The sequence below is a fragment of the Pseudomonas sp. P9_35 genome (assembly GCF_034008205.1).
GTDB lineage: Bacteria > Pseudomonadota > Gammaproteobacteria > Pseudomonadales > Pseudomonadaceae > Aquipseudomonas > Aquipseudomonas kilonensis.
On sequence record NZ_CP125373.1, the window covers coordinates 286,912 to 517,597 of the forward strand.

The following is a 230,686-nucleotide window of genomic DNA, read 5'->3' on the forward strand; positions in this document are numbered from 1 at the left end:
GGACCACGCCGATGTACTGTGGATCGAAGGCCAGCTGACAGCTCCAGTCCGGGTGCGGGCCGACTGGGCGTTGATGGACGCGGCCCATTTTCAGCGGAAACAGTTGCGCCGCTTCCTCACACAAGGCCCGCGCCTGGTCGAGGGTGCTGGCGTCGAAATACACGTGGACGTGGTAGCCCTTGATCCGCTGCATCTGTCACTCCTTGAAAAGAGGCCGAACCCTCGCCGTTTGCCGCGGGTCAGAGCCTTTACACGCGGGATAAAGAGGAAAGCAGCCATGAAAAACGCCGAAACCCCGGTCATCAAAGTGGTGCTCTATGGTGCCATGAGCAGCCTCGGCAGTGCGTTGATGGCTGAAATGCTGCGGCGCCAGCACGAAGTCATCGCCATTCTCGACGATCTTACTGCCCTGGCTCCACGCCCGGGCCTGCGGACCAAGACCGGTGATCTTTTCGATCCCGAGCGGGTCAAGCAAAGTGTTGCCGGTGCCAGCGCCGTGGTGTGTCTGCTCAACGCGCCGGGGTTGCCGATGAACAGCGAACAAGTGGAGCGCACACTGATTCCCGGCCCGGTGGAGCAAGTATTGGCCGTGGATGCACTGATCGCCGGCATGCAGGCGGTGAATATTCCCCGGCTGTTTCTGGTGGGCGACTTTGCGATGCTCGACGAGGAGCCGACGGACGACGATTTGCAGCGCCATGCCGCCGAAGAAGTGCTCGATGCCCTGAAGAACAGCACCTTGCAGTGGACCTTGATCAACGCACCCTATGCCGCGCCTGGCCTGGGCATCGAACATTTCAGCCAGGTCAGCACCAGCCTCGAACCCGGCATGGCCGAATCCTTGGAGCGACTCAACCGGGTGGCGGTCGGCATCGCCGATGAGCTGCGCCTGAACCTGCACGTGGGTGAGCACGTCAGCTTCGTCGCCGCCAACTAGCTGTGGACACACATTCCCGTGGCGAGGGAGCTTGCTCCCGCTGGGCCGGTCCGACGCTTCGGGCGAAGCAGCCCCAAAAAAACGGCCACATACTCAAACAGCAATCGACGGCAACGGCAGCCCCGTGAGCGATTCGGCACTGTTGGCCTGTTCTTCCATCAGCCAATCGACGAATTGCCTGATCAACACACCGCGGCGTTTACGCTGGGGCAAGACCACGTAATACCCCAGCCGCGACAGCACCGTTTCAGCGATCGGGCGACACAGCAGCCCTTGCGCCAATAAGTTATCCACAAGGTGCCGCCAGCCGATGGCGACGCCCTGGCCGCCAATCGCCGCCTGGATGAGCAGTGTGTAGTTGTCGAAGCGCAGTTGCCCGGGTGCCGGCGGCGAGGTGATGCCCAGCTCGCGGAATACGCCGCTCCAGTCGAACCAGCTGTTGCTGTTGCCCGCGCGCAGGTGCAGCAATGGAAACTCAGCCAAGGCCTGGGCGGACAAGGGCAGGGGACGTTCCTTGAGCAGCAGCGGACTGCACACCGGAAAGACTTCTTCGCTGAACAACCAACGACTTTCACCTTGTTTGAAGCGACCGTCGCCGAACAGCACGGCAACGTCGATATCAGTGCGCAGCATGTTGTGGTTGCGTTCGCTGGTCACCAGGCTGACGTCCACCTGCGGATTGGCGGCGTGGAAGCGATGCAAGCGCGGCATCAGCCAATAGGCGGCGAAGGCGAAGTCCGTGGCGACTTGCAGCACCTCATGCTGATGCTGGGCAGTGATCGCACTCAGCCCGGCATCGATGCTTTGCAAGCCGGCCTGGACCTGCTCGAACAGGATCGTCCCGGCCTCGGTCAGTTCGATGCCGCGGTAGATGCGGTCGAACAACCGCGTACCCAGTTGCTCTTCCAGGCGCTTGATCTGCTGGCTGATGGCCGGTTGCGTGGTGCCCAGCTCAATCGCCGCCGCCGTAAAGCTTTGTTGGCGTGCTGCGGCTTCAAAGGCACGGAACAGTTCCAGGGACAGGTCACCCAGGGCGTCATACATAAGCTGTGCTTATCCTAGTCATTATCCTGCATGGGCTTTACCCCAAAACTCGGGGGCTACATGCTCAATCGCAGCAATATCGCATAACTGCCTACTATGGAATGCCGCGAATACATGAAGCGCAAGAACATTCTTTTCATCATGGCCGATCAAATGGCCGCGCCAATGTTGCCGATCTACGGTCCTTCGCCGATCAAGCTGCCGAACCTGTCGCGCCTCGCCTCTGAGGGCGTGGTGTTCGATGCCGCCTATTGCAACAGCCCGCTGTGCGCACCGTCGCGTTTCACCCTGGTGAGCGGCCAGTTGCCGAGCAAGATCGGTGCGTACGACAACGCGGCGGATTTCCCGGCGGACGTGCCGACCTACGCCCATTACCTGCGTCGCCTCGGCTACCGCACGGCGCTGTCCGGCAAGATGCACTTTTGCGGGCCCGACCAGCTGCACGGCTACGAGGAGCGCCTGACCAGCGACATCTACCCGGCCGATTACGGCTGGGCGGTGAACTGGGACGAGCCGAACGTGCGGCCGAGTTGGTACCACAACATGTCGTCGGTGTTGCAGGCCGGGCCGTGCGTGCGCACCAACCAGCTGGATTTCGATGAAGAAGTGGTATTCAAGGCCCAGCAGTACTTGTTCGATCACATTCGCGAGGACGGTGACCAGCCGTTTTGCCTCACCGTATCGATGACCCACCCACACGACCCGTACACGATTCCCAAGGCGTTCTGGGATTTGTATGACGACAGCGACATCCCTTTGCCGCAGACCCCGGCGCAAACGACGCTCGACCCCCATTCCCAGCGGCTGCTGAAGGTCTATGACCTGTGGGACAAGCCAATGCCTGTGGATAAGATTCGGGATGCCCGCCGCGCCTATTTCGGCGCGTGCAGCTACATTGACAGCAACGTCGGCAAGCTCCTGCAAACCCTGGAAGACACCGGTTTGCTGGACGATACGATCATCGTGTTCTCCGGCGATCACGGGGACATGCTCGGCGAAAAGGGCCTCTGGTACAAAATGCACTGGTTCGAAATGGCCGCCCGCGTACCGCTATTGATCAGTGCCCCGGGGCAGTTCGCCAGCGGCCGGGTGAGCGCGGCCGTGTCCACCGCCGATTTGCTGCCGACCCTGGTCGAGCTGGCCGGCGGCACGCTGGAACCGGGCTTGCCGCTGGATGGCCGTTCGCTGGTGCCGCATCTGCAAGGGCAGGGCGGGCATGACGAAGTCTTCGGTGAATACATGGCCGAAGGCACCATCAGTCCCTTGATGATGATCCGTCGCGGCCAGTGGAAATTCATCTACAGCGAAGATGACCCGTGCCTGCTGTTCGACCTGCGCAACGATCCCAAGGAACTGGAAAATCTCAGCCAATCCCCTGAGCATCAATCCTTGTTCGCCGAATTTCTCGCCGAGGCGCGTGCCAAGTGGGACATCCCGACCATTCATCAACAGGTGCTCGCCAGCCAGCGGCGCCGCCGTTTCGTCGCCCAGGCGCTGACCCTGGGCAAACTCAAGAGCTGGGATCACCAGCCGCTGGTGGACGCCAGCCAGCAGTACATGCGTAACCACATCGACCTCGACGATCTGGAGCGCAAGGCCCGTTATCCACAACCCTGCTAAAACCAATAACGTAAGGGGCAAGCCATGCAAAAGTTATCCACAGTACTGACCGCTGGGCTGTTGGCGTTGAGCAGTGTTTCGGCCTGGGCCGAGCAAAGCTGCGAAACCGTGAAGATGGCCGACCCGGGTTGGAGCGATATCGCCGCCACCAATGCCATCACCGGTTTCCTGCTGGATGGGATGGGCTACAAGGCCAAGGTCGACACCCTCGCGGTGCCGATCACCTTCGGTGGCCTCAAGGATGGCCAGGTGGATGTGTTTTTGGGTAATTGGATGCCGGCGCAGCAGGGTTTCTATGACAAGTTCGTCGCCAATGGCGACGTCACGCAACTGGCCAAGAACCTGGACGGTACCGAGTTCACCCTGGCGGTCCCGGACTACGTCTGGGATGCCGGTGTGCATAACTTTGCCGACCTGAACAAATTCGCCGACAAGTTCGACAAGAAGATCTACGGCATCGGCTCCGGTGCCCCGGCCAACCTTTCCCTGAAAGAAATGATCAAGACCAATGACTTCGGCATGGGCGAGTGGAAACTGGTGGAATCCAGCGAGCAGGCGATGCTGGCGGAAGTCTCCCGGGCGGTGAAGAAACAGAAGTTCGTGACCTTCCTCGGCTGGACCCCGCACCCGATGAACGTGCAATTGAAAATGCACTACCTCAAGGGCGGCGAGAAATACTTCGGCGACACCGGCAGCGTCTACACCCTGACCCGCAAAGGTTATGCACAGGCCTGCCCGAATGTGGGCAAGCTGCTGACCAACCTGAGCTTCACCCAGGACATGGAAAACAGCATCATGTCTGAGGTGGTGAACAACAAGGTCAGCAACGCCAATGCGGCCAAGGCCTGGATCAAGGCCAACCCGGCGGTCCTGGATAAATGGCTGGACGGCGTGAAGACCCTCGATGGCAAGGATGCGCTGGCGGCGGTGAAGGCCAAGCTCTAGGCATAATGGTGTGGCGAGCCGCTCTTGTGGCGAGGGAGCTTGCTCCCGCTGGGCTCTGTAGGAGCTGGCGAAGCCTGCGATCTTTTGATCTTTCGCTTGAAACTCAAGTGTCTGGGGAAAGATCGCAGCCTCGTTGCACTCGACAGCTCCTACAGGCTCAGCGGGAGCAAGCTCCCTCGCCACATGGGTTCACCTGATACTCTTGCGCCAAACCCCATCCTTGAGGCCCCATGGCAATCCCCACGCGCCGTTCACTCTTGCCTTTCCTGAGCTGGCTGCCTCGGCAGACCCGCGCCAGTGTCGGCCGTGACCTGATCGTCGGCCTGAGCGGCGCGATTCTCGCGTTGCCGCAGTCCATTGCCTACGCCCTGATTGCCGGTCTGCCACCGGAATACGGCTTGTATGCGGCGATCGTGCCGGTGCTGATCGCCTGCCTGTGGGGTTCGTCGTGGCACCTGATCTGCGGGCCCACGGCGGCGATTTCCATCGTCTTGTACGCCACCGTCAGTCCGCTGGCCGTCCCCGCCAGCCAGGACTACATCACCTTGATCCTGCTGCTGACGGTGTTGGCAGGCATTTTCCAATGGTTGCTGGGGTTGCTGCGTTTCGGGGCGCTGGTGAATTTCGTCTCGCATTCGGTGGTGCTGGGTTTCACCCTGGGCGCGGCGGTGGTCATCGCCCTGGGGCAGTTGCCGAACCTGCTGGGCCTCGACCTGCCGAACGAAGCCACGGCGTTGAGGGGGCTGCTGATGCTGGTCGACCACATCGGGGCTGTGGATAAGCCGTCGCTGCTGTTGGGGTTGGGGACCCTGGTCCTGGGCGTGGTGCTCAAGCGCTTGCTGCCGCGCTGGCCGAGCCTGTTGATAACTTTAGTCATCAGCAGCCTGGTGGTCTGGTTGTGGCCGGCGATGTTCGCGCATGTGGCGCTGGTCAGTGCCTTTGCCGGGCGCCTGCCGCCGCTCACGCTGTTGCCGTTGGACCTGGAGCTGATCCTGCGCCTGCTGCCCGGGGCGGTTGCGGTGGGCATGCTCGGGCTGGTCACCAGCCTGTCCATCGCCCGCTCGCTGTCGGTACGTTCCGGGCAATTGCTCGATGCGAACCAGGAGGTGAGGGCGCAGGGGCTTTCCAACATCGTTGGCGGATTTTTCTCCGGATCATTGTCGGCCGGTTCCTTTACCCGTTCCGGCCTCAGCTATGAAGCCGGGGCCTGCTCGCCCCTGGCCGGGGTGTTCTCGGCCTTGTGGGTGGCGTTGTTTGCGGTCGCCGGGGCGAACCTGATCGCGCACATCCCGATTCCGGCCATGGCCGGCAGCATTCTGCTGATCGCCTGGGGGCTGGTGGACCATCGCGGTATCCGGGCGTTGTACCGCGTGAGCCGCGCCGAATTCGTGGTGATGGGCCTGACCTGCCTGGCCACGTTGCTGCTGGAGCTGCAAACCGCCATCTACGCCGGCGTACTGGCTTCGCTGTTCTTTTACCTCAAGCGCACTTCACAGCCGCGGGTGCAGCATTTTCGCGAAGGGGAGGCGGAAATCCTGCGGGTCGGCGGCTCGATCTTTTTCGGCGCCAGCCATTACCTGCAAGCACGTCTGCAACGGTTGCAGGCGCAGCGGGTGGTCATCGATGCCCAGCAGATCAATTTCATCGATTATTCCGGGGTGGAAATGCTCCACCAGGAAGCCCGGCGCCTGCGCAGCCAGGGCCGTAGCCTGACCTTGCGCATGGCCCGGCCGCAGGTGGTGGAGGAGTTGTTGAAGCTGGAGGGGGCGCAGAAGTGCCCGATTCACTTCGAAGACTGAATTGAATCAACCCCTGTAGGAGCTGCCGAAGGCTGCGATCTTTTGATTTTGATCTTTCGCTTGAGATTCAAGTGTCTGGGGAAAGATCGCAGCCTCGTTGCACTCGACAGCTCCTACACAGCTCCTACATAGGTCCTACAGCGCCAACTGGCGGCGCAGCTCGGCGAGCACTGGCGCGGTGTCCGGGCGTACCCCGCGCCACAGGTAGAACGCTTCGCCCGCCTGTTCGGCGAGCATGCCCAGGCCATCCATCGCCACCGCCGCGCCGTGTTCCTTGGCCCAACGGCAGAACGAGGTCGGTTCCTTGCCATACATCATGTCGTAGCAAACCGTCTTGCCGGGCTCGATCAGGCTGGCGGCAATCGGCGGTACATCCCCCGACAGGCTCGCGGAGGTGGCGTTGATGATCAGGTCCACCGGCTCTTGCAGCCAGTCGAACCCACTGGCTGAGACCGGGCCCAGGTCGGCGAACAACTCGGCCAGCAATTCGGCCTTTTCCACCGTGCGATTGGCGATGATCACCGAGGCCGGCGCTTCGGCCAGCAGCGGTTCCAGGGCACCGCGCACCGCGCCGCCAGCCCCCAGCAGCAGGATGCGCTTGCCCTTGAGGCTGAAGCCGGCATTGACGGTCAGGTCCCGGACCAGCCCGGCGCCGTCGGTGTTGTCACCCAGCAGACGACCGTCGGCCAGTTTGCTCAACGTATTGACCGCCCCGGCCCGCTGGGCCCGCTCGGTCAGGCTGTCGGCCAGGCGGAAGGCGTCTTCCTTGAACGGCACCGTGACGTTCGCCCCACGTCCCTGGCGGAAAAATTCTCGGGCGCAACCGGCAAAATCCTCCAAGGGCGCCAGCAGCGTGCTGTAGTCCAGGGTTTGCCCGGTCTGTTCGGCAAACAGGCGATGGATCAACGGCGACTTGCTGTGGCCGATCGGGTTACCCATTACAACGTAGTGGTCCATGGACAATCCTCGTTCAGGCCGTCGCCAGCCAATCGCGATCCTGCAGGAAGTACTCGGTCAGCCGCGCTTCTTCGCTGCCCGGCTCGGCTTTCCAGTCGTAGCCCCAGCGCACTTGCGGTGGCAGGGACATCAGGATCGACTCGGTACGTCCACCCGATTGCAGCCCGAACAGGGTGCCGCGGTCGTAGACCAGGTTGAATTCCACGTAGCGCCCGCGGCGAAACTCCTGGAATTCCCGCTGTTTGGCGGTGAACGCGTCGTGCTTGCGGCGGCGCACGATCGGCAGGTAGGCATCGATGTAGGCGTCGCCGATGGCGCGGATGAAGGCGAAGCAGGTGTCGAAATCCCACGCGTTCAGGTCGTCGAAAAACAGGCCGCCGATGCCCCGGGGCTCGTTGCGATGCTTGAGGTGGAAATAGCTGTCGCACCAGGCTTTGTAGCGCGGGTACACCTCGGGGCCGAACGGCGCGCAGGCCTGCTCGGCGACACGGTGCCAATGGACGCAGTCTTCCTCGACGCCGTAGTAAGGCGTCAGGTCGAAGCCGCCGCCAAACCACCAGACCGGCTCTTCGCCTTCCTTTTCGGCGATGAAAAAGCGCACGTTGGCGTGGGAGGTCGGCACGTGCGGGTTGTGCGGGTGGATCACCAGCGACACGCCCAAGGCTTCGAAGCCGCGTCCGGCCAGTTCTGGCCGATGGGCACTGGCCGAGGGTGGCAGGCCGCTGCCGAAGACGTGGGAAAAGTTGACGCCGCCCTTTTCGATCACCGTGCCGTTTTCGATCACCCGCGTGCGACCGCCGCCACCGGCCGGCCGGGTCCAGGCATCTTCGACGAAGCGCGTGCCGCCGTCTTCGGTTTCCAGGGCGGCGCAAATACGGTCTTGCAGGTCGAGCAGGTAGGCTTTCACGGCCTCGGTGCGAGTGGACATGACATCACCTTGATCAGGGCTACGCTACGCGGCGTATGGCGGGCCGGTGGCAAATGGGCGCACAGGATACCACCGCACTTGCCCACACCACAGTTGACGACGGTCAAGCTTAGGAGTCCGATAGCAGGCTTGGTAAAAGTCATGCGACAAGGAGAAAGTGAAGATGGCCAAACGTATCCAGTTCAGTTCCCACGGCGGTCCCGAAGTGCTCGAGTACGTCGATTACTCGCCTGCCGAGCCCGGCCCGCAGCAGGTGCGCGTCAGCAATAAGGCGATCGGTCTGAATTTCATCGACACCTACTACCGCAGCGGCCTTTATCCGCCACCGGCGTTGCCATCGGGCCTGGGCGCCGAGGGCGCGGGCGTGGTCGAGGCGATCGGCTCGCACGTCACGCGGTTCAAGGTCGGCGACCGGGTGGCGTATGGCAGCGGCCCGCTGGGGGCCTACAGCGATGTGCATGTCTTGCCTGAGGCCAACCTGGTGCATCTGCCCGAATCCATCAGTTTCGAGCAGGCGGCCGGCGTGATGCTCAAGGGCCTGACCGTGCAGTACCTGCTGCGCCAGACCTATGAACTCAAGGGCGGCGAAACCATCCTGTTCCACGCCGCCGCTGGTGGTGTGGGCTCCTTGGCCTGCCAATGGGCCAAGGCCTTGGGCGTGAAGCTGATCGGTACCGTCAGCTCGCCGGAAAAAGCCGCCATCGCCAAATCCCACGGTGCTTGGGAAACCATCGACTACAGCAAGGAAAACGTCGCACAGCGGGTGCTGGAACTGACTGACGGCAAAAAGGTGCCCGTGGTGTACGACGGGGTTGGCAAGGACACTTGGTTGACGTCGCTGGACAGCGTCGCCCCCCGTGGCCTGGTGGTGAGCTTCGGCAACGCCTCGGGTGCGGTGGACGGTGTGAACCTGGGGATTCTCTCGGCCAAGGGCTCGCTCTACGTCACCCGCCCGACCTTGGCGACTTACGCCAACAACGCCGAAAACCTGCAGCGCATGGCCGATGAACTGTTCGCAATGATCACCAGCGGCAAACTCACGGTGGACATCAACCAGCGTTACCCATTGGCGGAAGCGGCCAAGGCCCATACCGAGTTATCGGCGCGGCGCACGACGGGGTCGACCGTTCTCCTGCCCTGATTTAAAGGTCGCTGAAGAACCTGTGGGAGCGAGCTTGCTCGCGATAGCGGTGTATCAGTCAGCATCAAAGCCAACTGACCCGACGCCATCGCGAGCAAGCTCGCTCCCACATTCGGTCCATGGTGTTCAAAAATACTGTGGGCAACACAAAACCCTGTGGGAGCGAGCTTGCTCGCGATAGCGGTGTATCAGTCAGCATCAAAGCCAACTGACCTGACGCCATCGCGAGCAGGCTCGCTCCCACATTCGGTCCATGGTGTTCAAAAATACTGTGGGCAACACAAAAGCCTGTGGGAGCGGGCTTGCCCGCGATAGCGGTGGATCAGCCAACATCAATGCCAACTGACCTGACGCCATCGCGAGCAAGCTCGCTCCCACATTCGGTCCATGGTGTTCAAAAATACTGTGTGCAACACAAAACCCTGTGGGAGTGAGCCTGCTCGCGATAGCGGTGGATCAGCCAACATCAAAGCCAACTGACCCGACGCCATCGCGAGCAAGCTCGCTTGTATGTTTAGACTTGAAGGGGTGGGCGGGACTAAAAGCTCGATTCCGACTCTAGCCAGTACGGACCGTGGGAGACTTCTCGTCCCGCCCTTTCTACCCAAAGCGCCAATAAGGAATTCATCGGTAAAACCGACGATAGAGACAAGCCAGCGCAAAGGTAGACCCCAACAAGCACCTAAACCCTAGCTCCGAGGATTCGTCATGACAATCCTTACCTCGCAGACGGTTGTTGGTATCGATATAGCCAAGGCCGAAATTGTTGTTTATCGCTCTGATCTGCAAACCATCGACACTATCAAGAATGATCGAACAGCCCTCAAACGCTGGCTAAAAACGTTGCCCGCCCAAAGCGCTCTTGCCGTTGAAGCCACCAATATCTATCACCTGGATACCGTCGAGCTGGCTCACGCGATGGGTCATCAGGTCTATGTCGTGGATGCTTACCGGGTGAGCAACTATCGTCGCGGCATCGGCCAAAGAGCTAAGAACGATCCTTGTGATGCCCGTCTGCTGGCGCGGTATTTGACCAATGAACAGCACGAGCTGCGGCTCTGGAACCCGCCACCGAAGGCCTACACGACATTAAAAAGCCTGCTTCATCGGCGCGCGACGCTGGTCAAGAATCACGCGGGTCTTATGTTGAGCTGGGCCGACGAACCCTTGTTAAAAAAAGCGCTGATTGCTCAGCAAAAAGCGTTTAAAGAGGCGATTCAGGCCATCCAGAAGTTGCTACAAAAAGTCAGCAAAGAGTCGGGAATTGAGGCGAATATCGACCGCTGCAAAGCCATCGAAGGCGTTGGTGAACTGGTCGCAACTGGGTTGGCGACGAGTTTTATGCGAGGTGATTTTGCGGACAGCGATGCATTTATCGCGTTTTTAGGGATGGACCTGCGGGTCGATGATTCTGGAAAAAAGAACGGTCCCCGGTACCTGAGCAAAAAGGGGGATCCAGAAATACGCCGCTTAGCTCATATCGCTGCAATGACGGCATGTCGCTCGCCTAGATGGAAACCGTTTTATGAGTCGTACCTGGTCAGAGGTTTCTCAAAAACCCAGGCATTGGTGGTGCTTGCTCGCAAGCTCTGCCGGGTGGCATTTGCCTTGATGAAAAATCAGAGCGAATACCAGCCGAAGCCTATGTTGCAGGGTTGCCCTGCAACATAGAATCTCCCACATTCAGTCCATGGTGTTCAAAAATACTGTGGGCAACACAAAACCCTGTGGGAGCGAGCTTGCTCGCGATAGCGGTGGATCAGCCAACATCAATGCCAACTGACCTGACGCCATCGCGAGCAAGCTCGCTCCCACATTCGGTCCATGGTGTTCAAAAATACTGTGGGCAACACAAAACCCTGTGGGGCGAGCTTGCTCGCGATAGCGGTGTATCAGTCAGCATCAAAGCCAACTGACCCGGCGCCATCGCGAGCAGGCTCGCTCCCACATTCGGTCCATGGTGTTCAAAAATACTGTGGGCAACACAAAACCCTGTGGGAGCGAGCTTGCTCGCGATAGCGGCGTATCAGCCAACATCACTGCCAACTGACCCGACGCCTTCGCGAGCAAGCTCGCTCCCACATTCGGTCCATGGTGTTCAAAAATACTGTGGGCAACACAAAACCCTGTGGGAGCGAGCCTGCTCGCGATAGCGGTGGATCAGTCAGCATCACTGCCAACTGACCCGACGCCTTCGCGAGCAAGCTCGCTCCCACATTCGGTCCATGGTGTTCAAAAATACTGTGGGCAACACAAAACCCTGTGGGAGCGAGCTTGCTCGCGATAGCGGTGTATCAGTCAACATCAATGCTGGCTGACCTGACGCCATCGCGAGCGAGCTCGCTCCCACAGTGGGTTGTGCACTGGCAAAAAGTCAGTCCGGGCGCACGACCTTGCCAGTCGCCAGGTCGCGAATCACGCTGGGGTTCCTGCGTCCGCCCAGGTTGCCGCCCAGCACCAGGTCGATCTGCCCGCGGAAATACTGCTCGACGCGAATCCGCGTGCGCGCCGCCGGGCGTCCTTGGGGGTTGGCCGAGGTGGACACCAGCGGCCCGACCAACGAGCACAAGTCGCGCACGGTGGGATGATCGCTGACCCGCAGGGCGACGGTGTCGTGCACCCCGGTGATCCATTCCGGCAGCAGGTTCTGGTGCGGCACCAGCCAGGTATTGGGCCCCGGCCAGGTGCTGGCCATGCGGTCCATCCAGGTTTCGGGGAAGTCTTCGAACAGGAAGTCGAACTGGTGGATGTTGTCAGCCACCAGGATCAGGCCTTTGTCGGGCAGCCGCGACTTGATCGCCAGCAGGCGTTCCACCGCCTCCTCGTTCCACGGGTCACAACCCAGGCCCCAGACCGCTTCGGTTGGATAGGCAATCACCGCCCCGGCGCGAATTTCTCGCGCGGCTTGTTGCACACGCCAACTGTTGACCATGAAAGATTCTCCCGCAACGCAAATAAGGCTGTGGGCAGTTTACCGATCTTCCCCATAAAACCTAGCGCGCAAACCAGCGTCCGTTGTCACAGGTGGCGCGGCCTTCCATCTCCAGTTCGGTCAGCGCCGCCAGCACTTTGGGCAAGCCCCAGCCACTGGCGTCGGCCAGCGCCTCACTGCTCAGCGGCGCGGCATGCAGCAGGCGCAGCAACGGATGGGTCACGGGCACGGGCTCCGAGGCCGGCGACAACCGCTGCCAACCGCGCAGCGCTTCGAGGATGTGCTCGACGGTTTCTACCAGCGCCGCACCGTCGCGGATCAACTGATGACAGCCCCGGGCCCCAGGGTGATGGATCGATCCGGGAATGGCGTACACCTCGCGGCCCTGCTCCGCCGCCAGTCGCGCGGTGATCAGCGAACCGCTGGCGACACTGGCTTCGACCACCAGCACACCGAGGGACAAGCCGCTGATGATCCGGTTGCGCCGCGGAAAGTTGCTGGCGTGGGGCGCTGCGTCCAACGGGAACTCCGACAACACCGCGCTGCCCTGGGCAATCATCGCGTCCGCCAGCCGACGATTGCGCTGTGGATAAAAATTTTCCAGGCCGGTGCCCAACACGCCGACGGTGCGCCCGCCAACATCCAATGCCGCCTGATGGGCTGCCGCATCGATGCCCAGGGCCAGGCCGCTGGTGATGACAAAACCGGCCCCGGCCAAGCTTCGGGAAAACGCCGCCGCAGTGTCCATGCCCGGCCGCGATGCCCGCCGACTGCCGACCATCGCCAGCTGGGGTTTTTCCAGGATCGAAGTGTCGCCAGCGACGAACAGCAGCGGCGGCGCGTCGCTGATCTGCGCCAACAGCGCCGGGTAGTCGGGTTGGTCCCACATCAGTAAATGCTGGCCCGCAGGCTCCAGCCAGGCCAGTGCGTGGGCAGCACCGTCACGCACATCCGGGTTGCGCCGCGCCTCGGCACAGGCCAGCGGCAAGCCCAGCGCGCGCCAGGCGCTGGCCGGTGCACTGATGGCCTTGGAGGCCGAGCCGAAGGCCTCCATCAGCGTCATGAAACGTTTGGGTCCCAGCTCCGGCAAGCGGTGAAGGCGTAGCCGGGCCTCCAGTTCCGCAGGGGAAACCGGCGCAGATTCAGGCAGTGGCATGTGATCAATCCTTGATCGTTATAAGCCCCGTACAAACGGGAACAAGCTGTGGATAACTCTGTTGGTAACTTGTGAGACCCGTTACGGATTACGGACCTTGTCGAGCACTGCCAACGAGCGCGATGCGTACAGCACCAGGCCATAGCTGAGCTTGTCGTAGGTGCGGAAAACCATCAGCAGGCCGGCCTGCTCGTCGGGGATCTTCACCCGCTCGCCCGTGATGCGGTCGCGTACGGTTTCACCGGTCTTCATCACCGCCAGCACATTGCCTTCGACCAGCCCGTCGCGCCGGCCCTTGTTCAGGGTGACCACGTCCAGCGCGCCGATCTGTGTCACGCCCCGCGGCACGTCCAGGATCAACCCGTGGATGTCCGATTTCGGCGCGCTGGGCATGAAGGTCGAATTGATCGAGCGCTCTTCGCCGCTGAACAGGCGATCACCCAGGCGCACTTCCTGGGTGGTGCGTTGCAGGACCAGGGTGGTGACGTCGCCTTCGGTGGCGACCACCTCGCCGCCGCCGATGTCGTCGGCGTTGATGCCCAGGAATTCCTTGGTCTCGGGGTCGGTGTAGACCTTGCCCTGGCGGAAGATGCCGTACGCCGTCTGGTTCGCATCGAACGAGCCACGGGCGAAGACCCGATCCCCCATGCCACTGAGCACTCGTTCGGCATTGCCGGCGACGACGTAGGGGGCCTTGTTGAAATCCTCAGGCGTGTCGACGATGCGGTTGCTCAGCAGGAAGCTGTTGATGGCTTGCAGCGGAATGCTCGGAATGGCGTCGGCCACTGGCGAACTGCGAATGCGCGGCGACAGCTTGATGGTGCCGCGCGAGGCGCCGCGATTGAGAGTCAGGCGCGGCTGGCCGTTGACGTAGACCAGCGACAGGGTGTCGCCCGGATAGATCAGGTTGGGGTTTTCGATCTGCGGGTTGGCCTGCCACAGCTCGGGCCATTTCCACGGCTCGCGCAGGTACTTGCCGGAAATGTCCCACAGTGTGTCCCCCGTCACCACCGTGTATTGCTGGGGAAAACCTTCCCGAAGTTGCACTTGCCCATGCGCGATACCGGCCGAGGCCAGGAGCAGCAGGGCGAGTAGTGATTTCCTCATGCGGTGAATCCCTTTATTATGTGCGTTCGCGTAAAACGCCAGAGCCCCCGTGGCTCGCTGCTTAAGGAGCTATTCTCCACAAGCGCATCGTTTTACAACGGTAGCCTGCATCCCAAGACACGCCAGGCGAGCCACCCGACTTTACCTCACACGTGCATTTATCAAGCTTATGGCCATTTTGAACATTCTCGAATTTCCGGACCCGCGCCTGCGCACTATCGCCAAACCAGTGGCCGTAGTGGACGACGAAGTGCGTCAGTTGGTCGATGACATGTTTGAAACAATGTATGAAGCGCCAGGCATCGGCCTCGCCGCGACCCAGGTCAACGTGCACAAGCGTATCGTCGTCATGGACCTCTCCGAAGACCGCAGCGAACCGCGGGTGTTCATCAACCCCGAGTTCGAAACCCTGACCGACGAGATGGACCAATACCAGGAAGGCTGCCTCTCGGTACCGGGCTTCTACGAAAACGTCGACCGCCCACAGAAGGTCAAGATCAAGGCCCTGGACCGTGACGGCCAGCCTTACGAACTGATCGCCGAAGGTTTGCTGGCGGTGTGCATCCAGCACGAGTGTGACCACCTCAACGGCAAGTTGTTCGTGGATTACTTGTCTACCCTCAAGCGCGACCGCATCAAGAAAAAACTGGAAAAACTTCATCGCCAGAATGCTTGATGCCCCCCTTCAAAGGCTTGCCGCGGCAAGCCTTTTTCTTTTTGCGACTGCTTTGTAATTGAGAGCTACCCATGACTGAGCCACTGCGCATCGTCTTTGCCGGCACTCCCGAATTTGCCGCCGAACACCTCAAGGCCCTGCTGGCCAGCCCCCACGACATCGTCGCGGTCTACACCCAGCCGGACCGACCGGCCGGTCGCGGGCAAAAACTGATGCCCAGCCCGGTCAAGCAACTGGCCCTGGAGCACGGCATCGAGGTGTTGCAGCCGCCGACCCTGCGCGATGCGCAAGCCCAGGCCGAACTGGCGGCGCTGAAGCCGGACTTGATGGTGGTGGTCGCCTACGGCCTGATCCTGCCGCAAGTGGTGCTGGACATCCCGCGCCTGGGTTGCATCAACAGCCACGCTTCGCTGCTGCCGCGCTGGCGCGGTGCCGCGCCGATCCAGCGCGCCGTGGAAGCGGGCGATGCCGAGAGTGGCGTGACCGTGATGCGCATGGAAGCCGGCCTGGACACCGGGCCGATGCTGCTCAAGGTCGGCACGTCCATCAGCGCCGACGACACCGGTGGCAGCCTGCACGACCGCCTCGCGCTGATCGGCCCGCCAGCGGTGGTCCAGGCGATTGCCGGCCTGGCCGCTGGTACGTTGGAGGGCGAAGTGCAGGATGACAGCCTCGCCACCTACGCGCACAAACTGAACAAGGACGAAGCCCGCATCGACTGGAGCCGCCCAGCCATCGAACTGGAGCGCCTGGTGCGGGCCTTCAACCCTTGGCCGATCTGCCACAGCACCTTGAACGGCGAAGCCCTGAAAGTGCTGGCGGCCAGCTGCGCCGAAGGGAAGGGCGCACCGGGTGAAATCCTCAGCGCCAGCAAGGACGGCCTGATCGTGGCCTGCGGCGAGCAGGCGCTGTGCCTGACGCGCCTGCAACTGCCCGGTGGCAAGGCACTGAATTTCAGCGACCTGTTCAACAGCCGCCGTGAGAAATTTGCCCTCGGCACCGTCCTCGGCCAAGCGGCGGACGCCTCATGAACCCACGTCTGGCCGCCGCCAAGGCACTTGCCGCCGTCCTCAGCGGCAAAGCCTCCCTCAACAGTTCTCTGCCGACCCAATTGGACAAGGTCGAAGACCGTGATCGCGGTTTCACCCAAGACCTGGCGTTCGGCACCGCCCGTTGGCAGCCGCGGCTGTCGGCCCTCGCGGCGAAGCTGTTGCAGAAGCCGTTCAAGGCCGCCGATGCCGACGTCGAGGCGCTGCTGCTGGTGGGGCTCTATCAACTGCTCTACACCCGCGTCCCGGCCCACGCCGCCATCGGCGAAACCGTGGGCTGCGCCGACAAGCTGAAGAAGCCCTGGGCCAAGGCCCTGATCAATGCCGTGTTGCGCCGCGCCCAGCGGGAAAGCGAAGCCCTGCTGGCCGAGCTGGAGCACGACCCGGTAGTCCGCACCGCGCACCCGCGCTGGCTGCAGAAATCCCTCAAGGCCTTCTGGCCTGAGCAATGGGAAGCCATCTGCGCCGCCAACAATGCCCATCCGCCGATGATCCTGCGGGTCAACCGTCGCCACCATACCCGCGACGCCTACCTGGCGTTGCTGGGCGAGGCGGGCATCCCGGCCATCCCGTGCCAGTACAGCCGCGACGGCATCGTCCTGGAAACCCCCGGCGATGTGCGCGCCTTGCCGGGCTTTGCCGAGGGCTGGATCAGCGTCCAGGACGAAGCCGCCCAACTGGCCGCCGACCTGCTGGAACTGGCGCCCGGCCAACGGGTGCTGGACGCCTGCTGCGCGCCGGGTGGCAAGACCTGTCACATCCTCGAGGTCGAGCCGAAGCTGGCCGGCGTGGTGGCGGTGGACCTGGAAGCCAAGCGCCTGGTGCGCGTGAAGGAAAACCTCGAGCGTCTGGGCCTGGAGGCCGAGCTGATCGCCGCCGATGGCCGCGACACCGCGACCTGGTGGGACGGCAAGCCGTTCCAGCGCATCCTCCTCGACGCGCCATGCTCGGCCACCGGCGTGATTCGCCGCCATCCGGACATCAAGCTCACCCGCCAGCCGGACGACATTGCCGCGCTGGCCGTGTTGCAGGGCGAACTGCTCGATGCCCTGTGGCCGACCCTGGAAGTGGGCGGCATGCTGCTCTACGCCACCTGCTCGACCTTGCCGACCGAGAACACCGAAGTGATCGAAGCCTTCCTCGCCCGCACCCCAGGCGCCCGGGAACTGGACATTGCCAGCCAGGCCGGCCTCAAGCAGCCTCACGGCCGGCAGTTGCTGGCCCAGGAAGGTGGTCACGACGGGTTCTACTACGCCAAGCTGATCAAGATCGCCGCCGCACGCGGTTAAGACCGATTCGATAGGAGTGACTGGATGAAAATCATCATCCTCGGCGCAGGACAAGTCGGCGGTTCGCTGGCGGAACATCTGGCCAGCGAGGCCAACGACATCACTGTGGTCGACACCGACAGTGAACGCCTGCGCGACCTCGGCGACCGTCTCGACATCCGCACCGTGCAAGGTCGCGGCTCGTTGCCGACGGTGCTGCGCCAGGCCGGTGCCGACGATGCCGACATGCTCGTCGCCGTGACCAACAGCGATGAAACCAACATGGTCGCCTGCCAGGTTGCCCACACGTTGTTCCACACCCCGACCAAGATCGCCCGGGTGCGCGAAGCGGCCTACCTGACCCGCGCCGACCTGTTCGACAACGAAGCGATCCCGGTGGATGTGCTGATCAGCCCCGAGCAAGTGGTGACCAACTACATCAAGCGCCTGATCGAACACCCCGGTGCCTTGCAGGTGATCGACTTTGCCGAAGGCAAGGCGCAACTGGTGGCGGTCAAGGCCTACTACGGCGGGCCGCTGGTGGGCCAGCAACTGCGCCAGTTGCGTGAGCACATGCCGAATGTGGAAACCCGCGTTGCGGCGATCTTCCGCCGTGACCGGCCGATCCTGCCCCAGGGCGACACAGTGATCGAAGCCGACGACGAAGTCTTCTTCATCGCCGCCAAGGCGAACATTCGCGCGGTCATGAGCGAAATGCGCCGCCTGGACGAGAACTACAAGCGCATCGTCATCGCTGGCGGCGGGCAGATCGGCGAGCGCCTGGCCGAAGCCATCGAAAGCCGCTACCAGGTCAAGATCATCGAGATGAACCCGGCGCGCTGCCGCTACCTCTCCGACACCCTCGACAGCACCGTGGTGCTGCAAGGCAGTGCTTCGGACCGCGACCTGCTGCTGGAAGAAAACATCGCCGACGCCGACATCTTCCTGGCCCTGACCAACGACGACGAAGCCAACATCATGTCGTCGCTATTGGCCAAGCGCCTGGGGGCGAAGAAGGTCATGACCATCATCAACAACCCGGCCTACGTCGACCTGATCCAGGGCGGCGACATCGACATCGCCATCAGCCCGCAACTGGCAACCATCGGCACCTTGCTGGCCCACGTGCGCCGCGGCGACATCGTCAGCGTCCACTCCCTGCGCCGCGGCGCGGCCGAAGCCATCGAGGCCATCGCCCACGGCGATGCCAAATCCAGCAAAGTGATCGGCAAAGCCATCCGCGACATCGGCCTGCCGCCGGGCACCACCATCGGCGCGATCATCCGCGACGAACAAGTGCTGATCGCCCACGACGACACCATGATCCAGACCGGCGACCACGTGATCCTGTTCCTGGTGGACAAGAAGCACATTCGCGACGTCGAGAAGCTGTTCCATGTGGGGTTGAGTTTCTTCTGACCACCACGGATCGTTCCCACGCTCTGCGTGGGAATGCCTCTACGGACGCTCTGCGTTCGGCTCTTGAGGGGACGCAGAGCGTCCCGGGCTGCATTCCCACGCAGAGCGTGGGAACGATCTTAGTCATGAGGAGTTTTTAAAATGCTCGACTCCCTGGAAAAAATGCTAGCCAAGGGCATGGACAACGCCCTCCTGCGCTTCGGCCTCGGCAAAGGCTACCTAGACCTAGGCGAATTCCCCCGCGCCGCCGAACACCTCCAACGCTGCGTCGAATTCGACCCCAAATACTCAGCCGCCTGGAAACTACTAGGCAAGGCCCACCAAGGCCAAGGCGACGCCGCTGCAGCCCGCCAAGCCTGGGAACAAGGCCTGGAAGCCGCCCGAGCCCACGGCGACAAACAAGCCGAAAAAGAAATGACCGTGTTCCTCAAAAAACTGGACCGCCACCCCTGAATTCACACAAAACCGCTTTTGTGGCGAGGGAGCTTGCTCCCGCTTGAGTGCGAAGCACTCACCCCCCCCCAATCCGCTAAAAGCTCAGCCGGCGCAAAATCTGTGGGAGCAAAGCTTGCTCGCGATAGCGATAGACCAGCCAAAACAGTTATCGACTGACCTACCCCAATCGCGAGCAAGCTTTGCTCCCACAGGGTTTGCGGCTGAACTGACCGACATTCCCCGCTCCCCGGTCCAGTAAAATGAAACAATCTGAACCCAATCCGCTCGCTGTAGTGACGCGCTAGTCAGCATCGAGGCGCAGGTAAACGGCGGCATCGGCCCCCAACGCACTCTCTCGATACTGATCACCAAGACCTGACTGGAACCGTACATGTCCGAAATTACTCAATTGGTTATTGCCTTGGTGTTGTCCTTTCTGCTCGATCGATTCCTCAAACCCTATCTGCTACGCAAGTGGCTAGGGGTGGCGCTGGTGGTGGCGGGTGCGGTCGGCTGCGTTTTGGCCGCTCAGACCCGCTTGTTGGGGTTTGATCTGGGGTTGCTGTCGGTTTTTGCCGTGCCGATAGGGATGGGGTTGTTCATGAAGCGGCGGCGGTTTGAGGAGGTTGGTGTAGGGAAGAAAGGGGCTGATTGAACCTGAAAATAAATCCGCCCCCCGACGCCTAGTAAAAGTCGTAATAAAGCGCCCACTCCCCAGTTTTGTTGTGCTTCCAGAACATCAGGCTCCCACTGTCGACCACGTTCAGATTGATCTTCGAGTCCGATGAGATCTGGAACACAAACTCGAAGCCTTCACCCGGATCAACACCCGACTGGCAGAACGAAGGGTAACCACCGATCTTGTGTTCGTAGGTGTGGGTGACCAAGTCGTAATAGCTCTGGATCTTGCCCGCGCGTTCCAGCGTGAGGATTGCTTGCTCAAGGTCTTCCGGGACACCACCGCCATCCCACAATGGAAAGTCCTCTGGCACCGCTTGCGCCGTCAGTGGGAAGGGTTTGAGGAATGTACCTGCCACCGACAGAGACTTGCGCACCAACACATCATCCGGCCCGTACTCGCGGATAACCCAATTATCCCCCATCGGCTCAAAGTGCTCGGGGAACGGGTTTGAAATGAACACCGTCAGCACACGAACCCCTGCTAGCAGAGGGCTGTTGATGGGCAGGGCGGGCAGGTAAAACTGCGCATAGGGGAGCAACTGTTGCCCCGCCTGATTAGTGGGCACCTCTTCATCCGGTCGGAACAGGAAGACATTGCCCAGCCAGCTTTCTTCATCGGTGCCCGCAGGACGAAAGCCGCCGGCAATGAGCTTCACGGCGGGGCGGGCCAGGCGTTGCTTGATTTCCTGGATTTCCATGGCGATGTAAACCTCCTTTTACTTCAAATATTAAGACCGCAGATTGCCAGTGTACGAGAGTAGATAGCAGCGCTTCTTTGCCCGAGCTAGACCACATTAGCGTCCTTCACGGATAAGAGAGTGGACCTCCTCCCACTTCCCAGGCCAATGACTTTCCCAGAGTGTCATCGATACCGGCTCGGCCAGTGGGAGGAAACGATAGAGCCCGAGGGCAAGGCTGCAAAGCCGGCGGATTCTGATGCAGTTGTAGGCAAAGGCGCGAGGATACGTGGCTTGGAGGTGCGGTGGTCAGGTCCTGGCTTGGCCCACGGAAGGTGGAGAGGCAGGAGCAAGCATCCATGCGAATGCTATGGAAGGGGTAAATCTATTGCTGGAAATAAATCTGGGTGTCCCCTTTTTCCGTTTGGATCGCTAGCGCTGACTTCGCACAGAACCGCTTTGGTGGCGAGGGAGCTTGCTCCCGCTTGAGTGCGAAGCACTCATAAAAAAGCCCGCCGCATCCCGTATTGCCAGTCAGTACAAGCAGCCAAACACAAATCTCTGTGGCGAGGGGATTTATCCCCGCTGGGCTGCGTAGCAGTCCCAAACAGTCAACGCGGTATGTCTGATATACCGGAACCTAATAAAGGAAAACCGGGGACAGACCACGATTTGGGCTCACCTGTAATCGGACTCTCTCATAATCGTGGTCTGTCCCCGTTTCCCTTTCTTGCTAATATGCTGAAAGCTAGGTTGTTGTTTGGTCAGATACCATTCCTTTTCTTTTTAGCCATGGCACATGGCATTCACTGAGCAGCATATGACTATCCCACTCCGTACGTTTTTCCCAAGCCTAAATTACAAAGAACACAAGATCCACTTTGCCTGCTGGAATCAGCATAGTCAGCCTTTAGATGTCTTCATTCGATCTCATAAAGAATGGCAAGACTGGAACGCCTGGAGGGGAAAGCGGGATGACTTCAATCGGCGATATATTTTCTCGCTAATTGATTTTTATCCAGAGCCGAAGGCAAATACATGGCTATTTGGAGGAATTTGGGAGGTTCTCAGTTCTACCAATATTCCAGATTCAACCGCCTATAATCTGAGCTTACTTGAAGAGCATGAACATCTGATTGGTAAGCTCAAAATCGAAGCACCGGCCATAGGCCGCGCTCGGCGATGTCTGATGGAAGCATATGCCGATGACATGTCTATCGTAGAGCTGTTTAAGGAAGTCTACACCGGCGAACGTTTTCCAGGCTTTGACAATTTATCGCTAAGCTTTTCTTCAATGGAGACAATCTTTTTGACCCAACGCCTCGACTGGAAAACAGCCTTGGAAAACACCAAAGGTGTCTACCTGATTACCGATAAGAAAAATGGAAAAAAATACGTTGGAGCTGCCTATGGCAAAGATGGCCTTTGGTCTCGCTGGCAGGCCTATCTTCTGACGGGGCACGGTGGGCATAGCGATGAGCTAACCAAACTGATTTCGACCGAAGGAATTGAGTACGCTCGTGAATATTTCAGTCTGACCCTGCTCGAGTATCGCTCAATGCGCACTGATGATGAGGTCGTCATCCGACGAGAAAATTTTTGGAAGGAAGCTCTCCACACGCGGGGTACTTTTGGATACAACAGAAATTAATACGGACGACTGGAACGCTTGGCTGAGTAAGCTGGTAAATAGGAAAATCGGGAAGCTGGGGATAGACCACGATTTGGGTTCACCTGTAATCGGTCCGTCTCATAATCGTGGTCTGTCCCCGTTTGCCGTGTGTCCCCGTTTGCCCTCTGTTAGATGACGCATTGGGATAGCACATCGGTTTTCAATGTTTCGATTAGGCTGTTCATTGATGCCTGATGGACTTCTTCGTGATTGATATCTTTAATATGGGCTAGTGCTGACTTTTTTACCCAGTCTGGCATGGCTGTGGAGTTGGAAATAAATTTCTCAATTAGGTCAATGACAGCCTCTTGTGGGAGGCTCCTAGCCATTAAGCCAAATTCATCGAAGTGCTCAAGGAAGACATCCCTCATAACGTATTCGCATTTCTCAATTATTTCGATTAAATAGTAACCAAATGCATTATGGGACGCCGCACCGCTACGGTTAGTTACAGGAGACGGGGATATAATAAGCGGGAAGCCATCGTTGACATGCGCTTCTGAACTAATATCGAGACCTCTATGTATTATGCTGTTTCGTAGCTCTCGGAGATAAGAATAGTTTTTTTCACCATCCGGAAAATTTTCAAAACTTAGTTTTTTATAAAGTAAATTCTTGAAGCTGGTGTTGTTGGGGTACTCTTTCTCCAAAAACAGCTCAGTTGCAGATAGCAGGCCTGAAAAATATTGAGAATAATATTGCCGCAGATCTTTCTGGCTATTGACAGAAAGGGGGCATCGCAAAGCTAGGGCGTTGCGTAGTGAGAGGTTTTTTAGTTCAAAATACCACTTCACTGCTGAAAGCATTTCAGAAGTGCGGATAATATTTTCCACGGGAATTTCCTTTTAAGGGGCCGCGGAGCGATCCCGAACGGACGAAGCTAGTGGCTTTAACCACTTGTTAAGCCTTTCTATCGTAGCTTTCATAAATCAAAAAATCTAATGCTGCGGACGGAGCAGAAGCGACGAAATCTACTCCGAGACTACGTAATCGTTGGGTAGTGTGTCTATGGTCGGGTATAGAATAAGCGCTCCCATCTGTGAGTGTCCGCTCTTGGTCGTTTTCGGCCACTCTCGGAAGGCGGAGGCAAAAAGAAACCCGACGCAAAAACGCCGGGTTTTTTCGTTGAGGAATAAATCCTACTGCCGCGGCTCCACGTTATCCAACACCCGATTCGCCAACAACGAACTCAGCTCAATCAACTGCTGAATCCCCTGCGCCACATGACGCCTCGATCCCTCCAGATCAAACGCTAGATCACTCACCATCGCATCAGCCGAAGCCAGCGTCTCAGTGAGATTGGCGAGCAGGCATTCGTTATCGAGGCCTTTCACGACGGTGTACAACTGCCCCGGTTTGGGGGCGTCTTGGGATTTATCCGGTTTTGGTAGCAAGTAATGATCGAGCACGCGTTTGGTGGTTTCGTCTTGCTGCTTGGCTTTGGATTTTGCGGATGTAGAGGTGGAATCTGCTTCTGGCGGATTCGGGGTAATTTTGAACATAGGTATGTCTTCTCAGTTAGGCCGGAACCATTTCGCTACTAAACGATAGGGTGGCGGCTGTGCGCAGGTTAGTAGACCGGTGACATACCTAAAACCGGCGCGCCCGAGGGCGCCATGCGCACAGCCACCATCGAGTGCAGGCAAATGCCTAACTGATGAGACTCATGCAGCCGATATGTCATCTGGGCTACTAAACCCGACCACTGATGGGCAGTGGCAGGAAGACAATAGAACCCCGGGACAAGGCGCACAAGCGGGCGGATTCTGGCGTAGTTGTAGGCAAAGGCGCAAGGATGCGTAGCTTGATAGCGGGTGTAGGGGAGGGCTGTAGGAGGGAGGTTTTTTGGTGATGCGGGTGGGGTGTTCTGCGCTGGAACTGGGGCGATTTCATCGCGAGCAGGCTCGCTCCCACAGGGGGTTGGGGGTGTTGCGGATGTTGTGTTTTACACCGCCCGGGTGTGGGAGCGAGCTTGCTCGCGATAGCTATCTGGCGGTCTCTCGCTTGAGTGCGAAGCACTCATAAAAAAGCCCACCGCGTTTTCAATACCAGTCCGCCAAGCAGCCAGCACACACAAAACTCTGGGGCGAGAGGGCTCATCCCGAGGTGCCTGAGTCAGAAAAATAGGCAACCCTTACCGCTATTGATCTGAATCGCCGAGCTGGCGTCGCTTTTTGTGAAGCGCCTTTAGTACCGCATCAATGTGCCAGGTTTCCGGTCCGATAGTAATGGCACCTTGCGGGTCTGCTTGTAGCTTGATGTCTGTCGCGATGCCTTCGATGTTGAGCAGTCGCTGCACATCCTCAAGGTGCCTGCGTTTGCCTGTAAACCACCGTCGGCCGGCCACCGAAAGAAGCGAAAAGCTGTCCGGGTAGGAACACTCCAGTTTCTGCCGAAGGTTGATCAGTGCCGCTTTGCTCTCTCTAGAAAATGCCGGCATCAGTACATAACTTTCACCTGCTGCTGCACGAAGGTCGTCTTTGTCTCGCAGATACTCCTCAATGCTGAAGCAACTAGCTACCGTCTCAAGCGCACCGGATCTGACCTCTACCAAGTGGGCATTGACGCCTACATAGCAATACTCGGTCTTACCATGCACCACACAGTCCTCGGTGTTGCAGCGAATTATCCAGTAGTCGCCATTCGGAGAAAGCTCGCAAGACTGGATAACAAATCGTTCCGGACCGCCGTCTCTGACCGACTCTTTATGGAGGTCGAGGACGATTGCACTGGCCTGTTGTGCGGATAACATCTGTCGGTTCTCAAATCAAAATTTCATGAATCAAGTACAAGGTCTGAGCGAAAGGCATTGATCAGAATAATCCGCTCCCTTATTCCCGTTAATGAGGGCTATAAAAGAACGGGAAATCTGCCTCGTAGATACCTCGTGCCGCTCGCACCGCGAACGGCTGTGTGATGGGCCGCACATCGCTTAACTCCCATGCGAGCCAGCCCTCCGAAAAACGGCTTGCGCATGCGGCTTGCACATCTGCGACTTCGAATGGGCGAACTGTTTTTACACGCACGATTGCAACAGCAATACCTTCGTCTTCATCACCATCGGTGTGAAGAAATCGCCCATTTTCAACAACCAAAAGATCTTCGTAAGGATTCAGTTGGGGATGCCAGCGGCGGACTTCTAGCGTTTTCTCTCCGGAAGCGATCTTGCTTCCATTAGGCCGAACAATTGATAAGGCTTTCATGGTCTTTTGCTGGTGTTCCGGCTGCCTGCGGTGCAAATAAGGCCCCATATCCCGGCGAGCCTGGCCTCCGAGCAAGCCCACGGTGACCTCTATCCCCGCTTGTCGAAGAATGGCGATACCTGCTCCGGCATTGCGTGGGTCTGGATCCAGCATCGAGACATGCACGCGTGTAACCCCCACGCTGATCAACGCCAGGGCGCATGAAGGCGTCCGACCGGCAAATGAGCAAGGTTCCAGGGTGACGTAGGCCGTCATGTCGTCGAGGCCTTGCTCCAGTTGCGAAAGCGCCATCGCTTCCGCGTGATGTTGTCCCGGCGATTGCGTGTAGCCGTTGGCGATAATGGAGCCGTGACGCACGATGACACACCCTACAGGTGGATTCGGCAGGCAATCAGGTATTGCGCGTCTGCCTTGATCAATAGCTTGGCTCATGAAAAAGCGATCTGTATCGGAAAAAGCATTGTTCTTGCCGGGAAGCGACATACCTGGATCCTTGGTAGCGACAAAACCCAGTCAGGATACAGCGCTGAGCCCTATGATGCAGGGACCTGAGGCACCATAGGTTTCTAGGAATCCAGCAGCTCTTCTCATCGCTGCACCAGTCAATCACTGACTCAACTGATAAGGACGCCGCTATGCTCGACTCCCTGGAAAAAATGCTCGCCAAGGGTGCCTGCTTAACTGACCGGCATTCACCGCTCCCCGATCCAGCAAGATGAAATGATTTGAATCCGATCCGCCCGTTGCAGAGAATTGCCACCTTTACCCCAAAAGGATACGGGCGATGAAGTTCGAAGGGACTTTCAATACATGGGCAATCACGGGATCGTCTTCAACGTCTCGCAGATCACCCTCACCGACAGCGAACGTGGGCGCTTGCGTGAGCTGCATTTTGGCGAGGCAAAAAGCGCCCACTATGAAGTCAACAGCAAGGTCGTCGAGGTATACGACAAGATGCAGGCCAAGGGCCTGCCTTGCGTGATGATGATCGGGATCTCCAAGCCGCTCACCCGGCAACAGGGCGACGCCCTCAACGCCCAGCGCACCACGATCGCCAACCTTGCAACCACGGCCTCGACTGCCGCCGCCAAGGCCGTGGCCCCCTATTACGTGGCGGCGTCTGTAGGGGCCGGTGTGCGCATGTATGCCAATGAAATCCTGCCCACCTACCATGCGGGCGACGTACTGGTTAGCATCGAGGCGCAGGTCAACGGCGGTATCGGCCCGCAACGCACCCTCTCGACATTGATCATCAAGACCTGACCGGAGACGTACATGTCCGAAATTACTCAACTGGTCATTGCCTTGGTGGTGTCCTTTCTGCTTGATCGATTCCTCAAGCCGTATCTGCTACGCAAGTGGCTAGGTGTGGCGTTGGTGGTGGCGGGTGCGGTTGGCTGCTTTGTGGCAGGTCAGAACCGCTTGTTGGGGTTTGATCTGGGGTTGCTGTCGGCTTTTGCCGTTGCGATAGGGATGGGGTTGTTCATGAAGCGGCGGCGGTTTGAGGAGGTTGATGAAAGGAAGAAAAGGGCAGATTGAATCTGAAAATTAATCCGGCCCCTTATTCATTACTTCTTCAACAGAATCGACCCAAAGCAGCCGTTCGACCTGCGTAACAGCGTACTGATAGAGTTGAATCTACCCACTGATGGTAATTGGTTGACCGGATTGTTTTTGGAGCTTGATGATGGGGTTCTCCACAACGCTGTGGGAGTGGTACGGCCAAGATGAATACAAACGAGTTATCGCGGTGTGCGAGGCAATCCCGGCTCTTGAGTTCCTGGCACTGACCTCGGACATGCAGCAGAGAACCATCCCGGATTGCCCAGCATGTGAAGCCTGGTCAGGGATGATCCTTCCGTTGAGCGAGGTTCTTTCAATCTGTGGCAGCGCGCTACCGGAGGAAATCAAGACACGGCTGCAAGACATTTGGGAGCGATGCAATAGCCTTACTGAGGCTGCATTTCACTGTCATGATCGGCTGATATTTGATCATGACGAGTGGCGACCGATCAGGGCGGCCGCCGCAGAGCTGCTGGATCTAATGGACTCGCAGGAAATCAATCCATTTCTGGATGACTTGCTATTGGATTGCATAAACGTTACTCGCGGAATAAAGCGTTGAGCATTTCTGCAATTCTATGATGGTGTATTGAACATACTCAGCCGCGTGCCCTAGAGACTTACCGCTTTTGGCCGTTTGTGGCCTATCGCTAGGAAGGACGATGACGGGGATATTCGTGAAAAGATCTCGAGGACACTTAGGGATTATTCGCCCGTTTCTCAGGCGTCAGACCCTTGGAGGAAGCTCCTTCGCTACCAGGAGGTCCAACACGTGACCGATTCCAACGTCATAATTTTCGATATGGACGGTACTGTCCTCGACTCGGCTCCCGGAATCCTTGAGAGTTTGACGTATGCCATCCGTCAACTGGGCCATGATTTTATTCCTGGCGCTGAGACGCAGAAGCTATTTGGCCCCCCGATGAACCAAATCGTCGCAAAACTCCTGGCGCCTTTTGCAGACGATCGAGTCGACGAGTGCGTCCACTTGTACCGCTCCCACTACAGGGAGCAAGGGCTCTACAAAAGCCTTCCGTACACAGGCATAAGCAATGCGCTCCGTTATTTTTCGGACCGTAATTACTCGCTCTTTATTGCGACTTCGAAACGACAAGAGTTTGCTGAAAAAATGCTTACCTACAACGGATTGTTCGATGCTTTCCATTCGATCTGCGGTACTTCGCCTGACGGTAAACTGGATGACAAGGCTGATCTGGTAAAGACGCTGCTGGCATCCCTTGCGAAGCCGCCATCCAGCGTGTTCATGATTGGCGATAAACGTGATGACATGCAGGCAGCGCAGCGAAATGCAGTAATCCCGGTGGGCGCACTGTGGGGCTATGGTGCCGTCGACGAGTTGAAAAACAGTGGGGCCCTGGCCTTGGCCGATACACCCTGGGCGTTACCCTCCATAGTTGACGGTCTGCTGCCGGCAGCTGGATATTCGGCTCGACACTAACCTCTGTGGCAAGGGAGCTTGCTCCCGCTGGCCTGCGTAGCAGGCCCCTGCATTTTTCCAGGCAAACTGCATTGTCTGGTTTTGCGGCTGCTGCGCAGCCGAGCGGGAGCAAGCTCCCTCGCCACGGGGGGGCTGGGCTGGCGTCATCGCGAGCGAGCTCGCTCCCACAGGGGGCGGGGGTGTTGCAGATGTTGTGTTCATCACCGTCCGCTGTGGGAGCGAGCTTGCTCGCGATAGCTATCTAGCGGAAATGACGGTGTTCCTGAAAAAACTGGGTTGGTAGGAACTGGTAGGAGCTGTCGAGTGAAACGAGGCTGCGATCTTTTGATTTTGATCTTTCACTCATGACTCAATTGTCTGGGGCAAGATCGCAGCCTCGTTTCACTCGACAGCTCCTACACAGCTCTTCACAGCTCCTACAGGTGGAGCGAGTCCCCGCTACAAAGGTTGCGCCGTTATTTACGCTTGAGCATCTCCGGCAACTGCGCCACCAACTTCTGATTATTCAACGGCGCCCGAATAAACCCACGCTGGGTACCGTCCGGGCCAATCACCGCGAGGTTGCCGCTGTGATCAACCGTGTAGTTGGGTTTGCTGGTGTCCGCTGGGATGAACGGGATGCTCACCGCATTCGCCAGTTTCTGCAGGTCTTCCACCGAGGCGGCGGTCAGGCCTATGAACTGCGGATCGAAGTAACCCAGGTACTGCTTGAGCTGCTTGGGCGTGTCGCGGTTGGGGTCGACGCTGACCAGTACGATCTGCAACTTGGCCACAGCCTCGGGCGGCAGTTCGCTTTTGATCTGGCGCAGTTGGGCGAGGGTGGTCGGGCAGATGTCCGGGCAGAAGGTGTAGCCGAAGAACAGCAGGCTCCATTTGTCTTTCAACCCGTCCATCGCCACGGGCTGGCCGTCCTGGTCGGTCATCTTCACGTCCGGCAGGTTGCGGCTCTGGGGCAACAGGATGATGCCGGCATCGATCAGCGCCGTCGGGTCGCCCTGGCCTTTGCCGGACAGCACCTTGTTGATGGTCAGGCCGAGGATCAGCGCGATCACGGCCACGAGGATGAAGACGGTTTTCTGGGTTCGAGTCATAGGCTCAACAGTAAGTAATGATCTACAAGCAGGGCGATGAACAGCAGGAACAAGTAATAAATAGAGTACTTGAAGGTGTTGATCGCCGCGTGCGGCCGACTGCCACGGTACAACACCACGGCCCATTGCAGAAACCTGGCGCCCAGCACCAGCGCGCAAACCAGGTACAGCATCCCGCTCATATGGATCACGAACGGCATCAGGCTCACCGCCAGCAGCACCAGGGTGTACAGCAGGATATGGATCTTGGTGTAGTGCTCGCCGTGGGTCACCGGCAGCATCGGGATGTCGGCCTTGGCGTATTCCTCCTTGCGGTGAATCGCCAGGGCCCAGAAATGCGGCGGGGTCCAGGCGAAGATGATCAGCACCAGCAGCAGCGGTTCGGCGCTGACATGACCGGTGGCCGCGACCCAGCCCAGCAGCGGTGGTGCCGCGCCAGCCAGGCCGCCGATGACGATGTTCTGCGGCGTCGCCCGTTTCAGGAAACCGGTATAGACCACCGCATAACCGAGCAACGAGGCCAGGGTCAGCCAGGCTGTCAGCGGGTTGGTGAACGCCAGCAGCAAGGCCTGGCCAATCACGGCCAGTGCCAGGGCGAAGGTCAGGGCGGCGGCCGGGGAGACTCGGCCCTCGGCCAATGGCCGTTTGTGGGTGCGGGCCATCACCGCGTCGATGCGCCGGTCCACCACATGGTTGACCGCCGCCGCGCCGCCGGCACACAGGGCGATGCCCAGGTTGCCGAACACCAGGACCGTCCACGGCACGCCGGCACGGGTGGCGAGGAACATGCCGACCAGCGAGGTGATCAGCATCAGCACCACCACTTTGGGTTTGGTCAGCTCCAGGTAATCGCGCCATATCGCTTGGCTGTGGCGTTCACCGGTCAAGGTTGCCATGGCATCTCTCCTTTTATTGTTATGGGGCTGGCGCCGTGTTTAGGCGGGTTGAACCGCCAGCGCAGCGGGACTTGATGCTTGACCCGGACCAGGCTGGTACGGGCGTGATAGTTGACCAGCACCAGGGTCAGCAACAGTGCCGCGCCCCCGGCGTTGTGGGCGACGGCCACCGGCAACGGCAGATGGAACAGCACGTTGCTGATGCCCAGGGTGATCTGCGCCGCCAGTGCGGCCAGCACCAGCCCGGCCAGCCGGGTCATGCCGACGCTCTTCAATTGCCAGGCCAGCCCCAGCAACACCACGGTCACCAGCAACGCGCCGATGCGGTGGGTCAGGTGGATGGCGGTGCGGGCGTCGCTGTCCAGTTGCCCGCCCAGGTAGTTCGGGCCGATGTGCTGGGTCAGGTGGAAGCCGTTGGCAAAATCGGCCGGTGGCAACCATTGGCCGTGGCAGGTGGGGAAATCGATGCAGGCCACGGCGGCGTAGTTGGAACTGACCCAACCGCCCAGGGCGATCTGGCCGATCACCAGCAGCAGCCCGGCCGTGGCCCAGTGTTGCAGGCGCTTGGGCACGGTCAGCGCCGGCAATACGCCGGACAAGCGCAAGGTGAGCAGAAACAACAGGCTCAACGTCGCGAAGCCGCCGAGCAAATGCCCGGTCACCACCTGCGGCCAGAGCTTGAGGGTCACGGTCCACATGCCGAACGCCGCCTGGGCGAACACCACGGCCAGCAGGAACAGCGGCAGTTTCAACGGCAGGCCAGGGTGACGGCGGTTCATCCAGGCCCGGGCGGCCAACAGGGTAATCAACAGCCCCAGGGTCCCGGCAAAGTAGCGATGGACCATCTCGTTCCAGCCTTTATGGGCCTCCACCGGGGTGTCGGGAAAATGCAGCTCGGCATGGGCCAGTTGGGCTTCGCTCTTGGGCACGCTGATGAAACCGTAGCAACCGGGCCAGTCCGGGCAGCCGAGGCCGGCGTGGGTGAGCCGGGTGTAGGCGCCCAGCAGGACGACGATCAACGCCAGCAGCGTGGCAAACAGCGCGAGGCGAAATCCAGGTTTGGCCATGTCGATGCCCTCATCCGATGTTCGACAGTTTCAGCAGGTGACGCAGGTCGTTGAGCAGGTCCTTGCCCTTGACCCGGGCGTCGTAGCGCAGCACCAGGTTGCTGTGGGGATCGATGATCCACAGTTGCGCGCCGCCGGAGCCTTGGGCGCCTTTCTGATAGGCCGGCAGGTCCAGTGGGTAGCGTTGCAATTGCGGGTATTCGCGCTGCAATTGTCCGTCATATTCAGCGTCCAGCGGTTGCGCGATAGCCAAGGCGTGGCTGGCGCGGGAGGCGTCGCGGCCAAGGCCGATCTGCACCTGCCGGGCGAGGTACACCAGTTGCCGGCAATCCACCGAGCATTCCTGCGGTGCGGTGACGAGGATCTGCCAGCGCTGTTCATCGGCCTGTACGCCAATCTCGGCGCGGGTCTGGCCGTTGCCGATCAGTTCGCCGTGGTAGCTGCGGCTGTCGGGCACCCAGAACTGGAATTTGTACATGCCGGTGGCCAGGATCATCGGGCCGACCACCCCGAGCACGATCAGCAGCAGTTGCAGGCGTCCCTTGCGACGGTTGGGCGCTACGGGCGCCTCAGACGTGTTGGTTGGATTCATGGTGTTTCCCATGGTGTCTCCCTGCGTTGTGCCATCCGAGATAAAGGAACAGGCCGAACAGTGCCGCCGCCATGGCGAACCACTGCACGGCATAGCCGAGGTGTTTTTCCGGACCCATGGCGACCACCGGCCAATCGGTCCGGTAGGCGTCGGGGCCGCTTTGTTGGCGTAATTCATAGGTGAAGCCGCTGCGGCCCAGTTCGGCCCAGAGCTTGTCCGGTTCGATGGTGGTGACCAGTCGCGGCCACGGGGCGCCGGCCGGGTCGGCGTGAAGCTGGAAGGTCGCGCCCGGGGCGACGTAGACCCAGGCCTGGAGGCTCACCGGTTGTTCCGGCGTGTTGAAGACCGGCGGGGTGCGCCGGTCAGGCCAGGGCAACCAGCCGCGATTGACCAGCAGCCACAGACCGGTGCGGTGGTCGAGGAACGGTTGCAGCAACTCGATGCCGACCTTGCCGTCGTGCTGGCGGTTATCCAGCAGGATGCTGTGCTCGGCGTCGAACTGGCCTTGCAGCGTGACCGGTCGAAAGGCCGGATCGGCGGTGTGCGCAAGCTCAGTGCTGTCCATCGGCGGCGCCACGCGGCGCTCGGCGTAATTTTCCATGAGCACGCGCTTCTGTTCGCCGCGGCTCAATTGCCAGAACCCCAGGCACACCATCACGGGCACCAGCACGGCCACCACCAGTGACGGCACGAGGCCTGGCCGGAAGCCTTTCATGGCGCCGTCCGAAAGCCGTCGAACGGGATAGCTATACTCACGTGCATCGCGTCCCCCCGGAGTGTCCCTAATGCTAAAAGCAGCCATCGTCCTGATGCTGATTGCCACGGTTGTCAGCCTGTTCAGCGGTCTGTTTTTTCTGGTCAAGGACGACAGCAATTCCAATCGCCTGGTCATCGCCCTGGCGATCCGGGTCAGCCTGGCCGCCGTCACCGTCGGCTTGATCGCCTGGGGTTTTTTCAGCGGCCAGTTGGTGTCCCACGCGCCCTGGTAGCGTTTGCCTCAGAGCACGTAGACGAAGACGAACAAGCCGATCCACACCACATCGACGAAGTGCCAGTACCAGCTCGCCGCCTCGAAGCCGAACTGATGCTCGTTGTCGAAGTGCCCGCGCATGATCCGCATCAGCATGACGAACAGGATGATCGTGCCGATGGTGACGTGGGCGCCGTGGAAACCGGTGAGCATGAAGAAGGTCGCGCCATAGACGCCGGAGCCCAGGGTCAGGCCCAGTTCCTTGTAGGCGTGCATGTATTCTTCGGCCTGGAAGCCCAGGAAGGCGCAACCCAGCAGCACGGTGATCGCCAGCCAGAGTTTCAGCGCGCCGCGATGGCCTTTTTTCAGGGCATGGTGGGCGATGGTGACGGTGACGCTGGAACTGACCAGCAGCACGGTATTGAGCAACGGTAAGCCCCAGGGGCTGATGACTTCCTTGGGCGCCGGGAAGAGTTTCGGGTCGGGGTTGTTCAGCAACGGCCAGGCGAACTCGAAGCTCGGCCAGAGCATGTGTGACAGGCCCTTGGTACCTTCACCCGCCAGGCCTGGCGCCGAGATGTTGCGCACATAGAACAGCGCACCGAAGAAGGCGATGAAGAACATCACTTCGGAAAAGATGAACCAGCTCATGCCCCAGCGGAACGAGCGGTCGAGTTGTGCGCTGTACAGCCCGGCGCGGCTTTCCTTGACCACCGCACCGAACCAGCCGAACAGCATGTAGGCCACCAGCAGGCCGCCAACGAAAAAGATCAGCGGGCCATGGGATTCCGGGCGCGCCGCCTTCAGGTCGTTGAACCAGGTCGCCAGGCCATACACCGTGACGAACATCCCGACCGTGGCGATGATCGGCCATTTGCTCTGGGCCGGAACGTAATAGTGTTCGTGAGTTGCCATTTATTGTTCTCCTTATCGGGCACGCTATCGGTCAGTGTTTAGAGCCACCGGTGGATGACGAGCGGTGATATCGAACAGCGTGTAGGACAGCGTCAGGTGCTTCACTTCCTTGGGCATGTCCCGGTCGACGATGAAGCGCATGGGCATTTCGATGCGTTCGCCGGGTTGCAGCACTTGCTGGGTAAAACAAAAACATTCGGTCTTGTGGAAATACGCCGCGGCAGTGCTGGGCGAGATACTCGGAACCGCCTGGGCGCTCATTGGCCGGTTGGTGGGGTTGTGGGCGACGAACACCATCTCGTTCACCGCCCCCGGCTTGACCACCAGTTGGTCGCCCTTGGGGTAGAAATCCCAGACCATGTCCACCGCGTTGGTCGACAGGAACTGCACCCGCACCTGGCGGGACTCATCGACGGTCTGCTCGCCCTCGTACTGCCCGCCGGTCTTGCCGTTGATGCCGAACGCCTTGCACATCACGTCGTAGATCGGCACCAGGGCAAACCCGAAGATGAACATGGCCACCACCACCAGCAGCAGGCGGGTGACCAGTTTCTTCATCGAAATCGAATCAGCCATGATTTCCAGTCCCTACCCAGAACCCTGTGGGAGCGAGCTTGCTCGCGATAGCGACGACTCGGTGTGTCAGAGACACCGCTATCGCGAGCAAGCTCGCTCCCACACAGGCGCCATGTGTCATCTATTTCACTTCCGGCGGCGTAGTGAAGGTGTGATACGGCGCCGGCGAAGGCACGCTCCACTCCAACCCTTCGGCACCATCCCACGGCTTGGCCGGTGCGGGCGGGCCGCCACGGATGGTCTTGATCACGATGAACAGGAAGAAGATCTGCGTGGTGCCGAACATGAACGCGCCGATGGACGAGACCATGTTGAAGTCGGCGAACTGCAGGTTGTAGTCGGGAATCCGCCGGGGCATGCCCGCCAGGCCGACGAAGTGCATCGGGAAGAACGCCATGTTCATCCCGACGAACGACAGCCAGAAGTGCAGCTTGCCGAGGGTTTCGTCATACATGTGGCCGGTCCATTTCGGCAGCCAGTAGTAGGCCGAGGCGAAGATCCCGAAGATCGCGCCGGGCACCAGCACGTAGTGGAAGTGCGCGACCACGAAGTAGGTGTCCTGGTACTGGAAGTCCGCCGGGGCGATGGCCAGCATCAGCCCGGAGAAACCACCGATGGAAAACAGGATCACGAAGGCCACGGCAAACAGCATCGGCGTCTCGAAGGTCAGCGAGCCTTGCCACATGGTGCTGGCCCAGTTGAACACCTTCACCCCGGTGGGCACGGCGATCAGCAGGGTCGCGTACATGAAGAACAACTCGCCCACCAGCGGAATGCCGACCACGAACATGTGGTGCGCCCAGACGATGAACGACAGGAACGCAATGGCCGCCGTGGCGTAGACCATCGAGGTGTAGCCGAACAACGGCTTGCGCGAGAACGCCGGGATGATCGAGCTGACGGCACCGAAGGCCGGCAGGATCATGATGTACACCTCGGGGTGGCCGAAGAACCAGAACACGTGCTGGAACAGCACCGGGTCACCGCCGCCGGCGGCACTGAAGAAGCTGGTGCCGAAGTGGATGTCCATCAGCATCATCGTCACGCAGCCGGCCAGCACCGGCATCACCGCGATCAGCAGGAACGCGGTGATCAGCCAGGTCCAGACGAACAGCGGCATTTTCATCAGGGTCATGCCGGGGGCACGCAGGTTGAGGATGGTGGCGATCACGTTGATCGCGCCCATGATCGAGCTGATGCCCATCAGGTGGATGGCGAAGATGAAGAACGTCACGCTTTCCGGCGCATAGGTGGTGGACAGCGGGGCGTAGAAGGTCCAACCGAAGTTGGGCCCGCCACCGGCTGTGAACAACGTCGACACCAGCAGCAGGAACGCGGCCGGCAACAGCCAGAAGCTGAAGTTGTTCATGCGCGGCAGGGCCATGTCCGGCGCGCCGATCATCAACGGGATCATCCAGTTGGCCAGGCCGACGAACGCCGGCATCACCGCGCCGAAGACCATCACCAGGCCATGCATGGTGGTCATCTGGTTGAAGAACGCCGGCTCCACGATCTGCAGGCCGGGCTGGAACAGCTCGGCGCGGATCACCATGGCGAACGAGCCGCCCAACAGGAACATGGAGAACGCGAACCACAGGTACAGCGTGCCGATATCCTTGTGGTTGGTGGTCAGTACCCAGCGCATCAGGCCCTTGGCGGGGCCATGGGCGTGGTCGGCGCCGGCATGACCGTGGTCATCGATCACAGCACTCATGTCCTGTCTCCTTCGAACGAGTGGGCTGGACGGCCCGGGGCGGTGAGCCCCGACCGGTTGCGGGAACGAACGTCAGGCCGGCTCATTTGCTTTCTGCCTGTTTGAGTTCCAGCACTTCTTTAGGCGTAACCATGTCGCCCTTGTTGTTGCCCCAGGCGTTGCGTTCATAGGTCACGACTGCGGCGATATCGACTTCCGACAACTGTTTGCCGAACGCGGCCATGGCGGTGCCGGGTTTGCCGTGGTAGACGAGGCTCAGGTGATCAGCCTTGGGCCCGGTGGCGATTTTCGAGCCCTTGAGGGCCGGGAACATCGGCGGCAAGCCCTGGCCTTCGGCCTGGTGACAGGCCACGCAGGTGGTGTGGTAGATCTTGTCGCCACGTTCCTTGAGCTCGTCCAGGGTCCATTCCTTGCTGGTCAGCTCTTTAAGCTGCGCGGCTTCGGCCTTGCGTTCGCCCAGCCACTTTTCGTAGTCGGGCTTGCTCTTGACCTCCACCACGATCGGCATGAAACCGTGGTCCTTGCCGCACAGCTCGGCGCACTGGCCACGGTACAGGCCGGGCTTGTCGACGCGGGTCCAGGCTTCGTTGACGAACCCTGGGATCGCATCGCGCTTGACCGCGAAGGCCGGCACCCACCAGGAGTGGATCACGTCGGCGGAGGTCACCAGAAAGCGCACCTTGGCATCGACCGGCAGCACCAGCGGCTTGTCGACCTCCAGCAGGTAGTGCTCGCCCTTGGCGCTCTGGTTATGAATTTGTTCGGCGGGGGTCGCCAGGTTGCTGAAGAACTCGACGTCCTGGCCCAGGTACTTGTAGTGCCACTTCCATTGATAGCCAGTGACCTGGATATCGATGTCCGACTCGCTGGAGTCGTACATCTTGATCAGGGTGGCGGTGGCAGGAATCGCCATCAGCACCAGGATCACGAAGGGCACGATGGTCCAGAGGATTTCGACGCGGGTGTTTTCGTGGAAATGCGCGGCATTTTGGCCGGTTGAGCGGCGGTGCATCATCATCGACCAGAACATGGCGCCGAAGACAATGATGCCGATGACCACACAGATCCAGAAAATGGTCATGTGCAGGTCGAACACTGCATTGCTGATCTGTGTCGCTCCAGGCGCCATATTCACAGTCCAGGCCGCTTGTGCCTGACTGAAAATCGACCACAACAGGAGGCCCATCCATACGTGTGGATGTCGCGTCATTGCGGGTTCCCCTTATCGTTCTTGTTATCCCGTAGGCGTAAAGCCTGCGGCAAGGGATCGGCTATTCAGACTGCTTAATTGACTCGCCGCGCCTTGCTGCACATGCAATCGGGTGTCATCAGCTAACTCCATTCCAACCCGAGTATAGACAGCACCTGCAACCTCGCAACGCGATGGCGTAAATCGTTTGAAACAGCCGGGGCTTGCGCTAGAGCCCACGAATGGAGAAGGATGCGAACCTGAGTGATGGCAAACCGATATAACTGTGCTGTAGCAAGGAAGGGGCGGTTATGAAAATTAGGTCTTAGGAGTGTTTTTGCGCCAGCTAAGTTATGTCTTCCCTATTTCATTGCCTTTGTTTCCTGGAGTTTTCATGAACACCGCCGCATTGCGCGAGCAGATCCAAAAAGCCCAACAACACGAGGCCGAGACCGGCCAATTGACCCGCCAGCTGGAGGCCCAGTTACCGCATCTGCACGCCGCGATCCAATTGCCAGACATCGACGCGAAGGGCGTCATGACCCGTTTTGTCACCGCTTACATCGAACAAGTGCCAGACCTGCTGGACGCCGCCAACGAAGTGGCCCGCGAAGCCGGGATCGAATCGCAGATCAAGCCGGTACTGAAAATCGCCGAACAGTTTTTCCTCCAGCCACCCAAGCTGATGGAAGGCCACGTCGGTCTGGACAGCCTGTTGGATGAAGCCTACCTGGCCCATCGGCTGGTGGAGGAGGTCAACGACCTGTACATCAAGCATTTCAGCCAACCGCTGATCCCGCTGGACATGACGGTCGCCAACCTGATCGCTCACCATTTGATCGGCGAACCGTTCGCCAACCAGCTGGATGAAGCCGTGCATCACGCCGTGGACGAAATGCTCAACGAAGACAGCTTTGCGCTGGAGTCGGTGGAGTCTTACCGGGAGAAACTCGGCAGCCCGGACACGGGCGCTGCCTGGAAGCGCTGGCCGTGCCTGTCGCGCCAGCTGGGCGTTGGGTTGGAGCTGGATCAGCCAGCGGCTTGATCAACCCCCACCCCTGTGGGAGCGAGCTTGCTCGCGATTGCATTGGATCAGCCACATCGCAGGTGGCTGATACACCGCTATCGCGAGCAAGCTCGCTCCCACATTTGGACTTGAGGTGTCAGGCTGAGGCGGCACCAACCCCTACCGTGGTACGCAAGCGCCCTTCCAGCCGGCGCTTGAGCCCGCGGGATTCGATCAGCAGCTTCGAACCCTTGCTGGCATTCGCCCGGCCCCATTCTTCCAGTAGCTCCAGGCACGAGTGATCGATGTAGCTCAGGTTATTGAGCGGCACATGCACGGTCGCGCCTGTCGGTATGCTGCCCAGCACCTGGGTCAGCGCCGGCACCTTGAGGAAGGTCGCGGCCCCGACCAGTCGCAGTTCCATCTCGCCTTCCTGGGGCAGGTCGATCAGGCTGATTTTCAGCCGTGAGGCTTTCCAGGCCAGTTTCGCCAGGGTCAGGCCGAAGCCGATCAGCACACCGGTCAGCAGGTCGGTGAAGATGATCGCCAACGCCGTTGCGGCGTAGGTGAACATCGGCATCCGGCCATAGCGGCCCAGGCTGCGAAACGCCTTGAGGTCCACCAGTTTGAAACCGGTGTACACCAACACCCCCGCCAGGCTCGCCACCGGAATGCTTTGCAGCACGCTGGACAGCAATAGCACGAAGAGCAACAACCACAGGCCGTGGAAAATCGTCGACATCCGGGTGGTGGCCCCGGCCTGGACGTTGGCCGAACTGCGCACGATCACCCCAGTCATCGGCAGGGCGCCGAGCAGGCCGCAGAGCATGTTGCCGATACCTTGCGCCGACAGTTCCCGGTCGAAGTCCGCACGATCACCGCTGTGCATGCGGTCCACGGCGGCCGCCGACAACAGGGTTTCGGCGCTGGCAATGAAGGCGACCGCGAACGCGGCGACCAGCAGCGTCGGGTCGGCCAGGTTCAGCAGGTCCGCCGGACGCAGCCAATCAATCGCTTCGGCGAGGTTCTCCGGGACTTCCACGCGCTTGACCTGCAAGGCCAGCAGCAGGCTGGCGACGGTCGTCAGGCCCACGCCCAGCAAGGCGCCGGGAACGAAGCGCAGGCTGTGGGGACGAAACTTCTCCCACAACCACATCACCGCAATCGTCGACAAACCGAGCAAGCCGGCCTGCCAGCCGAAGGACGGCAAGGCCTGGGCCACCGCCGCGGGGAACGCCGCGAGGTTATCCAGCCCTGACGGCTTGGGCGCCGCGTCGAGCATCACATGGACCTGGGACAACACGATCAGCACGCCAATACCCGCGAGCATCCCGTACACCACCGCCGGCGCGGTGACCCGGAACCAGCAGCCGAGGCGAAAGCGCCCGGCCAACAATTGCAGCAGACCGGCCAGCAACAGGATCGGCCCGAGCATGGCCACGCCATGCTCGCGCACCAATTCGAAGACCAGCACCGCCAACCCGGCGGCCGGGCCACTGACTTGCAGCTTGGAACCGGCCAGGAAACCCACCACCAGGCCACCGATGATGCCGGTGATCAGGCCTTTGGCCGGTGGCAGGCCGGACGCGATGGCAATGCCCATGCACAAGGGCAGCGCCACCAGAAACACCACCACCGAAGCCAATAGCTCCCGTGGCAGAACAGCTTTTAATTGAGCACGCATGGCGACTCTCCCGAAGTTTTCTTCAGGCATGGCAAGGCCCTACCGCGCAAATGCCGGCAAGGCTTGAACCACACAAGTTTAGGAGTGGTTAGAAGCGCGCTTTGGGCGTCGCCACCGGTATCGGATGGCTGCCATCGAGCGGCAGGAAGCGTCCCTGGTCCGCGTCATAGGCTTTGATCTCGCTGGTCTCGATGTTGTACACCCAGCCATGGATGAACAACTGACCATTGGCCATGCGCGATGCGACCGAGGGATGCGTTCGCAAATGCTGCAACTGCGCGATTACGTTCTCTTCGGTGAGGATCGACATGGTCTGTTTTTCGTCGCCACACGGACAGTTGTCGTGGACCATGGTCTTGGCCACTTCGGCGTGGCGCAGCCAGGCCTTGACCGTGGGCATTTTTTCCAGGGTGTCCGGGTTGAGCACGGCACGCATGGCGCCGCAATCGGAATGGCCGCAGACGATGATGTGCTGCACGCCGAGGGCCAGTACGGCGTATTCGATGGCGGTGGAGACGCCGCCGTTCATTTGCCCATAAGGTGGAACGACGTTGCCGACGTTACGGGTCACGAACAGGTCGCCGGGGGAACTATGGGTGATCAACTCGGGCACGATGCGCGAATCGGCGCAGGTGATGAACATCGCCCGGGGCGTCTGGGCGGTGGCGAGTTTCTTGAAGAGTTCTTCCTGTTGCGGAAAGATCTCGTGATGGAAATGCAAAAAGCCGTCAACAATATGCTGCAGCGCTGCATCGGCGGTTTCCGCCTGGGGTTGGGCTGAAGCCGACGCAGCCAACGGCTGTTTATCCTTGTCACTCATGATTCATCCTCTTTTTGACGGTATGACGCCAGTGGCTGGTTAAAAACATCCAGGTCGACATGTCCGACCCATCAGTCACTCGCTGAACAAGGTAGCGGCCGAAACTTAACTCAAACTGAAATCGAAGGCTCTAGAACAATGATTACAGGGGTGGCAAAACACTGGCGCAGCTCATGCCCAGCGCTGTTCCAAGGTCAACTTTAATCAAATCAAGGACATCTGTCGGCCCGGCGGACAGAAGGCATCGCAATCAAGATTGTATCCGTCGCGACGCTCAAGCCCCAAGCGCTTGAGGGCCTTGGCGAAACGCTGGGCCAGCAGGTCGGCGAACGGGCCTTCACCGCGCATCCGCGCACCGAAGCGGCTGTCATACAGTTCGCCGCCGCGGCTCTGGCGCACCAGGCTCAGCACGTGGGCGGCGCGCTGCGGGTAGTGCGCCTGCAACCACTCCTCGAACAGCGGCGCGACTTCCAGCGGCAGGCGCAGCATGACGTAGGCGGCATTCTGCGCGCCGGCGGCGTGGGCTTCGGTCAGCAGGCTCTCGATCTCGCTGTCATTGATCATCGGGATCATCGGTGCACACAGCACCCCCACGGCAATGCCCGCCTCGCGCATGACCTTGATCGCCCGCAACCGCGCCTTGGGCGCCGCCGCGCGGGGTTCGAGAATACGCTTGAGCTCATCGTCCAGGGTGGTGAGGCTGATCATCACGTGCACCAGGCGTTGTTGCGCCAGCTCGGTCAGCAGGTCCAGGTCGCGCAGGATCAGCGATCCCTTGGTGACGATGGTCACCGGATGCCGATAGCGCAGCAGCACCTCGAGAATCCTGCGGGTGATCCGCTGTTCGCGTTCGATAGGTTGATAGGGATCGGTGTTGGACCCCAGTGCGATTGGCGCGCATTGATAGCCGCGCCGGGACAATTGCTCTTCCAGCACATCGGCGGCATTGGTCTTGGCGATCAGCTTCGTTTCGAAATCCAGCCCCGGCGACATGTCCCAATAGGCATGGCTGGGCCGCGCATAGCAGTAGATGCAGCCGTGTTCGCAGCCTCGGTACGGGTTGATCGAGCGATCGAAGGGGATATCGGACGAGGTGTTGCGGGTAATGATGGTCTTGGCCATTTCGATGCGAACTTCGGTGCCCTGGGTCGGCGGGACTTCCTGATACCAGCCGTCATCTTCGGCCACCGAGCGACTCGGGGCGAAGCGGTTGTGCGGGTTGGTCGCGGTGCCGCGGCCGCGAGGCGGAAGAGAAGCTGACATGGGAGTACTCCGAAAGCTGTATGTGCATACAGTATTCGTTGCCTTCGATTAAGGCCAGTGCCATTCAGCAGCCCGAATCCTCGATCATCGTTCACAACGCTTTGACATTCTCCTCACAGGCTTTTAACCGCAGCGAGCCGACACTGAGCCTCTTGTATCTCTCCATTTTCGGTCGTCCGTGCATGCTCAAGCTCTGTTCCCGTTCACTGCTGTGCCTGGCCTTGCTCATCGGGCTGGCCGAGATCCCCGCCCAAGCGGCCGATGCCCCTGACGCGAGGCCCGCGGAATGGGCGCAGCCGGTGGAAAAGGACTACAACCTCTACCAGATGTCACCGACGCTCTATCGCAGCTCCCTGCCGGATGGCGGAGCGTTGCCCTTGTTGAGCAAACTCAGGATCGGCACGGTCATCACCTTCCTGCCGGAGTCGGACAAGCGTTGGCTGTCCACCCCCGGCATCGAGCAAGTGCAGTTGCCCTATCGCACCAATCATGTCGATGACAGCGATATCCTCAGGGCTTTGCGCGCCGTCCAGGCGGCCGAAGCCAAGGGGCCGGTGCTGATGCACTGCAAGCACGGCTCGGACCGCACCGGCCTGGTCGCCGCCATGTACCGGGTGGTGGTGCAGGGGTGGAGCAAAGAAGATGCCTTGAACGAAATGACCGAAGGGGGCTTCGGTGACAGTCATCACTTCAAGGACGGGGTGCGTTACATGATGCAGGCCGATGTCGACAAACTCCGCGTGGCGCTGGCGAATGGCGATTGCAGCACCAGCGTCTTTGCCCTTTGCTCCCTGGAAAGCTGGGTCAATTCAACGACCCCGGCGCGTCACCTTGACCCTCAAGCGCTGGTTCCAGCACGGTGATCGGTTGCGTGTAAAAAAGCCTCGATGGATTCGGACAGCGGTCGTGAATCGCCCCGCTCGAATATCGTTTCACGCAACGCCCTGCCGGTTTCCCTATCGAATAAGCCGTTGCGCTTGAATCGTTCGAATACGGCCCTGGCCAGGCTCGTGGACCAAAGGTAGGTATAAATCCCGGCGGCGTAGCCTGTGACCATGTAATCCAGGCCATTGGGCCAGCGTTCGTGCATGAACATCGGTAAGTGGCCTACTTTTGCACGCACTTGCTCGAATACTTGCTGGGCGGTACGACCGTCACCGTGGCTGTGGTGCAGTTCCATGTCGAATAACGCATCGCGTATCTGCCCCGCAATGCCCCAACTGGTTTGGGTCTGTAGATAGACCCTCAACTGATCGCCGACTTTGTCCGGCAACGGTGCTCCGGTTTGGTGGTGCTTCGATATCCGGATGAGGAATTCTTTGGCGGTGCACCACTGTTCGAACAACACGCCAGCGAATTCGGCCGCGTCCCGGCTGAGCGCGGTGATGCCCGAGACGTCGCGGTATTCAACCCGGCTTAACACATGGTGCAGACAGTGCCCTAATTCGTGGAAGAGCACTCGCAGTTGCCGATAATCCAGCAACAGGGGGGTGGTGCTGGAACCGCGCGGCAACCAGCCATGCAGCACCGCGATGGGATAACGCGGCCGGCCCTCGGCGGTGATGCGGCGGTTTCGCAGGGTAGTGGTATTGGGAAAGCCATTCTGATCCGCATATTCGAAGGGATCGAAATAAAAGTAGCCGAGGGTTTCGCCCCCCTCCCGGACTTCGAAAAGACGCACCTGCGGATGCCAGCTCGTCACGTCCTGGCGTTCGATGAAGTCCACGCCAAACAGATCCGTGGCGATCAGCAGCAGCTGGGCAAAAGTCGGTTCCAGTGCGAACCAGGCGCTGACGTCCTGCTCCGAGATACCGGCCGTTTGCCGACGAAGTTTTTCGGCCAGGTACTGCACATTCCAGGGCGTTAATTCGTTGACATGTTGCGTCTTGGCAAACGCCTCCAGTTGCTTCGCATCTTCGGCAAACACGGTTTCCTGTTGGTCTAGCTGCCCTTGCAAGAACGTCATGACGTCTTCTGGCGACTGCGCTTGCTCTGGCTCGACTGCCATCTGCGCATAGCTTGAATAGCCCAGCAGTTTGGCGAGTGCATACCGATCCCTGAGCAATTGGCGCAGCACTTCGCCGTTGTCGTAAACCCCGGCCTGCGGCCCTTGATCCGATGCACGGGTGCTATAGGCAGCGTACATTTGCTTGCGCAAGACAGGATCGTCGGCGTAACGGGTGACGATGCGAAACGACTCGTCGTTGAGGGTCAGCAGCCAGCCTGTGCCGCCCTTTTCACGGGCTTGCTCGGCCATGAGCTGCTTGAAGGATGACGGCAGGCCACTCAGTTGGGCTTCATCATGGAGTATTTTGCTCCACGCTTTGTTCGCTGCGTGCAAGTGCTCAAGGAACAAGGTCTGGGCGCCTTGGATACGTAGCTTCAGGTCATTGAGCTTCTCCGGTGACGGCGATCCCATTCCATTCTGGCGCAACCGCCGCAGGATTTTTGCCAGCGTTCGTTTTCGCACGGGGGAGAAATGCAGGGCGATCTGGCTGTTCGCCAAGCGTTGGTAAAGCTGAAACAGTTCGGGATGTTGCATCAGCGATCGCTGGAAATCTTGCAGCCGTTGTTGGCAATCGTCCGAAACCTGTCCCCAGGCATCATCAATCCTGGTCGACGCCATGAGTTCCAATACAAAGCCGAAGCTTTTCAGGCGTGCGTGGATTTCATCCATCGCCAACACCAGGTCATCCCACGTAGGGTACGGTGTCTGGGTCTTGATGATCTCGGCGACTTTGGCACGGCTTTCGGCAATGATCTGGTCTAGCGCGGGAGAGAAGTGTTCGACGCGGATGTTTGAAAAAGGTGGCAGGACATAGGCCTGCAAGAGGGGAGCATAAGGGCGGTACATGGAGGCTTCCTGTCAGTCTGGACGTGTCAGGCCAGTCTGATGAGGAATGCATGAGGCGCTGCGGTACATATGTAACGCTTCCGGGCCGGGCGGCCCGGAAGGTGATGCCAAAGATGTCAGTCGGTTTTTTTCTTCAGCTTCGGGTTGGGGAAAAACTGCACCGCCTGGACCTTGGCGTCCGGCGCCTTGAGCGCCGAGGTATTGACCCGGGTACCCAATTCCTTGGGCACCGACAGGCCTTGCTCGTTGAGTGTGTCGGAATAACCGCAGGCCACGCATTCACGGTGGGGCACGCCGTCTTCGTTCCACATCATCAATTTGTCCGGCTCGCTGCAGGCCGGGCAGACCGCCCCGGCGATAAAGCGTCGCTTGGTAATCACAGGTCCCTCACTCATGCTGCCGCGTCCTCGGTCAGGCCGCTGTGGCGCAAGAGTGCGTCAATCGACGGCTCACGGCCACGGAAGTCGACGAACAGCACCATCGGCTCCTGCGAGCCGCCACGGGCCAGGATGGCTTCACGGAAGGCACGCCCGGTGTCGGCGTTGAGCACGCCGTCTTCTTCGAACTTGGAGAACGCGTCGGCCGACAACACTTCCGCCCATTTGTAGCTGTAGTAGCCCGCCGCATAACCGCCGGCGAAGATGTGGGCGAAGCTGTTGGGGAAGCGGTTGTAGGCCGGTGGACGCATGACCGAGACTTCGTCGCGCACGCCTTCGAGCACTTGCAGCACACTGCGGCCATCGCCGTGGGTGGCGTGCAGCTCGAAGTCGAACAGCGAGAACTCCAACTGGCGGACCATCATCAGGCCGGACTGGAAGTTTTTCGCCGCGAGCATTTTCTCCAGCAGGTCCTGGGGCAGGGGCTCGCCGGTTTCGTAGTGGCCGGAAATCAGCGCCAGGCCTTCGGGCTCCCAGCACCAGTTTTCCATGAACTGGCTCGGCAGCTCCACGGCATCCCAGGCCACGCCGTTGATGCCGGACACGCCAGCATGTTCGACACGGGTCAGCAGGTGGTGCAGGCCATGGCCGAATTCGTGGAACAGGGTGGTGACTTCATCGTGGGTCAGCAGCGCCGGCTTGCCGCTGTCGGCCGGGGTGAAGTTGCACACCAGGTTGGCGACCGGGCTTTGCAGGACGCCTTCGAAGGTGCGACGACGGTCGCGGGCGCCATCCATCCAGGCCCCGCCGCGCTTGTTGGCGCGGGCGTAGAGGTCGAAGAAGAAGCGGCCGACGTGTTGGCCGTTTTCCTTGATTTCGAACAGGCGCACGTCCGGGTGCCAGGTGTCGAAGCCTTTCAGTTCGGCGATCTCGATGCCGTAGAGGCGTTGCACGATGGCGAACAGGCCGCCCAGTACCTTGTCGATCGGGAAGTACGCACGCAGGGCTTCCTGGGCCACGCTGTAACGCTGCTGGCGCAGTTTTTCACCGTAGAAACCGCTGTCCCAGCTTTGCAGGTCGGGGCAGCCCTGTTCGGCGGCGAAGGCTTTGAGCTGTTCCAGGTCCAGGGCGGCGAACGGTTTGCTGCGCTTGGCCAGGTCCCGCAGGAAACTGAGGACCTGATCGCTGGATTCGGCCATCTTGGTCGCCAGGCTCAACTCGGCGAAGTTGGCGAAACCGAGCAATTGGGCCAGTTCCTGACGCAGGTCGAGGATCTGTTCCATCACCGGGCCGTTGTCGTTCTGGCCGGCATTCGGGCCCTGGTCCGACGCGCGGGTGCAGTAGGCGGCGTAGACTTCTTCACGCAGGGCGCGGTCTTCGGCGTAGGTCATCACCGCGTAATAGCTGGGGAATTCCAGGTTGATCAGCCAGCCGTCCAGCTCCTTGGCCTGGGCGGCCGCGGCCATTTGCGCCTTGGCCGAGTCGGTCAGGCCGGCGAGGGTGGCCTCAAGGGTGACGTGCTTGGTCCAGGCCTGGGTCGCGTCCAGCAATTGATTGGAGAAGCGGCTGCCCAGCTCGGACAGTTTGCTCTGCACTTCGGCGTAGCGCTTCTGCTGCTCCGGCGGCAGGTCGATACCCGACAGGCGGAAGTCACGCAGGGAATGTTCCAGGATGGTTTTCTGCGCCACGTCGAAACCCGCGGCTTCAGGGCTGCTCGCCAGGGCTTCGAAGGCCTGGAACAGCTCGCGGTTCTGGCCCAGCTCGGTGGAGTAGGCACTCAATGCCGGCAGGCAGGCCTCGTAGGCTTCGCGCAGTTCAGGGCTGTTGCGCACGGCGTTCAAATGGCTGACCGGGCTCCAGGCGGCGCCCAGGCGATCATTGAGCTCGTCCATCGCCAATACCAGGCCGGCCCAGGTAGGCTGCTGGACTTGGGTCTTGAGGAGCTCGGCGATGGCGGCACGGTTGTCGGCCAGGATCTGCTCGATGGCCGGTTGCACGTGCTCGGCACGGATCGCCGAGAATGGCGGCAGGTCATAGGGCTGCAAAAGAGGGTTGTTCACGCTCACGGTCGACACCTTGGCTGGAAGAAACATGGGCCCATCTTAATTACAATCGACGTTCACCGCAGCTAGCAGCGCCTATCACCGGATAAGAGAGAGCCTATCGTGACCCTTCGCACGTACCAGAACCACAGCCCGCGGCTAGCCCGGGGCGCTTTTGTCGACAGCACCGCGGTGGTGATCGGCGACGTCGAAATCGGCGAAGACAGCTCCGTCTGGCCGCTGACGGTCATTCGCGGCGACATGCACCGCATCCGCATCGGTGCGCGTACCAGTGTCCAGGATGGTTGCGTGCTGCACATCACCCACGCCGGGCCGTTCAATCCCGAGGGTTTCCCGTTGCTGATCGGCGATGACGTGACCATCGCCCACAAGGTCATGCTCCATGGCTGCTCCGTGGGCAGCCGGATCCTGATCGGCATGGGCAGCATCGTCATGGACGGCGCGGTGGTCGAAGATGATGTGATCATCGGTGCCGGCAGCCTGGTACCGCCGGGCAAGCGCCTGGAAAGCGGCTTTTTATATGTGGGCAGCCCGGTGAAGCAGGCCAGGCCGCTGACGGACAAGGAGCGCGCCTTCTTCACCTACAGCGCGGCGAACTACGTGAAGCTCAAGGACCTGCACCTGGCTGAAGGCTACGACCAGCCCTGATGAGGTTCATCGTGGCGAGGGAGCTTGCTCCCGCTTGAGTGCGAAGCACTCACAATTCAGTGATATTGCCCAGGAACAGCCATGCACTACCAGACTGTACTCTTCGACCTCGACGGCACCCTCACCGACCCCCGCGAGGGCATCACCCGTTCGATCCAGTTCGCCTTGAGCAAACTGGGCATCGACGAGCCCGACCTGACCCGCCTCGAGCATTTCATCGGTCCGCCGCTGTTGCAGGCCTTCATGCAGTTTTACGACTTCGATGAAGCGAAGGCCTGGGAGGCGGTGAATTTCTATCGCGAACGCTTCAAGGTCACCGGCCTATACGAAAATCGCGTCTTCGACGGCGTGATGCCACTGCTGGAAACCTTGGGCGGCCAGGGGCGCCAGTTGTACATCGCCACCTCCAAACCTTGGGTGTTCGCCCGGGAAATCGCCCGCCACTTCGACTTCGCCCGGCACTTCAAAGTGATCTACGGCAGCGAACTGGACGGCACCCGCACCAACAAAATCGAGCTGATCGCCCACCTGCTGGCCGAAGAAGGCCTCGACCCGGCCACCACCCTGATGATCGGCGACCGCAAACACGACCTGATCGGCGCCCGCAGCAACGGCCTGGATGCGGCGGCGGTGGGGTATGGGTTTGGCAGCCATGAAGAACTCAGCGCCGAGGGCCCGGCGTATCACTTCGAGACGGTGGATGCGTTGCATCAGGCGTTTTTGCGGCGCTGACTGGATTGCCATCGCGAGCAAGCTCGCTCCCACAGGGGATGGGCGGTGGATACCCATACTGTGAGCACCGCGGAACAATGTGGGAGCGAGCTTGCTCGCGATAGCGGCCGCGCAGACGCCCCCTGCCTCAAGGCACACACTTGTGGCGAGGGAGCTTGCTCCCGCTGGGTGGCGAAGCCGCCCCAAGCAGGTTGACGCACTTCTCCAGACAAACTGCGTCAGCCGGTTTACGACGGCTGCGCCGCCGAGCGGGAGCAAGCTCCCTCGCCACAGGTGTAACCATGTTCCGGTCCCGGCAGGGGTGGGTGTTGTATATGAAAGCGGCGATTCAGGCCCTGAACTGGCTTGGCGCCACGCCGCTCCAGCGCACGAAGGCGTGGCGGAAGCTGGCGGTTTCGCTGAAGCCCAGTCGTTCGGCGATTCGATAGATCGGCAATTGGTCCTCGCAAAGCATCTGCTTGGCCCGTTCGAAGCGCAGTTCGTCCAGCAGTTCCTGGTAGCTGCAGCCCAGGTCCTTGAGGTGGCGGCGCAAGGTGCGCGCCGAGCAGTTCATCTGCTCGGCCAGGCCTTCCAGCCCGGGGGCGGCGTTCAGTTGGGCGTCGAGCAACTGGCGGATCCGTCCCAGCCAGGCCTGGCGCCCGGTGAATTCGGTGTTCTGCCGGCGGCAACGTTCGGCCATGGCGTGATGGGTGATGGGGTCGGCCAGGGGCAGGGGTTGGTCGAGCCAGTGGCGCTCGAAGGCGAACGCGTTATCGACGCTGTCGAAGCGTACCGGGCAATCGAAGAGCGCGGCGTAGCGCGCCTGGTAATCGGGCGCCGGATGTTCGAAGCGTGCCGCACGCAAGGGCAGTGCATGACCAAGGAGGTCGTTACAGATGACCCTCAGCGAAACCATGCAGAACTCGGCATTGAACACCGCCAGGGCCGGGTTCTCCCGATAATCGCTGGCGCTGAACCAGATGTACTGGCCGTCATCGTCCAGGTTCAGTTCGAAGAGTGTTCCCAATAGCGCCGGATAGCGCAGCGCCAGGCGCAAGGCGTCACCTAAGGTGGCACTGGTGAGCAGGGCATAGCCGAGCATGCCGTAGGACGAAACGTGCATGCGCAGGCCCAGCTCCAGGCCGATGTCGCGCTTGAGCGCCACGGCGTTGGCGCAGACCTGCATCTCCTGGTTGGTGGTGATGCGCGTATCGGCCCGGCTCAGGTCCGCCGCGCTGATGCCGCTGCCGGCCAGCAATGCCTCACTGGACAGCCCTTGGTTCTTGAAGGTGCTCAGCACCAGGGAGACGGCGTTGAGGGTGGTGAGGTGGGAATGAAGCATGTCCGTTTCCAGCCTGGGGAAGGTTGGAAACGGAGCAAGTTATATGCCGGGTGAAAATCGAAGGTTCAACACAACCTCTAATGTGGGAGTAGACCTGTGGGAGCAAAGCTTGCTCGCGAAGAACGATGACGCGACCTTACAGTTGATCTGTGTCGCCTGCATCGCGAGCAAGCTTTGCTCCACAGGTTTTGCAGCGTCTAAGCTCAGCTCAGCTCGCCACACAGGTCCAGCTCTACCAGCCGCCGAACCTCTTCCACCGGCAGCCCTGCGCCAATCAAGGCGTGCAACTTGCCGAACGCGGCTTCGCGGGTCATGCCGCCGCCGGACAGCACGCCAACGCCACGCAAGCGACTGCCAGCTTCGTAAACGTCCAGCTCGACGCCACCTTCATGGCATTGGGTCACTGCCACGACTACCACGCCGCTGTCCCGCGCCCGCTCGAGGCTGGCGAGGAAGGCCGGGTTGTCGCTCGGCCCGGTGCCGCTGCCGTAGCATTCCAGCACCAGGCCCTGGATGCCGCTGCCCAGCAGGCCGTCCAGGATCTCGGCGCTGATGCCGGGAAACAGCGGCAGCGCCGCGATGTTCGCCAGTTGCTTGGGCTGGTTGTAATTCAACTGCGCCGGCAGCGAGGAGGCTTTGACGCCGCCGCCCTGGCGTTCGAGGCGCTTGAACGGGTGACGACCGAAGCTGCGCACCTTCGCGCAACGGGTTGGCGCCAGCAGCTCACCGTGGAAGTACAGGTGCACGCCCGGCGCCAGACCCTGGCCTAGAGCGACCAGCGCGCCGCTGAGGTTTTCCCAGGCGTCGCTGTCGGTCACGCCGGCGGGCAGCATGGAACCGGTGAAGCAGACCCGCGCATGCAGGCCCAGCAGTTGGAAGCTCATCGCCGCGGCGCTGTAGGCCAGGGTGTCGGTGCCGTGCAGGATCAGCACGCTGTCGCAGCCCTGCACATCCACGGCATCGACCACCGCTTCGCGCAGTTGTTGCCAATAGGCTGGGGTCATGTTGGCGCTGTCGATCAGCGGCGACATTTCCCGGAAGCGCCATTGCGGGACGACGAGTTCAGGCTGGCTGTGCAGGTAATCGCGCATCCGCGCTTCGAAACCGGATGCCGGGGCCAGGCCGTGGGCGCTGGCCTGCATGCCGATGGTGCCGCCGGTATAGAGCACCATGACGTGCTGGGCGGCAGGGTAGGTCGAGCCATTCATGGGGTTGTTCTCCGAGGACGAAAACGGCAGCTTGGGTTAGCTGCCACAACATAAGGTCGAGCATGACGCCGACCTTAGGCTGTGTCACGCCGGGCGCAGGGGATGCGCCCGGTTTTTTCCAAACAGCTTCTACCGATCAGCGTTGCGCTGCGGTCACGCCAGCAACAGCGGCGTCAGGCTTGGTGACCGGCGCCGATGGGTTGGCCGGCCAAGCATTGCGGTCCAGATCCAGGTCCGGGAACTTGCTGGAATCGAAGACAGGGGTCTTGATGCCGGCCGCACGTTGGTCATCGTAGTCACGCAGGATGCGCATGCCGACCTTGAACAGCAGGAACAGCGCGATCAGGTTCACGAACGCCAGCAGGGTCATGGTGATGTCGGCGAAGGCGAACACGGTGCTGAGGTTTTCGATGGCGCCCCAGAAAATCAGGACCAGGACCAGTGCGCGGTAGGCGATCAGGGCCTTGCGGTTCTCACCCAGCATGAAGCGCAGGTTGTTCTCGCCCAGATAGTAGTTGTAGAGGATCGAGGTGAAGACAAACAGCGCCAGGGCCACGGAGATGAACATCCGGCCCCAGTCACCCACGACGGCCGCCAGGGAGTTCTGGGTCAGGGCAATGCCGTCGCCTTCGAAGCCTGGGGTGTAGAAGCCCGACAGCAGGATCAGCAGCGCGGTGCAGGTGCAGATCACGAAGGTGTCCAGGAACACGCTGAACGCCTGTACCACACCCTGTGCTACCGGGTGCTCGACCGACGCGACGGCGGCTACGTTAGGCGCACTGCCCAGGCCGGCTTCGTTGGCGAACACGCCACGCTTGACGCCCATGACGATGGCACTGCCGATCAGGCCGCCAAAGGCCTGGTCCAGGCCGAAGGCGCTTCTGACGATGGTCGCCAGCATGGCCGGTACGTGGTCGAATTGCAGCACGATCACGTAGATGGTCACACCGATGTACACCAGGGTCTTGACCGGTACCAGCAGGTCGGCAACCTTGGCGATACGCTTGATCCCACCGATGAACACCAGACCCAGCAGCACCGCCAGGCCCAGGCCGGTGTAGGTGGTGTCGAGGCCGAAGGCGTTGTTCAGGGAGTGCGTGACCGCGTGGGCTTGCAGGCCGTTGAAGGCGAAGCCGAAGGTGATCAGCAGCAGGAACGCCATGATCATGCCCAACCAGCGTTTCTGCAGGCCGTGCTGGATGTAGTAGGACGGGCCGCCACGGAACTGGCCTTCGGAGTCGCAGCGCTTGTAGAGCTGGCCGAGGGAGCATTCGAAGAAGCTGCTGGACATACCGACCAGGGCAGTCACCCACATCCAGAACACCGCACCAGGACCACCCAGGGTCACGGCGATGCCGACACCGGCGATGTTGCCCGCGCCGACACGGCCAGCCAGGCTGAGCATCAGGGCCTGGAAGGAACTGAGCTGGTCAGTGCTGCTTTTCAGACTGTCACGGAACACCGTGAACATGTGAAAGAAATGACGGAACTGGACGAAACGCGAGCGGATCGTGAAGTAGCCACCGAGCCCGACAATGAGCAGGATCAGCACTTTCCCTGAAAGGAAGTCGTTGATGACTTCGAGCATGAGTATTCCTCGCTGTTTTTTGTTTAAGCAAATGCTGGCCATTTGAAATATCGCGTTACATCGGTCGGCGCGCAGCGCGACAGGTGAGGCAATGTTTCGTCCCGGTCCATTTTTGCGGGTTGTTATTAGTTCGGTTTTCGCATGTTTAAGGATCTCGCTGCAGACGATCACTCATGCGAAGAGGGGCGGCACTATACCTATCAGCGCGGTGCCCGTCTGCACAGTTGTGGTGCGTCCGACGAAACGAATCCTTTGAAACACCTGGCCTTTCGGTCAGGTTTTTATGGGCGAGAGCCTGCTCGCGTTGGCTGGCGACGCGGTTTACTACGGGCAGCACGTCGTCGTTTATCGCGAGCAGGTTCCTTCCCACAGGTTCAGTCATCCTTTGCTGCTATCAATTAAAAAAAGGGCTTGGGGAAGATCCCCAAGCCCTCAAAAGGTGAGAGGTGTCTAGTCCCTCGACCTGGTGAGCGGTGTCGTGTCGATCACGCCTTGAGCGGGACCAGACGCGGAGCAATCATGTTTTCCGGGCGCAGGATGTCGTCGAGCATGGCGTCGTCGAGCAAGCCTTCTTCGCGCACCAGTTCCAGCACGCCGCGGCCACTTTCCAGGGCAATACGGGCGATGCGGGTGGCGTTTTCATAGCCGATGTACGGGTTCAGGGCGGTGACCAGGCCGATCGAGTGCTCGACCAGTTCACGGCAGCGCGCTTCGTTGGCGGTGATGCCGACGATGCAGTGCTCGCGCAGCATGTCCATGGCCCGTTGCAGCAGGCGGATCGAGTCGAAGATCTTGAAGGCGATCAGCGGTTCCATCACGTTCAGTTGCAGTTGGCCGCCTTCGGCCGCGATGGTCAGGGCCAGGTCGTTGCCGATGATCTGGAATGCCACCTGGTTGACCGCTTCCGGGATCACCGGGTTGACCTTGCCGGGCATGATCGAGCTGCCTGGCTGGCGAGCCGGCAGGTTGATTTCGTTGATGCCGGTGCGCGGGCCGCTGGACAGCAGGCGCAGGTCGTTGCAGATCTTCGACAGCTTGACCGCAGTGCGCTTGAGCATGCCGGAGAACAGCACGAAGGCGCCCATGTCGGAGGTGGCTTCGATCAGGTCGGCGGCCGGAACCAGCGGCTGGCCGCTGATGGTTGCCAGGCGCTGTACGGCCAGGGCCTGGTAGCGCGGGTCGGCGTTGATGCCGGTGCCGATGGCGGTGCCGCCAAGGTTCACTTCAGTGAGCAGTTCAGGCGCCAGGGTTTTCAGGCGCGCCAGGTCTTCGCTCAGGGTGGTGGCGAAGGCGCGGAATTCCTGGCCGAGGGTCATCGGCACGGCGTCTTGCAGCTGGGTGCGGCCCATTTTCAGGACGTGGCTGAATTCTTCACCTTTGGCCGCGAACGCCTGGATCAGGCTGTCGAGGCTGGCCAGCAACGCGTCGTGGCCCAGCAGCAGACCCAGGCGGATCGCGGTTGGGTAGGCGTCGTTGGTGGACTGCGCCATGTTCACGTCGTTGTTGGGGTGCAGGTACTGGTACTCGCCTTTCTGGTGGCCCATGGCCTCCAGTGCGATGTTGGCGATGACTTCGTTGGCATTCATGTTGGTCGACGTGCCGGCGCCGCCCTGAATCATGTCCACCACGAATTCTTCGTGGAAATCGCCGCGGATCAATCGTGCACAGGCTTCACTGATGGCTGCGTGCTTGGCTTCGCTGAGCTGGCCCAGTTCGCGGTTGGCGTCAGCGGCGGCCTGCTTGACCATTGCCAGACCGACCACCAGCTTGGGGTAATGCGAGATCGGGACGCCGGAGAGACGGAAGTTGTTTACCGCTCGCAGGGTCTGGATGCCGTAATACGCTTGTGCTGGTACTTCGAGTACGCCAAGCAGGTCTTTTTCTGTGCGGAATGATGCAGCGGAGGACATGATGGAAATCATCTCGATAAGGACCCGGTCTGAGCCGGAACGCTGCGAATCCTAGGCTCTGGAAAAAAATAGGGCCAATGCTGTTAAGCACTGGCCTATGCATATTCGGCATAATGTCGGTGTGACGTCGGCGGTGCGACGAACGTGTGACCTGTTTTGGTGCGTTTAAGGGAGGCGTGATGAATCTTGAAAGCAAATGGCTTGAGGACTTCAGTGCCCTGGCCGCTACCCGCAGTTTCTCCCAGGCGGCCGAGCGGCGTTTCGTGACGCAACCGGCCTTCAGCCGGCGAATCCGCAGCCTCGAGGCGGCGCTGGGGCTGACCCTGGTCAACCGTTCGCGCACGCCCGTCGAGCTGACGGCGGCGGGGCAGTTGTTCCTGGTGACGGCGCGCACGGTGGTCGAGCAACTGGGTGAAGTGTTGCGCCATTTGCATCACCTGGAGGGCGGACAGGGCGAAGTCATACAAGTGGCCGCCGCCCACTCCCTGGCGCTGGGTTTCTTCCCGCGCTGGATCGCCCAGTTGCGCAACGAAGGGATGAACATCGCCACGCGGCTGGTGGCGACCAACGTCGGCGATGCTGTCCACGCCTTGCGTGAAGGGGGCTGCGACCTGATGCTGGCCTTCTACGATCCGGATTCGGCCATGCAGATGGACCCGGAGATTTTCCCGTCGCTGCACCTGGGCCAGACCGAGATGCTCCCGGTGTGCGCCGCCGATGCCGATGGCAAGCCGCTGTTCGACCCTGAAGGCGAGGCCAGCGTGCCGCTGCTGGCCTACAGCGCCGGGGCCTTCCTCGGGCGTTCGGTCAACCAGTTGTTGCGCCAGCGGGCGCTGCGATTCACCACGATCTACGAGACGGCCATGGCCGACAGCCTCAAGAGCATGGCCCTGGAAGGCCTGGGTATCGCCTGGGTGCCGCACCTGAGCGTACGCGCCGAACTGGCCCGGGGCGAACTGGTGATCTGCGGCGGCCCGCAATGGCACGTGCCGTTGGAGATCCGCTTGTACCGCTGCGCCCTGGTGCGCAAGGCCAATGTGCGGTTGTTGTGGCGCAAGCTCGAAGGCGGCGTGGCGCAGGGTGCTATTGGATCTTGAATCCAACGCAGTCCCCTTTGTGGGATGTCACTGATATCAGGGGCACCACCGAGCCCTTGTGGGAGCGAGCTTGCTCGCGATGACGGACTGACATTCACAGTTGCATTGACTGACCTATCGCTATCGCGAGCAAGCTCGCTCCCACAGGGGATTTGTGGTGTTCCGACGCTGACCTGAGAGTCAATAAAACCGCCACTTCATCGCAAATGACAGATGGTCGGCGAAAGTGCGTTTAACGCACCATTTTCGGTATACTGCCCGGCCTTCGGTCGGCTTGCCCGGCCATAATTCGTACAACAAGCCACGCCGGTTTCCTGCGTGGCTTGTTGTTTTTTGACGCGCCTGCGGGCGCCCAGAGAGAAGAGGCACGACGATGAGTGCACTGGTTGGCGTGATCATGGGCTCCAAGTCCGATTGGTCCACCCTTAGCCACACCGCCGATATGCTGGAAAAGCTCGGCATCCCTTACGAGGTGAAAGTGGTCTCCGCCCACCGTACCCCGGACCTGCTGTTCCAGTACGCCGAAGAGGCCGAGGCGCGTGGCATCGAGGTGATCATCGCCGGTGCCGGTGGCGCCGCCCATTTGCCAGGCATGTGTGCGGCCAAGACCCACCTGCCGGTGCTGGGCGTGCCGGTCCAGTCTGCGATGCTTTCGGGCGTCGATTCGTTGCTGTCGATCGTGCAGATGCCAGCCGGCATCCCGGTCGCGACCCTGGCCATCGGCAAGGCTGGCGCGATCAACGCGGCCCTGTTGTCGGCGAGCATCCTGGGCGCCAAGCATCCACAATTTCATACCGTGCTGAAAAAATTCCGCGCTGAGCAGACAGACAGCGTCCTGGACAATCCAGACCCACGCATTGCCTGAGGTTGTTGACGAATGAAGATCGGTGTAATCGGTGGCGGCCAGTTGGGTCGCATGTTGGCCCTGGCAGGTACGCCGCTGGGGATGAACTTCGCTTTCCTGGACCCGGCGCCGGACGCCTGTGCTAGCGCGTTGGGTGAGCACCTGCGGGCCGACTACGGCGACCAGGATCACCTGCGTCAATTGGCTGATGAAGTTGACCTGGTGACCTTCGAGTTCGAAAGCGTCCCGGCCGAGACCGTGGCTTTCCTGTCCCAGTTCGTCCCGGTCTACCCGAGCGCCGAAGCCTTGCGGATCGCCCGCGACCGCTGGTTCGAAAAGAACATGTTCAAGGACCTGGGCATTCCCACGCCGGCTTTTGCCGACATTCAGTCCCAGGCCGACCTGGACGCCGCCGTCGCTGCCATCGGCCTGCCTGCCGTGCTCAAGACCCGTACCCTGGGTTACGACGGCAAGGGCCAGAAAGTCCTGCGCAAGCCTGAAGACGTGGTCGGTACGTTCGCCGAACTCGGCAGCGTGGCCTGCCTGCTGGAAGGCTTCGTGCCGTTCACCGGGGAAGTCTCGCTGATCGCCGTGCGTGCCCGTGACGGTGAAATCCGTTTCTATCCGCTGGTGCACAACACCCACAAGGACGGCATCCTCAAGCTGTCCGTCGCCAGCACCGATCATCCGTTGCAGGCCCTGGCCGAAGACTATTCCAGCCGGGTGCTCAAGCAGCTCGATTATGTCGGCGTGATGGCGTTCGAGTTCTTTGAAGTGGACGGCGGCCTCAAGGCCAACGAAATCGCCCCTCGGGTACACAACTCCGGGCACTGGACCACCGAAGGCGCCGAGTGCAGCCAGTTCGAAAACCACCTGCGGGCGGTGGCCGGGCTGCCGCTGGGGTCGACCGCCAAGGTCGGTGAGAGCGCGATGCTCAACTTCATCGGCAAGGTGCCGGACAGCGAGAAAGTCCTGTCGATCGCTGACTGCCATTTGCATCACTATGGCAAGGCGTTCAAGGCCGGGCGCAAGGTCGGTCACGCCAACCTGCGTTGCGCGGACCGGGCGACGTTGGCGCAGCAGATCATCAAGGTCGAGACGCTGATCGCCGAGCAATAATCTGCAACATCGGTGGAACCATTCGTCGGCTAATCTCTCTCATGGCTAAGTGCCAAAGTCTGTCTAGGCTTTGGCATAGCTATCCAACCAGAGGGCAATGCCATGGGAATCATCGGAACCATTTTTATCGGCTTGATCGTTGGCCTGCTGGCACGCTTCCTGAAACCGGGCGATGACAGCATGGGCTGGATCATGACCATCCTGCTCGGTATCGGCGGTTCGTTGGCGGCCACGTACGGCGGCCAGGCCCTGGGTATCTACCAGGCCGGCCAAGGTGCTGGTTTCATCGGGGCCCTGGTGGGCGCGGTGGTATTGCTGGTGATCTACGGCCTGATCAAAAGAAACTGATTCAAATGCGACAAAGCCCTCTCTGCCTGGCGCGCAGAGGGGGCTAGAATGCTCGGCGTTTCACTTTCCTCTCATTGCCGAGCCCTTTCATGCGCCGTCTAGTGTTGACCCTTCTTCTGCTGGGCAGTGGCCTGGCCCATGCTGCCGAGCTGCCGGAAACCGACTGGCTCGAACTGATGCCCAAGTCGGACCAGAAAGCCCTCGAGGCCATGCCCGAGATCGACCACGACTCCCCCGAAGCCAATGGCACCTTCACCGAAAAAGGTGGCCTGAAGCAAAGCAAAGGCTTGCCGGCGGTGATGTATTCGACCAAGACCGTGGCGTCGATGAACGACAAGCATATCCGCATCGGTGGTTACCCGGTGCCGCTGGAAACCGACGCCAAGGGCCGCAGCACGCTGTTTTTCCTGGTGCCTTACCCTGGCGCCTGCATCCACGTCCCACCGCCACCGCCAAATCAGTTGGTGCTGGTGCGCTATCCCAAGGGCCTGAAGCTGGATGACATCTATACACCGCTGTGGGTGACCGGCACGCTGAAGATCGAAAAAGTCGACAACGATCTGGCGAGTGCGGCGTATGCGCTGGAGGCGGAGAAGGTGCGGGTGGTGCAGGAGGCGGATTTGTAATAGGCCTGTTGGCCTGACACAAATCCCAATGTGGGAGCGAGCTTGCTCGCGATGGCGGTGTGTCAGTCGACGCTGATGTTGACTGTCATGGCGCTATCGCGAGCAAGCTCGCTCCCACAGGTTTTTTTTGGTGTGGTTTAGAGCGGCTTGCTGCCGATGCTCACGCCCAGGGTATGGCTGGCCTGCGGCAACAACGTCACCACATCGTCCATCACGTTCGCCGTCTCGATGCACAGCATGCGCTGCCAGCCGTCGTCGGCCATGTCGCTGAAGGCCTTGGCGCGTTCGGTCCAGGGGTTCCAGATCACCGCCGAGCGTGAGCCGCTGCTCGTCAGCTCGATCCGGCGTTCCCACTGTGGGTCGATGATGCTCAGCTTTGGCGGGGTATCGAGGTAGATGCGGTCGGTCTCGCCAGCAAAGTGCAGGTTGCCGGCCTGGGTGACGGTTTTCCAGTCGTCCAGGGTCTCGATGTAGCTCAAGCCATCGACCCCTTCGACCTGCACGTTGCGCACGTCGCTCACGGCAAAGTAGCTGTGCAGCGCCTGGCTGAGGCTGACGGTTTCGCTGCCACGGTTATGGCTGGTGAGGCGGATATGCAGTTGCTCGTCCATCACGATGGCCAGCGTCAGGTCGACCTGGTGAGGCCAGCCCGCAAGGCCGTTCTCGGGGTAGGGCAGCACGAATTCCACCTTGAGGCTTGCGCCTTCGGCTTCGATGCCCTTCAACTCCCAATCCATCGTTCGCACCAGGCCGTGGGCGGTGGCCGGATCGTTGCTCACGCGCATGGCCTGTACGCTGTCGGGGTTGCGCGTCAGGTTGCCGAACCACGGCCAGCACACCGGCACGCCCGCGCGGATGCTCTTGCCGGCCTTGAACGTGGCCTGGTCGTTAAGCCAGATCAGCGGCGGCTGGCCGTCCACTTGATAACTGAGGATATGCGCGCCTTGTTGGGCCACCAGCAACTCGGCCTGGCCGTGGCGGATGCGCCAGGCGTTCAGTTCATCCAGTTTGACGGCTTCGACGTTGGGCGTAGGCATGTTGCAAATCTCGCTCGGGAACAGGGACTGCAATGGACCGCAAAACGGCCGCCGTGTTTAACGGGCGCGCGGCGGAACCGAGCGGGTGCGACCGCTGCCGTCGATGGCGACGAAGACAAATACCGCCTCGGTCACCTTGCGCCATTCACTGGACAGCGGGTCGTCGCTCCAGACTTCGACCATCATCTGGATCGAACTGCGGCCGATTTCCAGCGCCTGGGTATAAAAGGAAAGCTGCGCCCCCACTGCCACCGGCACGAGGAACGCCATGCGATCGATCGCCACGGTGGCCACGCGTCCGCCGGCCACTTTGCTGGCCATGGCGGTGCCGGCCAGGTCCATCTGGGACACCAGCCAGCCGCCGAAAATATCGCCGAAGCCGTTGGTCTCGCGAGGGAGCGCGGTGATTTGCAGGGCCAGGTCGCCTTGCGGGATTGGATCTTCTTGTTCGAGCTCTATCATGCCGGGGGGGCCTCTGACCCGTAACGCTGTCTTGTACTTCAGGTGAATAGCCGTCTTTGTAAAAAACGATTCAGCCCGAACATACTGCGTTCGTCACGTTTTTCGTAAAGGCGTGCCAAAGGGAAACTCTGCGAAACCGGCTGGTTTTGGTACTACACCACCAACGACGTTTTCGCACAGCAACCCCTTACAGAGTACTGCAAGGTTGCGAGTATATCGGGCGATAGACGTCGAGACGACCACTCGGTTCTGATTTTGACTATCAAATACGCACCTCTATGTGCTTTTTCGAACAATTTGCTATCGTGCCGGACCTGCCCAGGCCCCCAACCCGTGTCAACAGGGTTGCAGAACCAACTATAAGAGAAGTCCTTGCCATGACCACTGCGCCTTCGAGCACGGCGACGCCCGCACAACCGGCACGTCCATTGACCCGCAACGATTACAAGACCCTGTCGCTTTCTGCCTTGGGCGGTGCGCTGGAGTTCTACGATTTCATCATTTTCGTGTTCTTTGCCACCGTGGTCGGCAAATTGTTCTTCCCTGCCGAAATGCCCGAGTGGCTGCGCTTGATGCAGACGTTCGGCATTTTTGCCGCCGGTTACCTGGCCCGGCCGCTGGGCGGGATCGTCATGGCTCACTTCGGTGACCTGCTGGGGCGCAAGAAGATGTTCACCCTGAGCATTTTCATGATGGCGGTGCCGACCCTGATCATGGGCCTGCTGCCCACTTATGCACAGATCGGCATGTGGGCGCCCATCCTGCTGTTGCTGATGCGGGTGATCCAGGGCGCGGCCATCGGCGGGGAAGTGCCGGGTGCCTGGGTATTCGTTTCCGAACACGTTCCGGCGCGCCACATCGGCTATGCCTGCGGCACGCTGACCTGCGGCCTGACGGCGGGGATTTTGTTGGGTTCGCTGGTCGCCACGGCGATCAACAGCATTTATACACCGGTGGAAGTGGCCGATTACGCCTGGCGGATCCCGTTCCTGCTGGGTGGCGTGTTCGGGTTGTTTTCGGTGTACCTGCGCCGCTGGTTGCACGAAACCCCGGTGTTCGCCGAGCTGCAACTGCGCAAGGCCCTGGCCGAGGAAGTGCCGCTGCGGGCCGTGTTGCGTGATCACCGCGGCGCCATCGCCATTTCCATGCTGTTGACCTGGCTGCTGTCGGCCGGCGTCATTGTGGTCATCCTGATGACACCGACCGTGCTGCAGACGGTGTACCACTTCAGTCCGACCACTGCGTTGCAGGCCAACAGCCTGGCGATCGTGTTCCTGAGTCTCGGTTGCATCGGTGCGGGTGTGCTGGCCGATCGTTTTGGTGCTGGCCGGGTGTTTGTCTTCGGCAGCGGTTTGCTGTTGATCACGTTCTGGACCTTCTACCACTGCCTGTTCGATCACCCCGAATGGCTGTTTCCGCTGTATGCCTTGAGTGGCTTGCTGGTAGGTACCATCGGCGCGGTGCCTTATGTCATGGTCAATGCTTTCCCGGCCGTGGTGCGTTTCAGCGGCTTGTCGTTCTCCTACAACCTGGCCTATGCAATCTTCGGCGGATTGACGCCGATGATCGTGACCCTGCTGTTGAAAGAGAGCTCGATGGGGCCGGCGTATTACGTGGCGGCCATCTGTGGGATCGGGGTTGTGGTGGGCGGTTATCTCTGGAAGAAGGGGCGCTAGGTCTGGCCTGATCGCGAGCAAGCTCGCTCCCACAAGGGTTCTGCGTTCACCGCAAAGCCCCTGTGGGAGCGAGCTTGCTCGCGATGGGGAACGCCACAGAATCATCCTGCAAAACTCGATACTGGCCTTTCATCCAATTGTCATATTTCAGCCATAGAGTGTTCACACGGCTTACCGATACTTGGCCGACTTAACACACCCTATCTGCTAGGAGTAAGGCATGAAACTGAAGCGTTTGATGGCGGCAATGACTTTTGTCGCTGCTGGCGTTGCGACTGCCAACGCGGTTGCCGCTGTTGACCCTGCGATCCCGAGCTACACCAAGACCACTGGTGTATCGGGCAACCTGTCCAGCGTCGGCTCCGATACCCTGGCCAACCTGATGACCTTGTGGGCCGAGAACTACAAGAAAGAATACCCGAACGTAAACATCCAGATTCAGGCCGCCGGTTCCTCCACCGCGCCACCTGCGCTCACCGAAGGCACCTCCAACCTGGGCCCGATGAGCCGCAAGATGAAGGACAACGAGCTGCAAGCCTTCGAACAGAAGTACGGCTACAAGCCAACCGCTATCCCGGTTGCCGTGGACGCCCTGGCAGTATTCGTACACAAGGACAACCCGATCCAGCACCTGACCATGGAACAGGTCGATGCGATCTTCTCGTCGACTCGCCTGTGCGGCGCGAAAGCCGACGTGAAAACCTGGGGCGACCTGGGTGTGACCGGCGACCTGGCCAACAAGCCAGTGCAACTGTTCGGTCGTAACTCGGTATCCGGCACCTACGGCTATTTCAAGGAAGAAGCCCTGTGCAAAGGCGACTACAAGCCAAACGTCAACGAACAACCAGGCTCGGCTTCGGTCGTGCAGTCGATCAGCTCTTCGCTGAACGGCGTTGGTTACTCGGGCATCGGCTACAAGACCGCCAGCGTGAAGACCGTGGCCCTGGCCAAGAAAGGCAGCACTGAGTTCATCGAAGACACCGAAGAAAACGCCCTGAACGGCAAGTACCCGCTGTCGCGCTTCCTCTACGTTTACGTCAACAAGGCACCGAACAAGCCTCTGGCCCCGCTGGAAGCCGAGTTCGTGAAGCTGGTCCTGTCCAAGCAAGGCCAGGAAGTTGTAGTCAAGGACGGTTACATCCCGTTGCCAGCCAAAGTAGCCGCCAAGGCACTGGCTGACCTGGGTCTGTCGGAAGGCGGCAGCGTCGCCAAGAAGTAATACCTGAGCCCGGGCCGAAGTCCGGACTCCTGTGGGAGCGGGCTTGCTCGCGAAGAGGTCAGTGCATTCAACAGGGATGTTGACTGACTTTGCGAGCAAGCTGTCCCACAACCCCAAATTCCTGTCCGCTGCCGGTTCCCTCGGCGGCGGATTTGTTGCGTCACTGCATTGTCATCTTTCTGTCATACAGGATCGCTAGGGTGTGCGCATGAATGATCTGGCCAATTCCACAATGACTACGACTTCCCCTCCCAAGCGCATTGACTTCAATACGCCTGAGCTGCAACGCAAGCGCCGTATTCGCGCGCTCAAGGATCGCCTGACCCGCTGGTACGTGCTGGTCGGCGGCCTCGCTGTCCTGGCTGCCATTACGTTGATCTTCTTCTTCCTGGCCTACGTGGTGCTGCCCCTGTTCCAGGGCGCGGACCTGACCGCCAAGGACTCGATCACCCCGGCCTGGATGCAAGACGCCGGCAAACCCTTGATGATCTCCATCGAAGAACAGAACCAGGTCGCCATGCGGATTTCCGACAAGGGCCAGGCGCTGTTCTTCGACCTCAGCAGTGGCGCCGAACTGCGCCGCGTCGACCTGCCGATTCCGGCCGGCGCCAGCGTGACCGCCATTGGCGAAGACCAGCCCGGCAGCCCGCTGGTGGCAATCGGTCTGTCCAACGGCCAGGCCCTGGTATTCCGCCACACCTATAAGGTCAGCTACCCGGATGGCAAGAAAACCATCTCGCCTGCCGTCGAATACCCTTACGGCGAGACGCCCATCGCATTGAACGAACAGGGCGCGGCCCTGGAACATGTCAGCCTCAACGCCACCGATTCGACCCTGCTGCTGGCCGGCTCCAGCGGTGCCCAGCTGCAAGTGCTGTCGCTCACCAGCGAAGAAAACATGATGACCGGTGAGGTCACCAGCGAGCAGACCCGCATCGACCTGCCGCAGATGACCGAGCCGGTGAAGAACATCTTCGTCGACCCGCGTCAGCAATGGCTGTATGTGGTCAACGGGCGTGCCCAGGCCGACGTGTTCAGCCTGCGGGACAAGAGCCTCAACGGCCGCTACAAACTGCTCGAGAACGCCGACGCCCAAGTCACCGCCGCCACCCAGCTGGTGGGCGGGATCTCGCTGATCATCGGCGACTCCAAGGGTGGCCTGGCCCAGTGGTTCATGGCCCGCGATCCGGACGGCGAGTTGCGCTTCAAACAGATTCGTACGTTCCAGATGGGCAGCACGCCGATTGTTGAAATCAGCGCCGAAGAGCGTCGCAAGGGCTTCGTTGCGCTCGACGCGGCCGGCAAGCTTGGTGTGTTCCACAGCACCGCCCACCGCACCTTGTTGGTGGACCAGGTGGTCGATGGCCAAGGCCTGTTCGGCATGTCGCCACGGGCCAACCGCCTGATCGTTGAACAGGGCGGCAAGCTGCAACCGCTGACGCTGGACAACCCGCACCCGGAAGTTTCGTGGAGCGCGCTGTGGAGCAAGGTCTGGTATGAAAACTACGACGAACCCAAGTACGTCTGGCAATCGACCGCCGCCAATACCGACTTCGAACCCAAGCTGAGCCTCTCGCCGCTGACCTTCGGTACCCTGAAAGCGGCGTTCTACGCGATGCTGCTGGCCGCGCCGCTGGCGGTCGCCGCGGCGATCTACACCGCCTATTTCATGGCCCCGGGCATGCGCCGCAAGGTCAAGCCGGTGATCGAACTGATGGAAGCCATGCCGACGGTGATCCTCGGCTTCTTCGCCGGCCTGTTCCTGGCGCCGTACGTCGAAGGGCATCTGCCAGGTATTTTCAGCCTGCTGATGTTGCTGCCAATCGGCATCCTGGTCGCCGGTTTCGTCTTCAGCCGCCTGCCGGAATCCATTCGCCTGAGAGTGCCGGATGGCTGGGAAAGCGCCCTGTTGATCCCGGTGATCCTGTTCGTGGGCTGGCTCTCGCTGTACATGAGCCCGTACATGGAAGCCTGGTTCTTCGGCGGCGACATGCGCATGTGGATCTCCCATGACCTGGGCATCACCTACGACCAGCGCAACGCTCTGGTGGTCGGTCTGGCGATGGGCTTCGCGGTGATCCCGAACATCTACTCCATCGCCGAAGACGCCGTGTTCAGCGTGCCGCGCGGCCTGACCCTGGGCTCCCTGGCCCTCGGTGCCACGCCGTGGCAGACCATGACCCGCGTGGTCATCCTCACCGCCAGCCCCGGTATCTTCTCGGCGCTGATGATCGGCATGGGCCGTGCGGTGGGCGAGACCATGATCGTGTTGATGGCCACCGGTAACACGCCGGTCATGGAAATGAACCTGTTCGAAGGCTTGCGCACCCTGGCGGCCAACGTGGCGGTGGAGATGCCCGAGTCGGAAGTCGGCGGCAGCCATTACCGCGTGCTGTTCCTGTCGGCCCTGGTGCTGTTGTTGTTCACCTTCGTCATGAACACCCTCGCCGAGCTGATCCGTCAGCGTCTGCGCAAGAAATATTCGTCGCTTTAAGAAAGGTAGAAGTCTGTGAAACAGAACTCCCTGAAAGGATGGTTCAAGAGCGGCGCCCCCGGCGTCTGGATCAGCGGTGGCGCGGTGTCCATCGCGGTCATCATGACCATTGGCCTGCTGGCGGTGATCGCCGTGCGCGGCCTGGGCCACTTCTGGCCGGCGGACCTGGTCCATGCCAACTACAACGTGCCGGGCATGCCTGCGCACCTGGTGGTCGGCGAAGTCGTACAGAAAGAAGAAGTGCCGCGCGAGCGCCTGAAAAGTGCCGGCCTGCCGGTGCCGGACGAAGGCCCGGAGTTCATGACCCGCGAACTGATCAAGGTGGGTAACCGGGACCTGAACGGTACTGACTTCACCTGGATTGTCGGCGAGTGGCTGACCAACCAGACCACGCCGCCGGAACTGATGGCGATCGAGCGCCGTGAGTGGGGCAACTTCTACGGCTACCTGGTCAACGTCAAGGAAGACGGCAAGGTCATCGCCGAAGGCGAGGCCGCCTGGCCGCAACTGCAGGCTCGCGTACAGCGGGTCAACCAGTTGGCCGCCGAGCTCAAGACCCTGGAAAAAGTCGACATCGGTGCAATCAACGCTGGCCTGGAGCGCATCCGCCTGCACGGTCGCAAACTGGAGCTGGACGGCAAGCTCGACGCCGCCGCCCAAGCCGACCTGGAAAGCGAGCGCGCCGAACTCAATGCCCGTTACAAGGATATCGAAGCGCGCCTGTCCGACCTGCATGCACAATTCAACCGCGACAGCCTGACTGCCCGCGATGCCAACGGCAAGGAAGTGGAAATCGGTATCGGCAAGGTAGTACACGCTTATCAACCGAACGGCATGGGCACCTTTACCAAGCTCGGTTTCTATTTCAGCAAGGTCTGGGAATTCCTTAGCGACGACCCTCGTGAAGCCAACACCGAAGGCGGCATCTTCCCGGCGATTTTCGGCACCGTGATGATGACGCTGATCATGGCGATGATTGTGACGCCGTTCGGTGTGCTGGCGGCGGTCTATCTGCGTGAATATGCCCGTCAGGGCCCGATGACCCGCCTGATCCGCATCGCGGTGAACAACCTCGCGGGCGTTCCGGCCATCGTCTACGGTGTGTTTGGCCTGGGCTTCTTCGTCTACGTGCTGGGTGGTTCGGTCGACCGCTTGTTCTTCCCCGAGGCCTTGCCGGCGCCGACCTTCGGCACCCCGGGTCTGCTCTGGGCGTCCCTGACCCTGGCGCTGCTGGCGGTGCCGGTGGTGATCGTGGCCACCGAGGAAGGCCTGGCGCGGATTCCGCGTACCGTGCGCGAAGGCTCCCTGGCCCTCGGCGCGACCAAGGCCGAGACCCTGTGGAAAATCGTCCTGCCCATGGCGAGCCCGGCGATGATGACCGGCATGATCCTCGCCGTGGCCCGTGCCGCCGGTGAAGTGGCGCCATTGATGCTGGTAGGCGTGGTGAAACTGGCCCCGTCGCTGCCGCTGGACGGCAACTACCCGTACCTGCACCTGGACCAGAAGATCATGCACCTGGGCTTCCATATCTATGACGTGGGCTTCCAGAGCCCGAACGTCGAAGCGGCGCGACCGCTGGTGTACGCCACGGCGCTGCTGCTGGTGCTGGTGATCGCCACGCTCAACCTGTCGGCGGTGTGGATCCGTAACCACCTGCGCGAGAAGTACAAAGCACTGGATAGCTGATGGTCTGTGGGAGCGAGCTTGCTCGCGAAGCTTCTGGCGGCCTCGAGGGCCCCTTCGCGAGCAAGCTCGCTCCCACACTGATCGGCGTTCACCGAAATTTTATGGGGCCGCCACAAAGGCGTTCCGAACCGAATTTGTTAGCACAGGGAGCCTCCCATGCAACACGAAGCACATACACACGGCATCAACATGTCGGCCCTGGGCCGCGACAAGCAGAGCCTGGACCTGGCCCAGGAAACCGTCGCCATCGAAGTGCCCGGCCTGAACCTGTTCTACGGCGAGAAGCAGGCGCTGTATGACGTCAGCCTGAACATCCCGAAACAGCGCGTCACCGCGTTCATCGGCCCGTCGGGCTGCGGCAAGTCGACCTTGCTGCGCACCTTCAACCGCATGAACGACCTGGTGGACGGCTGCCGCGTCGAAGGGGAAATCAACCTCTACGGCAACAACATCTACCGCAAGGGCGAAGACGTGGCCGAGCTGCGTCGTCGCGTGGGCATGGTGTTCCAGAAGCCCAACCCGTTCCCGAAAACCATCTACGAGAACGTGGTCTACGGCTTGCGCATCCAGGGCATCAACAAGAAGCGCATCCTCGACGAAGCCGTGGAATGGGCGCTCAAGGGCGCGGCGCTGTGGGATGAGGTCAAGGACCGCCTGCATGAGTCGGCCCTGGGCCTGTCCGGCGGTCAACAGCAGCGTCTGGTGATCGCCCGCACCATCGCCGTGGAGCCGGAAGTGCTGCTGCTCGACGAACCCTGCTCGGCCCTGGACCCGATCTCGACGCTGAAAGTCGAAGAACTGATCTACGAGCTCAAGTCCAAGTTCACCATCGTCATCGTGACCCACAACATGCAACAGGCGGCGCGGGTTTCCGACTACACCGCGTTCATGTACATGGGCAAACTGGTGGAATTCGGCGATACCGATACGCTGTTCACCAATCCGGCCAAGAAGCAGACCGAGGACTACATCACCGGTCGCTACGGCTAGTCGAGGCAGCTGCATAGCCGCACTGCGCTATCAGGATCAACATTTAACTGCTTGAAGCTTGCAGCTTGAAGCTTGCAACTTTCGCGGAGCGAACAAGATGATTTCGAAGGAAGGCCTTACTCACCACATTTCCGCACAGTTCAACGCTGAGCTTGAGGAAGTGCGCAGTCACTTGCTGGCCATGGGCGGGCTGGTGGAAAAGCAGGTCAACGATGCGGTGACCGCGCTGATCGAGGCCGACTCCGGCCTGGCTCAGCAGGTGCGTGAAATCGATGACCAGATCAACCAGATGGAGCGCAACATTGACGAGGAGTGCCTGCGTATCCTGGCCCGTCGTCAGCCGGCGGCTTCCGACCTGCGCCTGATCATCAGTATCTCCAAGTCGGTGATCGATCTTGAGCGGATCGGCGACGAAGCCACCAAGATCGCCCGTCGTGCCATTCAGTTGTGCGAAGAAGGCGAGGCGCCGCGCGGTTACGTCGAGGTTCGCCACATTGGCGACCAGGTGCGCAACATGGTGCGCGATGCACTGGACGCCTTTGCCCGCTTCGACGCCGACCTGGCGTTGTCGGTGGCCCAGTACGACAAGATCATCGACCGCGAATACAAGACCGCCCTGCGCGAGCTGGCGACTTACATGATGGAAGACCCGCGCTCCATCTCCCGGGTGTTGAGCATCATCTGGGTGCTGCGTTCTCTGGAGCGTATCGGCGATCATGCGCGCAACATCTCGGAACTTGTCATCTACCTGGTGCGCGGCACCGATGTCCGGCATCTGGGACTCAAGCGCATGAAGGAAGAAGTTGAGGGCACCTCGTCCGAAACTGCTAATGTTCCGAGCGAAACTGACGATAAGTAAGATTGCCAGGAAAAGTGCCCGGCCTTCTGGTCGGGCTTTTTTTTGGGTTTTTTTTAATCGAAAGCAGCACCCCGCGAACGAAAAGTCCCGGCGTGACTGAAGGTTTTTGGCAATGTGCCATCAGTAAAAGCGGTATGCTTGCCGGGATTTTTTAGAGGTGTATCTGGATGAGTAAGGTCAGTGTGTTGGTCGTGGACGATGCTTCGTTCATTCGTGACCTGGTGAAGAAGTGCCTGCGCAACTACTTCCCGGGCGTGCGCATCGAAGACGCGGTGAACGGCAAGAAAGCCCAAGCCCTGCTGGCTCGCGAAGCGTTCGACCTGGTGTTGTGCGATTGGGAAATGCCGGAAATGTCCGGCCTGGAACTGCTGACCTGGTGTCGCCAGCAGGACAACCTCAAGGGCATGCCGTTCGTGATGGTCACCAGCCGCGGCGACAAGGAAAACGTGGTCCAGGCGATCCAGGCCGGCGTTTCCGGCTACGTCAGCAAGCCGTTCACCAACGAGCAGCTACTGACCAAGGTCAAGCAGGCCCTGCATAAGGTCGGCAAGCTCGACACGCTGATGAACAGCGCCCCGACCAAGATGAACTCGGCGTTCGGCAATGACTCCCTGAGCGCCCTGACGGGCGGCAAGGCTCCGGTTGCCGCTGTGGCTTCGGCCCCTGTCGTGAATCCTTTTGCCAAGCCGGTCGCTGCTCCCGCCGCCGCCGCTGCTGCCCCGGCCCGTGGCTTGCTCAACAGCCCACCGGTCAAGGCGCCGGTAGCCGCCACCGCTTCGTCGGCCAACCGCGGCCAGGGCCAGTTGCGCCTGTCCAGCGGCACCCAGCAATGCGTGATCAAGGCCCTGAGCCTCAAGGAAGCGCTGCTGGTGGTCAAGCGCACCGACACCCTGCCACAAGTGCTCGAAAGCGCCGTGCTGGACATGGAGCAGGGCGACAACGCCGAGACCGCTCGTCTCAACGGCTACCTGCACGCCATCGTCGCCCATGAACAGACGCCCGACAGCGAATGGCTGCAACTGACGTTCCGCTTCGTCGACAAAGACCCGCAGAAACTCGACTACATCTCCCGCCTGATCGCCCGCGGCACCGCGCAGAAGCACTTCGTACCTGGCGCTTGATTCGGCGGCGCCCTTGAGTCCGCTATCGCGAGCAAGCTCGCTCCCACACTCGGTTCAGTGAACACTGAAGATCCCTGTGGGAGCGAGCTTGCTCGCGATGGGGCCATAAGATCCAACACCGAGCGTTGATCCAATTTTGAAACATCCGTCGACTACGCTGGTCCATCCCAGCTGCTAGGCTGCTGTGCAGGCCTTCATTTTTCGACAGAACCTTTGCCCATGCTCGCTCCCCTGCTGTTTGCCTGTGGTCTTGTCCTGGCCTCCACCTCGGCCATGGCCATGACGATCTACAAATCCACCGACGCCAATGGCGTGGTGTCCTATAGCGACCGCCCCAGCAAGGGCGCCCAGGTGTTCGTGTTCCGCGACCGCATGGTCGAGCGCCTGGAGCGACAGGTATTCCTCGATATCAAGAAACAGAACGGCGCGGACGCGGTGTTCGTGCGCAACGACCTGTATGCGCCGGTGGAGATCGAGTTGAGTTTCGCCGGGCTTCGCAACGTCAGCGGGGCACCGAGCCGGCCGATTCGCCGGGTGCTGCCGGCGCGCAGCAACCTGCGCCTGGCGCTGCTCACGGCCACTGCGCCCGGGAGGCCGCTGGTCTACACCCCAAGGTTCGAATATTCCCTGGGCGACCCCGCAGGCGCGGCACAGGCCTATCAGTACCCGTTGCCGTGGCGTGGCGGGCCGTTCCGGCTGAGCCAGGGTGCCAACGGCCAGTATAGCCATTACGGCCCGAAGAACCGCTACGCCATGGACATTGCCATGCCCGTGGGCACGCCGATCATCGCGGCGCGGGGCGGCGTGGTCATCAAGACCGAAAACGAGCAGACCGGCCGCGGGGACGACCCTTCGGGCAACTTCGTGCGGGTGCTGCACGATGACGGGACCATGGGCGTCTACCTGCACTTGCAGAAAGGTTCGGTGAGCGTACGGGAAGGGCAGCGGGTCGGGGTGGGCGCGCCGTTGGCGTTGTCGGGCAATACCGGCAACAGCTCAGGCCCGCACCTGCATTTCGTGGTGCAGCGCAATACCGGCCTGGGGCTGGTGTCGATTCCCTACCAGTTCAATCAACCGGTGGGCGACCTGCCCAACTTTGCGTTGGGCAAGCAATAGCACTGGAGATTCGAGGGGCTTTTGTGGTGGAGGGATTTATCTGTGGGAGCAAGGCTTGCCCGCGATGAAAGCGACTCGGTCTTTCTGCTCTGTAGGAGCTGGCGAAGCCTGCGATCTTTTGATCTTTCGCTTGAGATTCAAGTGTCAGGGGAAAGATCGCAGCCTCGCTTCGCTCGTCAGCTCCTACAGACTCAATCGAGCATCAACACCTTCGCCAGAATGATCTTCGGCCCTTTCATCTTCTTGATGATGATCCGCAGGCCTTCGACTTCCAGCACTTCTTCCTCTTCCGGCACGCGCTTGAGGGTTTCATAGACCAACCCAGCCAGGGTTTCGGCTTCGATGTGGTCCAGGTCGATCCCCAGCAGACGCTCGACCTTGAACAGCGGCGTATCACCGCGTACCAGCAGTTTGCCCGGCTGGTAGGCCAGGATGCCGCGTTCGGCCTTGCGGTGTTCGTCCTGGATGTCACCCACCAGCACTTCCAGCACGTCTTCCATGGTCAGGTAGCCGATGATGTTGCCGTCGGCTTCCTCGACCAAGGCGAAGTGCGAGCCGCCCTTGCGGAACTGCTCCAGCAATTGCGACAGCGGCATGTGCCGCGACACGCGCTCCAGTGGCCGGGTCAGTTCGGCCAGGTTGAACGACTCGGGAATGTGATCCAGGGCCGCCAGTTCCAGCAGCAGGTCCTTGATGTGCAGCAGGCCGACGAACTCCTGGCGCTCGCTGTCATACACCGGGTAACGGCTGAACTTGTGGCGACGGAACATCGCCAGGATTTCCTTGAGCGGCGCGTTGAACTCCAGCGTCACCAGGTCTTCCCGGGAGTTGGCCCAGTCCACCACTTCCAGCTCGCCCATTTCCACGGCCGAGGCCAGCACGCGCATGCCCTGGTCGCTCGGGTCCTGGCCACGGCTGGAGTGCAGGATCAGTTTCAGTTCTTCGCGGCTGTAATGGTGTTCGTGATGCGGGCCGGGCTCGCCTTGGCCGGCGATGCGCAGGATGGCGTTGGCGCTGGCGTTGAGCAGGTAGATCGCCGGGTACATGGCCCAGTAGAACAGGTACAGCGGCACGGCGGTCCACAGCGACAGCAGCTCGGGTTTGCGAATGGCCCAGGATTTGGGCGCCAGTTCACCGACCACGATGTGCAGGTACGAAATGATGAAGAACGCGGTGAAGAACGACACGCCCTTGATCACTTCCGGCGACTGTACGCCGACCGCGCCCAGCAACGGCTCGAGGATATGGGCGAACGCCGGCTCACCGACCCAGCCCAGGCCCAGCGAGGCCAGGGTGATACCCAACTGGCACGCCGACAGGTAAGCGTCGAGCTGGCTGTGAACGGTGCGCAGGATGTGCCCGCGCCAGCCGTTCTGCTCGGCAATGGCTTCGACCCGGGTCGAGCGCAACTTGACCATGGCGAATTCGGCCGCAACGAAAAAACCGTTGAGCAAAACCAGGATCAGAGCAAAAAGAATCATGCCGAATTCGGCGAAGAGTGTGAGGAGGGACAAGCCAGGGGAAGGGTCCATGATGGAGTTTTGCGGGTTCCGTATAGTCGTAGGAATTGAAAGTGAGCGCCTGAAAAGGCAGGCGCAAGTCAGTCAATGTAGCGACTGACTCGGCGATTGCCTAGGGGGCGGGCTTAATCAGCGGGGCGAGCGAGGCGTGCACGAACCACCTGGGTCGGAGCGAAATGGCAGGTAAAGGTGCTGCCATGGCCGGGTACGCTGCTGATTTCCATGCGGGCGCGATGGCGCAGCAGGACGTGTTTGACGATGGCCAGGCCCAGCCCGGTGCCGCCGGTATTGGAGTTGCGGCTGGAGTCGACACGGTAGAAGCGTTCGGTCAGGCGCGGCAGGTGTTTGCTGTCGATGCCAATGCCCGAATCGCGCACGCTCAGGTGCGCGCCTTGCTCATCGCCCCACCAGCGCACATGGATCCGGCCTTGCTCACGCGTGTATTTGACCGCGTTGAACACCAGGTTGGAAAACGCACTGCGCAGTTCCGCCTCGCTGCCTTTGAGCTGCACGGCCGCGTCGGCTTCCAGGGTGATGGTCTGCTGCTTGGAGCCGGACAGTTCCTGCGCATCTTCGACAATGGTTTGCAGCAGGTCGTCGATGGGCACTGGCTGGTTGTCCGACGGGTAATCGGTGGCTTCCAGCTTCGCCAGCAGCAACAAGTCGTTGAGCAGGGTCTGCATGCGCCCGCTTTGCTGGTGCATCTGCTGCAAGGCCCGGCTCCAGCGCGGGTTCACTTCCTCGACGTTGTCGAGCAGGGTTTCCAGGTAACCACAGATCACCGTCAACGGCGTGCGCAGTTCGTGGGAAACGTTGGCGATGAAGTCCTTGCGCATCTGTTCCAACTGATGGATGCGCGTGACGTCGCGCACCAGCATCAAATGCTCATTGTTGCCATAGCGGGTGATGTACAGCTGGATGCGTAGCCGATCATTGGTGGGCGAAGGAATCTCCAGCGGCTCGGCGTAACTGGCCTGCTCGAAATATTCCTTGAAGCGCGGATGACGCACCAGGTTGGTCACCGGCTGGCCGCTGTCCTGTGGCGTCTTGAGGCCCAGCAGGGTCTCGGCGGCGCGGTTCCACCACTCCAGGTTGCCGTCGCTGTCGAGCATGATCACCGCGTCTTTCAGCGCGGCGGTGGACTCCTGGACCCGGTCGATCACCGCTTGCAGGCGCCCGCGAACGCGCTGGTCGCGCCGTTGCAGGTGGTAGATGCTGTCGAACACCTCACCCCACAGGCCATAGCCGTCGGGCGGGGCTTCGTCGGGTTGGTGCAGGCGCAGCCATTCATGCAGGCGCAGCAATTGCTTGAGTGTCCAGGCCAGGTAAAGCCCCAGGCCCGCGGCCAGGCTCCAACCGTAATAACCACTGATCAGGCCGATCAGCAAACAGCCGGTCACCAGCAACAACATGTGGCGAATCAGGGTGCCATGCCAGTTTTGGTTCACGTGACGCGCGTCCTTGTCAGCTTTGTCGGGCGGTAAGGGCTCGGATCAGGCCTTGGTCGAAAAACGATAACCGGTGCCGCGCACGGTTTGTACCAGATTTTCATAGGCATCGCCGAGGGCCTTGCGCAGGCGCCGGATGTGCACGTCCACGGTGCGCTCCTCGACATAGACGTTGCCGCCCCAGACCTGGTCCAGCAGTTGGCCGCGGGTGTAGGCACGTTCCTGGTGAGTCATGAAAAACTGCAGCAGGCGGTATTCGGTCGGGCCCATCTCGGCGGGTTTGCCATCAATGGTCACGCGGTGGCTGATCGGGTCGAGCAGCAGGCCACCGACTTCGATGGGGGCTTCGCCATCGGTCGGCCCGGCGCGTCGCAGCACGGCCTTCAGGCGCGCCACCAACTCCCGTGGGGAAAATGGCTTGGTGATGTAGTCGTCGGCGCCGACTTCCAGGCCCTGGATCTTGTTGTCCTCTTCGCCCTTGGCGGTGAGCATGATGATCGGAATATCACCGGTCAGCTCGTCGCGCTTGAGGCGTCGCGCCAGTTCGATGCCTGACGTGCCGGGCAACATCCAGTCCAGCAGGATCAGGTCGGGTTTGCGGTCGACGATGATGGCGTGGGCCTGTTGAGAGTTTTCTGCTTCCATGCAGTCATAGCCGGCCATCTCCAACGCAACGGCGATCATCTCGCGGATGGGCGCCTCGTCGTCGACGATCAGAATGCTCCTGCCAACCATGGGGTAATCCTCTTGTCATTTAACTGTCTTGCGCCGCATTAGATAACGGAATTATTGCAGTCGTGTGACAGTTATTTCGGGGGGCGGCGGTGAAAGGGATCCTGGACTAAGCTTTTCAGTCCGAATCCTGACAACCACACAAGAAGGTTTCCATGAATTACTTCACCCAATCCATCAAGGTACTGGCGGTAACGGCTGCCCTGGCGCTGCCAACATTGGCGTTCGCGGCTGAACCGGCGATGGAAAAAGACGGCATGTTCACTGATCACAAAGGCATGACGTTGTACACGTTTGCCAAAGACTCAGGTGGCAAGTCGATGTGCAACGACAAATGCGCTGCCAATTGGCCACCGCTCAAGGCTGAAGGCGGCGACAAGTCCATGGGCGAATGGACGGTGATCAACCGTGATGACGGTACGAAGCAGTGGGCCTACGATGGGAAGCCGCTGTACACCTTTGTGAAGGACACTAAAGCTGGAGACATGACGGGTGATGGCTTGATGGACGGCGCCTGGAAGGTCGCCAAGCCCGATTGACGAGCCCAGCCAAGATGCTTTTTGTGGCGAGGGAGCTTGCTCCCGCTGGGCTGCGAAGCAGCCCCAAGATTTAGCGGTCGCTGCGCAACCGAGCGGGAGCAAGCTCCCTCGCCACAAAGGCCTTCATGACCCAAGGTTCACCGCTGGATCAGCAGCCTCAGCGCAACGCGTAATCCAGCACAATCCCCACGAAAATCGCCAACCCGGCCCAATGGTTGTGCAGGAACGCCTTGAAGCAGCGCATCCGGTCCCGGCCGCGGGTGTACCAGAACTCCCAGGCGAAGCATGCGGCAGCGGCCACCAGCCCCAGGTGGAACCAGCCGCCCAGTTGGAATTTTGACCCGGCCAGCAGCAGGCAGCCCAAGGCCAGGCCTTGCAACGTCAGGATGATCACCCGGTCGGCATCGCCAAACAGGATCGCCGTGGACTTCACGCCAATGCGCAGGTCATCGTCCCGGTCGGTCATCGCGTAATAGGTGTCGTAGCCCACCGTCCACAGCAGGTTGGCGATGTACAGCAACCAGGCGGCGGCCGGCAGATGACCGGTTTCGGCGGTGAACGCCATCGGCATGCCCCAGGAGAACGCCGCGCCCAGGACCACTTGCGGGTAGTAGGTATAGCGTTTCATGAACGGGTAGCTGAACGCCAGCGCCAAGCCACCGAGGGAGAGCAGGATGGTCGGGGCGTTGGTGCACAGCACCAGCAGGAAACTCACGCTCATCAGCACGGCGAAGAACACCAGCGCCTCTTTCGAACTGATCTTGCCGCTCACCAGCGGGCGCTGCTCGGTGCGCTTGACGTGACCGTCCACCTTGCGGTCGGCCCAGTCATTGATCACACAGCCGCCGGCGCGGGTCAGCACCACGCCGAGGACGAAGATCACCACGTTGGCGATGGACGGCGAGCCTTCACCGGCAATCCACAGCGCCCACAACGTCGGCCACAGCAGCAGGTAGATGCCGATGGGCTTGTCCATGCGGGTCAGTTGCACGAAGTCCCAGGCCCGCGGGTTCAGGCGGTTCAAGGATTTGAGCAGTTGCACGTACATCAGAAGTTCTCCGAATAGGCGCGGGCGACGGTCCACAGGCGCGGCAGGAAAATTTCCGCCACCAGCACGCTCAACGCGCCGCGGTCGAAACGTGAGCGGCGACCCCACAGCCCGCTGGCGCGCACTTCTTCCGGCAACCCGGCATCGGGGTAATGGCACACTTCGATGGCTCGGCGCTGGAACGCCTGGTCGCAAAACAGCAATTCCCCCAGGGAACGGCTACCCAGTTCGTCCATCTGCAAGCCGTCACCCTGCAAGGCGCTGCGCGCCGCCACACTGCGGGCGAACACCCACGGCTGGTCATGGCCGCGCAGATACACCTCGCGTACCCAGCCCTCGCTGCCCTCGGCCAGGTCCAGGGCGGCGCATTCGTCGGCGCGCAATGGCTGCCAGCCTTCGAACAGTGGTGTCACGCTGAAATGGCCGTCCGACAGGCGTGTGAGGCGCCGGGTCAGGGAGCCTTCGTCGAACAGCCAGTCGAGGACACCCGCATCGGGGCGAGGCGACAGCAGGGGCTGGGGCAGCCATTGGAGTGTTGGAAATATCGAATTTGTATGCGGCACAGAGGTCTTGAATGGCAGCAAATGAGGGCGCGAGCTTACCATGTCGGTCGGTGATTTTGACTGGCCCGGCCGGCTGCCCGGCTGATCGTGCTTGCATCTGTCGCAACCGATCAGTACAAAACGGCCCTGAGCCGGAAAATACCGGCCAAGGCCTGACATCTTGAGGAAGTATTGGAATGAAGAAGTGGCAATGTATCGTCTGCGGCCTGATCTACAACGAAGCTGACGGCTGGCCTGACGATGGCATCGCGCCCGGCACTCGCTGGGAGGACGTACCGGCAGACTGGCTGTGCCCGGACTGCGGTGTCGGCAAAATGGATTTCGAAATGATCGAAATCAACTGATCGTTCCTCACCTGCATGGAGAGCATCAAATGGAGAGCAACATGAGTGCACCTGTCGTCATCGTCGGTACAGGCCTGGCCGGTTACAACCTGGCCCGGGAGTTTCGCAAGCTCGACGGCGAAACCCCGCTGCTGCTGATCACCGCGGACGACGGTCGCTCGTATTCCAAGCCGATGCTCTCCACAGGCTTTGGTAAAAACAAGGATGCCGACGGCCTGAGCATGGCCGAACCGGGCGCGATGGCCGAGCAACTCAAGGCCGAAGTACGTACCCACACCCGTATCAGTGGCATCGATCCGGGCCACAAACGGCTGTGGATCGGCGAAGAAGCGGTGAACTACCGTGACCTGATCCTGGCGTGGGGCGCCGAAACCGTGCGCGTACCGGTGCAGGGCGATGCGGCGGAGCTGATCTTCCCGATCAACGACCTGGAAGACTACGCACGCTTCAGGGCCGCGGCCGCCGGCAAGCGCCGGGTGTTGTTGCTCGGCGCTGGCCTGATCGGCTGCGAGTTCGCCAACGACCTGAGCCTGGGAGGCTACGAAGTGCAGCTGGTGGCACCGTGCGAGCAAGTGATGCCGACGCTGTTGCACCCGGCCGCTGCCGCAGCGGTCCAGGCTGGGCTGGAAAGCCTTGGCGCGCGTTTCCACCTGGGCCCGGTGCTCAACCGCTTGCAGAAGGTCGCAGATGGGCTGGAGGCGCACCTGTCCGACGGCCAGGTGATTGCCTGCGACCTGGTGGTCTCGGCCATCGGCCTGCGCCCACGCATCGATCTGGCAGCCGCGGCAGGCCTGGTGGTCAACCGCGGTGTCGTGGTCGACCGCCACCTGAAGACCTCTCACGCCAACATCTACGCCCTGGGTGACTGCGCCGAGGTCGATGGCTTGAACCTGCTGTATGTCATGCCGCTGATGAGCTGCGCCCGGGCCCTGGCCCAGACCCTGGCCGGCAACCCGACGGCCGTCAGCTACGGCGCCATGCCGATTACTGTAAAAACCCCGGTGTGCCCACTGGTGGTGTCGCCACCACCGCGAGGTAGCGAGGGCGTGTGGAGCGTCGAAGGGCAGGGCGCGGACATCAAGGCGCTATGCCGCGACGCTCAAGGCAATCTGCTGGGCTACGCCCTGACAGGCACGGCGGTGATGGAGAAACTGGCACTGAACAAGGCGCTTCCACCCCTGCTGGCGTAAATACTGGTCGTTCTGTCGCAAAAACCCTACTTTTGGTCCCACAAAGGTCGCCCGGCCACTGGCGCGGTTTTCGGCACCGTGCCATCCTCACTTCCGTCTGCCGCAGAGTAGAGCCTGCGGCGCCTTAGGGGCCGTTCCAAAGAGAACGGCACGGACATAACAACAAAAAAACCGTCAAAGGGGCTTCATTCATGCGTAAACCAGAACTCGCCGCCGCCATCGCGGAAAAAGCAGACCTCACCAAAGAACAAGCCAACCGCGTCCTCAACGCCGTCCTCGAAGAAATTACCGGCGCCCTGCACCGCAAGGACAGCGTCACCCTGGTGGGCTTCGGCACTTTCCTGCAACGCCACCGCGGCGCCCGCACTGGCAAAAACCCACAGACCGGTGAGCCGGTGAAGATCAAGGCCAGCAACACCGTTGCCTTCAAACCAGGCAAATTCTTGAAAGACAGCGTCAACCCGTAATTGCTGCAAGTACCTCAGCCAGGGGGAAGAAAGCGGCAATCAAAAGGGCATACCGATGAATCGGTATGCCCTTTTTTGTGCTGGGTTGGCCGTGGCGAGGGAGCAAGCTCCCTCGCCCCAGGATTTGGAGATGTCCCTGTGGGAGCGAGCTTGCTCGCGATGACGTCCGCCTAGTCAGCAGACGTTTTCGGCGCTGCCAACGCTTTCAAAGCCGCCTTGCGTTCGTCGATCGGCAATTTTCCGAGCTTTTCCACCGCTGCGTAAAACCTGATCCAGTCCCCGCCCTCCCGCCTGAACAGCGCCGCAAACGCCGGCACCCACTGGTCATACAGCCCGAACGGCAGCAACCGTGCATTGTTCAGTGGGGCATAGACCCAGGCATCGTAGCGTTTGTCGCCGGCCCATTGAGTGTCGCGCAACTGCTCATAGTCGGTGCGCAGGCGTTCGAATGCCTGTGCCTTGCGTTGGCGCATCTGTTCGGTCGGTAGGGGTTGGGTGTAGAGCTCTTCCAGGCGCTGGCGGGTGTCGAGGATCAATTGGATGAATTGGTCGCGCTGGCGCACCTGCTTGCCGTTATCCGGCGCCAGCCCGCGACTGGCGCGCCATTGCCGGCTGCCTTCCTGCTCGACGAAGGTGGCGAAGGACTCATTGAATTCGGTGTCGTCCTTTACATAAAACCGCTGGTGCGCCAGTTCATGGAAGATCAGCGTCGCCAGGCGTTCGTCGCCCCAATGCATCATCGAACTCAGGATCGGATCGTTGAACCAGCCTAGTGTCGAGTAGGCCTCTACACCACCGATCGACACGTCCATGCCCTGCAAACGCTGCAATGCGGCCTCGCCACGGGCGGCTCCCTGGCTGTAGTAACCGCGATAAGCCACGCAACCGGCAATGGGGAAGCAATGATTTAGCGGCGCCAGGGAAAACTCCGGCGTGGCGAAGACATTCCAGACGACGAATGGCCGGCCAATGTCCGCATACAGGCGATAGCTTTTATTGTCCGGCAAATGCAGATGATCACTGGCGAACGTCCGTGCCTCACGCGCCTGGGTCAGGTGCGCCTTCAGTTGAGCATCGCGAGCAGGGTCGGCAATGACCTGGTCGATAGGCTCCCGGGCCTGCAACAACCGCAGTTGCCCACCGACGAGCTGGCTGTAATAACCGGCGCTTGTGCAACCGTTCAGTAACAAAAGCAGGAGGCCTGGAAACAAAATCCGGAAAACACGGTCGAGTAACCGATGGCTTGAACGCGGCCTGATCAATTGGATTCACCCTGGGAAGTCTGCCCACAAGACTATCTCGCTTGCCTGGAGCTTCGCTATGCGCGTGTTGATGCTGACGAGCGGCCTGTTGCTGCTGACCGGTTGCGCCGGTTTGCCTGATCCTGATCCATCCCAAGCCTGGATCGACCTGGGAAACCAGCAGGACACCGCGCTGCAAGCGCTAAAAGTCGATGACAAGACGTCCACCGACCGGCGCTATTTCGAAGTGCAACCCGGCAGCCATGAGCTGACGGTGCGTTATCAATTTGCCGTCGAGCCCGGCAACATCGGCCCGGATGCCGAGCCGCTGTGGCGTGATTGCCGGTTGAACGTGAAATTCAAGGACTTCAACGCGGGCCAACGTTACCAGTTGCAGGCCGGAAGCATCGGTTTCCGGCCATGGGCCAAGCTTTACGATCAGCAACGTAAAGTGGTGGTGCAAGGTACGCCGGCGGGCTGCCAGCAAAGTTGATCGGCGCTATGCTCAAGACCTGATTTTTCAGGAAGCTCACCATGCGTCTTCACATGCTGTTACCGGCCTTCGTTGCCATGAGCGGTTGCACAGCGACCCCGTTGCCATCGGTCGATCCGAACATGGCCTGGGTCGATTTCGCGACGCCTACGCCGGGTGGCAAGGTGCTGATGGCTGAAAAACTGGACGGCCAGCGACTGCGAGACGGGCGCTTCTTCCAGGTTTCGCCGGGCAGCCATGAATTGGAAGTGCGCTTCGACTTCGAGGTGTTTGGTGGCGCAGGGCTGGGTTTGATGACCGAGCCGCAAGAACGGCTGTGCTACCTGACCGTGCGATACGATCATTTCGAGGCCGGCCAGCGCTATCGCCTGGAGGCGCGTAACCTGGCGCACACCCCAAGCGCCCGGCTCTATGACGCCAAGCGAGAAATCGTTGCCGAAGATCGACAAGCCCGTTGCATGCCATAGGGCGTCCTAGCGGTCGTTCTTCTGGTAAATGATTTTCTTCGTGCCGTTTTCGCAAGTGCCCACCACCATGTTCTGGTCGTGGACTTCGTCGTTGGTGACGATTTCCAACGTGTAGGACGACACGTTATTGGCCTGGATCTTCGCTTCGATTTCCGCTTTCAGCTCTTCGCAGGATTTGGGGGCTGCAAGGGCTGATGCAGCGAATGCGCAACCGATGACCACCAGGGCTAATCGTTTCATGTTCGAATTCCTCATGGCAGCGCGCACTGCCTGTGCGCTGAAACTGCAGGCTTCATTCGATCATAATTGCGCCAGGGTAAACAGCTCGGCTGTATTCAAGAAGTCGCAGCCCTCGGCAGCGCCTGCGAAGGCTGCGACCCCTCCATGCGTCAGTTCACCAGCGTCGCATCCAGGGTGATCTGGGCGTTCAGTACCTTGGAAACCGGGCACCCTTCCTTGGCCTTCTTGCTCAGTTCGTCGAATTGCGCCTGGCTGGCACCGGGGATTTTCGCCTTGAGCACCAACTTGACTGCCGTGATCGCGAAACCGCCATCGACCTGGTCCAGGGTCACTTCGGCGTTGGTGTCGATGCTGTCGGCCTTGAGCCCGGCATCGCCGAGGATCATCGAAAAGGCCATGGAAAAGCAGCCGGCATGGGCCGCGCCGATCAATTCCTCTGGGTTGGTGCCCTTGCCGCCTTCGAAGCGTGCCTTGAAGCCATAGGGCGCTTCGCGCAGCACACCGGTTTCCGTGGAGATGGAGCCGATACCGGTTTTCAGGTCACCTTCCCAATGAGCCGATGCTTTCTTGATGATAGCCATGTCTGCCTCCTGAAGATCCGGCGCGAGAGACGCGCCTGGGTATTTTTTTAACTGTCTGGGTTGTGAGGATAGACCGCCCGGAAAAGTTCACCTTGTCGATTAGCCGACGAATTTAGTAGGAAAATTCTTCGCGGCTATTGAAACTCGGGTATATGCCCACATTGCATGGAACACACCTTTAGAAACGGCAGGCCTTTGCCCTCGGGGAAAGCCCGGAACGCCGTTGGAGATCCCGGCCCATGAAACAGCTGTCCGAAGTGAAATTCTCAACCCTCGACCTGGTGCCTGTGCGCGCCGATGGCAATGCCGCCCAGTCCTTGCGCAACTCGCTGGACTTGGCGCAGCACGTGGAAAAATACGGTTATACCCGCTTCTGGGTGGCCGAACACCACAACATGGACGGTATCGCCAGCTCCGCGACGGCGGTGCTGCTGGGTTATCTGGCGGGGGGCACTTCGACCATTCGTGTCGGCTCCGGCGGCGTCATGTTGCCCAATCACGCGCCGTTGATCATCGCCGAACAGTTCGGCACGCTGGAAAGCCTCTACCCGGGTCGAATCGACCTGGGGTTGGGGCGTGCGCCCGGTTCCGACCAGATGACCGCCCGGGCGCTGCGTCGTGAGCGCTCCGGCAGCGCGGACGATTTCCCCGAAGACGTGGCCGAGCTGATGCGTTATCTGGGCCCACGCACCCCGGACCAACGCATCATCGCCATGCCTGGCACCGGGACCAACGTGCCGGTATGGCTGCTGGGGTCGAGCCTGTTCAGTGCGCAATTGGCCGGTGAGCGCGGTTTGCCCTACGCGTTCGCCTCCCATTTCGCACCGCGCTACATGCACGAGGCGATTCGTATCTACCGCAACCATTTCAAGCCGTCGGCAGTGCTCGACAAGCCTTATGTGATGCTCGGTGTGCCGCTGGTGGCGGCGGACACGGATGAACAGGCCGATTACCTGGCGACGTCAGTGTACCAGCGGATCCTGGCGCTGATGCGCGGCCAGAGCCTGGTGCAGCGTCCGCCGGTCGAAACCATGAACGGCCTCTGGTTGCCCCATGAAAAAGAAGCGGTTGGTGATTTCCTGGGACTGGCCATGGTCGGCGGTCCGCAGAAGATTCGCGCCAAGCTCGACGTGCTGATCGAGCAAACCCAGGCAGATGAACTGATTTTCACCAGCGACCTGTATGAACACGCCGATCGCCTGCACTCATACGAGTTGCTGGCGCAGGTCATGAAAGGCTGAATGACGCGCATAAAAAAGCCGACGCACTGCGTCGGCTTTGACGGTCGAAAAGAATCACTTTTTATAGACGATTTCTTTCGTACCGCCCTCACAGGTGCCTACGACTTTTCCGTCGGTCGCTGCGCCTTTATCGACGATTTCCAGCGAATAACCTGACACGGCCTTGGCATCCAGCTTCGCCGCGATTTCGCTTTTCAGCTCTTCGCAGGGCTTGCCGGCCGCAAACGCACCACCGGCAAGGCTCAGCAAACCCAGGGCTACCATCAACTTGTTCATCGCTCGCACTCCTTGGTCGGATCAATAGGGCAGGTATTGGAAAAACAGAATGCGCATACCATAGCGCATCGCCATTCCCTATGGCACTCCGCCAGCGTGCAAGTTCATCGTTCCTCAGCTATTCACAATCCGGAACCCGACTTTGAGGGTGACCTGAAAGTGCGCGGCCCGGCCGTTTTCGATGTGTCCGCGGGTTTCCGTGACTTCGAACCACTCCAAGTGCTTGAGGCTTTTGCTGGCCTCGGCCAGGGCGTTATTGATGGCGTCTTCAATGCTGGTGGGAGACGAGCCGACCAGCTCGACTTTTTTGTAAGTGTGATGATCACTCATGAGGTTCTCCTTGGTTGTTTTTAACAGCCTAGCAGCGATTTTTCGTCATACGTGTGTCGCCGTTTGCGCGCTGAAGTTCAGATTTACTGCACTTTCAGAAACGACCGCAGTCCCAATTCACACACGCCACTCAACCACTGCAGGAGAGAGCCACCATGGCCAGCAATTCGTTACGCAAAGCCTCGTTGCAAAGCATGGAAGCGGAGATCGAGAGTCTGCTCAAGTCGTTGGAAAGCCTGAAGGACGATGCTTCGGACGAGTCGCGTAAGACCCTCAAGTCGCTCAAGGCCAATGCCGAGAACGCCCTGAAACATTCTCGCCATTTGCTCAGCGACGCGTATGAAGAGGTCAAGGTGAAAACCCGTGAAACCGGGATCGCCACACGCGACTACGCGCAGGAACATCCATGGACCACGGCCGGCGTCGCGGTCGGTGCGCTTGGTTTACTGGCTGCTTACTTGCTGTGCAAACGCGGTGACTGAGTCGGTTGGCTCAGCTCATGCCTGAGCCACTGGGCCAATTGCCGAGCGCGTCCATCTGCGGCGCGCTTGGGTAGCCACAACGCCAGTCGCGCCGCCGTTTCATCGAAACCCCACGGCGCGACCAGGCGACCGGCGCGCACATCCTCAGCCACCAGCGGCTCGGGCGCGATCGCCACGCCGAGCCCCGCTACGGCGGCCTCCAGCAAATAATACAGATGCTCGAATCCTTGCCCGAACTTCAATGCCCGGGGATCAAGGTCGTTTTGCTGTGCCCAGGTCGGCCAGGCCTGTGGGCGGGAGGTAGTGTGCAGCAATGATTCGTCCAGCAGCGCGCTGGCCGGTGCGGTCTGCAGGCGGGCGAATCCGGCGTAGTGCGGGCTCATTACGGGGCCGATCCGCTCGCTCACCAGTTCATACACCTGCATGTCGGCCGGCCAGGGTGGTTCGGCGAATACCAGCAAGGCGTCCAGTCCCGGTCGCCTGGGGTCCAGGTCGCCCTCGCCAGCGGACAGGTGCAGGCGCAAATCCGGCAGGTCGGCATTGAGCCTGCCCAGGCGGGGAATAAACCAGCGTGCCAGCAAGCTTCCCGAGCAGCCCAGGACGAACGGGGCATCGGCTGTACTTTGCGTCAGCTCCGCACAAACACCACGCAGTCGCTCGAAAGCATCGGCGCTGACATCCCGCAGGCGCATGCCGGCATCTGTGAGTTTCAAGCCGCGTCCATCCTTGATGAACAGGCTGACGCCTAAATGCTCTTCCAGCACCTTCAGCTGTCGACTTACAGCGCCATGGGTGACGTGCAGCTGTTCGGCGGCCTGGCTTACGCTGTTCAGGCGGGCGGTGGCCTCGAAGGCGCGCAAGGCATTGAGGGGGGGAAGGTCGTGGCGCATGTTATCTGTGAGTTTTTCTGACAGGTTATGGCGATCTTATCGGTTTTCAGTGGGGGATGTCAGGGGTAGAGTGAACCTCATTGTCTTTCAACGCATTTGCTTGGAGCGCCCGATGACCCAGTCCACGACCCCTTTCAACCTGCGCAGCGGTCCCGATGCCAACGGCCTGTTTGGTGCGTTCGGTGGCCGCTATGTGGCCGAAACCCTGATGCCGCTGATCCTTGATCTGGCCCGCGAATATGAAGTGGCGAAGGAAGATCCTGCCTTCATTGAGGAATTGGCCTACTTCCAGCGCGACTACGTCGGTCGTCCAAGCCCGCTCTATTTCGCCGAGCGCCTGACCGAATACTGTGGCGGTGCCAAGATCTATCTCAAGCGTGAAGAGCTGAACCACACCGGCGCGCACAAGATCAACAACTGCATCGGCCAGATCCTGCTGGCGCGGCGCATGGGCAAGAAACGCATCATCGCCGAAACCGGCGCCGGCATGCACGGCGTGGCGACCGCCACCGTGGCCGCGCGTTTTGGCCTCGATTGCGTGATCTACATGGGCACCACCGACATCGAGCGCCAGCAGGCCAACGTGTTCCGCATGAAGCTGCTGGGCGCTGAAGTGATCCCGGTGGTCGCTGGCACCGGTACCCTGAAAGATGCAATGAACGAGGCACTGCGCGACTGGGTCACCAACGTCGACAGCACGTTCTACCTGATCGGCACCGTGGCTGGCCCGCATCCGTATCCAGCGATGGTGCGTGACTTCCAGGCCGTGATCGGCAAGGAAACCCGCGATCAACTGCAAGCCCAGGAAGGCCGCCTGCCGGACAGCCTGGTGGCGTGCATCGGCGGCGGCTCCAACGCCATGGGCCTGTTCCACCCGTTCTTGGACGACAAGAGTGTCGAGATCATCGGCGTCGAAGCCGCCGGTTATGGCATCGAGACCGGTAAGCATGCAGCGAGCCTGAACGGCGGCGTCCCCGGTGTACTGCACGGTAACCGCACCTTCCTGTTGCAGGATGACGACGGTCAGATCATCGACGCCCATTCGATTTCCGCAGGTCTCGACTACCCCGGTATCGGTCCGGAACACGCCTGGTTGCACGACATTGGCCGCGTCCAGTACACCTCGGTGACCGACGCCGAAGCCCTGGAAGCCTTTCACAAATGCTGCCGACTGGAAGGGATCATTCCTGCATTGGAAAGCGCCCATGCCCTGGCGGAAGTGTTCAAACGCGCACCCAACCTGCCGAAAGATCACCTGATGGTGGTCAACCTGTCCGGCCGTGGCGACAAAGACATGCAAACCGTGATGCACCACATGGAACAGTCCCAGCAGGAGAAACACTGATGAGCCGCCTGCAAACCCGTTTTGCCGAACTCAAGGAACAGAACCGCGCCGCCCTGGTGACTTTTGTCACGGCTGGCGACCCGGACTACGACACCTCGCTGGCAATCCTCAAGGGCCTGCCAGCGGCCGGTGCCGATGTCATCGAGCTGGGCATGCCGTTCACCGACCCGATGGCCGACGGCCCGGCGATCCAACTGGCGAATATTCGTGCGTTGGGCGCCCAGCAGAACCTGGCGAAAACCCTGCAGATGGTTCGTGAGTTCCGCAAAGACAACAGCGAGACTCCGCTGGTGCTGATGGGGTACTTCAACCCGATCCACCGTTATGGCGTGCAGCGTTTCATTGGCGAGGCACTGGAATCTGGCGTGGATGGCCTGATCGTTGTGGACATGCCGCCCGAGCACAACAGCGAACTGTGCGAACCGGCCCAGGCGGCTGGCCTGGACTTCATCCGCCTGACCACGCCAACCACCGACGATGTACGTTTGCCGACGGTGCTCAACGGCAGTTCGGGCTTTGTATATTACGTGTCGGTGGCGGGTGTGACCGGTGCCGGTGCCGCGACGCTGGAGCATGTGGAAGAAGCTGTGGCGCGCCTGCGTCGCCACACCGATTTGCCGATCAGCATTGGTTTCGGCATTCGTACGCCGGAGCAGGCTGCGGCCATCGCACGATTGGCTGATGGGGTGGTGGTTGGCTCGGCGCTGATCGACCATATCGCCAATGCCGATACGTCGGAACAGGCGATTGATGGCGTGTTGAGCTTGTGTGCCGCCCTGGCTGATGGTGTGCGCAAGGCGCGTCTAGGCTGATTCCTGGTTCGGCTCAGTAGGAGCTGGCGAAGCCTGCGATCTTTTGATCTTCCGCTCCAGACTCAATGGGCAGTGAAAAGATCGCAGCCTCGCTTCGCTCGTCAGCTCCTACAGACCCAGCGGGAGCAAGCACCCTCGTCACAATGGGATCAGGGCAACTCCAACCCGCCCCCGGCCTTGTGCAGTTTGCGCAAATGCTCGCCGACCGCTTTCACATTGGCCTCGCTGGCAGCAATTTCAGCGGCGCGACTCGGCTCAAGCAATGCCCGGACTTCCTTGTCCAGGTCGCCTGTCAGCGTTTGAAGCTGTTTCTGACGCAAGCTGCTTTCCGATTCCAAGCGTTGCCACTCGCTGGGTTGCGGCAAGCCGTAGCCGCTGCTGCCCAGCAGTTCTGCCGGACGGCTCAGGAAGCCGCTGTTGGCGAGGATCTGCTGCAGCGTCGCGTTAGCCCTTTCCATGCCGCCATTCTGCAATTCACGGGCTCCGAGATAACGCTGTTTGACTTCATCCTGCGCCAACAGCAGTTGCCGACGATAACTGGCCTGTTCCAGCAGCAACAGCGCCGCGCTGGTGCGCAGGTCGGCCTGTTCGAACCAGGCGCGGCGTTCGGCGGCGTCCAGGGCCAGCCAGTCTTCCACCGTTTGCTGCTTGATCGGCAGATACTTCCTCAGCACATCGAACATCGCCTGGTACCGCTCGCGGAATGAGTCGAATCGGTAGCCCAGGCGCAAGGCTTCCTTGGGATCATCCAGCACGCTGGTATCCGCCAGGCCCCGGCCCTTGAGGACTTCCAGCAAGCCGTTGGGCATGATGCTGTCCAGGCCGTTGAGCTGCGCGTTATTGCTGCCGCTGCGCAGCAGCTTCAAGCTTTCCACGGCGCAGTTATTGGACAGGAAGTAGTAGTTGCCGTCGTAGCTCCAATGCATTTCGGCGGCGTGCTCGACTGTCTCCTCGATCTCGGTGCGCGACAGGTTCAGCGGCACCGATGCCAGGCTGCGCAGCTCGGTCTTGGTGTATTCATCGATCACCTGGGCCAACGGCAATACGAACAGGCGCGACGGGTATTTGCCGACCAGCCCGTCCCAACTCGACAGCTGCACATCGCCGACGAAGGCGCGGTACGACAGCACCAGGTGTTGGTCCAGATCCAGTCGGCAGTCCGGGCCACGTGGGCGACCCGGTGCGCAGATCACCAGCCGGAGCATGCTGTGGCCCCAGCGGCTCACCCAGTTCTGGTTGGCTTCGGCCAGCAGGTAATCAATGGCATAGACCCGCTCGGGATCGACCTTGCCCAGTGGCGTCTTGGCGAAGTCGTTGCCGGCGTTGAGGAACGCGAACGATTTGGCGCAGGAGTCCTTGGCGGCGGGTGCCCAGCCGAAGTGTTCCTGGTAATAGCGATACAGGGCGGGGCGTCGGCAGGCGTAGCTCGGGTCGAGGAGAAAGTACTCCATGTTGACCGCGACGAACTCTTTGGGGCTGCTCGTTTCATAGAGATCCGGGCTGCGGGCGACTTGGCGGTTGTGCTGTTCCCGCTCACCGCGCCGGCCGACGTATTGTGGCCAGCCGGCGAGGTCCAGCAACCGAGGATCATCGCTGAGGGTGAAGCGGCGGTCGTTCTGGCCCCGGCATTCATCGGGAAGGCCGATCAAGCCGGCGCTGCTGTTGCGTCGAGTGCAACGCTGGATCAGCGCACGCTCGGCATCTGGCCATAGACGCGAGCGGTCATAAATGTGGGTCAGTTCGTGCAGGACGGTGGCGAGCATTTCCCGTCGCACGGTGCCGTGGGGGCGATGGGTCTTTTGCGTCGCGGCGCTACCGTCGACAAGGCTGTCGAGCAGGTTGCTGTTGAGGTCCAGTTGCGACACCAGCGAGGCCTGGCCGTAGGCGTTGGCCGGCATCTGGTCGGTCCAGCCGACGTTGATGCGTCGGTCCAGCTGCTCGATGAAGCGCGGCGGCAGCGCCTGCATGGCTTCATCGAGCAGCGCCTGGCTGGCCTGCTGTTGCGCCGGGCTCAGCCCTTCGGTGTTGAGGTGCAGTTGCAGGCCGGCCTGGGCCATGCTGCCCGTGAGCAGCAAGACCCCGGCCGCCAGCCAGGCGGCGAACCGCCTCACAATGCGAGGATGGCTTCGGCGAGAACCTGGTCACTGGCGTCGCGGGCTTCCGGCACGCGGGTGCGCAAGGTGTCGAAGGCGGCCTCGAGATGAGCGCCACGAATTTCACCATTGCTGGCGACAAAACTGGCCGCATCGTCGTGGGCTTCGCGGACGATTTTCGAATCACGGATGGAGGTGGTGGTGTCGGAAGTGAAATCAATCGTGCGCTGGGAAGCGCGAACGATGATGTTACTGGTGGCTACCAGGGTATGTGCCTGGGCCACATCGGCCAACACCAGCAGGCCTAGGGCGGCAGCAATCAGCGGGCTACGCATGGAACGACTCCGGAGAAATAAGGATAACTATTGGACGAGAATTGCTTGTGCCAGTTCAAGGTCGCTGACGTGAAGTTTTGGCTGGGTCCGGCGCAGGTAATCCAGGGCCGATTCCAGTTGTGCACCTCGCAACTGCCCGTCGCTGGCAATGAAGGCCGCAGCGTCATCGTGAGCGGCGACGATCAGTTTATGGTCGAAGGGCGCAGAGGTCACCATGCTCGTGGCATAGCCGCTGAGCACCACTTGCTGGGTGGACACATCGAAAGCATGGGCCGGAACAGACCAGCAAAAAACTACGAAGAAAGACGCGATGAACAGATCTGAGTAAAAACGCATGGGACTCGACGGTTGATGGCGAGCCCGAAGGCTAGCGCAAACCTGCGGACCAGAGCCAGCGTTGAAACATCGGAACACCATTTGGTGCCCGATGTTTCATGTTGCATCAGATCACCAGGATGGCCTGGGCCAGTTGTGCATCGGTGGCGTTGAGCTGTGGTGCCTGCTGGCGGATGTAATCCAGGGCACTTTCCAGTTTCACACCACGGATGGCGCCTTCGCTGGCCACGAAGCTGGCAGCGTCATCACGGGCGGCTTGAACGATCTTGTTGTCCCGCAATGACGAGGTTGCATCGGAGGTCGCGTCGGACGAGGCCTTGAGTGCGCCGACAATGGAGTCAGTGGTGACGATAAAGCTGCTGGCGTTGGAGTGGGCGGCTACGGCCAGCAGGGCAACTGCGCTGAGCAGGCGAAGACGGATCATGAGGAAACTCCTTGAAGGATGAGGTGATGCCGGTGCGTGTAGCTGGAAGAAGAGACGCATGCTCGACTCGCTTCGCCACGTTCGCATCGATATTAGGACAGAACGCGTTGGCTGACAGCCTTTGCGATGGTCATCGGCAGCATGATGCCCGCATTGGGTGCGGCGGCTCAAGATGAACTGTACTGGTATGTTTTTGAATTATACGAAACTGTTATCTCTCTCCGGTCTTCCAAAAAAACGGGCCCGGAAACGACAAGACCCGTCGCGGTTTCCCGCGACGGGTCTTGTTTGTTCAATTCGGTGCTGGCGGTGGACCCGGTGGGTCAGGGCCAGCGACGCTGAGTTAGCGCCAGAACGGCTTGCTCAGCTCTTCGTAACGTTGTGCTTCGCTGATACCGGCGTCAGCCAGCAGGCGCGAATCCAGACGAGCCAGTTGGTGGCGGCTGGCGATGCGGCGCTGCCACAACATCAGGTTAGCGATAACACGAAGAGGCAGGGAAGCCTGGTTTTTTTCAGCTTTGTCTTCGAAAAACAGCTCGGAACTGAGTGTACGTTCCATGGTTGACATCCTTCCGCTTGTGGCGGGATTAGGTAGTGGTTTAACTGGTGCCCATGATCCTCTCGTTTGGCCAGTCTCTCTAGATACAGTTCACCTGTATTGTGAGAGACCAGTTAACTGTTAAAGAGCGGTGTACTGGTCAATATTGAAGCAACTGTACTTGTCTGCACGATATTGGTGCGTTTTAGGTGAGTGTCCGATGTTTTGTGGGAAAAGACTGTAAGAAAACACCGGTACAGCAGTACAGTTTTTGTCGCATCAGGCTCGAGTGACGGCCTTCAATCAAAACTGTATTTGCGATAGCGGTGATCCAGCTGTATCAGACGGCCAACATGCGCCCGGTTTCTTCGAGGTTGACGTGCCAACTCAGTGCATCGCGCAGGATATGCGGGGTATGCCCACCCAGGGCGCACGCGGCTTCGAAATAATCATTCAACGCTTGGCGGTAGGACGGGTGCACGCAGTTGTCGATGACCACCCGTGCCCGCTCCCTTGGCGCCAGGCCACGCAGGTCGGCCAGGCCGATCTCGGTCACCAGGATGTCGACATCGTGTTCGGTATGGTCCACATGGCTGACCATTGGCACGACACTGGAAATGGCGCCGCCCTTGGCAATCGACTTGGTGACGAAAATCGCCAAGTGGGCGTTGCGGGCGAAATCCCCCGAACCGCCAATGCCATTCATCATCCGAGTGCCGCAGATGTGGGTGGAGTTGACGTTGCCGTAGAGGTCGAACTCCAGCGCGGTGTTGATACCAATGATGCCGAGGCGGCGTACGACTTCGGGATGGTTGGAGATTTCCTGCGGGCGCAGGACCAGTTTGTCCTTATATCTTTCCAGGTTTCCGAATACATCGGCGTTGCGTCGACTCGACAGCGTGATAGAGCTGCCGGAGGCGAAGCTCAGCTTGCCAGCGTCGATCAAGTCAAATGTCGAGTCCTGCAGGACCTCGGAATACATGGTCAGGTCTTCGAACGGGGAATCGATCAGCCCGCACATCACGGCGTTGGCGATGTTGCCAATCCCGGCCTGCAACGGTCCAAGCTTGTTGGTCATGCGCCCGGCTGCAACTTCCTGTTTGAAGAAGTCGATCAGGTGATCGGCGATGGTCTGGGTGTCGCTGTCTGGAGGCGCGACGGTCGAAGGCGAGTCCCCTTGGTTGGTGATGACAATGGCGGCAATTTTTTCCGGCGGGATCGGGATGGCGGGGCTGCCAATACGGTCGTCGACTTTCACCAGGGGGATGGGGGTGCGGGTCGGGCGATAAGTCGGGATATAGATGTCGTGCAGCCCTTCCAGGTTCGGGTTGTGGGCCATGTTGATCTCGATGATCACTTGCCGAGCGAAGATGGCGAAACTGGCCGAGTTACCTACCGATGTGGTCGGTACGATATGCCCTTGCTCGGTGATGGCCACCGCTTCGATCACGGCAATGTCGGGCAGCTTGAGTTGGCCGTTGCGCAGTTGTTCAACGGTTTCCGAGAGATGCTGGTCGATGAACATCACCTCGCCTGCGTTGATCGCTTTGCGCAACGTGCTGTCGACCTGGAATGGCATGCGTCGAGCCAGCACGCCGGCCTCGGTGAGTTCCTTGTCGAGGTCGTTACCCAGGCTCGCACCCGTCATCAGGCTGATTTTCAGCGGAGTGACTTTGGCGCGCTCAGCCAGGGCGTGGGGCACTGCTTTCGCTTCTCCGGCGCGGGTAAAGCCGCTCATGCCGACGGTCATGCCGTCCTGAATCAACAAGGCTGCTTCGGCAGCACCCATCACTTTATTCAATAACGAAGGCAAGCGGATGCGATCACGGTACATAGGTTGTTATCTCGGGCTGGAAAGCAAGATGCGCAGTCTAGTGAATTCGCGCGGTGCCCGACCCGCTACAAAGGTCGCATTTAGGGCCTCTATTACGGGCGTTTCAGGCAAAACATTATTACCGGATCGGTAACGTTAGGCCTTGATACAAATCAAAACGCCCCGACGAGTCGGGGCGTTGATGGCGAAGCCGTGAGCGTTATTCCACTGCTTTGACCATGTCCTCGATGACCTTCTTGGCGTCACCGAACACCATCATGGTCTTGTCGAGATAGAACAGCTCGTTGTCCAGGCCCGCATAGCCGCTGGCCATCGAGCGCTTGTTGACGATGATGGTCTTGGCCTTGAAGGCCTCGAGGATCGGCATGCCGGCAATCGGCGACTTCGGATCGTTCTTCGCCGCCGGGTTGACCACGTCGTTGGCGCCCAACACCAGCACCACATCGGCCTGGCCGAACTCGGAGTTGATGTCCTCCATCTCGAAGACCTGGTCGTAAGGCACTTCGGCCTCGGCCAGCAGCACGTTCATGTGCCCAGGCATGCGACCGGCCACCGGGTGGATCGCGTATTTGACGGTTACGCCGTGGTGGGTCAGCTTCTCGGTCAGTTCTTTCAGCGCGTGCTGCGCCCGTGCCACCGCCAGGCCGTAGCCCGGGACGATGATCACCGTGTCGGCGTTGGTCAGCAGGAAGGTCGCGTCGTCAGCCGAGCCAGATTTCACTGGGCGGGCTTCTTTGGAGCCAGCCGGGCCAGCAGCATCTGCTGTGTTGCCGAAACCGCCGAGCAACACGTTGAAGAACGAACGGTTCATCGCCTTGCACATGATGTACGACAGGATCGCACCGCTCGAACCTACCAGCGAACCGGCGATGATCAGCATCGAGTTGTTCAGCGAGAAGCCAATGCCCGCTGCGGCCCAGCCGGAATAGCTGTTGAGCATCGAGACCACCACCGGCATGTCCGCGCCGCCGATCGGGATGATGATCAGCACGCCCAGTACAAACGCCAGGGCCAGCATCAAGGCGAACGCGCCGAGGTTGCCAGTGAACATGAAGGTCAGGCCCAGGCCCAGCGTTGCCAGGCCCAGGATCAGGTTGAGCTTGTGCTGGCCACCAAACTGTACCGGTGCGCCCTGGAACAGACGGAACTTGTACTTGCCCGAGAGCTTGCCAAAGGCGATCACCGAACCGGAGAAGGTAATTGCACCAATGGCTGCGCCGAGGAACAGTTCCAGGCGGTTACCGGCCGGAATCGAATCACCCAGTTGCTTGACGATGCCCAGGGATTGCGGCTCGACGACTGCTGCGACAGCAATGAACACCGCCGCCAGGCCGATCATGCTGTGCATGAATGCCACCAGCTCCGGCATCTTGGTCATCTCGACGCGCTTGGCCATGACTGAGCCGGCGGTGCCGCCGATCAGCAGGCCGACGACGACGTAGCCGATGCCGGCAGTTGCCAGCTCGGCACCGAGCTTATAGATGAGGCCCACAGTGGTGAGCACCGCCAGCGCCATGCCGAGCATGCCGAACAGGTTGCCACGGCGTGAGGTGGTGGGGTGCGACAGGCCTTTGAGGGCCTGGATGAAGCAGATCGACGCGATCAGGTAGAGCGTCGTTACCAGGTTCATGCTCATTACTTGGGCGCCTCTTCTTTTACGGCTTTCGGGGCTTTTTTCTTGAACATCTCAAGCATGCGGCGCGTCACCAGGAAGCCACCGAATACGTTGACCGCGGCCAGGGCCACGGCGAGGGTTCCCATGGTCTTGCCCAGAGGCGTTACGGTCAGCGCGGCAGCGAGCATGGCGCCGACGATCACGATCGCCGAAATGGCGTTGGTTACCGCCATCAACGGCGTGTGCAGCGCGGGTGTTACGTTCCAGACCACGTGATAACCGACATAAATTGCCAGCACAAAGATGATCAGGTTGTAGATACCGGGGGAGATAAGCTCTTCCATTGTCTGAATCCCTGCTTAGGCGTTTTTGCGGATGACTTGGCCGTCGCGGCACATCAGGCACGCGGCAACGATGTCGTCTTCCAGGTTCACGTCGAACTGACCTTCCTTGGTGAAGACCAGCTTCAGGAAGTCCAGCAGGTTGCGGGCGTACAGCGCCGAGGCGTCTGCCGCGACTTCACCGGCCAGGTTGGTCGGACCGCAAATGGTCACGCCATTCTCGATCACGACCTGGTCGGCCACGGTCAGCGGGCAGTTACCGCCCTGGGCTGCCGCGAGGTCGATGACCACCGAGCCGGGTTTCATCTGCGCGACAGTTTCGGCACTCAGCAGCGTCGGTGCCTTGCGGCCCGGAATCAGTGCGGTGGTGATGACGATGTCCGCCTGCTTGGCGCGCTCGTGCACGGCCTGGGCCTGGCGCTGCATCCAGCTGGCCGGCATCGGCCGGGCGTAACCGCCGACGCCGACGGCGCATTCACGCTCTTCGTCGGTTTCGTAAGGCACGTCGACGAACTTGGCACCGAGGGATTCGATTTGTTCCTTGACCGCCGGACGCACATCCGAGGCTTCAATCACCGCACCCAGGCGCTTGGCCGTGGCTATCGCCTGCAACCCGGCCACGCCTGCCCCGAGAATCAGCACGCGCGCCGCTTTCACGGTGCCTGCGGCGGTCATCAGCATCGGCATGAAGCGCGGGTAGTGGTGGGCGGCCAGCAGCACGGCTTTATAGCCGGCAATGTTCGCTTGAGACGACAGCACATCCAGGCTTTGGGCACGGGAGGTACGTGGCGCGGCCTCAAGGGCGAAAGCGGTAATACCGCGTTCGGCCAGCTTGGCGATGGTTTCGTTGTTGAACGGATTGAGCATGCCCACCAGAACGGTGCCGCTCTTGATCAGCGCCAGTTCGCTGTCGCTGGGGGCAACCACCTTGAGGATCAGCTCGGCCCCGAGTGCATCACTGGCACTGCCAATGCTTGCGCCCGCTGCCTCATAGGCACTGTCGATAACGCTGGCCTTGATGCCGGCGCCGCTTTGAACAGTGACTTTATGGCCTTGGCCGATCAACTTCTTGATGGTTTCCGGGGTAGCAGCAACCCGTGTTTCACCCGTTTGGGTTTCGAGGGGAACACCAATGTGCACGTCAAATCTCCTGCGTGATCTTATTGAGTAAACCCAGGCACTTCGGATGGTGCGGCTGGGGCGGCCGATCAGCACGATCCCGCCAAACCAGGCGGGGCGCGGCATTTTGCAGGCGAAAATTCAGCCCTTCAAGGGATTATGACGGGTGACGGAAAATTAACTACAAGTCACCCTGTGACCGAATGTCGCAATTATCGATCGGCATCCCTTGTGGGCCGTGCTTTCCAAGGATTCAGGTTCAAATTGACAACTTTTCCCATCGGCCAGATGAATAGGCCCTGATGTGTTGCGCAATATGGCTCAAAGCCATGTATTTAAACGCTTTGGAGACTACTGCACGGGCTTCATAACAGATTGACTGAATGCGACATAAACTTATATCTGTAGCGACCTTTGTTAGTTGACTACCTAAGTAAGCTTTGGGTTTTTCCTTTTTAATCAAGTAGATAGCCAGTGGCCTGCTTCACGAGCCAGTCACGAAAAGCTCGGAGAGAGGCGGATTCGACCTTTCGTTCTGGAATCATCAGGTAGTAGGCCTTGATGCTCGATAGCGCGCTGCGGTTGGCTACGACCAGTCGTTTCTCTGCAAGCTCGCGCTGGATCAAGAAGGGCGGAATCAGCGCAATGCCCATGTCGTGCATGGCCGCCTGGGCAAGCATGGAGAATAGTTCATAACGCGGGCCTGTCAGGTCTCGTGCAATGTTCAGGTTCTGGGCGTTGAACCACTGGCGCCACGCATACGGGCGAGTGGTCTGCTGGAGCAAGGGCAATTCGGCGATGGCCTCAGGTGTCAGGCTCGTCCGGCCGCCCAGTAAGGTAGGGCTGCATACTGGCATCGGATTTTCTCCCATCAGCTTGTGGGATTCGGTACCGGACCAGTCCGCATCACCAAAATAGATGGCGGCATCAAACTCTGTGTCCGCGAAGAGAAAGGGCCGTGTGCGGTTGGTCAGGTTGACGGTGACTTCCGGATGCTGCTGCTGGAAATCCTTGAGGCGTGGTAGCAGCCATTGAGTGCCGAAGGTTGGAACCACGGCCAGTTCGATCACGTTCGCACCGGTATGCCCCATCACTGAAAGAGCGTCGCGCTCGACGGCGTCCAGTTGGGTGGCAACTCGACGGCTGTAGGAAAGGCCGGCTTCGGTCAGTTTGACGCCTCGACGTGAGCGGCGGAAAAGCTCCACGCTGAGGAAGTCTTCCAGGCTGGCGATCTGTCGGCAGATAGCGCCTTGCGTAAGAGAAAGCTCGTGCGCCGCCTTGGTGAAGCTCTCATGGCGTGCAGCTGCTTCGAAACTGATCAGGGCGGTGGTGCTGGGGATTTTACGGCGCATGTACGCAAGCCTCACTCAATATCGACATAAACGGGGTTTATGGCGTTTACGGAGTGAGAAACTAGCACAAGATAGTGCGCAATCCTCGTTTGCCCTTGTAGGAAACCGCGCCTAGGATCAATCCACGATTTTCATTTAATTGGCGAGGACTCTTTCATGGCCGGTAAAGCGAGCTTCAACTGGATCGATCCATTGTTGCTGGATCAGCAGCTCACCGAAGAAGAACGCATGATCCGCGACACTGCTGAGCAGTTCGCCCAGCAGAAGCTCGCGCCGCGGGTGCTGGAAGCGTTCCGCCATGAAAAGACCGACCCGGCGATTTTCCGCGAGATGGGTGAAGTCGGCCTGCTGGGGGCAACCATTCCTGAACAGTACGGCGGCAGCGGGCTGAATTACGTCAGCTATGGCCTGATCGCTCGTGAAGTCGAGCGCGTCGACTCCGGTTATCGCTCGATGATGAGTGTGCAGTCCTCGCTGGTCATGGTGCCGATCAATGAATTCGGTACCGAGGCGCAAAAACAGAAGTATCTGCCGAAGCTGGCGTCTGGTGAATGGATCGGTTGCTTTGGTCTGACCGAGCCGAACCATGGTTCCGACCCGGGCGCGATGATTACTCGTGCGCGCAAAGTGGAAGGTGGCTACAGCCTGACGGGTAGCAAAATGTGGATTACCAACAGTCCGATCGCCGACGTCTTTGTCGTCTGGGGTAAGGACGACGCTGGCGACATCCGCGGCTTCGTCCTTGAGAAGGGCTGGAAGGGGCTGAGTGCGCCAGCTATTCATGGCAAGGTCGGCCTGCGCGCCTCCATTACTGGCGAAATCGTGATGGACAACGTATTCGTTCCGGAAGAGAACATCTTCCCGGATGTCCGTGGCCTGAAGGGCCCGTTTACCTGCCTGAACTCGGCGCGTTATGGCATCTCCTGGGGGGCCTTGGGAGCCGCTGAGTTCTGCTGGCATACCGCTCGCCAGTACACGCTGGACCGCCAGCAGTTTGGGCGTCCGCTGGCTGCCAATCAGTTGATTCAGAAGAAGCTGGCCGACATGCAGACCGAAATCACGCTGGCCCTGCAGGGATGCTTGCGCCTGGGGCGTATGAAAGATGAGGGTACCGCGGCGGTCGAGATCACTTCGATCATGAAGCGCAACTCGTGCGGCAAATCCCTGGATATCGCTCGCATGGCGAGGGACATGCTGGGCGGCAACGGTATTTCCGATGAGTTCGGCATCGCTCGTCATCTCGTGAACCTGGAAGTCGTAAACACCTACGAAGGTACGCACGACGTTCATGCTCTGATCCTGGGGCGTGCGCAAACCGGTATCCAGGCGTTCTATTAATAGGGGAACGCTCATGGGCGCGCTTTCGCATCTGCGGGTATTGGATTTATCGAGGGTCCTGGCCGGGCCGTGGGCCGGACAGATCCTGGCGGACCTGGGGGCTGATGTCATCAAGGTCGAGCGTCCCGGCAATGGTGACGACACGCGCGCCTGGGGGCCGCCTTTCCTGAAGGATGCCCGAGGCGAGAACACGACCGAGGCTGCTTATTATCTGTCGGCCAATCGCAACAAGCAGTCGGTGACCATCGATTTCACGCGTCCAGAGGGGCAGCGGCTGGTGCGAGAGCTGGCGGCCAAGTCCGACATCCTGATCGAGAACTTCAAGGTTGGCGGGCTCGCGGCTTATGGTCTGGACTATGAGTCGCTAAAGGCGATCAATCCGCAATTGATCTATTGCTCGATCACTGGGTTTGGCCAGACGGGCCCTTATGCCAAGCGTGCCGGGTATGACTTCATGATTCAGGGGCTGGGGGGGCTGATGAGCCTGACTGGCCGCCCTGAGGGCGATGACGGGGCGGGACCGGTGAAGGTGGGGGTCGCGCTGACGGATATCCTCACGGGGCTGTATTCGATTGCTGCTATTTTGGCGGCGCTGGCTCATCGGGATCATGCCGGCGGCGGCCAGCACATCGATATGGCCTTGCTGGATGTTCAAGTGGCTTGCCTGGCCAATCAGGCGATGAATTACCTGACCACAGGTAATGCGCCTAAGCGGTTGGGCAATGCTCATCCGAACATCGTGCCCTATCAGGATTTTCCTACCGCCGATGGCGATTTCATCCTTACGGTGGGTAATGACGGCCAGTTCCGAAAGTTCGCTGAGGTTGCCGGTCAACCGCAGTGGGCTGACGACCCGCGTTTTGCCACAAACAAACTGCGGGTGGCGAATCGGGCGGTGTTGATTCCGTTGATTCGCCAGGCGACGGTGTTCAAGACCACTGCCGAGTGGGTGACTCAATTGGAGCAGGCGGGCGTGCCGTGTGGGCCAATCAACGACCTTGCCCAGGTGTTTGCCGATCCTCAGGTGCAGGCGCGTGGATTGGCGATGGAATTACCTCACGTACTGGCAGGTAGCGTGCCGCAGGTGGCCAGTCCGATTCGACTCTCCGAGACGCCGGTGGAATATCGCAATGCGCCCCCTTTATTGGGGGAGCATACGTTGGAGGTGTTGCAGCGAGTGTTGGGGCTGGACGAAGCCGCGGTGATGGCGTTCAGGGAGGCGGGGGTTCTTTGAGTCTTCTCTTCTATATAGAGGGCGGTTCTTAAGGGCGAAAGCAGCGGGTTTACCAGTGTTGCGCAACTTATTGATAGAAAAGCTAAAAAAGGTGTTGACGGCAGATTCTGGAAGTCTATAATTCGCCCCACTTCCGGCGCAGTCGAAACGGAAAACTCCTTGAGATTCAATGAGTTAAGTAAGTTTCGAAGGTGTTGGGCTTCAGTTCATCGAGGCCCGGAAGGAGCAGGTAGAGCGGTGTTGTTTGGCTCTATCGGCGGTTCGATCTTCTCGGTCGAAAGCGGTGAAAAAGAGGTGTTGACAGCAGCGAGTAACGCTGTAGAATTCGCCTCCCGCTAACGAGAGATCGGAAGCGCAAGTGGTTGAAGTTGCAAAGGAAACTTTGAAAACTTCTGAAAATAACCGCTTGACAGATACACGGGGCGCTGTAGAATGCGCGCCTCGGTTGAGACGAAAGACTCAGCCAACCGCTCTTTAACAACTGAATCAAGCAATTCGTGTGGGTGCTTGTGGAGTCAGACTGCTAGTCAACAGATTATCAGCATCACAAGTTACTCCGCGAGAAATCAAAGATGTAACCAACGATTGCTGAGCCAAGTTTAGGGTTTTCTCAAAACCCAAAGATGTTTGAACTGAAGAGTTTGATCATGGCTCAGATTGAACGCTGGCGGCAGGCCTAACACATGCAAGTCGAGCGGTAGAGAGGTGCTTGCACCTCTTGAGAGCGGCGGACGGGTGAGTAATGCCTAGGAATCTGCCTGGTAGTGGGGGATAACGCTCGGAAACGGACGCTAATACCGCATACGTCCTACGGGAGAAAGCAGGGGACCTTCGGGCCTTGCGCTATCAGATGAGCCTAGGTCGGATTAGCTAGTTGGTGGGGTAATGGCTCACCAAGGCGACGATCCGTAACTGGTCTGAGAGGATGATCAGTCACACTGGAACTGAGACACGGTCCAGACTCCTACGGGAGGCAGCAGTGGGGAATATTGGACAATGGGCGAAAGCCTGATCCAGCCATGCCGCGTGTGTGAAGAAGGTCTTCGGATTGTAAAGCACTTTAAGTTGGGAGGAAGGGCATTAACCTAATACGTTAGTGTTTTGACGTTACCGACAGAATAAGCACCGGCTAACTCTGTGCCAGCAGCCGCGGTAATACAGAGGGTGCAAGCGTTAATCGGAATTACTGGGCGTAAAGCGCGCGTAGGTGGTTCGTTAAGTTGGATGTGAAATCCCCGGGCTCAACCTGGGAACTGCATTCAAAACTGTCGAGCTAGAGTATGGTAGAGGGTGGTGGAATTTCCTGTGTAGCGGTGAAATGCGTAGATATAGGAAGGAACACCAGTGGCGAAGGCGACCACCTGGACTGATACTGACACTGAGGTGCGAAAGCGTGGGGAGCAAACAGGATTAGATACCCTGGTAGTCCACGCCGTAAACGATGTCAACTAGCCGTTGGGAGCCTTGAGCTCTTAGTGGCGCAGCTAACGCATTAAGTTGACCGCCTGGGGAGTACGGCCGCAAGGTTAAAACTCAAATGAATTGACGGGGGCCCGCACAAGCGGTGGAGCATGTGGTTTAATTCGAAGCAACGCGAAGAACCTTACCAGGCCTTGACATCCAATGAACTTTCCAGAGATGGATTGGTGCCTTCGGGAACATTGAGACAGGTGCTGCATGGCTGTCGTCAGCTCGTGTCGTGAGATGTTGGGTTAAGTCCCGTAACGAGCGCAACCCTTGTCCTTAGTTACCAGCACGTAATGGTGGGCACTCTAAGGAGACTGCCGGTGACAAACCGGAGGAAGGTGGGGATGACGTCAAGTCATCATGGCCCTTACGGCCTGGGCTACACACGTGCTACAATGGTCGGTACAGAGGGTTGCCAAGCCGCGAGGTGGAGCTAATCCCACAAAACCGATCGTAGTCCGGATCGCAGTCTGCAACTCGACTGCGTGAAGTCGGAATCGCTAGTAATCGCGAATCAGAATGTCGCGGTGAATACGTTCCCGGGCCTTGTACACACCGCCCGTCACACCATGGGAGTGGGTTGCACCAGAAGTAGCTAGTCTAACCTTCGGGGGGACGGTTACCACGGTGTGATTCATGACTGGGGTGAAGTCGTAACAAGGTAGCCGTAGGGGAACCTGCGGCTGGATCACCTCCTTAATCGACGACCGCAGCTGCTTCATGAGCTCCCACACGAATTGCTTGATTCATTGAAGAAGACGAAAGAAGCAGCCCGAAATTGGGTCTGTAGCTCAGTTGGTTAGAGCGCACCCCTGATAAGGGTGAGGTCGGCAGTTCGAATCTGCCCAGACCCACCAATTTTGTGTGGGAAACGCCTGTAGAAATACGGGGCCATAGCTCAGCTGGGAGAGCGCCTGCCTTGCACGCAGGAGGTCAGCGGTTCGATCCCGCTTGGCTCCACCACTACTGCTTCGATTGTATAAAGCTTAGAAATGAGCATTCCATCAGTACGATGGTGAATGTTGATTTCTAGTCTTTGACTAGTTCGTTCTTTAAAAATTTGGGTATGTGATAGAAAGATAGACTGAACGTTACTTTCACTGGTAACGGATCAGGCTAAGGTAAAATTTGTGAGTTGCTCTCATGAGCAAGATCGAATTTTCGGCGAATGTCGTCTTCACAGTATAACCAGATTGCTTGGGGTTATATGGTCAAGTGAAGAAGCGCATACGGTGGATGCCTTGGCAGTCAGAGGCGATGAAAGACGTGGTAGCCTGCGAAAAGCTTCGGGGAGTCGGCAAACAGACTTTGATCCGGAGATGTCTGAATGGGGGAACCCAGCCATCATAAGATGGTTATCTTGTACTGAATACATAGGTGCAAGAGGCGAACCAGGGGAACTGAAACATCTAAGTACCCTGAGGAAAAGAAATCAACCGAGATTCCCTTAGTAGTGGCGAGCGAACGGGGACTAGCCCTTAAGCTTCTTTGATTTTAGCGGAACGCTCTGGAAAGTGCGGCCATAGTGGGTGATAGCCCTGTACGCGAAAGGATCTTAGAAGTGAAATCGAGTAGGACGGAGCACGAGAAACTTTGTCTGAATATGGGGGGACCATCCTCCAAGGCTAAATACTACTGACTGACCGATAGTGAACTAGTACCGTGAGGGAAAGGCGAAAAGAACCCCGGAGAGGGGAGTGAAATAGATCCTGAAACCGTATGCGTACAAGCAGTGGGAGCCCACTTTGTTGGGTGACTGCGTACCTTTTGTATAATGGGTCAGCGACTTATTTTCAGTGGCGAGCTTAACCGAATAGGGGAGGCGTAGCGAAAGCGAGTCTTAATAGGGCGTCTAGTCGCTGGGAATAGACCCGAAACCGGGCGATCTATCCATGGGCAGGTTGAAGGTTGGGTAACACTAACTGGAGGACCGAACCGACTACCGTTGAAAAGTTAGCGGATGACCTGTGGATCGGAGTGAAAGGCTAATCAAGCTCGGAGATAGCTGGTTCTCCTCGAAAGCTATTTAGGTAGCGCCTCATGTATCACTGTAGGGGGTAGAGCACTGTTTCGGCTAGGGGGTCATCCCGACTTACCAAACCGATGCAAACTCCGAATACCTACAAGTGCCGAGCATGGGAGACACACGGCGGGTGCTAACGTCCGTCGTGAAAAGGGAAACAACCCAGACCGTCAGCTAAGGTCCCAAAGTTATGGTTAAGTGGGAAACGATGTGGGAAGGCTTAGACAGCTAGGAGGTTGGCTTAGAAGCAGCCACCCTTTAAAGAAAGCGTAATAGCTCACTAGTCGAGTCGGCCTGCGCGGAAGATGTAACGGGGCTCAAACCATACACCGAAGCTACGGGTATCACGTAAGTGATGCGGTAGAGGAGCGTTCTGTAAGCCTGTGAAGGTGAGTTGAGAAGCTTGCTGGAGGTATCAGAAGTGCGAATGCTGACATGAGTAACGACAATGGGTGTGAAAAACACCCACGCCGAAAGACCAAGGTTTCCTGCGCAACGTTAATCGACGCAGGGTTAGTCGGTCCCTAAGGCGAGGCTGAAAAGCGTAGTCGATGGAAAACAGGTTAATATTCCTGTACTTCTGGTTATTGCGATGGAGGGACGGAGAAGGCTAGGCCAGCTTGGCGTTGGTTGTCCAAGTTTAAGGTGGTAGGCTGGAATCTTAGGTAAATCCGGGATTCTAAGGCCGAGAGCTGATGACGAGTTACCCTTTGGGTGACGAAGTGGTTGATGCCATGCTTCCAAGAAAAGCTTCTAAGCTTCAGGTAACCAGGAACCGTACCCCAAACCGACACAGGTGGTTGGGTAGAGAATACCAAGGCGCTTGAGAGAACTCGGGTGAAGGAACTAGGCAAAATGGCACCGTAACTTCGGGAGAAGGTGCGCCGGTGAGGGTGAAGCACTTGCTGCGTAAGCCCACGCCGGTCGAAGATACCAGGCCGCTGCGACTGTTTATTAAAAACACAGCACTCTGCAAACACGAAAGTGGACGTATAGGGTGTGACGCCTGCCCGGTGCCGGAAGGTTAATTGATGGGGTTAGCTAACGCGAAGCTCTTGATCGAAGCCCCGGTAAACGGCGGCCGTAACTATAACGGTCCTAAGGTAGCGAAATTCCTTGTCGGGTAAGTTCCGACCTGCACGAATGGCGTAACGATGGCGGCGCTGTCTCCACCCGAGACTCAGTGAAATTGAAATCGCTGTGAAGATGCAGTGTATCCGCGGCTAGACGGAAAGACCCCGTGAACCTTTACTATAGCTTTGCACTGGACTTTGAATTTGCTTGTGTAGGATAGGTGGGAGGCTTTGAAGCGTGGACGCCAGTTCGCGTGGAGCCATCCTTGAAATACCACCCTGGCAACTTTGAGGTTCTAACTCAGGTCCGTTATCCGGATCGAGGACAGTGTATGGTGGGTAGTTTGACTGGGGCGGTCTCCTCCTAAAGAGTAACGGAGGAGTACGAAGGTGCGCTCAGACCGGTCGGAAATCGGTCGTAGAGTATAAAGGCAAAAGCGCGCTTGACTGCGAGACAGACACGTCGAGCAGGTACGAAAGTAGGTCTTAGTGATCCGGTGGTTCTGTATGGAAGGGCCATCGCTCAACGGATAAAAGGTACTCCGGGGATAACAGGCTGATACCGCCCAAGAGTTCATATCGACGGCGGTGTTTGGCACCTCGATGTCGGCTCATCACATCCTGGGGCTGAAGCCGGTCCCAAGGGTATGGCTGTTCGCCATTTAAAGTGGTACGCGAGCTGGGTTTAGAACGTCGTGAGACAGTTCGGTCCCTATCTGCCGTGGACGTTTGAGATTTGAGAGGGGCTGCTCCTAGTACGAGAGGACCGGAGTGGACGAACCTCTGGTGTTCCGGTTGTCACGCCAGTGGCATTGCCGGGTAGCTATGTTCGGAAAAGATAACCGCTGAAAGCATCTAAGCGGGAAACTTGCCTCAAGATGAGATCTCACTGGGACCTTGAGTCCCCTGAAGGGCCGTCGAAGACTACGACGTTGATAGGCAGGGTGTGTAAGCGCTGTGAGGCGTTGAGCTAACCTGTACTAATTGCCCGTGAGGCTTGACCATATAACACCCAAGCAATTTGTGAACTCGAAAGAGGCCAGATTGCGGTGTGTGAAGACGAAACGAACCGAAAGTTCGAATCTCACAAAACACCGAAACTATCACATACCCAATTTGCTGAAGCGAGGCCAAATGGCCGCGACTCAGTACCCGAATTTCTTGACGACCATAGAGCATTGGAACCACCTGATCCCATCCCGAACTCAGCAGTGAAACGATGCATCGCCGATGGTAGTGTGGGGTTTCCCCATGTGAGAGTAGGTCATCGTCAAGATTAAATTCCGAAACCCCTATCTGCTGATGCAGGTAGGGGTTTTGTTTTTAGTAGAAGTCATCGATTTTACCGACACGTTGCTGTTGAACGGGTTGGTCACAGAATTTCTTGACGACCATAGAGCATTGGAACCACCTGATCCCATCCCGAACTCAGCAGTGAAACGATGCATCGCCGATGGTAGTGTGGGGTTTCCCCATGTGAGAGTAGGTCATCGTCAAGATTGAATTCCCAGAACCCCTGTCTGCATCAGCAGCCAGGGGTTTTGTCGTTTTGGGCCGGTAATCGGATCAAGCCCCTGATGCCCCGGCAAACCCCCAATGCCGTTGCTATGCTGTGATAGTCGGGCTTTGGCGACCAAGGGCCCGCGACGTCACTGGTCATGGGGATTCCAATAATGAAAAACCCTTATGCTCCCGGCTTCTGGTGCGCCATTGCGGCTTTGATACTGCTTTCGGCCACTTATTTCTATGGCGTCATGCTCACTCACCAGATCGACAAAGCACTGTTGTTCCTCGATAGCGCGGCGGCGTTGATCGGCGTGATATCCATCGCAATCGTGGCCTGGGCATCGCTTCAGGGGCAGCGCATCAAGAAAAAACACCTCGAACAAGGCAAGACATTGGTGCTGATTTGGGACACCAAGGTTGCGCTGCGACGTGTCGAAACGGTGTTTGACCGTTATTTCTGGGGCAGTTATTGGCAGCCTGGCCGCACGTTCCAGGAAGTTATGGGAGAACTCACCGGCACCCCGCTGGAAAAGAGCCTGGAAGCCCTGAAAACTCAATGCGCTGCCTTGGACAAGCAAGTCACCCAGGACGGCTGGCATTGGCTCAACAACGCCCGAGAGTTGTGTGACGTGGCTAATGCCATGGCCCGTGAGCGCTATCAACTGGACTTCTGCGATTCACGCGCAGACTCATCATCGGGCGCGGCAGTAATCAATCGCGATTTCGAAGTGCTGGTGTACACCTGGACGGCCCGCCTCAAGACTTTCGACCACCAGCTCGACGAGATCGAAGTCCAATATTCGTAGACCACCTCGCAAGAAAACGTTTTTACCCCTTTAAACATTGGGCCCGAAGGGGTGCCTGATGGTAATCTCCCCTCCTCTTTTACGGCGTCGAGCCACACCCTTTGCGGGTCAGGGAAGACGACGGCTTTGTTCAACCATGGATATCGATCGGGTCACTCATGAATAAATCAGCAAGCATACTCCTGGGAATCGTTGTGGCTGTCGGTGCTGTCAGCGCGGGCGGCGCCTGGTACACCGGGACCAAGCTCGAAGGCGTGTTGACGAACGCTATTGCCGATAGCAACAAGCAGATGCAGACAGCCTTGGCCGGGTCTAACAGCACTGCCACCCTGGAGCTGGTCTCCATGGACCGTGGTACGTTCAGCAGCACCGCCCACTACCGTCTCAAGGGCGAGGGCGAGATCTTCGGTAGCGAGCCGGTTGAGCTGCTCTTCGTCGACCAGATCGAACATGGCCCACTGCCATTTTCGCGCTTGATAACACTCAAATGGCTGCCGGTCATGGCCACCAGTCACACCGCGCTTGAGCGCAATCCGCTGACTGACAAGTGGTTCGCTGCCACCAAGGACCAATCGCCGCTCAAAGGTGTGGTCAACCTGGGTTACGACCAATCCATCAATGGCACCTACGAGCTGCTGCCCGTGGATACCAAGCTGGATGAGCAATCCCAGCTCACTTTCTCCGGCCTGAAATTTGACGTGGCCGCCAGCGCCCAAGGCCAGAAGATCAAGGCCGACGGCTACATGGACAGCTTCAAGCTGACCACCGTTGCCGAAGACCAGACTCCCGTGCAGGTTGAGCTGAGCGGCCTGACATTGGCGAGCAACCTGAGCAAAAGCTCCTACGGTTACTACATGGGTGACAACACCCTGCTGCTGAGCAACACCAAGGCCACCTTTGGTGAGCCGAAGTCGGTGCTGGGCCTGAAGAACTTCGAGATGAAGAACAGCAGCACCGAGAGCGGCACCAGCGCTTCGGGGCGTGCCGATTACAAGATCGGTGAGTTGTCGTTCAACGACAAGACCATTGGTTCGGCGCAGATGGCAGTCAGCCTGAAGAACCTGGACATCCCGGCCACCATGTCGCTGATGCAGATTTACCAAACCAAGCTGCAACCCTACGAAAAAGCGGCAGCCGAGGCCACTGCAGCCGGTGAGCCGGCCCCAGAGCTGAGCCTGACCGAAGCTGAAGAAGCGCAGGTCAAGGCTGATCTGGAGAAACTCCTGGCCGGCGCCCCGCAAGTGGCGTTGGAAAACCTGTCGTTCAGCACCGCCAATGGTGAAAGCCGCGCCAACCTGATCGTTGATCTGGCCAAGCCGCAGTCCATGGATCTGCCACCGGATGAGTTGGGCCGTCAGTTGCTCGCCCTGCTGGATTTCAACATCAAGGTTTCCAAGCCGATGCTGGTTGACCTGATGACCGTGCAGGCACAGATGGAAGGCCAGACGGATGCCAAGTTGATCGCCGATCAGGCCACTGCCACCAGCGATATGTTCAGCGCCATGGCGGTCGGTTCGGAACTGGCAATGCTTGAAGGCAGCGATGTTGTCACCAAGCTGCACTACGCCAACAATCAGGTCGATTTCAACGGCCAGAAGATGACCGTTGAGCAATTCACGGCATTCGTGATGAGCAAGCTGGGTGGTGGCGTCGCCGTCCAGTAACGCGTTCGGTCAACACCCCAAACCCGGCCCGTGCATGATGCATGGGCCGGGTTTTTTTACGCCTATCGATCAGCTCTGCGCTGAAATCTGTAGCGATTCTGAAGAATTGTGGCGTTCCAGAAGATGACCCGCCCGAGAGTGCAAAACTAAACCCATTAGAGCTTGGCTGGATTCCTTTGATCCGGCTTCCTGTTTGATGGGCAAGGGGGCACTGCGACCCGGCTGGCCATGTAAGGATGCTGACGAATGCCGCGTACTGTGGGTCCTTTTATTCAACGTGGTTTGCGCCCGTTGTTTCGCGTCGCGCTGTGCAGCCAATTGTGCTGGCCGATACTGGCGTTTGCCGATACCGCCTATGACCAAATGGTGCTCGACGCCCGTGCAGGCCATTACACGCCTGCGCTGACCGCGTTGCGCCAGGTGCCGGCTGGCCAGGCCAGCGCTGCGCAAATCAGCGACCACCTGCAGATCGCCAGTTGGGCCGGCCTCGACGTCGAGGTGGTGACGGTCTATGAGACCCAGGGCCGCCATCGAGCGCTGCCTGTCCAGGCGCTCACCGCTACGGCTCGCGCCTATCGAAACCTCAAGCGTTGGGATTCGGCGCAAGAGCTGTACCGCCAGGCCTTGGTGATGGACCCCCAGAACCCCGACCTGCAACTCGGCCTGGCCTTGACCCAGGCCGACGGCGGTCAGCCCGACGAAGCCGTCACCCGCGCAAAGGCCATGGTCGCCGCCAAACCGACAGATCCGATGCGTCGACTGGCGCTGGGTTATGCCCAGACCCGCGCCAACAACCCTCACGAAGCGCTGTTCGAATACGACCAGGCCTTCACCCGCGCGGGCAACAGCCCAGAGATTGCACGCGAATACATCTACGCCCTGCAACGCGCGCGGCTGCCCGAACCGGCGCTGCGCCTGGCGCGTCTGCAGCCGGGGCTGATCGACCGAGGTGTGCAGCGTCGCCTGGAGGGTGACGTGGCAGCCGAACGGGTGCGCCTGGCGGACATGACCAGTCGCAGTGAACAGGAGCGCTTCGTCATTGCCGACCGCGCCCTGGCCGACTACGACAAGCTGCTCGCCACCTGGACTCCGGTGGCCGAGGCCCATGACGACGTACTCCGTTGGCGCATCGATCGCATGGGCGCTCTAAATGCCCGTGTCCGTCGGGCTGAAGTGATTGCCGAGTACCAGAAGCTGATCGCCGAGGGCGTGAGCATTCCCACGTATGCCCTGCGTTGGGTGGCCTCTTCCTATCTGGAGCAGCGTGAACCGGAAGTCGCCGTCGAGCTGTACCGCCAGGTACTGGCGGCGCCGGATGCCGATCCTGCGGAGCGCTTTGAAGACAGCACCGCGCTCTACTACGCGCTGCTGGAAAGTGAAAAATCCGAAGAGGCCCGCGCACTGGCCGAAGACATGGCGAAAGCCCAGCCTCCACGCGTCGAGCTCAAGGGCCTGCCGATCGGCAACCCCAACGATGAATGGATGGATGCCCAACAACTCGCCGCCCAGGCCGGCACTTACGGCGCCGACCTGCCTTCTGCCGAAGCGCGTCTCGACACCCTGGTCAACCAAGGCCCCGGCAACACCGGCATGCAGCTGGCCCAGGCCGATCTGTACCAGGCCCGTGACTGGCCGCGCCGTTCGGAAAACCTCCTCAAGGAAGTCGAGGCCACGATCCCGCGCAACCGTGACCTGGAAATCGCCCAGGCCCGCGCAGCCATGGATTTGCAGGAATGGCGGCAGATGGATGCACTGACCGACGACGTGGTCGCCCGCTATCCGGAAAACGCCCATGTCAAACGCCTGCAACGCCAGCGCGACGTACACGACATGGCTGAACTGCGCATCGAGGCCTACACCGGCAAGAGCTATGGCGGTGGCAACGGTGACGCCGGTGCCGTCACTGGCAGTCGGGACTTTGGTATCGAGACGCTGCTCTACAGCCCGCCCATCGATGAAGACTGGCGGCTGTTCGGCGGTGCCGGCTACGCCACCGGCGATTTCGAGGAAGGCACCGGCCACCACCGCTGGCAGCGCCTGGGCGTGGAGCGTCGTATCCGGGACATGACACTGGAGGCCGAGGTCTCCAATCATTCCTATGGCTCCGGCGACAAGCAAGGCGCGCGCCTGGCCGTGGCGCGGGACATCGACGACCACTGGCAGTACGGCGGCAGCCTGGATTATCTCTCGGCCAATACCCCGTTGCGGGCGCTCAACAGTGGCATTCGCGCTAACGGCGGTAGCGGTTTCGTACGCTGGCGGGCCAATGAAAGCCGCGAGTGGCGACTGGCTGTCAGCCCGTCCCATTTCAGCGATGGCAACAACCGCCTCGAAACCCAACTGACCGGTCGCGAAGGCATCTACAGCACACCGCGTGTGCAAGTGGAGCTGGGGCTGGAAGTGGCTGCCAGCCGCAACAGCGGTTCCAACGAAGTGCCTTATTTCAATCCGAAATCGGACTTCAGCGTCATGCCGACCGTGAGCGTCAATCACGTGTTGCACCGCCGCTACGAGACCACGTGGAGCCAGCAGTTCCAGGTCGGTGCCGGTACCTACAGCCAGCGCGACTACAACACCGCGGCCGTGGGATTGCTCGGCTACGGCCAGCGTTTCATCTGGAACGACGTGCTGGAGGCCGGCGCCGCGCTGAGCTGGCTCAACCGCCCCTACGACGGCGATCGCGAAAGCGATCTGCGCCTGCTTGTCGACCTCACTTATCGCTTCTAGAAGAGTTTGAAGATGCCTGTTATTTCGCGACTCATCCTTCTGCTGGGGGTCTTGCTGATCAGTGCGTGTGCCCAGCAAGCCCCGGCGTTCACGCCGCCCTCGCAGCGCCCGCTGGCGGCCAATGATGCCCCATGGCCAAAGAACCATGTGCTCGGCATCGCCTACCACGATGTCGACGACCGTGACCCGGACCAGGCGCTGGTGGCCGTGCGTACCGAACGCCTGATCGAACAACTGGCGTGGCTGCGGGAAAACAACTACCAGCCGGTCACAGTGGATCAGATCATCACGGCCCGCAATGGCGGCCCGGAACTGCCAGCGCGTGCGGTGCTGCTGAGTTTCGACGACGGCTACGCAAGCTTCTACACCCGCGTCATGCCCATCCTGCGCGCCTATAACTGGCCGGCGATCCTCGCCCCGGTCGGCAGTTGGGTGGATACGCCGCTGAACCAGACGGTGGATTTCGCCGGGGTGCCGCGCAAGCGTTCCGAGTTCCTGACCTGGGAGCAGATTCGCGAGGTTTCCAAATCGGGCCTGGTGGAAATCGCCGCCCACACCGATGCCAATCACAAAGGCATCCTCGCCAACCCGCAAGGCAACCAGCAACCCGCCGCGACCACCCGGCGCTACGACTCCGTCACCGGTGGTTACGAGGCCGAGGCCGATTTTCAGGCTCGCTTGCGCAAGGACGTGGCGGCCATTTCCGAGAAAATTCGCAAGGTCACCGGCTACAGCCCGCGCGTCTGGGTCTGGCCTTACGGTGAAGCCGACGGCACGGCGTTGCAGGTGATTGGCAGCGAGGGTTATCGACTGGCCCTGACTTTGGAAGACGGTCTCGACAGCCTGGATAACCTGATGAGCGGCCCACGCTTCCTGGTGGCGTCCGATCCGGATGGTGCCCATTTCGCCGAAAGTATCGTGTCGGTGCAGACGATTGACCCGATGCGCGTGGTGCATGTCGACCTGGATTACGTCTACGATCCGGACCCGGTGCAGCAGGAAGCCAATGTTGGCCAGTTGGTCCAGCGCATTTCCGACCTGGGCGCCAATACGGTGTTCCTGCAAGCCTTCGCTGACCCGAAAGGCGACGGCCTCGTGCATTCGTTGTACTTCCCCAATCGTCACTTGCCGGTGCGCGCCGACCTGTTCGACCGGGTTGCATGGCAGTTGCGCACCCGGGCCAATGCCAAGGTCTATGCCTGGATGCCGGTGCTCAGTTTCGCCCTGGACGCGAAGCTTTCGCGGGTACAGCGCTGGGATCCGAAAACCGGCAAGACCGGCGTCGCCCCTGACCAATACGTGCGCCTGTCGCCGTTCGACCCGAACGTGCGCAAGGTCATCGGCGAGATTTACCAAGACCTGGCGCGGATGAGCTCGTTGGACGGCGTTTTGTACCATGACGATGCAGTGTTCTCCGACTTCGAGGATGCCAGCCCCGCAGCCCTGAAAGTCTATGCCGCCAACGGCCTGCCGACGTCCATTGCCGCCCTGCGGGCCGATCCTGCAGCGATGCAACGCTGGACCCGCTTCAAGAGCCGCTACCTGATCGATTTCACCCATGAACTGACCGCCAAGGTCCGGGCGATTCGTGGCCCGCAGGTGCGCACCGCGCGCAATATCTTTGCCGAACCGATGCTCACTCCTGACAGCGAAGCCTGGTTCGCGCAGAACCTCGACGATTTCCTCGGCGCCTATGACTGGACGGCGCCGATGGCCATGCCGCTGATGGAAAACCAGACCCTCCAGCAATCCGGCCCCTGGCTCGATCGTCTGGTGGACACCGTCAAGGCCCGCCCCGGCGCGCTCAAGCGCACGGTGTTCGAATTGCAGGCCCGGGACTGGAACAGCAAGCCGGTCAGCGACGTCAGCGGTAAACAATTGGCCGACTGGATGGGGCGCCTCAAGCGCAAAGGCGTGACCAGTTTCGGTTACTACCCGGACAACTTCATCGAAGACCAGCCCGCTTTGAAAACCGTGCGGCCTGCGCTCTCCAACAAGTGGAATCCTTGACATGCTCGACAGACTGCTCGCTCTGCTGGTGCTGGCGATCGTCCTCGGGGTGCCCCTGGGCCTGATCTTCCTGGTCACCGGGCAATTCCTGATGGACTTCGTGTTTTTTTACCCGCTGTTCATGTCCGGGCTGTGGATCGCCGGCGGCCTGTATTTCTGGCTGCACTGGGAACGCCACTGGCCGTGGAAGGACGACACCCTGCCACCGCCCCTGGCCGGCGAGCCGTTGATCAGCATCCTGATCCCGTGCTTCAACGAAGGCGACAACGTCGCCGACACCATTCACGCGGCGCTGGGCCAGCATTACCCGAACATCGAAGTCATCGCCATCAACGACGGCTCCAAGGACAACACCGCCCAGATGCTCGATCGACTGGCGGCTGAAGACCCGCGCCTGCGCGTGTTGCACCTGGCGGAAAACCAGGGCAAGGCCGTGGCCCTGCGCATGGGTGCCATCGCGGCGCGCAGCGAATACCTGGTGTGCATCGACGGTGACGCGCTGCTGGCGCCGAACACCTGTGCCTACCTGGTGGCGCCGATGCTGGACAACGCCCGACTCGGCGCGGTGACCGGCAACCCGCGCATCCGCACCCGCTCGACTCTGGTGGGCCGAGTCCAGGTTGGCGAGTTCTCCTCGATCATCGGCCTGATCAAGCGTACTCAACGGGTGTTCGGGCGGATCTTCACCGTGTCTGGCGTGATCGTCGCGTTCCGTCGCTCCGCCCTGCACCGGGTTGGCTACTGGAGCCCGGACATGATCACCGAAGACATCGACATCAGTTGGAAGCTGCAACTGGATCACTGGAGCATCTTCTACGAGCCGCGCGCGCTGTGCTGGATCCTCATGCCCGAAACCCTGCGTGGCCTGTGGCGGCAACGGCTGCGCTGGGCCCAGGGTGGCGCCGAGGTGTTGTTCAAGAACATCCGGGGCATCTGGCAGTACCGCCACCGCTACCTGTGGCCGCTGTTGTTCGAATATTGCCTGTCCACCGGTTGGGCGTTCACGTTCCTGCTGTCGGTGATTTTCTGGGGCGTCGGCAAATTCGTCGAAATGCCAGCGGCCATCGCGGTCGATCACCTCATGCCACCCGCCTTCACCGGGCTGTTGCTGGCGGTGATATGCCTGCTGCAATTCGCGGTGAGCATCCTGATCGATCGGCGTTACGAAAAAGGCCTGTGGCACATCATGTTCTGGGTGGTCTGGTACCCGTTGGTGTTCTGGCTGATCAGCCTCTTTACCACCCTGGTGAGCTTTCCAAAAGTGCTGTTCGGGCAGCATCAGAAGCGTGCGCGCTGGATCAGTCCGGATCGCGGTATCAAACCGTTCGATGATCAGGAAGAGGAAGTGATCCGATGAAAATTATCAGGACCCGGCAACGGCCTTTTCTGGTGCTCATCGATGCGTTTTTTACCGTGCTGGCGTGGGTGGGGTTGTTGTACTTGCTGGTCAATGGGCTGTGGCCGCTGTTCGCGAGCCAGGCCGGTCCGCGCCCGGGAGGGTCTCTGTTCGATACCCTGGGGACCTTGCAGGTCTATGGATGGATCGCCTTGGTCAACGCGGTGCTGTTGATTACCTGGGCGCGTTACCAACAGCGCAAAAGCCGCAGCTTCGCCCAGCGCCGGTCGCCGGCCCCGGTAGTGAATGACCAGGGCTTGAGCGCCAGTTTCAAGTTGACCGACGAGCGCCTGGACACGCTGCGCCAGCCCGGCTCGAAGACTATTCACAACAATCTGGACGGCGACATCAGCCACGTCGTGCCGCACTTCCACTTGCTCAGCCCCGACTTGCAGCCGCCGCCCCTGGCGCCACTGGAGCGACCCGGCGTGATTCACCTGCCGGCCGATCACTCCGTACATTGATGCCATCGCGAGCAAGCTCGCTCCCACAGGGGATCGGGGGCGGATATTTCGGTCAACACAAGACAAAACTGTGGGAGCGAGCTTGCTCGCGATGGCGTCGGGTCAGCCATAGTGAAGTCGACTGAACCACCGCTATCGCGAGCGAGCCCGCTCCCACGGGGGATTTGGGCCTAGGATGAAAAATCCCGGATCAGCCGCCATGCCTCGTCCACCGGTAACGGTTGTTTCATGCGCTGGGCCAGCGCTGCCATGGCCCGGCCTTCATCACAGGCCACTGCGGCGGCAACGAGGCCGTCCTTGCCCAGCAGGGCAATAAAGGGCGGATGCTCGGGCGTGCCCTTGAATTCCACTTCGTCCCAGTGCTCGGCGTGGCCAAGATAGTCGTAGCGTTTGCCAAAGTGATAGGTCCAGAAAAACGGCACGTCCAGATAGTGCTCGTCGCCGCCGAGCATGTTCGCAGCGGCAATGCGCGCCTGTTGCTGGGCCAGGCGCCAGTGCTCGATGCGCTGGGGCTGGCCGTTCAGCGGGAAGGTCGCGATATCACCGACGGCCCATAAGCCATCAGTCACTCGCATGCCCGCGTCGACGGACAGTGACTGGTCCTGTTCCCGTGGCAATGCGGCGAAGGGCTCGGTGGCCGGGCGCACGCCGACGCCGATGATCACCAGGTCCGCGGCAACGCGCTGGCCGTCATCCAGCACCACGGCTTCGACCTTGCCGGCGCCCTCGATCTGCGCCGCTTCACTGTCGGTGCGGTACACCACACCATTGGCCCGGTGTCGGGCCAGAATGGCCTGGCCAACGCTCTCACCCAACTGTGCCGCGAACGGCACCGGATGCCGGGCCAGGACGGTGACGTTGAGCTCGCGCTTGCGCAGGGACGAGGCGACTTCCATGGCGATGAAACTGTCGCCGATGATCACCGCCTGTTGCCCTGGCCGGGCCGTGTCGAGAATCTGCCGGGCGTTGGCGATCGAACGCAGCACGAAGACTTGCGGCAAATCGATGCCGGGCAGCGCTGGCATCTTGGGTACTCCGCCGGTGGCGATGAGCGCGGCGTCGTAGTCCAGGCGCCGGCCATCGGCGAGTTGGATTTGCCGAGTATCGGGGGCCAAATGGGTGACCTCGCCATGGAGCCTTTCGATGCGTTGCCGGGTGAAGTAAGTTTCATCGCGCAGCGGTGCTGTCTCGTTGACTGCCATGTCACCGGCCAACACATACTTGCTCAGCACTGTACGGTCGTAGCCGGCTTCGGCTTCGCGGTCGATCATCAGGATTCGCCCGCCAAAACCCTTCTCGCGCAACGCCGCCGCGCAAGCCGTGCCGGCGGCACCGGCGCCGATGATGACAAACGTGCGCGGGTCATCGGCCGGCGGGACTTTATCGGTTGGCAATGGTTGATCGTCGACCCAGACGTCACCGTCCCGGACCTCGACGTGATAGCGCGCCAGGCTGTCGAGGGCCGGCGGTTCGCACAGGGCGCCGTCTTCAGCTCGGAACGCGGCCTTGTGCCAGGGGCAAATCAGCCGTCCGTGGCACACCGCGCCCTTGGCCAGTGGTGCGCCGGCATGCGGGCATTTGCCTTGGAAGGCGCGCACTTGATCACCGGAGCGCAACAGCAGGATGGACGTGTCGTCGATTTTGACTTCGAGGCCGCGGTCTTCACGAACGTCGGCGAAACGGGCGACTTGATGCAGAGACATGGTCATTCTCCGGCAGGCGTTTCCCTTTGGAGTCCCAGGGCCGGAACGAGTTTCAGCATAATTGTCACTGCAACCTTGGCGAAGCTGCGGCTATAGTTCGCAAGCCGTCCATGGCCAGACACGCACAAGGTGCCCCGGTATGACCCGATTGAACTCTCTCTCCCCTTGGCTGGCGGCCGTCGCCCTGGTGCTGTGCGCACAAGGGGCTGTCCAGGCCGAGGAGCGTTTTACCCTCAGCATTCCCGGTGTGTCGGACGACCGCCTCTTCACGGCGGCAGCAGCCAGTGATGCCAACACCTGTGGTGGCAAGAACATTTCTCCGGCCTTGAGCTGGAACGCCGGCCCGCCCGGCACCCTCAGCTACGCCATCGTCATGTTGGACCCGGACGGCCAAAGGGGCCAAGGTGTCGACCACTGGATCCACTACGGCATCAAGGCCACCACGCGGCAGATTCCGGCGGGCGCCGGCACCAAGCCCTCGTTGGAAGGCATGAGCGGTATCAACAGCAAGAACACCCACGGCTATATCGGTCCTTGCCCGCCTGTCGGCGACAGCGCTCACCACTACCTGATCCAGCTTTTCGCCCTGGACCTGCCGCCGGAAGCCCTGCCCGCCGACCTCACGCGTGCCCAACTGATGGAAAAAATCAAAGGCCACGTCCTGCGCAACAGCAGCGTAGTGCGCCGCTACCACCGCTGACTCGAACAGCACAAAACCCCTGTGGCGAGGGAGCTTGCTCCCGCTGGGCTGCGAAGCAGCCCCCCACAGTGGCGCTGACGCCCTGACACAACATTGGCATCACGCGCCAAAAGCGAGCACTATCGAGCCCTGTTCACTCATGCCGGAGGATGGCGATGACGCAGAAACCCGACGGCATCGCCCGCCTCCTGAACTGCCCCACCAAGGGCGACGAGATGCGCCGGGCCATCGCCCAGAGCCGCAAGGATTTCCTGCCTGCCGACGAGGCCGAAGACGCCGAGCCAGGCCAGCCACCGGTTCAACCGGTGGACCATGATCGCGACGACTGAGCCGTCGCCCTCTCTCAAACTTATTGTTCAAATCTGCCTATGACTGCCACCACTGTTCTACCCGGTGACCGATTCCGCCGATCCGATTACAAGACCCTGGGCCTGGCCGCCTTGGGAGGCGCGCTGGAAATCTACGATTTCATCATCTTCGTCTTCTTCGCCCTGACCCTCAGCCAGTTGTTCTTCCCGCCGGAAATGCCCGATTGGCTGCGCTTGCTGCAAAGCTTCGGGATTTTCGCCACCGGCTACCTGGCCCGGCCCCTGGGCGGCATTCTCATGGCGCACTTCGCCGATCGCCTGGGGCGCAAGCGGGTGTTCAGCCTGAGCATCCTGATGATGGCCTTGCCGTGCCTGCTCATCGGCGTGATGCCGACCTACGCGCAAATCGGTTATTTCGCACCGTTGCTGTTGCTGGCGCTGCGTATCCTGCAGGGTGCGGCGGTGGGCGGCGAGGTGCCCAGCGCCTGGGTATTCGTGGCTGAACATGCGCCGCTGCATCATCGCGGCTATGCCCTGGGTTTCCTCCAGGCCGGCCTGACTTTCGGCTACTTGCTGGGCGCCTTGACCGCAACAGCGCTGGCGCGGATCTACACACCGGCAGAGATTCTCGATTACGCCTGGCGCCTGCCGTTCCTGCTGGGGGGCGTATTCGGCGTGATCGGCGTCTGGCTGCGTCGCTGGCTGAGCGAAACGCCGATCTTCATGGCCCTGCAAGCCAATCGCGAAGGCGCTGCGGAACTGCCGTTGCGCACGGTCTTGCGCGACCACCGCCAGGCTTTGCTGCCCGCCGCCATCCTGACCTGTGTGCTGACCTCTGCCGTGGTGGTGTTTGTGGTCATCACTCCGACCGTGATGCAGAAAAGCTTCGGCATGACCCCCAGCCACACCTTCGCCCTGAGCAGCCTGGGCATCGTCTTCCTGAACATCGGCTGCATCCTGGCCGGTCTCATCGTTGACCGCATCGGTGCCTGGCGCACCGTCATGCTCTACAGCCTGCTGCTGCCTGTGGGCATCGCCGTGCTCTACGCCAGCCTGATCAGCGGCAGCGCCTGGCTGGGCCTGGCCTACGCTGTGGCGGGCCTGGGTTGCGGCGTGGTTGGTGCGGTGCCTTCGGTGATGGTCAGCCTGTTCCCGCCGAAGATCCGCGTGTCCGGCATCTCGCTCACCTACAACATCGCTTATGCGCTATGGGCCAGCATGACCCCGTTGATGCTGATTGCGCTGGTGCCGTGGAGCCCGTGGGTGTGCGTAGCCTATTGCGGTGTGATGGGCGTGGTGGGCGTGGCTGCGGCGGCGTATTTTCCCGGGCGGCATGGGAAGGCTGCGCAGCCGTCATTGGCCTGTGAATCCTGATCCGGCTGTTCAAAGCCGCTCGCGCAAAAAATCCACAAAGGCCCGAGTCCGTGCCGAGCGACGTCGGTCTTGACTGAACACGGCGCTGATGGGCAGCGCCAGCGGCTGGTAATCGGCAAGCACGGTGCAGACGGTTGCCTGGCGAATATCGGCCGCGAACAACCACTGCGGTGACAGCGAAACACCCAGGCCCGACAGCACCATTTCCCGGATCGCCTCGCTGCTGTTGCAGGTGACGTTGCCCTTGATCGTTACGCTGTGCTGTCGGCCATCCTGGTCGAACCGCCAGACGTCGTAATGCTCCAGCAGCGTGAAGGCCAAACAGTTATGGCGGGCCAGGTCAGCCGGTGCGAGAGGCGTGCCATGCTGTTGCAGATAGGCGGGGGAGGCGTACACCCGGCGCGGGCTGTCGCCGAGAGAAATCGCCACCAGCCCTTCGCTGTTCACCACGCCGATGCGAATGGCCAGGTCGATGTTTTCCTTCAACACATCCTCGTTCTGATCGCTTAGCCTCAAGTCGATCCGAAGCTGTGGGTGACGTGCGAGGAATTCGCCCACCAACGGCGCAATACACAACCGGCCGAAACTGACGGGCGCCGCCACGCGCAGGAGGCCGGCGATCTGTTCTTGCCCACTGGCGAAACTGAGGCGTGCCGTGTCCAGGCTGGCGAGTATGTCCTTGCTTTCGGCGTAGAAGCGCTGGCCCTGGTCGGTCAACGCGAGGTGGCGGGTGCTACGGGCAAACAGCGCCCCGCCAAGGTGTTGCTCCAAGGCGCGGATCTGCTTGCTCACCGCCGGTTGGCCCAGGTTCAGTTCCCTGGCGACGGCCGAAAACGAGCCGCGCTCCACCACCCGCACGAACACCTGCATTGCGTCGAACAGATCCATCAGGATTTGGCCTCTGCCTGGAATAAATCCTATCCATTGTTGCTCACTTATCGGAATGCGTCTTCGCTCGCATGATGAACCTACCACTCATTGGAGGTTTACCGTCATGAACAACACCATGTCCGCCGCCGTTGCCGAAACCGCTCAGGCTGCGCTGATTGTCCGTTCCATCTCCCGACCCATTCCCGGTAAAGGCCAGGTATTGATCAAGGTGCATGCCGCCGGAATCAACCCGCTGGACACCAAGATCGCGGCGGGAGGCGGGGCCCACGCGCGCCAGCCGCTGCCTGCCGTATTGGGGATCGACCTGGCCGGGACGGTGGTTGAACGGGGAGAGGGCGTGAATGACTTTGCGCCTGGCGACGAGGTGTTCGGCATGGCCGGCGGGATCGGCGGGGCCCAAGGCGCGCTGGCCGAATACATCGCGGTCGATGCCCGCTTGATTGCGCCCAAGCCCCGCTCACTGAGCATGCGCGAAGCGGCCGCCTTGCCGCTGGCATTCATCACGGCCTGGGAAGGCTTGGTCGATCGCGCCAACGTTCGGGCCGGGCAACAGGTGTTGATACATGGTGGGGCGGGTGGCGTCGGTCAAATGGCCGTGCAAATCGCCAAGGCCCGGGGCGCCGAGGTCTACGCCACGGGCTCGGCCGACAGCCAGGGTTTCATCCGCGAACTGGGCGCGTCAGCCATCGATTACCGGACCCAGGACACCGACAGCTACGTGCGCCAGTACACCGATGGCGAAGGCTTCGACATCGTCTACGACACCGTTGGCGGCCCGACCCTGGATGCGTCTTTCAACGCGGTAAAGACCTACACCGGCCATGTGCTCAGTTGCCTCGGCTGGGGCCAGCACAGCCTCGCGCCGTTGTCGTTCCGAGGGGCGAGCTATTCCGGGGTGTTTACGTTGATGCCGCTGCTGACGGGCAAGGGGCGCGAGCATCATGGTCAGATCTTGCGGGAGGCCGCCGCTCTGGTTGAGTCAGGGCAACTGCGGATCAAGCTGGATCAGCGCCGGTTTGGCCTGGAGCAAGTCAATGAGGCCTTTGCCCAGGTAGCCGAGGGGCGTGGGGCGGGGAAAACGGTAGTGGACATTGGGATCGAGTGAGACGGGGCCGCATTCCGTCAGGGCCAAACAACTTGAGCGCTCATTCAAACCCCGTAGAATGCGGCCGCCACTATGCCGCTACCTCTCAAGGACGAATTCAAACATGCGAGTTTTTACCCTGTTGCTGGCCCTCTGCCTTATGGCAGGTTGCGCTTCGAAGCCCGACTACTACATTTCCCCTGCGCCGGTGGCGATCCCCGAGACCGCCACCTATTGGATCGACACGTTCAACGTTGAAGTCGTCGGCAAAAACGAACGCTTCCTGCCCGACGAAAAAGTCCGTGACCAGTTGCACACCGACCTGATCGTCCGCCTGCTCGACGGCAATCGCTATGCCTCCAGCAAGGAAACCGCTGACTATCTGCTGGACGTCAACGCTGTCTATGCGCGCCGTATTCAAGACACTCAAGGTGGTCTCATGAACAAAATCGTCGCCGACGGTACGTATCTGGCTAGTGTCGATTTCAATTATCAGGTCAAGGTGAAGAAGGCCGGTGCCGAAGTGCTGCACTTTGCCCAGGCCCGCCAGGGGCTGATGCCAGGTGGGGCGATCGGGCAACTTGAGGCCATGAGAGGCATCGCGGGCGCCCTGACGAACAGAGGCAACTCCGATGTCGAAGACTATTACACCGGCCATTTGAGCGGATTCATCGCCGATGATCTGCGGGGCATTCCGTCCCGCTAACAATGCCTGCTGCAACGGGCTGGCGCTTGGTCCGATCGCGGTAACGGCCTGGCCACTTTGGGGGTGCCCAGCCCGGTTTTTTCAGCGCGCTAAAAAAAGTTTTTGGTCGTTAACCCGAACCTCGTGTGCCTTGCGTCTGAGCTTGTGTACGAATCATTCATTCACGAGGTTCAGCCCATGTTCCGTCCACTTCCCTTTATGCGTCCTGCTGCCCAAGGCTTCGCCGTGACTTTGCTGGTGGCGTTGGCCGGTTGTGGGGTGTCTTCCCGTGAGGCTGCCAAGCCGTCCGAACCGGTAGCCGTGGCGCCCAGCGTTGTACCGCAAGGCGAGATCGTCGAAATGCACCCCTCGGCGGTCAAGCGTATGGCCATGACGCCGACATTGATGCCCGCCCCAAGGGTGGCGAACGATGCCATCGCCGCGGGTTACCGCGCCGAGCCGCGTGAACAGTACGAAAAACTGCCGGACAACCCCATCCACAGCGTGGCCGAAACGCCGGTCTCGACCTTCAGCGTGGATGTCGACACCGGCAGCTACGCCAATGTGCGACGTTTGCTCAACCAAGGCAGCCTGCCACCCGAAGGTGCTGTGCGGCTGGAGGAAATGGTCAATTATTTTCCGTATAGCTACGCCCTGCCCACCGACGGTTCACCCTTCGGCGTGACCACCGAGGTGGCCCCATCGCCGTGGAATCCCCACAGCCGCTTGCTGCGCATCGGCATCAAGGCCAGCGACCGCGCCGTAGCGGATCTGGCGCCGGCCAACCTGGTCTTCCTGGTGGATGTTTCCGGCTCCATGGACCGTCGCGAAGGCCTGCCGCTGGTCAAGAGCACGCTGAAACTGCTGGTGGATCAGTTGCGCGATCAGGATCGGGTGTCCCTGGTGGTCTATGCCGGTGAATCCCGGGTGGTGCTCAAGCCCACCTCGGGGCGCGACAAGGTGACAATCCGCAACGCCATCGATCAGCTCGACGCCGGTGGTTCCACCGCGGGCGCCTCGGGTATCGAACTGGCCTATCAGATGGCTCGCGAGAGTTTTATCGACAAGGGCATCAACCGCATCCTGCTGGCCACCGATGGTGACTTCAACGTCGGCATCAGTGATTTCGACAGCCTCAAGCAGATGGCGGTGGACCAGCGTAAAAGCGGCGTATCCCTGACGACGTTGGGCTTCGGTGTGGATAACTACAACGAACATCTGATGGAGCAGTTGGCTGACGCTGGTGACGGTAACTACGCCTACATCGACAACCTGCTCGAAGCGCGCAAAGTCTTGGTCGACCAGCTCAGCTCTACCCTGGCGGTGGTGGCGCGGGATGTGAAGTTGCAGGTGGAGTTCAACCCTGCCCAGGTCAGTGAGTATCGCCTGCTCGGTTATGAGAACCGCGCGTTGAAGCGTGAGGATTTCAACAACGACAAGGTCGATGCGGGCGAGATCGGTGCCGGGCATACGGTGACGGCCTTGTATGAAATTGTCCCGAAGGGCCAGCCGGGCTGGTTGGAGCCGCTGCGCTATGCCAGTACACCCCAGCCGGAGGGTAGGTCAGGCGAATTGGCGATGTTGCGCGTACGCTACAAACCCGTTGAGGGCGGTAGCAGTCGATTGATCGAGCATCCGATTGCGGGCGTGCAGGACGAACAGAAGGCCAGCGATGACCTGCGTTTCTCTGCCGCCGTGGCGGCCTTCGCCCAGCAGCTCAAGGGTGATGGGCGTTACACTGGGACGATGAGCTTGAAGGACACCGCACAATTGGCGCGCTCGGCCCGTGGTGATGACCCGTTTGGGCTGCGTGCCGAGTTTGTGCAGTTGGTGGAGCTTGCCCAGAGCCTCGAGCCTGCGGCCAAGCGCTGATCCCGAGCGCAACGGGGATCAAAAATGTGGGAGCGAGCTTGCTCCCACAGGGTCTCCTTGTTGTCTGCCAGGACTGTGTTGCAATGACCGGAAAGGAGTTCGTCACCGACATGCCCGCTGCGCTTGATTCTCCCAGCGACGAATCGCTGCTGGCCCGCTACCGCAACGGCGATGGGGCTTCTTTCGAAGTCCTGTACGCCCGCCATCGGCAAGGGCTCTACCGTTTCCTCGTGTCCTTGAGCAACAAGGCCGAACTGGCCGAGGAAGTCTTCCAGGACACCTGGCTCAGCCTGATTCGCAGCACCACCCAGCCACAAGGCCGGGCGAGCTTTCGCACCTGGCTGTTCCAGATTGCCCGCAACCGCTTGATCGATCACTGGCGCAAGCATGGCGTCCACAACCCGTTGCACGACAGTTACGACGAGCAGCTTCACGTCCAGCCCGACGACACCAGCAGCCCCGAGCGGCAGTTGAGCCTGAGTCGCGACCAGGCGCGTCTCGATGCTGCGTTGCAGGCCTTGCCCGAGGATCAGCGGGAAGTTTTCCTGCTGCGCCTGCACGGCGACCTGGAACTGCCGCAGATTGCCGCTTTGACCGGCGTCCCACTGGAAACGGTCAAGAGCCGCTTGCGTTACGCCCAGCAGAAATTGCAGCGACTGCTGGCCGAGGAGGTACCCGCATGATCGACCCCAAACACACCCCGGATCCCGACGACGAAATGCTGGTCGAGCATTTCCGCCAACATGCCAGCGGCGAGCCGCCGGCCTCCCTGGACGCCTTCATCCTGGCCGCCGCCCGCCGTGAAGCCCCGACGCCCACGCCAAGCCTGTGGCAGCGCTGGCTACAGGCCTGCCAACGGCCGCGCTGGCAAATGGCATTCGCCACGGTCGCCGGTGTGGCGCTGATGATCGGCCTGGTGCTGCGTTCGCCCGTGCCCCACGACGAGCTGGCCTCACCTGCCTCGATGGAGTTTTCCGCCGATCGGCAGGAGCCCGCCGTTGCCGCCGCACCACCGCCGGCCATGCCTGCCCCCGCACCGATCACCCGCATGGCGCCCCAGGGTGAACTGTCCCGGGCGCCGGCAAGCCCTGTGCAAGCCTTGGCGGAAAAGTCAGCGGCGAAAATGAGCAAATCCGCGCCCGCTGCACTGCCATCGCTGGAGCAGGGCCTGATGGAAATCCTGCGTTTGCGCGAGGCGGGTGAGAGCAAGGCTGCGGATGAAAAGCTGCTGGCGTTGCATAAGCGCTTTCCCGAGGAGGACTTGCCGGCGCGGTTGGAGGTGTTGCGCAAGCGTTGAGCGAAACCAACGCGTAAAAAAACTCCCGGTCATAAAGGCGGGTATTGGAGCGTCACTGATTCCAAAAGTTGAAGGGGTACTTGCCAGGCGGACGACACTCGGGAGTCGCGTTACAAATGCAGGCATAGCAGGATCACTTGAGCGGAACTATGCTCGCCAGCATGAAAAAGCTGATGCTCGAACTCGACGGAACCGACCCAAGCAAGCTCTCTATGGCTCGCTTGACGGATTATCTGTGCGAGCTCGCAGAGCTTTTCGGCTCGCAAGATAATGTTCATTTCGACTCTGTCACCGAAGGTTGTGTTTGCCTGAATACTTGGGTGGAAGACGACAAGTACCCCCACGTCCTGAACAGGGTGCGTAAGGCCGCTCAGGGAGTTGGGCCCAAGCGTGCAAGAAAGGCGTACCTGCAACTCTCTGCATTGATGGAGCAAGATCGAGTGGATGGTGTCTTGCAAGCTGCAGATGCGAACATCCTTCAATTCCCCAAAGCCAAGACCGCTCCCCCTCCCATGGTCGTCATCAAGCAAGGTAGCGTTCAAGGGCGCCTGTATGTCGTTGGTGGAAAGGACGAGACGGTTCCTGTTCGGCTTGAGGGCGCTGGTGGCGAAACTCTTCTTTGTGAAGCCGATACGGTATTGGTTGAACAACTGGGCAAGCTCTTGTTCAAGTATGTTCGCGTTCATGGAAAGGGTGAGTGGGAAAGTCGACCGCATGGCGGCTGGCGGTTGAGAAAAATGTTCATTCAATCCTACGAGAGACTTGAAAAAACCTCTTTGCGCAGTGCGGTTACCCAGCTCAAGGAACTGGGTGGTATCACCTGGAGCGAGATGGATGATCCCCATGGAACGATTCAGAACCTAAGGGGATGAGGTGCGCATAGTTCTCGATACCAACGTTCTCGTCCAAGCCTTGGGAAATGCAAAGGACGGTATCGTTTGATCGGAATTTTCACCAGAGCCATCTGGATGTCATAAACGGCTTTTCGTGTTTTGAAATCATATCGTTCGATCAGATCGCTGCGGTCGAATGTGCTCGTATGGTCGATGACAATGAGCTGAAGGTGCTTGACCCGGCAGCAACGAAAGCCAAGTTACGTTTTGATCGCCAGATAATTGCTACTGCTCTCGCAACCAACGCTGATGAAGTCTGGACTCATGATGTGGGTCTTTACTCCAAAGCTCAGAAATGCGGACTTGTGGTGAAGTCCTTAGGAGATATTGAGCCGGCTCCTGAGCAACTCGAGGCCGATCTCGACCACTGAGTGCTGCCCGAGTCGGTTGGTGATGGAAACCAGGCCTCTTTAGTTATTTGCAACACGGCCCCTGTCGGTTGATGCGCTGCGGCGCTGATACCGCTCAGGGGTTTTTTAATGCCTGAATTGCTTACTTGCAGGCTCCTATGGGGTCGACGCTCCATAAAAAAAGCCCCAATCCGTTAGGACTGGGGCTTTTGATTTTCCATGTATGGTGCACCAGGCGGGATTCGAACCCACGACCCCTGCCTTCGGAGGGCAGTACTCTATCCAGCTGAGCTACTGGTGCGACGCGGGCGCCATGATACTCATATGCGTGGCAGGCGTCCATGCTACTGAATCGCCTGCGTTTTCGGGCGGCTCGACGGCTCTTGGCTACGCTGATCAGAAAAAGCGGGCAAATTCGGCTTTTTCGTTCTTTTTTTCGAACAGCCTATTGTCCTTCACCCCTATCGGCCCTAGGATTCGTTTGAGATTTCAAACGCTCTTGTCTGGGTGCTGAACCGCACGTCTGTGCTTTTGTGCGTTATTTCTGTGCTTCAGCCCGGTGAATGATTTCCCTGACGGCAGCCCCCGAGGCGCCTTTCTACAAATCTAATTCGCTCCGCGCGTGCGCGGTGCTGTTAAGGAAAGCCGACATGCAGCTTAAAGACACCCAGTTGTTCCGCCAGCAAGCCTTCATCAATGGCGCTTGGATCGATGCGGACAATGGTCAGACAATCAAGGTCACCAACCCGGCGACGGGCGAAGTGTTGGGCACCGTGCCGAAGATGGGCGCCGCCGAAACCCGTCGTGCGATTGAAGCCGCCGACAAGGCGCTGCCGGCCTGGCGTGCGCTGACGGCCAAGGAGCGCGCCAACAAGCTGCGCCGCTGGTACGAATTGCTGATCGAAAACCAGGACGACCTCGGTCGCCTGATGACCCTGGAACAAGGCAAGCCGCTGGCCGAAGCCAAGGGTGAAATCGTCTACGCCGCCTCGTTCATCGAATGGTTCGCCGAAGAAGCCAAGCGCATCTACGGTGACGTGATTCCCGGCCACCAGCCCGACAAGCGCCTGATCGTGATCAAGCAGCCGATCGGCGTGACCGCGGCCATTACCCCGTGGAACTTCCCGGCCGCGATGATCACCCGCAAGGCCGGCCCGGCCCTGGCTGCCGGTTGCACCATGGTCATCAAGCCGGCTTCGCAAACCCCGTTCTCGGCCCTGGCCCTGGTGGAACTGGCGCACCGTGCTGGCATCCCGCAAGGCGTGTTGAGCGTCGTTACCGGCAGCGCCGGCGACATCGGTGGCGAGCTGACCAGCAACCCGATCGTGCGTAAGCTGTCCTTCACCGGCTCGACCGAGATCGGTCGCCAGTTGATGGCCGAATGTGCCAAGGACATCAAGAAAGTCTCCCTGGAACTGGGCGGCAACGCGCCGTTCATCGTGTTCGACGACGCGGACCTGGATAAGGCCGTCGAAGGCGCGATCATTTCCAAATACCGCAACAACGGCCAGACCTGCGTCTGCGCCAACCGCCTGTACATCCAGGATTCGGTGTACGACGCGTTTGCCGAAAAACTGAAAGTGGCGGTCGCCAAGCTCAAGATCGGCAACGGCCTGGACGATGGCACCACCACCGGTCCGTTGATCGACGGCAAAGCGGTTGCCAAGGTGCAAGAGCACATTGCCGATGCCGTCAGCAAAGGCGCGACCGTGCTGTCGGGCGGCAAGGCGATGGAAGGCAACTTCTTCGAGCCGACCATCCTGACCAACGTACCGAACAACGCCGCCGTGGCGAAGGAAGAAACCTTCGGCCCGCTGGCGCCGCTGTTCCGTTTCAAAGACGAAGCCGAAGTGATCGCGATGTCCAACGACACCGAGTTCGGCCTGGCCTCGTACTTCTATGCCCGCGACCTGGGCCGTGTGTTCCGTGTGGCCGAAGCCCTGGAATACGGCATGGTCGGCGTCAACACCGGGTTAATTTCCAACGAAGTCGCGCCATTCGGCGGCATCAAGGCTTCGGGCCTGGGCCGTGAAGGCTCCAAGTACGGCATCGAGGATTACCTGGAAATCAAATACCTCTGCCTGGGTATCTGATCTGCTGCAAGCGCAAAGGGCACGAGAGCGCTGTCCCTTTGCGCGTTTCACCCGTTCTGTTTCTTGTGGCCGGAACGCTGCGGCAGTCGATCATCGCATGCTGTCGCAGTTGCCTCCCCGCCATGTACTCCTTGAACGACGCCGCCCTGAGCTGCGAATGAGGACATTTTAATGAGCAAGACCAACGCAGACCTGATGGCCCGCCGTACCGCCGCTGTTCCACGCGGTGTTGGCCAGATTCACCCGATCTTTGCCGAATCGGCGAAGAACGCCACGGTAACCGACGTTGAAGGTCGTGAGTTCATCGACTTCGCCGGCGGCATCGCCGTGCTGAACACCGGTCACGTGCACCCGAAAATCATCGCCGCCGTGACTGCACAGTTGAACAAGTTGACCCACACCTGCTTCCAGGTCCTGGCCTACGAGCCGTACGTGGAACTGTGCGAAAAAATCAACGCCAAGGTGCCGGGAGATTTCGCCAAGAAAACCCTGCTGGTGACCACCGGTTCGGAAGCGGTGGAAAACGCCGTGAAAATCGCCCGCGCCGCCACGGGCCGTGCCGGTGTGATCGCCTTCACCGGCGCTTACCACGGTCGCACCATGATGACCCTGGGCCTGACCGGTAAAGTCGTGCCGTACTCGGCCGGCATGGGCTTGATGCCAGGCGGCATCTTCCGTGCGCTGTACCCGAACGAACTGCACGGCGTGAGCATCGACGACTCCATCGCCAGCATCGAGCGTATCTTCAAGAACGACGCCGAGCCGCGTGACATCGCGGCAATCATCATCGAGCCGGTACAGGGCGAAGGTGGTTTCTACGTAGCGCCCAAGGAATTCATGAAGCGCCTGCGCGCTTTGTGCGACCAGCACGGCATTCTGCTGATCGCTGACGAAGTGCAGACCGGTGCCGGCCGTACCGGCACTTTCTTCGCCATGGAGCAGATGGGCGTTGCCGCCGACCTGACCACCTTTGCCAAGTCCATCGCTGGCGGCTTCCCGTTGGCCGGTGTCTGCGGCAAGGCCGAATACATGGATGCCATCGCGCCGGGTGGCCTGGGCGGCACCTACGCCGGTAGCCCGATCGCTTGTGCGGCAGCGCTGGCGGTGATGGAAGTGTTCGAAGAAGAACACCTGCTGGACCGCTGCAAGGCTGTGGGCGAGCGTCTGGTGACCGGCCTCAAGGCGATCCAGAAGAAGTACCCGGTCATCGGTGAAGTGCGTGCCCTGGGCGCGATGATCGCCGTGGAGCTGTTCGAAAACGGCGACTCCCACAAGCCGAACGCCGCAGCGGTAGCCCAAGTCGTGGCCAAGGCGCGCGACAAGGGGCTGATCCTGCTGTCCTGCGGCACCTACGGCAACGTACTGCGGGTGCTGGTGCCGCTGACCGCGCCGGACGAGCAAATGGACAAAGGCCTGGCGATCATCGAAGAGTGCTTCTCCGAACTCTGAGTGACGGTTGTGCGCTGATCCACAAAAACCCGCCTTCTGGCGGGTTTTTTCATGTCCGCGAAGCTGCCTGGTGGATTTTGAGCTGTCTGGAACGACCACCAACGTCTAAGGTGCAAGTATGGCAAGGGAGCATGCTGCATGACTGCTGTGGATTTACCCGCTGTACCCCGTGTGTTGATCGCCGAGGCCGATCCGGCGTCCCGCGAGCTGCTTGAGCAGGTGTTGTCGGGTGTGCGCTGCGATGCTCGGGTGGACACTTGTGGCGACGGCAAAGAGGCTTTGGATTTGCTGGCGAAGCATCCCTACGACCTGGTGATCGCCGATTGGGAGCTGCCGGGGGTTGATGGCCTGGCGATTCTGCGTGGCCTTCGCCAGCAGCATCGCACGCCGCCGTTGCCGTTCATCCTGATGAGCCGGCGCAACGACAGCGCCAGCGTGCGCGAGGTCTTGCCGCTGGCGCCGATCGCGTATCTGACCAAGCCCTTGAACCGGGAAAACCTGACCCAGCGTTTGCAGGGGTTGCTAGTGGGTGGCGGTGAAGAAACCTCCAACGATGCGCCGGTTCCGGGGCCGGCGTTGACCTTGCTCACCTTCCTGGAACGTCGGCGTGACCTGTCCGAGGGCGCACCCTTGATGACTGATGTGCAAGTGGCGGTCAAGCGCAGCCTCAACCCCGGCGGCCTGGACCTGAAACTGCTCGAAGAAGAGATCCGCACCGACCCGCAGATCACCGCGGTGCTGATCGCGGCGGCCAACAGCGCTGCCCAGCATCAGGGCGGTGGCCCGGTGCAGACCGTGGCCCAGGCGCTGCACCAGCTGGGTTCCGGACCAAGCATGAACCTGATCCTCGCCCTGACCCTCAAACGCTGCGCCCGGCTCAGCGTCCCATGCCTGGCGGACTATGCCGAGCGTTACTGGGAGCTGTCGCTGCACACGGCCGAATACGCCCGGACGATGGCACGCTTGCTGGACCTGGAGCAGGAGCGCTGCTATTGCGCCGGGTTGTTGCATCGCCTGGGCGACCTGGCGTTGCTGCGCTGCCTGGAAGAGTGGAAACAGGCCGGTGGCGAGCTGGACGAGCCGGAGGAAGTCGGCGACTCGCTGGACATGTTCGGCGCCAGTTTCGGCTCGGCGTTACGTGCCCGCTGGCGTCTGCCGTTGGAGTTGCGGGAGTTGATCGCGGCGGTCTATAGCTTGGGGGGCGGGGTGTATTCCCGTGAGGCCTTGGTGATGAACATGGCGGCGCAGATGGCGCACCTGCCCGCGCATGAGGGCCTCGAAGAACTGGCCCGTAGCCGAACGGCGCGGTTGCTGAAGATCGGCTTGCCGGAGTTGATGCGGTTGCGCCGTAAGTAAGACCACCGCCTAACCCCTGTGGGAGCAAAGCTTGCTCGCGATGCAGGCAACTCGGGTTCAAGTGGACACCGAGGCGCTGCTATCGCGGGCAAGCCTTGCTCCCACAGTTGATCAGTGGCGGGACAACTCACTCAAGCAGCGATGATACGGTTCTTACCCTTGCGCTTGGCTTCGTACATGGCCGCGTCGGCGCGGGCGAACAGGCTGTCGAGGGACTGGTCTTCGGGGGTAATGGTGGTCAGGCCCTGGCTCACGGTGATGCCGAAGCTCTGCTCGCCGCAGCGAAAATTCAAGCGCTGGATTTCCCGTTGCAACCGCTCGGCTACTTGCATCGCCATGTCCGGGGGGCAGCCGGGGAACACCGCGGCGAACTCTTCGCCGCCGATCCGCCCGAACAGGTCACCGCGCCGGAGCACGGACCGCCCGCTTTCGGCGATTCTCTGCAACACGGTATCGCCTTCCTGATGGCCGTAGGTGTCGTTGATCACCTTGAAGTCATCGATGTCCAGCAACAGGAACGCCATGGGCATGCCTTGTAGCCGTGCCTGCTCGAACTCACGGTGGGCACATTCGAAGAAATGCCGGCGATTGCTGCTTTGGGTCAGCACGTCGGTGGTCGCCAGGCGCTGCAGTTCGCTTTCCAGCAGCTTCTTTTCGGTGATGTCTTCGGCAATGCCCACCACAATCACCGGTTGCCCTGGCTCGGCCTTGCGGTTGATAAAGCATTTGTCGCTCAGCCAGCGGATCTGGCCGTTGCCGGCGATGATGCGGTATTCACGGTCTTCGACGGCGCCTTTGACCAATACCTCGGCCAGGCTGCGCTCGGCGTACTCCAGGTCGTCGGGGTAGATTGCGTCGCGCCATTCGTTGAAGTCAGCCAGGACCAGGCCGGCGGGGCGGCCGAAGATCCGCTCGTAGGCGGGGCTGACATACAGCACCTGCCGGGTTTCCCAGTTGAACGCCCACAGCACGGCATTGACGCTGACCAGCAACGAGCTGAACAGCTGCTCACGCTCGCTCAGGCGCGCCACTTCACCCTGGGCATGCATCAGCGCCATGAGCGTCTGGGCTGCCTCGGGCCATTGAGGTAGGGAGTAATCCTGTAGGTTCTTGTCGACCATCGGCACAAATCTCAAAGAGCATGCACTGCTGTTGGTTCGCACGCGCTTTCTCCAAAACCCGCCTGGATGGCGAAGTGCTCCTTGAGATAGGGGATTTGGGGCGAAGTTCCTTTTCAGGCGACGAAGGGCGGGGGATTTAGCGAGTCAGATGCCAAGTGTTGAACCTGTGGCGAGGGAGCTTGCTCCCTCGCCACAGTGGTTTTGTCAGGCCGTGGCAGGCCGTAGCGAGTAGGTCTTGAGCTGGTCGGCGAAGTCCCGCAGGGACTGGATGCCGCTGGCCTCGGCTTCGTGGACCCATTCCTTGATGGCGGCGAGCATGTCGTGGCCGTTGCTGCTGGTCTTGACCCAGATCTGCTGTAGGGCCAGGCGTTTCTCGTAGATCACCTTCAGCGCCTGGCTGTGTTCGAGCATGTTCTGGATGCGCACGTGGTGACGGTCGTCCAGCAGGCTGGTTTCCCGCGACAGCAGGCGTTTGGCCCGGTGGAACTGGTGACGCACCGAGTGATCGACCTTTTCCAGTTCCTGCTTGACCAGCGGCGCGATGACCAGCCGGCGGTACTGCGCCATGATCTGGAAACGGTTGTTGAGGATCGCCATGGCCGTGTCCATGTCCAGGTGGCCCTTGCCTTCGACCCGGTGGGCGATCGGCGCAACCCGCTGGACCTTGGCCAGGCGCAGGAAACTGAACACCCGGATCCAGGCCCAGCCCAGGTCGAACTCCCATTTGCGTACCGACAGCTTGGCCGAGTTGGGGTAGGTATGGTGGTTGTTGTGCAGCTCTTCGCCGCCGATCAGGATGCCCCAGGGCACCAGGTTGGTCGCCGCGTCGCGGCATTCGAAGTTGCGGTAGCCCACGGCATGGCCCAGGCCATTGACCACGCCGGCGGCCCACACGGGAATCCACATCATCTGGATGGCCCAGATGGTGATGCCGATGGTGCCGAACAACAGCAGGTCGATGATGCCCATGATCGCCACGCCCAGCAGCGGGAAGCGGCTGTAGAGGTTGCGCTCGATCCAGTCGTCGGGGCAGTTCTTGCCGTAGATGCGCAGGGTTTCCGGGTTTTCCGCCTCGGCCCGATACAGCTCGGCGCCTTTGCGCAGCACGGTGGACAAGCCTTTTATGACCGGGCTGTGCGGGTCGTCGACGGTTTCGCATTTGGCGTGGTGCTTGCGGTGGATGGCGGTCCACTCGCGGGTGTTCTGCGCCGTGGTCAGCCACAGCCAGAAACGGAAGAAGTGTTTGAGGCCGGCGTTGAGCTCCAGGGAGCGGTGCGCCGAATAACGGTGCAGGTAGACCGTGACGGCAATGATCGTGACGTGGGTCATCAGCAGGGTGACTGCCACCAGTGACCAGGCCGACAAGCCAAGAAAACCTTCGTACCACATAGGCTGTAGGGCCCTCGATAAAAATAGAAACAGCCGTTGCATTATCACCGGCCGTACAGATAAAACCAGTCGGCCTTTCAGATAAGAGTGGCTGAATGTTTCTTCCTCTATAATCCCCACCTCTCTGTAGGGACATGGATGGCCGAATGCCTGCCCATCAACGCAGTGCCATGCGCGTAGCGCTGCTTTACCTTGTGTTGTCAGTCGTCTGGCTGCAACTGATTGGTTATTTATTGAGCAGTTTCTTCGATCAATTCGCTGACAGGCAACGCTGGCTGCTGATCAACGGCTATGCCTGGGTCCTGCTCAGCGCCGGGTTGATCTTCCTGGCGCGGGCGCGGATCTCGCGATTTTTCGCCAAGGGCGAGCACGGTGTTGATCGAGAGCGCCTGCGCCAGGCTGCCGCCGTCTTCGATTGCACCCGCGAAGGGGTGTTGGTGACTGACCGCAACGGCCTGATCGTGCACGTGAACCGGGCCTTCATGGCGATCACCGGTTATGTGCGGGATGAAGTGTTGGGCCAGCGCCCCACCCTGTTCAAGTCCGGTCGCCATGGGCCGGAGTTCTATCGCGACATGTTTACCTCCCTGGACAGCCTGGGGGAGTGGAGCGGCGAGATCTGGAATCGGCGTAAAAGCGGTGAGATCTACCCGCAATGGCAGACGATCCGCGTCATTCGCGACGACAGCGGCGAGGTCAGCCATTATGTCGCGGTGTTTTCCGACATCAGCGCCATCAAGGATTCCGAGCACGAACTGGCCTACCTGGCCCATCACGACCCGCTGACAGGTTTGCCCAACCGCCTGCTGTTTTCCGATCGTACCGAGCAGGCCCTGGCGTCGGCGCAGTTGCACAAGCGTGGCTGTGCCCTGTTGCTGCTGGACCTGGATCACTTCAAGAACATCAATGACAGCCTGGGTCACAACGTGGGCGATGAATTGCTCAAAGGCGTGGCCGAGCGGTTCTGCGGGCTTTTTGCGCCGGGCGTGACCCTGGCCCGGCTGGGGGGCGACGAATTTGCGGTGCTGGTGGAGAACTGCTCGCAACCGGGCCAGGCAGCGGCGCTGGCCCGGCGCATCCTGGATGCCTTGAAAGAGCCCCTGCGGTTTGATGACCACGCATTGTTCATCAATGCCAGCATCGGCATCAGCCTGTTTCCCGGCGATGCCCTGAGCGCCGGGCAGCTGCTGCGCAATGCCGATTCGGCGTTGTTCAAGGCCAAGAGCGCCGGGCGCGACGGCTACGCCTTGTACACCGAAGAACTTACCGCCCACGCCCAGCAGCGGGTCGAGATTGCCTTCGAACTGCGGCGCGCGCTGCAGCAACAGGAGTTGCGCGTTCACTACCAGCCGGTCCACGACCTGGCGACCAGTTGTCTGATCGGTGTCGAGGCGCTGGTGCGATGGGAGCATCCCACGCGTGGATTGGTGTCGCCGGCCGAGTTCATTCCCATCGCTGAACGTACCGGCCTGATTGCCCAGGTCGATGCCTGGGTCATGGACCAGGCCTGCCGGCAGATGTGCCAGTGGCAGCAGGCCGGCGTGGCGCTGTCGTTTGTCGCTGTCAACGTATCGAGTCGGTTGTTTGCCCGTCGTGAGTTGTATGACCAGGTCGCCCAGGTCTTGCATGACACGGGCCTGGATCCGGGTTGCCTGGAACTGGAAGTGACGGAAAGCGCGGTCATGGAAGACCCGGAGGTGGCGCTGGAGCAGATGCATCGCCTGCGGGAGTTGGGCGTGCGCCTGGCCATCGACGATTTTGGCACGGGCTATTCGTCGCTGCTGCGGCTCAAGCGTTTGCCGGTGCAGAAGCTCAAGATCGATCAGGGTTTTGTCGCGGGGTTGCCTTGGGATGAGGACGATGCCGCGATCGTCCGGGTGATCATTGCCCTGGCCCATAGCATGGGGATGCAGGTGCACGCCGAGGGCATCGAGCAGCGTGAGCAGGCGGTGTTTTTGCTTGGACAGGCGTGTGAGTTGGGGCAGGGTTACTGGTTTGGTCGGCCCGTGGCGGCGGCGCTGTTGGATTGGGGGCGGGCGCCGGTTATTGCTTGATCGTCAGGGGGATTGATGGCGGCCAGACAGCTGGCCAGGATTTTGTGATCGGGTACATATCCATTTCTGCGGTAACGGCGGCTTATGGTTCCGCTTTTACAGCGGGTCACTTTCGAAAAGCGCGAAAGTAACCAAAGCGCTCATGCCCCACCACTCGGCACCTCGCTTAGGCTCGGTGTGCCCTCACTCCGGCATTGCTCCGTGGGCCCGCCGCGAAGGGCCATCCATGGCCCAGCGCGGCTATCCCGGCATCCATGCCGGGATGCCCACTCCACAATGCCTGCGTTCGGCCAGCGTGGTTAACGGGGCGCCCGAGATCAACGTCCACCACGAGGCGGCCTAGTAGCCGACCTGGCTCTCCCGGTCGTACACCCCTCAGATCTGTTTGAGCAGGGCCTGTGGGAGCAAAGCTTGCTCGCGAGGCGGCCTGACAGCCGACCTGGCTCTCCCGGTCGTACATCCGTCAGATCTGTTTGAGCAGGGCCTGTGGGAGCAAAGCTTGCTCGCGAGGCGGCCTGACAGCCGACCTGGTTCTCCCGGTCGTATACCCGTCAGATCTGTTTGAGCAGGAGCTGTGGGAGCAAAGCTTGCTCGCGAGGCGGCCTGACAGCCGACCTGTCTCTCCAGCCGTACCCCAATCCAACTGTGGGAGCGAGCCTGCTCGCGAAGGCGTCGGTTCAGCTTGCATCATTGTTGCCTGACACTCCGCTATCGCGAGCAAGCTCGCTCCCACAGTGGAATGGTGTTGAACTTGAGATTCGGTTCGACACAGAACCCTGTGGGAGCGAGCTTGCTCGCGATGGCGCCGGCTCAGCTTGCCTCAATGTAGGCGCTATCCCTTGGCGCTGTGTGCCGCCATCTCCTTGGCTTCCAAATGATCCAACGCCCGCTCGACCAACAACTGCACCCCATCGGCCATACGGCTGATCGCCAGGGCAACACAGCGGCGTGAGTCGTCCACGTCGTCAGCCAGGTCGGCGGCGATGGTGCTGATGGAGAGCAGGTCTTCGGAGGCGTTGGCCAGCAGGGTTTCGGTGTCGATGTGGGGGGCGACGATGAACAGCTTGGTGCTGTCGGGTTCGGGCGGCGAGGCGGGCTTGGGGTTGAGGTAGTAGTCGAGGGCGCGGGTGGCGGCGTCATCGAGCTTTTTTTCTTCTTGCGCTTGGACGCGGGATTTGTGGCCGTTTTGCGGAGGATTCGGCGTAGGTTTGAACATGGGTAGGTTTCCTATAGAGAACCGCCCTGGATCGCTTGCACGCAATGAAGGGTGGCAGCTGTGTGCGAGTGTGCAAGACCGAGCAACCTTACCCAAAACTCGGCAGATCCGAAGATCTCCCGAACACAGCCGCCATAAAACACGGGCGCGAATGCGCCACGAATGGCTAGAAGCATTAAGGGTTGGTGTTTTACCCGGACTTGCACGTCCGTGTCACCGTTTTTTGCGATGACGAACAGAGGTTATCCGCGCCATAGAGCGCTGCCTAGTTCATGAACAGCCCTGCGTTTCGAAGGAAATATCCGAGGGTTTGGCAGGGAAAAAGCCCCCAGTCACCCCTGCCGTAGGACGTCGGCTACTTTCTGTAATTTTGGTTATATAAAAATTCTTAAATAGTCTTTTTAAGAATATCCGCCTTTATCTACTATTGCTCCACGCCGCAAGCAGTGCCGCCCACTGCCAGGCATTCATTCAAAGGAGCAGCAGCATGAGCGCATCTCTACGTAGCGTTGACGGCCAGGACGAAGCAACCATCTTGCGCGAGATCCAGAGCGCGTTGCGCGATCTACGCTTTGGGGCAGTGGAAATCACCGTGCACAACGCCCAGGTGGTCCAGATCGAACGCAAGGAAAAATTCCGCCTGCAGCAACCGAGTCATAAGCCGTCTTGAAAAAAGACAAAAGATCGCAGCCTTCGGCAGTGCCTACGGGGGGCTGAGTGTAGGAGCTGCCGAAGGCTGCGATCTTTTTCTACAAGCCAAACGAATTTCCAGAAGCCATAAGAAAACCAGAATTCCAGGAGCTTTCACCATGTCGTCCATTCGTCGTTATGCCCTGGCCGCGCTGGCCAGTGCTGTTTTTGCCGGTTCCGCCGTCGCCAAGGATTACGAGTTGCTCAACGTGTCCTACGACCCGACGCGCGAGCTTTACCAGGATTACAACGCCGAATTCGCCAGTTTCTGGAAGAAAGCGCACCCGGACGACAGCGTGAAGATCCAGCAGTCCCACGGTGGTTCGGGCAAGCAAGGTCGGGCGGTGATCGATGGTCTGCGGGCCGACGTGGTGACCCTGGCCCTGGCCGGCGATATCGATGAAATCGCCAAGCTGGGCAAGTCCCTGCCGGCGGACTGGCAAACACGCCTGCCGGAAGCCAGCACGCCCTACACGTCCACCATCGTGTTCCTGGTGCGCAAGGGCAACCCCAAAGGCATCAAGGATTGGGGCGACCTGATCAAGAACGACGTGTCGGTCATCACCCCGAACCCGAAGACTTCCGGCGGTGCGCGCTGGAACTTCCTGGCCGCCTGGGCCTACGGCCTGAAGGCCAACGGGGGTGACGAAGCCAAGGCCAAGGAATACGTGCAGGCGCTGTTCAAGCACGTGCCGATCCTCGACACCGGCGCCCGTGGCTCGACGATTACCTTCGTCAACAACGGTCAGGGCGACGTGTTGCTGGCCTGGGAAAACGAAGCCTTCCTGGCGCTGAAAGAGGACGGTGGCGCGGACAAGTTCGACATTGTCGTGCCGTCGCTGTCGATCCTCGCCGAACCGCCCGTGGCGGTGGTGGACAAGAACGCCGAGAAAAAGGGCAACCTGGAGATCGCCGAAGCCTACCTCAAGCACTTGTACAGCCCGGCCGGCCAGGAGATCGCCGCGAAAAACTTCTATCGTCCACGGGACAAGGATGTGGCCGCCAAGTACGCCCGGCAGTTCCCGAAACTGGACCTGGTGAGCATCGACAAGGACTTCGGCGGCTGGAAAAGCGCGCAACCGAAATTCTTCAATGATGGCGGCGTGTTCGACCAGATCTATCAGGCGCAGTAAGCTGGCCGTAAACGCCGTCATCAACTCCTGCCGGGCTCAACCCTGTAGGAGCTGACGAGTGCAACGAGGCTGCGATCTTTCGACTGCCAATTGAATCGAGAGTGAAAGATCAGGATCAAAAGATCGCAGGCTTCGCCAGCTCCTACAGAACACAGCAGGAGCAAGCTTCCTCGCCACACAACCAAGGACCTTTATGTCGCGTCGCATATCCCCCGTCATACCCGGCTTCGGGCTGACGCTGGGCTACACCCTGGTGTACCTCAGTCTGATTGTGCTCATACCCCTGGCGGCGATGTTCGTGCATGCCGCCCAGCTCACCTGGGAACAGTTCTGGGCGATCATTTCGGCGCCGCGGGTGCTGGCGGCCTTGAAACTCAGTTTCGGCACCGCGCTGTACGCCGCCATCATCAACGGCGTGATCGGTACGTTGCTGGCCTGGGTGCTGGTGCGCTACACCTTCCCCGGTCGCAAGATCATCGACGCGATGATCGACCTGCCGTTCGCCCTGCCCACCGCCGTGGCCGGTATTGCCCTGACGGCCTTGTATGCGCCGACCGGCCTGGTCGGCCAGTTCGCCACCGACCTGGGCTTCAAGATCGCCTACACGCCGCTGGGCATCACTCTGGCGCTGACCTTCGTGACGCTGCCGTTCGTGGTGCGCACGGTGCAGCCGGTGCTGGCCGATATTCCCCGTGAAGTCGAAGAAGCCGCCGCTTGCCTCGGCGCCAAGCCATGGCAGGTGTTCCGCCACATCCTCGTACCGGCGTTGTTGCCGGCCTGGTTGACCGGTTTCGCCCTGGCCTTTGCCCGTGGCGTGGGCGAGTACGGTTCGGTGATTTTCATCGCCGGCAACATGCCGATGAAAACCGAGATCCTGCCGCTGCTGATCATGGTCAAGCTCGACCAATACGACTACACCGGCGCCACCTCCATCGGCGTGCTGATGCTGGTGGTTTCCTTCGTCCTGTTGCTGCTGATCAACCTGTTGCAGCGGCGCATCGAAACCCCATAAGGAGGCGCGAACATGTCCCAATCGTCTATTTCCGCAGCCTCCACCAACGCCGCTCGCCGCGGCAGTGCGACGTCGCGGCGCGTGTTGATCGGCCTTGGTTGGCTGATTTTTGCGCTGTTTCTGCTGTTGCCGCTGTTCATCGTGGTGTCCCAGGGCCTGAAGCTCGGGCTGGGGGCGTTCTTTATGGCGATCTTCGAACCCGACGCGCTGTCGGCGTTGAAACTCACAGTGATTGCGGTGCTGATCTCGGTGCCGCTGAACCTGGTGTTCGGCGTCAGTGCCGCGTGGTGCGTGAGCAAATATTCATTCCGTGGCAAGAGCATGCTGGTGACGCTGATCGACCTGCCGTTCTCGGTGTCGCCGGTGATCGCGGGCCTGGTCTACGTGCTGATGTTCGGCGCCCAGGGCCTGTTCGGGCCGTGGCTGTCGGATCACGACATCCAGATCGTGTTTGCGCTGCCGGGCATCGTCCTGGCGACCATCTTCGTCACCGTACCGTTCGTGGCCCGGGAGCTGATCCCGCTGATGCAGGAACAAGGCACCCAGGAAGAAGAGGCTGCGCGCCTGCTGGGCGCCAATGGCTGGCAGATGTTCTGGCATGTCACTGTGCCGAACATCAAGTGGGGCCTGATCTATGGCGTGGTGCTGTGTACCGCCCGGGCCATGGGTGAGTTCGGCGCGGTGTCGGTGGTCTCCGGGCACATTCGCGGGGTGACCAACACCCTGCCGCTGCACGTCGAGATCCTCTACAACGAATACAACCACGTGGCCGCGTTCGCTGTGGCGAGCCTGTTGCTGATCCTGGCGCTCTTCATCCTGCTGCTCAAGCAGTGGAGCGAAAACCGAATCAACCGCCTGCGCGCCAGCGCCGCGGAGGAATAAGTCATGTCGATCGAAGTCCGTAACGTCAGCAAGAATTTCAACGCGTTCAGGGCCCTGGACGAGATCAGCCTGGATATCCAGAGCGGCGAGCTGGTGGCGCTGCTGGGCCCGTCGGGCTGCGGCAAGACCACTCTGCTGCGGATCATCGCCGGCCTCGAAACCCCGGACCAAGGCAGCATCGTGTTCCACGGCGAGGACGTGTCCGGCCACGACGTGCGTGATCGCAACGTCGGTTTCGTGTTCCAGCACTACGCCTTGTTCCGCCACATGACGGTGTTCGACAACGTTGCCTTCGGCTTGCGCATGAAGCCCAAGCACCAGCGTCCGAACGAAAGCCAGATCGCGACCAAGGTTCATGAGCTGTTGAACATGGTGCAACTGGACTGGCTCGCCGACCGCTACCCGGAGCAGTTGTCCGGCGGCCAGCGCCAGCGTATCGCCCTGGCCCGCGCCTTGGCGGTGGAGCCCAAGGTATTGCTGCTGGACGAACCCTTCGGCGCCCTCGACGCCAAGGTCCGCAAGGAACTGCGCCGCTGGTTGGCGCGGCTGCACGAGGACATCAATCTGACCTCGGTGTTCGTGACCCATGACCAGGAAGAGGCCATGGAAGTCGCCGACCGTATCGTGGTGATGAACAAAGGCGTGATCGAGCAGATCGGCTCGCCGGGCGACGTCTACGAAAACCCGGCCAGCGACTTTGTGTATCACTTCCTCGGCGACTCGAACCGCCTGCACTTGGGTGAGGACCGGCATGTGCTGTTCCGCCCTCACGAAGTCTCGCTGTCGCGCTCGGAGCTGGAAGACCACCACGCCGCCGAAGTGCGCGACATTCGCCCGCTCGGCGCTACCACTCGGGTGACCTTGAAGGTGGAAGGTCAGAGCGAACTGATCGAAGCGGAAGTGGTGAAGGATCACGACAGCCTGGTGGGGCTGGCGAAGGGCGAGACGCTGTTCTTCAAGCCCAAGGTCTGGCAGAAAGTCGCCAACCTTTAAGATCAAAAACATCGTCGGAACGCCGCCCGGAGCAAGCTCGCTCCCACGGGGGGATTTGTGTGTGACGCAGATCCATTGTGGGAGCGAGCTTGCTCGCGATGGCGTCCCCACTGACGCCCCGATCCGAATCTGAATAACCCCACCCAACCTTGCTTCGATTGGTTCTACGCCAACGCCTTTTCCCCGTCCAAACCCTACCTAGACTCTGACAGGCCAGGAGGCAAGTGAGAGTCCATGACGGACCGGTGTTATCTCTCCTGGTGCCCTGATGCCAAGGAGAGAAAACATGAGAGTGGAAGTCAGTCGGCATGGCCCGCTTGGCTGTGCATTGTTAGGCGTCTTGTTGGCTCCGGCCGCCAGCGCCGCCCCCTCGCTGTCCCCCCAGATACCCTTCGATGTCACGGTGACCAAGCCCGTTTCACTGGTCAGCCTGCAAGCCAATTTCGATGAGCTGTCGTGGCAGACCTTCATTGCCCTGAACTGGCCGGCGCTGGATAACGGCGACCCCAATACCGGCACTTCCATCGGCAAGCAGGATGGCGCCACCGTGTGGGAAAGCTGGAAAGAGAGCTACCAGATTTTCCGCGCCAAGGGCCAGGCCCCGCTGCCCTGGAATGCCCCGGCGACCCTGCCCGAAGCGTGCAAGTCGCTCAAGCCCGGTCGCCTGTTGCAGCAAATGGGCAAGGTGCCCGATGTGCTGGATGAATTTATCCAGCCCTTCGAGAGCGGCCCGCTGGTGGACCAGAACGGCACCTACACGCGCAACGAAATCGTGGTCAACCAATCGATGTTCAACGGGATCGTCGATAACGGTCTGTACAGCATCGAAGGCCAGCAGAAGTTCTTCGCCGCGAACCCGACCAATGCCGTGGCGTTCAGTTGTGGTTCCACCGAGACCAAACAGGTCGGTGCGGTGATGGTGAAGGCGTCGTGGAAAGTGCTGGGCCCCAACGACAAGCGGCAGGACTTTCACACCGTCGATGCGCTGGTCTACACCCCGGGGAACAACGACCCCAGCCATGGGCCGATTGTCGCGGAGTCGTGCGTGTCCGAGCCGGTCGGGTTGGTGGGATTGCACATGGTCCATAAGACCACCAGCGCGGCGCAATGGGTCTGGTCAACCTTCGAGCATGTAAAAAACGTGCCGGAAAAAACCACGCCCGTTGCCCAGCGGACGGGACCGTATCTGTTCTACAACGCTGCCAGCACAAGCGACATCAACCAACCGCCGCCACGGCCATGGAACCCGGCGGTCAAGGCTACGCCCTCGCAGATCGTGCGCGACGTGCCGCTCACCGATGCCACCAGAAAACTGAACGCTACGTATCAAGAGCTGTTGCGTAAGGTGGACCCGCAGAGCGTCTGGGCGAACTATCAGCTGATCAGTACCCAGTGGCCGTCAGACCCGCCCAAGAACTGCCAGATATCGGCCGCCAACCCGCTGGGCAGTCCTGCACCCCTGTTCCTGGCCAACGCCACGCTGGAGACCTACATCCAGGGCACCGTGCCCCAGGCGTCTTCCAGTTGCATGGCGTGCCACGGCAATGCGGCCACCCATGTCACCGAATCGCCACGCACCAGCTTCGCGGATTTCACCTATTTGCTCGAACGCGCACAGTCCACCAGTGGACAAGGAGCCAAGCAATGAGCAGCAATCTGGATAACTTCGTAGGCCTGTCATCGGCCCTGATTGGCATCTCGGCCGATCGTCTGGCACCGCAGATCGACCAGGTCGGTTTGCCGCCGATCTTTCTCGATTACGTCACTGCGCGAGTTCCTTCCGACGTCCTCAACGCGCTCTTGACTCAATACGCCACGCTGGCGGCGGACCATGTACCGTCCGACCAGATCGCCCAGCAGATACTGAAGTTCAACATGCAACCGACGATTCCACATACGGTACTCGCCGCGCGCTCGATCATGAAGCTGTGGTTGTTGGGCGTCTGGTATCAACCGTTCGATATGGCGCCTTTCAAGAAAGATGATTCGGCGGTGGTGTCCGATCAGGCCTACATCAACAGCTGGGCCTGGAAAATCGCCCAGGCTCACCCGATGGGCTACAGCGAATCGTTTTTTGGGTATTGGAACAGCGCGCCCTCCAGCCTTGAAGATTTGACCGGCGTATCCGCTAACGGACAGCAAGGAGCGTTGTCATGAGTACCGAACAAGCCGAAGTGGTGATCGTTGGCGCAGGTCTGGCCGGTAGCATCATTGCCTATCAATTGGGCATGGCCGGGATTGATGTGCTGGTACTCGAATCGGGGCCGGAGATACCGGTCAATCGTGCCCAGTATCTGGAGCGTTTCTATACCGCGACGCTGAAAACCCCTGAGTCCCCTTATCCCCCAAGCACGACACTGGACCCACATCTCAAGGGGCCGGCCGAACTGAACGCGCCACGGGCGACCATTGCCGATCTGCTCAATGGCAACTGGAACAACCCGGCGGTCAGCTACTTGGTCCAAAAAGGCCCGCTGCCCTTTACGAGCACTTACGAACGGGTGGGTGGCGGCACGACATGGCATTGGGTCGGAACCTGCCTGCGCATGGTGCCGAACGATTTTCGCCTGCGGTCCAAGTATGGCGTCGGGGTTGACTGGCCAATAGGGTATGACGATCTGCAAAGCGCCTATTGCCGGGCGGAAGCGGAAATCGGTGTGTCGGCCAACGTCGCCGACCAAGCCTATCTGGGCATGACCTTTCCTGAGGGTTATGCATTCCCGATGCGCAGCATTCCGTTGTCGCTGGTCGATGGCAGCTTTGTCACGGCTGTCACGGGGAAGACGTTCGATAGCTTGCCGCTGGTGGTCAGCCCGACGCCGGCCGGGCGCAACTCTCAACCTTATGCCGGTCGCCGGGTATGCGCCGGCAATACCAACTGCACGCCGATCTGCCCGATCCAGGCCAAGTACGACGCCACCGTGACCATGAACAAGGCGTTGAACACTGGCAAGGTTCGAGTGCTTTATCGAACCGTGGCCAGCAAAGTAACCGTTGGCACTGACAGCAATATCAATGGCATCGAGTTCAAGCAGTACCAATTGGAAGATGGCCCCGTCACTGGGACCGGTGTGGCAATAGGAAAACGTTATGTGATCGCCGCCCATGCGATCGAAACACCGAAGCTGCTACTGCACTCCGGCGTGGCCAACAGCAGCGGGCAAGTGGGGCGCGGCCTGGCTGACCATCCCATTTATCTGGCGTGGGGGTTGATGCCCGAGGGCAAGGCGATTTTCCCCTACCGGGGACCGCTATCGACGGCCGGCATCGAAAGCCTGCGCGACGGTGCCTTTCGCAGCGATCGTGCGGCGTGGCGTATCGAGATTGGCAACGAAGGTTGGAACTGGCCGGCCGGTGATCCCTACACCACGGTCGCCGACTTTATCGATGGGAAGAACAATGGCGGCGCCAACCCGAGCAATAAATTGCTATCCGGAACGGCGTTGGTACATAAGCTCAACGACGTCTTCACCCGCCAGTTCCGGATCGGTTTCCTGGTCGAGCAGGTCGAGGACGACCCCGACCACGCGAAATGCTACATCGTGCCCTCGACCGAATACACGGACCGGCTCGGTATCCCTCGGCCGGAAATCCACTACGACCTGTCCGAGTACACCATGAAGGGTTTCCAGCAGGCGAAAATACTGGCGACGCACATCATCGAGGACCTGCTCGGTGCCCAGGAGTTGACGGACATCATCGCACCTGGATGTTTTACTTACGACAAGGTGCCCTACAGCTTCCAGGGCGCCGGTCACCTGATGGGGACTTACCGCATGGGCGATGACCCCAAAAAGTCGGTCGTGGATAAATACCAGCGCAGTTGGGACCACAAGAACCTGTTCCTGGTGGGCGACGGTGTCTTCCCCAGCACCGGCACCTCGAACCCGAGCCTGACGATTGCGGCGCTGTCGTTCCAGGCCGGGGATACACTGGCCAATGACCTGCGGGCGGTGACGATGCAGGTTCAATCCAACATTGCCTGGCAGGGCACCGGCGTGCAGGTCAACGGGTTGGTGCCGCGCCTGGTGCGCTACGTCAGTGGGCTATGGTGTGCCAGTCCGCAGGGCGGCAATGTCGATGGAAATGGCGGTTCGAGGCACATCGACTACAGCAGCTATGCCTTGCCCGGTGCCGCCGAAGGTGCCTTGATCGGTCGCGTGGGCGATGGTGGCAAGCCGTTCCTGGTGGGTGATCTGGGGCAGGTTCCGGGCGACCAGCAAGGGGAACTGCAACTGTGCATCAACGATGACCTGACCGGGCAGCACGGGTCTGGCTTGAAAGATAACACCGGCGCGCTGACGGTACGGGTCGAGTTTGGTGCGCTGTAACGCTTGAGCGGTAAGGCCCAACTCTTGTGGGAGCGAGCTTGTGGGAGCAAGGCTTGCCCGCGATGGCATCGCCTCGGTCGATCAGCTACACCGAGGTGTTTGCATCGCGGGCAAGCCTTGCTCCCACAGACTCGCTCCCACAGAGGGGTGTTTTCAGACCGTCGAACGCTGGTTGCGCAAGGCTACGGGCCCGACGCGCTCTTCGATGGCCCGCTTCAGTTCGCCGCGAAGCCCCAGCAAAAAGCCCGCTTCCACCACCACAAACAGCGGCCCGATAATCAGCCCGGTGAGATCGTCGACGAACGCCGGCTTGCGGCCTTCGTAATAGTGACCGACAAACTGGATCACCCAGCCCACCACGAACATCCCCAGGCCACTGCCCAGCCACACCAGGGTGCTTTGCGCGGCGAGTATCTGGCCCAGCCAGACCGCCAGGCTCAGCAGCACCGTCATCAACACCCCCAGGCGCAACTCCAGGCGCAGGTAGAACCAGGCACTGGCCACGGCCACCAGCAGCGCTGGCGACACCAGGACCGCGCCCACTGGCCAACCTGGGCGTGACAGCAGCACGGCGACGGCGACGAAGATCAGCGGGATACCGATGAAATGGCTGGCGATGTTGCGCGGGTCGCGGTGATAGGCGGCGTATTGACTGAGATGATCGACGAGGCTTTTCATTGTTGTTCCTCCTGAGGTGATACCTGCATGATGCCCAGGTACCACAAGGCGTTCTGTCAGTTAGCCGACACTTGTCCCGGAGTTTCCATGAATTCGCATCCCTGGCACTCACACCTGATGGCCAGCCACTGGTACAGCCATCTGCCTGCTGAGTTACAGAATAGTCTGCTGGGCATGGCGCGGGTGCGCCGCCTGCCGCCGGGTCATCGGCTGTTCCAGCGCGGCGATCCACCGTGCGGGCTGTATGCCGTGCTGGAAGGCGCGGTGCGCGTCGGTGCGGTGAACGAGCAGGGCAAGGAGGCGTTGCTGAGCGTGGTGGAAGCGCCCCATTGGTTCGGGGAAATCTGCCTGTTCGATGGCCAGCCGCGCACTCATGATGCGGTGGTGGTCGGTCAATGTACGCTGCTGCACGTGCCCCAGGCGCCGTTGCTGGCATTCCTGCAAGAGCAGCCGATCTATTGGCGGCATCTCGCATTGTTGATGAGCCACAAACTGCGCCTGACCTTCATCAACCTCGAACACCTGAGCCTGATGCCCGCCCCGGCCCGCGTGGCCCACCGCCTGCTGCTGATCGCCGAAGGCTACGGTGAAATCGAACCGGCCCGACGGGTCCTGCAACTGCCCCAGGAACAACTGGCGCTGATGCTCGCGCTGTCACGCCAGACCACCAACCAGATCCTCAAGGACCTGCAGGCCCAGGGCATCCTGCACCTGGGTTACGGCGAGATCGAAATCCTCGACATCGAGCGGCTGCGAGCCCTGACCACAACCTGAAACCGACCAGAACCCTGTGGGAGCGAGCTTGCTCGCGAAGGCGTCAGGTCAGTCGACATCGATATTGACTGATACACCGCCATCGCGAGCAAGCTCGCTCCCACAGGATTTGTGTGCACCCCGGATAAAATGTGGGAGCGAGCCTGCTCGCGATAGGGCCAGTGCAACCAACCCAAATCCCTAGCGCAACCCATCCCGAAACTGCCCCGGCGTCATCCCGGTCCAGCGCTTGAAGGCGCGGCTGAAGCTGCTGGCATCGGCAAAGCCCAGCAGGTAGCTGACTTCGCTCAGCGAGCAATTCGGATCCCGCAGGTGCAGCAGCGCCAGATTCTCCCGGCACTCGTTGAGCAGTGCGTCGAAGCGGCAGCCTTCGTCGGCCAGGTGCCGTTGCAGGCTGCGCAGGCTCAGGTGCATGGCCTGGGCGATGCGTTCGGCGCTGGGCTCGCCTTCGGGCAGTTGGGCCTCGATGGCCGCGCGTACCTTGCGCTCCCAGGTCAGCGGCTTGAGTTGGGCGAGGGTGCGTTCGAGCACCGTTTCGTTGTGTTCGGCCAGTTCCGGGTTGGCGTCGTCCAGGTGGCTGTCGAAGTCGCTGAGGTTGAACTCCAGGCAATCCTGGTCGGCGCCGAAATGCACCGGCGAACGGAACACCTTGTGCCAGGGGCTGGGGTCCGCCGGTTCCGGGCGCCGCAGGTACACCGCCAGCGGTGCGTAATCACGGCCGAGGCGGTTGCGACAGGTGCGCACGTAAATCGCCGTGAACGCGTCGATGGCTTCGAAGGCTGGCGCCGGTCGGCCCGGCGGCACCTCGAGACTGAAACGGTAGCGGTCTTCGCCCCGGTTCAATTGCAGGGTCAGCGCATCGCTGACCACCGGGTGATAGCGCACGATCCGCTCGAACACTTCCCGCAGGCTGCCGCTGGCCACCAGGGCATAACCCAGTGCGTGAAATGTGGTGGGGCTGACAAAGCGCGACACCCGCAGGCCGATGGCCGGGTCGCCGCTGGCCTGCACGGCCAATGCCCACAGACGGGTGGTGGCTGAGAGCGGGTAACGGGCGTTCGGCTCGTCCATCCACTGCGGGTCGAGGCCGGCTTCTACGCACAAGGCATGGCTGTCCAGGCCCAGCGCATCGAGCTGTTTGCGCAGGGCGCGGGTCCAGCTGGCGAGGGAAGTCGGTTCAGTCATGACGATTGGCGCTTGCGGTCAACAGGTTGGCGTTTACGGCTACCATCCCAGGGAACAACGCCCGGCAGGATGAGCACATCTCTAACAGAGGATGTAAGCCATGCACGGCACTTGCGCAAGCCCCGAGCGATTGAATGCACAACAACGATCGGCCCATATTCGCCAGGTGGTCCTGGCCCGGGGCGAAGAATTGCGCCAGCGCTATCCGATCCTGCGCCACCAGGACGCGTTGGGCGCGGGGATCCTGGCGTTCGCCCTGGTCGGGATGATCGGTTCGGCGCTGCTCTACATCAACGGTTACCTGGCCGGGTGGGCGTGCCTGTTGCTCAACGCGTTTTTCGCGTCCCTGACCCACGAGCTGGAGCACGACCTGATCCACAGCATGTATTTTCGCAAGCAGCGCCTGCCCCACAACTTGATGATGGGCCTGGTGTGGCTGGCGCGGCCGAGCACCATCAACCCGTGGATCCGTCGCCACCTGCACCTCAACCATCACAAGGTGTCCGGCAGCGAAGCCGACATGGAGGAACGGGCCATCACCAACGGCGAACCCTGGGGACTGGCGCGGTTGCTGATGGTCGGCGATAACGTGATGTCGGCGTTCATCCGCCTGCTGCGGGCCAAGACCTGGACGCACAAGCGCAGCATTCTCAAGCGCACGCTGAAGGTGTATTTCCCGCTGGCGTTGCTGCATTGGGGCGCCTGGTATGTGTTTCTCGGTTTCCACGGGGCCAACGGCATCGCCGGTCTGCTGGGCACTTCAATTGACTGGTCGGCCACCACGCTGGCGACGATGCAGGTAATCGACATCGCCGCGGTGGTGATCATCGGGCCGAACGTGTTGCGCACCTTTTGCCTGCATTTTGTCAGCTCGAACATGCACTACTACGGCGACATCGAGCCGGGCAATGTCATCCAGCAGACCCAGGTGCTCAACCCTTGGTGGTTGTGGCCGTTGCAGGCGTTCTGCTTCAACTTCGGCAGCAGCCATGGCGTTCATCATTTCGTGGTGAAGGAGCCGTTCTACATTCGCCAACTGACGGTGCCGGTGGCCCACCAAGTGATGCGGGAAATGGGTGTACGGTTCAATGATTTCGGTACGTTTGGGCGGGCGAACCGGTTTGTGCGGGAAGAGGGTGTGGTGCGGGAGGAAGGGGATGCACTGCGGGTTTGACCGATACAGGTGCGAAACCTGTGGCGAGGGAGCTTGCTCCCGCTGGGGCGCGAGGCGGCCCTGGTTTTTTGGGGCTGCTGCGCAGCCCAGCGGGAGCAAGCGCCCTCGCCACAGAGAATGAGTTAAGGCCGGGAACAGGTTAGAACTGATAACTCACCGTCACCGAGGCATCGGCCCAGCTGTAGCCGACAGATAGTCGGCGCCCATCAGTACGGTGTGCTTGGTCGCGCCGGTAAAAATTCGGCTTGCAGCATGTTGTCGACGATGAAGGAGTGGAGCCTTTCTTCGGCGCCAGGGGTTTCGGCTTCCGGCAGGTGAGCTATGGTTTGGAGGTAGGCGCGTTCGATTTCTTCTCGCTGCCAATGGTCGATGGTCCGCGGCATCGGCGGCGCTGCCCAGGCGGGGGCGCAGCCAAGTATTGAGCCAGCCGTGATGACGGCTGTAGAGCGCCTGTACTGCAAGCTCGGGAGATGACATGGACGCAACGGCCTGGATGTCACAAATGATCATCAGTCGCACTGTCATCAGCCGCCGGCGAATGTGCAACCACGGTCCACCCGCTGTGTCCTCTCGTCGCCTATTTCTTCGATTCCCTAATTATTTGTACAGGTTTGCCGACAGACTTGTACGTGTGCACCAAAGTGGCGCGGATTGATAACCGCTCGCACTGCTACATAGAACGTTGCAAACCTGGAATGCACTCCCCACTCCTTGCATAAGAAGTCTCATCCATGAATCTAAAGTTCAGTCACAAAATCCTTCTTGCCGCCTCTGGTGTGGTGGTCCTGGCTTTTGCCCTGTTCACGCTCTACAACGATTATTTGCAGCGAACCACCATCGGCAGCAGCCTTGAGTCGTCCATCGAGCAATCCGGCGACCTGACGGCCAGCAGCATCCAGAACTGGATGAGTGGCCGGATACTGGTGCTGGAAAACCTGGCGCAAAACATCGCGCACCAGGGTGCTGCTGCCGATCTGCCAGGGCTGGTCGATCAGCCCGCGCTGACGTCGAACTTCCAGTTCACTTATGTGGGCCAGGCCAACGGCGTCTTCACCCAGCGCCCGGACGCCAAAATGCCTGACGGTTACGACCCGCGTCAGCGCCCTTGGTACAAACAGGCGGTGACCGCCGATAAAACCATGCTGACCCCGCCTTACCTGGCGGCCGTGGGTGGCCTGGTGGTGACCGTTGCCCTGCCGGTGAAGCACAACGGCGAACTGCTCGGTGTGGTGGGCGGCGACCTGAGCCTGGAAACCCTGGTGAAGATCATCAACTCCGTGGACTTCGGCGGTATCGGCCATGCGTTCCTGGTCAGCGGCGACGGTCAGGTGATCGTCAGCCCGGAAAAAGACCAGGTGATGAAGAACCTCAAGGACATCTACCCAGGCACTCCGGTGCGCATTGGCAAGGGTATCCAGGACGTTGAGCTGAACGGGCAGGACCGTATCCTTTCGTTCACTCCAGTGACTGGCCTGCCGAACGCCGAGTGGTACATCGGCCTGTCGATCGACAAGGCCAAGGCCTACGCGCCGTTGAGCCAGTTCCGTACGTCTGCGCTGATTGCGATGTTTGTCGCGGTGGCGGCCATTGCGTTGCTGCTGAGCCTGCTGATCCAGGTGCTGATGCGTCCGCTGACCACCATGGGCCGCGCCATGCAGGACATCGCCCAGGGCGAAGGCGACCTGACCCGGCGCCTGGTTGTGCAGGGCAAGGATGAGTTCGCGGTGCTGGGTGGTTCGTTCAACCAGTTCGTGGAGCGGATTCACGCGTCGATCTCGGAAGTGTCTTCCGCCACTCGCCAGGTGCATGACCTGTCGCAGCGGGTGATGACCTCATCCAATGCGTCCCTCGTCGGTTCGGACGAGCAGAGCGCCCGCACCAACAGTGTGGCCGCGGCCATCAACGAGTTGGGCGCCGCGACCCAGGAAATCGCCCGCAATGCCGCCGATGCCTCGCAACATGCCAGCGGTGCCAGCGAACAGGCCGATGACGGTCGCCAAGTGGTGGAGAAAACCATCCAGGCCATGACCGAGCTGTCGCAGAAGATCAGCCTCTCGTGCACCCAGATCGAAACCCTGAACGCCAGCACCGACAACATCGGCCACATCCTGGACGTGATCAAGGGCATCTCCCAGCAAACCAACCTGCTGGCGCTGAACGCGGCCATCGAAGCGGCCCGTGCCGGTGAAGCCGGCCGTGGTTTTGCGGTGGTGGCCGATGAAGTGCGCAACCTGGCGCACCGCACCCAGGAGTCGGCGGAAGAAATCCACAAGATGATCACCTCGCTGCAGGTCGGCTCTCGTGAAGCGGTGACCACGATGAACGCCAGCCAGACGTCCAGCGAAGAAAGCGTGGAAGTGGCCAACCAGGCCGGCCTGCGACTGGTCAGCGTGACGCAGCGTATCGGTGAGATCGACGGCATGAACCAGTCGGTAGCAGCTGCGACCGAAGAACAGACCGCTGTAGTTGAAACCCTCAACATGGACGTCAGCCACATCAACCTGCTGAACCAGCAAAGCGTGGCCAACCTCAATGAAACCCTGAAGGATTGCGATGCCTTGTCGCAACAGGCCAATCGACTGAAGCAACTGGTGGATAGCTTCAAGATCTGACCCAGTCGCAAGCCGACCCACCGCCATCGCGAGCAAGCTCGCTCCCACAAGGGACTGGCGGTGGGGCGGTATTTTGCATTCACCGCGGAACCAAAACTGTGGGAGCGAGCTTGCTCGCGATGGCGGCCATCCAGTCAACATCATCGGCACAGACCCACCGCTTTCGCGGGCAAGCCCGCTCCCACAAGGGAGTGGCGCTTACTTGAACATCCCCTGCACATTCCCCATCGCCTCATCGGCGAAGCCCTGGAGGAAATCCCTGAAGCCCGACGGCGTGTGGGCGTCGGTGTGGTCGGCGATGATGGTCCAGGTGGCGCGGCAGCGGTTGTCCGCCAGGGGCTCGACGCGCATGGCCGCCCACAGGTTGTCGATACCCAAGGTGTTGTAGATCAGCGTCCAGGTCATGTGCATGGCCTGGTCGTCACGGCTATTGAGCTGTTCCACCACCAGGTTCTGCCCATCGCGGAAGAATTTCTTGCGCAGGGACCTCACGCCCTCGCCGGTCATTTCGATGTGCTCCAGCGCCGGGATGAAACGGTTGAATCCGCCAAAATCACCCACCACGTCCCAGACACGCGCCGCGTCGGCCGCGACCTCCACCGAGGTTTCGACCTGGCAGGCTTGGGGGTTTCTGATCAGGGTGTCGGGTTGAAATGCACTCATGGTCTTGCTCCTTGCTTTGGGTTGAGGGTGTTTCAGATGAAGTCGATGGCCTTGAGGTACTCGGCGCCGCGACGCAGCAGGGCCGGGGACTTTTCCGGGTAGCTGGCGCCCATCTGCCGCACGCCGGCGCGGGCGTTGTCATGGCTGATCAGCGAGATATCCCCGATGTCTTCTTCGAAGCCGTTGAGGTAGAAACCCAGCACGCCAAACAACGCGTTGTCGGCATCGACCCGAGCCAATTGCCGTTGCCACTCGGCAACGCTGACCAACGAAAACTCCCGGCCGCTGTCGCGGAACGACGCGACATAAGCATCCCAGCTCAAAGGCTGTGGGTTATGCAGGTTGAACACCGCTTGCGTCGGCTGGTAACGGCTGGCGTGGAAGGCGATGAAACGGGCCAGGAAATCCACCGGCATCAGGTCGAAGTTGAGTGACAGCTCCGGCACCTGACCGAGTTGGATCGAGCCTTTGAGCATCAGCATCAACCGATTTTTGTGGGGCTGGCAGACCCCGGTCAGGCTGTTGAAACTGATGTTGCCGGGACGGAACAGATTGACCCACACCCCGCGATCCCGGGCCCGCTGCAGGATCCGTTCACCGACCCATTTGGACAGGTTGTAGCCGTTCTTGATGTAGATCGGCGGCGTCTCGGCGGCAGGCTGTTCCAGCACCTGGCCGTCGGCGTCCAGGGCACTGGAGGCGGAAAGCGTGGAGACGAAGTTGAAGATCTTCTTGCTGCGCCCTTCACACAGGCGCAGGCATTCGAAGATCGGCTCCACGTTGTCCAGCGCCAGGGACTCGTAGTCGAGCACATGGTTGACGTGGGCAGCGTTGTGCACCAGCGCGCCGAAGGTGCGGTCGATGCGGGTGTAGACGTCGTCTGGCAGACCCAATTGCGGTTGGGTGATGTCGGCGGCGTACACACTGACGCGGTCCAGGTCCAGGTGGGTCAGGTGATTGTCCTGGAGGGCCTGGGAGAAGCGCTCGGCAGCGCTTTGTTCAGCGCTCGCACGCACCAGGCATGCGACTTCGGTGGCGCCCCAGGCCAGCAGTGCCTCGACGATGTGCACCCCGAGAAAACTGTTGGCGCCGGTCACCACCACCTTGTGCACATCGCCGCATTGGCTGATGGGCAGCGGATCGAGGTTGAGTTCGGCCTCGGCATCGATGAAGGCCTGGGGGCTGAGGACCGATGCACTGTTTTGATCAGGATCGTCCAGCAACTTGGCCAAGGTCATCAGCGTCGGCGCTTCGATGAAGCGATTGATCGACAGGCTGCGACCGAACGTCTGGCGGATGCTCAACAACAGTCGCGACAGCAGGATCGAATGCCCGCCGAGGTTGAAGAAGCTTTCGTCGGTGGCGATGTCCTCGACGGGCAGTTCAAGCAGCTCGGCCCACAGTTGCTGCAGTTGTGCCTCCAGGGCGTTCTGTGGCTGCCGGCGCTGGCCGTCGACCTGCACCTGCACCGCCATGGCGAGCAAGGCCCGACGATCGACCTTGCCATTGCTGGTGTACGGCAGGCTCGGCAATTCGACGTAGGCGGCCGGGTGCATGTAGCTGGGCAAGCTGTTCTGCACATGCTCGCGCAACGCCTGGAGGGCGTCGCCGGAGTGCTCGGGATGAACCAGGAACGCCAGGATCCGCCGCCGTTCATCGACCCCCACCGCCACTTGGCGAAACAACTGGCTATCGCGCAGGCAGTGCTCGATTTCCTCGGGCTCGACCCGAAAACCGCGGATCTTCACCTGATTATCGCGCCGGCCACACAGTTCGATGCCGTTGTCGGTCCACTGGCCGATATCACCCGTGCGATAGACCCGTAGCGTTTGCCCGGTGGGCAGCGCCAGGTCGAGGTAACGTGTCGCGGTCAGCGTCGGGTCGTTCAGATAACCCAGCCCGACGCCCGGGCCGGCGATGTACAGCTCGCCGGGAACACCCTGGGGAACCGGCTGCAACTGTTCGTCCAGGATCAGCACCCGGCCATTGGCGATGGGCACGCCGAGGTTGCGGTTGTTGTCGCCGACGCCGAACTGTCGTGTGGTCGCCAGCACCGTGGTTTCGGTCGGGCCGTAGATGTTGTGGAACTGGCATTGTGGCGCGAGCTGTTCGATCACGAACGGTTCGCAGACATCGCCACCGGTGATCAGGTGCGCCAGGCCCAACGGTGTATTAAGGGGCATGACGCTCAGCAGCGCAGGCGGCAGGAAGGCATGGCTGATGTGCTGCTGGTGAATCAACGCGACCAATTGCTGCGGATCGCGGCGCTGGTCTTCGCTGGGCACCACCAGCAGGGCGCCGTGGATGAAGGTCGGGAGGATATCCAGCAGCGATGCGTCGAAGTTGATGGTGGAAAACTGCAACGCCCGGCTGTCGCGCTGCAACCCGACGTAGTCGCCGTACCAGGCACAGAAGTGACTGAGGTTGCGGTGGCTGAGCAACACGCCCTTGGGCTGGCCGGTGGTGCCGGAGGTGTAGATCGCCACGGCCGGAGCGTCGCTGTCCACTGTGTGGCGGATCAACGAAACCGGGATACCGGGCTTGGGCGATGGCAGTTGATGGACATTGAGCGTTGGCAATGCCAGGTCGCCCAGGTCGCTGTCGCCGTCGTGCAGCAGCAGGTCCGCCTGGGCATTTTCCAGGATGAAGCGCCGACGTTGCGCCGGGTGCTGCGGGTCCAGCGGCAGGTACACCGCGCCACAACCCAGCACCGCCAGGATCGCTGCGTACAGGTGTGCGGATTTGGGCAGGCAGACACCGATCACCTTGTGGGAGGCAGGCTTGCCCCCGATGAACGATGACGCGGTTTGCTTGAGAGCGTCGGTGTCTTCATCGCGGGCAAGCCTTGCTCCCACAGGTCCTGCTCTCCATGTTCCTGCAGGTTCGGAGCTCCGTAGCATTTGCAACATCGGCTCTTGCAACCTCAGCGCCAGGCGGCGCAAGGATTTGTAGTCGATGAGTTGTCCATCGACCCACAGGGCCGGTTGCGCCGCGTCGTCGAGCATGCGCTGTTCGATGCTGTGCATCACCGGCATGTCGGCGGCGGCGAGCAGCCAGGGTATTGGCGGCCGATTGAGGCCGTGCTCGAACGCCAGCGGCTCCAGCGCATCGAGCCCGAGCAGGGGTTGCTCGACAGCGTCAGCGTGTACCGTCGGCCAGTGATCGAAGCAGGTGTCATCCCGGGATAACTGGCTGACCAGCCGTGCGCCGGCCTCGACCACTGTCGCCAGGGTACGCAACCGCAGGGACTGACCGTTGCCATCGCTTTGCGGCGCAATCACCTCCTGGCACAACAGCCGCTGCGCGCCGTCGCGAAATATCACCACCGGTTGCGGCAATACCTCGCCGGGTAGCGTGCGCAGCGCCACGCGGACCTGGAGGCATGCGCGGGCTTCAATGGCTCGCGGTGTCGTACCGTCGTCGATCAACAGGTCGACCACACCGAGGTTGGCCGGCGATTGCCGATCCACGATGCCGTGGCCGTGCAGCTCCAGTTCCCGGGCCAGTTCGGCCATGGCCTGGCTGGTGCCAGGCACTGCAATTTCGAGGCGTTTCATCGAAAGGTCCTCATGGAGTCAGGTAATCAGCGAGGGCGTCGCGTACGCAGGGGGACGCGAGCATCGAGCTGCTGCGGAAAAAGCGCGTGATGTTGCCCACCAACGGGTGAAAACGATTGATGGGGTAGGCCAGCGCACTGGCGTCTTCACGCAGCGCCTGGCGTACCGATTCGTCGACGGGCAGGTGCGCGATCAGCTCGAAGTCGAACGCTTGCTGCAGGTCGCTTGCCAGGTACTGGACGATGAACCCGGGCATCAAGCGCGCAATCGCCGCGCGGTCCTCTTCGGGCGCGGTGCGCCAGTAGATCTGCACCAGTCGCGTCCAGAAACCCGAGTGGCGACCCTCGTCGAGCAAGTGATCGGCCATCAGCCCCTTGATCGAGGCCTTGACCGAGTCGTCCCGGGCGAAGGCCGCCACTTCATTGGTCACGGTGTTCTCGGCGATGGCGATGCAGATCAGCTCCACGGCGCTGAGCAGATGTTCCGGCGCCTGAGCCAAGGTTGCCGGTATCGCGCGGCTGAGTTCGATCTGCCCCGGCAACGGGATCGGTGCGATGCCGGTCATGTCGATGGTCTGCTGCATGAAGTCCATCGCCACCAGCGCGTGATAATCCTCGTCCACCACCACGGTCATCGCGTCGTAGCGGCAAGCGAACGGGAATTCGATGCCGAAGCGGTTCTTGGCGATGCGGCGGGCGGTGTGGTCCACCAGTTCGGTCTCGAAAATCACCACGTCGTTGATGAACTTGTAGAGGCTCTGCACCAGCACAAAGTCGCGCAATTGCGGACAGTGGCTGAGGAAGGTCTGGCTGTGCACCAGTGGCTGGCGGCTCATGGGGAAGATCAGCTTGTCGTCGTCTTCGACCCGGCGCCGTGGCCGGGTACGGATCGTGGCGCGGCTTTCCCAGGCGTCGGCGAAGGATTGGTATTCGACAGCGTTCATGGCGTCACCTGTGCAACCGGTTGGGCCATGCTCTGGCGCAAGCCATCCCACAAGGCCGCGCGGCTGTGGACAGCGGCAAGCGCGGCGACCAGTACTTCGCTTTCGCGCTGCGGGTCGCCATCGATCAGTCGGGCCAACAACTTTTCTGCCGCTGGGCCATGGTCTTCGGAATCGACTTCGATGTGCCGTTGCAGGTAATAACGAAAGGTCGGCGCCTGATCCAGGCCAATGCCCCAAGCGTCGAGCATGCGCTGGAACATCTGCGGGATCACACTCTCGCGACCGTGCACGAAGGCTGCTGCCACACTGTGGGCCGGGGCGTGCAGAGCGGTGTGCAAGGTCTGGCGGACAAACCTTGCCGCCGCTGGTTCGACCTCGACGCTGTCGAGCGCGGTCTCGGGGCTGACGCCCTCCTGCTGCAGGGTGATGAATTGCTCGATCGCGCGGGTATCGGCACCGATTTCCCGCATGGCGTCCAGGTACAGTTCGAAGTGGCTGCAATAGCCTGCGCCGGGGCGCTCATCCGACTCTTCTCCCAGTACGATTTCATTGATCAAGCGAGCCGCTTGCGGGTCGGCCGGCGGCAGCCAGGGCAGGTGGACGCAGGTGAGTTCGCGTTGCAGCCGCTTGGTCAGCGACATGAAGTCCCAGACGGCAAAGACATGGCTTTCCATAAAGCGGCGTAACAGATCGATTGATGTAATCTCGGAAAAAACCGGGTGTTGGCCAAGTTCGTGTTTTTTTAGAGATAGTTGTTCTTTGGATGGCTGCATCGGAACGTCCTCATCAATGATATTTTGTCCGGAAGGTTGCTCGTTATTTAATTAAGGCGAGCGGGTGCCTGAACCGGAATCCATGAATTGCCCAAGGGGCTTAAGCATTCTCTTTTAATCGTGATTTCGGCTTTCGAGGCCCGTATTTGCTTGGCTTGTCGCAAGTCGAAAGGGCCGCAAGTAACGCGGCGCATAAAAAACTAATACACCGAGCAAGTAAGTGGCAAGTATCTTTTTTAATTATTTAAAGTTGGTGTTTTATTGGGCGCGAAGAGGGCTTTTAAAACTTTTTATATAAGTTTTATTTGGGCGAAGAAGCTCCTTCCGATTTACGAGTATCAGAATCGAATAGTTCGAGTGAATGCCTCACTCGGAGCACTTCAGGGATCGGGGAGTTAAGAAATTTTATGTTATGGGCAGGACGTCGGTCGGACATCCGATCATCCCGCCGGTTGGACGACGCTCCTTGCGTATTGGCTTCGATTCGTCTGGCCTCAGCCAGGCGTTGACTTCTTCAGGTCTGTTTTGAATCGACAAGCGCAAGAGTGAGCCCAAATCGATGGCAGTGCCATTGAACTGATGGGACGACGAGTCGCGGCCACGGCCAGGCCGCGCCGCGCAGGCGACAAGTGAGTCGGAAGGATATGTAAGAAGTTTTTACGCCAGCTGGACCGTCGAGGCGGGATCAAGGATTCGACGACTGTTCCAGATACCGGCGCATGGTGACAGAGGCTTTTTCCAGGTGCCGCTCCAGCAATACGACGGCTTTATCGATGTCCTTGGCACACGCGGCATCGAGCAGCGCGCGATGATCGTCCTGGCTCAACTTGCCCAGCCCCATGGATGACAGATGAAAGCGCAGGAAGCGCTCTTCTTCATTGAGCTCGCGCTCGATCAGGTCCAGCAGCTTGCTGTTGGGTGCCTTGTGATAAAGCGACATGTGGAACAGGCGGTTGAGCTTGCCGATCTGGGCGTGATCCGTTTCCGTTTCCAGCTGTTCGATGTACTGGGCGGCCAGTGCCAGGTCGTTGTCATCGAGCAGCGGAATGGACAGGCGCAAGGCGAACGATTCCAGGACCGAGCGCAGGGCGTAGGTTTCTACCGCGTTGTTGGTGATCAACGGTGCCACTACGGCGCCCTTGTGCTGAACCACATTGAGCAGTGACTGTGCTTCGAGCTGGCGCAATGCCTCGCGCACCGGCATGCGGCTCACGCCGAACAGGTCGGCCAGTTCCTGCTGGCGCAGGGCAGTACCGCAAGGCAGGCGTCCATCGAGGATGGCCTCGCGCAGAGACTCTTCGATGATCGAGCGTGCCTGGTCGGCCGGGATGGGGCCGTTGACCTGGATCGTGCTGAGTGGTTTGGGCTTCTGTGTCACGACAACGTACCCTGATTGGTAGTAAAAATTGGATCCAGGCACACGGTAGTTACAGGTTAGCGAACCGTCAAAGTCTCTCGACCGGAGGTTCCTGAACTAAAGTTTAGTCTGCATGCGGTGATTGCACCTTGCCATTGTCTTTTAGTGGGCCAGGCGTCACCATCCAACGAATTTCCAACGACCCTTTTCGGACGTATTTCCCTTGGCTGCACCGTTCCCTGTCCTCAGGTCCTTGCGCTGGCTGTGTTCGGCATTGTTGCTGGCGGGCCTGATGCTGGGTGGCTTGCAGGCTGACTGGGACTTTGCGCAGATCAGTCGGCGGGCGCAAGCGTTATATGGGCCGCTGGGCGAAGGGCAGCAACGGATCGACGCTTGGCAGCAATTGCTGGCGACCCAGAAACAGATCCCGGAACTGGAACAGCTCAAGGTGGTGAACCTGTTTTTCAACAAACAGGTGCGCTACGTGGAAGACATCGACCTGTGGCGCGAGGTCGACTACTGGGAGACCCCGATCCAGGCCCTGTGGAAGGGCGCTGGCGATTGTGAGGACTACGCCATCGCCAAGTATTTCAGCCTGCGTCATCTCGGGGTGTCCAGTGACAAGCTGCGCATCACCTACGTCAAGGCCTTGCGGCAGAACCGTGCGCACATGGTGCTCACCTACTACGCCACGCCCGAGGCGATGCCGCTGGTACTCGACAGCCTGATCGACGGCATCCTGCCGGCCAGCCAGCGAACCGACTTGCTCCCGGTCTACTCTTTCAATGCCGAAGGGCTGTGGCTGCCGGGCGCCAAGGGCAACAAGAAAGTGAGTGATACCAAGCGCCTGTCCCGGTGGCAGGATGTGTTGAAGAAAATGCAGGCCGAAGGTTTTCCGGTCGAGACGACTAACTAGGAGCGCGCGCTCAGATGTCCTTGTTCAAACAGCTGTTGATCGCTATCTGTCTGTTCCTGGTGGTTGCCTTCAGCGGCAGCTTCATGGTCAGCCTGGAGAGCTCGCGGACCCAGTACGTCAACCAGTTGCGCTCCCACGCCCAGGACGCTGCCACGGCGCTGGCCCTGTCGCTGACGCCGAACATCGACGACCCGGCGATGGTGGAGCTGATGGTCAGCTCGATATTCGACAGCGGCTACTACGCCAGCATCCGCGTGGTCGACGTGGCCACCGACAAGACCCTCGTCGAGCGCACCGGCACGCCGGACGCCGGCAGCGTGCCGCAATGGTTCGTCAAGCTGATCGGCCTGGAACCGGCCGGTGGCGATGCCATCGTCAGCCGCGGCTGGGAGCAGGCGGCGCGGGTTGAAGTGGTCAGCCACCCGATGTTCGCCCTCGCCAAGCTGTGGCAGAGCGCGTTGGGCAGCCTGGGTTGGCTTTTGCTGTGTGGCGCCGTGAGCGCGGTGCTGGGGGCCTTGCTGCTGCGGCGCCAGCTCAAGCCGCTGGACTACATGGTGCATCAGTCCCATGCCATCGCCCGTCGCGAGTTCCTGAGCCTGCCAGAGCTGCCGCGCACGCCTGAACTGCGCCGCGTGGTGCAGGCGATGAACCAGATGGTCGAGAAGCTCAAGGCGTTGTTCCAGGAGCAGGCCGAGCGCAGCGAGAAACTGCGGGTCGAGTCCTATCAGGACAACCTCACGGGCCTGGCCAACCGGCGCTATTTTGAAATGCAGCTCAATGCCCGGGTGAGCAACCCGGAGCAGGCCAGTTCCGGTTATCTGCTGTTGTTGCGGGTCAAGGACCTGGCCGGTTTGAACCAGCGGTTGGGCGGGCAGCGCACCGACCAGTTGCTCCAGGCCGTGGGTGAGCAATTGCTGCGTGAGTGCGCGCGGTATCCGGAAACCCACAACCTGGTCACGCGTATTCGCGGCGGGGAATTCGCGGTGCTGGCGCCTGGGCTGGTACGCGAGGAAGCGCTGCAACTGGCGCAGAACCTTGAGGCTGCATTGACGAGCCTGCATGCGACCGGTGCGACGGATGTGGCGTCGGTGGCCTCCATCGGGCTGGCGCCGTTCGTCCATGGCGACTCGCCGCAAGCTGTGCTGCAACTCGGCGACCAGGCCCTGGCCCAGGCCGAAAGCCAGGGCGAACCGGGTTGGGCTTGCCTGGACCACAGCGCGTCGGCCAGTGTCGGTGATGATCACCATGCCTGGCACACGCTGCTCGACCAGGCCTTGAATCATCAGCGCTTCGAGCTGTACTTCCAGCCGGTGGTGGCCACCCAGGACACCCAGGTGGTGCTGCATTACAAAGTGCTGTCGCGGTTGCTCGACGAGCAGGGCCAGACCATTCCCGCCGGGCGCTTCCTGCCTTGGTTGGAGCGCTTCGGCTGGACTGCGCGCCTGGACCGCTTGATGCTTGAGCAAGTGCTCAGGCAAATGGCCGGGCATGAGCAGTCCCTGGCGTTGAACCTGTCTTCGGCGACCTTGGCCGATCCGCAGGCGCTGAACAAGATCTTTGAGATCCTGCGGGCGCATTCCAACCTTGGGTCGCGCCTGACCCTGGAGATTGGTGAAGAGCAACTGCCGGAGCAAGCGGTGCTGGAGCAGTTGACCCGGCGTCTGCGTGAGTTGGGCTTCTCCTTGAGCCTGCAGCGTTTTGGTGGGCGATTCAGCATGATTGGCAACTTGTCGCGGTTGGGGTTGGCTTACCTGAAGATCGATGGCAGCTACATTCGTGCGATTGATCAGGAGAGCGATAAGCGCTTGTTCATCGAGGCGATTCAGCGGGCGGCTCACAGTATTGACCTGCCGTTGATTGCTGAGCGGGTTGAGACGGAGGGGGAGTTGGCGGTGATTCGGGAGATGGGGTTGTTTGGGGTTCAGGGGCAGTTGGTGGGTGAGCCTAAGCGTTGGGATTGAGACTTTTGCGCGAGTACATATCCGTTTCTGCGGTAACGGCTGCTTAGGGTTCCGCCCTTACGGCGGGTCACTTTTGGAAGAGCGCCAAAAGTAACCAAAAGCGCTTTGCCCCACCACTCGGTGCCTCGCTTAGGCTCGGCATGCCCTCACTCCGGCATTGCTCCGTGGGCCGCCGCGAAGGGCCATCCATGGCCCAGCGCGGCTATCCCGGCATCCATGCCGGGATGCCCACTCCACAATGCCTGCGTTCGGCCAGCGTGGTTAACGGGGCGCCGAGATCAACGTCCACCGCGAGGCGGCCTAGTAGCCGACCTGGCTCTCCTGGTCGTACATCCATCAGATCTGTTTGAGCAGGACCTGTGGGAGCAAAGCTTGTTCGCGAGGCGGCCTTACAGCCGGCCTGATTCTCCCGGTCGTACATCCATCAGGACTGTTTGAGCAGGATCTGTGGGAGCAAAGCTTGCTCGCGAGGCGGCCTGATAGCCGACCTGGTTCTTTCGGCCGTACTTCGATCCTATTGTGGGAGCGAGCCTGCTCGCGAAGGCGGCGGTACATTCAGCATTAGTGCAAGCAGACCCACCGCCATCGCGAGCAAGCTCGGCTCCCACAGGGACCGGCGGTGGATTACGGATCTTCTAAACGACCAAAAACCTGTGTGGGAGCGAGCTTGCTCGCGATAGCGTCAGGTCAGACACGTAATCTGTCGCTGACACACCGTCATCGCGAGCAAGCTTGCTCCCACAGGAGAAATGCGATCCCACCCATAGCCAGGTCGGCTATCAGGCCGCCTCGGAGAGGACGTTGATCTCGGGCGCCCCATTAACCACGATGGCCGAACGCAGGCATTGCGCAGTGGGCACCTCGGCATGGATGCCGAGGTAGCCGCGCTGGGCCATGGATGGCCCTTCGCGGCGGCCCACGGAGCAATGCCGGAGTGAGGGCACACCGAGCCTAAGCGAGGTGCCAAGTGGTGGGGCATGAGCGCTTTGGTTACTTTCGCGCTTTTCGAAAGTGACCCGCCGTCAGGGCGGAACCCTAAGTGGCCGTTACCGCAAAAACGGATATACACCCCCTCTAAAAGTAACGTCCTAGGAGATTTCCTTCGAGTTGTAGCGAACTTGGTGAACTTGTCCGGCGTCAGCCTCGTGGCTAGTCTGGGTTTGTCACTGAAAAAACGGTGACACGGACGTGCAAGTCCGAAGAAACTGTTTAGGATGCGACGCTACATCGCTCAGGGGCTTTCTTCTGCCCACTGGCTTTATGGCGGCTGCACGCAGGAGATCCTTGGATCTGCTGGGTGTCCTAAACAGGCCCGGTCTTGCACACCTGCGTACGGCCGCCACCCTAATTCGCGTGCAAGCGAACGGTGACGGTTCCCAACTAATTACTGTTTAGGGTATTTCTCATGTTCAAGGTCACACCAAATCCGCCAGGAAGCCCTGGCAACGGCTCTGAAAAATCCTCGAAATCCAAAAAACTCGACGAAGCCGCTGAACGCGTTCTCGACTACTACCTCAATCCCAAACCAACCGATGAAGCCTCGGGAAAAACCCAAACCGCCCAACTCTTCATGGTCTCCCCAGACATCGACACCGAAACCCTCCTGGCCAATGCCTCCGAAGACTTGCTGTCCATCAGCGCCATCGCCGCCGACCTGGCTGATGACGTCGACGGCTCACGCCGCAGCGTGATCCTGGCGATCAGCCGAATGGCCGATGGGGTGCATTTGTTGGTAGAGCGGGCGATGGATCGGCTGGAGGTTCAAGCGGCGGGCTGACAGGCCTGCGGTGGATTGACCATTGCCATCGCGAGCAGGCTCGCTCCCACATTGGATCTGTGTCGAACCGAATATCGAGATCAACACCAATCAACTGTGGGAGCGAGCCTGCTCGCGATGGCGGAGGGTCAGTTTGCGGTGATGTTGGATACCCACAAGGTTTTTGGGTACTGCACGAACCTGTGGCGAGGGAGCTTGCTCCCGCTGGGTCGCGCAGCGGCCCCAAAAAAGCGATGAGCGCTGCGCACTCAAGCGGGAGCAAGCTCCCTCGCCACAAAAGCTTTCCAGCCATCTCGCCACAGTTTGATCAACGGCAAACATTGTGGGAGCGAGCTTGCTCGCGATGAGGGCCGTTCCGACACCGATGAAACCAGGCCTAGATCAACCCCTTCTCATCATCATCGATCAACCGGCTCAACCCGCCCAAGGCTTCCCGGGCCTGGGTGCGGTCCATCAGCTTGGCCTGGGCTGCGGCTGGCAGGTCGGTGACACGGATGACGCCTTTGCTGGTCAGCACCTGGATCAAGTCATCGAGTACCCGGATCATCTCCAGGTCGCTCTGCTTGAGCTGCTTGAGGCTGTTTTCCACTGCCTGGTTGGCGAACCAGTCCTGGATCTCGTGGTTGTCGGCCGGCAAGGTTTCGGTGGCCTCGGCATAAGCGGTGGCTTCTACGCGCACCAGCAGGCCTTGTGCATCGCGTTGCACATAAAACATCGGGCATCCCTCATGTATGAAGCGGCGTCATGCTGGGCAGCATAGGCCAACTGTGGGGGAGTATGGAGGGTGGAGACGAAATCGTCATCCTGGGAGCAGCCATGCACGACCGCCCTGTGAAGGGCGGCCGTGAGGGCCCGATCAGCTGTTGTTGTGATCGACCTTGATGGTCGGGTCGCTGCCGGCGATCAACGAGTTCAGGTTCACGTTCGACCAGTTGTTGCCTTCGAGCTTGATCGTCACGTCCGGCGTCGCTGCGGCACCGTTGGCCGCATTGAACTGGCCGGAAGTGCTGACCTGCAGTGACGACACGCCATCGACCGTACTGATTTTCAGGAAGTGGTCGATGGTGCTGCCGCTTTCGCCCTGCAACAGATCCCGCAGGTCGATCCGGTCACCTTCGCCGGCGTTGAAGTTCTTGATGACGTCGGTGCCGGTGTCGCCGGACTTCCAGACAAAGGTATCGCCGCCCAGGCCGCCGATCAGGGTGTCATTGCCCTGGCCGCCGATCAGTGTGTCGTTACCTGTGCCACCGAGCAGGATGTCATTGCCCTTGCCACCGTCGAGCGTGTCGTTGCCGCCCTGGCCGAAAATGATGTCGTTGCCGGCGCCGCCCAGCAGGGTGTCATTGCCATCGTGGGCACCGGACACATCGAACGCGGTGTAGTGTTCGGTGATGTACTGGTGCACGTTGCTGGTGGTGACCTTGCTGACGTCCACGCCGTTCTGTTGGGCGACGAAAGCCTGGAGGGCCTGGTAGCCCTCGCCGGTAACGCCGTTGAAGCTCACCAGGTCGCCGAACAGGATGTCGTTGCCGCTGCCGCCGTTGACCGTGTCGGAGCCCGGCAGGGTCGCTTCGGTGTGGCCGATGATCGAGTTGGCCAGGTTGTTCGGGTCGATGTTGGTCTGCGGCGTCGAGTCCGAATCGTAGGGCTTGAGGTCGTTCAGGGTCACATCGCTGTTCAGGCCGATGGCTTCGACGGTACTCAAGCCTTTGAGCAGCGTGAAGCTGGCGGATGAGCCAGCTGCCGCGTCGAGGTAGTTCCAGTAATCGGAATAACCGTTGCCACCCAGGTTCGACAGCTCGAAAGTGCCATTGCCCTCGGCATGCACCGTGCCCACATAACTGTCGGTCCAATTCTTTCCGCTTTTGGTCGACAGGTACATCTCACCGTTTTCGTAGATGGTGTACTTGTGCGTGCCGTCGATCGTCTGGGTGTAGTACTTGCCGACGGTGTAGTTGGTTGCGCTCAGCACATCATCGAGCTTGACGGTGCCGTACAAGGTCGGGTTGGTCTGTTCACCGGTCTGGTAGAAGGTCGGTTTGCCGTCGGTAATGAAATACGTCAGGTTTTTCGCGCCGGTATTGTTCAAGGCCTGGGTGCTGTTGAAGAAGTTCGCCGTGGTCTTGAACACGTCTTCGTAGTTGGTACCGCCACCCGACACCATCGAGTCGAGCACGCCTTTGAGCAGGGTCAAGGCGTTCGGGTCGTTGAGGTTGACCGCGACCGTCTTGTTCACCTGGTTATCAAAGTCCGCCAGGAAGATGTTCACCGTCCCGGCGTTGCTGCCCATGCTTTGCTTGAGGGTGTTGAACACCGAGGTCAGCGAGGCCTTGGCCGCGGCGATGGACGAGTCGCTCATGCTGCCGGAGCTGTCGACCATGAAGGCGATGTTGTAGTTGACGCCCGGCACTACGGTCAGCCCACCAATGTCGGCGACGACGATGTCGTTGCCGTCGGTGCCGGTGACGTTGTCACTGCCCGCCGTGGCGGTGATGGCGTTGTAGGTCGCCGGGTACACGGTGACTGGGATCTGCGCCGTGGTGGTTGCCGATCCTCCGAGGGCTTCGGTGGAGGTGGAGGTCACGGTCAGATTGAGCTGGCCGTTGTAATAGGCCGGCGGCGTCAGGGTCAGGCTGCCCAGGTTCCAGCCACTGACCGATGCTTCGCCGTTGCTGCCCACGGTCGCGAAGTGGCCCACGCCGTCGCTCAGCACACTCCCTTCCGGCATGCCGCCAATCTTCACGCTCAGGCTTTCGGAGCCGTCGGTGTCGGTCAGGGCGGTGGTGATTTTCGACAGGTGCACGCTGGTGCCTTCGGCGCCTTCGTTGAGCTTGAAGCCGTCGTAGTAGCCTTCGCCGTTGGTGCCGTGCAGGTCGGAGACGGTCACGCCAGCATTCGCCAGGTCGGTCACGCCGGTGTAGAGCGGCACGCCGGCACTGCTCAGGTCTACAGGCGTGCCGCCGTTGACCGACAGGTTCACGTCATAGCTACCGACACCGTGCTGATTGTGGTGGTAGATGTCCAGGGTGTAGTAGCCGCTGGTGGTCGGGGTGAACGAACCGTTCAACTGGCCGCCCGCACCCCAAGTGGTTGCCGCGGCGGTTTTGCCGCCGATGGTGACCAGCAGGCTGTCATCGCCCGTGCCGCTGAAGGTGTAGGTCTTGCCGGCTTCGAGGAAAATCAGGCCCGAGGTTTTCGACGCAGTGCCCACGTTCACGTTACCGTCGGACTGCACGTTGGTCACGTTGGTGCTGCTGTTCGGCGTGCCGGCGGCATCGATCACCGACTTGAGCGTGCCGGACGGCGCGCCGCTGCCATCGGTGCCCAGGCCCGACAGGCCGGTCCAGACTTCCTTGATCAAACCGGTGGAGGTCACGTTGTTGCCGGCCACGTTGAGGGTCGGTGCGTCGGCGACTGGCGTGATGTCGATCTTCACGGTGCTGGTATTGCCCAGTGCCTGGCCGTCGGTTGGCTGGAACTTGACCTGTGCGTAGTCGGCCTGGTTGTTGCCCGTGCTGCTGCCAACATAACCATTGGCGCCGGATTCGTTGGCGTCCGGAGTGAAGCGCAGCTTGCCGGCGTCGATGTCAGCCTTGGTGAAGGTCTGGTTGTTGGCCACGTCTTTCCAGGTTGCACCGTCCAGATACTGCAACTTGCCATCGGCCGGCAGCTCGGTGATTTTCACACCCAGGCTGGTGGCGGAACTGTCCACGTCGCTGATGCCGAACGTCGACCAGCCGAGGAGCAGTGAAGTGTCTTCGGTACCGGTCACCGCGCCGCCAGTGGCCACTGGCGCGTCGTTGACCCCGACCACGTTCACGGTGGTGGTGGCGGTGTTGGAGTAGCTTGCGCCGTCGGTCACCGTCACGGTGATGATGCGCGGTACGGTGCTCGGATCTTCGCTGTTGTTGATGAAGCTGATGTTCTTGATCTGCTGCATGTAGTCGGCCAGCGTCGCATTGCCCGTCAGCGTCAGGACGACCTTGCCGTCGGTGCTGTTGGCGTTGATGCTGATGCCGTTGACGCTGTTGCCCAGGTTCAGCGCATCGCCAGGCTGACGGTTGGTCAGCACGATGGTCGCGCCGGTCAGCATGGTGCTGTCCGGGTCAGTGATGCTCAGGTCGGTGTCGGCGATGGACACGCCCGGGCCGGTGGTGCCTTCGGTGAAGGTCACCTGGTAATCGGCGCCGGTCTTGCCGCTGGAGTTGTTGGCGTCCAGGTCGAGTGCCGGTGGCGCATCGTTGTCGATGATCGAGGTGCTGACGCTGCCATTGGTGCCGCTGACCGCCAGGTGCTCGAAGTTGCCACCGGTGGCCGAGTCGATCTTGACCACGAAGTTTTCGGTGCCTTCGGTGATCTTGTCGTCCAGCGTTGCCACGTTGAAGGTGGCGCTGGTGGCGTTGGCCGGGATCTTCACGGTGTAGACACCGGTGAAGTCCGTGCCATCGGCGGCGGTGCCGCTGTAGACGATCTTGAGCGTCACCTCGGTTTGCGCCGGGTTCGTCAGGCTGACGGTATAGGTGGCCGCCTGGCCTTCGGTGACCGACGTGCTGCCGGTGATGCTGACGGTGGTGTTGTCGATGGTGTCGGTAACATCGGTCACCGCAGGCGTGGTGCTCGGAACCAGGTTCTCGAAGTTGCCGCCAGTAGCCTTGTCGATGCTGACTTCAACTTTGCCAGCGTCTTTGTAGACATCGTCTTTTGGCGCATCGACGGTCACGGTGCCAGTGGTGGCGCCGGCGGCGATGTTGATGACGGCGCCGTTGCTCAAGGTCACAGTGACAGGCGAGTCAGCGGCGTTGGTCAGGGTAGCGGTGTAAACGATGGAGCCGCCTTCGGCCACAGTGTCAGTTGCCGAGAGTGTCAGGCCAGTGGTGTCCTGGGTGTCCGTGACGGTGGTGTCGGCAGGCTTGCCGTCGATGTCCAGTTTTTCGTAGTTGCCGCCCTGGGCGTCGTCGATCTTCACGCTCAGGTTGTCGCCGCCAGCGAGGGCGTCGTTTGGTGTCACGAAGTTCACGGTGCCGCTGCTGGCGCCAACCGGAATGGTGATGGTCTGGCCGTTGCTCAACGTCACGACGAGCGGGGCATCAGTGACCGGTGCATTGACCGAGGCGGTGTACACCACGGTGCCGCCTTCCGCGACGGTGGACGTTGCGGTCAGGCTCACGGTCGAGGTGTCGATGGTATCGGTAACGTCAGTCACCGCAGGCGTGGTGCTCGGAACCAGGTTCTCGAAGTTGCCGCCAGTGGCTTTATCGATGCTGACTTCAACTTTGCCAGCGTCTTTGTAGACGTCGTCTTTTGGCGCATCGACAGTGACGGTGCCGGTGGTGGCGCCCGCAGCGATGTTGATGACGGCGCCGTTGCTCAGGGTCACAGTGACAGGTGAGCCAGCGGCGTTGGTCAGGGTGGCGGTGTAAACGATGGAGCCGCCTTCAGCAACGCTATCGGTTGCACTCAAGGTCAGGCCGGTAGTGTCCTGTACATCGGTAACGGTGGTGTCGGCAGGCTTGCCGTCGATGTCCAGTTTTTCGTAGTTGCCGCCCTGGGCGTCGTCGATCTTCACGCTCAGGTTGTCGCCGCCAGCGAGGGCGTCGGTTGGTGTAACGAAGTTCACCGAAGCGGAGCTGGCGCCGACTGGGATGGTGATGGTCTGGCCGTTGCTCAACGTCACGACGAGCGGGGCATCAGTGACTGGTGCGTTGACCGACGCGGTGTAAACGACAGTCCCGCCTTCGGCCACCGTCGAAGTCGCTGTGAGCGAAACGGTGCTGGTATCGATGGTGTCAGTGACGTCAGTCACCGCCGGCGTAGTGCTCGGAACCAGGTTCTCGAAGTTACCGCCAGTAGCGTTGTCGATGCTGACTTCGACTTTGCCGGCGTCTTTGTAGACGTCGTCTTTTGGAGCATCGACGGTCACGGTGCCGGTAGTGGCGCCAGCAGCGATGTTGATCACCGCGCCGTTGCTCAAGGTGACGGTCACTGGCGAGCCGGCGGCGTTGGTCAATGTTGCGGTGTAAACGATCGAGCCGCCTTCGGCCACAGTGTCAGTTGCCGAGAGCGTCAGGCCAGTGGTGTCCTGGGTGTCTGTGACGGTGGTGTCGGCAGGCTTGCCGTCGATGTCCAGTTTTTCGTAGTTGCCGCCCTTGGCGTCATCAATCTTCACGCTCAGGTTGTCGCCGCCGGCGAGGGCGTCGTTTGGCGTAACGAAGTTCACGCTACCACTGCTGGCGCCGACCGCGATGGTGATGGTCTGGCCGTTGCTCAACGTCACGACGAGCGGGGCATCAGTGACTGGTGCGTTGACCGAAGCGGTGTAAACGACAGTCCCACCTTCGGCCACAGTTGAAGTCGCGGTGAGCGAAACGGTGCTGGTGTCGATAGTGTCAGTGACGTCAGTCACCGCTGGGGTAGTGCTCGGAACCAGGTTCTCGAAGTTACCGCCAGTGGCCTTATCGATGCTGACTTCGACTTTGCCGGCGTCTTTGTAGACGTCGTCTTTTGGAGCATCGACGGTCACGGTGCCGGTAGTGGCGCCAGCAGCGATGTTGATCACCGCGCCGTTGCTCAAGGTGACGGTCACTGGCGAGCCGGCGGCGTTGGTCAATGTTGCGGTGTAAACGATCGAGCCGCCTTCGGCCACAGTGTCAGTTGCCGAGAGCGTCAGGCCAGTGGTGTCCTGGGTGTCTGTGACGGTGGTGTCGGCAGGCTTGCCGTCGATGTCCAGTTTTTCGTAGTTGCCGCCCTTGGCGTCATCAATCTTCACGCTCAGGTTGTCGCCGCCGGCGAGGGCGTCGTTTGGCGTAACGAAGTTCACGCTACCACTGCTGGCGCCGACCGCGATGGTGATGGTCTGGCCGTTGCTCAACGTCACGACGAGCGGGGCATCAGTGACTGGTGCGTTGACCGAAGCGGTGTAAACGACAGTCCCACCTTCGGCCACAGTTGAAGTCGCGGTGAGCGAAACGGTGCTGGTGTCGATAGTGTCAGTGACGTCAGTCACCGCTGGGGTAGTGCTCGGAACCAGGTTCTCGAAGTTACCGCCAGTGGCGTTGTCGATGCTGACTTCGACTTTGCCGGCGTCTTTGTAGACATCGTCTTTTGGTGCGTCGACGGTCACGGTGCCGGTGGTGGCGCCTGCTGCGATGTTGATCACCGCGCCGTTGCTCAGGGTGACAGTCACTGGCGAGCCGGCGGCGTTGGTCAATGTTGCGGTGTAAACGATCGAGCCGCCTTCGGCCACAGTGTCAGTTGCCGAGAGTGTCAGGCCAGTGGTGTCCTGAGTGTCCGTGACGGTGGTGTCGGCAGGCTTGCCGTCGATGTCCAGTTTTTCGTAGTTGCCGCCCTGGGCGTCGTCGATCTTCACGCTCAGGTTGTCGCCGCCAGCGAGGGCGTCGTTTGGCGTAACGAAGTTTACCGAAGCGGAGCTGGCGCCGACTGGGATGGTGATGGTCTGGCCGTTCGACAGGGTGATAACCAACGGAGCTTCGGTCACGGGTGCATTGACCGAGGCGGTGTACACCACGGTGCCGCCTTCGGCCACCGTCGAAGTCGATGTGAGCGAAACGGTGCTGGTGTCGATGGTGTCAGTGACATCAGTCACCGCTGGGGTAGTGCTCGGAACCAGGTTCTCGAAGTTACCGCCAGTGGCCTTATCGATGCTGACTTCAACTTTGCCAGCGTCTTTGTAGACGTCGTCTTTTGGTGCGTCGACGGTCACGGTGCCAGTGGTGGCGCCTGCCGCGATGTTGATGACGGCGCCGTTGCTCAAAGTCACAGTGACAGGCGAGCCAGCGGCGTTGGTCAGAGTGGCGGTGTAGACGATCGAGCCGCCTTCGGCCACAGAGTCAGTTGCCGAGAGCGTCAGGCCGGTAGTGTCCTGCACATCGGTAACGGTGGTGTCGGCCGGAGTGGCGTCGATGTCCAGTTTTTCGTAATTGCCGCCCTGGGCGTCGTCGATCTTCACGCTCAGGTTGTCGCCGCCCGCGAGGGCGTCGGTTGGTGTAACGAAGTTTACCGAAGCGGAACTGGCACCGACCGGGATGGTGATGGTCTGGCCGTTCGACAGGGTGATAACCAACGGAGCTTCGGTCACGGGTGCATTGACCGAGGCGGTGTACACCACGGTGCCGCCTTCGGCCACCGTCGAAGTCGATGTGAGCGAAACGGTGCTGGTGTCGATGGTGTCAGTGACATCAGTCACCGCCGGCGTAGTGCTCGGAACCAGGTTCTCGAAGTTACCGCCAGTGGTGTTGTCGATGCTGACTTCAACTTTGCCGGCGTCTTTGTAGACGTCGTCTTTTGGTGCGTCGACGGTCACGGTGCCGGTGGTGGCGCCTGCTGCGATGTTGATCACCGCGCCGTTGCTCAGGGTGACAGTCACTGGCGAGCCGGCGGCGTTGGTCAATGTTGCGGTGTAAACGATCGAGCCGCCTTCGGCCACAGTGTCAGTTGCCGAGAGTGTCAGGCCAGTGGTGTCCTGAGTGTCCGTGACGGTGGTGTCGGCAGGCTTGCCGTCGATGTCCAGTTTTTCGTAGTTGCCGCCCTGGGCGCCGTCGATCTTCACGCTCAGGTTGTCGCCGCCCGCGAGGGCGTCGTTTGGTGTAACGAAGTTCACCGAAGCGGAGCTGGCGCCGACTGGGATGGTGATGGTCTGGCCGTTCGACAGGGTGATAACCAACGGGGCTTCGGTCACGGGTGCATTGACCGAGGCGGTGTAAACCACGGTGCCGCCTTCGGCCACCGTCGAAGTCGCGGTGAGCGAAACGGTGCTGGTGTCGATGGTGTCAGTGACATCAGTCACCGCCGGCGTAGTGCTCGGAACCAGGTTCTCGAAATTACCGCCAGTGGTGTTGTCGATGCTGACTTCAACTTTGCCGGCATCTTTGTAGACGTCGTCTTTTGGTGCGTCGACAGTCACGGTGCCGGTAGTGGCGCCAGCAGCGATGTTGATCACCGCGCCGTTGCTCAAGGTGACGGTCACTGGCGAGCCGGCGGCGTTGGTCAATGTTGCGGTGTAAACGATCGAGCCGCCTTCGGCGACGCTATCGGTTGCACTCAAGGTCAGGCCGGTAGTGTCCTGCACATCGGTAACGGTGGTGTCGGCCGGAGTGGCGTCGATGTCCAGTTTTTCGTAGTTACCGCCCTGGGCGTCGTCGATCTTCACGCTCAGGTTGTCGCCGCCCGCGAGGGCGTCGTTTGGTGTAACGAAGTTCACCGAAGCGGAGCTGGCACCGACTGGAATGGTGATGGTCTGGCCGTTGCTCAACGTCACGACGAGCGGGGCATCAGTGACTGGTGCGTTGACCGACGCGGTGTAAACGACAGTCCCACCTTCGGCCACAGTTGAAGTCGCGGTGAGCGAAACGGTGCTGGTGTCGATAGTGTCAGTGACGTCAGTCACCGCTGGGGTAGTGCTCGGAACCAGGTTCTCGAAGTTACCGCCAGTGGCGTTGTCGATGCTGACTTCGACTTTGCCGGCGTCTTTGTAGACATCGTCTGTTGGTGCGTCGACAGTCACCGTGCCAGTGGTGGCGCCTGCTGCGATGTTGATGACGGCGCCGTTGCTCAGGGTGACGGTCACTGGAGAGCCAGCGGCGTTGGTCAGGGTGGCGGTGTAAACGATGGAACCGCCTTCGGCCACTTCGGTAGACGCGGACAGGCTCAGGCCAGTGGTGTCCACCGAATCGGTAATCGTGGTGACCGCAGGCACAGTGCTCGGCACCAGACTCTCGAAGTTGCCACCGGTCGCACCGGTGATGGTGGTGCTGACGGTGCTGCCGTTGTTGTAGACGTCATTAGCCGGCGTCTCGACGTTGACGGTGCCAGTGGTCTGGCCTGCAGCGATGGTGATGACCGAGCCATTGCTCAAGGTCACGGTCACCGGCGTCTGAGCAGGGTTGGTCAGAGTCGCGGTGTAGGTGATCTGGCCGCCTTCGGTGATGGTTTCGCTGGCGCTCAGTGTCAGGCCGGTGGTGTCGGTCGAATCGGTAATCGTGGTGACCGCAGGCGCGGTGCTTGGGACCAGGTTTTCGAAGTTGCCACCGGTCGCACCGGTAATGGTGGTGCTGACGGTGCTGCCGTTGTTGTAGACGTCATTAGCTGGCGTCTCGACGTTAACGGTGCCAGTGGTCTGGCCTGCAGCGATGGTGATGACCGAGCCATTGCTCAAGGTCACGGTCACCGGCGTCTGAGCCGGGTTGGTCAGCGTTGCGGTGTAAACAATCGAACCGCCTTCGGTGATGGTGTTGCTGGCCGTCAGTGTCAGGCCAGTGGTATCCGCCGAATCAGTAATCGTGGTGACCGCAGGCGCAGTGCTTGGGACCAGGTTTTCGAAGTTGCCACCGGTCGCACCGGTGATGGTGGTGCTGACAGTGCTGCCGTTGTTGTAGACGTCATTGGCCGGCGTCTCGACGTTGACGGTCCCGGTAGTCTGGCCTGCAGCGATGGTGATGACCGAGCCATTGCTCAAGGTCACGGTCACCGGCGTCTGGGCCGGGTTGGTCAGCGTTGCGGTGTAAACAATCGAACCGCCTTCGGTGATGGATTCGCTGGCCGTCAGTGTCAGGCCAGTGGTATCCGCCGAATCGGTAATCGTGGTGACCGCAGGCGCAGTGCTCGGCACCAGGTTTTCGAAGTTACCGCCGGTTGCGCCGGTAATCGTAGTGCTGACGGTGCTGCCGTTGTTGTAGACGTCATTAGCCGGTGTCTCGACGTTGACGGTGCCAGTGGTCTGGCCTGCAGCGATGGTGATGACCGAGCCATTGCTCAAGGTCACGGTCACCGGCGTCTGAGCAGGGTTGGTCAGCGTCGCGGTGTAAACAATCGAACCGCCTTCGGTGATGGATTCGCTGGCCGTCAGTGTCAGGCCAGTGGTATCCGCCGAATCAGTAATCGTGGTGACCGCAGGCGCAGTGCTTGGGACCAGGTTTTCGAAGTTGCCACTGGTTGCGCCGGTAATGGTGGTGCTGACGGTGCTGCCATTGTTGTAGACGTCATTAGCCGGCGTCTCGACGTTGACGGTCCCGGTAGTCTGGCCTGCAGCGATGGTGATGACCGAGCCATTGCTCAAGGTCACGGTCACCGGAGTCTGGGCAGGGTTGGTCAGAGTCGCGGTGTAGGTGATCTGGCCGCCTTCGGTGATGGTTTCGCTGGCGCTCAGTGTCAGGCCGGTGGTGTCGGTCGAATCGGTAATCGTAGTAACGGCAGGTGCGGTGCTCGGCACCAGACTCTCGAAGTTGCCACCGGTCGCACCGGTGATGGTGGTGCTGACGGTGCTGCCGTTGTTGTAGACGTCATTAGCCGGCGTCTCGACGTTGACGGTCCCGGTAGTCTGGCCTGCAGCGATGGTGATGACCGAGCCATTGCTCAAGGTCACTGTCACCGGAGTCTGGGCCGGGTTGGTCAGCGTCGCGGTGTAAACAATCGAACCGCCTTCGGTGATGGTTTCGCTGGCCGTCAGTGTCAGGCCAGTGGTATCCGCCGAATCAGTAATCGTGGTGACCGCAGGCGCAGTGCTTGGGACCAGGTTTTCGAAGTTACCGCCGGTTGCGCCGGTAATCGTAGTGCTGACCGTGCTGCCGTTGTTGTAAACGTCATTAGCTGGCGTCTCGACGTTAACGGTGCCAGTGGTCTGGCCAGCAGCGATGGTGATGACCGAGCCATTGCTCAAGGTCACGGTCACCGGCGTCTGGGCCGGGTTGGTCAGGGTCGCGGTGTAGGTAATCTGGCCGCCTTCGGTGATGGTGTTGCTGGCCGTCAGGGTCAGGCCAGTGGTATCCGCCGAATCGGTAATCGTGGTGACCGCAGGCGCAGTGCTCGGCACCAGGTTTTCGAAGTTGCCACCGGTCGCACCGGTAATGGTGGTGCTGACGGTGCTGCCGTTGTTGTAGACGTCATTGGCCGGGGTATCGACGTTGACGGTGCCAGTGGTCTGGCCGGCGGCGATGGTGATGACCGAGCCGTTGCTCAAGGTCACTGTCACCGGCGTCTGGGCCGGGTTGGTCAGGGTGGCGGTGTAGGTGATCTGGCCGCCTTCGGTCACGGTGTTGCCCGCCGTCAGGGTGACGGTGGTGGTGTCGATGGTGTCGGTGATCTGGGTCACGGCCGGCGTGGTGGGCACGGTCACGGCAATGCCAGTGCCACCGGTGGTGCCAGTGACGGTCACACTGATCTGGCTTGGGTCGTTGTAGACCGTGTCATTCGGCGCGAGTGGAACGTTGACGCTGCCGGTCAGTTGACCCGCCGGGATCACGATCACCGCGCCGTTGGACAAGGTCACGGTCAGGTTGGTCTGCGGAGCCTGGGTCACGGTCGCGGTGTAGACCAACACGCCGCCGGCCTCGGTCAGGGTCGGCGTGGCGCTCAGGGTCATCGTCGCATTGAGCACGGCGTTGGCGGTCGTATTGGCCGTGGTATCGCCACCCAGGGTGTTGTTACCGGTGGCGGCAGCCGCAGCAAGGCCTTCCGTTGGGAAACCGACAGTAGGGTCGACGCTACCAGCGGTGGCATCCAGCACCACAAAGCTGTGGCCGCCACCGGCGGCACCACCCGTACCTGCGGCAGTTGCGCCGGCGGCGGTGGCTTCCAGGGCGGTCGTCGGGTCGACGCCCGCGGCGATGGCTTGTTGCAGCTCTTCTACTGACGGCGCGGCCTGGGCTGTGGCCTGTTCAAGATCGGTGGACGAGTCCGGGGCATTGGCGCTCCACTGGGTATCGCGGCCCAGGTCCAAGGTGCGGCCATCGGCCAGATCCAATGTGACGGCGCCAGAAGGGCCAGTGTCCAACTGATCGCCCGTGTACAGGCGATCACCTTCAATGAGTACGCGCCGGATGCCCTCTGGGGATACGACGAAAACCTGACCAACAATGCTTTTGACAACGGCAATAACACTGCTCATTGAAGACTCTCCGGGTGCCACGCTCAGTAGACTTCCATGGACCCGGCAGCGTGTAGGCAGCAGCGGTCTGGACGTTCATGTTTCACAAAGTAAGGTTATTTGACGCTTTTGCGTGTCAATATTTTGACTGTGATTTTTCAAACATTTTGTTTGTGCCAAACTATTGACCTTAAGCCGGCCATCCTAAACAATCATTGGCGTAATGTCACATTGATATTTAAGCGGCGACCTGTTCTTTCGGTGCGTGTTCCAGCTCCTGTTTTGAACTTTCCGACATACGGTCATTCCGGTTGCCATCATCCGATGCAGCGCCACGTTTCGCTGTGATCCAAGACAAGTGTTTCAGGAAGAAATCCACCATGCGTCTGCACCTGTTCAAGGCTTTACCCTTTGCCCTCGCCGCCAGTTTCGTACAAGCACAAACCTTGCCGCAGGCCATGCAACAGGCGCTGGATGTCCATCCTGAAATCCAGGCCGGCGTGAACAGTCGCCTCGCGGCGGATTACCAACTCAAGGCGGCCAAGGGCGGCTACCTGCCTAGAGTGGACCTTGCAGCCGGATACGGCCGTGAAGGCACCGACAGCGTCACCACCCGGTCGGGCGGGACCAATCATTGGGAAACCCTGAACCGCAGCGAGTCGAGCCTGCGCCTGTCGCAAATGGTTTTTGACGGTTTTGCGACGTCCAGCGAAGTTGGGCGTCAACAAGCCACCGTCAATGCCCGTGCCTATTCGTTGCTGGACACATCCGAGCGCACCGGTCTGACGGTGGCCCAGGTCTACCTGGACGTGCTGACCCGTCGCGAGTTCGTGCGCCTGGCCGAGGAAAACCTCAAGAGCCACGAGCGCATCTTCGACCAGATCAAGCTGCGCACTTCCCGCGGCGTGGGCAGCGGCGCCGACCTGGACCAGGCCGAAGCGCGCATGGCCCAGGCCCGCAACAACCTGATCACCGAACAAACCAACCTGGCCGATGCCGAGACCAACTACCTCAGCGCCGTCGGCCAACTGCCTGATCAACTGGAGCGTCCAGCCGATTTCCTGGCGCTGCTGCCGGCCAACCTGACCGAAGCCCGCGCCCAGATGCTGGAAAACAGCCCGGTGCTGCGTTCGGCCGAAGCCGACATCGCCGCGACCGAGCAACAGTACGAAGCCGCCAAATCGAGCTTTTACCCACGTTTCGACGCCGAACTGGGCCGCACTGCCGACAACGACCTGGACGGCCAGAACGGTCACAACAATGAATGGCAAGCCATGCTGCGCATGCGTTTCAACCTGTATGCCGGCGGCAGCAACAAGGCGGACCTGGAATCCAAGTCGTACCTGTCCAACCAGGCCCTGGACATTCGCAACAACGCGCTGCGCCAGTTGAACGAAGAGCTGGGCCTGGCCTGGAACGCCTTGAACAACGCCAATGCCCAGGTGCCGGTCGCCCAGCAATACGTGGATCGCAGCGCCAACGTGCGCACCGCCTACCAGAAGCAGTTCAGCCTCGGCGAGCGGACCCTGCTCGACTTGCTCGACAGCGAAAACGAGCTGTTCAGCGCTTCCCGTCGCCTGGCGGAAATCAAGAATGTGCAGCTGTTCACCCAGTACCGGATCAAGGCAACCATGGGCCAGCTGTTGAAAAGCCAGGGTGTGGTCGCACCGTTGGCATCGGTTGTGCAGAACGACATGAAGCCCAAGGTTCAGTTGCCTGGGATGAATTGAGTCCTACCACCCGTTTTAATCAGTCAGAGTGCCGAGCGTGGAATCAGAAGTCCGTCCAGTCGAACTAGTTCATGACCCGCGCACGCTGCACGACGACCCGCTGTTGGACGGCTTGCTGGCGCTCTGCATGCTGCATCAGAAGCCGGCCAGCGCGGCGATGCTCACCACCGGCCTGCCGCTGCCCAAGCAGCGGCTGAGCGTCGAATTATTGTCGCGCGCGGCGGCCCGTGCCGGTCTGCAAGGTCGGGTGCTGCAACGCAAGCTCGAGCAGATCCCGACCATCGCCATGCCAGCGCTGTTGTTGCTCAAGGACGGCCGCAGTGCCGTGCTGCTGGGCTGGGTCGGTGACGACCAGGCGCGGTTGCTGCTCAGCGAAAGCGACGGCGGTGAGGTGACCATCAGCCGCGAACTGCTGGCCGATGACTACAGCGGCAAGGTGTTCTTCGCCCAGCCGCAGCATAAATTTGACGTTAACCACGGCACGCTGATCCCTCGGGCGCGTTCGTGGTTTCGCGACACCCTCAAACGGTCCCGCTGGCTGTATGCCGATGCCATTGCCGCGAGCCTGCTGATCAACATCATTGCCATGGCCGCGCCACTGTTCGTGATGAACGTCTACGACCGCGTGGTGCCGAACCAGGCCGAATCGACCCTGTGGGTATTGGCCGTTGGTATCACCGGCGCCTATGTCTTCGACCTGATCCTCAAGATGCTGCGCAGCCTGTGCCTGGACCTGGCCGGCAAGAAAACCGACCTGATCATCTCGGCGACGCTGTTCGAACGCATCGTCGGCATGTCCATGAAATACCGCCCGGCGCGGGTCGGCAGCTTTGCCCAGAACATCCATGAGTTCCAGAGCCTGCGGGACTTCCTCGCTTCGCTGACCCTCACCAGCCTGATCGACCTGCCGTTCACCCTGCTGATTTTCATGGTCATCGCGATTATCGGCGGGCACCTGGTGTGGATTCCGGTGCTGGCGTTCCCGATTGCCCTGCTGATCGGCTACGCCTTGCAGAAGCCTTTGGTGGCAACCATGGAGCGCACCATGGCCCTGGGTGCCGAGCGCCAATCCAGCCTGATCGAAACCCTGGCCGGCCTGGATGCGGTGAAGGTCAACAACGCCGAGAGCGAACGCCAGTACCAGTGGGAACAGACCATCGGCACCCTCAGCCGCCTCGAGCTGCGGGTGAAAATGCTGTCCGGCCTGGCGATGAACATCACTTTGCTGATCCAGCAACTGGCCGGCGTGGTCATGATCGTCTTCGGCGTTTACCTGATCATCGCCGGCAACCTGAGCATGGGTGGGCTGGTCGCCTGCTACATGCTCAGCGGCCGCGCCCTCAGCCCGTTGGCTTCGCTGTCGGGCCTGCTGACCCGCTACCAACAGGCGCGGGTGACCATGACGTCCGTCGACCAGATGATGGAGCTGCCCCAAGAGCGCAATTTCGACGAGCGCCCGCTGAGCCGCAAGGTCCTGCAGGGCGCCATTGAATGCCGTCAGTTGAACTTCACTTATCCGAACCAGCAGAACCCCGCGCTGAAGAACATTAACCTGGTGATCAAGCCGGGCGAGAAAATCGGCATCATCGGCCGCAGCGGCTCGGGCAAGAGTTCCCTGGCCAAGTTGCTGGTGGGGCTTTACCAACCCGATGACGGCGCCTTGCTGGTGGACGGCGTGGACATCCGCCAGATCGACGTCAGCGAGTTGCGCTACAACATTGGCTACGTGCCCCAGGACATCCAGCTGCTGGCCGGTACCCTGCGCGACAACCTGACCTCCGGCGCCCGTTACGTCGAAGATGAACTGGTGCTCCAGGCCGCCGAACTGGCAGGCGTGCATGAGTTTGCCCGCCTGCATCCGCAAGGCTATGAACTGCAAGTCGGTGAGCGCGGACAGAACCTGTCCGGTGGTCAGCGCCAGAACGTTGCCCTGGCCCGCGCGCTGCTGCTCAACCCGCCCATCCTGTTACTGGACGAACCCACCAGCGCCATGGACAACACCGGTGAAGAACGCTTGAAACAGCGCTTGGCTGCCGTGGTGGAAAACAAGACCGTGCTGCTGGTGACGCACCGGGCATCCTTGCTGTCGCTGGTGGACCGCCTGTTGGTGATCGACCGTGGACAGATCCTCGCCGACGGCCCGAAAGCCGCTGTCATGGAAGCGTTGAAGAAGGGGCAGATCAGTGTTGCTTAAATCCGGTTTAAAGGGCGCGGTGGGTCGCTATTTCAAAGGTTCCGACTCGCTGCACGGCCAACCGCTGCCCGAAGTCAACAAGGCGCTGATCGAGGACGCTCCCCGGGTGGTGCGGCTGACGATCTGGGGCATCATCGGCTTCTTTGTGTTCCTGATGTTGTGGGCCAACTTCGCCGTGATCGACGAAGTGACCAAGGGCGACGGCAAGGCGATTCCCTCGTCCAAGATCCAGAAAATCCAGAACCTGGAAGGCGGCATCGTCGCTGAGCTGTTCGTCAAGGAAGGGCAGATCGTCGACGCCGGCGCGCCGTTGATTCGCCTGGACGACACCCGGTTTGTCTCCAATGTCGGCGAAACCGAGGCTGACCGCCAGTCCATGCTGTTGCGGGTCGAGCGCTTGAGTGCCGAGGTCGATGACCGGCCGCTGAACTTCCCGGCCGATGTGCTCAAGGCAGTACCGGGCCAGGCCGCCAGCGAGGAGTCGCTGTACATTAGCCGCCGCCAGCAGTTGCACGATGAAATCGGCGGCTTGCAGGAGCAGTTGATCCAGCGCCAGCAGGAACTGCGCGAATTCGTGTCCAAGCAGGCGCAGTACCGCTCCGGCCTGGCGCTGCAACGCCAGGAAATCAACATGTCCGAGCCGCTGGTGGCCCAGGGCGCGGTATCGCCGGTGGAAGTGCTGCGGCTCAAGCGCGCCGAGGTCGAGACCCGTGGGCAACTGGACGCCACGACGCTGGCGATCCCGCGTGCCGAATCGGCGATCAAGGAAGTGCAGCGAAAGATCGATGAGACCCGCGGCAAGTTCCGCAGCGAAGCCCTGACCCAGCTCAACGAAGCTCGCACCGACCTGAACAAGGCCCAGGCCACCGGCAAAGCCCTGGAAGACCGGGTGAGCCGGACCCTGGTGACGTCGCCCGTGCGCGGCATCGTCAACAAGTTGCTGGTGAACACCATCGGCGGCGTGATCCAGCCCGGCAGCGACCTGGTGGAAATCGTGCCGCTGGACGACACCATCCTTGTGGAAGCGAAAATCCGTCCCCAGGACATCGCCTTCCTGCACCCCGGCCAGGACGCCACGGTGAAATTCACCGCGTACGACTACACCATCTACGGCGGGATGAAAGCCAAGCTGGAACAGATCGGCGCCGACACCATCACCGATGAAGACAAGAAAACCACCTACTACATCATCAAGCTGCGCACCGAACGCAGCCACCTGGGCACCGATGACAAACCCCTGCTGATCATTCCGGGCATGGTGGCGTCGGTGGACATCATCACCGGCAAGAAAACCGTGCTCAGCTACCTGCTCAAACCCATCATCAAGGCCCGGTCCGAGGCGCTGCACGAGCGCTAACACCTCAGAGCTGACTCCCCAGACTGCCGATTTATGGCTTGAGGGCTTGAGGGCTTGAGGCCTTTGTGGCGAGGGAGCTTGCTCCCGCTTGAGTGCGAAGCGCTCATCGCTTTTTTGGGGCCGCTGCGCGCCCCAGCGGGAGCAATCTCTGGCCACAGGACCGTGGCGTTCCCAAAACCCTTGTGGGAGCGAGCTTGCTCGCGATGACGGTGTGTCGGTGTTAAATAAAAGTCTGGCCCACCGCCATCGCGAGCAAGCTCGCTCCCACAGGTTCTGCCATATAGTTATGCATTTATAATATTTAAATTAACTTTCTTATACCTTTAAAGTCATCCCCCTGCGTACCTGCCGACCAATCGGCGCGCCGCACGACACAAACCAACACGGTAACGCCGTGAGTTTTGATCGATTGCGCGCCTGTTCAAGCGCGCTGTGCGTGGGAGTGATGTATGCCAGCCGTCTCTTATTCTCCAGATTCACCTATCGCGAACAATGCCCCGCAGTCGTTCGACATCCGCCCGTTCCGCGATGCCGTAGGCGCCGAAATCGTCGGGCTGGACCTGTCCCGACCGATCAGCGACCAGGATTTCGCCCGCATCCACCGCGCACACCTGGACTATCACGTCGTGGTGTTCCGCGACCAACGCATCACCCCTGAACAACAGATCGCCTTCAGCCGCCGTTTTGGCGTGCTGCAGATCCATGTGCTCAAGCAGTTCCTGTTAGCTGGGCATCCGGAAATCCTCATCGTCTCCAATATCATCGAAAACGGCCAATCCATCGGCCTCGGTGATGCCGGCAAATTCTGGCATTCGGACCTCTCCTATAAAGAACTGCCCAGCCTCGGCTCGATGCTCCACGCCCAGGAGCTGCCGAGCGAAGGCGGCGACACGCTGTTCGCCGACATGCACAAAGCCTGGGACGGTTTGCCCGAAGCGCTGCGTAAAGCCGTGGAAGGCCGTTCGGCGGCGCATTCCTATACGGCGCGCTACAGCGAAACCAAATTCGAAGGCAACTGGCGCCCGACGCTTACGCCGGAGCAACTGGCCCAGGTCGCCGAAGTGGTGCATCCGATCGTGCGCACCCACCCGGAAACCGGGCGCAAGGCGTTGTTCGTCAGCGAAGGGTTCACCACCCGCATCGTCGGTCTGCCGGAGGACGAAAGCACAGCGCTGCTGGCCGAGCTGTATGCCCACAGCGTGCTGCCGCAGAACATCTATCGCCATCAATGGCAGTCCCATGACCTGGTGTTCTGGGACAACCGCTCGCTGATCCACTTGGCCGCCGGTTGCCCGAGCCATCTGCGCCGCAAGCTGTATCGCACCACCATCCAGGGCGACGCCCCTTTCTGATCGGCTGCGCCCCGCGCAAAGAGCCCGGAGAATCACCATGTCCAAACGCATTGCTTTTGCACCGCTGGCCGCCGCCATCGGCCTGGGGTTCAGTTTGCTGGCCGGCAGCCTGGTCGCGCCGGCCAGTGCCCACGCCGAGGGCGAGATTCGCATCGCCGAGCAGTTCGGCATCGTTTACCTGCTGTTGAACGTGGTTCGCGATCAACAATTGATCGAGAAGTACGGCAAGCAGGAAGGCATCGAGATCAAGGTCGACTGGACCCAACTGTCGGGCGGCGCGGCGGTCAACGATGCGTTGCTGTCGGGCTCCATCGACATTGCCGGGGCCGGTGTCGGGCCGTTGTTGACGGTCTGGGACCGCACCCGTGGCAAGCAGAACGTCAAGGCCGTGGCTTCCCTGGGCAACTTCCCTTATTACCTGCTGAGCAACAACCCGAACGTCAAGACCATCGCCGACTTCACCGAGAAGGACCGCATCGCGGTGCCGGCGGTGGGCGTTTCGGTGCAGTCGCGTTTCCTGCAATACGCCGCCGCGAAACAGTGGGGCGACAAGGACTTCAATCGCCTCGACAAGTACACCCTGGCGGTTCCGCATCCAGACGCCACAGCCGCGTTGATTGCCGGTGGCACCGAGTTGACCGGGCATTTTTCCAACCCACCGTTCCAGGACCAGGCCCTGCAAAACCCCAACGTCCACGTGGTGCTCAACTCCTATGACGTGCTCGGGCCGAATTCGCCCACGGTGTTGTTCGCCACTGAGAAATTCCGCGATGAAAACCCGAAGACCTACAAGGCATTCGTGGAGGCGCTGACCGAAGCCGCCGAATTCGCCCAGAAGGACAAAGGCGCGGCGGCGGACACCTACCTGCGGGTGACCAAGGCCAAGATCGACCGGGCGACGTTGCTGAAGATCATCGACAACCCGCAGATCGAATTCACCGTCAGCCCGAAAAATACCTACCCGCTGGCCGAATTTCTCTACCGCGTCGGCGCGATCAAGAACAAACCGGCGTCGTGGGAAGATTATTTCTTCCAGGACGCCAAACCGCTGCAGGGGAGCTGATTGTCATGAATGCGCTTTTGCAAGGCCACGCGGCCAGCAACCCCACTTCCACCGGCACCGCGTTGTTGTCGGTGGATAACGTCAGCCTGGAGTACCGCACCCCGCAGCGGGTGGTGCGGGCCACCCACCAGGTCAGTTTCGAAGTCGATCCGGCGGACCGTTTTGTACTGCTCGGCCCATCGGGCTGCGGCAAGTCGACCTTGCTCAAGGCCATTGGCGGCTTCATCACGCCGTGCGAAGGCGAGATTCGCCTGCAAGGCCAGACTGTCAGCGCGCCGGGTCCGGACCGGATCGTGGTATTCCAGGAGTTCGATCAACTGCCGCCCTGGAAAACCGTGAAGCAGAACGTGATGTTCGCGCTGCTGGCATCCGGCACGCTCAAGCGTCGCGAGGCCGAGGAGCGGGCGTTGCATTACCTCGACAAAGTCGGTCTGGCGGCGTTTGCCGATGCCTACCCACACACCTTGTCTGGTGGGATGAAGGCCCGCGTCGCCATTGCCCGGGCGTTGGCGATGCAGCCGAAGATCCTGCTGATGGACGAGCCCTTCGCCGCCCTCGATGCCCTGACCCGACGCAAGATGCAGGAAGAATTGCTGCTGCTCTGGGAAGAGGTGCGTTTCACCCTGCTGTTCGTCACCCACTCCATCGAAGAAGCACTGGTGGTGGGCAATCGCATCCTGCTGCTGTCACCGCACCCAGGAAGGGTACGGGCGGAAATCCACAGCCACCAATACGATCTGCACAGCCTCGGCGGCGTGGGCTTCCAGCACACTGCGCGGCGGATTCATCGGTTGCTGTTCGATGAAAACCAGTCGCCGGACACCGAGCGTGAGCTGGATTTCGCCGACATCCGTATCGCCTACTGACCCTGTAGGAGCTGTCGAGTGCAACGAGGCTGCGATCTTTTGATCCTTCGCTTGAGACTCAAGCAACAGGGACAAGATCGCAGCCTCGCTTCGCTCGGCAGCTCCTACGGGGCGGTGCCAGGTTCTGAAAAAGAGAGAGTCTATGAGCCAGTTATCGCCTGCGCGCGAAGAATACGAAGTCGATCTGCAACCCCTGACCCACGTGCCATTGGAGCGCGAGTTGCCCTTGGGCCAGCGCCTCTGGCAACAGGGTTGGCTGCGCAAAAGCCTGATCCTGTTGCTGCTGGCGCTGGTGTGGGAGGGCGTGGCGCGTTACCAGAACAACGACCTGCTGCTGCCGAGTTTCCTGCAAACCGCCAGTGCGTTGTACGACGGTTTGCTCAGCGGCGAGCTGCTGGGCAAAGTGTGGATTTCCCTGGTGGTGCTGCTCAAGGGCTATTTGCTGGGGATCGTCCTGGCGTTTGGCTTGACCACGCTGGCCGTGTCGACCCAGTTCGGTCGCGACTTGCTCAGCACCCTGACGTCGATGTTCAATCCGTTGCCGGCCATCGCCCTGTTGCCGTTGGCGCTGCTGTGGTTCGGCCTGGGGCAGAACAGCCTGATTTTCGTGCTGGTGCATTCGGTGCTGTGGGCGCTGGCGTTGAACATGTATGCGGGGTTTCTCGGCGTGTCGGAAACGCTGCGCATGGCCGGGCGCAACTACGGGCTCAAGGGCCTGCGTTTTGTGCTGTTCATCCTGATCCCGGCGGCGCTGCCGTCGATCCTCGCCGGGCTGAAAATCGGCTGGGCCTTCGCCTGGCGCACGCTGATCGCCGCCGAACTGGTGTTCGGCGCCACCAGCGGCAAGGGCGGCCTGGGCTGGTACATCTTCCAGAACCGCAACGAGCTGTACACCGACAAGGTCTTTGCCGGGTTGGCGGTGGTGATTCTGATCGGGTTGCTGGTGGAGAATCTGGTGTTCGACAGTCTGGAGCGGGTGACGGTGAAGCGCTGGGGGATGCAGCGGTGATTCGGTAGTACACCTTTGTGGCGAGGGAGCTTGCTCCCGCTCGGCTGCGCCCTGTAGGAGCTGCCGAAGGCTGCGATCTTTTGATCTTTCGCTTGGGACTCAAGTGTCTGGGGAAAGATCGCAGCCTCGTTGCACTCGACAGCTCCTACACGCAGGCCAGCGGGAGCAATCTCTGGCCACGGGTTATGGGTTGTCTGGGCTGACGTCATCGCGAGCAAGCTCGCTCCCACAGTTGATCGGCGTTGATCTCGATATTTCGGTTCGACACAGATCCAGTGTGGGAGCGAGCTTGCTCGCGATGGCAATCCTCAATTCACCACAGGCCTGTCAGCCAGCTGCTTGAACCTCCAGCCGATCCATCGCCCTTTCCACCAACAAATGCACCCCATCAGCCATCCGGCTGATTGCCAGGATGACGCTGCGGCGCGAACCGTCGACATCATCGGCCAGGTCGGCGGCGATGGCGCTGATGGACAGCAGGTCTTCGGAGGCATTGGCCAACAGGGTTTCGGTGTCGATACCAGGGGCGACCATGAAGAGTTGGGCGGTTTGGGTTTTGCCCGAGGCTTCATCGGTGGGTTTGGGATTGAGGTAGTAGTCGAGGACGCGCTCGGCGGCTTCGTCGAGTTTTTTGGCTTTCGAGGATTTGTCGGCGGTGTTGCCAGGGCTTCCTGGCGGATTTGGAGTTACTTTGAACATGTCGTGAAGCTCCATCTGTAGAAGTGGAACCGACACCATTCGCTTGCACGCAAATGAGGTGGCAGTTGTACGTAGGTGTGCAAGACCGGGCAGACGGAACCCCGGCAGACTCCTCCTTGCGGAAAAATCTCCCACGCACAACTGCCATAAAGCGCCTCTCGATCAAGGCGGATAGCAATGTGCGTCGTCTTTTACCCGGACTTGCACGTCCGTGTCACCGTTTTTTCAATGACAAACCCAGACTAGCGGTGAGCCCCAAGCCGGACAAGTTCACCAACATCGCCGCAACTTGAAGGAAATCTCCTAGGACGTTGCTGTACGCAAGCAGCACACCAAACCTGTGGCGAGGGAGCTTGCTCCCGCTGGCCTGCGAAGCAGGCCCCGTTCGAGGCCGATTTTATTTATCGCTGCCCGGCCCATTAGCCAAGTAAAGCCCCTCCCATTTCCTTTAGACTGGCCGCCCTCAAGCAAGCCTTCAGGACATGGAATGCCAACCCCTCACAGCCCCCTTCGCAAAGCCCTGGTCGTTTGGTTGTACGCGGCGGCCCTGATGCACCTGCTCGCCGGCCTCACGCTGACTTGGGCCGGTCATTCCGGCTTGCTCGATAACTACCTGAACACCATCGAACAGGCTTTCTGGGGCGTCAATGTCGTGCCCGCCACGGCCCGCGCGCAACAAGTCTGGTGGCTGGCCTTGTTCGGCGCCACGTTGCAAAGCTATGCGCTGTACATGCTCGCTCTGGTCCATATCGGCAATCGCCTGAAGAGCGCCATGCCTTGGGGATGGTTAATCGCCGGCATCCTGCTCTGGGCGCCCCAGGACATGCTGATTTCCGCCCAGGCCCAAGTCTGGTCGCACCTGTGGTTCGACAGCCTGGCACTGCTCGTTTTATTGCCGCCGCTGTTCTGGCTCTATCGCCACGACCGCCGCACCTCCCTGACTGACAACGCGTCGAGTGATTCAAACCATGCCTGACTTTTCACTGCTGGACTGGGCCATCACCCTGCTGATTGCCCAAGCGATCCTAGGTGCGCTGGATACCCTGTATCACCACGAACTCACTGTCGCCTTGCCCTATCGCCACAGTGCCCGGCTGGAGCTCTCTATCCATGCCCTGCGCTCGTGCTTCTACGGGATCCTGTTCCTGGGCATGGCGCACTTGGCCTTCGAGGGGACGTGGGCGATCGTCATCGCGCTGCTGTTCGCACTGGAGATCGGCCTGACGCTCTGGGACTTCGTGGTCGAGGACCGTAGCCGCAAGCTGCCCGCCATCGAGCGCATCATGCACACGGTGCTGGCGGTCAACGGCGGGGCCTTCTTCGCGCTGTACGGCGTGCAACTGGCGCAGTGGGCGAGTTTGCCCACCGGCCTGAGCGCGATCGACCTCGGCTGGCGCGGTTGGCTGCTGACCTTGTTCGCCATCGGGGTTACGGCCTCGGGGATTCGCGACGGCTTGGCGGCCTTGCGCATGCAGCGCGCGGGCAAGCCGGCCAACCCGTTTGCCGGTGGTGCCTACAAGCGCGTGCTGGTGACCGGCGGCACCGGGTTTATCGGCGAGACGCTGGTCAATCAATTGCTCGACGCCGGGCACACAGTCAGCGTGCTGGCTCGCGATCCATTGAAAGCGGCCTATCTGTTTGATGGCCGCGCCCGTTGCCTGCGCTCGCTGGGCAAGCTGGGTCATGACGAAACCTTCGATGTGGTGATCAACCTGGCGGGCGCGCCGGTCGCCGGTCCGCGCTGGAGCCCCGCGCGCCAGGCGCAACTCATCGCCAGCCGGGTCAATACCACCGAAGCCTTGATGACTTGGTTGAAAAACGCCCGGCATAAACCGGCGTTGTGGATTCAGGCGTCGGCTGTCGGTTTTTACGGCGTGCGTGACGCCAGCGAAAGCCTCGATGAAAGCGCCACCCAGGGCGATGGCTTCATGGCTGAACTCTGTGTGCGTTGGGAAGCCTCGGCCCGGCCTGCCACTGAATTGGGTGTGCGGCAGGTGGTGATGCGCCTGGGCGTGGTGTTTGGTCCGGGCGGTGCTTTGTTGCCGTTGCTGATTCCATTTCGCCTGGGGTTTGGCGGGCGGATGGGTGACGGTCGGCAAATCATGAGTTGGGTGCATCGCGACGACGTGATCCAAGTGATCGCCCGGGCCTTCGATGACGAAAGCCTGAGCGGCACCTACAACCTGGTGGCGCCAGAAACGGTCAGTCAGGCGCTGTTCGCTGAAAGCGTTGGCAAGGTGCTCAAGCGCCCGGTGTGGTTCCACATTCCCGCCGCGCCGGTGCGTGCCTTGGCAGGCGAAATGGCCCAGTTGTTTTTCGACGGCCAACGTGTGCTGCCAAGTCGTCTCGTCGAGGCGGGCTATACGTTCCGTTACCCGACGCTTGATGCTGCCCTGCGCGACCTGGCCTGAGGAGCGCCCATGAGCAAGCCCCGGATGTACCTGCTGGCCGGCAACGGCAGCGCCGCCGATTGGTGGGACGACGCGTTGCCGTACTTTCAACACCACGACGTGGTGCCGCTGGAGCTGCCTGGTTTTGGCAGCAACCCTCAAGCTCCCTGCGAAGACCTGGCGGCCTACGCCCAGGCGTTGCTGGCGGCAACGGACAAGGGCAGCGCGATCATGGCGGTCGGGGTCAACGCCTTGCTGGTGCTGCATGCCTTGCAACGTCAGCCGGGGCATTTTTGTCGCAGTGTGTTGTTGGCGCCGGTGGGTGCGTTTTTGTGGCAACGACGGCTGCCGGCGTTGATGTCGCCGCTGCCGATTCGCAAGACCATTCACTGGCTGCTGGCGAACAAACCGACGCTGTTTGCCCACAAGTTTTCCAGCCAGGCCTGGACGCCTGCACAGTACCAGCGCATGGGCGCTGGCTATGCTCGCTGCCGCGCCTTTGTGCCGCACTGGGACTTGGTGCGTGCCGACACCGCCTTGCCATTGCTGGAGTGGATCACCGACCCAGTCGAACTGGTGTGGGGCGATCAGGACAAGGTACTGGGCGTCGCCCAAGCGGCGGCCTGGTCGGCCATTCTGGCCCGTGCCGATTTGACCATCAGCGTGAAGCCCGGCTGGGGTCACTACCCGTGGATCGACTCACCCGCTGAGTTCGCGGCGTGGCTGGAATCGGGCGAACGTGGTTTCGTCGCGCATACCAAAGGCGGCCGCTTGCGTCTGGCGGCGTTGGCTGGGCAGCCGGTGCCTGCGGCGCTGTCGCTCAACGATTGCGCTGACCCGCGCTTGGCAAGCTTTCTGAAGAGCCAGCCGGACGCTATCTGGGCCGTGCGTTCCTCCAGTTACGGTGAGGATCAGGCCGATGCGGCCAATGCCGGCTTGAGCACCACATTCCTGCGCGAACCGACGCATAACGTGCCGGCGCGCATTGCCGAGTTGAGTGCGGCAGGTGTCGAGGAAGTGGTGGTGCAGCGCTTCATCACACCACGGCTGTCCGGCATCGCATTCGTGCGTCACCTGTCCGTCGAACTGGAATGGGTCGAAGGTCACTTGGAGTCCTTGGCCGACGGTCACGTGAGCCCCGAGCGCGCGATCATTTCCCGCCTCGGCGCGTCGTGGAACAGCGACACCTTCAAGCCCGCCCATGGCCTGACTGAAGACCTGCTGTGGCGTTTCCTGCAAGGCGTGCTGCGGGTCTTCCACTACGTACCCGGCGACGTTGAATGGGCCTGGGACGGCAGGCAACTCTGGCTGCTGCAATACCGGCCGATCAGCGACTACGGCTGGCGCCGCCACCTGACCGCCGCCAACATCGCCGAGATCCTGCCGCCGCAACCCAGCGTGTTGGTGGAGTACGTCCAGCGCCGCGCGGCGGCGAGCATTCCGGCGATCATGGCGCGTTGGGATTCGCGGGTGTTGCAAGACAACGAGCCTTTCACGGCGGTGTTTGGCGGCGCTTCGTATATCAACAATGATTTGTTTCTCGCCCGGCTGGCCGACTGGGGCATCAGCGCCAGCAGCTACGCCGGCGAGGTCGGCGGCGCGACTCCGCACCTGCCTTGGCGGCCCCTGCGCCTGCTGCGTTCGCTGCCGTTGTTCCTGCGCATGCAACGCATCGCCCGCGGGCATTTGCTGACGCTGGAAAACGGCTTGCGACGTTTTGATCGAGAGCTGCACGAACTGACCGGACAAGGCGCAGACGGCCAGCAACTGGCCGACTGGTTTACCCGTTTCTACGTGTTCGTGGTGCAAGGCAACCTGTGCATCGCCAGCGCCTTGGCCAGCAGTGGCGGCGACTGGCTGGGTCGGCCACCGACCGCCTACGACAATCTTGAACACAGCCCGCATCGGCTGCCCTGGGAAACCGACCCAGCGACGCCACGCCCGGCACCGACCGAGCTGCCGTTGCAGGCCTTCCCACAATGGCCCCTGACGATTCGCCTGGCCCATTCGACCGGTCTGCCAGGCTTGCGCGGTTACTACTTGCAAGTGCGCGAATGGTATCGCGACAACCTGATGCGGATTTTTTTTCGCTTGCATCACGCCATGCCGGCGGTGGACCGGGCGCATTGGTTCACCCCGCACTCGGACATTCGTAGCCGCGACGGCAGCTTCTGGCAGGACGGTCGTGAAGGCACCGAGCAGGCGAGTGGGTTCTTGATCTACCCGGGTCAGGCCCAAGGTATTTTGGGCGAGGACATCCTGCTGGAAGACACCCTGGACCCTGGCCGCCACGCCCACTATCAACGCGCCCGGGCTGTGATTGCACGCATGGGCGGACGTCTGTCTCATGGCTCGACGCTGCTGCGTGAGTTGCGCAAACCTTCGGCGGTGTTGCCTCAGGTGGATGTGGCTTGGTTGGGGCATGAGGTGGTGTATTGCGATGGGGTGTTGAGGTTGGTGGAGTAGCCAGTCTCGACCTGTCAGGTTTGGGATGTCTGGGCGAAAGTCATCGCGAGCAAGCTCGCTCCCACAGTAGGTCGGTGTTGGCCTTGCTACTTCATTCGACACAAGCCCCTTGTGGGAGCGAGCTTGCTCGCGATGGCCATCTTACTCACCCTGCATAACGCCGAGCCCTGTGGCGAGGGAGCTTGCTCCCGCTGGGTTGCGCAGCGACCCCAAGCAATTTGAATGGGATCTGCCTGACACACCGAGGCGCCAGGGTTTGGGACTGCTGCGCAGTCCAGCGGGAGCAAGCTTCCTCGCCACAGAGATTTCCCTCTCTTCACGGTTACTCCCTTGACGCCCCCCACCGCTGTCGTAGACTCCGCCCATCCGTCAGGGAGTAACGGTCATGCGACGTTTATGCAGTTGGGTTGTGGGATTGGCCTTTGTAACGTGCGGGGTTCAGGCGCAAACGTCGGCTTCCGACGATCCGTTGCTGGAGAGCAATGCTTCGGCCAGTGCGTCTGGCAACGAGGCGCGAGGGGTGCTTCGGGCGCGGGATCAGGCGGTGCTGGCCAGCGAGTTGGCCGGGCGTATCGTCGAGTTGCCGTTCAGTGAGGGCGAGTCGTTCAAGAAGGGCGACACCCTGGCGCGTTTCGATTGCTCGGCCTATCAGGCCCAGCTCAATGCGGCCCAGGCGGCCAGCCGTGGCGCGAGTGAGGAACTGGCGCATAACCGGCAATTGGCGGAATTGAAATCCGTCGGGCGTTTCGAGGTGTCGCGGGCCGAGGCCCGGCTCAGCGAGACCCAGGCGCAGTCCCAGGTGTACCAGGTCCAGGTCAAGCGCTGCAGCGTGATCGCACCCTTCGACGGGCAAGTGGTGGCGCGCAAGGTCCAGCGTTATGAAAGCGTCGCGGCCGGCGCGCCGTTGCTGGATGTGGTCGACAACCGCACCCTGGAGATCCATTTGCTGGTGCCTTCACGTTGGATGGACAGGCTCAAGCCCGGTCAACCCTTCACGTTTATCCCCGATGAAACCGGCAAGCCGTTGCAAGCGACGGTCAAGCGCCTGGGCGCGCGCATCGATGAGGGCAGCCAGACCCTGCTGCTGGTGGCGAGCGTGCCGGATGCCAGCGGCTTGCTGTCGGGCATGAGTGGCACGGCGCGTTTCGCGGAGCCCAAGTGAACGCGCCGATCACGGGCAGCGCCGAGCAGGTGTTTGCCCGCTTCCTCGACCTGGAGCGCCAGACGCGGGCCGCGCGTACCCCGGCGCAATTGAGCTACAGCCTGGTCAACGACGGCCAGGCCCTGTTCGGGTTTCGCCACGCCGCGTTATTGATTGCCGGCAAGGTCCAGGCGGTGACCGGCGTCAGCACCGTGGAACCGAATGCGCCGTTCGTGGCGTTCGTCGAGCAGGCCGTGGCGCAGTTGTTCAAGCAGGGGGTGCTGAAGCAGGCCCGGGTGATTGCCGCCGATGGGGTGAGCGAGTCCATCCGGGCAGACTGGCGAAGCCTGTCGGCCGGACAAGTGTTCTGGCTGCCGTTGATCGATCATCAGGGCCAGGTGTTCGGCGGTTTGTGGCTGGCCCGCGACCTGCCGTGGACCCCACCCGAACAAGTGCTGCTGTCGCAACTGGGCGACACCTACAGCCATGCGTGGTTGGCGCTGCAACCGCGCAAGCCGTGGCGCCTGCGCTGGACACGCAAGCGCCAGGTCGCCCTGGTGGCGGTGTTGCTGCTGGGCTTGCTGATCCCTGTGCGCCAGTCCGTGTTGGCCCCGGCCGAAGTGGTGCCGCTGGGCGGGCAGGTGGTGGCGGCGCCGTTGGATGGGGTGATCGCCGAGTTCCTGGTCAAGCCTAACCAGACCGTCAAGAACGGTGACCTGCTGCTGCGTTTCGAAAGCACCAGCCTCAAGGCTCAGGCCGACGTGGCCGAGCGTGCGTTGGGCGTGGCCGAGGCGGAACTCAAGGCCAATTCCCAGCGCTCGTTTGCCGACGCGGAGTCGAGTTCGAAGATCGATCTGCTGGCCGCCCGCGTCGAACAGAAGCGCGCCGAGCGCAACTACGCGCTTGAGCTGCTCAAGCGCAGCGAAGTCCGCGCCGAGCGCGACGGCATCGCGGTATTTGCCGACGCCGAGCGCTGGCTTGGCAAGCCCGTGCAGACCGGCGAGCGGCTGATGGAAATCGCCGATCCGAACCAGGCCGAGTTGCGTATTGAGTTGGCGGTGGGCGACGCGATTGCCCTGGAGCCCGGTGCGCAAGTGGCGTTGTTTCTCGACAGCGACCCGTTGCAGCGGCACCTGGCCTGGCTCGAACGCTCGGCGTATGAAGCGCAGCCGACCGCCGCCGGGCAACTGGCGTATCGGTTGGATGCGCGTTTCGATGCTCAAGCGCCGCGTATCGGCCTGCGAGGTACGGCGAAGGTCTTCGGCGACCGCGCGCCGCTGGCGTTGTACCTGTTGCGTCGGCCACTGGCCGGCCTGCGCCAGAGCGTAGGCCTGTAGCATGGACCTGCCGAGCCTGCGGCCGGACCTGCAACTGTCCCCGGCGGCGCCGGACCCGGACGGTTCGCCGCAGTGGACCTTGGCCGATCCGGTGCGCGGGCGCTATTTCAAGCTGGGCGCGGCGGCGATGCGCATGTTGCGGCACTGGTCCCTGGGCGATCCGGAACAGGTGTTGCAGGCGGCGAACCGCGAGCCGGGCCTGCCGCTCAATGGCGAATCGCTGGAGCAATTGCTGGGCTTCTTGCGCGGCCATGACCTGATCAGCGCGATGGACCCGCAACAGCGCGACAGCTATCTCTCCAAGACCGCCGCACAGCGCCAGAGCCTGTGGCAGATCCTGCTGCATCAATACCTGTTTTTCCGCATTCCGCTGTGGCGCCCGGACGCTTTTCTCAATCGTGCCTGGCCCTGGTTGGCGCGGTTTGGCCCCGGGATCCTGCGCTATGGCCTGCCGCTGACCCTGGGCGTGGGCATCTTCCTGGTATCGCGGGACTGGCAGCGCTTCATCGCAACGTTTCCGCACTTGTTCAGCCTGGGTGGGGCGCTGGCGTTCGGGACGGCGTTGTTCTTCGCCAAGTTGTGCCACGAATTCGGCCATGCTTTCATGGCCAAGCGCGCGGGCTGCCGTGTGCAAAGCATGGGCGTGGCATTCATGGTGCTGTTGCCGATGTTCTACACCGACGTCAGCGACGCCTGGCGAATCAATGATCGCCGCGCGCGCCTGCTGATCGGTGCCGGCGGGGTTCTGGCCGAGCTGCTGCTGGCGTGCATCGCTTTGCTGGCCTGGTCGCTGCTGCCCGACGGGCCGGCGCGCACCGCGGCGTTCATGCTGGCCAGCGCCACCTGGATCACCACGCTGGTCATCAACCTGAACCCCTTCATGCGCTTCGATGGGTATTTCCTGCTCAGTGATTTCTGGGCGGTGGATAACCTTCAAGGGCGTGCGTTCGCCCTGTGCCGCTGGCGCCTGCGCGAAGCCTTGTTCGGTTATGGCGCGGCGGCGCCGGAACCCTGGTCGCCGAAGATGCGCCGGCGTTTGCTGATGTGGGGGTATGGCTCCTGGTTGTGGCGGGCGTTGTTGTTTTTCGGGATTGCCCTGGCGGTCTATCACCTGTTCTTCAAGGTGTTGGGCATTTTTCTGATGATGGTGGAATTGGTGTGGTTCATTTTTATGCCCATCGTGAATGAATGGCGGCAATGGTGGAGTCGCCGTGAGCAGGCCCACGGCGTTCGGGTGCTCCTGAGCAGCCTGGTGGTGCTGGCGTTGCTGTTGGTGCTGTTGCTGCCCTGGCGCAGCGCGGTGGAAGTGCCGGCCATGCTCGAGGCCGGGCGGGCCAGTGCCTTGCACGCGCCGGTGGCGGCGCGGGTCAAGCAGGTGAATGTGCGCGACGGCCAGGCCGTGGCCCAGGGTGATGTGTTGATCGAGCTGGAGTCGCCGGACATGGCGTCGCGCCTGACCATCGTGCGCCGGGAAATCGAGATCCAGCAGTTGCAGATGCGCCGTCAGGCCGGGCGCAGCGAAACCGCTGCCGATGCCGGCATCATCGAACAGCAACTGGCCGAAGCGGTGGCCGAATACCGGGGACTGGTCGCCCAGCGTGAACGCCTGTTGTTGCGTGCACCCCACGCCGGCCAGGTGCGCGACTTGTTGCCGCAACTGTCGGTCGGGCGTTGGTTGTCGCCCACGCAAGCGCTGGCGCGGGTGGTGCAGACCGACTCGCGATTGCGCGGCTACTTGACCGAAGCCGAGCTTTGGCGGGTCGAGCCGGGGGCCACGGGGCGGTTCATTGCGGACGATCCGATGCACACCTCGATTGCTGTGCAGTTGAATGAAATCGACACCAATGGCGTGGCTTGGGTCGAACAGCAAGCGTTGACGTCTGACCATCACGGGCCGATTGCGGTGCGCCGCGACTCGCAGCAACGGGCCGAGCCGGTGCAGGCGCAATACGGCGTGCGCCTGAGTGCGGTGGACGACACGTCCGCCCCAGTGCAACCGCTGCGTGGCGTGGCGGTGTTGCAGGGCAAGGGCGAGTCGGTGTTGGGAGCGGCCTGGCGTCGGTTGGCGGCGTTGGGTGTCAGGGAAAGCGGGTTCTAAGGAGCAAGCATGGATTCAGTGGCGGCAGAGGGATTGGTGGTGCGTCCATCGCGGGTCAGCGATGGACCGTTTTTGCAGGGCCTGTACCAGGCGGCGCGACCGGACCTGCAATGGATCGATGGCGAGCCTGAGCAGGTGCAGCAGGTGATTGCCCAGCAGTTCCAGGTGCAGGAGCAAGGGTTGGGCGAGAACTTCCCCAATGCCATGCATTACGTCGTGGAAAAACTCGGCACCGCTATCGGCGCCTTGAGCACGGATTTCGGCCCCAATGAAATTCGCGTGCTGTACCTGGCCTTCATCCCCCAGGCACGTGGGCAGGGGTATGGTCGGACGGTGCTGCAAGGGGTGCAGAAAGCCGCGCAACAGATCCGTTGCCCGGTGGCCACCGTGGTCTGGGCCAGCAACCCCCACGCCCGTCGGCACTACCTGGCCCTGGGCTTCGAAGTACAAGAGCGCAGCCCGGCGGCGGAGCGGTTGGTCTGGTATCCGAAAGGCGACTGAATGACGCCGTACCCCTGTGGGAGCGAGCTGTGTGGGAGCAAGGCTTGCCCGCGATGAAAACGCCGCGGTCTCTTGAGGACCGCAGCGCCTGGATCGCGAGCAAGCTTTGCTCCCACACAGTTGCTCCCACAATAGATTTGTTATGGCCTCAGGTTTTGGCGATCAGTTAAACGCGATGTAGAAATACCCCAGCGCCGGATCCCGTCCCATGGGCGGCATCCGTGACACGAACACCCCCTCGATCTTGCCCAGTTCCGGCACTTCCAACCCACAGAGCCCGTCGACGAACGCCGTACTTTCCAGGCTGTTGAATTCCACGCTGAAGGGCATGCGCTCGGTGTTCGGCAGCTTTGCCCGAGGTGTTTCGTCAAGGGTTTCGAAGAGCACCGGCAGGCAACTGCCGTCGGGCAGGGTCAGGTTGCCGGTCTGGCCCAGCAGCGGTTGGAAATGGCGGCTATGAACCTGTTGCAGCATGTCGACACTCCAAAAGGCCGGAGGGCCGCAGCCCTCCGGCGGTTCATCAGTTACGGGACGGAAAATAGCCCTGAAGGGCGATGCTGAAGTTGATGGCCAGGAACGGGTTCATGACCTCCATGGGCATGCCGTTGCCCGTGGCGGAAACCGAACCGCTGACGGCGGTGGTCACGCCTTGCAGCGGCACTGGCGAAGCGCCTATCTGGTCGGAATAGATCGCCGCCGAGCCCGGCCCGGTGCCCGAGGTACCGATGAACGAGTTGGTGGCCGTCGGGGTGTTCACCGGATTGCTGGCCGGGTTGGCCAACTGCAGGGTGGTCGAGGCGGTGATGCCCGTGAGCGTGTGGGTGTGGTTGGGTAGATTGTTGAGCGTGGCGCTGACGTTTTCGGTGCCGGAGATTTCACCGATGACGCGCGGGGTCAGGCCCAGGCCATTGCCTTGGCCCAAGGGCAGGCGACCTTGCAGGTTGGGCAGCATGAAGGTGGTCTGGCCGTTGCCTCCGTACGTCACGCCGATCAGGGCGAACAAGGTCTGGTATTGAGAAAGGGAAAGCGTCTGACCGTTGCACAGGGCCCAATCCCTGGGTGCAAAGTTAAAGGCGAATGACTGGATAGTGCCGATGAATACTTCCATAGATTCCTCATCCCTTCAGATTGTTGGTATGGCATGCCGGCAGGGCTCGTGGGACGAGAAATGCGATCAGCCCTACTCCTTAATCCCTGGCCTGGTCACGCACGGCTGAGCGTAGACCGGGATGTTTGATTCTGCCGAACGAAGCAGGCGGAAAAATGTCGCGACACGGCTTAATCGATTCAGGTTCCCGAGCGTCTCTACCGTCCATCTTCTTTTATGGCTTGGGATGAATCTGATATCAAAGTACTACTAGGCGAAGATTGTTTCCTCGGCTACGCTTCGGCTACAAAGGGACTACAAACAAGGTGAATGGATTGCCGCAGTTTCACTTCATTTCCGGTCTACCGCGCTCAGGCTCGACCCTGCTTTCTGCCATTTTGTTGCAGAACCCGCGCTTTCATGCCGGCATGACCAGTCCCGTCGGTTCGCTGTTCAGCAGCGTCCTGCAGCAATGCAGCGCCGGCAGCGAGTTCGGTTCGGTGATCGACACCGACCTGCGCCGCCGCCTGCTACGCGGCCTCTTCGATTCCTACTACGCCGACAAATCCGACAAGCCGGTCATCTTCGACACCAACCGTCAGTGGTGCGCCCGCTTGCCTGCCTTGCAGGATCTGTTTCCCCAAGCCAAGACCATCGCCTGTGTGCGCAACGTCGCCTGGGTGCTCGACAGCCTGGAGCGGCTCTACCGTGCCAATCCGTTCGAAAACACCAAGCTGTTCAACGACGATGACGAGCGCAACACCGTCTACAGCCGCTGCGAAACCCTGGCCCAGCGCAACCGCCTGGTGGGGTTCGCCTGGACCGCGCTCAAAGAGGCCTACTACGGTGAGAACGCCGAGTCGCTGCTGATCGTTGATTACGATTTGTTGAGCCAGGCCCCGGAGCGGGTGATGCGCCTGGTGTACGAGTTCATCGGCGAGCCCTGGTTCGAGCACGATTTCAATCACTTGACCTACGACGCGCCGGCCTTCGACCAGGCCCTGGGCGTTGCCGGCCTGCACAAGGTCAAGCCCAAGGTCGCGCCGCAACCCCGGCGGACCTTGCTGCCGCCGGATCTGTTTGAAAAGTATGCCGAGTTGTCGTTCTGGCGCGATGGGTCCGCAAGCGCCGCCAATGTCATTCGTATGAAAACCGACGCCGCCATCAGCTGATTGCGGTTTTTTTCATTTGCGTGTTCAAGAAGTTCGAGTCCAGGTGATCGTCATGTGGTGGAGCAAAGGCAAATCGCGGGTAACCGAGGGCACACAGGCCCTGGCATCGCCAATGATCATGTCCCTGGAGCCGCGAATGCTATTCGACGGCGCGGTGGCGGCCACCGTGGCCGACGCTGCTCAACCGGATGCGCATCCGACGGCCGAGGCGGCCAAGACGCCCACGGCGGACCAGCCGGCCGACACCCATGCACCCCAGGGCCAGGTCGATGCCACCGAGGCTGCCGTGCCGGGCAAGTCTGTGGTGTTCGTCGATTCCCGGGTCAAGGATTCCGCCAGCCTGCTCGAAGGCGTGGCGCCCGGTACCCAGGTCGTGCAACTGGATGCCACCAAGGACGGCCTGCAACAGATCGCCGATTACCTGGACACCCACCAGGGCATCAGCTCGGTGCAGATCATCGCCCACGGTAACGCCGGTGATTTGTGGCTGGGCAACAGCTACCTGTCGGCGGATAACGTCCAGGCCCGCAGCGAAGTGCTGGCGCAGATCGGCCAGGACATGAACGCCGGTGGCGATATCCTGATCTATGGCTGCTACACCGCCGAAGGCGAGCGTGGCCTGAGCCTGGTTGATTCGTTGGCGCAGTTGACCGGTCGCGACGTGGCGGCGTCCAACGACCGCACCGGCCTGGGCGGCGACTGGGACCTGGAAATCGCCACCGGCAATATCGAAAGTGCCAACGTGCTGTCGGCCAATGCCATGAGCGAGTACCAGTGGGGCCTGGCCACCTGGACCGCCACCAACAATCTCAATACCGGCGTGGGCTCCCTGCGCGCCGCCCTGGCGTCCGCGCAGAACGGCGACATCGTCACCTTCAACACCAGCATGACCGTCGGGCTGACCTCGGTGCTGGTGGTCAGCAAGAACGTCACCATCGACGGCGATCTCAACAATGACAACGTGGCCGACGTGACCCTGGACGGGCAATACCGCACCCAGGTCATCAACGTGACGTCCGGCACCACGGCTACCCTCGATGGCCTGGTAATCACCCGAGGCATGACGGCCGGTAACGGTGGTAACGGCGGCGACGATGCCCTGGTGTCCCAGGGTGGTGGTATCTACAACGCCGGCACCTTGACCCTGCGCAACGTTACGGTCACCGCGAACGCCGCTTCAGGCGGCGGTGGCGGCGGCGGTGTGACGCCGCAGTACGCCGGTGGCGGCGGGGGTGGCGGTGGCGCGATCACCGGCGGTACCGGCGGCAAGGGTGGCGACACGCTTAACTCCACGGGCTCCAACGGCACGGCCGGACAGGGCGGCGCCGGTGGCGGCTTCTTCAACATTGGCGGGCGTGGCGGCTCCACCACGGGGGGCGCTGGCGGTGCGGCTTATCCGGGCTACAGCACCGGTTCGGCCGGGGGCACGGCCACCAGCGGTAGCTTGTCCATCGGCGGTGGCGGCGGCGGTGACGGGTATGACAACTTCGGCGGCGACGGCGGCGGTGCGGTGGGGGGTATCTACAACGATACCGGCGCAACCCTGCGGATCATCGGCAACTCGACCATTTCCAACAACGTCGGCGCCGGCGGTGGCGGTGGCGGCGGCGGGGCTGGCGGTAGCTATCTCCAGGCGGGTGGTGCGGGTGGTGTCGGTGTCGGCGCCATCTGGAACAAAGGCTCGATCCTGATCACCGCCGCCAACTTTGCCGCCCTGGCCGGCAACGTCGGCGGCAGCGGCGTCGGTGGGACAAGCGCTGGCAGCGCGGGTGTTTCGCCGGCGTCGGTGGCCAACGTCTACGGCGATGGCGGCACCATCAACACCAACTATGTGCCAGACGAGACGCCGCCCACCGCGACCGTCGTGGTGGCCAATACCAACCTGAACTCCGGTGGCACGTCGACGGTGACCATTACCTTCTCCGAGGCCGTGACCGGCCTCACCGCGGCAGACCTGACGGTGCAGAACGGCACCGTCGGCACCTTGACCAGTAGCAACGGTGGCATCACCTGGACCGGTACGTTGACCGCGGCCAGCAACATCGCCGACACCACCAACATCATCACCCTGAACAACGCTGGCGTGGCCGACTTGGCCGGCAATGCCGGCGTGGGCACCACCGACTCGAACAATTACATCGTCAACGACACCGTGGCACCCACGGCGTCCATCGTGGTGAGCGACACGGCCCTCAGGATTGGCGAGACCTCCACGGTCACCATCACCTTCTCCGAGGCCGTCTCCGGCTTTACCACGGCCGACATGACGGTGGCCAACGGCTCGCTCAGTGGGCTTAGCACCAGCGACGGTGGCATCACCTGGACAGCCACCCTGACACCGGATGCGACGATCACCGATACCTCCAATCTCATTGTCCTGAACAACACGGGCGTGGCGGACCTCAATGGCAACGCCGGCGTGGGGACGACCAACTCCAACAACTACGCTATCGACACGCAACGCCCGACCGCCACCATCGTGGTGGCCGACACCGCGTTGAGTGTCGGCGAAACTTCGCTGGTAACCATAACGTTCAGCGAGGCGGTGAGTGGTTTCACTACCGCCGACCTGACGGTCGCCAATGGCACGGTCACCGGCCTGAGCAGCGGCGACGGAGGTATCACCTGGACCGGGACGCTCACACCAAGTGCCAGCGTCAGCGACACCACCAACCTGGTCACCCTGGATAACACCGGCATTGCCGACCTGTCCGGGAACGCCGGCAGCGGGACCACCGACTCCAACAACTACGCCGTCGATACCCAGCGCCCGACCGCCACCATCGTGGTGGCCGATACCGCGCTGAACATCGGCGAAACCTCGCTGGTGACGATTACCTTCAGCGAGGCGGTGACCGGTTTCACCCTGGCGGACATGACCGTGGCCAACGGCTCCTTGAGCGGATTGAGCAGCGGCGACGGCGGCATCACCTGGACCGCGACGCTCACTCCGAGCGCCAGCATCACCGACGCCACCAACCTGATCATCCTGGCCAATACCGGTGTGGCGGATGCGGCGGGCAACGCCGGCAGCGGCACCACCAGTTCGAACAACTATGCCGTCGACACCCAGCGTCCGACGGCGACTATCGTCGTGGCCGACAATGCCCTGAGCGTCGGCGAAACCTCGCTGGTGACCATCACCTTCAACGAAGCGGTAACAGGTTTTACCACCGCCGACCTGACGGTCGCCAACGGCACGGTCACCGGCCTGAGCAGTGGCGACGGCGGCATTACCTGGACCGGGACGCTCACGCCAAGCGCCAGCACCAGCGACACCACCAACCTGATCACCCTGGATAACACCGGCGTGACGGACTCGGCCGGCAACGCTGGCAGCGGCACCACCGATTCCAACAATTACGCCATCGACACCGTGCGTCCGACCGCCACCATCGTGGTCGCCGACACGGCCATCGCCGTTGGCGAGACATCGGTGGTGACGATCACCTTCAGCGAGCCCGTGACGGGTTTCACCCTGGCGGACCTGACCGTCGCCAACGGCAACCTGAGCGGCCTGAGCACCAGCGACAACATCACCTACACTGCGACCTTCACGCCGAGCGCTGGCATCAGCGATACCACCAACCTGATCACGCTCAATAACACGGGCGTGGTGGATGGTGCGGGCAACGTCGGCAGCGGTACCACCGACTCCAACAACTACGTCGTCGACACGCTGCGCCCGACCGCCACCATCGTGGTGGCCGACAACGATCTGAGCGTTGGCGAAACCTCGCTGGTGACCATTACGTTCTCCGAGGCGGTCAGCGGTTTCGACAATTCGGACCTGAGCATCGCCAACGGCACGTTGAGTGCGGTCAGCAGCAGTGATGGCGGCATCACCTGGACCGCCACTTTCACGCCCAACCTCGGGGTCACCGACGCGTCCAACCTCATTGTCCTGAACAACACCGGGGTCAACGATGGGGCGGGCAACACTGGCACCGGCACGACCAATTCCAACAACTATGCCATCGACACCAACGTGCCGACGGCGACCATCGTGGTGGCCGATACGTCCCTGAGCATCGGTGAAACCACCGTGGTGACCGTCACCTTCAACGAGGCGGTGAGCGGCTTCGACAACAGCGACCTGACCATCAGCAACGGCACCCTGAGCACCATGAGCAGCACCGACGGTGGCGTCACCTGGACGGCCACGTTCACGCCGAGCGCGAGCATTTCCGATACCAGCAACGTGATCACCCTGGACAATACCGGCTTGATCAACGGCGCGGGCAACGCCGGTGTGGGCACCACCGACTCCAACAACTACGCCGTCGATACGGTGCGTCCAACCGCGACCATCGTCGTGGCCGACACCGCGATTGCCGCTGGCGAGACCTCGCTGGTGACCATCACCTTCAGCGAGGCCGTGACGGCGTTCACCAGTGCTGACTTGACGGTCGCCAGCGGCGTGATCTCCGGGCTGAGCAGCAGCGACGGCGGCATCACCTGGACCGCGACCTTCACGCCGACCGCTGGCGTCACGGACACCAGCAACGTCATTTCGCTCAACAGTGGCGGCATCGTTGATTTGGCAGGCAACGCCAATGTCGGCACCACCGACTCCAACAACTACGCGCTGGACACCGAACGTCCGACCGCAACGATCGTGCTGGCCGATTCCAACCTCAGTGTCGGCGAAACTTCGTTGGTGACCATCACCTTCAGCGAGGCGGTCAGCGGTTTCGACAATTCGGACCTGAGCATTGCCAACGGCACCCTCAGTGCCGTCAGCAGCAGCGATGGCGGCCTGACCTGGACTGCGACCTTCACGCCGACCCTCGGCGTGCGGGATACCTCCAACCTGATCATCCTGAACAATACCGGGGTGAGTGACGCGGCGGGCAATACCGGAACCGGCACGACCAACTCGGCCAATTACGCGATCGACACGCAGGTGCCGACGGCGACCATCGTGGTGGCCGATACGTCCCTGAGCATCGGTGAAACCAGCCAGGTAACCATCACCTTCAACGAAGCGGTGAGCGGTTTCGACAACAGCGACCTGACCATCAGCAACGGCACGCTGAGCAACGTGTCGTCCTCCGATGGCGGCGTCACCTGGACGGCCACGTTCACGCCGAGCGCGAGCATTTCCGATACCAGCAACCTGATCACCCTGGACAATACCGGTGTCGTCAACGTCTCAGGCAACGCTGGCGTCGGCACCACCGATTCGAACAACTACGCCATCGACACCGTGCGCCCAACGGCAACCATCGTCGTCGCCGACACCGCCATTGCCGCCGGCGAGACCTCGCTGGTGACCATCACCTTCAACGAGGCCGTGACGGGCTTCACCGACGCCGACCTGAGCGTCGCCAACGGTACGCTCAGCGGGTTGAGCAGCAGTGACGGCGGCATCACCTGGACCGCGACTTTCACTCCGACCAGCGGCGTCACGGACACCAGCAACGTCATCACCCTTGCCAACAGCGGCGTCGCCGACCTGGCGGGCAATGCGGGCAGCGGCACCACCGATTCGAACAACTACAGCGTCGACAGCCAGCGTCCGACCGCCACCATCGTGCTGAGCGATTCGGTGTTGAAACCGGGTGAAACCGCGCAGGTGACCATCACCTTCTCCGAGGCAGTGACCGGCTTCAGCAACGCTGACCTGAGCGTCGCCAACGGTACCTTGAGCGCCGTCAGCAGCAGCGATGGCGGCCTGACCTGGACCGCGACCTTCACGCCGACCCTGGGTGTGACCGACGCCAGCAACCTGATCACCCTGGACAATACCGGCGTGAGCGACGCGGCCGGAAATACCGGGACAGGTACTACCGATTCGGCCAACTATGCGGTCGAGACGCAGGTGCCGACGGCCACGATCGTGGTGGCCGACAGTGCGCTGCGCATAGGAGAAACCTCGCAGGTCACCATTACGTTCTCGGAAGCGGTGAGCGGTTTCGATAACAGCGACCTGACCATCAGCAACGGCACGCTCAGCAATGTGTCGTCCACCGACGGCGGCGTCACCTGGACGGCCACGTTCACGCCGAGCGCCAGCATCACCGACACCAGCAACCTGATCAGCCTGGACACCAGCGGCGTGGTCAACGCCTCGGGCAACAGCGGTGTCGGCGTGGTGAACTCCAACAACTACGCGATCGACACGGTTCGCCCTGGTGCCACCATCACCGTGGGCGACACCACCCTGGGCATCGGCCAGAGCACCACCGTGACCATCAGTTTCAGCGAGGCGGTGTCCGGTTTCGACTTGTCGGATATGAGTGTCGCCAATGGCGTGTTGTCCAACCTTGCCAGCAGTGACGGCGGCCTGACCTGGACCGCGACCCTGACGCCGACTGCCGGCGTCAACGATGCCACCAACCTGATCCTGCTCGACGCCAGCAATGTGCAGGACCTGGCCGGCAACGCCGGCGTGGGCATCGCGATTTCCGCCAACTACGCACTCGACGCCACCCGGCCGACGGCAACCATCGTGGTCGCCGACCCGAACCTGACGGTGGGCGAGACGACCCAGGTGACCTTCACCTTCAGCGAAGCGGTGACGGATTTTGACCTGTCGGATCTCAGCGTCACCAACGGTGAACTGACCAACCTGACCACCAGCGATGGTGGCAAGACCTGGACCGCGACGTTTACACCGACGGTGAACCTCACTGATCCGAGCAACTTCATTGCCCTGGACACCAGCAACGTCAGCGACCTGTCGGGCAACGCCGGGGCCGGCGTGGCGGTGTCCAACAACTATGCGATCGACACCGTGGTGCCCAACGATGTGAAGCCGCCGCCGGAGTTCCTGACCGCCGACCCGGTCACGGTTATCCCGCCGTCCGAGGTGCCGTTGCAACCGATCGTCTTTACGCCACCGACCGGCAACCTGGGGTCGCCACTGGGCTTCCCACCGCTGTTCGAGCAACGGGACGTGGGCGGTGGCCTGCGACCGATTGGGGATATTTTCATCAACCATGGTGCGCTGGCGCCGAGTTATATCGCCCAGGTATTCAGCACTGACGCCGCTGGCGACGGTAGCGGCCAGGGGTTCCTGGGTTTTGGTGGTGGCGATGGCGGGGTGTTTGGCAGCAGCACGCTGTCGACCCTGTTCAACCAGGACTCCGGCTCCGAGGGCGAATCGATGGACGCCTTCGACAGCCAGTCGATGCAGGGCGGCGATGTGTCCCAAGGGCTGCGCGGAATGTTCGGGGCGCCAACCCTGGGTCAACAGCTGCAACATCTCAAGGACACTGAACAGCGTCAGGTGGACAGCCTGGCAACCGCGTTACGACAGGTCGGCATCAGCCAAGTGCAGGCCTGAATTCTAAAAATATTGGGGCAGCCAGGGGCAATCCAGGGAATGAATAGAAGTCAGAAGTTATTCGGTATGAGTTTGCTGGCGTTGGTGGTGAGTGGATGTGCGGTCACCAGCGATCCGATCGAGCGTAGCGTCAGCGAACAGCGCGCTCGAACCGACCTGCAGAATATGTACAAGGATCAGGAGCCGCTCAGCGGCCCGCTGACCCTGCACCAGGCCATGGCCCGGGCAGTGAAGTACAACCTCGAAGGCCGCTTGAAGATCATGGAGGAAGCCCTGGCCAAGCGTCAGTTGGACCTGGCCAGTTTCGACATGCTGCCGCGCATGGCCCTGGACGCCGGTTATGTGGGCCGCAACAACGTCAATGCCTCCAGCAGCCAGAGCGTGGAAACCGGTACCCAGTCCCTGGAACCGTCGACCTCCCAGGACCGCGACCGCGAGGTGGCGGACCTGACCATGGTCTGGAACGTGCTCGATTTCGGCGTCAGCTACATCAGCGCCAAGCAGGCCGGAGACCAGCGCCTGATCGTGCAGGAGCGCCGGCGCAAGGTGATCAACACCATCGTCCAGGACGTGCGTTCGGCCTACTGGCGCGCCATGGCCGCCGAGCGTTTGCTCAAGCAGATCGACAGCCTGATGGCCCGGGTCGAGACGGCGCGGGACAACAGCCAGAGCATGAGCGAGCAGCGCATCGGTGACCCGGTGCAGGCCCTGGGTTACCAGCGCTCGCTGATCCAGGCTACCCGTCAACTGGAAGAGCAGCGTCGGGCGCTGTCCCTGGCCAAGACCGAACTGGCGACCCTGATCAACTTGCCCTTGGGTACCGAGCTGACCCTGGCGACCCAGGATGAATACGCCATCCCGGAACTCAAGGTCGACCTGGCCCGTCTCGAACAGGAAGCCCTGGCCAGCCGTCCGGAACTGCGCGAGCAGGATTACCAGACCCGCATCACCGCCGCCGAAACCCGCAAGGCCATGCTGCGCCTGCTGCCGGGGCTGGAGTTTTCCGCCGGCGGGCATTACGACAGCAACTCGTTCCTGGTGGAACAGGGCTGGGCCGACTATGGCGTGAAAGTCACCTGGAACCTGTTCAACGTGATTTCCGCCCCGGCGGCCATCGACGTGGCCAAGGCCGGTGAAGAAGTGGCATCGGCGCGGCGTCAGGCGATGTCGATTGCCGTGTTGGCGCAGTTGTACGTGGCCAATGCCAACTATCGCGAAGCGCTGCGCCAGTTCAAGACCAGCCAGCAACTGGCGGATATCGACGGGCAGATTGTCGGTCAACTGCGCAACCGTCATGAGGCTGCCGGCATTGGCGAGCTGGACCTGATCCAGGGTGAACTGAACACCCTGCAGGCCGATCTGCGCCGGGACCTGGCCTACGCCGATCTGCGCAACGCTTATGGGCAGATCTTCGCCAGCGCCGGTCTCGACCCACTGCCAAACCAAGTGCAATCGACCGCAGTCCAGTCGATTGCCACGGCGCTGGCTAACCGTGAAGCGGCCTGGGCCCAGGGCGACATCACGGTGCCGACGACGGCCGCGGTGACTCAATAACCGGGCGCTGGCATGACGCGCCCGGCGTATTCCCGGCTGCCGGTGGCGGTGAATCTGCCGTTGCTGTTGCAGGCACTGGCCGCCATTGAAGAGGAGCGCTGGCAGGGGCATTTCAACAGTGCCTATTACAGCGGCGACTGGAGCGGTGTGGCGCTGATTTCGGCGGCCGATGCCGTCACCGAGCTCTCGCCCGGGTACGGCCAGCCCCTGCACCGCGCTCCGTGGTCAACGGACGGCCGCTGGCATGAGGCGTTGCGCGACTGGCCCCTGGAGATCGTCTCGGCCCGGCTGCTGCGGCTCGGCCCCGGCGGGTGCATCCACGAACATCGCGACTATGACCTGGGTGGGCCGGACGCCGACCGGCGCCTGCACGTGCCGTTGCTCAGTTCGCCTGGCGTGGACTTCTTCCTGGATGGGCAAATCATTCCGATGACGGCGGGCGAGTGCTGGTTCCTCGACTTGGCGCGACCTCATCGCGTTGTGAATCGAAGTGCTCATTCGCGGGTTCACCTGGTGCTCGATTGTCGCCCCGGGTCGTGGCTGGCCCAGCAGATTGCCGATGGGCTGCCCACCACACCCGCCGCGGGCGTCGGGCCAAGCGACTTTGTCCGTTTTCAGCAGCGCGTGGAAACGGATCCTTATCTCGCCCGAACCTTGCAGAACCTGCATGAGCTGGAAGCTTTCATTGACTCCGCCCTGGCGCTGGGGGCCGAACAAGGGCTTCATTTCACCCGGGAAGAATTGCGGGCGGCGATGCGCACCGGTCGCCAGCAGTGGAGAAACCAGTGGAAGACCTGAATCTGCAGGGCTGGTTGCCGATCCGCGTATGGCAAGAGGCCGGGCTGTGGCGGGTCGATTGGTGCTGGTTTGGCGACGCGCGACTGGCGCAACCGTTCTTCGGCGACGCCGTGGAAGACGCCCTGCGCTTGCCCTTCAACCAGGCGTTCCGCCGCCAGACACCCTTGGACGTGCTCGGTCAGTGGCAACGACAAAGCCCGGGCCTGGTGCCCAGTGCGTTCATTTTCCATGCCTCCCGTTGTGGCTCGACATTGATCAGCCAGATGCTTGCCCAACTGGACGATCACATCGTCATTTCGGAACCACCGCCCCTGGATACGCTGCTGCGCAGTGATCTGCCGCTTGCCGAGCGGTGCGTGGCGCTCAAGGGCTTGATGTCGGCGTACGGGCAGCGCCGCCGAGGCGTGGAGCAACGCCTGGTGGTCAAGCTCGACGCCTGGAACATCGGTGAGCTGGCGCTGCTGCGTGAGTGCTTTCCCGACACACCTTGGTTGTTCCTGTACCGCGATCCCTTGGAAATCGCCGTCTCCCATCTGCGCCGTCCTGGCATGCACATGGTGCCGGGGATGATCGGGACGAGTGTCCTGGACGATGGGTTGCCGTTCAGTAGCCCGGAAGACTTCATCTCGCGCCGGGTGGGACGATTGTTGGCGAGAGGCTTGGAACACTGTCAGGTATTGGGTGCAATGGCGGTCAACTACACCGAACTGCCCGAGGCGATGACGGGCCGGCTGGCGGCGTTTTTCCGGCTCGATGAGGAGCAAGGCAGGCGAGTGTTCGCCGCGGTGGGGCAGCATGCCAAGCAGCCGGCGCAGGCGTTTGTTGGCGATAGCGAGGACAAGCGCCGGGAGGCTTCGGCGTTGTTGCGTGAGCGGGTCATGCGCTGGGCGCAGGGGCCCTATGAAGCGTTGAAGTCACTGCCCCTGTAGCGGGAACCCGTTTTTGTGGCGAGGGAGCTTGCTCCCGCTCGGTTGCGCAGCAACCGCAAAAGCTTGGGGCCACTGCGCAGCCCAGCGGGAGCAAGCTCCCTCGCCACAGGGAAATGCTCGCACGGCGCATCAGGACTTGTTAGGCGACAACTCCGCCATCCCCTTGAGCAATTCAATCGGCAAGGGGAAGACGATGGTGGAGCTTTTATCCCCGGCAATCGAGCCCAGCGTCTGCATGTAGCGCAGTTGCATGGCGCCTGGCTGGCGGCCGAGCATTTCGGCGGCCTGCATGAGTTTTTCCGAGGCCTGCAGCTCGCCTTCGGCGTGGATCACCTTGGCCCGGCGTTCGCGCTCGGCTTCGGCTTGGCGGGCGATGGCGCGGATCATCGATTCGTTGAGGTCCACGTGCTTGATCTCGACATTTGCCACCTTGATGCCCCAGGCATCGGTCTGGGCGTCGAGCACCTGCTGGATATCGCCGTTCAATTGCTCGCGCTCGGCCAGCAGTTGGTCCAGGTCATGCTTGCCGAGGACCGCGCGCAAGGTGGTCTGAGCCAGTTGGCTGGTGGCCATGAGGAAGTTTTCGACCTGGATGATGGCTTTCTGCGGATCGAGCACGCGGAAATACAGCACCGCATTGACCTTCACCGAGACGTTGTCGCGGGTGATCACGTCCTGGGGCGGCACGTCGAGGACAATGGTGCGCAGGTCGACGCGGATCATCTGCTGTACCACCGGAATCAGCAGGATCAACCCCGGCCCCTTGACCTGCCAGAACCGACCGAGCTGGAACACCACCGCTCGTTCGTATTCGCGCAGGATCCGGAACGTCGCACCTGCCAGTGCAATCAACAGTAACAACAGCAGCACAAAACCGATTTGCATGCCCATCTCAGACTCCTTGTGAATCAGCGGGGGCCACTTCCAGCAGCAAACCCTTGCGGGTGATGACTCGCACCGCTTGCCCAGGCCGCAGCGGCGTTGCGCTTGCCACCTGCCAGCGTTCGCCTTCCAACTGGACCCAGCCATGATGATGATTGCCGGCCTGCAACGCAGTCACCATCGTGACGCTGCCCAACAGCGCCGCATCGCCGCTGACAGGCTGGCGCGGTCGTGTTTTCAACGCACGGACCAACAGGACGATCAGCAGCAAGGCGCTGACCAGGCCCAGGCCGAGCATCAGCGGAACCGGGACATCGGCGTTGGTCAGGATGACCGCGCCAATCACACACAGGACAATGCCACCCAGCCCCGCGACACCATAATTGGGCAGGGCCGCCTCGAAGACCAGCAAGGCCACGCCAACGGCAACCAGCCAGAAACCCAGGGAATCGGTGCCTGGCAGCACGAGGCCATCGGCGCCGAACGCGGGCCCGCTGATCGCCAGCAGCGCAACCGTCAACCAGTGAATGTTCACAGCACCCTCCGCAACGTGTATTCGTCGGGATGTTATTCAAAGTCTAGTCGAGTCGAGGGTTGATTGAATTTTGATCAGTCTGGCGGTCGTCGAGGGGCTAGACTGCGGAGAAACACCCCGCCATCTCCATTATGTTCAGGAGGCCCGTATGGAAACCCCAATTCACCCTCTTTCCGCATTATTCAAGCAACTGGGCTTGCCCGATGACGCTCAGGGCATTGATCAATTTATAACCAGTCATTCGCCCCTCAAGCCTGGGCTGCACCTGGCCGATGCGTTTTTCTGGAGCGAGGGCCAGCGGCAAATGCTGCGCGACGAGATCCTCGAGGATGCGGACTGGGCGGAAGTGATCGACCAGTTGGATGTGTTGTTGCGCAAGGGGCGTAGCGAGTGAGACCGACGCAATACCTGTGGGAGCGAGCTTGCTCGCGATAGCGGTATGTCTGTTACATCGATGTCGACTGACCGTTCGCTATCGCGAGCAAGCTCGCTCCCACAGGGTGGAGCGTTTATTCTTTTCAGGTCTTAACAAATAGCTTCTTATTCCTTAAATAATATAGCTCTCCTCCCTATACTCGTCCGGGAACAGACACGCAGGAGAGCACCCATGCGCAACGAATCGATTCGCTACCTGATTGTGCCGGGCTGGCAAGGATCGCCGGAAAATCATTGGCAAACCCACTGGCAGAACAGCCTGCCCAACAGTGCCAGGGTCGAGCAGGCCGACTGGGTCACGCCCCGGCGTGAAGACTGGGTCGCGGCGCTGGCCGAGGCCGTGGCCGCCGACAGCACGCCAGTGATCCTGATTGCCCATAGCCTGGGCTGCATCACGGTGGCCCATTGGGCCGCCACCGCGCCGGTGCAGTTCCTGCGGCAGGTGCGTGGGGCGTTGCTGGTGGCGCCGGCGGATGTCGAGCGGCCGGCCTGCGTTCCGGCGCTGCGCAACTTCGCGCCGATTCCCACTGATCTGTTGCCGTTCCCAAGCCAAGTGGTCAGCTCCGACAACGACGCCGCCGTGAGCGCCCCGCGCGCCCTGGAACTGGCCCGTAACTGGGGCGCCGAGGCCGGGATTCTGTCCGGGGCGGGGCATATCAACGTGAAGTCCGGTCACCAGCGTTGGGAGCAGGGTTTCGCTTACCTCTATCGCCTGCAAAACCGCATGGAGCATCACGCCCTGCGTCGCGCCTGAATTTTTAGCGCCCCCCGTCTCCCGGCGGTCTGGGGCGGGAGCCTGCCATGAGTTTGCATGAAACCTTCGGTCAGCCCTTGCTGACCTTTCCCGATGCGGAAAAAAGCCCCCTGAGCATTCGCGCCAAGGCGCTGGTGTTCGTCGACCCTCGTTCGCGGCAGTTGCGCCAGGCGTTGGAGCAACTGGCGCCGCGTGCGGTCTCGGTGCTGATACGCGGTGAAACCGGTAGCGGCAAGGAACTGCTGGCCCGGCATATCCACCGCGAAAGTGATCGCGGTGGGTTGTTTGTGTCGGTCAACTGCGGCGCCATCAGCCCGACCTACGCCGACGCCGAACTGTTCGGCTATGCCGCCGGCAGCTACAGCGGTTCGGCCAGCAGCCGGGCCGGTTGGTTTGGCTCGGCCAACGGCGGAACCCTTTACCTGGATGAAATCGGTGATTTGCCGCTGCCGATCCAGATCAAATTGCTGGCGGCCCTGGAAAACCATGAAGTCACCCGTGTGGGTGCGCATCAGCCCAGCCCGGTGGATGTCCGCCTGGTGGCAGCGACCAGCATCGACCTGGCGCAAGCGGTGGCGGCCGGGAAATTCCACGAACGGCTCTACCATTACCTTGGCGAAGGCCAACTGGAACTGCCGGCCCTGCGTGAGCGGGTGGGCGATATCCTGTCCCTGGCCGAATATTTCCTGGGCATCTACAGCCAGCGACTCGGCCTCAGCGTGCCGCTGATCAGTGACGCGGCGCAGTCCGCTCTCGAGCGGCACAGTTGGCCGGGCAACACCCGCGAGCTGGAAAACGTCATTCACTTCGCATTGCTGGTGAGCACGGGGGATGAGATTTTGCCGGAGCACTTGAATCTGCCGTCCCAGCCTTCAGCCCTGGAGCTGATTGATCAGCAGGTGGCGCAGGTCATTGCCCAGGGTTCGCATGCCGAGCGCGAAGCCCTCAAGGCGCTGCTCAATCGCTTGGAGCAAACGCTATAGATCACACCTCGCTTGGCCTGCAGGAGCTGTGTAGGAGCTGTGTAGGAGCTGTCGAGTGCAACGAGGCTGCGATCCTTCCCCAGACAATTGAGTCGCAAGCGAAAGATCAAGATCAAGATCAAAAGATCGCAGGCTTCGCCAGCTCCTACACAGAGCGGGAGCAAGCTCCCTTGCCACAAAAACGGTGTTTTTCTATATGAGTAAAATGAATATGAACTTGAATAAAAGATATTGTTAAGGAATAAAAAATATCGGTATTGTCCGCTTCACGCCAGCGATAGCACTTCACTGGCACTCCACATTTGGCCGTCGTCCATGACGACAGTGATTTTCGATAAGGACACTGCATGAAAAAGGTTCTGTTGTTCACCGCATTGGCGGCAGCCCTGACCTCTGGCCTGACCCAGGCCGCGGAGAAACTGGTGGTGGCTGCCACCCCGGTGCCCCACGCTGAAATCCTCGAGCTGATCAAGCCGGCCCTGGCCAAAGAAGGCGTGGACCTGGAAATCAAGGTCTTCACCGACTACGTCCAACCCAACGTACAGGTTGATCAGAAGCGCCTGGACGCCAACTACTTCCAGACCCTGCCGTACCTGACGAACTTCAACGAAGGCAAAGGCACCCATCTGGTGACCGTGGTCGGCGTTCACGTCGAACCGTTCGGCGGCTATTCGAAGAAGTACAAAAAATTGGCTGATCTGCCAAACGGCGCAACCATCGCGCTGCCTAACGAAGGCAGCAACAGCGGCCGTGCCCTGATCCTGCTGCAGAAGGCTGGCCTGATCGAGTTGAAAGACCCGAAAAACGCTTTGGCGACGCCGAAAGATATCGCCAAGAATCCGCACAACTTCAAGTTCAAGGAACTGGAGTCGGCCATGCTGCCGCGCGTGCTGGACCAGGTCGACCTGGACCTGATCAACACCAACTATGCCCTGGAAGCGGGTCTTAACCCGGCCAAGGATGCACTGGTGATCGAAGGCGCGGATTCGCCTTACGTCAACTTCCTGGTGGCCCGTCCTGACAACAAGGACAGCCCGGCCATCCAGAAACTGGCCAAGGCCCTGACCAGCCCTGAAGTGAAGGCATTCATCGAGAAAAAATACAGCGGTGCGGTACTGCCGGCGTTCTGATTCGCGCGGTAAACCCTTTCACGGTTTCAAACGCCGACGGCTGATACAGCGTCGGCGTTTTTTATTGTGGGAGCGAGCTTGCTCGCGATGGCGGCTGATCAGTAACGCTGATGTGACTGACAGGCCGCTATCGCGAGCAAGCTCGCTCCCACAGGGGGTAGATCAGGCCACCCCGCTCTTCAACGCCCGGCGCAACGCCACCAACAATTTCACTATTTCCCGCGGTTCCAGTCGCTGCGGCACTTTTACGTCAGCCATGTTTTCTTCCTTGTAATGGTGAGGGAGATGTCGAAAAAAGATCCTCCCTGCGGCGCAAGAAAAATAGTCGTCTTTACCCGTTGCGGCAAATCCGGGGGATAGTTTTTTGCGTGATATCAATATGCTTTAACGGTATTTAAATTACGCTTCTTATGCCATTAAAGTCAGTGCCTGCCGAGTAGCTATCCGCTGCCCATGGACCGCACTACCGCCGCTTACCGAGCGGCGTCCAGGATGTTCAATGAACTTCGATTACGCTTTTATCCTCAGCACCCTCCCGGCGTTTCTCAAGGCTGTGGGCGTGACGCTGCAGGTCGGCTTTATCGCCATCGCCACATCGCTGCTGGTGGCGCTGGTCAACGCGACGATCCTGGTGTTGCGCACGCCGTACCTGCAACGCCTGGTGGGGCTGTACGTGGAACTGGCGCGCAACACGCCGCTGCTCATCCAGCTGTTCTTCGTCTACTTCGCATTGCCGGCGCTGGGCATCAAGGTGTCGGGGTTTGCGGCGGCGATCATCACCATGACATTCCTGGGCGGTGCCTACCTCACGGAAGTGCTGCGTGCGGGCGTGGATGCGGTGCCCCAGGCGCAGTTGGAATCCGGTCGCTCCATCGGGCTGTCCCACGGCCAATTGTTGCGCTACGTGATCTTGCCGCAGGCCGGGATCCTCAGCCTGCCGTCGCTGTTCGCCAACTTCATTTTCCTGCTGAAGGAGACCACGGTGGTCTCGGCCGTGGCGGTGCCGGAGATTCTCTACACCACCAAAAGCTACATCGCCCTCTACTACAAGACCTACGAAATGCTCGCCGTGCTGACGCTGATTTGCGTGCTGCTGTTTTTGCCGCTGTCGCTGCTGCTCGGCCGTCTGGAAAGGAGGCTCCAGCATGGCCAGTTCGGGTCTTGAGTTGCTGTGGGTGTCGTTGCCGCAACTGGGCAAGGGCGCTGCGCAAACCCTGTCGATTTCCTTCCTGAGCATCGCCATCAGCACCATTGGCGGCGTGCTTTACGGCGTGTTGCGTACGCTGGGCGTGAGGTGGTTGGACACCGTCCTGCGGATCTACCTGGAGCTGTTTCGGGCGATCCCGGTGCTGGTCTGGTTGTACTTGCTGTTCTTCGGCGTGCCGATATTTTTTGGCCTGAGCATTCCAAGTTTCTGGTGCGCGGTCCTGGTGTTGTCGTTGTGGGGCGCCAGTGAAGTCGGCGAAGTAGTGCGCGGCGCCTTGCATTCGTTGCCGCGCGGCCAACGGGAGGCAGGCTTGTCGATCGGGCTGAACGGTCCGCAACTCTACGGCCATGTACTGCTGCCGCAAGCGCTGAGACGCATGACGCCGCCGACCATCAATGTCTATACGCGCATCATCAAGACCAGCTCCCTGGCCGTGCTGATCGGCGTGGTGGACGTCATCAAGGTCGGCCAGCAGATCATCGAACGCACCTACGAATCCGTGCTGATCTACGGCGCGTTGTTCCTGTTTTTCTTTTTCATTTGCTACCCGCTCTCGGCCGCCTCGCGCGTGCTGGAGCGGCGCTGGACGCAAGCATGAGCGCATTGATCGAGTTCAAGGGTTTCAACAAGTTTTTCGGCGAGCAACAGGTGCTGGACGGCATCGACCTGCAAGTACAGCCAGGCGAAGTGATCGTCATCCTCGGCCCCAGTGGCTGCGGCAAAAGCACCTTGCTGCGTTGCCTCAACGGGCTGGAAGTGGCCCACAGCGGCAACCTGACATTCGCCGGTCGCGAGTTGCTGGACAAGGGCACCGACTGGCGCGAAGTGCGGCAGCAGATCGGCATGGTGTTCCAGAGCTACCACCTGTTCCCGCACATGAGCGTGCTCGATAACTTGCTGCTTGGCCCGGTCAAAGTGCAAAAACGCAACCGCCGCGAGGCGTGCGGCCAGGCCGAAGCCTTGCTGGCCCGAGTGGGCCTGCTGGACAAGCGCGATGCCTTTCCACGCCAGCTCTCCGGCGGCCAGCAGCAACGCATCGCCATCGTGCGTTCGCTGTGCATGAACCCCAAGGTCATGTTGTTCGATGAGGTCACCGCCGCTCTCGACCCGGAAATGGTCAAGGAGGTGCTGGAAGTCATCCAGGGCTTGGCCCGCGACGGCATGACGCTGTTGATCGTCACCCACGAAATGGCCTTCGCCCGCGCCGTGGCTGACCGCATCGTGTTCATGGATGCCGGGCGAATCCTTGAACAGAACCCTCCCGAGATTTTCTTTACGAACCCGCAAACCGCACGAGCGCAGCAGTTCCTGGAGAAGTTCTCCTACGTCGCCGCACTACCCAAAACGACTCAAACAAAGGAACTGGAACTGTCATGAAAACTGCCAAGTCTTCTCTGCTGCTACTGCCGTTGCTCGCCGCCTTCCTGCTGGCCGGCTGCAACAAAACCGAAGAACCGCCGAAGCCGAACGTCGCCGGCCAAAGCACCGCGCCGGCCGGCTACCTGGACAAAATCAAGGCGCGGGACAAGTTGATCGTCGGCGTCTTCACTGACAAGCCACCGTTTGGCTTCGTCAATGAGGCGGGGCGGTATGTCGGCTTCGATACCGATATCGGCCGTCGCTTTGCCAAGGACCTGCTCGGCGATGAAAACAAGGTCGAGTTCGTCGCGGTCGAGCCGGCGAGCCGGATTCCGTTCCTGCAAAGCGACAAGGTCGACCTGATCCTGGCCAACATGACCGTGACCCCGGAGCGCAAGGAAGCGGTGGAGTTCACCAACCCGAATCTGAAAGTCGCGGTGCAGGCGCTGGTGCCACAAGCCAGCTCGGTGAAAAGCCTCGATGACCTGGCGACCCGTACCACCATCGTCACCACCGGCACCACGGCGGATATCTGGCTGACCAGGAATCACCCGGACTGGAAACTGCTCAAGTTCGAGAAAAACTCCGAGTCCCTGCAAGCATTGGCCAACGGTCGTGGCGATGCTTATGCCCAGGACAATCTGGTGTTGTTCAGTTGGGCCAAGCAGAACCCCGGCTATCGCGTGCTGGAGCAGACGCTGGGCGCCGAAGCGCCGATCGCACCGGCGGTGAAGAAGGGCAATATCGAGCTGCGTGATTGGGTCAACGCCGAGTTGGCGAAGCTGGGTGAAGAGAAGTATTTGCTCAAGTTGTACGATCAGTACGTGCGCAAGGAATTGAGCGATGACACCAAGCCTGAGAGCGTGATCGTCGAGGGGGGCAAGTGGCAGGGGTGATTCGCTGACTTTGTTTAGGCCTTCCGATAGCTATCGCGAGCAAGCTCGCTCCCACAGGGGGAATAGTGTTCGACCGCAATTCCCCCTGTGGGAGCGAGCTTGCTCGCGATTCGGTTGATCAGGCGCCACTCAATCTGGCCAATGCCACGCCGGCTCATCCAACACCCGTTGCCCGACAATCCCGGTCTGCCCAAGCTCTTTTTCCAGCACGATGCAATTGCAGTCTTCATCCTGCTCCAGGGCGGCGATCAGGCGCGTGGCGTGGGACACCACCCAGACCTGGCAATTGACTGAAGCCCGGATGATCAGCCGCGCCAAGGCCGGCAACAGATCGGGGTGCAGGCTGGTTTCCGGTTCGTTGAGCACCATCAGCGAGGGCGGTCGTGGTGTGAGCAGGGCGGCCACCAGCAACAGATAGCGCAGGGTCCCGTCCGACAGTTCGGCGGCGGACAGCGGCCGCAGCAGGCCATGCTGTTGGAACGCGATGGCGAAACGTCCGCCTTGCAGTTTCTCGATGTGCAGTTGGGCACCGGGGAATGCGTCGCCGATGGCGGCGTGCAAGGCCTCGACGTCACCGATCTCAAGGATGGTCTGCAACGCGGCGGCCAGATCGCGTCCGTCGTGGTGCAGCACCGGCGTGCGGGTGCCCAATTGCGGTTGGCGCACCGGGGCGTCGGCATCGCTGCGAAAATGATCGTAGAAGCGCCAGCGACGAATGAACTCGCGCATCTGCAAGACCTCTGGCGAAGTGCGCAGGCTGCCGACCTGGTCGAACAGGCTGTCGAAGGTCGGCGTGTGCTGGGCCAGCACATCCCAGGAGCGGCCTTCGCGGGCACGGATCATCGGCCCGTTGCGGTCCACCAGCAGGCTGGCCGGCCGAAACACCGGGCCGGCCCAGATGCATTCGCGCTTGATTTCAGGGTCCAGTGCAAACGCCGAACGACTGGGCTCCGGCAAGCCCAGGGCGATGCAATAGCTGAACTCTTCACCGGCGAAGCCCAGGCGCAGGCGCTTGGTGCCCTGGCGCACAATCGCCTGGACCGGCACTTCGCCGTTACGCATGCGCCGGCTGATTTCTTCCGGCCCGGCCCAGAAGGTCGAGTCCAGTCCGCCTTCGCGGGCCAGGGCGTTGACCACCCCGCCCTGGGCCGTCTCTGCCAACAGGCGCAGGGCGCGGTACAGATTGGACTTGCCGCTGCCGTTGGGACCGGTGATCAGGTTAAGCCGGCCCAGGGGGATGACCAGCTTGTTGATGGATCGGTAATTGGCCACCGCCAGGGTCTTGAGCATGGGTAGCCTCCTGCAGCATGGGTTCGTAGGAGCTGGCGAGCGAAGCGAGGCTGCGATCTTTCCGAACCCCATTGATTCTCAAGTGAAAGATCAAAAGATCGCAGCCTCGCTTCGCTCGGCAGCTCCTACAGGCGGCGATCAGTTTGCCTGATTTGCTGCACCCGTTGTATTCGTGGAACCCTGTTCTAAGCTCACAGTCGTATCGTCACTGGTACGTCCGTACAACGCAAAGGAGTCTGCATGGCTGGTCCCGGAATCAAATTGATGATTGGTTTGGGCGTGTGCGTGTTGTTGACGGGGTGCGGTGATAAGAAGCCCGAAGAAAAAGCCCTGCCGCGGGTTTTCGTGCAGCAAGCCGTGCCCAGCGAATACGCCGCTTCGGTGACCTTGACCGGCGATGTCCAGGCGCGGGTGCAGGCCGACCTGTCGTTTCGTGTGGGCGGCAAGATCATCGAGCGCAAGGTCGATGTCGGCGCCCGGGTTTCGGCCCGGCAAGTGCTGGCCCGGCTCGATCCGCGGGACCTGCAGACCAACGTCGACTCCGCCGAGGCCCAGGTGGCCGCCGAGCAGGCGCGGGTCAAGCAGAGTGCGGCGGCGTTCGTGCGCCAGCAGAAACTCTTGCCCAAGGGCTACACCAGCCAGAGCGAATACGACGCCGCCCAGGCTCAACTGCGCAGCAGCCAGAGTGCGCTGACCGCCGCCCAGGCCCAACTGGCCAACGCCCGCGAACAACTGAGCTACACCGCACTGATTGCCGAGGCCCCGGGCATCATCACCGCACGCCAGGCGGAAGTCGGCCAGGTGGTGCAGGCCACGGAGCCGATCTTCAGCCTGGCCCGGGATGGCGAACGTGACGCGGTGTTCAACATCTACGAATCGCTGTTGAGCGAACCGCCGTCGGACCCTGCGATCACCATCAGTCTGCTGGATAACCCCGCCATCAAGACCACCGGCACGGTGCGCGAGATCACCCCGGCGGTGTCTGCCCAGACCGGCACCGTGCAGGTCAAGGTCACCCTCGATGATTTACCCGAAGGCATGCACCTGGGCTCGGTGGTCAGTGCCACGGCCAAATCCGCCGGCAAGACCGCCTTCGAGCTGCCCTGGTCGGCCCTGACCAAGAACCTCAGTGACCCGGCCGTGTGGCTGGTGGACGGCGAGGGCAAGGCGCAGTTGCAGACGGTGACCGTCGGCCGCTACCTGACCGGCAAAGTCATCATCAGCGATGGCCTCAAGGGCGGTGAGAAAATCATCACCGCAGGCGGGCAATTGCTCCACCCGGGCGTGCGCGTCGAGATCGCTGAAAACACCTCTGGAAAAACCACGCCGGGAGCCCAGCCATGAAGCGTTTATGGATGGTTTCGGCCGGCCTCTTGCTGGCCGCCTGCTCCAAGGAAGAAGCGCCACCCGAACCGGTGCGCCCGGTGTTGTCCGTTGAAGTCAGGGCCCTCGACCAGCAGGCGCTTGGGCGGTTCGCCGGGAATATCCAGGCCCGCTACGAGAGCAACGTGGGTTTCCGCGTGCCAGGACGGATCGCCAGTCGCAATGTCGACGTCGGCGCGGAGGTGAAGAAGGGCGACCTGCTCGCCACGCTCGACCCTACCGACCAGCAGAACCAGTTGCGTGCCGCCGAGGGCGATCTGGCGCGGATCGAGGCGCAGTACATCAATGCCCAGGCCAATGCCCGCCGCCAGCAGCAATTGTTCGACCGTGGCGTCGGTGCCCAGGCGCAACTGGACATCGCCCAGACCGACCTGAAAACCACTGGCGCCTCTCTCGAACAGGCCAAGGCCTCGGTGGAGCAGGCCCGCGACCAGCTCAACTACAGCGAACTGCACACTGACCACGACGCCGTCGTCACGGCCTGGAATGCCGAAGCCGGGCAGGTGGTCACCGCCGGCCAGCAAGTGGTGACCCTGGCCCGCCCGGACATCAAGGAGGCGGTGATCGACCTGCCGGCCGGGCTGGTCGAGCGCCTGCCCACGGACGTGGTGTTCGAGGTCGCCGCGCAGTTGGACCCGAGCATCCACACCACCGCTACCGTGCGCGAGATCGAACCCCAGGCCCAGAGCGCCACCCGTACCCGCCGCGCGCGCCTGACGTTGGCCGATACACCGCCAGGTTTTCGCCTGGGCACGGCCATCAGCGTGACCCTGAGCTCGACCATCGAACCGCGCATCGAGCTGCCACTCAGCGCGTTGCAAGAGATCGACGGCAAGGCGCGGATCTGGCTGGTCGACCCGCAAACCCAGACCGTCTCGCCCCGTGACGTACGGATTCTCGAACGTTCGGCCAACTCGGTGCTGGTGGCCAACGGCATCAAGGCCGGCGATCGCGTGGTCAGCGCCGGGGTGAACAGTCTCCAGCCGGGGCAGAAAGTGAAACTCGACGAGGAAGCACGATGAAAGGGCCTTTCAATCTGTCCGAATGGGCCCTGCGGCATCAGTCGTTCGTCTGGTACCTGATGTTCGTGGCATTGTTGATGGGCGTGTTTTCGTACATGAACCTGGGGCGCGAAGAAGACCCATCGTTCACCATCAAGACCATGGTCATCCAGACCCGTTGGCCTGGCGCGACCCAGGAAGAAACCCTCAGGCAGGTCACCGACCGCATCGAGAAAAAACTCGAAGAGCTCGATTCCCTCGACTACGTCAAAAGCTACACCCGACCGGGGGAGTCGACGGTGTTCGTGTACCTGCTCGACACCACCGGGGCCAAGGAAATCCCCGAGATCTGGTACCAGGTGCGCAAGAAGATCAACGACATTCGCGGCGATTTTCCTGACGGCCTGCAAGGGCCCGGGTTCAACGACGAGTTCGGCGATGTCTACGGTTCGGTGTACGCCTTCACCGGCGATGGCCTGTCGATGCGCCAGTTGCGCGACTACGTCGAACAGGTGCGCGCCGAGATCCATGACGTCCCGGGCCTGGGCAAGGTCGAGATGGTGGGCGAGCAGGACGAAGTGCTCTACCTGAACTTCTCCACACGCAAACTTGCCGCCCTGGGGATCGACCAGCGCCAAGTCGTGCAAAGCCTGCAAACCCAGAACGCCGTGACCCCGGCCGGGGTCATCGACGCCGGGCCCGAGCGGATTTCCGTGCGCACGTCCGGGCAGTTCCAGTCGGAAAAAGACCTGGCCAACGTCAACCTGCGGCTCAATGACCGCTTCTATCGACTGGCCGACATCGCCGATATCAGCCGCGGTTACGTTGACCCTGCCACGCCGATGTTCCGTTTCAACGGTACACCGGCCATCGGCCTCGCCATCGCAATGAAGAAGGGCGGCAACATCCAGGACTTCGGCAAGGCGCTGCATGCGCGCATGACTGAACTGACCGCCGACCTGCCGGTGGGCGTTGGCGTGCACACCGTGTCGGACCAGGCCGAGGTGGTGGAAGAGGCAGTCGGCGGTTTTACCAGCGCCTTGTTCGAGGCGGTGATCATTGTATTGGTCGTCAGCTTCATCAGCCTTGGCGTACGGGCCGGGCTGGTGGTGGCCTGTTCGATTCCGCTGGTGCTGGCGATGGTCTTCCTGTTCATGGAATACAGCGGCATCACCATGCAGCGGATTTCCCTCGGCGCGTTGATCATCGCCCTCGGCCTGCTGGTGGACGACGCAATGATCACCGTGGAAATGATGGTCACGCGCCTGGAAAAAGGCGACACCAAGGACCAGGCCGCGACGTTCGCCTATACCTCGACAGCGTTCCCGATGCTCACCGGGACCCTGGTGACCGTGGCCGGTTTCGTGCCCATCGGCCTGAACGCCAGTTCCGCCGGTGAGTACACCTTCACCCTGTTCGCGGTCATCGCCGTGGCGATGCTGGTGTCATGGATCGTCGCGGTGTTGTTTGCCCCGGTGATCGGCGTGCACATCCTCAGCACCAACGTGAAACCCCACAGCGCCGAGCCGGGGCGGATCGGCCGGGCGTTCAACGGTGGCCTGCTGTGGGCGATGCGCAATCGCTGGTGGGCCATCGGCATCACCGTGCTGCTGTTCGTGCTGTCGGTGTTTTGCATGCGTTTTGTGCAGAACCAGTTCTTCCCGTCCTCGGACCGGCCGGAAATCCTGGTGGACCTCAACCTGCCGCAAAACGCCTCGATGGACGAGACCCGCCGGGCGGTCGATCGCCTGGAAGCGACCCTCAAGGGCGACCCGGACATCGAGCGCTGGAGCACCTACATCGGCGAAGGCGCGATTCGCTTTTACCTGCCGCTGGACCAGCAACTGCAGAACCCGTACTACGCGCAACTGGTGATTGTCAGCAAGGGCCTGGAGTCGCGCACGGCCCTCACCGAGCGCCTGCAAAAGCGTCTGCGTGAGGATTTCGTCGGGATTGGCAGCTACGTGCAGGCCCTGGAAATGGGCCCGCCGGTGGGCCGGCCGATCCAGTACCGGGTCAGCGGCAAGGACATCGACCAGGTGCGCAAGCATGCGATCGAGCTGGCCACCGAGCTGGACAAGAACTCGCACATTGGCGAAATCATTTACGACTGGAACGAACCGGGCAAGGTGCTGCGCATCGACATCGCCCAGGACAAGGCGCGGCAGTTGGGCTTGTCTTCCGATGATGTGGCCAGGCTGATGAACAGCATCGTCAGCGGCTCGCCCGTGACCCAGGTCAACGACGATATTTACCTGATCGACGTGGTTGGCCGTGCCGAAGATGCCGAGCGTGGTTCGCCGGAAACCCTGCAGAACCTGCAAATCGTCACCCCGGGCGGCAACTCGATTCCGTTGCTGGCGTTCGCCACGGTGCGCTATGAACTGGAACAGCCCTTGGTGTGGCGTCGTGACCGCAAGCCGACCATCACCATCAAGGCCGCGGTGCGTGACGAGATCCAGCCCACCGACCTGGTCAAGCAACTGCAACCGGCCATCGACAAGTTCGCCGCCGGCCTGCCAGTGGGCTACAAGGTCGCCACGGGCGGTACGGTGGAAGAGAGCAGCAAGGCCCAAGGGCCGATCGCCAGTGTCGTGCCTCTGATGCTGTTCTTGATGGCGACCTTCCTGATGATCCAGCTGCACAGCGTGCAGAAACTGTTCCTGGTGGCGAGCGTCGCGCCCCTCGGGTTGATCGGCGTGGTGCTGGCGCTGGTGCCAACGGGCACGCCCATGGGCTTCGTGGCGATCCTCGGGATCCTCGCGTTGATTGGCATCATCATCCGTAACTCGGTGATCCTGGTGACCCAGATCGATGAATACGAACGTGACGGCTACGAGCCCTGGGATGCGGTGGTGGAAGCCACCGAGCACCGGCGCCGACCGATCCTGCTCACGGCGGCTGCGGCGAGCCTGGGGATGATTCCGATTGCCCGGGAAGTGTTCTGGGGGCCGATGGCCTACGCGATGATCGGCGGGATCATCATCGCCACCCTGTTGACGCTGCTGTTCCTGCCGGCGCTGTATGTGGCCTGGTACAAGATCCGCGAGCCGAAGCGTGATTGAGTTGGCCTTGAATCATGGGGGCTGCTGTGCAGCCCATCGCGAGCAAGCTTTGCTCCCACAGTGGATCGTTGCGAGTTCAGGATTTTGAACTCACTGTAGATCTGCTGTGGGAGCAAAGCTTGCTCGCGATAGGGCCCGTCCAGCCACCGAGGACTTCTTATTTGCGCAACAACCGCAACCCATTGAACACCACCAGCAAACTCACCCCCATGTCGGCAAACACCGCCATCCACATGGTGGCGAACCCGGCGAAGGTGAACCCGAGGAAAATCGCCTTGATCACCAACGCCAAGGCAATGTTCTGTTTCAGGATGCTTGAAGTCTGCCGCGACAGGCGAATGAACGCCGGGATCTTGCGCAGATCATCGTCCATCAAGGCGACATCGGCGGTTTCGATGGCCGTGTCGGTGCCGGCCGCCGCCATGGCGAAACCGATTTCCGAACGGGCCAGGGCCGGGGCGTCATTGATACCGTCACCGACCATGCCGACGCGGTGACCCTGGGCGTACAACGCTTCGATGGCTTGCAGCTTGTCTTCGGGCAACAGGTCGCCCCGCGCCTGGTCCATGCCCACCTGCGCGGCAATTGCGTCGGCGGTGTGGGCGTTATCGCCGGTGAGCATCAGGGTCTTGATGCCCAGGTCATGCAGTTGCCGGATGGCTTCGCGGCTGGAATCCTTCACGGTGTCGGCCACGGCAAACAGCGCCAAGGGGCCGGTAGCGTCGAGCAGCAGCACCACGGACTTGCCTTGTTTTTCCAAGGCGAAGAGTTTCTCTTCCAGTTCGGGGGAGCACAGGCCAAGGTCTTCCACGAGGCGGTGATTACCCAGGTGATAAGTCTGCCCGCCGATGTCGCCGCGCACGCCGCGCCCGGCAAGCGCCGCAAAGTTATCCACAACCTGCTGTGCCAGTTGCTTATCCACAGCCGCGTTGGCAATCGCCCGGGAAACCGGGTGGTCGGAGCGGGCCGCGAGGCTGGCGGCGAGGGCCGGAGCGGTGGTTTCCATGCTCGGGGCCAGCGCCACATAGTCGGTTTGCACCGGCTTGCCGTGGGTGATCGTGCCGGTCTTGTCCAGGGCCAGGTAGTCGAGCTTGTAGCCGCCCTCCAGGTACACGCCGCCTTTGACCAGGATGCCTTTGCGCGCGGCGGCGGCGAGGCCGCTGACAATGGTCACGGGGGTGGAAATCACCAGTGCGCAGGGGCAAGCGACCACCAGCAGCACCAGCGCCCGGTAGATCCAGTCGAACCACGCCGCACCCATGAACAGCGGTGGGATGATGGCTACAGCCAGGGCCAGGACAAACACCGCCGGGGTGTAGATTTTCGAGAACTGGTCGACGAAGCGCTGAGTCGGCGCGCGGGAGCCCTGGGCCTGTTCCACGGCGTGGATGATTCGCGCTAGCGTGGAGTGATCGGCCGCCGCGGTCACGGTGTATTCCAATTCGCCGGCCTGGTTGATGGTGCCGGCGAACACCTTGTCGCCGATGGTTTTTTCCACCGGCAGGCTCTCGCCCGTGATCGGTGCCTGGTCAATGGTCGAACGACCGGCGACCACGTCGCCGTCCAGGCCAACCCTTTCGCCCGGGCGAACCCGTACCCGCGCACCGAGTGCGATGACTTTTACGTCTTGTGCCTGCCAGCTGCCATCGGCCTGTTGCACGGTGGCCTGTTCCGGGGCCATCTGCATCAGGCCGCTGATGGCGTTGCGCGCCCGGTCCAGGGATTTGGCTTCGATCAGCTCGGCCACGGTGAACAGGAACATCACCATCGCCGCTTCCGGCCATTGGCCGATCAGCACGGCGCCGGTCACGGCGATGCTCATCAACGCATTGATGTTCAGGTTGCGGTTTTTCAGGGCGATCCAGCCCTTTTTGTAGGTACCCAGGCCACCGCTGAGGATCGACACCAATGCCACCACTGCGACCACCCAGTTTGGCGCGGCGTTGGTGAAGTGGATCACCTCGGCGCCCAGGGCTGTCACGCCGGACAGCGCCAGCGGCCACCAGGGCTTGGCCGGGGCGGGCAAGTCAGGGGTGGCTTTCTCTTTGCCTGGAGTCATCGGCTCGGCCCGCATCCCTAAGGATTCGATGGCCTTGATGATCGGCGCGTCGCTCGGCAAATCGTGGGTTACGCCCAGCACGCGGTTGATCAGGTTGAAATCCAGTTGCTGCACGCCTTCGAGCTTGCCGAGCTTGTTCTGGATCAGCGTCTGTTCGGTGGGGCAGTCCATGGCTTCGATGCGGAAACTGCTCAGCCGCGCACCGTCCGTCGGCGTTTTGCCGAGGATGACCTGCGACGGGGCTGCTTTCGATGCGCAGCAGGAATGCCCGTGGTCATGGCCGTGGTCGGGTTTGTGGATGTGAAGGGAATCGCTCATCGGGTGACGTCCGTGAAAAGTGCCTGTTGCACAGTAAAGACCCTATAGCCACTATAGGGTCAAGCACCTATTTGGGAGGTCGCAGCATGAAGATCGGAGAACTGGCGAAAATCACCGACTGCCAGGTCGAAACCATCCGCTACTACGAGCGCGAAGGCTTGCTGCCGGAACCGGCCCGTAGCGACGGCAATTACCGCGTCTACACCCAGGCCCATGCCGAGCGGCTGACGTTCATCCGCAATTGCCGCACCTTGGACATGACCCTGGAAGAAATCCGCAGCCTCCTGGCTCTGCGTGACAGCCCCCAGGACCAGTGCGAAAGCGTCAACGCGCTGATCGACGAGCACATCCAACACGTCAAGGCCCGCATCGACGGCCTGCTGGCCTTGCAGACGCAACTGATCGACCTGCGCCATCGTTGTGGCGAAGGGCCGGACCTGGATCAATGCGGGATCTTGCAGCGGTTGGAGGTGAGTGGCGCGGTGGCGCCGGAGGTGGAGCATTCGCATGTGGGGCGTAGTCACGGGCATTGAGCCCTTGCCACCAATCCCCAATACACAGAGTCGCCTATGGGAGCAAAGCTTTGCTCCCATAGGCCTGCACACAGGGGTGATGGTGGGATCCTTTTAGACCGCCATCGGCGCGGTCATCGGCGCGTGGTGCTGGTAGCCTTCGAGGGAGAAGTCGCTTGGTTCCACCAGCTCCAGCCACTCAGGCTGGTACACACCGGTCTTGGCAAACTCCGGCACACGCTCGGAAATCACCAGCTTGGGCATCGGGAACGGCTCGCGCCTGAGCTGTTCCTTAAGCATGTCCAGATGATTTTCATAGACATGGGCATCGCCGATGAAATAGGTGAACCAGCGCGGCGTGTAGCCGGTCAGGCGGCCGATCAGGCTCAGCAGCGCGGCGCCTTCGGTGAGGTTGAACGGCGTGCCCAGGCCCAGGTCGTTGGAGCGGATGTAGAGGGTCAGGGAGATTTCCTTGGTCTCGACATTCGGGTGGAACTGGTAGAGCAGGTGGCACGGCGGCAGGGCCATCTCATCGAGCTGGGCGCAGTTCCAGCCGTGGAACAGGATGCGCCGGCTGCCCGGGTCCTTGATGATGGTGTCGACGCACTGGCGAACCTGGTCGATGGCCTTGTACAGCACCACGTAGGCCTGGCCGTTTTCTTCGCCTTCGGCGATCTGCCGGTAACCCTGGGCCAGTGTCTGCTCGATGGCCGCCGGGTTGCTCAGGGGGATCTGTTTGTAGGCCGGCCATTTGCGCCATTGCACGCCGTAGATCTCGCCCAGGTCGTCTTCGCCCTGGCGGAACGGGTTGGCCAGCCACTGGGCGTTTTCGTTGGCGTTCTGGTCCCAGACCTTGCAGCCCAGGGCACGGAATTCGGCGGCATTGTTCACGCCGCGCAGAAAGCCGCACATCTCGCCGATGGCCGATTTGAAGGCCATTTTGCGGGTGGTGATGGCCGGGAAACCGTCTTTCAAGTCATAGCGCAGCATGGCGCCGGGGAAGCTGATGGTGTTCACACCGGTGCGGTTGGCTTGCTTGGTGCCGTTCTTGATGACGTGGGCCACCAGATCGAGATATTGCTTCATGGGTTACCTGTGTCCTTGAACCCGGGGCCAGCGCCCCGGGGTTCGAATTTTAAACCTTGGCCGCCGCAGCTGGCGCACGATGATAAGCCAGCCAGATCAACGCCAGGCCGCCGACGATCATCGGCAAGCACAGCACCTGGCCCATGGTCAGCCAGTTCCACGCCAGATAGCCGAGCTGGGCGTCCGGGACGCGGACGAACTCAACGATGAAGCGGAAGATACCGTAAAAAAGGGCGAACATACCCGACACCGCCATGGTTGGCCGCGGCTTGCGCGAGAACAGCCAGAGGATCAGGAACAGTGCCACACCCTCGAGGGCGAACTGGTACAGCTGCGACGGGTGGCGCGGCAACTGCGCCGGGTCGCTGAACGGCGGGAAGATCATCGCCCACGGCGCGTCGGTCGGCTTGCCCCACAGCTCGGCATTGATGAAGTTGCCGATGCGCCCGGCGCCCAGGCCGATCGGCACCATCGGCGCGACGAAGTCCATCAGCTCGAAAAACGATTTGTTGTTGCGCTTGCCGAACCACAACGCCGCGAGCATCACGCCGATGAACCCGCCGTGGAACGACATGCCGCCTTTCCAGACTTCAAAGATCAGCGTCGGGTTGGCCAGGTACGCACTCAAGTCGTAGAACAGCACATAGCCCAGGCGCCCGCCGACGATCACGCCCATGGACAGCCAGAACACCAGGTCGGAGAGCTTTTCCTTGTTCCAGGTCGGGTCGAAACGGTTGAGCCGACGCGACGCCAGCAACCAGGCGCCGCCGATGCCGACCAGGTACATCAGGCCGTACCAGTGGATTTTCAGCGGGCCGATGGCCAGGGCCACCGGATCGATCTG

The 230,686-nt window shown here is 61.1% G+C and carries 192 protein-coding genes, 3 tRNA genes, 4 rRNA genes and 1 pseudogene (2 of these 200 running past the window's edge); 119 read left to right on the forward strand and 81 right to left on the reverse strand.

Annotated elements, in window-relative coordinates:
* Positions 1-193, reverse strand: partial view of a DOPA 4,5-dioxygenase family protein gene (locus QMK47_RS01220; protein WP_320389690.1) — the 5' portion only. 146 nt of this gene lie to the left of the window's left edge; 193 of the gene's 339 nt are visible here — the first part of the coding sequence; its start codon is at positions 191-193; its stop codon lies off the left edge, out of view.
* An 84-nt stretch (positions 194-277) separates the two neighbouring features.
* On the opposite strand from QMK47_RS01220, the gene QMK47_RS01225 reads away from it, so the two are divergent.
* On the forward strand, positions 278-937 hold the full coding sequence (locus tag QMK47_RS01225) for an NAD(P)-dependent oxidoreductase (protein ID WP_320389691.1): 660 nt from the start codon (positions 278-280) through the stop codon (positions 935-937).
* A gap of 93 nt (positions 938-1,030) precedes the next feature.
* Here QMK47_RS01225 and QMK47_RS01230 read toward each other — a convergent pair whose 3' ends face one another.
* The gene (locus QMK47_RS01230) at positions 1,031-1,981 is read right to left on the reverse strand and encodes a choline sulfate utilization transcriptional regulator (RefSeq protein WP_253470639.1); all 951 of its coding nucleotides are present in this window, start codon (positions 1,979-1,981) and stop codon (positions 1,031-1,033) included.
* Positions 1,982-2,095: 114 nt separating this feature from the next.
* Here QMK47_RS01230 and betC point away from each other — a divergent pair, with 114 nt between their 5' ends.
* The 3 genes from betC (at position 2,096) to QMK47_RS01245 (ending at position 6,345) form a co-directional block, all read left to right on the forward strand.
* Positions 2,096-3,601: a choline-sulfatase gene (betC, locus tag QMK47_RS01235; RefSeq protein WP_320389692.1), complete on the forward strand. Its 1,506-nt coding sequence runs from the start codon at positions 2,096-2,098 to the stop codon at positions 3,599-3,601.
* 24 nt (positions 3,602-3,625) lie between these two features.
* A complete protein-coding gene (gene choX / locus QMK47_RS01240; protein ID WP_320389693.1) occupies positions 3,626-4,546 on the forward strand; it encodes a choline ABC transporter substrate-binding protein in 921 nt (306 codons plus the stop codon).
* A gap of 230 nt (positions 4,547-4,776) precedes the next feature.
* Positions 4,777-6,345, forward strand: coding sequence for a SulP family inorganic anion transporter (locus tag QMK47_RS01245; RefSeq protein WP_018602676.1), 1,569 nt, complete (start codon positions 4,777-4,779; stop codon positions 6,343-6,345).
* Between the two features lie 135 nt (positions 6,346-6,480).
* Here QMK47_RS01245 and aroE read toward each other — a convergent pair whose 3' ends face one another.
* Together aroE and hemF are read right to left on the reverse strand one after the other, a co-directional pair.
* Entirely contained in the window at positions 6,481-7,302 is an 822-nt protein-coding gene (gene aroE, locus QMK47_RS01250; RefSeq protein ID WP_253470647.1) for a shikimate dehydrogenase, read from the reverse strand.
* Positions 7,303-7,315: 13 nt separating this feature from the next.
* Entirely contained in the window at positions 7,316-8,230 is a 915-nt protein-coding gene (hemF, locus tag QMK47_RS01255) for an oxygen-dependent coproporphyrinogen oxidase (protein ID WP_024617012.1), read from the reverse strand.
* A 163-nt stretch (positions 8,231-8,393) separates the two neighbouring features.
* Here hemF and QMK47_RS01260 point away from each other — a divergent pair, with 163 nt between their 5' ends.
* On the forward strand, positions 8,394-9,371 hold the full coding sequence (locus tag QMK47_RS01260; RefSeq protein WP_320389694.1) for an NADPH:quinone reductase: 978 nt from the start codon (positions 8,394-8,396) through the stop codon (positions 9,369-9,371).
* Positions 9,372-10,079: 708 nt separating this feature from the next.
* A complete protein-coding gene (locus QMK47_RS01265; RefSeq protein WP_018603751.1) occupies positions 10,080-11,042 on the forward strand; it encodes an IS110 family transposase in 963 nt (320 codons plus the stop codon).
* Positions 11,043-11,745: 703 nt separating this feature from the next.
* Here the strand turns inward: QMK47_RS01265 and QMK47_RS01270 are convergent.
* The 3 genes from QMK47_RS01270 to QMK47_RS01280 form a co-directional block, all read right to left on the reverse strand.
* Complete coding sequence (locus tag QMK47_RS01270) at positions 11,746-12,303, reverse strand: L-threonylcarbamoyladenylate synthase (RefSeq protein WP_018603585.1); 558 nt, start codon at positions 12,301-12,303, stop codon at positions 11,746-11,748.
* A gap of 61 nt (positions 12,304-12,364) precedes the next feature.
* Positions 12,365-13,459: a DNA-processing protein DprA gene (gene dprA, locus QMK47_RS01275; RefSeq protein WP_320389695.1), complete on the reverse strand. Its 1,095-nt coding sequence runs from the start codon at positions 13,457-13,459 to the stop codon at positions 12,365-12,367.
* Between the two features lie 81 nt (positions 13,460-13,540).
* Positions 13,541-14,566, reverse strand: coding sequence for a LysM peptidoglycan-binding domain-containing protein (locus tag QMK47_RS01280; RefSeq protein WP_258690113.1), 1,026 nt, complete (start codon positions 14,564-14,566; stop codon positions 13,541-13,543).
* 169 nt (positions 14,567-14,735) lie between these two features.
* Here QMK47_RS01280 and def point away from each other — a divergent pair, with 169 nt between their 5' ends.
* The 6 genes from def to QMK47_RS01310 all read left to right on the forward strand — a co-directional run bounded on the left by def (position 14,736) and on the right by QMK47_RS01310 (position 20,068).
* Entirely contained in the window at positions 14,736-15,242 is a 507-nt protein-coding gene (gene def / locus QMK47_RS01285) for a peptide deformylase (RefSeq protein ID WP_003196300.1), read from the forward strand.
* A gap of 71 nt (positions 15,243-15,313) precedes the next feature.
* Entirely contained in the window at positions 15,314-16,273 is a 960-nt protein-coding gene (fmt, locus tag QMK47_RS01290) for a methionyl-tRNA formyltransferase (RefSeq protein WP_320389696.1), read from the forward strand.
* A complete protein-coding gene (gene rsmB, locus QMK47_RS01295) occupies positions 16,270-17,580 on the forward strand; it encodes a 16S rRNA (cytosine(967)-C(5))-methyltransferase RsmB (protein ID WP_258690115.1) in 1,311 nt (436 codons plus the stop codon). The genes fmt and rsmB overlap by 4 nt, the downstream gene beginning before the upstream one ends.
* A 24-nt stretch (positions 17,581-17,604) precedes the next feature.
* Positions 17,605-18,978, forward strand: coding sequence for a Trk system potassium transporter TrkA (trkA, locus tag QMK47_RS01300; RefSeq protein WP_320389697.1), 1,374 nt, complete (start codon positions 17,605-17,607; stop codon positions 18,976-18,978).
* Between the two features lie 141 nt (positions 18,979-19,119).
* Positions 19,120-19,431: a tetratricopeptide repeat protein gene (locus tag QMK47_RS01305; RefSeq protein ID WP_320389698.1), complete on the forward strand. Its 312-nt coding sequence runs from the start codon at positions 19,120-19,122 to the stop codon at positions 19,429-19,431.
* A 373-nt stretch (positions 19,432-19,804) separates the two neighbouring features.
* Positions 19,805-20,068 carry a hypothetical protein gene (locus QMK47_RS01310; RefSeq protein WP_320389699.1) on the forward strand — a complete coding sequence of 88 codons (264 nt, stop codon included), beginning with the start codon at positions 19,805-19,807 and terminating at the stop codon, positions 20,066-20,068.
* Positions 20,069-20,096: 28 nt separating this feature from the next.
* Here the strand turns inward: QMK47_RS01310 and QMK47_RS01315 are convergent, their stop codons facing one another.
* The gene (locus QMK47_RS01315) at positions 20,097-20,792 is read right to left on the reverse strand and encodes a DUF1963 domain-containing protein (RefSeq protein WP_053126962.1); all 696 of its coding nucleotides are present in this window, start codon (positions 20,790-20,792) and stop codon (positions 20,097-20,099) included.
* A 799-nt stretch (positions 20,793-21,591) separates the two neighbouring features.
* Here QMK47_RS01315 and QMK47_RS01320 point away from each other — a divergent pair.
* On the forward strand, positions 21,592-22,422 hold the full coding sequence (locus tag QMK47_RS01320) for a GIY-YIG nuclease family protein (RefSeq protein ID WP_320389700.1): 831 nt from the start codon (positions 21,592-21,594) through the stop codon (positions 22,420-22,422).
* A 149-nt stretch (positions 22,423-22,571) separates the two neighbouring features.
* Here QMK47_RS01320 and QMK47_RS01325 read toward each other — a convergent pair whose 3' ends face one another.
* The 4 genes from QMK47_RS01325 to QMK47_RS01340 form a co-directional block, all read right to left on the reverse strand.
* Positions 22,572-23,276, reverse strand: a complete 705-nt coding sequence (locus tag QMK47_RS01325; protein ID WP_320389701.1) for a hypothetical protein — start codon at positions 23,274-23,276, stop codon at positions 22,572-22,574.
* Positions 23,277-23,582: 306 nt separating this feature from the next.
* Positions 23,583-23,945, reverse strand: a complete 363-nt coding sequence (locus tag QMK47_RS01330) for a DUF6124 family protein (RefSeq protein WP_320389702.1) — start codon at positions 23,943-23,945, stop codon at positions 23,583-23,585.
* Positions 23,946-24,583: 638 nt separating this feature from the next.
* Positions 24,584-25,195 carry a hypothetical protein gene (locus QMK47_RS01335; RefSeq protein WP_122567751.1) on the reverse strand — a complete coding sequence of 204 codons (612 nt, stop codon included), beginning with the start codon at positions 25,193-25,195 and terminating at the stop codon, positions 24,584-24,586.
* An 88-nt stretch (positions 25,196-25,283) separates the two neighbouring features.
* A complete protein-coding gene (locus tag QMK47_RS01340; protein ID WP_320389703.1) occupies positions 25,284-26,129 on the reverse strand; it encodes a deaminase in 846 nt (281 codons plus the stop codon).
* Between the two features lie 327 nt (positions 26,130-26,456).
* Here QMK47_RS01340 and QMK47_RS01345 point away from each other — a divergent pair, with 327 nt between their 5' ends.
* The 4 genes from QMK47_RS01345 to QMK47_RS01360 all read left to right on the forward strand — a co-directional run bounded on the left by QMK47_RS01345 (position 26,457) and on the right by QMK47_RS01360 (position 28,668).
* Positions 26,457-26,909, forward strand: a complete 453-nt coding sequence (locus QMK47_RS01345) for a hypothetical protein (protein ID WP_320389704.1) — start codon at positions 26,457-26,459, stop codon at positions 26,907-26,909.
* Between the two features lie 12 nt (positions 26,910-26,921).
* Positions 26,922-27,185: a hypothetical protein gene (locus QMK47_RS01350; protein ID WP_320389705.1), complete on the forward strand. Its 264-nt coding sequence runs from the start codon at positions 26,922-26,924 to the stop codon at positions 27,183-27,185.
* A 145-nt stretch (positions 27,186-27,330) separates the two neighbouring features.
* Positions 27,331-27,771 carry a hypothetical protein gene (locus QMK47_RS01355; RefSeq protein ID WP_320412948.1) on the forward strand — a complete coding sequence of 147 codons (441 nt, stop codon included), beginning with the start codon at positions 27,331-27,333 and terminating at the stop codon, positions 27,769-27,771.
* A 210-nt stretch (positions 27,772-27,981) separates the two neighbouring features.
* Positions 27,982-28,668, forward strand: a complete 687-nt coding sequence (locus QMK47_RS01360) for an HAD hydrolase-like protein (protein ID WP_320389707.1) — start codon at positions 27,982-27,984, stop codon at positions 28,666-28,668.
* A gap of 455 nt (positions 28,669-29,123) precedes the next feature.
* Here QMK47_RS01360 and QMK47_RS01365 read toward each other — a convergent pair whose 3' ends face one another.
* From QMK47_RS01365 to QMK47_RS01385, 5 genes are read right to left on the reverse strand one after another with little or no spacing between them, the layout of a single operon-like run.
* Positions 29,124-29,759, reverse strand: coding sequence for an SCO family protein (locus tag QMK47_RS01365; protein WP_003196316.1), 636 nt, complete (start codon positions 29,757-29,759; stop codon positions 29,124-29,126).
* Entirely contained in the window at positions 29,756-30,655 is a 900-nt protein-coding gene (gene cyoE / locus QMK47_RS01370) for a heme o synthase (protein ID WP_013691978.1), read from the reverse strand. Before cyoE ends, QMK47_RS01365 begins: the two co-directional genes overlap by 4 nt.
* On the reverse strand, positions 30,643-31,722 hold the full coding sequence (locus QMK47_RS01375; RefSeq protein WP_214511184.1) for a COX15/CtaA family protein: 1,080 nt from the start codon (positions 31,720-31,722) through the stop codon (positions 30,643-30,645). The genes cyoE and QMK47_RS01375 overlap by 13 nt, the downstream gene beginning before the upstream one ends.
* A 10-nt stretch (positions 31,723-31,732) precedes the next feature.
* Complete coding sequence (locus QMK47_RS01380) at positions 31,733-32,326, reverse strand: hypothetical protein (protein ID WP_028237726.1); 594 nt, start codon at positions 32,324-32,326, stop codon at positions 31,733-31,735.
* Positions 32,292-33,029 carry an SURF1 family protein gene (locus tag QMK47_RS01385; protein ID WP_320389708.1) on the reverse strand — a complete coding sequence of 246 codons (738 nt, stop codon included), beginning with the start codon at positions 33,027-33,029 and terminating at the stop codon, positions 32,292-32,294. The genes QMK47_RS01380 and QMK47_RS01385 overlap by 35 nt, the downstream gene beginning before the upstream one ends.
* 70 nt (positions 33,030-33,099) lie before the next feature.
* On the opposite strand from QMK47_RS01385, the gene QMK47_RS01390 reads away from it, so the two are divergent.
* A complete protein-coding gene (locus QMK47_RS01390; protein ID WP_003196325.1) occupies positions 33,100-33,303 on the forward strand; it encodes a twin transmembrane helix small protein in 204 nt (67 codons plus the stop codon).
* An 8-nt stretch (positions 33,304-33,311) separates the two neighbouring features.
* On the opposite strand, the gene QMK47_RS01395 is transcribed toward QMK47_RS01390, so the two are convergent.
* From QMK47_RS01395 to coxB, 4 genes are all read right to left on the reverse strand, one after another.
* Positions 33,312-34,199 carry a cytochrome c oxidase subunit 3 gene (locus QMK47_RS01395; protein ID WP_214511186.1) on the reverse strand — a complete coding sequence of 296 codons (888 nt, stop codon included), beginning with the start codon at positions 34,197-34,199 and terminating at the stop codon, positions 33,312-33,314.
* A 24-nt stretch (positions 34,200-34,223) separates the two neighbouring features.
* A complete protein-coding gene (locus QMK47_RS01400) occupies positions 34,224-34,775 on the reverse strand; it encodes a cytochrome c oxidase assembly protein (RefSeq protein WP_013691983.1) in 552 nt (183 codons plus the stop codon).
* A gap of 121 nt (positions 34,776-34,896) precedes the next feature.
* Complete coding sequence (gene ctaD, locus QMK47_RS01405) at positions 34,897-36,489, reverse strand: cytochrome c oxidase subunit I (RefSeq protein ID WP_003196332.1); 1,593 nt, start codon at positions 36,487-36,489, stop codon at positions 34,897-34,899.
* 82 nt (positions 36,490-36,571) lie between these two features.
* Complete coding sequence (gene coxB, locus QMK47_RS01410) at positions 36,572-37,699, reverse strand: cytochrome c oxidase subunit II (protein ID WP_214511187.1); 1,128 nt, start codon at positions 37,697-37,699, stop codon at positions 36,572-36,574.
* A gap of 373 nt (positions 37,700-38,072) precedes the next feature.
* On the opposite strand from coxB, the gene QMK47_RS01415 reads away from it, so the two are divergent.
* On the forward strand, positions 38,073-38,723 hold the full coding sequence (locus QMK47_RS01415; RefSeq protein WP_320389709.1) for a hypothetical protein: 651 nt from the start codon (positions 38,073-38,075) through the stop codon (positions 38,721-38,723).
* Positions 38,724-38,841: 118 nt separating this feature from the next.
* On the opposite strand, the gene QMK47_RS01420 is transcribed toward QMK47_RS01415, so the two are convergent.
* From QMK47_RS01420 to QMK47_RS01430, 3 genes are all read right to left on the reverse strand, one after another.
* The gene (locus tag QMK47_RS01420) at positions 38,842-40,368 is read right to left on the reverse strand and encodes a SulP family inorganic anion transporter (protein WP_258690126.1); all 1,527 of its coding nucleotides are present in this window, start codon (positions 40,366-40,368) and stop codon (positions 38,842-38,844) included.
* 88 nt (positions 40,369-40,456) lie between these two features.
* Complete coding sequence (locus QMK47_RS01425; protein ID WP_018600861.1) at positions 40,457-41,188, reverse strand: carbonic anhydrase; 732 nt, start codon at positions 41,186-41,188, stop codon at positions 40,457-40,459.
* Positions 41,189-41,392: 204 nt separating this feature from the next.
* A complete protein-coding gene (locus QMK47_RS01430) occupies positions 41,393-42,451 on the reverse strand; it encodes a PA0069 family radical SAM protein (protein WP_003196342.1) in 1,059 nt (352 codons plus the stop codon).
* A gap of 182 nt (positions 42,452-42,633) precedes the next feature.
* On the opposite strand from QMK47_RS01430, the gene QMK47_RS01435 reads away from it, so the two are divergent.
* Positions 42,634-43,314, forward strand: coding sequence for a tyrosine-protein phosphatase (locus tag QMK47_RS01435; protein WP_258691282.1), 681 nt, complete (start codon positions 42,634-42,636; stop codon positions 43,312-43,314).
* On the opposite strand, the gene QMK47_RS01440 is transcribed toward QMK47_RS01435, so the two are convergent.
* The 3 genes from QMK47_RS01440 to prlC all read right to left on the reverse strand — a co-directional run bounded on the left by QMK47_RS01440 (position 43,290) and on the right by prlC (position 47,775).
* A complete protein-coding gene (locus QMK47_RS01440; protein WP_320389710.1) occupies positions 43,290-45,128 on the reverse strand; it encodes a M3 family metallopeptidase in 1,839 nt (612 codons plus the stop codon). The genes QMK47_RS01435 and QMK47_RS01440 overlap by 25 nt on opposite strands.
* A gap of 293 nt (positions 45,129-45,421) precedes the next feature.
* Positions 45,422-45,700, reverse strand: coding sequence for a YheV family putative zinc ribbon protein (locus tag QMK47_RS01445; protein WP_018600854.1), 279 nt, complete (start codon positions 45,698-45,700; stop codon positions 45,422-45,424).
* On the reverse strand, positions 45,697-47,775 hold the full coding sequence (prlC, locus tag QMK47_RS01450) for an oligopeptidase A (protein ID WP_320389711.1): 2,079 nt from the start codon (positions 47,773-47,775) through the stop codon (positions 45,697-45,699). Before prlC ends, QMK47_RS01445 begins: the two co-directional genes overlap by 4 nt.
* 72 nt (positions 47,776-47,847) lie before the next feature.
* Here prlC and QMK47_RS01455 point away from each other — a divergent pair, with 72 nt between their 5' ends.
* Both QMK47_RS01455 and QMK47_RS01460 read left to right on the forward strand, forming a co-directional pair.
* Positions 47,848-48,393, forward strand: a complete 546-nt coding sequence (locus QMK47_RS01455; protein WP_024617709.1) for a gamma carbonic anhydrase family protein — start codon at positions 47,848-47,850, stop codon at positions 48,391-48,393.
* A gap of 81 nt (positions 48,394-48,474) precedes the next feature.
* The gene (locus QMK47_RS01460; protein ID WP_253470696.1) at positions 48,475-49,125 is read left to right on the forward strand and encodes an HAD family hydrolase; all 651 of its coding nucleotides are present in this window, start codon (positions 48,475-48,477) and stop codon (positions 49,123-49,125) included.
* A gap of 328 nt (positions 49,126-49,453) precedes the next feature.
* Here the strand turns inward: QMK47_RS01460 and QMK47_RS01465 are convergent, their stop codons facing one another.
* The 4 genes from QMK47_RS01465 to aspA all read right to left on the reverse strand — a co-directional run bounded on the left by QMK47_RS01465 (position 49,454) and on the right by aspA (position 55,152).
* The gene (locus QMK47_RS01465; RefSeq protein ID WP_258690129.1) at positions 49,454-50,446 is read right to left on the reverse strand and encodes an AraC family transcriptional regulator; all 993 of its coding nucleotides are present in this window, start codon (positions 50,444-50,446) and stop codon (positions 49,454-49,456) included.
* 203 nt (positions 50,447-50,649) lie between these two features.
* Complete coding sequence (locus tag QMK47_RS01470) at positions 50,650-51,654, reverse strand: asparaginase (protein ID WP_253470700.1); 1,005 nt, start codon at positions 51,652-51,654, stop codon at positions 50,650-50,652.
* Between the two features lie 136 nt (positions 51,655-51,790).
* A complete protein-coding gene (locus QMK47_RS01475) occupies positions 51,791-53,242 on the reverse strand; it encodes an alanine/glycine:cation symporter family protein (protein ID WP_320389712.1) in 1,452 nt (483 codons plus the stop codon).
* A 485-nt stretch (positions 53,243-53,727) separates the two neighbouring features.
* A complete protein-coding gene (aspA, locus tag QMK47_RS01480) occupies positions 53,728-55,152 on the reverse strand; it encodes an aspartate ammonia-lyase (protein ID WP_186708252.1) in 1,425 nt (474 codons plus the stop codon).
* A 179-nt stretch (positions 55,153-55,331) separates the two neighbouring features.
* On the opposite strand from aspA, the gene QMK47_RS01485 reads away from it, so the two are divergent.
* From QMK47_RS01485 to QMK47_RS01505, 5 genes are all read left to right on the forward strand, one after another.
* Entirely contained in the window at positions 55,332-56,249 is a 918-nt protein-coding gene (locus QMK47_RS01485) for a LysR substrate-binding domain-containing protein (RefSeq protein ID WP_018604704.1), read from the forward strand.
* Positions 56,250-56,622: 373 nt separating this feature from the next.
* A complete protein-coding gene (gene purE, locus QMK47_RS01490) occupies positions 56,623-57,114 on the forward strand; it encodes a 5-(carboxyamino)imidazole ribonucleotide mutase (protein ID WP_018604706.1) in 492 nt (163 codons plus the stop codon).
* Between the two features lie 12 nt (positions 57,115-57,126).
* Positions 57,127-58,212: a 5-(carboxyamino)imidazole ribonucleotide synthase gene (locus tag QMK47_RS01495; RefSeq protein WP_063323554.1), complete on the forward strand. Its 1,086-nt coding sequence runs from the start codon at positions 57,127-57,129 to the stop codon at positions 58,210-58,212.
* Between the two features lie 102 nt (positions 58,213-58,314).
* The gene (locus QMK47_RS01500) at positions 58,315-58,560 is read left to right on the forward strand and encodes a GlsB/YeaQ/YmgE family stress response membrane protein (RefSeq protein WP_003196372.1); all 246 of its coding nucleotides are present in this window, start codon (positions 58,315-58,317) and stop codon (positions 58,558-58,560) included.
* Between the two features lie 89 nt (positions 58,561-58,649).
* On the forward strand, positions 58,650-59,186 hold the full coding sequence (locus QMK47_RS01505; protein ID WP_214511198.1) for a DUF3299 domain-containing protein: 537 nt from the start codon (positions 58,650-58,652) through the stop codon (positions 59,184-59,186).
* A gap of 137 nt (positions 59,187-59,323) precedes the next feature.
* Here the strand turns inward: QMK47_RS01505 and QMK47_RS01510 are convergent, their stop codons facing one another.
* Together QMK47_RS01510 and QMK47_RS01515 are read right to left on the reverse strand one after the other, a co-directional pair.
* On the reverse strand, positions 59,324-60,223 hold the full coding sequence (locus tag QMK47_RS01510; RefSeq protein ID WP_258690130.1) for a D-hexose-6-phosphate mutarotase: 900 nt from the start codon (positions 60,221-60,223) through the stop codon (positions 59,324-59,326).
* A 57-nt stretch (positions 60,224-60,280) separates the two neighbouring features.
* Positions 60,281-60,685 carry an acyl-CoA thioesterase gene (locus QMK47_RS01515; protein WP_003177184.1) on the reverse strand — a complete coding sequence of 135 codons (405 nt, stop codon included), beginning with the start codon at positions 60,683-60,685 and terminating at the stop codon, positions 60,281-60,283.
* Between the two features lie 377 nt (positions 60,686-61,062).
* On the opposite strand from QMK47_RS01515, the gene QMK47_RS01520 reads away from it, so the two are divergent.
* The 8 genes from QMK47_RS01520 (at position 61,063) to QMK47_RS01555 (ending at position 71,846) form a co-directional block, all read left to right on the forward strand.
* Positions 61,063-62,361: an MFS transporter gene (locus QMK47_RS01520; RefSeq protein WP_214511200.1), complete on the forward strand. Its 1,299-nt coding sequence runs from the start codon at positions 61,063-61,065 to the stop codon at positions 62,359-62,361.
* 220 nt (positions 62,362-62,581) lie between these two features.
* Entirely contained in the window at positions 62,582-63,580 is a 999-nt protein-coding gene (locus QMK47_RS01525) for a phosphate ABC transporter substrate-binding protein PstS (protein WP_072347557.1), read from the forward strand.
* Positions 63,581-64,040: 460 nt separating this feature from the next.
* Complete coding sequence (locus QMK47_RS01530) at positions 64,041-66,074, forward strand: ABC transporter permease subunit (protein ID WP_253478351.1); 2,034 nt, start codon at positions 64,041-64,043, stop codon at positions 66,072-66,074.
* A 15-nt stretch (positions 66,075-66,089) separates the two neighbouring features.
* Positions 66,090-67,760, forward strand: coding sequence for a phosphate ABC transporter permease PstA (gene pstA / locus QMK47_RS01535; protein ID WP_253470704.1), 1,671 nt, complete (start codon positions 66,090-66,092; stop codon positions 67,758-67,760).
* A gap of 156 nt (positions 67,761-67,916) precedes the next feature.
* Positions 67,917-68,750 carry a phosphate ABC transporter ATP-binding protein PstB gene (gene pstB / locus QMK47_RS01540; protein WP_072411200.1) on the forward strand — a complete coding sequence of 278 codons (834 nt, stop codon included), beginning with the start codon at positions 67,917-67,919 and terminating at the stop codon, positions 68,748-68,750.
* Positions 68,751-68,847: 97 nt separating this feature from the next.
* On the forward strand, positions 68,848-69,609 hold the full coding sequence (gene phoU / locus QMK47_RS01545) for a phosphate signaling complex protein PhoU (RefSeq protein ID WP_253470706.1): 762 nt from the start codon (positions 68,848-68,850) through the stop codon (positions 69,607-69,609).
* Between the two features lie 167 nt (positions 69,610-69,776).
* Positions 69,777-70,730, forward strand: coding sequence for a response regulator (locus tag QMK47_RS01550; RefSeq protein WP_258690131.1), 954 nt, complete (start codon positions 69,777-69,779; stop codon positions 70,728-70,730).
* Positions 70,731-70,949: 219 nt separating this feature from the next.
* Positions 70,950-71,846, forward strand: a complete 897-nt coding sequence (locus QMK47_RS01555) for a peptidoglycan DD-metalloendopeptidase family protein (protein WP_258690132.1) — start codon at positions 70,950-70,952, stop codon at positions 71,844-71,846.
* A gap of 191 nt (positions 71,847-72,037) precedes the next feature.
* Here QMK47_RS01555 and QMK47_RS01560 read toward each other — a convergent pair whose 3' ends face one another.
* From QMK47_RS01560 to phoB, 3 genes are all read right to left on the reverse strand, one after another.
* A complete protein-coding gene (locus QMK47_RS01560) occupies positions 72,038-73,378 on the reverse strand; it encodes a hemolysin family protein (RefSeq protein WP_214511205.1) in 1,341 nt (446 codons plus the stop codon).
* 113 nt (positions 73,379-73,491) lie between these two features.
* Positions 73,492-74,778 (reverse strand): phosphate regulon sensor histidine kinase PhoR, encoded by a 1,287-nt coding sequence (gene phoR / locus QMK47_RS01565; protein WP_253478354.1) that lies wholly within the window; start codon positions 74,776-74,778, stop codon positions 73,492-73,494.
* 81 nt (positions 74,779-74,859) lie between these two features.
* Positions 74,860-75,549 carry a phosphate regulon transcriptional regulator PhoB gene (gene phoB / locus QMK47_RS01570; RefSeq protein WP_003177195.1) on the reverse strand — a complete coding sequence of 230 codons (690 nt, stop codon included), beginning with the start codon at positions 75,547-75,549 and terminating at the stop codon, positions 74,860-74,862.
* A gap of 152 nt (positions 75,550-75,701) precedes the next feature.
* Between phoB and QMK47_RS01575 the strand changes: the two genes are divergently transcribed.
* Positions 75,702-76,085, forward strand: coding sequence for a hypothetical protein (locus QMK47_RS01575; protein ID WP_253470710.1), 384 nt, complete (start codon positions 75,702-75,704; stop codon positions 76,083-76,085).
* 157 nt (positions 76,086-76,242) lie between these two features.
* Here the strand turns inward: QMK47_RS01575 and ubiA are convergent, their stop codons facing one another.
* Both ubiA and QMK47_RS01585 read right to left on the reverse strand, forming a co-directional pair.
* Positions 76,243-77,133, reverse strand: coding sequence for a 4-hydroxybenzoate octaprenyltransferase (ubiA, locus tag QMK47_RS01580; protein WP_046064708.1), 891 nt, complete (start codon positions 77,131-77,133; stop codon positions 76,243-76,245).
* Positions 77,133-77,696 (reverse strand): chorismate--pyruvate lyase family protein, encoded by a 564-nt coding sequence (locus QMK47_RS01585; RefSeq protein WP_253470712.1) that lies wholly within the window; start codon positions 77,694-77,696, stop codon positions 77,133-77,135. Before QMK47_RS01585 ends, ubiA begins: the two co-directional genes overlap by 1 nt.
* 176 nt (positions 77,697-77,872) lie before the next feature.
* On the opposite strand from QMK47_RS01585, the gene QMK47_RS01590 reads away from it, so the two are divergent.
* The 3 genes from QMK47_RS01590 to QMK47_RS01600 all read left to right on the forward strand — a co-directional run bounded on the left by QMK47_RS01590 (position 77,873) and on the right by QMK47_RS01600 (position 79,697).
* Positions 77,873-78,040, forward strand: coding sequence for a rubredoxin (locus QMK47_RS01590; RefSeq protein ID WP_003177199.1), 168 nt, complete (start codon positions 77,873-77,875; stop codon positions 78,038-78,040).
* A gap of 41 nt (positions 78,041-78,081) precedes the next feature.
* On the forward strand, positions 78,082-79,230 hold the full coding sequence (locus QMK47_RS01595; protein WP_253470714.1) for an NAD(P)/FAD-dependent oxidoreductase: 1,149 nt from the start codon (positions 78,082-78,084) through the stop codon (positions 79,228-79,230).
* Positions 79,231-79,421: 191 nt separating this feature from the next.
* Entirely contained in the window at positions 79,422-79,697 is a 276-nt protein-coding gene (locus QMK47_RS01600) for an HU family DNA-binding protein (RefSeq protein WP_003177201.1), read from the forward strand.
* A gap of 170 nt (positions 79,698-79,867) precedes the next feature.
* Here QMK47_RS01600 and QMK47_RS01605 read toward each other — a convergent pair whose 3' ends face one another.
* A complete protein-coding gene (locus QMK47_RS01605) occupies positions 79,868-80,959 on the reverse strand; it encodes an aminopeptidase (RefSeq protein WP_320389713.1) in 1,092 nt (363 codons plus the stop codon).
* Positions 80,960-81,017: 58 nt separating this feature from the next.
* On the opposite strand from QMK47_RS01605, the gene QMK47_RS01610 reads away from it, so the two are divergent.
* Both QMK47_RS01610 and QMK47_RS01615 read left to right on the forward strand, forming a co-directional pair.
* A complete protein-coding gene (locus tag QMK47_RS01610) occupies positions 81,018-81,431 on the forward strand; it encodes a hypothetical protein (RefSeq protein WP_253470719.1) in 414 nt (137 codons plus the stop codon).
* Between the two features lie 41 nt (positions 81,432-81,472).
* The gene (locus QMK47_RS01615) at positions 81,473-81,898 is read left to right on the forward strand and encodes a hypothetical protein (RefSeq protein WP_320389714.1); all 426 of its coding nucleotides are present in this window, start codon (positions 81,473-81,475) and stop codon (positions 81,896-81,898) included.
* Between the two features lie 6 nt (positions 81,899-81,904).
* Here QMK47_RS01615 and QMK47_RS01620 read toward each other — a convergent pair whose 3' ends face one another.
* Both QMK47_RS01620 and QMK47_RS01625 read right to left on the reverse strand, forming a co-directional pair.
* Complete coding sequence (locus QMK47_RS01620; protein ID WP_320389715.1) at positions 81,905-82,138, reverse strand: DUF1161 domain-containing protein; 234 nt, start codon at positions 82,136-82,138, stop codon at positions 81,905-81,907.
* Between the two features lie 149 nt (positions 82,139-82,287).
* Complete coding sequence (locus tag QMK47_RS01625; RefSeq protein WP_003196419.1) at positions 82,288-82,719, reverse strand: OsmC family protein; 432 nt, start codon at positions 82,717-82,719, stop codon at positions 82,288-82,290.
* A gap of 239 nt (positions 82,720-82,958) precedes the next feature.
* Here QMK47_RS01625 and QMK47_RS01630 point away from each other — a divergent pair, with 239 nt between their 5' ends.
* Positions 82,959-83,960 carry an LLM class flavin-dependent oxidoreductase gene (locus tag QMK47_RS01630; protein WP_072349123.1) on the forward strand — a complete coding sequence of 334 codons (1,002 nt, stop codon included), beginning with the start codon at positions 82,959-82,961 and terminating at the stop codon, positions 83,958-83,960.
* 54 nt (positions 83,961-84,014) lie between these two features.
* On the opposite strand, the gene QMK47_RS01635 is transcribed toward QMK47_RS01630, so the two are convergent.
* Both QMK47_RS01635 and QMK47_RS01640 read right to left on the reverse strand, forming a co-directional pair.
* Positions 84,015-84,236, reverse strand: a complete 222-nt coding sequence (locus QMK47_RS01635; RefSeq protein ID WP_253470731.1) for a DUF1161 domain-containing protein — start codon at positions 84,234-84,236, stop codon at positions 84,015-84,017.
* Between the two features lie 114 nt (positions 84,237-84,350).
* Entirely contained in the window at positions 84,351-84,566 is a 216-nt protein-coding gene (locus QMK47_RS01640) for a dodecin (protein ID WP_003196424.1), read from the reverse strand.
* A 155-nt stretch (positions 84,567-84,721) separates the two neighbouring features.
* Between QMK47_RS01640 and QMK47_RS01645 the strand changes: the two genes are divergently transcribed.
* Positions 84,722-85,048 carry a DUF883 family protein gene (locus tag QMK47_RS01645; protein ID WP_003196426.1) on the forward strand — a complete coding sequence of 109 codons (327 nt, stop codon included), beginning with the start codon at positions 84,722-84,724 and terminating at the stop codon, positions 85,046-85,048.
* Here QMK47_RS01645 and QMK47_RS01650 read toward each other — a convergent pair.
* Positions 85,021-85,938, reverse strand: coding sequence for a LysR family transcriptional regulator (locus QMK47_RS01650; RefSeq protein WP_253470733.1), 918 nt, complete (start codon positions 85,936-85,938; stop codon positions 85,021-85,023). The genes QMK47_RS01645 and QMK47_RS01650 overlap by 28 nt on opposite strands.
* A 112-nt stretch (positions 85,939-86,050) precedes the next feature.
* Here QMK47_RS01650 and trpB point away from each other — a divergent pair, with 112 nt between their 5' ends.
* Positions 86,051-87,283 carry a tryptophan synthase subunit beta gene (gene trpB, locus QMK47_RS01655; protein WP_092150691.1) on the forward strand — a complete coding sequence of 411 codons (1,233 nt, stop codon included), beginning with the start codon at positions 86,051-86,053 and terminating at the stop codon, positions 87,281-87,283.
* Positions 87,283-88,095, forward strand: coding sequence for a tryptophan synthase subunit alpha (gene trpA / locus QMK47_RS01660; RefSeq protein WP_058544931.1), 813 nt, complete (start codon positions 87,283-87,285; stop codon positions 88,093-88,095). The genes trpB and trpA overlap by 1 nt, the downstream gene beginning before the upstream one ends.
* A gap of 149 nt (positions 88,096-88,244) precedes the next feature.
* Here the strand turns inward: trpA and QMK47_RS01665 are convergent, their stop codons facing one another.
* The 10 genes from QMK47_RS01665 to QMK47_RS01710 form a co-directional block, all read right to left on the reverse strand.
* Complete coding sequence (locus QMK47_RS01665; RefSeq protein ID WP_320389716.1) at positions 88,245-90,206, reverse strand: DUF4105 domain-containing protein; 1,962 nt, start codon at positions 90,204-90,206, stop codon at positions 88,245-88,247.
* On the reverse strand, positions 90,203-90,523 hold the full coding sequence (locus QMK47_RS01670; protein WP_003187020.1) for a DUF2388 domain-containing protein: 321 nt from the start codon (positions 90,521-90,523) through the stop codon (positions 90,203-90,205). Before QMK47_RS01670 ends, QMK47_RS01665 begins: the two co-directional genes overlap by 4 nt.
* A gap of 27 nt (positions 90,524-90,550) precedes the next feature.
* On the reverse strand, positions 90,551-90,859 hold the full coding sequence (locus QMK47_RS01675; protein WP_253470737.1) for a DUF2388 domain-containing protein: 309 nt from the start codon (positions 90,857-90,859) through the stop codon (positions 90,551-90,553).
* 106 nt (positions 90,860-90,965) lie between these two features.
* Positions 90,966-91,283, reverse strand: coding sequence for a DUF2388 domain-containing protein (locus QMK47_RS01680; RefSeq protein WP_212798431.1), 318 nt, complete (start codon positions 91,281-91,283; stop codon positions 90,966-90,968).
* A gap of 343 nt (positions 91,284-91,626) precedes the next feature.
* A complete protein-coding gene (locus QMK47_RS01685; protein WP_003187014.1) occupies positions 91,627-91,842 on the reverse strand; it encodes a DUF1127 domain-containing protein in 216 nt (71 codons plus the stop codon).
* 319 nt (positions 91,843-92,161) lie between these two features.
* The gene (locus QMK47_RS01690; RefSeq protein ID WP_320389717.1) at positions 92,162-93,655 is read right to left on the reverse strand and encodes an acetyl-CoA hydrolase/transferase family protein; all 1,494 of its coding nucleotides are present in this window, start codon (positions 93,653-93,655) and stop codon (positions 92,162-92,164) included.
* Between the two features lie 199 nt (positions 93,656-93,854).
* The gene (locus QMK47_RS01695; RefSeq protein ID WP_320389718.1) at positions 93,855-95,291 is read right to left on the reverse strand and encodes an NAD(P)(+) transhydrogenase (Re/Si-specific) subunit beta; all 1,437 of its coding nucleotides are present in this window, start codon (positions 95,289-95,291) and stop codon (positions 93,855-93,857) included.
* Entirely contained in the window at positions 95,291-95,614 is a 324-nt protein-coding gene (locus tag QMK47_RS01700) for an NAD(P) transhydrogenase subunit alpha (RefSeq protein WP_003187010.1), read from the reverse strand. Before QMK47_RS01700 ends, QMK47_RS01695 begins: the two co-directional genes overlap by 1 nt.
* Before the next feature lie 15 nt (positions 95,615-95,629).
* On the reverse strand, positions 95,630-96,751 hold the full coding sequence (locus tag QMK47_RS01705) for a Re/Si-specific NAD(P)(+) transhydrogenase subunit alpha (protein ID WP_258690136.1): 1,122 nt from the start codon (positions 96,749-96,751) through the stop codon (positions 95,630-95,632).
* Between the two features lie 434 nt (positions 96,752-97,185).
* Positions 97,186-98,082, reverse strand: a complete 897-nt coding sequence (locus QMK47_RS01710; protein WP_214511220.1) for a LysR family transcriptional regulator — start codon at positions 98,080-98,082, stop codon at positions 97,186-97,188.
* A 156-nt stretch (positions 98,083-98,238) separates the two neighbouring features.
* Between QMK47_RS01710 and QMK47_RS01715 the strand changes: the two genes are divergently transcribed.
* The 14 genes from QMK47_RS01715 to pgaD all read left to right on the forward strand — a co-directional run bounded on the left by QMK47_RS01715 (position 98,239) and on the right by pgaD (position 115,790).
* The gene (locus tag QMK47_RS01715) at positions 98,239-99,420 is read left to right on the forward strand and encodes an acyl-CoA dehydrogenase (RefSeq protein ID WP_014335919.1); all 1,182 of its coding nucleotides are present in this window, start codon (positions 98,239-98,241) and stop codon (positions 99,418-99,420) included.
* Positions 99,421-99,433: 13 nt separating this feature from the next.
* Positions 99,434-100,654 (forward strand): CaiB/BaiF CoA-transferase family protein, encoded by a 1,221-nt coding sequence (locus tag QMK47_RS01720; protein ID WP_320389719.1) that lies wholly within the window; start codon positions 99,434-99,436, stop codon positions 100,652-100,654.
* 629 nt (positions 100,655-101,283) lie between these two features.
* Positions 101,284-102,820: ribosomal RNA gene (locus QMK47_RS01725) — 16S ribosomal RNA — on the forward strand.
* 81 nt (positions 102,821-102,901) lie between these two features.
* Positions 102,902-102,978: transfer RNA gene (locus tag QMK47_RS01730), tRNA-Ile, on the forward strand.
* Positions 102,979-103,008: 30 nt separating this feature from the next.
* Positions 103,009-103,084, forward strand: a tRNA-Ala gene (locus QMK47_RS01735).
* A gap of 246 nt (positions 103,085-103,330) precedes the next feature.
* Positions 103,331-106,222: ribosomal RNA gene (locus QMK47_RS01740) — 23S ribosomal RNA — on the forward strand.
* 155 nt (positions 106,223-106,377) lie between these two features.
* A 5S ribosomal RNA gene (gene rrf, locus QMK47_RS01745) occupies positions 106,378-106,493 on the forward strand.
* A gap of 107 nt (positions 106,494-106,600) precedes the next feature.
* Positions 106,601-106,716 (forward strand): 5S ribosomal RNA (gene rrf, locus QMK47_RS01750).
* The 16S, 23S and 5S rRNA genes sit together here with 2 tRNA genes alongside, the layout of an rRNA operon.
* A 174-nt stretch (positions 106,717-106,890) precedes the next feature.
* Positions 106,891-107,529: a hypothetical protein gene (locus tag QMK47_RS01755; protein WP_013691999.1), complete on the forward strand. Its 639-nt coding sequence runs from the start codon at positions 106,891-106,893 to the stop codon at positions 107,527-107,529.
* Positions 107,530-107,687: 158 nt separating this feature from the next.
* Complete coding sequence (locus QMK47_RS01760; RefSeq protein WP_258690137.1) at positions 107,688-109,193, forward strand: YdgA family protein; 1,506 nt, start codon at positions 107,688-107,690, stop codon at positions 109,191-109,193.
* A 246-nt stretch (positions 109,194-109,439) separates the two neighbouring features.
* Positions 109,440-111,920: a poly-beta-1,6 N-acetyl-D-glucosamine export porin PgaA gene (gene pgaA / locus QMK47_RS01765; protein ID WP_253470749.1), complete on the forward strand. Its 2,481-nt coding sequence runs from the start codon at positions 109,440-109,442 to the stop codon at positions 111,918-111,920.
* A 12-nt stretch (positions 111,921-111,932) separates the two neighbouring features.
* The gene (gene pgaB, locus QMK47_RS01770) at positions 111,933-113,930 is read left to right on the forward strand and encodes a poly-beta-1,6-N-acetyl-D-glucosamine N-deacetylase PgaB (protein WP_320389720.1); all 1,998 of its coding nucleotides are present in this window, start codon (positions 111,933-111,935) and stop codon (positions 113,928-113,930) included.
* 1 nt (position 113,931) lies between these two features.
* On the forward strand, positions 113,932-115,287 hold the full coding sequence (pgaC, locus tag QMK47_RS01775; protein WP_253470754.1) for a poly-beta-1,6-N-acetyl-D-glucosamine synthase: 1,356 nt from the start codon (positions 113,932-113,934) through the stop codon (positions 115,285-115,287).
* Positions 115,284-115,790, forward strand: a complete 507-nt coding sequence (gene pgaD / locus QMK47_RS01780) for a poly-beta-1,6-N-acetyl-D-glucosamine biosynthesis protein PgaD (protein WP_253470756.1) — start codon at positions 115,284-115,286, stop codon at positions 115,788-115,790. Before pgaC ends, pgaD begins: the two co-directional genes overlap by 4 nt.
* Positions 115,791-115,960: 170 nt before the next feature.
* Here the strand turns inward: pgaD and QMK47_RS01785 are convergent, their stop codons facing one another.
* A complete protein-coding gene (locus tag QMK47_RS01785; protein WP_253470758.1) occupies positions 115,961-117,493 on the reverse strand; it encodes an apoptosis inducing factor family protein in 1,533 nt (510 codons plus the stop codon).
* Between the two features lie 139 nt (positions 117,494-117,632).
* On the opposite strand from QMK47_RS01785, the gene QMK47_RS01790 reads away from it, so the two are divergent.
* The 3 genes from QMK47_RS01790 to QMK47_RS01800 all read left to right on the forward strand — a co-directional run bounded on the left by QMK47_RS01790 (position 117,633) and on the right by QMK47_RS01800 (position 119,875).
* Positions 117,633-118,193, forward strand: coding sequence for a YbhB/YbcL family Raf kinase inhibitor-like protein (locus tag QMK47_RS01790; protein WP_214512914.1), 561 nt, complete (start codon positions 117,633-117,635; stop codon positions 118,191-118,193).
* Between the two features lie 155 nt (positions 118,194-118,348).
* Complete coding sequence (locus QMK47_RS01795; protein WP_214512915.1) at positions 118,349-118,522, forward strand: hypothetical protein; 174 nt, start codon at positions 118,349-118,351, stop codon at positions 118,520-118,522.
* Positions 118,523-118,561: 39 nt separating this feature from the next.
* Positions 118,562-119,875: an MFS transporter gene (locus tag QMK47_RS01800; protein WP_258690139.1), complete on the forward strand. Its 1,314-nt coding sequence runs from the start codon at positions 118,562-118,564 to the stop codon at positions 119,873-119,875.
* 9 nt (positions 119,876-119,884) lie between these two features.
* Here the strand turns inward: QMK47_RS01800 and QMK47_RS01805 are convergent, their stop codons facing one another.
* A complete protein-coding gene (locus QMK47_RS01805) occupies positions 119,885-120,763 on the reverse strand; it encodes a LysR family transcriptional regulator (protein ID WP_258690140.1) in 879 nt (292 codons plus the stop codon).
* A 106-nt stretch (positions 120,764-120,869) separates the two neighbouring features.
* Between QMK47_RS01805 and QMK47_RS01810 the strand changes: the two genes are divergently transcribed.
* The 7 genes from QMK47_RS01810 to QMK47_RS01840 all read left to right on the forward strand — a co-directional run bounded on the left by QMK47_RS01810 (position 120,870) and on the right by QMK47_RS01840 (position 126,968).
* On the forward strand, positions 120,870-121,871 hold the full coding sequence (locus tag QMK47_RS01810; protein ID WP_253470765.1) for a zinc-dependent alcohol dehydrogenase family protein: 1,002 nt from the start codon (positions 120,870-120,872) through the stop codon (positions 121,869-121,871).
* A gap of 103 nt (positions 121,872-121,974) precedes the next feature.
* Positions 121,975-122,556: a hypothetical protein gene (locus QMK47_RS01815; RefSeq protein ID WP_214512919.1), complete on the forward strand. Its 582-nt coding sequence runs from the start codon at positions 121,975-121,977 to the stop codon at positions 122,554-122,556.
* Between the two features lie 177 nt (positions 122,557-122,733).
* Positions 122,734-124,407, forward strand: a complete 1,674-nt coding sequence (locus QMK47_RS01820) for a VWA domain-containing protein (protein WP_320389721.1) — start codon at positions 122,734-122,736, stop codon at positions 124,405-124,407.
* Between the two features lie 110 nt (positions 124,408-124,517).
* Positions 124,518-125,090, forward strand: coding sequence for an RNA polymerase sigma factor (locus tag QMK47_RS01825; protein WP_258691197.1), 573 nt, complete (start codon positions 124,518-124,520; stop codon positions 125,088-125,090).
* Positions 125,087-125,704, forward strand: a complete 618-nt coding sequence (locus QMK47_RS01830; protein ID WP_253470767.1) for a hypothetical protein — start codon at positions 125,087-125,089, stop codon at positions 125,702-125,704. Before QMK47_RS01825 ends, QMK47_RS01830 begins: the two co-directional genes overlap by 4 nt.
* 149 nt (positions 125,705-125,853) lie before the next feature.
* Positions 125,854-126,576: a hypothetical protein gene (locus QMK47_RS01835; RefSeq protein ID WP_253470769.1), complete on the forward strand. Its 723-nt coding sequence runs from the start codon at positions 125,854-125,856 to the stop codon at positions 126,574-126,576.
* Between the two features lie 167 nt (positions 126,577-126,743).
* Positions 126,744-126,968, forward strand: a complete 225-nt coding sequence (locus tag QMK47_RS01840) for a hypothetical protein (RefSeq protein WP_253470771.1) — start codon at positions 126,744-126,746, stop codon at positions 126,966-126,968.
* A gap of 203 nt (positions 126,969-127,171) precedes the next feature.
* On the opposite strand, the gene QMK47_RS01845 is transcribed toward QMK47_RS01840, so the two are convergent.
* Positions 127,172-127,248 (reverse strand) — tRNA-Arg (locus QMK47_RS01845).
* Between the two features lie 349 nt (positions 127,249-127,597).
* Between QMK47_RS01845 and gabD the strand changes: the two genes are divergently transcribed.
* The 3 genes from gabD to QMK47_RS01860 all read left to right on the forward strand — a co-directional run bounded on the left by gabD (position 127,598) and on the right by QMK47_RS01860 (position 131,845).
* Positions 127,598-129,040: an NADP-dependent succinate-semialdehyde dehydrogenase gene (gene gabD, locus QMK47_RS01850; protein WP_320389722.1), complete on the forward strand. Its 1,443-nt coding sequence runs from the start codon at positions 127,598-127,600 to the stop codon at positions 129,038-129,040.
* Between the two features lie 171 nt (positions 129,041-129,211).
* Positions 129,212-130,489: a 4-aminobutyrate--2-oxoglutarate transaminase gene (gene gabT, locus QMK47_RS01855; protein WP_024616536.1), complete on the forward strand. Its 1,278-nt coding sequence runs from the start codon at positions 129,212-129,214 to the stop codon at positions 130,487-130,489.
* A gap of 138 nt (positions 130,490-130,627) precedes the next feature.
* The gene (locus QMK47_RS01860) at positions 130,628-131,845 is read left to right on the forward strand and encodes an HDOD domain-containing protein (protein WP_253470775.1); all 1,218 of its coding nucleotides are present in this window, start codon (positions 130,628-130,630) and stop codon (positions 131,843-131,845) included.
* 131 nt (positions 131,846-131,976) lie between these two features.
* Here QMK47_RS01860 and QMK47_RS01865 read toward each other — a convergent pair whose 3' ends face one another.
* Both QMK47_RS01865 and desA read right to left on the reverse strand, forming a co-directional pair.
* Positions 131,977-132,966 (reverse strand): sensor domain-containing diguanylate cyclase, encoded by a 990-nt coding sequence (locus QMK47_RS01865; RefSeq protein ID WP_320389723.1) that lies wholly within the window; start codon positions 132,964-132,966, stop codon positions 131,977-131,979.
* A 204-nt stretch (positions 132,967-133,170) separates the two neighbouring features.
* A complete protein-coding gene (gene desA / locus QMK47_RS01870) occupies positions 133,171-134,355 on the reverse strand; it encodes a delta-9 fatty acid desaturase DesA (RefSeq protein WP_214512927.1) in 1,185 nt (394 codons plus the stop codon).
* A gap of 146 nt (positions 134,356-134,501) precedes the next feature.
* Between desA and dibA the strand changes: the two genes are divergently transcribed.
* Together dibA and QMK47_RS01880 are read left to right on the forward strand one after the other, a co-directional pair.
* A complete protein-coding gene (gene dibA, locus QMK47_RS01875; RefSeq protein ID WP_320389724.1) occupies positions 134,502-136,409 on the forward strand; it encodes a phosphodiesterase DibA in 1,908 nt (635 codons plus the stop codon).
* 142 nt (positions 136,410-136,551) lie between these two features.
* Entirely contained in the window at positions 136,552-136,752 is a 201-nt protein-coding gene (locus tag QMK47_RS01880; RefSeq protein WP_258691292.1) for a nucleoid-structuring protein H-NS, read from the forward strand.
* Between the two features lie 489 nt (positions 136,753-137,241).
* Here the strand turns inward: QMK47_RS01880 and QMK47_RS01890 are convergent, their stop codons facing one another.
* Positions 137,242-137,625 (reverse strand): DUF6124 family protein, encoded by a 384-nt coding sequence (locus QMK47_RS01890; protein WP_320389725.1) that lies wholly within the window; start codon positions 137,623-137,625, stop codon positions 137,242-137,244.
* Between the two features lie 487 nt (positions 137,626-138,112).
* Between QMK47_RS01890 and oscA the strand changes: the two genes are divergently transcribed.
* From oscA to QMK47_RS01930, 8 genes are all read left to right on the forward strand, one after another.
* Positions 138,113-138,295 carry a sulfur starvation response protein OscA gene (gene oscA / locus QMK47_RS01895; RefSeq protein WP_003186967.1) on the forward strand — a complete coding sequence of 61 codons (183 nt, stop codon included), beginning with the start codon at positions 138,113-138,115 and terminating at the stop codon, positions 138,293-138,295.
* A gap of 139 nt (positions 138,296-138,434) precedes the next feature.
* Positions 138,435-139,448 carry a sulfate ABC transporter substrate-binding protein gene (locus QMK47_RS01900; protein ID WP_253470783.1) on the forward strand — a complete coding sequence of 338 codons (1,014 nt, stop codon included), beginning with the start codon at positions 138,435-138,437 and terminating at the stop codon, positions 139,446-139,448.
* Positions 139,449-139,641: 193 nt separating this feature from the next.
* Positions 139,642-140,460 (forward strand): sulfate ABC transporter permease subunit CysT, encoded by an 819-nt coding sequence (cysT, locus tag QMK47_RS01905; protein WP_013692011.1) that lies wholly within the window; start codon positions 139,642-139,644, stop codon positions 140,458-140,460.
* A gap of 12 nt (positions 140,461-140,472) precedes the next feature.
* Positions 140,473-141,342 carry a sulfate ABC transporter permease subunit CysW gene (gene cysW / locus QMK47_RS01910; RefSeq protein ID WP_214512931.1) on the forward strand — a complete coding sequence of 290 codons (870 nt, stop codon included), beginning with the start codon at positions 140,473-140,475 and terminating at the stop codon, positions 141,340-141,342.
* 3 nt (positions 141,343-141,345) lie between these two features.
* Complete coding sequence (locus tag QMK47_RS01915) at positions 141,346-142,335, forward strand: sulfate/molybdate ABC transporter ATP-binding protein (RefSeq protein WP_018613244.1); 990 nt, start codon at positions 141,346-141,348, stop codon at positions 142,333-142,335.
* Positions 142,336-142,621: 286 nt separating this feature from the next.
* Positions 142,622-143,983 (forward strand): cytochrome C, encoded by a 1,362-nt coding sequence (locus tag QMK47_RS01920; protein WP_253470785.1) that lies wholly within the window; start codon positions 142,622-142,624, stop codon positions 143,981-143,983.
* A complete protein-coding gene (locus QMK47_RS01925; RefSeq protein WP_214512933.1) occupies positions 143,980-144,492 on the forward strand; it encodes a sorbitol dehydrogenase in 513 nt (170 codons plus the stop codon). Before QMK47_RS01920 ends, QMK47_RS01925 begins: the two co-directional genes overlap by 4 nt.
* Entirely contained in the window at positions 144,489-146,666 is a 2,178-nt protein-coding gene (locus tag QMK47_RS01930; protein WP_320389726.1) for a GMC family oxidoreductase, read from the forward strand. The genes QMK47_RS01925 and QMK47_RS01930 overlap by 4 nt, the downstream gene beginning before the upstream one ends.
* 153 nt (positions 146,667-146,819) lie before the next feature.
* Here the strand turns inward: QMK47_RS01930 and QMK47_RS01935 are convergent, their stop codons facing one another.
* Positions 146,820-147,344 (reverse strand): DUF962 domain-containing protein, encoded by a 525-nt coding sequence (locus QMK47_RS01935; protein ID WP_320389727.1) that lies wholly within the window; start codon positions 147,342-147,344, stop codon positions 146,820-146,822.
* An 87-nt stretch (positions 147,345-147,431) separates the two neighbouring features.
* Between QMK47_RS01935 and QMK47_RS01940 the strand changes: the two genes are divergently transcribed.
* On the forward strand, positions 147,432-148,118 hold the full coding sequence (locus tag QMK47_RS01940) for a Crp/Fnr family transcriptional regulator (protein WP_320389728.1): 687 nt from the start codon (positions 147,432-147,434) through the stop codon (positions 148,116-148,118).
* Positions 148,119-148,298: 180 nt separating this feature from the next.
* Here QMK47_RS01940 and QMK47_RS01950 read toward each other — a convergent pair whose 3' ends face one another.
* Positions 148,299-149,303 (reverse strand): AraC family transcriptional regulator, encoded by a 1,005-nt coding sequence (locus QMK47_RS01950; protein ID WP_253470797.1) that lies wholly within the window; start codon positions 149,301-149,303, stop codon positions 148,299-148,301.
* 100 nt (positions 149,304-149,403) lie between these two features.
* On the opposite strand from QMK47_RS01950, the gene QMK47_RS01955 reads away from it, so the two are divergent.
* Positions 149,404-150,477 (forward strand): fatty acid desaturase, encoded by a 1,074-nt coding sequence (locus tag QMK47_RS01955; RefSeq protein ID WP_253470799.1) that lies wholly within the window; start codon positions 149,404-149,406, stop codon positions 150,475-150,477.
* 278 nt (positions 150,478-150,755) lie between these two features.
* Here the strand turns inward: QMK47_RS01955 and QMK47_RS01960 are convergent.
* A pseudogene (locus QMK47_RS01960) lies at positions 150,756-150,954 on the reverse strand (RNA polymerase subunit sigma); the annotation flags it as partial.
* Positions 150,955-151,208: 254 nt separating this feature from the next.
* Between QMK47_RS01960 and QMK47_RS01965 the strand changes: the two are divergent.
* Entirely contained in the window at positions 151,209-153,089 is a 1,881-nt protein-coding gene (locus QMK47_RS01965; protein ID WP_214512939.1) for a methyl-accepting chemotaxis protein, read from the forward strand.
* 198 nt (positions 153,090-153,287) lie between these two features.
* Here the strand turns inward: QMK47_RS01965 and QMK47_RS01970 are convergent, their stop codons facing one another.
* The 5 genes from QMK47_RS01970 to QMK47_RS01990 form a co-directional block, all read right to left on the reverse strand.
* Positions 153,288-153,752, reverse strand: a complete 465-nt coding sequence (locus QMK47_RS01970) for an SRPBCC family protein (RefSeq protein ID WP_024618586.1) — start codon at positions 153,750-153,752, stop codon at positions 153,288-153,290.
* Between the two features lie 32 nt (positions 153,753-153,784).
* Positions 153,785-157,309, reverse strand: a complete 3,525-nt coding sequence (locus QMK47_RS01975) for a non-ribosomal peptide synthetase (RefSeq protein ID WP_320389729.1) — start codon at positions 157,307-157,309, stop codon at positions 153,785-153,787.
* A gap of 10 nt (positions 157,310-157,319) precedes the next feature.
* Positions 157,320-158,252 (reverse strand): diiron oxygenase, encoded by a 933-nt coding sequence (locus tag QMK47_RS01980; RefSeq protein WP_253470803.1) that lies wholly within the window; start codon positions 158,250-158,252, stop codon positions 157,320-157,322.
* The gene (locus QMK47_RS01985) at positions 158,249-159,025 is read right to left on the reverse strand and encodes a DUF3050 domain-containing protein (RefSeq protein ID WP_253470805.1); all 777 of its coding nucleotides are present in this window, start codon (positions 159,023-159,025) and stop codon (positions 158,249-158,251) included. The genes QMK47_RS01980 and QMK47_RS01985 overlap by 4 nt, the downstream gene beginning before the upstream one ends.
* Before the next feature lie 685 nt (positions 159,026-159,710).
* Entirely contained in the window at positions 159,711-160,403 is a 693-nt protein-coding gene (locus QMK47_RS01990) for a GntR family transcriptional regulator (protein ID WP_258690151.1), read from the reverse strand.
* Between the two features lie 271 nt (positions 160,404-160,674).
* On the opposite strand from QMK47_RS01990, the gene lapG reads away from it, so the two are divergent.
* A complete protein-coding gene (gene lapG, locus QMK47_RS01995; protein ID WP_408980851.1) occupies positions 160,675-161,298 on the forward strand; it encodes a cysteine protease LapG in 624 nt (207 codons plus the stop codon).
* Between the two features lie 14 nt (positions 161,299-161,312).
* Positions 161,313-163,259 carry a cyclic di-GMP receptor LapD gene (lapD, locus tag QMK47_RS02000; protein ID WP_320389730.1) on the forward strand — a complete coding sequence of 649 codons (1,947 nt, stop codon included), beginning with the start codon at positions 161,313-161,315 and terminating at the stop codon, positions 163,257-163,259.
* A 779-nt stretch (positions 163,260-164,038) separates the two neighbouring features.
* On the opposite strand, the gene QMK47_RS02005 is transcribed toward lapD, so the two are convergent.
* Positions 164,039-164,179, reverse strand: a complete 141-nt coding sequence (locus QMK47_RS02005) for a hypothetical protein (protein WP_320390566.1) — start codon at positions 164,177-164,179, stop codon at positions 164,039-164,041.
* Positions 164,180-164,664: 485 nt separating this feature from the next.
* Here QMK47_RS02005 and QMK47_RS02010 point away from each other — a divergent pair, with 485 nt between their 5' ends.
* Positions 164,665-165,036 carry a DUF6124 family protein gene (locus QMK47_RS02010; RefSeq protein WP_214512946.1) on the forward strand — a complete coding sequence of 124 codons (372 nt, stop codon included), beginning with the start codon at positions 164,665-164,667 and terminating at the stop codon, positions 165,034-165,036.
* Positions 165,037-165,412: 376 nt separating this feature from the next.
* Here the strand turns inward: QMK47_RS02010 and QMK47_RS02015 are convergent, their stop codons facing one another.
* The 3 genes from QMK47_RS02015 to QMK47_RS02025 all read right to left on the reverse strand — a co-directional run bounded on the left by QMK47_RS02015 (position 165,413) and on the right by QMK47_RS02025 (position 178,295).
* The gene (locus QMK47_RS02015) at positions 165,413-165,751 is read right to left on the reverse strand and encodes a hypothetical protein (RefSeq protein WP_053161687.1); all 339 of its coding nucleotides are present in this window, start codon (positions 165,749-165,751) and stop codon (positions 165,413-165,415) included.
* A 141-nt stretch (positions 165,752-165,892) separates the two neighbouring features.
* The gene (locus QMK47_RS02020) at positions 165,893-177,934 is read right to left on the reverse strand and encodes a retention module-containing protein (RefSeq protein WP_320389731.1); all 12,042 of its coding nucleotides are present in this window, start codon (positions 177,932-177,934) and stop codon (positions 165,893-165,895) included.
* Positions 177,935-178,151: 217 nt separating this feature from the next.
* Positions 178,152-178,295 (reverse strand): hypothetical protein, encoded by a 144-nt coding sequence (locus QMK47_RS02025; RefSeq protein WP_158265820.1) that lies wholly within the window; start codon positions 178,293-178,295, stop codon positions 178,152-178,154.
* Here QMK47_RS02025 and QMK47_RS02030 point away from each other — a divergent pair.
* The 7 genes from QMK47_RS02030 to QMK47_RS02060 all read left to right on the forward strand — a co-directional run bounded on the left by QMK47_RS02030 (position 178,294) and on the right by QMK47_RS02060 (position 187,484).
* Positions 178,294-179,643, forward strand: coding sequence for a TolC family outer membrane protein (locus tag QMK47_RS02030; protein ID WP_214511046.1), 1,350 nt, complete (start codon positions 178,294-178,296; stop codon positions 179,641-179,643). The genes QMK47_RS02025 and QMK47_RS02030 overlap by 2 nt on opposite strands.
* Before the next feature lie 37 nt (positions 179,644-179,680).
* The gene (locus QMK47_RS02035; protein WP_253470815.1) at positions 179,681-181,837 is read left to right on the forward strand and encodes a type I secretion system permease/ATPase; all 2,157 of its coding nucleotides are present in this window, start codon (positions 179,681-179,683) and stop codon (positions 181,835-181,837) included.
* Entirely contained in the window at positions 181,827-183,194 is a 1,368-nt protein-coding gene (locus tag QMK47_RS02040; protein ID WP_320389732.1) for an HlyD family type I secretion periplasmic adaptor subunit, read from the forward strand. Before QMK47_RS02035 ends, QMK47_RS02040 begins: the two co-directional genes overlap by 11 nt.
* A gap of 449 nt (positions 183,195-183,643) precedes the next feature.
* Complete coding sequence (locus QMK47_RS02045; protein WP_320389733.1) at positions 183,644-184,546, forward strand: TauD/TfdA family dioxygenase; 903 nt, start codon at positions 183,644-183,646, stop codon at positions 184,544-184,546.
* 37 nt (positions 184,547-184,583) lie between these two features.
* Complete coding sequence (locus tag QMK47_RS02050; RefSeq protein ID WP_320389734.1) at positions 184,584-185,609, forward strand: ABC transporter substrate-binding protein; 1,026 nt, start codon at positions 184,584-184,586, stop codon at positions 185,607-185,609.
* A gap of 5 nt (positions 185,610-185,614) precedes the next feature.
* Positions 185,615-186,475, forward strand: a complete 861-nt coding sequence (locus tag QMK47_RS02055; RefSeq protein ID WP_320389735.1) for an ABC transporter ATP-binding protein — start codon at positions 185,615-185,617, stop codon at positions 186,473-186,475.
* A gap of 142 nt (positions 186,476-186,617) precedes the next feature.
* Positions 186,618-187,484, forward strand: coding sequence for an ABC transporter permease (locus QMK47_RS02060; protein ID WP_320389736.1), 867 nt, complete (start codon positions 186,618-186,620; stop codon positions 187,482-187,484).
* 327 nt (positions 187,485-187,811) lie between these two features.
* Here QMK47_RS02060 and QMK47_RS02065 read toward each other — a convergent pair whose 3' ends face one another.
* Positions 187,812-188,183, reverse strand: coding sequence for a DUF6124 family protein (locus tag QMK47_RS02065; protein WP_253470824.1), 372 nt, complete (start codon positions 188,181-188,183; stop codon positions 187,812-187,814).
* Between the two features lie 487 nt (positions 188,184-188,670).
* On the opposite strand from QMK47_RS02065, the gene QMK47_RS02070 reads away from it, so the two are divergent.
* From QMK47_RS02070 to QMK47_RS02100, 7 genes are all read left to right on the forward strand, one after another.
* Entirely contained in the window at positions 188,671-189,159 is a 489-nt protein-coding gene (locus tag QMK47_RS02070; protein ID WP_320389737.1) for a cell division protein, read from the forward strand.
* Entirely contained in the window at positions 189,152-190,594 is a 1,443-nt protein-coding gene (locus QMK47_RS02075; protein ID WP_013692020.1) for a TIGR01777 family oxidoreductase, read from the forward strand. Before QMK47_RS02070 ends, QMK47_RS02075 begins: the two co-directional genes overlap by 8 nt.
* 9 nt (positions 190,595-190,603) lie before the next feature.
* Positions 190,604-193,039, forward strand: a complete 2,436-nt coding sequence (locus QMK47_RS02080) for a PEP-utilizing enzyme (protein ID WP_320389738.1) — start codon at positions 190,604-190,606, stop codon at positions 193,037-193,039.
* A 385-nt stretch (positions 193,040-193,424) separates the two neighbouring features.
* Positions 193,425-194,201 (forward strand): efflux RND transporter periplasmic adaptor subunit, encoded by a 777-nt coding sequence (locus QMK47_RS02085; protein ID WP_214511037.1) that lies wholly within the window; start codon positions 193,425-193,427, stop codon positions 194,199-194,201.
* Positions 194,198-195,517, forward strand: a complete 1,320-nt coding sequence (locus QMK47_RS02090) for an efflux RND transporter periplasmic adaptor subunit (RefSeq protein WP_253470832.1) — start codon at positions 194,198-194,200, stop codon at positions 195,515-195,517. Before QMK47_RS02085 ends, QMK47_RS02090 begins: the two co-directional genes overlap by 4 nt.
* 1 nt (position 195,518) lies before the next feature.
* On the forward strand, positions 195,519-197,615 hold the full coding sequence (locus QMK47_RS02095) for a biotin/lipoyl-binding protein (RefSeq protein ID WP_258690160.1): 2,097 nt from the start codon (positions 195,519-195,521) through the stop codon (positions 197,613-197,615).
* Between the two features lie 9 nt (positions 197,616-197,624).
* Positions 197,625-198,116 carry a GNAT family N-acetyltransferase gene (locus QMK47_RS02100; protein WP_320389739.1) on the forward strand — a complete coding sequence of 164 codons (492 nt, stop codon included), beginning with the start codon at positions 197,625-197,627 and terminating at the stop codon, positions 198,114-198,116.
* A gap of 162 nt (positions 198,117-198,278) precedes the next feature.
* Here QMK47_RS02100 and QMK47_RS02105 read toward each other — a convergent pair whose 3' ends face one another.
* Positions 198,279-198,590: a DUF6916 family protein gene (locus tag QMK47_RS02105; RefSeq protein WP_320389740.1), complete on the reverse strand. Its 312-nt coding sequence runs from the start codon at positions 198,588-198,590 to the stop codon at positions 198,279-198,281.
* 46 nt (positions 198,591-198,636) lie between these two features.
* Entirely contained in the window at positions 198,637-199,224 is a 588-nt protein-coding gene (locus QMK47_RS02110; RefSeq protein ID WP_253470841.1) for a phage tail protein, read from the reverse strand.
* A 305-nt stretch (positions 199,225-199,529) separates the two neighbouring features.
* Between QMK47_RS02110 and QMK47_RS02115 the strand changes: the two genes are divergently transcribed.
* From QMK47_RS02115 to QMK47_RS02135, 5 genes are read left to right on the forward strand one after another with little or no spacing between them, the layout of a single operon-like run.
* Positions 199,530-200,375, forward strand: coding sequence for a sulfotransferase family protein (locus QMK47_RS02115; RefSeq protein WP_214511031.1), 846 nt, complete (start codon positions 199,530-199,532; stop codon positions 200,373-200,375).
* Between the two features lie 52 nt (positions 200,376-200,427).
* Complete coding sequence (locus QMK47_RS02120) at positions 200,428-207,666, forward strand: Ig-like domain-containing protein (protein ID WP_320389741.1); 7,239 nt, start codon at positions 200,428-200,430, stop codon at positions 207,664-207,666.
* 39 nt (positions 207,667-207,705) lie between these two features.
* The gene (locus tag QMK47_RS02125; protein WP_253470845.1) at positions 207,706-209,220 is read left to right on the forward strand and encodes a TolC family protein; all 1,515 of its coding nucleotides are present in this window, start codon (positions 207,706-207,708) and stop codon (positions 209,218-209,220) included.
* A 12-nt stretch (positions 209,221-209,232) separates the two neighbouring features.
* Positions 209,233-210,018: an aspartyl/asparaginyl beta-hydroxylase domain-containing protein gene (locus tag QMK47_RS02130; protein ID WP_320389742.1), complete on the forward strand. Its 786-nt coding sequence runs from the start codon at positions 209,233-209,235 to the stop codon at positions 210,016-210,018.
* Positions 210,006-210,947, forward strand: coding sequence for a sulfotransferase family protein (locus tag QMK47_RS02135; protein WP_320389743.1), 942 nt, complete (start codon positions 210,006-210,008; stop codon positions 210,945-210,947). The genes QMK47_RS02130 and QMK47_RS02135 overlap by 13 nt, the downstream gene beginning before the upstream one ends.
* 129 nt (positions 210,948-211,076) lie before the next feature.
* On the opposite strand, the gene QMK47_RS02140 is transcribed toward QMK47_RS02135, so the two are convergent.
* Positions 211,077-211,838: a slipin family protein gene (locus QMK47_RS02140; RefSeq protein ID WP_212798493.1), complete on the reverse strand. Its 762-nt coding sequence runs from the start codon at positions 211,836-211,838 to the stop codon at positions 211,077-211,079.
* A 1-nt stretch (position 211,839) separates the two neighbouring features.
* Entirely contained in the window at positions 211,840-212,364 is a 525-nt protein-coding gene (locus QMK47_RS02145; protein ID WP_253470848.1) for an NfeD family protein, read from the reverse strand.
* A gap of 148 nt (positions 212,365-212,512) precedes the next feature.
* Here QMK47_RS02145 and QMK47_RS02150 point away from each other — a divergent pair, with 148 nt between their 5' ends.
* From QMK47_RS02150 to QMK47_RS02185, 8 genes are all read left to right on the forward strand, one after another.
* Entirely contained in the window at positions 212,513-212,758 is a 246-nt protein-coding gene (locus QMK47_RS02150) for a DUF2789 domain-containing protein (RefSeq protein ID WP_214511025.1), read from the forward strand.
* A 213-nt stretch (positions 212,759-212,971) separates the two neighbouring features.
* The gene (locus QMK47_RS02155) at positions 212,972-213,553 is read left to right on the forward strand and encodes an alpha/beta hydrolase (RefSeq protein WP_018608891.1); all 582 of its coding nucleotides are present in this window, start codon (positions 212,972-212,974) and stop codon (positions 213,551-213,553) included.
* A gap of 47 nt (positions 213,554-213,600) precedes the next feature.
* Entirely contained in the window at positions 213,601-214,536 is a 936-nt protein-coding gene (locus tag QMK47_RS02160) for a sigma 54-interacting transcriptional regulator (RefSeq protein WP_320389744.1), read from the forward strand.
* 347 nt (positions 214,537-214,883) lie between these two features.
* The gene (locus QMK47_RS02165) at positions 214,884-215,666 is read left to right on the forward strand and encodes a MetQ/NlpA family ABC transporter substrate-binding protein (protein ID WP_253470850.1); all 783 of its coding nucleotides are present in this window, start codon (positions 214,884-214,886) and stop codon (positions 215,664-215,666) included.
* A gap of 499 nt (positions 215,667-216,165) precedes the next feature.
* Positions 216,166-216,831, forward strand: a complete 666-nt coding sequence (locus tag QMK47_RS02170; RefSeq protein WP_214511022.1) for an amino acid ABC transporter permease — start codon at positions 216,166-216,168, stop codon at positions 216,829-216,831.
* On the forward strand, positions 216,812-217,471 hold the full coding sequence (locus tag QMK47_RS02175) for an amino acid ABC transporter permease (protein WP_320389745.1): 660 nt from the start codon (positions 216,812-216,814) through the stop codon (positions 217,469-217,471). Before QMK47_RS02170 ends, QMK47_RS02175 begins: the two co-directional genes overlap by 20 nt.
* Positions 217,468-218,250, forward strand: a complete 783-nt coding sequence (locus QMK47_RS02180) for an amino acid ABC transporter ATP-binding protein (protein WP_253470853.1) — start codon at positions 217,468-217,470, stop codon at positions 218,248-218,250. Before QMK47_RS02175 ends, QMK47_RS02180 begins: the two co-directional genes overlap by 4 nt.
* A complete protein-coding gene (locus QMK47_RS02185; RefSeq protein ID WP_253470856.1) occupies positions 218,247-219,128 on the forward strand; it encodes a transporter substrate-binding domain-containing protein in 882 nt (293 codons plus the stop codon). The genes QMK47_RS02180 and QMK47_RS02185 overlap by 4 nt, the downstream gene beginning before the upstream one ends.
* A gap of 129 nt (positions 219,129-219,257) precedes the next feature.
* Here QMK47_RS02185 and QMK47_RS02190 read toward each other — a convergent pair whose 3' ends face one another.
* Positions 219,258-220,418: an AAA family ATPase gene (locus QMK47_RS02190; RefSeq protein ID WP_253470859.1), complete on the reverse strand. Its 1,161-nt coding sequence runs from the start codon at positions 220,416-220,418 to the stop codon at positions 219,258-219,260.
* A 240-nt stretch (positions 220,419-220,658) separates the two neighbouring features.
* On the opposite strand from QMK47_RS02190, the gene QMK47_RS02195 reads away from it, so the two are divergent.
* Genes QMK47_RS02195 through QMK47_RS02205 form a run of 3 tightly spaced genes read left to right on the forward strand, consistent with a single transcriptional unit; the run spans position 220,659 to position 225,867 of the window.
* Positions 220,659-221,762 carry an efflux RND transporter periplasmic adaptor subunit gene (locus tag QMK47_RS02195; RefSeq protein ID WP_253470861.1) on the forward strand — a complete coding sequence of 368 codons (1,104 nt, stop codon included), beginning with the start codon at positions 220,659-220,661 and terminating at the stop codon, positions 221,760-221,762.
* On the forward strand, positions 221,759-222,823 hold the full coding sequence (locus QMK47_RS02200; RefSeq protein ID WP_320389746.1) for an efflux RND transporter periplasmic adaptor subunit: 1,065 nt from the start codon (positions 221,759-221,761) through the stop codon (positions 222,821-222,823). Before QMK47_RS02195 ends, QMK47_RS02200 begins: the two co-directional genes overlap by 4 nt.
* Positions 222,820-225,867: an efflux RND transporter permease subunit gene (locus QMK47_RS02205; RefSeq protein WP_253470864.1), complete on the forward strand. Its 3,048-nt coding sequence runs from the start codon at positions 222,820-222,822 to the stop codon at positions 225,865-225,867. Before QMK47_RS02200 ends, QMK47_RS02205 begins: the two co-directional genes overlap by 4 nt.
* Positions 225,868-226,024: 157 nt before the next feature.
* Here QMK47_RS02205 and QMK47_RS02210 read toward each other — a convergent pair whose 3' ends face one another.
* The gene (locus tag QMK47_RS02210; protein WP_253470866.1) at positions 226,025-228,244 is read right to left on the reverse strand and encodes a heavy metal translocating P-type ATPase; all 2,220 of its coding nucleotides are present in this window, start codon (positions 228,242-228,244) and stop codon (positions 226,025-226,027) included.
* An 86-nt stretch (positions 228,245-228,330) separates the two neighbouring features.
* Between QMK47_RS02210 and cadR the strand changes: the two genes are divergently transcribed.
* Positions 228,331-228,777, forward strand: a complete 447-nt coding sequence (gene cadR / locus QMK47_RS02215; protein ID WP_003196623.1) for a Cd(II)/Pb(II)-responsive transcriptional regulator — start codon at positions 228,331-228,333, stop codon at positions 228,775-228,777.
* Positions 228,778-228,870: 93 nt separating this feature from the next.
* Here the strand turns inward: cadR and QMK47_RS02220 are convergent, their stop codons facing one another.
* Together QMK47_RS02220 and lgt are read right to left on the reverse strand one after the other, a co-directional pair.
* On the reverse strand, positions 228,871-229,842 hold the full coding sequence (locus QMK47_RS02220) for a thymidylate synthase (protein ID WP_320389747.1): 972 nt from the start codon (positions 229,840-229,842) through the stop codon (positions 228,871-228,873).
* Positions 229,843-229,891: 49 nt separating this feature from the next.
* A protein-coding gene (lgt, locus tag QMK47_RS02225) for a prolipoprotein diacylglyceryl transferase (RefSeq protein WP_320389748.1) crosses the window boundary here: on the reverse strand, positions 229,892-230,686 show its 3' portion. It continues 15 nt past the right edge of the window; only the last 795 of its 810 coding nucleotides appear in the window; its start codon lies off the right edge, out of view; the stop codon is at positions 229,892-229,894.

Bases quoted from the DNA above. Each gene is read 5' to 3' on its own strand.
- ctaD (WP_003196332.1), bottom strand. From the start codon at position 36,489: ATGAGTGCTGTGATCGATGACCACGGTCATGCCGGCGCCGACCACGCC.
- betC (WP_320389692.1), top strand. From the start codon at position 2,096: ATGAAGCGCAAGAACATTCTTTTCATCATGGCCGATCAAATGGCCGCG.
- phoB (WP_003177195.1), bottom strand. From the start codon at position 75,549: ATGGTTGGCAGGAGCATTCTGATCGTCGACGACGAGGCGCCCATCCGC.
- QMK47_RS01965 (WP_214512939.1), top strand. From the start codon at position 151,209: ATGAATCTAAAGTTCAGTCACAAAATCCTTCTTGCCGCCTCTGGTGTG.
- QMK47_RS01680 (WP_212798431.1), bottom strand. From the start codon at position 91,283: ATGATCCGTCTTCGCCTGCTCAGCGCAGTTGCCCTGCTGGCCGTAGCC.
- QMK47_RS01425 (WP_018600861.1), bottom strand. From the start codon at position 41,188: ATGAGTGACAAGGATAAACAGCCGTTGGCTGCGTCGGCTTCAGCCCAA.
- QMK47_RS01500 (WP_003196372.1), top strand. From the start codon at position 58,315: ATGGGAATCATCGGAACCATTTTTATCGGCTTGATCGTTGGCCTGCTG.
- QMK47_RS01340 (WP_320389703.1), bottom strand. From the start codon at position 26,129: ATGTCGCTTCCCGGCAAGAACAATGCTTTTTCCGATACAGATCGCTTT.
- QMK47_RS01590 (WP_003177199.1), top strand. From the start codon at position 77,873: ATGAAGAAGTGGCAATGTATCGTCTGCGGCCTGATCTACAACGAAGCT.
- QMK47_RS01630 (WP_072349123.1), top strand. From the start codon at position 82,959: ATGAAACAGCTGTCCGAAGTGAAATTCTCAACCCTCGACCTGGTGCCT.
- QMK47_RS02155 (WP_018608891.1), top strand. From the start codon at position 212,972: ATGCGCAACGAATCGATTCGCTACCTGATTGTGCCGGGCTGGCAAGGA.
- QMK47_RS01560 (WP_214511205.1), bottom strand. From the start codon at position 73,378: ATGGACCCTTCCCCTGGCTTGTCCCTCCTCACACTCTTCGCCGAATTC.
- trpB (WP_092150691.1), top strand. From the start codon at position 86,051: ATGACCCAGTCCACGACCCCTTTCAACCTGCGCAGCGGTCCCGATGCC.
- pstB (WP_072411200.1), top strand. From the start codon at position 67,917: ATGCAACACGAAGCACATACACACGGCATCAACATGTCGGCCCTGGGC.
- QMK47_RS01515 (WP_003177184.1), bottom strand. From the start codon at position 60,685: ATGATAGAGCTCGAACAAGAAGATCCAATCCCGCAAGGCGACCTGGCC.
- QMK47_RS01440 (WP_320389710.1), bottom strand. From the start codon at position 45,128: ATGGATGAAATCCACGCACGCCTGAAAAGCTTCGGCTTTGTATTGGAA.
- prlC (WP_320389711.1), bottom strand. From the start codon at position 47,775: ATGTTTCTTCCAGCCAAGGTGTCGACCGTGAGCGTGAACAACCCTCTT.
- QMK47_RS01430 (WP_003196342.1), bottom strand. From the start codon at position 42,451: ATGTCAGCTTCTCTTCCGCCTCGCGGCCGCGGCACCGCGACCAACCCG.
- QMK47_RS01355 (WP_320412948.1), top strand. From the start codon at position 27,331: ATGATGGGGTTCTCCACAACGCTGTGGGAGTGGTACGGCCAAGATGAA.
- QMK47_RS01530 (WP_253478351.1), top strand. From the start codon at position 64,041: ATGCAAGACGCCGGCAAACCCTTGATGATCTCCATCGAAGAACAGAAC.
- QMK47_RS02045 (WP_320389733.1), top strand. From the start codon at position 183,644: ATGCCAGCCGTCTCTTATTCTCCAGATTCACCTATCGCGAACAATGCC.
- choX (WP_320389693.1), top strand. From the start codon at position 3,626: ATGCAAAAGTTATCCACAGTACTGACCGCTGGGCTGTTGGCGTTGAGC.
- QMK47_RS02095 (WP_258690160.1), top strand. From the start codon at position 195,519: ATGGACCTGCCGAGCCTGCGGCCGGACCTGCAACTGTCCCCGGCGGCG.
- QMK47_RS02150 (WP_214511025.1), top strand. From the start codon at position 212,513: ATGGAAACCCCAATTCACCCTCTTTCCGCATTATTCAAGCAACTGGGC.
- QMK47_RS01835 (WP_253470769.1), top strand. From the start codon at position 125,854: ATGCTCGCCAGCATGAAAAAGCTGATGCTCGAACTCGACGGAACCGAC.
- QMK47_RS01925 (WP_214512933.1), top strand. From the start codon at position 143,980: ATGAGCAGCAATCTGGATAACTTCGTAGGCCTGTCATCGGCCCTGATT.
- QMK47_RS01625 (WP_003196419.1), bottom strand. From the start codon at position 82,719: ATGGCTATCATCAAGAAAGCATCGGCTCATTGGGAAGGTGACCTGAAA.
- QMK47_RS02130 (WP_320389742.1), top strand. From the start codon at position 209,233: ATGACGCGCCCGGCGTATTCCCGGCTGCCGGTGGCGGTGAATCTGCCG.
- QMK47_RS01460 (WP_253470696.1), top strand. From the start codon at position 48,475: ATGCACTACCAGACTGTACTCTTCGACCTCGACGGCACCCTCACCGAC.
- QMK47_RS02010 (WP_214512946.1), top strand. From the start codon at position 164,665: ATGTTCAAGGTCACACCAAATCCGCCAGGAAGCCCTGGCAACGGCTCT.
- QMK47_RS01505 (WP_214511198.1), top strand. From the start codon at position 58,650: ATGCGCCGTCTAGTGTTGACCCTTCTTCTGCTGGGCAGTGGCCTGGCC.
- QMK47_RS01915 (WP_018613244.1), top strand. From the start codon at position 141,346: ATGTCGATCGAAGTCCGTAACGTCAGCAAGAATTTCAACGCGTTCAGG.
- QMK47_RS01795 (WP_214512915.1), top strand. From the start codon at position 118,349: ATGACGCAGAAACCCGACGGCATCGCCCGCCTCCTGAACTGCCCCACC.
- pgaA (WP_253470749.1), top strand. From the start codon at position 109,440: ATGCCGCGTACTGTGGGTCCTTTTATTCAACGTGGTTTGCGCCCGTTG.
- QMK47_RS02210 (WP_253470866.1), bottom strand. From the start codon at position 228,244: ATGAGCGATTCCCTTCACATCCACAAACCCGACCACGGCCATGACCAC.
- QMK47_RS01715 (WP_014335919.1), top strand. From the start codon at position 98,239: ATGGCCGGTAAAGCGAGCTTCAACTGGATCGATCCATTGTTGCTGGAT.
- QMK47_RS02100 (WP_320389739.1), top strand. From the start codon at position 197,625: ATGGATTCAGTGGCGGCAGAGGGATTGGTGGTGCGTCCATCGCGGGTC.
- QMK47_RS02065 (WP_253470824.1), bottom strand. From the start codon at position 188,183: ATGTTCAAAGTAACTCCAAATCCGCCAGGAAGCCCTGGCAACACCGCC.
- QMK47_RS01415 (WP_320389709.1), top strand. From the start codon at position 38,073: ATGAACACCGCCGCATTGCGCGAGCAGATCCAAAAAGCCCAACAACAC.
- QMK47_RS01980 (WP_253470803.1), bottom strand. From the start codon at position 158,252: ATGAACGCTGTCGAATACCAATCCTTCGCCGACGCCTGGGAAAGCCGC.
- QMK47_RS01265 (WP_018603751.1), top strand. From the start codon at position 10,080: ATGACAATCCTTACCTCGCAGACGGTTGTTGGTATCGATATAGCCAAG.
- QMK47_RS01400 (WP_013691983.1), bottom strand. From the start codon at position 34,775: ATGGCTGATTCGATTTCGATGAAGAAACTGGTCACCCGCCTGCTGCTG.
- QMK47_RS01225 (WP_320389691.1), top strand. From the start codon at position 278: ATGAAAAACGCCGAAACCCCGGTCATCAAAGTGGTGCTCTATGGTGCC.
- QMK47_RS01435 (WP_258691282.1), top strand. From the start codon at position 42,634: ATGCTCAAGCTCTGTTCCCGTTCACTGCTGTGCCTGGCCTTGCTCATC.
- cysT (WP_013692011.1), top strand. From the start codon at position 139,642: ATGTCGCGTCGCATATCCCCCGTCATACCCGGCTTCGGGCTGACGCTG.
- cysW (WP_214512931.1), top strand. From the start codon at position 140,473: ATGTCCCAATCGTCTATTTCCGCAGCCTCCACCAACGCCGCTCGCCGC.
- QMK47_RS02185 (WP_253470856.1), top strand. From the start codon at position 218,247: ATGAAAACTGCCAAGTCTTCTCTGCTGCTACTGCCGTTGCTCGCCGCC.
- coxB (WP_214511187.1), bottom strand. From the start codon at position 37,699: ATGACGCGACATCCACACGTATGGATGGGCCTCCTGTTGTGGTCGATT.
- fmt (WP_320389696.1), top strand. From the start codon at position 15,314: ATGACTGAGCCACTGCGCATCGTCTTTGCCGGCACTCCCGAATTTGCC.
- QMK47_RS01985 (WP_253470805.1), bottom strand. From the start codon at position 159,025: ATGCAGCCATCCAAAGAACAACTATCTCTAAAAAAACACGAACTTGGC.
- QMK47_RS01675 (WP_253470737.1), bottom strand. From the start codon at position 90,859: ATGCGTTTTTACTCAGATCTGTTCATCGCGTCTTTCTTCGTAGTTTTT.
- QMK47_RS01950 (WP_253470797.1), bottom strand. From the start codon at position 149,303: ATGACTGAACCGACTTCCCTCGCCAGCTGGACCCGCGCCCTGCGCAAA.
- QMK47_RS01650 (WP_253470733.1), bottom strand. From the start codon at position 85,938: ATGCGCCACGACCTTCCCCCCCTCAATGCCTTGCGCGCCTTCGAGGCC.
- QMK47_RS01685 (WP_003187014.1), bottom strand. From the start codon at position 91,842: ATGGAACGTACACTCAGTTCCGAGCTGTTTTTCGAAGACAAAGCTGAA.
- gabD (WP_320389722.1), top strand. From the start codon at position 127,598: ATGCAGCTTAAAGACACCCAGTTGTTCCGCCAGCAAGCCTTCATCAAT.
- hemF (WP_024617012.1), bottom strand. From the start codon at position 8,230: ATGTCCACTCGCACCGAGGCCGTGAAAGCCTACCTGCTCGACCTGCAA.
- QMK47_RS01270 (WP_018603585.1), bottom strand. From the start codon at position 12,303: ATGGTCAACAGTTGGCGTGTGCAACAAGCCGCGCGAGAAATTCGCGCC.
- QMK47_RS01365 (WP_003196316.1), bottom strand. From the start codon at position 29,759: ATGACTCGAACCCAGAAAACCGTCTTCATCCTCGTGGCCGTGATCGCG.
- QMK47_RS01575 (WP_253470710.1), top strand. From the start codon at position 75,702: ATGAATTACTTCACCCAATCCATCAAGGTACTGGCGGTAACGGCTGCC.
- oscA (WP_003186967.1), top strand. From the start codon at position 138,113: ATGAGCGCATCTCTACGTAGCGTTGACGGCCAGGACGAAGCAACCATC.
- QMK47_RS01645 (WP_003196426.1), top strand. From the start codon at position 84,722: ATGGCCAGCAATTCGTTACGCAAAGCCTCGTTGCAAAGCATGGAAGCG.
- QMK47_RS02030 (WP_214511046.1), top strand. From the start codon at position 178,294: ATGCGTCTGCACCTGTTCAAGGCTTTACCCTTTGCCCTCGCCGCCAGT.
- QMK47_RS02080 (WP_320389738.1), top strand. From the start codon at position 190,604: ATGAGCAAGCCCCGGATGTACCTGCTGGCCGGCAACGGCAGCGCCGCC.
- pgaD (WP_253470756.1), top strand. From the start codon at position 115,284: ATGAAAATTATCAGGACCCGGCAACGGCCTTTTCTGGTGCTCATCGAT.
- QMK47_RS01330 (WP_320389702.1), bottom strand. From the start codon at position 23,945: ATGTTCAAAATTACCCCGAATCCGCCAGAAGCAGATTCCACCTCTACA.
- QMK47_RS01350 (WP_320389705.1), top strand. From the start codon at position 26,922: ATGTCCGAAATTACTCAACTGGTCATTGCCTTGGTGGTGTCCTTTCTG.
- QMK47_RS01610 (WP_253470719.1), top strand. From the start codon at position 81,018: ATGCGCGTGTTGATGCTGACGAGCGGCCTGTTGCTGCTGACCGGTTGC.
- QMK47_RS01825 (WP_258691197.1), top strand. From the start codon at position 124,518: ATGCCCGCTGCGCTTGATTCTCCCAGCGACGAATCGCTGCTGGCCCGC.
- QMK47_RS02165 (WP_253470850.1), top strand. From the start codon at position 214,884: ATGAAAAAGGTTCTGTTGTTCACCGCATTGGCGGCAGCCCTGACCTCT.
- QMK47_RS02120 (WP_320389741.1), top strand. From the start codon at position 200,428: ATGTGGTGGAGCAAAGGCAAATCGCGGGTAACCGAGGGCACACAGGCC.
- QMK47_RS01280 (WP_258690113.1), bottom strand. From the start codon at position 14,566: ATGAGGAAATCACTACTCGCCCTGCTGCTCCTGGCCTCGGCCGGTATC.
- QMK47_RS01470 (WP_253470700.1), bottom strand. From the start codon at position 51,654: ATGAATGGCTCGACCTACCCTGCCGCCCAGCACGTCATGGTGCTCTAT.
- phoR (WP_253478354.1), bottom strand. From the start codon at position 74,778: ATGTTGTTGCTGGTGACCGGCTGTTTGCTGATCGGCCTGATCAGTGGT.
- QMK47_RS02020 (WP_320389731.1), bottom strand. From the start codon at position 177,934: ATGAGCAGTGTTATTGCCGTTGTCAAAAGCATTGTTGGTCAGGTTTTC.
- QMK47_RS01620 (WP_320389715.1), bottom strand. From the start codon at position 82,138: ATGAAACGATTAGCCCTGGTGGTCATCGGTTGCGCATTCGCTGCATCA.
- QMK47_RS02015 (WP_053161687.1), bottom strand. From the start codon at position 165,751: ATGTTTTATGTGCAACGCGATGCACAAGGCCTGCTGGTGCGCGTAGAA.
- QMK47_RS01600 (WP_003177201.1), top strand. From the start codon at position 79,422: ATGCGTAAACCAGAACTCGCCGCCGCCATCGCGGAAAAAGCAGACCTC.
- gabT (WP_024616536.1), top strand. From the start codon at position 129,212: ATGAGCAAGACCAACGCAGACCTGATGGCCCGCCGTACCGCCGCTGTT.
- QMK47_RS02170 (WP_214511022.1), top strand. From the start codon at position 216,166: ATGAACTTCGATTACGCTTTTATCCTCAGCACCCTCCCGGCGTTTCTC.
- QMK47_RS01820 (WP_320389721.1), top strand. From the start codon at position 122,734: ATGTTCCGTCCACTTCCCTTTATGCGTCCTGCTGCCCAAGGCTTCGCC.
- QMK47_RS01805 (WP_258690140.1), bottom strand. From the start codon at position 120,763: ATGGATCTGTTCGACGCAATGCAGGTGTTCGTGCGGGTGGTGGAGCGC.
- QMK47_RS01640 (WP_003196424.1), bottom strand. From the start codon at position 84,566: ATGAGTGATCATCACACTTACAAAAAAGTCGAGCTGGTCGGCTCGTCT.
- QMK47_RS01840 (WP_253470771.1), top strand. From the start codon at position 126,744: ATGGTCGATGACAATGAGCTGAAGGTGCTTGACCCGGCAGCAACGAAA.
- QMK47_RS02060 (WP_320389736.1), top strand. From the start codon at position 186,618: ATGAGCCAGTTATCGCCTGCGCGCGAAGAATACGAAGTCGATCTGCAA.
- QMK47_RS01710 (WP_214511220.1), bottom strand. From the start codon at position 98,082: ATGCGCCGTAAAATCCCCAGCACCACCGCCCTGATCAGTTTCGAAGCA.
- QMK47_RS01320 (WP_320389700.1), top strand. From the start codon at position 21,592: ATGACTATCCCACTCCGTACGTTTTTCCCAAGCCTAAATTACAAAGAA.
- cyoE (WP_013691978.1), bottom strand. From the start codon at position 30,655: ATGGCAACCTTGACCGGTGAACGCCACAGCCAAGCGATATGGCGCGAT.
- QMK47_RS01955 (WP_253470799.1), top strand. From the start codon at position 149,404: ATGCACGGCACTTGCGCAAGCCCCGAGCGATTGAATGCACAACAACGA.
- QMK47_RS01445 (WP_018600854.1), bottom strand. From the start codon at position 45,700: ATGAGTGAGGGACCTGTGATTACCAAGCGACGCTTTATCGCCGGGGCG.
- dibA (WP_320389724.1), top strand. From the start codon at position 134,502: ATGCCTGCCCATCAACGCAGTGCCATGCGCGTAGCGCTGCTTTACCTT.
- QMK47_RS01615 (WP_320389714.1), top strand. From the start codon at position 81,473: ATGCGTCTTCACATGCTGTTACCGGCCTTCGTTGCCATGAGCGGTTGC.
- QMK47_RS01920 (WP_253470785.1), top strand. From the start codon at position 142,622: ATGAGAGTGGAAGTCAGTCGGCATGGCCCGCTTGGCTGTGCATTGTTA.
- purE (WP_018604706.1), top strand. From the start codon at position 56,623: ATGAGTGCACTGGTTGGCGTGATCATGGGCTCCAAGTCCGATTGGTCC.
- trkA (WP_320389697.1), top strand. From the start codon at position 17,605: ATGAAAATCATCATCCTCGGCGCAGGACAAGTCGGCGGTTCGCTGGCG.
- QMK47_RS01595 (WP_253470714.1), top strand. From the start codon at position 78,082: ATGAGTGCACCTGTCGTCATCGTCGGTACAGGCCTGGCCGGTTACAAC.
- QMK47_RS01815 (WP_214512919.1), top strand. From the start codon at position 121,975: ATGCGAGTTTTTACCCTGTTGCTGGCCCTCTGCCTTATGGCAGGTTGC.
- QMK47_RS01690 (WP_320389717.1), bottom strand. From the start codon at position 93,655: ATGTACCGTGATCGCATCCGCTTGCCTTCGTTATTGAATAAAGTGATG.
- QMK47_RS01940 (WP_320389728.1), top strand. From the start codon at position 147,432: ATGAATTCGCATCCCTGGCACTCACACCTGATGGCCAGCCACTGGTAC.
- QMK47_RS01475 (WP_320389712.1), bottom strand. From the start codon at position 53,242: ATGCTCGAAGTCATCAACGACTTCCTTTCAGGGAAAGTGCTGATCCTG.
- QMK47_RS01880 (WP_258691292.1), top strand. From the start codon at position 136,552: ATGCCCCACCACTCGGCACCTCGCTTAGGCTCGGTGTGCCCTCACTCC.
- QMK47_RS01790 (WP_214512914.1), top strand. From the start codon at position 117,633: ATGACCCGATTGAACTCTCTCTCCCCTTGGCTGGCGGCCGTCGCCCTG.
- QMK47_RS01495 (WP_063323554.1), top strand. From the start codon at position 57,127: ATGAAGATCGGTGTAATCGGTGGCGGCCAGTTGGGTCGCATGTTGGCC.
- QMK47_RS01310 (WP_320389699.1), top strand. From the start codon at position 19,805: ATGTCCGAAATTACTCAATTGGTTATTGCCTTGGTGTTGTCCTTTCTG.
- QMK47_RS02190 (WP_253470859.1), bottom strand. From the start codon at position 220,418: ATGCTCAAGACCCTGGCGGTGGCCAATTACCGATCCATCAACAAGCTG.
- lapG (WP_408980851.1), top strand. From the start codon at position 160,675: ATGCTGGGTGGCTTGCAGGCTGACTGGGACTTTGCGCAGATCAGTCGG.
- QMK47_RS01865 (WP_320389723.1), bottom strand. From the start codon at position 132,966: ATGGTCGACAAGAACCTACAGGATTACTCCCTACCTCAATGGCCCGAG.
- QMK47_RS02125 (WP_253470845.1), top strand. From the start codon at position 207,706: ATGAATAGAAGTCAGAAGTTATTCGGTATGAGTTTGCTGGCGTTGGTG.
- QMK47_RS01520 (WP_214511200.1), top strand. From the start codon at position 61,063: ATGACCACTGCGCCTTCGAGCACGGCGACGCCCGCACAACCGGCACGT.
- QMK47_RS01375 (WP_214511184.1), bottom strand. From the start codon at position 31,722: ATGGCCAAACCTGGATTTCGCCTCGCGCTGTTTGCCACGCTGCTGGCG.
- pgaC (WP_253470754.1), top strand. From the start codon at position 113,932: ATGCTCGACAGACTGCTCGCTCTGCTGGTGCTGGCGATCGTCCTCGGG.
- def (WP_003196300.1), top strand. From the start codon at position 14,736: ATGGCCATTTTGAACATTCTCGAATTTCCGGACCCGCGCCTGCGCACT.
- aroE (WP_253470647.1), bottom strand. From the start codon at position 7,302: ATGGACCACTACGTTGTAATGGGTAACCCGATCGGCCACAGCAAGTCG.
- QMK47_RS02025 (WP_158265820.1), bottom strand. From the start codon at position 178,295: ATGGTGGATTTCTTCCTGAAACACTTGTCTTGGATCACAGCGAAACGT.
- QMK47_RS02205 (WP_253470864.1), top strand. From the start codon at position 222,820: ATGAAAGGGCCTTTCAATCTGTCCGAATGGGCCCTGCGGCATCAGTCG.
- QMK47_RS02070 (WP_320389737.1), top strand. From the start codon at position 188,671: ATGCCAACCCCTCACAGCCCCCTTCGCAAAGCCCTGGTCGTTTGGTTG.
- QMK47_RS02195 (WP_253470861.1), top strand. From the start codon at position 220,659: ATGGCTGGTCCCGGAATCAAATTGATGATTGGTTTGGGCGTGTGCGTG.
- QMK47_RS02160 (WP_320389744.1), top strand. From the start codon at position 213,601: ATGAGTTTGCATGAAACCTTCGGTCAGCCCTTGCTGACCTTTCCCGAT.
- QMK47_RS01975 (WP_320389729.1), bottom strand. From the start codon at position 157,309: ATGAAACGCCTCGAAATTGCAGTGCCTGGCACCAGCCAGGCCATGGCC.
- QMK47_RS01230 (WP_253470639.1), bottom strand. From the start codon at position 1,981: ATGTATGACGCCCTGGGTGACCTGTCCCTGGAACTGTTCCGTGCCTTT.
- phoU (WP_253470706.1), top strand. From the start codon at position 68,848: ATGATTTCGAAGGAAGGCCTTACTCACCACATTTCCGCACAGTTCAAC.
- QMK47_RS01555 (WP_258690132.1), top strand. From the start codon at position 70,950: ATGCTCGCTCCCCTGCTGTTTGCCTGTGGTCTTGTCCTGGCCTCCACC.
- QMK47_RS02180 (WP_253470853.1), top strand. From the start codon at position 217,468: ATGAGCGCATTGATCGAGTTCAAGGGTTTCAACAAGTTTTTCGGCGAG.
- pgaB (WP_320389720.1), top strand. From the start codon at position 111,933: ATGCCTGTTATTTCGCGACTCATCCTTCTGCTGGGGGTCTTGCTGATC.
- ubiA (WP_046064708.1), bottom strand. From the start codon at position 77,133: ATGTACGTGCAACTGCTCAAATCCTTGAACCGCCTGAACCCGCGGGCC.
- rsmB (WP_258690115.1), top strand. From the start codon at position 16,270: ATGAACCCACGTCTGGCCGCCGCCAAGGCACTTGCCGCCGTCCTCAGC.
- QMK47_RS01395 (WP_214511186.1), bottom strand. From the start codon at position 34,199: ATGGCAACTCACGAACACTATTACGTTCCGGCCCAGAGCAAATGGCCG.
- QMK47_RS01315 (WP_053126962.1), bottom strand. From the start codon at position 20,792: ATGGAAATCCAGGAAATCAAGCAACGCCTGGCCCGCCCCGCCGTGAAG.
- QMK47_RS02050 (WP_320389734.1), top strand. From the start codon at position 184,584: ATGTCCAAACGCATTGCTTTTGCACCGCTGGCCGCCGCCATCGGCCTG.
- QMK47_RS01510 (WP_258690130.1), bottom strand. From the start codon at position 60,223: ATGCCTACGCCCAACGTCGAAGCCGTCAAACTGGATGAACTGAACGCC.
- QMK47_RS01830 (WP_253470767.1), top strand. From the start codon at position 125,087: ATGATCGACCCCAAACACACCCCGGATCCCGACGACGAAATGCTGGTC.
- QMK47_RS01695 (WP_320389718.1), bottom strand. From the start codon at position 95,291: ATGAGCATGAACCTGGTAACGACGCTCTACCTGATCGCGTCGATCTGC.
- QMK47_RS01760 (WP_258690137.1), top strand. From the start codon at position 107,688: ATGAATAAATCAGCAAGCATACTCCTGGGAATCGTTGTGGCTGTCGGT.
- QMK47_RS02085 (WP_214511037.1), top strand. From the start codon at position 193,425: ATGCGACGTTTATGCAGTTGGGTTGTGGGATTGGCCTTTGTAACGTGC.
- QMK47_RS01635 (WP_253470731.1), bottom strand. From the start codon at position 84,236: ATGAACAAGTTGATGGTAGCCCTGGGTTTGCTGAGCCTTGCCGGTGGT.
- QMK47_RS01385 (WP_320389708.1), bottom strand. From the start codon at position 33,029: ATGAAAGGCTTCCGGCCAGGCCTCGTGCCGTCACTGGTGGTGGCCGTG.
- QMK47_RS02220 (WP_320389747.1), bottom strand. From the start codon at position 229,842: ATGAAGCAATATCTCGATCTGGTGGCCCACGTCATCAAGAACGGCACC.
- QMK47_RS02075 (WP_013692020.1), top strand. From the start codon at position 189,152: ATGCCTGACTTTTCACTGCTGGACTGGGCCATCACCCTGCTGATTGCC.
- QMK47_RS01810 (WP_253470765.1), top strand. From the start codon at position 120,870: ATGAACAACACCATGTCCGCCGCCGTTGCCGAAACCGCTCAGGCTGCG.
- dprA (WP_320389695.1), bottom strand. From the start codon at position 13,459: ATGCCACTGCCTGAATCTGCGCCGGTTTCCCCTGCGGAACTGGAGGCC.
- QMK47_RS02055 (WP_320389735.1), top strand. From the start codon at position 185,615: ATGAATGCGCTTTTGCAAGGCCACGCGGCCAGCAACCCCACTTCCACC.
- QMK47_RS01380 (WP_028237726.1), bottom strand. From the start codon at position 32,326: ATGGGAAACACCATGAATCCAACCAACACGTCTGAGGCGCCCGTAGCG.
- QMK47_RS01420 (WP_258690126.1), bottom strand. From the start codon at position 40,368: ATGCGTGCTCAATTAAAAGCTGTTCTGCCACGGGAGCTATTGGCTTCG.
- QMK47_RS01485 (WP_018604704.1), top strand. From the start codon at position 55,332: ATGAATCTTGAAAGCAAATGGCTTGAGGACTTCAGTGCCCTGGCCGCT.
- QMK47_RS01465 (WP_258690129.1), bottom strand. From the start codon at position 50,446: ATGCTTCATTCCCACCTCACCACCCTCAACGCCGTCTCCCTGGTGCTG.
- QMK47_RS01550 (WP_258690131.1), top strand. From the start codon at position 69,777: ATGAGTAAGGTCAGTGTGTTGGTCGTGGACGATGCTTCGTTCATTCGT.
- QMK47_RS02140 (WP_212798493.1), bottom strand. From the start codon at position 211,838: ATGGGCATGCAAATCGGTTTTGTGCTGCTGTTGTTACTGTTGATTGCA.
- QMK47_RS01860 (WP_253470775.1), top strand. From the start codon at position 130,628: ATGACTGCTGTGGATTTACCCGCTGTACCCCGTGTGTTGATCGCCGAG.
- aspA (WP_186708252.1), bottom strand. From the start codon at position 55,152: ATGTCCTCCGCTGCATCATTCCGCACAGAAAAAGACCTGCTTGGCGTA.
- QMK47_RS01525 (WP_072347557.1), top strand. From the start codon at position 62,582: ATGAAACTGAAGCGTTTGATGGCGGCAATGACTTTTGTCGCTGCTGGC.
- QMK47_RS02175 (WP_320389745.1), top strand. From the start codon at position 216,812: ATGGCCAGTTCGGGTCTTGAGTTGCTGTGGGTGTCGTTGCCGCAACTG.
- QMK47_RS01890 (WP_320389725.1), bottom strand. From the start codon at position 137,625: ATGTTCAAACCTACGCCGAATCCTCCGCAAAACGGCCACAAATCCCGC.
- QMK47_RS01390 (WP_003196325.1), top strand. From the start codon at position 33,100: ATGCTAAAAGCAGCCATCGTCCTGATGCTGATTGCCACGGTTGTCAGC.
- QMK47_RS01785 (WP_253470758.1), bottom strand. From the start codon at position 117,493: ATGTCTCTGCATCAAGTCGCCCGTTTCGCCGACGTTCGTGAAGACCGC.
- QMK47_RS01720 (WP_320389719.1), top strand. From the start codon at position 99,434: ATGGGCGCGCTTTCGCATCTGCGGGTATTGGATTTATCGAGGGTCCTG.
- QMK47_RS01930 (WP_320389726.1), top strand. From the start codon at position 144,489: ATGAGTACCGAACAAGCCGAAGTGGTGATCGTTGGCGCAGGTCTGGCC.
- cadR (WP_003196623.1), top strand. From the start codon at position 228,331: ATGAAGATCGGAGAACTGGCGAAAATCACCGACTGCCAGGTCGAAACC.
- QMK47_RS01670 (WP_003187020.1), bottom strand. From the start codon at position 90,523: ATGCGTAGCCCGCTGATTGCTGCCGCCCTAGGCCTGCTGGTGTTGGCC.
- QMK47_RS01305 (WP_320389698.1), top strand. From the start codon at position 19,120: ATGCTCGACTCCCTGGAAAAAATGCTAGCCAAGGGCATGGACAACGCC.
- desA (WP_214512927.1), bottom strand. From the start codon at position 134,355: ATGTGGTACGAAGGTTTTCTTGGCTTGTCGGCCTGGTCACTGGTGGCA.
- QMK47_RS01345 (WP_320389704.1), top strand. From the start codon at position 26,457: ATGGGCAATCACGGGATCGTCTTCAACGTCTCGCAGATCACCCTCACC.
- QMK47_RS01260 (WP_320389694.1), top strand. From the start codon at position 8,394: ATGGCCAAACGTATCCAGTTCAGTTCCCACGGCGGTCCCGAAGTGCTC.
- QMK47_RS01800 (WP_258690139.1), top strand. From the start codon at position 118,562: ATGACTGCCACCACTGTTCTACCCGGTGACCGATTCCGCCGATCCGAT.
- QMK47_RS02110 (WP_253470841.1), bottom strand. From the start codon at position 199,224: ATGGAAGTATTCATCGGCACTATCCAGTCATTCGCCTTTAACTTTGCA.
- QMK47_RS01700 (WP_003187010.1), bottom strand. From the start codon at position 95,614: ATGGAAGAGCTTATCTCCCCCGGTATCTACAACCTGATCATCTTTGTG.
- QMK47_RS01970 (WP_024618586.1), bottom strand. From the start codon at position 153,752: ATGAGTGCATTTCAACCCGACACCCTGATCAGAAACCCCCAAGCCTGC.
- QMK47_RS01755 (WP_013691999.1), top strand. From the start codon at position 106,891: ATGAAAAACCCTTATGCTCCCGGCTTCTGGTGCGCCATTGCGGCTTTG.
- QMK47_RS01935 (WP_320389727.1), bottom strand. From the start codon at position 147,344: ATGAAAAGCCTCGTCGATCATCTCAGTCAATACGCCGCCTATCACCGC.
- QMK47_RS02105 (WP_320389740.1), bottom strand. From the start codon at position 198,590: ATGCTGCAACAGGTTCATAGCCGCCATTTCCAACCGCTGCTGGGCCAG.
- QMK47_RS02200 (WP_320389746.1), top strand. From the start codon at position 221,759: ATGAAGCGTTTATGGATGGTTTCGGCCGGCCTCTTGCTGGCCGCCTGC.
- QMK47_RS01335 (WP_122567751.1), bottom strand. From the start codon at position 25,195: ATGTTATCCGCACAACAGGCCAGTGCAATCGTCCTCGACCTCCATAAA.
- lapD (WP_320389730.1), top strand. From the start codon at position 161,313: ATGTCCTTGTTCAAACAGCTGTTGATCGCTATCTGTCTGTTCCTGGTG.
- trpA (WP_058544931.1), top strand. From the start codon at position 87,283: ATGAGCCGCCTGCAAACCCGTTTTGCCGAACTCAAGGAACAGAACCGC.
- QMK47_RS01900 (WP_253470783.1), top strand. From the start codon at position 138,435: ATGTCGTCCATTCGTCGTTATGCCCTGGCCGCGCTGGCCAGTGCTGTT.
- QMK47_RS01245 (WP_018602676.1), top strand. From the start codon at position 4,777: ATGGCAATCCCCACGCGCCGTTCACTCTTGCCTTTCCTGAGCTGGCTG.